Below are 230,686 nucleotides of genomic sequence, written 5' to 3'. Positions count from 1 at the left end.
TGATGATTTTTGGTGCCTCGGTCGTTTTTAAAAATTTCGGCAAGCAGATTTCCCGTTTCCGTATCATTCAGATTCCGCTTTTCGTTTTACTGCTGCACACGTTGACGACGATTCTTTTATTTCCGTTGGATTATGCGAGACGATGGCTGTCTGTAAAATATGGCATTTCCACACAAAGCTTTTCCAGCTGGATGCGTGATGAGCTGGTCGGATTTTGGATCGGATTCATCATCATGGCGCTTCTCATCACCGTCCTTTATTTCCTTATGAAAAAGTTCAAAAAACGCTGGTGGCTGATTGCCTGGGTGCTCATGATCCCGTTTTTATTTTTCATGATGTACTTACAGCCCGTTGTCATCGATCCACTCTACAATGACTTCACTGAGCTTCAAGACAAGCAGCTGGAAGAAAAAATTCTCGCGCTTGCGGATGAAGCGGACGTTCCGGCTGAGCGGGTGTATGAAGTGAATATGTCCGAAAAGACGAACAGCATGAATGCCTATGTGAACGGCATAGGTTCGAATTTGCGCATCGTGTTGTGGGATACGACACTGAACCGCCTTCAGGAAAATGAGGTACTGTTTATCATGGCGCATGAAATCGGTCATTACGTCATGAATCACTTGTATTGGAATTTAGCTGGTGTTATTGTCGCGACGTTCTTTGGACTTTTCTTCACCTATCATTTATTGCGGTATGCAACGCGTAGATGGGGAGAACGGCTCGGCTTCACAAAAGTATCGGATATCGCCAGTCTGCCGATGTTTTTCCTCATCCTGACGATGCTTTCGTTTTTATCAAGTCCAGTGGAGCTTGCCATTTCAAGGAATGCCGAAACAGATGCCGACCAGTACGCGATTGAAATGACCCAGGATCCGGATGCGGCGATTGGATCGTTCCAGGAGCTTACGGTGAACGGGTTGAGCGACGTCCACCCGCCTGCGCTTGTCAAATATTTACGCTACGGACATCCGACAATGATGGAACGCATCCATATGCTTGAGTCTTATCAGGGCATTGATATGAAAGAAGAATAACAGACTTACAATATTTACCGTACCAGGTCATCCAGAAAATGGATGACCTGGTACGGTATTTTTTAGGTTGTATCTAGTATGTGTGGGGGTCTTCTGATAGACTTTTAATAAATGAGTTTGTAAACGCTATCATGTTAAATAGGAAGAAAGAGGAGGGGATGGGATGCTTTCCATGCTTGAGGATTACCGGAATCAAGTACTTGAGACGTTGTTTGGAAATGTGGAACATTGTATTGTCGTTGTCGATCGGGAGGGATGTATTTCTTACATGAATGAAAGTTACTGTCGCTTCATTGATGTGGATCAAACAACGGTGAAAGGAAAACATGTGACGGACGTTATTGAAAATACACGCATGCATATCGTTGCGGACACGGGAGAAGAGGAAATGGCCGACCTCCAGCAAATCCGAGGCGATTATATGATTGCCCATCGTATCCCACTCTGGGAAAACGGTGAGGTGATTGGTGCGCTGGGCATGGTTCTTTTCCGTGACACGGATGAATGGAAAATTATGAACACCCATATCAAGGACCTGCTTCTTGAGCTTGAAACCTACCGTAATCAAATGCAGCAGCAAAACGGGGCAAAGTACTCCCTGCATGACATCATTACGAGCTCCCCGGACGTTCTTCAGTTAAAGGAAAAAATACGCAAAACGGCGCATAGCGATGTTTCTGTTCTTTTGCGCGGCGAGAGCGGCACAGGGAAAGAGTTGTTCGCTCACAGCATCCATCACCTCAGTGAGCGGAGCACAAAGCCTTTTGTGAAGGTGAACTGTGCAGCCATCCCTGAGGATCTCATCGAAGCCGAGCTGTTTGGCTATCAGGATGGGGCGTTTACGGGTGCGAAAAAAGGCGGGAAGCCTGGGAAATTCCAGCTCGCCCATGGCGGTACGCTTTTTCTTGATGAAATCGGAGACATGCCTCTAAAAGCGCAGGTGAAAATCTTGCGCGCTCTCCAGGAAGGGGAAATCGAAGCGGTCGGCGCGGTTCACCCGCAAGAAGTGGATGTACGAATTATCGCCGCGACCAACCAGTCGCTGGAGGAAATGATTCAGGACCAGCGTTTCCGTGAGGACCTCTTTTACCGAATCAATGTCGTCCAGATTGATATTCCTCCTCTCCGGACAAGACGCGGGGATATCAAAATCCTTTCCAAATATTTATTGCAAAAGGTGTCCGACCGTACGGGTAAACGTGTGGAGGAGTTTTCGAAAGCGGTCGAGGACGTCTTTTACAAATACCACTGGCCGGGCAATGTCCGTGAGCTTGAAAACGTTATTGAGTCAGCGGTGCATATGACCGATGGGGAAACGGTTCAATATGAGGACCTTCCTGCACATCTTCAAAAGGAATCCGCCCCTGTTCCAGAGGCGGAAACGCTGAAACAAATCGTCGAGCAGACCGAAAAACAAGCCATTCAAAAAGTGTTGAAAGAGGCGGATGGTGATAAAAGTTTGGCTGCGAAGCGGCTCGGCATCGGAAAATCCTCTCTTTATGACAAAGTAAAAAAATACAACCTCTAACCATTCCGAAATTCAGGAATCTATTCCGGAATTCTGGAATGGTTCTTTTTATACGTAGATGTAAGGGTTTTCATTAACTACTTACGCCAAATTCCAGAAATCCGTAAAAGAGATTTCACAAAAGATTCAAAATCCTTGATGCAGCAATACCGTAAAGTTGGCATGAAACTTGCATGTAAAAGGGTGAAGGGAGTGTGAAGACTCATGAAACAAATTTATTCATCATTTCATGAAGCTGTGAAAGATATAAAGGATCATTCAACAATTATGGTAGGAGGATTCGGGCTTGTCGGAATTCCGGAGAACTTGATTCTCGCCCTCGTCGAATCGAACGTGAAGCATTTGACCGTCATCTCTAATAACTGCGGGGTCGACGATTGGGGTCTTGGACTACTTTTGAAAAATAAACAGATCGATAAAATGATTGGCTCGTACGTTGGGGAAAACAAGGAATTTGAACGCCAGGTACTCGCGGGTGAGCTTGAAGTCGAACTTACGCCTCAAGGAACGTTAGCGGAGAAAATCCGTGCAGGTGGAGCTGGTATCCCGGCCTTTTACACACCAGCAGGAGTCGGTACGCCGATCGCGGAAGGCAAAGAGGTACGCACTTTCAATGGTAAGGAATACCTTTTACAAGAAGGGTTGACGGCAGACTTCAGTCTTGTCCGAGCATTTAGAGGGGACCGTCACGGAAATCTCGTCTACAACAAAACGGCCCGCAATTTCAACCCGATGATGGCAGCTGCTGGTGCAGTGACGATTGCAGAAGTTGAAGAACTTGTCGAACCGGGTGAACTCGAAGCAGACGCGATCCATACGCCGGGTATTTACGTGCAAGGGCTCATCGAAGGGCAGCAGGAGAAGCGCATTGAACGTTATACGGTAAGAACAGAAGCATAAATAGGAGGTAGATGAACAATGGCAGTACAAAAAGACAAAGCGGCAATCCGTGAAATGATTGCCCGACGAGCTGAACAGGAAATTGAAAGCGGTTACTATGTGAACCTCGGAATCGGTATGCCGACAATGGTGGCGAACTACATCCATCCGGAAAAAGAAGTCGTGCTTCAGTCTGAAAACGGTCTTCTTGGCATCGGCCGCTCGCCTTATGAGCATGAAGTCGATCCTGACTTGATTAATGCCGGTAAAGAAACGGTAATGGCGTCTGTTGGTGCCGCTTACTGTGACAGTGCGGAATCGTTTGCCATGATCCGTGGCGAGCACCTCGACTTAGCGATTTTAGGCGGTATGGAAGTGGCAGAAAACGGCGATCTTGCCAACTGGATGATTCCAGGAAAAATGATTAAAGGCATGGGTGGTGCGATGGACATCGTACACGGATCGAAAAAGGTCGTCATTATCATGGATCACGTCAACAAACATGGCGATCCGAAGATTTTGAAGGAATGTAAACTGCCTCTGACAGGAAAAGGCGTTGTCGACCGCATCATCACGGACCGTGCGGTTATGGACGTGACGGACGAAGGTCTGAAGCTCGTCGAAATCGCAGAAGGATGGACTGTGGACGAAATCAAAACACAGACAGAAGCAGAACTGATCATCAGTGACGAACTTTTAAAAATGCCATCCAGCAAATAAGGAGGAACATCCATGGTTGAAAATAAAGTGGTATTCATTACAGGTGCAGCGAGTGGGATCGGCTACGAAATTGGAACCGAATTCGCCCGCAACGGCGCGAAAGTAGCGCTCAGTGATATTAACGAGGAAAAAGTGAAAGAAGCAGCAGATCGCTTGAATCAAGAAGGTCTGCAGGCAATCGGACTCGTCTGTGACGTGACGAAAGAAGAACAGATTCAGAGTGCGATCGACAAAACTGTAGAAAAATTCGGCCGTCTCGATGTACTCGTTAACAATGCCGGTTTGCAGCACGTCGCATCCATTGAAGATTTTCCAACAGAGAAATTCGAACTAATTACGAAAATCATGCTGGTTGCCCCCTTCATGGCAACGAAACACGCTTTCCCAATCATGAAAAAACAAGGCTTCGGACGCATCATCAACATGGCGTCCATCAACGGCTTGATCGGCTTCGCTGGCAAGGCCGCCTACAATAGTGCGAAACATGGAGTTATCGGGCTTACGAAAGTGACGGCTCTTGAAGGTGCGGAAGACGGAATCACCGTCAATGCGGTCTGCCCAGGTTACGTTGACACGCCACTCGTAAGGAATCAGCTTGAGGATCTGGCTAAAAACCGTGGCGTTTCTTTAGAAAAAGCGCTGGAAGAAGTCATCTACCCACTTGTTCCACAAAAACGTCTTTTGTCCGTTCAGGAAGTTGCTGATTACACGTTGTTCCTTGCAAGCAACAAAGCCAAAGGGGTAACCGGTCAGGCAGTCGTCATTGATGGCGGTTATACGACTCAATAAACGAAAGGGGATTTTTACATGAAACCAGTGTATATCATAGAAGGGGCACGCACTCCGTTCGGTACGTTTGGCGGGGCCTTGAAAGACGTCGATCCGACCGATTTAGGAGTAACGGCAAGCAAAGAAGCACTGAAACGAAGCGGCATTTCTGCAGAACATATTGACCTCACCATCATGGGGAATGTCATCCATTCTTCACAAAACGCACCTTACTTAGCCCGCCACATTTCCTTGAAAACAGGCGTGCCACATACAAGTCCGGCTCTTGCGGTCAACCGTTTGTGTGGCTCTGGTATGCAATCTGTCATATCGGCTGCCCAGTCCATTCAACTTGGCGAGGGAGAAACAGCATTAGCCGGTGGTGTGGAAAGCATGAGTCTTGCACCGCATGCCATGCGAGGCAGCCGTTTTGGCACCAAGCTTGGTACACCGAAAATCGATGACATGCTCTGGGCTGCTCTGACGGATGAATATATCGGAGCTGGCATGGGTGTCACTGGTGAAAATCTTGCGGAGAAATATGAAATTACAAGAGAACAGCAGGATGAATATGCAACTCGCAGCCATAAGCTCGCAGCAGAGGCCCGTACATCTGGAAAATTCGCAGAAGAGATTGTACCAGTCGAAATCAAGACACGTAAAGGAATGCAAGTGGTCGATCAAGATGAGCACATTCGTGAAGATACCAACCCTGAATCCTTATCCAAGCTGAATCCAGCCTTCAAAAAGGACGGCACGGTGACAGGCGGGAATGCAAGTGGAATCAATGACGGTGCAGGTGCTGTCGTTTTAGCAAGCGAAAATTATGTGAGTGACCACAATGTTCAACCGATCGCTAAGATCCTTTCTTGGTCTGTTGCCGGCGTGGAGCCTGAATACATGGGCATCGGTCCTGCCCCAGCGATTCGTCAGGCATTGGAAAAAGCAGAGCTCTCGCTTGATGATATGGACCTCATCGAAGTGAACGAAGCGTTCGCATCTCAATATCTTGCCGTTGAAAAAGAACTCGGCCTCGACCGTGACAAAGTGAATGTCAACGGTGGAGCCATCGCCCTCGGTCATCCGATCGGTGTAAGCGGCACACGTGTCCTGTACACGATGATTAAGGAGCTCAAGCGCAGAGGTGGACGTTACGGCGTCGCATCGTTATGCATCGGCGGCGGTCAAGGCATCGCCATGGTCGTCGAGACTCAATAAACATAAGGAGGAAAAACCATGTTCGGAATTTTTCTCGGACTTGTCGTATTGATGGCCCTTGCCTACTTAGGCTGGTCCATCATCTGGGTGGCGCCCATCGCAGCTGGTGTCGTCGCCCTCACCGGCGGTCTCGATCTACTCGAAGCTTATAAAGATACATACATGGGCGGATTTGTCGCCTTCGCGAAAGACTGGTTCCCTGTCTTCATGCTCGGAGCCATTTTCGGAAAACTGATGGAAAACACAGGGATGGCCCGTTCTGTCGCGGTCGCTTTCACAAAATTGATTGGTACTCAGCGCGCGATTTTAGGGGTGCTCGTATCCGCCGCTGTTCTGACGTACGGCGGAGTCAGCCTGTTCGTCGTCGTTTTTGCTGTTTATCCATTGGCCCTATCCCTGTTCCGTGAAGCGAACATCAGCCGAAAGCTGATTCCTGCAACAGTCGCATTAGGTGCCTTTACGTTTACGATGACGGCCCTTCCAGGTTCACCGCAAATCCAGAACCTGATCCCGATGGAATACTTCCAAACGGACGCCATGGCAGCACCTGTCATGGGAATCATTGCAGCCATTATCATGGGTGGCGGAGGCTATTTTTACCTGAGATGGCGTGAGAAGAAACTCGTCGCTCAAGGAGAGGTCTTCACCGAACCGAAAGAAAAGAAAGAAATCGAACAACCGGCTACAACGCCGAACTTTTTCTTGTCCCTTCTGCCATTATTAACGGTTCTTCTTACATTGAATCTATTAAACTGGGACGTTGTTACCGCTCTGATTTCAGGAATCGTGCTCATTATGCTTCTGAACGTCACGATGTTCAAAAAGTTCATCCCATCCATGAACAGTGGAGCTGCCGGTTCAGTTATCGCGATCATCAACACGAGTGCCGCGGTCGGATTTGGTACAGTCGTACGTGAAGTGCCCGGCTTCGCCAACCTGACACAATTGCTGATGGGCATCAAAGGAAATCCATTGATCTCAGAAGCGATTGCCGTTAACGTACTCGCTGGTGCAACCGGTTCCGCATCCGGTGGTATGGGAATCGCGCTTGAAGCGCTAGGATCCAAGTACTACGAAATCGCCATGAACACAGGCATCAGTCCGGAAGCTTTCCACCGTGTCGCTTCCCTATCCTCAGGCGGTCTCGATGCACTTCCGCATAACGGAGCGGTTCTGACATTGTTTGCGATTACAGGTATGACGCACAAAGACAGCTATAAAGATATCTTTGTCGTAGCCGTCCTAATTCCAGTAATCTCTGTAGCATTCGTTATTTTGTTGAATACGATCGGCATCCTATAAGAGTTGAATAGCCTTTATTTAACAGACCAGGTCATCCATATATTGGATGACCTGGTCTGTTTGTTATAAAAAAGGAATCCCGTAAAAACCGGATCCCTTTGTGATACGATCTATTTCTTTCTGTTAAACGTCTTATCTTTAATCGATTTAAACGCTTTTGAAGAATTGTCCACGGTCTTTCCAATGACATCTGAGCCTTTCTCGGAGGCTTTCTTAACGATATTGCCGGAAGAATCCACTGTTTTCCCAATCAGCCCGCCTTCACCCGTAATCGACTTAATGATCTTTCCAGAAGTATCGACCGTATTATGAATGAAGTCATTGGCCTCTTTGGACACACCTTTTACAAACCCATCCTTGTTCTCGTTTGCCTCATTTTCCTTAGAGCAGTTGTTCTTATCAAAGTCGCTCATGCTGTCATCTCCTCTTTAGGAATTAAATCACCTTTCATATCTATGTGTAAGAAGGGGGCTTATGATTAATTTCCATATTATGTATGACCTGGTGCGCCTAATTATGGAAATCCACTTCATGGTACACTAGAGACAAATGATGTGTTACGGAGGAGTACAGTATGAAGATTACAATTGTTACTGTTGGAAAGTTGAAGGAAAAGTATTTGAAGCAGGGGATTGCGGAATACGTGAAAAGGCTTGGTCCTTATGCGAAAGTAGATGTCGTCGAGGTCCCGGACGAAAAAGCACCGGAAAATTTGAGTGAAGCGCAAATGGTCGAAGTTAAGCAAAAAGAAGGAGAACGAATCCTTTCGAAGATCTCTCAGGATACATATGTTATCACACTAGAAATCGAAGGCAAGCAGCTGACGTCTGAGAAGCTTGCGAAGAAAATGGATGAGCTTGCGACTTACGGCAAGAGTAAAGTTGCGTTTGTCATCGGGGGTTCGCTTGGGTTGAGTGATGAGGTGCTGGATCGGAGTGATTTTGACTTGTCTTTTTCGAATATGACGTTTCCGCATCAGTTGATGCGGTTGATGTTGGTGGAGCAGGTATACCGGGCGTTCAAAATCATAAGAAATGAGCCCTATCATAAATAATGCACATTCGGATAGTGCCATTCGTAGTCTTAGAAAATCCAACCACGAATGAAATGCTTTTGTTGTAAGGAAGGAAGAGTTTTATGGAGGTTGTAGCATTTATTATCATTATCCTAATCGCTTCTGTACTTCAAACGAGTACAGGGTTTGGATTTTCCATCATGGCTACTCCATTTCTCCTTTTGCTATTTGAACCGGCTGAGGCAATACAAATAAATTTAATTTTATCTTTAGTGATCTCAAGTGCTTTAATCATGAAAATTAAAAGGGATATTGATTTAGGAATCCTTAAAAGGTTTGTGACTGGTAGTGTAATAGGACTGGCCATAGGGATTGCAGTTTTTTTACACATGGATATGAATCGATTGAAAATGGGGGTAGCCCTTATGATTATTGCACTAACAATTATGCTGATTCTTAAGTTTCGGATGAATCAAAGTAAGGAGAGAGACTTGCTTATAGGCGGGATTTCCGGTTCGCTTACCACGAGTATAGGTGTGCCTGGACCTCCGATATTGTTATATTTTTCAGGGACAGATACCCCTAAAGAGATAGTAAGAGGGACTACATTGGCCTTTTATCTATTTATATATTTTGTCAGCTTAATTATCCAAGTGGTTTTTGCTGGGACCAGTAAGACGACCTGGGTATCGAGTTTATGGGCGTTACCCTTGGTATTTTTGGGGTTGTATTTAGGCGGGAAATTATTTAAATGGATCGATCCAAAGGTCTTTCGCCTATTTACATATATTATTCTATTATTTACAGGGATATATTTGCTGAGTGAAAGTGTAGGGAGTTTGTAAATAGTAAGGGATGATAAATTCGCCTCAATAATAAAAGTGCCTGTTCTCATAAGGAGGACAGGCACTTTTATTATTGATAATTCACTATCGCAGGACTAGGATCGAGTTTCACAACTTCTTCCGGTGTCATCACCGGCTGATCCTTATCATAGAAAACTTTAAAACCTCCGTACTGGGAAGGATTGTCGCGCACATATTTTTTATACAGCGCCATTTTATCAATCGATGAGCCCCAGCCGTCAAAATTAAGCGCCACTTCCACGTTATCAGTGGGTTGAATAGCATCTTTATTCGTAAGCACATGTTCCGTGAACTGGTGGACAAGAACGAACTTATCGGGCAGGTTATTTTTCTCTGTCAGCTTGGAAAGGTATTCAACGGCTTTTTGAACCTCTTTTCCATCCACCTGGCCGAGGTCTTCTCCTGGTACTTCGCCTTCATCGACTTGAAATTCGGTGTCGATCGCAAGGTGAACGTTCGGATGCTTGAGCCATTTCTCAATGCTTTTCACCTGGTTCATCACCGTATCGGTACCAAGCTGGATATCGAGAAGAACGAGCGCATCGTGTTTCTCCGCGAGGTTTACATACTCCTCGATTTTTTCATCCGGGAGCTTACTCACGTATGTACCCTCAGGTCCCGGAGCGCGTTGGGCCATGGTCGTAATCAGTTCAATGGTTGGAATGGCCGGCCGGGCAGGATCAGCATTCGAGTAGGCCTGGGCCTGCTCTTTGAGCTGTTTCATAAGTTCCTCAGGCTCCATCGTGCCGAGAATGCCCATGTTTTCCGATTGAGGGGTCCCATAATAAGCGACAAGTCTATGATCCTTCAGCGGTCCGTTCGCCTTATCTTCCATCCCTTTGCTGAGTGTCTCACCGACAGGAACGGAACGCTTAGGGTCACCACCGAGCGCTAGCTCCTCATCCGGCATATTCTTAAGTTCTTCTTTGGACAAGCGTTCCTTGAGTGGGACGGCGTCTTCAGATGGTTCTAACGCTTGATAAGGAGGCTCCGGGTCCTTTTTTTGTTCTGGTGCAGTTTCTTTTTTAGGGGCTTCTTCTGCCTCTTCTGAAGTCTGCTCCGCACAGGCTCCAAGCAGAACAATTATTAGGGCTGCAAGCAGCAGTTGTATGAATTTTTTCATGATGTTACACACTTCCTTTTAACAGAAAAGATTGGTTGTTTAGGTACAATATAGAAAAATACTAACATATTGTGCAAGATCCAAAGCTCATGTCATGAGAATGAAAAAGAAATATAAAGAAGTGTCTATGTATGATTTAAAGTTTGTACTTAATGTTAAGATGATTCAGTACATGATGCGCGGGACAATCACTCTTATGGTAAGATCATTTCCTGTTCACTTAACAACTAGGGAGCAGGATTTTTGTATGCTCTTCACATTCCTATATAATGAAGGAAGAAAACTTCCATCTCACAACTAGAAAGAAGGATCACACGTGTCAAAAGCAGTCACTATTATTCTGCAGATCACCGGCTTATACATCATCTACTTACTCGGAACACTTATACAAAATACATTCAACCTATTTATCCCAGGCAGCGTCATCGGCCTGGTAATTCTGTTCGCACTCTTATCATTAAAGATAGTCCCCGAACACTGGTTCAAACAGGGCGTGGGGTTCATGATCAAACATCTGCCGTTCTTTTTCATTCCGGCCACAGTCGGAGTCATGAGCTATGCGTATGTTTTTGAAGGGAAAGGGGTGCTTTTGATTCTCATCGGCTTATTGAGTACGGCTTTAGTGATGGGGATCTCAGGTTTCGTCGCTCAGTGGATGGCGAGAAGGAGGGAGGCTGCTCATGAGTAGTCTTCTTCCGGCTTCGTTCATAATCATTCTGACGATTCTTATCTATCAGGGGGCGTTGTTCATCTATCGCAGGTTTCGCCGCATCTATACGGCCCCGATTATTTTGTCGACCGTGACCATAATCATTCTTTTACTGCTGTTCGGTCTTTCTTATGATACGTATATGCTCGGCGGCAAGTGGATTGATTATTTGCTTGGTCCGGCAGTCGTTGCGCTTGCTTTCCCGCTTTATCAGTACCGTGATCTTCTGAAAAGGATGCTCCTGCCGATTTTGGTAGGGACTTCAGTTGGCGCGTTTATTGGTGTGACCTCTGGACTTTTGCTTAGCAAGTGGGCGGGTTTCAGTGAGTTGATCATCCACTCGATCGTTCCGAAATCAGTGACAACTCCTGTTGCGATGTCAATTGCGGAATCAAGCGGCGGTGTCATGCCGCTTGCAGCTGTTTTTGTCATGATTGCCGGCATTGGTGGAGTGCTGATCCACCCTGTGGTGATGCGCTTTTCCCGCCTCACCCATCCACTCGGAAAAGGGGTCGGCATGGGGAGTGCTTCACATGCGATTGGGACGGCGACATCGATGGAGCGGGATCCGCTTGAAGGTTCTGTCAGTACGATCGCGATGGTGTTGAGTGCAGTCCTCGTGTCGATCCTGGCTCCGGGTTTAACGATATTGTTCATGTGAAAAAGTGTCTGCCTCTATTCTTCTGAGCGCAGACACTTTTTTTATTTTTTTGGCCAGATGAAATGGCTGATTGCAATGAGAAAGTCGACACCGAGGACAAGGGTCCAGAGCTTCAGTGCATTGGAAAGAGCTTCTGTGCGAGATGGATCACCAATGAGAAAAATCAGGCTCACAAGAAAAATGGCCCCAATTAAATAGGCAAGCACATGCTGCAGCCAGCTTTTAAAGTAGTGTTTAGCATGGGGGATGCCGGAAAGCTTATTGGGGCACGGCCCTTCTTTTGTGATGTAATATCGGAAACGAACATCCGCCCATTTAATCATGCTTTTACCGAAGGCGACCGACACACCGATATAGACGGCAGCAATCGCATGGGCGATTGTAGCCTCAGCCCCGTTCCATAGGTGAACACTTGTCGTTACAAGTAAGATCAAATCAATGAGTGGGGTTAAAGCGAGTAACAACAGTCCTGCTCTTTTCTTTTTGAAAATATAACGTGTCACTAGTCCTGCGATGATGACAACCCAAAATCCGATTTCACTTGCGACAATCACCCAGGCGATCAAGTCCAATGGTTTTCCTCCTGCCTTTTTTAAATCGTAATCTAAGTTTTACTACTCAAGAACTTATTTTCTTTCTAAACTCCTTGTTGGTTAACAGGTGAAGCAAAAAGGAGTTAAAGTTCCTTTGCAGTTTTCTAGAATTTAAGACGTTCAAATTGTTGGCCAAGAACACGACCTCTGTCTGATTGCCTTCTTTATCCGTTGTATAGGAAGCATGCGTGAAAACAAATAAAGTCGAGCCTCCTTTCATCCCACCGTGTTCGATCCACTTTCTGTTTGCTGGATGTATGTACAAAGCATAACCTAGGATTTCTTCAATACATCGCTGCATCTTATCATCAAATGTTCCTCTTCGATTGATGACCTGCATGAGGGTCAAATAGTCTTGGGCTGATGCTGCGGGTAATCGGTCAGACCATATCTTTTGGAACTCAACATCCAGCTTCACTTCGTCCATGTATCCTCTCTGTTCGTTTGCAGCTAAATGCTCATGAATTTCCAAAGAACAGTCAATATATTCCTCTCTAGACATGCCCTCAAGTCTCTTTAGAAGATCATTTTTATCCGTAACCTTCTCCTTGGTTTCAATATAGGAAGGGATGTACAAGGAGGAGACAATTGGGAATATGGGTGTATGGCTCTTCATATGAAGAGAAGCTGGTAAAAGATTGATAGCTTCTAAGCCAAGGTAATTCATTAGGAATTCTGTGTTAGCATTGGAGCTGTAGGCAATCATCCCAATCGCGATTTCTTTTAAGGTGTACTGGTCTTTGTCGGAATTGGCACGAACCCATTGTTTGTGAGCACCGCCATCTGTCCCTTCCATATAGAACTTCAAAAGCTCCTCTTTGGGAATCCATGCATTTTCATCAATTATGTTATCGCTCACTTGTCTTGCAAATACAATTGCAATGATGATTTTCATAGTACTTGCTAAAGGTAGAACAGTATGTGGATTAATTGAAATCGTGGGTTCATCGTTGCGTTTGATTATAAGTGAGATGTCATCTTTTTCTCTTCTTTTCTCGGCATAATTGATGACCATATCAAAATTGTTATAAAATATTTTCCATAATACAATGGCGGTTAAGGCAATCGCTACCCCTATTGGGATGAATTGGTCGGTCAAAGGAAAGTCTCCCTTCTATAGTAGATTGAGTTCATGCATGTAGCCTTTTATATGTTTACGTTTGCATTTAAGATTTGTTTCATTTTTCCATTTGGGAGGAGTACCATTCTGTCGACTGATTTAGAGGTAAAAATAAAAAGACCCGTCCAAGACGGACTTTAAAAAATTCACTCATACCCTGGATATAAGATGTAAGTAACCAACAGGCTGAGGAAGCCCTGACCTATCCTTGCACTGCTCTCTATGAAAATGGACTTGAAGCCGTATGTGCTGAACACCACGGCCCTTCTTTGAATAAGCTGATGGTGCGATGTTTTTCTTTCCTTGATGGGAAAATACCCTACGGAATCCGTATTCGGAAGGGCTTCCAAATATTTTAATTTTTCGATAATAGTGATACACTGAACATAGATAAAAATAACTGATAATAGGGAGAATGAAAGGGAATGAGCAAAAAATACTCGAAGACAGATGTGATTTTAATTGGTGCAGGGATCATGAGTGCGACATTGGGATCTTTGCTTAAAGAATTGGTGCCGGACTGGAACATTCGCGTGTTTGAAAGGCTTGGTAGTGCAGGGGAAGAAAGTTCGAACGTATGGAACAATGCAGGCACAGGCCATGCCGCCCTTTGCGAGCTGAATTACACGAATGAAAAGCCTGACGGTACGATTGATATGACAAAAGCCATTAAAGTAAATGAACAGTTTCAAGTCTCCAAGCAATTTTGGTCTTATCTCGTGAAAAACAATCGGATCAGTAACCCGAATGACTTTATAATGCCATTACCCCATATGAGTTTCGTTCAGGGAGAGAGAAATGTTGATTTCCTGAGAAAGCGCTTTAATACCATGGTTGCGAACCCGTTGTTCAAGGACATGGAATTTTCTGATGATCCAGATAAACTGGAAGAATGGATTCCGCTAATCATGAAGAACCGAACGATCACAGAACCGATCGCGGCAACGAAGATCGATGCGGGGACGGACGTGAACTTCGGTTCATTGACGCGGAAGATGTTCGAGCACTTGGAAAAAGAAGACCTTGAAATCAACTACAAGCACAGTGTTGAGGATATCAAGCGTGCAGAAGACGGATCGTGGGAAGTGAAAGTACGGGACCTTCAAAACGATAAGATGGAATACCATAAGTCCAACTTCGTCTTCATCGGCGGAGGAGGGGGAAGTCTACACTTGCTTCAAAAAACGGGAATTCCTGAATCGAAGCAGATCGGTGGATTCCCAGTCAGCGGTCTGTTCATGGTATGTAACAACCCGGAAGTGATCGCCGAACACCGCGCGAAAGTGTATGGCAAAGCGAAAGTCGGTGCACCACCGATGTCTGTGCCACACCTGGATACACGTTTCATTGACGGCAAAGAAAGCTTGCTTTTCGGACCATTTGCAGGGTTCTCGCCAAAGTTTTTGAAAACCGGATCGCTGCTTGATTTGATCACCTCCGTCCAAAGAGATAACTTGGCTACAATGGTAGCGGCAGGTGTGAAGAACGCTTCCTTGACGAAATACCTGATCGAGCAGGTCATTCAATCGAAGGAAAAACGTCTGGAAGAACTGCGTGAATTCATCCCTGCGGCCAAAGCAGAGGACTGGGATCTCGTCACCGCAGGTCAACGCGTACAGGTCATTAAGGATACCGAGGGTGGGGGCAAAGGAACGCTTCAATTCGGAACTGAAGTCGTCAGTTCCGCCGATGGCTCCATCGCTGCCTTGCTTGGTGCTTCACCAGGCGCATCGACAGCGGTTTCTGTCATGCTTGACCTGATGGGAAGATGCTTCCCAGAGCAGTTGAAGGAATGGGAACCGAAAATCAAAGAGATGATTCCTTCTTACGGGAAAAAATTAGTTGAAAATCCAGAGTTGATCCGCGAAATTCATGCGACTACAGAAGAGACGCTTGGGCTGACGGAGGAGCAGGAAGAGAGTCCTGTGAATATTTAAATGCAGCGAAAAGTGCCTTTCCCCACACAGGTGGGAGGGCACTTTTTTTATTGTCTTATAGGTTAATGTTTCGTAACTCGTGTGCAATGTCCTCTAATGTTGCTTAAACGTCCCCTATCGAGAAGTTATTGTCCATTTTCTTACTCCGACCAAAGTTGTATATATTTTTCATTCTTTCCGCTAATGGGTTTTCCCTCGGAATCTATTACTATTGGTTAAAAAGAGGGCATTCAATCATGGCTAGTTTCAGTTAGAGAATTGCTCTCGGTAAGCGGGAGGAGAAGAAGAATGAAGTTTCCAAGCTTTGAAGCATCACAAATAAGGGTAGCGAGACCTACCGACCAATTAGAAAAAGTCATTGAATTTTATGAGGCAGGACTTGGTTTAGAGAGAATGACAGACTTTGCAGGACACAGAGGATATGAGGGTGTGGTTTATGGATTACCTGGTCTATCCTACCAACTCGAGTTCACCAGGCATGAATCTGGCAGCCCTTGCCCTGCACCTTCTAAGGATAATTTGCTGGTTTTTTATATAGAAAATCGGGGTGAGGTGCTGGATGTAACTGAAAGACTCCATGATATGGGATACAAGAAAGTGGAATCTGAAAATCCATATTGGAAGGAAAAAGGGATAACCATTGAAGATCCAGATGGTTGGAGAGTCGTTTTGATGAATACGAAAGGGATTTGAAATGAAAAGGTTAGTCAGATCAAAAGAAAGAGAAATGCATAGAAACACTATGCTTTTCTCTTTCTTTTATTCTTCCGAGGTCTACCAATTAAAGCTGTTGTGGGAGCTGAAAACGCTGTACGGAAGAATCTTTTAAATGGGAATGCTTGTTTTAGATTGGCATGGTTTGAAATAATGAAAAGCTGTAAGGAGGGATGTGCATGTTGTTCTTTATTATTCTTGCCTGCATGTTATTAGGTTGGTTGATTATGATGACCGGTCCTTTGATAGGAGGAATCATCACTTTTGGTATTGTTGTTGGTTGCTTATTCAGGGGGTTGTTTCTCATCAGTGAAATACATAAACAAATAGTCAAAGATGAAAGAGAGGGAGACTCAGACAGCGACATGGACGAGGGTCCGTTTTGAGTTTGATCGCTGCATGGCCTTTGATAAGTAGTAGTGAATATAGGGACGTAAAAGCAAGGGTGTAAAAATTTTGCCTTCATGCTTTTATGGGCGATTTTACTCTTTTTAAAACAACGGTTGCAAAACGACACCAGTGTCGATATAATATAACTAACAAAACGACATCGGTGTCGTTTAATTGAGAGGGGCCCAACCTATGGAGCGTTTATGGAAAAACAAAGGGTATATGACCTTGATGTCCGCGCAAGCCATCTCGAGCATTGGCGACTGGCTCAGCATTGTCGCGATTATCACGCTTGTCGGATTGAAATGGGATGCATCACCGCTTGAAGTGTCGTTCGTCTTTTTATGTTTGGCTGTGCCGATGGCTTTGTTTGGACCGGTTGCTGGAATGGTGGCTGACCGCTTCAGCCGCAAAACGCTTATGATCGTATCTGATGTCGTGAGGGCGGCTTTAATACTGATTTTGACGGTCGCGACATCGCTTTGGATGGTTTATGCAACCCTACTTACGATCGGAATCTTCTCCGCAGTATTCATTCCTGCGAAAAACGGGAAATTGAAGGAAGTGGTGCCGGAGGAGGATATGAAAGGGGCGATGTCGATCACTTCGATGATTGACTCGTCGACGAAAATTCTCGGCCCGCTCGTTAGTGGATTGCTTGTTACGGTTTTCGGCGCCCAGCAAGTTTTTATCATCGACTCGGCCACGTTTCTCGTGTCTGCGGTCATCCTCTTGTTTGTTCCAAATGCGCTTCCTCTGGAAACGACCGAAGAAGAAAAAGAGAAAGCGTCGTTCAAGAAAGAGTTCGCGCTCGGCTTTTCTTTTCTTAAATCGAACCGCTTTATGATGACGGGTTTGATTCTTGTCGGGCTCAGCCTGTTGATTCTTCAATCGGCCGATTCTCAGCTGATTGTCTTAATTCGTGAGCTGACGCAGGTGTCCCCCGATTTGTTCGGTTATCTAGTGACGGGGTCTGGTCTCGGCATGTTCTTAGCAGGATTTTTGTTAGCGAAGAAAACGGATTATAAAGCTTATCCGCTCATGCTCCTTGGGGTTTGTGGAATCGGAGCGAGTTTTGGGATTATGGGGATGCTTACCTTTTATGACCTCAATTATTCTATCCTTTGGGGACCGGGACTCGGATTCACCGCGGGTTTCTCTGCAAGTCTGATTTTTGTTCCGTTCCAGGCGACTGTCCAGGTGAACACACCTGTTCATATGACCGGGCGCGTGTTTGGGGCCATCAACAGTGTCATGACGACTGCGACCATCATTGGGCCTCTTGTCGGAGGATGGATCGCGACGATGATTGGCGTCATTCCGACGTTTACCATTACAGCAAGTCTCCTTGTCTGCGTATCCATCGTAGGATTTGTAACGAAGCGAAAAGTAGAGGGAGGGAAAGCACATGTCTCCACGAGTGAGCAAGGAACACCTGAAGCAACGACGAGCTGACATCATGGAATCTGCAAGGAACGTATTCATCGAACATGGATACGAGCACACGACGATGAAGCATGTCATGGAGTCGGCTGGCGTCAGCCGCGGCGGTCTCTATCAATATTTTTCAAATAAAGAAGACCTATTTGAAGCCTTGCTTGAAGAAGGGCTGACGGATGAAGCTGAAACGACAGAAGATTCTCTTGAAAAAGTAGAGTCCTATTGGGACCTGCTTATGCAGCTTTTGTTCGGGGAAGATGGCAGTCCGAATACAGAGATGGACCCTCTCGCACCAAGCAAGCTTGAGTTCTTTATCACCGGACGTAACAATGAACGAAGACGTGCGTACGGGGAAAAACGTTATGAAATGGGTCTGCAGATTTACGATGGACTCATCACAAAAGGGCAAAAATCCGGTGAGTTCAGTGATCGCTATGAAAGCCAAATTATTGCGCGGTCGATCATCACTTTCATTGACGGGCTGGCACTCGATCATGCCATTTTGCCCGAAGAGAAGGTAAAGTTGAAGGAGCAGTCGGCTCTGTTCGTGGATTATTTGAGAATGGCGTTGATTGAATCCTCCTCTTGAAGAGGGGGATTTTTATTTAAGGAAAACAAGAGAAAAATGTTCAGAATCGGTTGTCAATTTCAATCGAAGTCCTGTATAGTAATCTTTAACAATTCAATCATGTTTCTTATCCAGAAAGGTGGAGGGACTGGCCCGTTGATACCTTAGCAGCAGACTTATAGAAAGTACTGTGCTAATTCCAGAAGCGTTCAGCTTGCAGATAAGAAGGGAATCGTTCGGCGGTTACTTAGCCCCTCTTCTTATTTAGAAGAGGGGCTTTTCTTATTGGAGCGCACAAACTATGAAAGAAAGAAGGGTTATAAATGTCTATAACAACCGAAAAGAATGTGAAGAGAACACCATTTAAAGGAGACCATGTAGGAAGCTTCCTACGTCCAGAACGATTAAAAGCAGCACGTATCCAACAGGCAGAGGGAGAAATAACGGAAGAGGAATTGCGTCAAGTGGAAGATGAAGAGATTGTAAAATTAGTAGAAAAACAAAAAGCAGCAGGATTGAAAGCTGTCACGGATGGCGATTTCCGCCGAAGCTGGTGGCATTTTGATTTCCTCGAAGGCCTCGATGGGGTAGAAGGTTATGAACCTGAAAAAGGTCTGAAATTCAAAGGAGTGGAAACGAAAGCCCGTGGAATTAAAATTACAGGACATGTAGGTTTCAGTGATCATGAGATGGTCAACCATTTCCGTTTTTTAAAAAGCATTGCCGGTGATGCTGTTGCCAAATTGACAATCCCGAGTCCGAACATGCTCTTATTCCGTGCGGATCGGTCGGAAGGCATTTATGATGACGATGAAGAACTCGTCAATGATTTAGTGGTGGCTTATCGAGGATTCATAAACAAAATTTATGAGGAAGGCTGCCGCTACCTACAGTTTGATGATACGTCATGGGCGACGTTTTTCTCAGAAGAAGGACGTGCTTCAATGAAAAAGAAAGGCCAAAACCCTGAGGAAGTGGCCGAGCTGTGTGCACGTGCCATCAATGAGTCGATTGCCAACAGACCGGATGATCTGCTTATTACCATGCATATTTGTCGAGGCAATTTCCGTTCGACCTTTATGACGAGCGGAAGCTATGAAGCGGTATCGGAAACAATTTTTGGTGGCTTGGATGTTGATGGTTTGTTCCTTGAGTTTGACGATGAGCGCTCCGGCGGATTTGAGCCCCTTCGTCATATGAACCGCCAAGACTTATCCATCGTTCTTGGTTTAATTACATCAAAGTATGGAGAGTTGGAGGATCCAGAGCGCGTGAAGGCTCGTATTCTTGAAGCTTCAGATTATGTACCTTTGAGCCAGCTGTGTTTGAGTCCTCAATGTGGATTTGCATCAACAGAAGAAGGTAATGAAATCACAGAAGAACAGCAGTGGAAGAAAATCGACCATGTTGTCAGGATTGCAGAAGAAGTGTGGCAGGAGGGCTGATGTAGACTTAATCTCCTTGGAAGGAATGTTTCATTTTTCTTATAGTTGGTTATACAACTATAGGTTCTTTTTAAAAGGAGGAATGAACACATGAAATCACTGCAGGATGCATTGAAACATAAAGTAGGACTTGGCACAGCCCCTTTAGGAAATATGTTCAGGGATGTCCCGGAAGAAGAAGCCCGTGAAACGATACAAACCGCCTGGGATGAGGGCGTCCGCTATTTTGACACTGCACCTTTTTATGGAGCCGGTTTAGCGGAGATGCGTGTCGGTGACGTGTTATCGAAGTATAACCGTGATGACTATGTATTAAGCACAAAAGTCGGTCGTTATATGACGGATGAGACAGAAGAGAACGCAGGGCTTTTTGAACATGGCCGGAACAATAAAGTCATTACCGATTACACGGAAGACGCAACGAAACGGTCGATCGAGCAGAGCCTTGAACGACTGCAAACCGATCGTTTAGACATGGTCTTCGTGCATGACGTTTCTCCTGATTTCCACGGAGATGAATGGGTGGCTAAATTTGAAGAAGCGAGAACCGGAGCTTTCCGTGTATTGTCACGTCTTCGGGAAGAAGGAGTCATCCGTTCGTGGGGCCTTGGCGTTAACACGACAGAACCGATTGAACTTGCGATGGAGCTTGAGGAAACAAGGCCGGATGTCTGCTTATCCGCAACGCAATATACGCTCCTCCAGCATGACCGCGCGTTACAGCGCATGATGACGATGGCAGAAGAGAAGGATGTAGACATCGTTGTCGGCAGTCCTTATAACTCTGGTGTCTTGTTTGGTGGAGATCACTACAACTATGAAAAAGCCGGCGCGGATATCATTGGAAGAGTAAATCAATTGAAGGAAATTGGCGACAAGTACGATGTGCCGTTAAAAGCAGCTGCACTCCAATTTTCAACGGCCCATCCAGCCGTAAAGTCGGTCATTCCCGGCTCGACTCGTCCGGATCGTATTAAGGAAGATTTGGAGATGATTCAGAGGGAGATTCCGAAAGCATTTTGGGATGAACTTGTGGAGAGAGGGTTTATTTCGCCGCTTGCTCCTCTGCCAATTTAATCAGTAAAAAGGAGGAAGCCGTGAGTGGTTTCCTCTTTTTTTTGATCTTTTCATGTACCTCTTTTTACTCCTCATGACACCTTCTTATATGAGTAACTTCCGTCTAGCTCATGTTGACAATAAAAAAGAAGAGCGACCATTGCCGCTCTTCTTTGGTATAAAGGTCATTAGTTACGAATCAAGTAATCAAACGCACCTAACGCCGCGTTCGCACCATCACCCATAGAGATGATGATTTGGTTGTGTGGGGTGTCAGTTACGTCACCCGCAGCAAACAATCCTGGCACGTTTGTTGCGCCGTGTTTGTCTGTGATGATTTCACCGATGCGGTTCATTTCAACAGATTCATCCATCCATTCGGTATTAGGTACAAGTCCAATTTGGACGAAGACACCTTCAAGGTCGATGTGCTGCTCTTCCCCTGATTCACGGTCGATGTATGTGATTCCGTTCACATTGTCATCGCCGGTGATTTCTTTAGTTTGAGCATTTGTTTTCACTTCAGCATTTGGAAGGCTGTTCAAGCGTTCTTGTAAGACTTCGTCTGCTTTCAGTGTGTCTGCGAATTCAAGCACAGTTACGTTTTGTACGATACCGGCAAGGTCAATCGCTGCTTCGACACCAGAGTTTCCGCCGCCGATAACGGCTACGTCTTTGCCTTCAAACAATGGTCCGTCACAGTGTGGGCAGTAAGCAACACCTTTGTTCTTATACTCGTCCTCACCAGGTACGCCGAGTTGACGCCAGCGTGCACCTGTGGAGATGATGACGGTTTTACTTTTCAGCACTCCGCCGTTTTCGAGTTCAAGTTCGAACATGTTGTCATCGTTCTTCTGCAAGCTTTTCGCACGTTGAAGGTTCATGATATCGATCTCATAATCTTTGACGTGTTCTTCTAAGCTTGCGGCGAACTTCGGTCCTTCTGTGCTCTTCACACTGATGAAGTTTTCGATCGTCATCGTATCAAGGACTTGCCCGCCGAAACGTTCAGCGACGATGCCGGTACGGATGCCTTTACGTGCAGAGTAGATGGCTGCACTTGCGCCTGCAGGACCACCACCGATGACAAGAACTTCGTAAGGCTCACGGTTTGTGAATTCCTCTGGAGATGGACCTTCACTGATTTTCGCTACGATTTCTTCAAGCGTCGTACGTCCACCACTGAAGAATTCTCCGTTCAGGTGTACAGAAGGAACGGCCATGATGTTTTTCTCTTCCGCTTCTTCTTTAAACGCCGCACCGTCGATCATCGTGTGCGTAATATTCGGGTTCAGCACGCTCATGATATTCAGGGCCTGAACAACATCCGGGCAGTTGTGGCAGCTTAAGCTGACAAACGTTTCAAAATGAAACTCTCCGGAGATGTTTTTGATTTGGTCGATCATCGTATCGTCGATTTTCGGAGCTCTACCACTCACTTGCAGCAAAGCAAGAACCAAGGACGTGAATTCATGACCAAGCGGAACACCGGCAAACGTAACACCTGTTTCTTCTTGCGGGCGGTTCACGCTGAAGCTTGGTGTGCGTTTCATTTCTGTGTTTTGTACTGTGATTTTCGGTGACATGGATGCAAGCTCATCCGTGAGAGCCAGCATGTCACGGGAGACTTTATCGTCTCCCGTGCTGACTTTCAGTTCGATGTCACCTTCTAAAAGCTTTAGATACTCTTCTAATTGTGCTTTTATTTGTGCATCGAGAACCATTTATATTCCACTCCTTAAATTTTGCCGACTAGGTCAAGGCTTGGTGTTAGTGTATCTTCGCCTTCTTCCCATTTTGCTGGGCAAACTTCACCAGGATTGTTGCGTACGTATTGAGCAGCTTTGATTTTTCCGATAAGGCTGCTTGCGTCACGGCCGATTCCGCCAGCGTTGATTTCTACTGTTTGGATAACGCCGTCTGGATCGATGATGAATGTACCGCGCTCAGCTAGTCCATCTTCTTCGTTCAGTACGTCAAATTGACGGGAGATCTGCTGAGATGGGTCACCGATCATTGCGTAAGTGATTTTGTTGATTTTTTCAGAAGCATCGTGCCAGCCTTTGTGTACGAAGTGAGTATCTGTAGAAACAGAGTAAACTTCAGCACCTAGTTCTTTCAGTGCGTCGTAGTTGTTTTGTAGATCTTCAAGTTCTGTCGGGCAAACGAAAGAGAAGTCTGCTGGGTAGAAGCAAACAACGCTCCACTGTCCTTTGAAGTTTTGTTCTGATACGTCAACGAAGTCACCGTTTTTGAATGCTTTCGCCTGGAATGGTTGTACTTCTTTACCGATTAGAGCCATAGTAGAATTCCTCCTGTAAAGTATGTTTGATTAGCTGCTGGAATGTTGCAGCTTTTTATAATAATTCTAATTCAGTAGCTATTATTATATAAAATCGACTTTTTGTCAACAATGACAAAAATCTGTCGAAAATTAATTCTCAGCTGACTGAATGAGAATGATTATACAAAAATTTCTCACGTTTTCTAGTGTAACAAGAAATAGGGAAAGGGTTTAGTAATTAGCCTTCCCGATTTTCATTTATTATAGAATCATATTGAGGAAATAAATTCATGGAAAGGTTCAGTTTCTTTTGTTCGGGTTTTGTAAAGGTTGTGAGGGAAGTAAAGGGGAATGGCGGATGGTGTCGAATAGTACATAAGCACTCAAAAAGAGGAGGATGAGAATGACTGATAATAAGAAGAACATAGTGGCTTTTGCGCAGCCTTCCGAACAGACAACCCCTTTTCGTCATGGCCAACCACTGTCGGAGGAAGTCATGGACACGTTCTTGCCTGAGACTTACAATGACTTCGTTTCTTTTATTGTACAAAGAGTCGGGGAAGTGTATCGGCCGCTGTTGATGGAGTTCGTGGAGGATCACGATCCCCCGGAAGACAAACGCCTCGCGCTTGAGTTGAATTTGTTTTGGTGGCGCGTCCTATATGATGTTTCTGAAATTGAGAACGTAAGCTTTGTGGAGGATTTTTGTATGGAATATAAGCAAGATCTCAAGCAAACCCCTTTGATGAAAGCATGGCTTGAAGAATGGGAGAAAGCCTCACCGAAATTCTACTATATTGGCCACAAGTTCGGAGCAAACGCCTTCGTTGCTGTGGACATGGAGACAGAAGAAACGGTAGAGGTGGTCATGATTGATAGAAGGGTGAAGGAGCCTGAAAAAGGCAGCATAGCCGTGGGGACACTCATTCCAATGGGTAATGCTCTCTATTTTCCGGTGACCGGTTTCTATTATTTTGATCCAGAAGTGAGTAAAGAACTGGCCCGTCCGCTCATGTACCATTATGAAAAGCATATGGAAGCATCCCCTGTGCTCGAGGGATTTGTGCATGTTCTCTCCATTGCCCTGCAAATCGAACGTATGATTTTGGAAAAGACCACTCCTTCCTCCCTCTCTTAATGTTTCCTCTTTGCTCTAACCGCCCATACCATTGTCATAGAAGACTCTCTTCGTGGTAATATTGAAGGAGTAACCATTCGAGCGGAGGAGCTTACTATGCGCATTTTTAGAATCCTGAACAATAATGCAGTCGTTGTCTATGATGGCCCCCAGGAGAAGATTGTTATGGGGAAAGGCATCGCTTTTCAAAAGAAGCGGAACGATATTGTGCCGAAACATAAAATCGAAAAGATATTCCTCTTACGTGATCAGTCCTCAGAAAAATTCCAACAGCTTTTATCCACTTTACCGGAAAAGCATATAGAAGTTGCAGAACGAATCATTAGTCATGCGGAAGGGTATTTGGAAGCGCCGTTAAACGATCATATTCATATTGCGCTCACTGACCACTTATCTTTTGCATTGGAACGCCTGGAGCAAGGGTTCCCGATTCAAAACAAGTTGACGAATGAAATCAAGTTTCTATATAAAAAGGAATTCGAAGTAGGGATGTGGGCAAAAGAAGAAATCAAACGTGAGCTTGGTGTCGAGGTCCCGATGGATGAGGTCGCTCACATCGCGCTTCACGTTCATACCGCTAAAATGGACACGCCGTCGATGAGCGAATCGTTGCAGACGGCGACCATTTTGCGTGATTTTGTTGAGCAGGTCGAAGCGATTGTTGGGCTTACCATTGAAGAAACGAGCATCAACTACCAACGCTTGATTACCCATCTCCGCTTTGCATTGAATCGTGTGGAAGAAGGCAGCAACTTCGAACCGATTGATGAAGATATGCTGGAGCTGATTCAAACGAAATATAAGGAAGCTTATGAGACGTCAGAGAAAGTAGCCTGCTATTTGATGGAAGAATACGGCGTAGATTTTCCAGATTCTGAAGTCGCCTACATCGCTTTGCATATCCAGCGTCTGTTAAACGTAAATTAATTTTATTAAGGGATTGACGATAGCGTTTTCATTGGTTAGAATGAAATTGTTCAAAGTTGAATATTGCAGGATTGTTACTGGTAAAGCAGGCAAGACCTAAAATGTGTAGAGTTGGCTAGGTGACTCGTGTATGCGAATGACCTATCCATACTGTGCGCGTTTTAGGTCTTTTTTATTTCCCAAAAAATAACAAGGAGGAAACATCATGAATCATAAAGAAGTAGCTGAACAATTGGTTCCATTGCTCGGCGGCAAGGATAATGTTGTCAGTGCCACTCACTGTGCCACACGTTTACGTCTCGTCATTGATGATGAGAGTCAAGTCGATAAAGCAGCTATTGAAGAACTCGATGGCGTTAAAGGAGCATTCTCAAGTTCCGGTCAGTTTCAGATTATCTTCGGAACAGGAACTGTCAACAAAGTTTTCACCCACTTCGGCCCAATGGTCGGAGCTTCAGTGGAAGAGGAAGAAAATGATAAATCCGTTTCTCACAAGGATGCGGCGAAAAGTAAAATGAACCCACTGGCGCGTTTTGCCCGGACGCTATCGAACATTTTCGTGCCGATCATTCCAGCGATCGTTGCTGCAGGTATGCTGATGGGTCTCCTAGGCCTGATGAACACTTACAACTGGGTCGATCCAGAGAGCGGAATGTTCGTCATGCTTGATATGTTCTCATCTGCCTCCTTCATCATTCTGCCGATCTTGATTGGTTTTAGTGCCGCGAAGGAATTCGGAGGGAACACATATTTAGGTGCCGTTATCGGTGGAATTATGACCCACCCGAATCTTTTAAACCCATGGGGACTTTCTGATGCACAGCCGGAAACGCTTGATTTCTTAGGGTTTGGTGTCGAAATGCTTGGATATCAGGGCACAGTTATCCCTGTTCTATTGACGGTTTATGTGATGGCGAAAATGGAACAAGCCTTCCGTAAAGTTGTTCCGAATGCGATCGATTTATTGCTCACGCCGTTCTTGACGGTTATTTTCACAGGGTTTGTTGCCTTGCTTGTCGTTGGACCACTTGGCCGTACGCTCGGTAATGGATTGACTTCCGTGCTTGGTGTTGTGTATGACACGGCTGGCCCGATTGCCGGTCTGATTTTCGGTGGATTGTACTCCACGATTGTCCTGACAGGTGTTCATCACAGTTTTCACGCCATTGAAGCGGAACTGTTGAACGTCGGTGGAAACTACTTGCTTCCAATTTGGGCGATGGCGAACGTTGCTCAAGGTGGAGCGACGATTGCGGTCTTCTTCAAGACGAAAAACAAGAAAACGAAAGAAATCGCTCTTCCAGCAGGAATCTCTGCTTTCCTTGGAATTACGGAACCTGCGATTTTCGGTGTCAACTTGAAATACCGTCGTCCGTTCATCGGAGCAGCGATTGGTGGTGCACTAGGTGGCGCGTATGTTGTGTTCACAAAAGTGATGGCGAACGGAATCGGTCTGACCGGTTTACCGATGTTCGCAATTGCCCAGGATCCGATTAACTACGGAATCGGCTGCTTGATCGCGATTGGTGGATCCATCCTTGCGACGCTTCTACTCGGATGGAATGAAGATACGAAATAATAGTGACGAATCCTTACTAGTTTTTCGGCTGGTAGGGATTTGTTTTGTATAGGTTAATGGAAGATAATAAAGATAGCTATGATTTTAGAGGAGGATGAACAATGAAAAAAGGTGTCATTTCGCTCGGGGAAGCATTGATTGATTTTATTCCGTTAGATCAAGACAATACGAACTATCAAAAGAGCCCAGGCGGGGCGCCGGCGAACGTTTCTGTCGGTGTGGCAAGACTTGGGGCCAAGTCTACATTTTTAGGAAAAGTCGGCGATGACGTGCTCGGGCGTTTTATGAAAAAAACGCTCACCGATTACGGGGTACAGACCCACAGCATGTTCCTCACAGCGGACGTGAGGACGGGTGTTGTTTTTGTAACAAATGCCGAGGACGGGGAACGAAGCTTTGACTTTTACATCCACCCGAGTGCCGATCAGTTCCTTGAAGCAGGAGAGATTGACGTGTCAGATTTTGATACCCATAAAGTGCTTCATTTCGGTTCGATTTCAATGATTGGTGAGACAGTCAAAAAGGCGACGCACCATGCGGTTGCTTTGGCGAAGGAAAAAGGGATGATCGTCTCGTATGACCCGAACTTACGTCTCATGCTTTGGGATTCCGAAGAACAGGCACGGGAAACGATTCAGTCGATGCTTTCAGAAGCAGACCTTTTGAAAATATCGGAGGAAGAGTTGGAGTTCATCACAGGCGAAGCGGACATTGAGCGTGGGCTTGAGAAACTCGCAGCTTATGATATTCCTTTGACCCTGATTACGATGGGCGGAGAAGGTAACTATGTGTGCACGTCTGAGGGAATCCAGCATGTGCCAGCGATGAAAGTAAAAGCAGTCGATACGACAGGTGCAGGCGATGCGTTTGTTTCCGGCATGTTGTACTCCTTGAATGAGTACGAAGGCGATATCACTGCCATTACGCTTTCGGAAGCGGTGAAGATGGCGAAATTCGCAAGTGTATCCGGGGCTTTGGCTGCATCGACGAAGGGTGCCATGACAGCACTGCCGACACGAGATGAAGTAGTCAAACACCTTGAAGGGGCAGGCGAGTAATTGATGAGTAAAGATCAGGAGTTGCGCCAGGCTGCGTTTAAAGAAGTTGGAAAATACCAAGATCTTGTAGAGGCAGATCCTTATCGGCTGCACTATCACATCATGCCACCCGTTGGCCTTTTGAATGACCCGAACGGCTGGATTCAGTGGAACGGGACCTATCATTTGTTTTACCAATGGATGCCGTTCAAAACGGGGCATGGGGCGAAGTTCTGGGGCCATTATTCGTCCGAGGATCTCGTCAACTGGACGCATGAAGATATTGCTCTTACTCCCTCTGAGTGGTTTGAGAAAAATGGCTGCTATTCAGGTTCTGCGATTGAACATAATGGCGAACTATATGCTTTTTACACAGGGAACGTGAAGGATGAGGAAGGCAATCGCGAGTCGTATCAATGTCTTGCTGTTTCAGATGACGGCATTCATTTTGATAAAAAGGGGCCGGTCGTACATCTGCCGGAAGGATACACGGCTCATTTCCGTGATCCGAAAGTGTGGGAGCAGGATGGTTCTTACTTTATGGTGGTCGGTGCTCAGACGGAAGACTTGAAAGGAGCAGTCGCACTGCTTCGAAGTGAGAATTTATATGAGTGGAACCATGTCGGCGTCTTAGCTGGCGGGGGAGAAGGCCGGCTAAGTGAGTTCGGTTATATGTTCGAATGCCCTGATCTGTTTGATCTGGGCGGCGAGGATGTGCTTGTATTTTCACCCCAAGGGCTTGAGGCTGAAGGAATGAAGTATCAAAACGTCTATCAGGCGGGCTATGTTGTTGGGGCGTTTGATTCTCAGGATAGATCCTATGAGCATGGTGACTTTTATGAGCTGGATCACGGCTTTGACTTTTATGCACCACAGACGACGGAAGATGAGCAAGGCCGCCGGATTTTGTTCGGTTGGATGAGTGTGCCGGATCAGGATGAACAGGATCATCCGACTGTGAAGTATCAGTGGCTGCACAACATGACGTTGCCGCGCGAACTAAAGCTTGTAGACGGAAGAGTCTATCAAACACCAGTAGCGGAGCTTGAAGGTTTACGCGAAGGTGATGTGGTGGAACGAGAAGTGGAGCTTGATCACGAGACACTTGAAGTGGACGGGGTCAAAGGTAAAGCAGAAGAGCTGAAGCTGGAGCATATCGATGTTTCTGAAGGTTGGTTCGCGCTTGAGATTGGCGGAGCTGCACGTCTCGTTTATTCCAGTGGGCAGAGAATCTTTACATTGGAACGTGAAAGTTACGTGGACGGGGTCGTTGAGAAGCGTCAGACAGAAGTTGCGGAGTTAAAGGATATGCACATCTTTATCGATACTTCGTCTGTAGAAGTGTTTGTCAACGGTGGCGCACACGTCTTCACCGCCCGCTTCTACCCAGCACCTAACGACGAAAGCCTTCGGTTCACCGCATCAGACAAAACAACCTTCAACCTTAAAAAATGGGATTTGAGGAAAGTGTTTTAAATTTCCATTATCTGTATGACCTGGTACACCATATTATGGTATATAAAATCATAAAAGAAGCCGGAGCTCGCTTAGAATGCGTCTAAGTAAGCTTCGGCTTCTTTTTTGGTGGGAAAGATTTTGTTGTGACCCATTTCGTCCATCCGCTGTTTTAAGTATGGATACATGTATTCAGCATGTGTGTAGAGGGCGATAGCTGAAGGTTTTTTAGAGACGACGAGGGAGCGGAGTTCTTCCATTTCCCCTTCTACATCAGGGGTGTTGATTTTTTCACCGTTCATATCAATGAGGATCGTAAACCCTTCCGTCGCGTGCTCCAAGCTTTCTTTGATGGCGCTGCAGTAAATAGCAACGTTTTCTTTGGTGATAAGTTCGCGTATATTAATAAACTGTCTTTGTATGGCCGGATCGTAATAGACAATAAATTTCGAATGGTAGTACCAGTCTGTCAGCTCTAGCATGATTGAGGGGGCTTCTGTTTCCACACGAATGAACGCTTCATTTTCCCGGCCGTCGAAAATCATACTCTTGAAGAATTGAAGCTGCGCTTCTTCTTTTGTCAGATGAAAGATGATGGACGAACGATTCCCGCGCCCGCGTCCAGGAATCCAGGTCAGCCACCCCACCTCTTCCATCTTTTTTATGATGATTCTTAAATTCCTTAGTGTGTAAAAGAGATCATCCGCCAGCTGCTGCATGGTGACGTCCACTTGCTCTTCTTCTCCTACGTTATGAAAATGTGTACGCAAACGAATATAAGTTTCCTCAAGCTTCACGGTCTTCTCATCTCCTCAAAAGCGGAATTTTACCTGCATGACCTTTGCCTCTTTATCTCTCTCTATTCCTGCTATGATTGAATTAGAAGTTAAAAACAGTATAACACTTTACTGTGGGAATACGGACGTGCATAGAGTCTTCCATTTTTATCAACCTGTTTATCAAGTGAACCTGCTTAGCTCTGTTTAAGCTAAAATCATTGAGCTGGCTTTGGCGGAATTTATAACAGGTTTGGAAATGGTGGTTTCAGTATCTTAAGGACATTAATATTAGTACGAACGTAAGGGGTAAAAATATGGTTAAATTCATTTTATTTATACAGAAGGTCGTTGTAAGGCTATTATCGATGAATGGGTGTTTGCAAATCACCGCAATAAAGAATGGACGGCATTTCAGTTTCGAAATCATTCTAACTAAAAAGAAGCGCATTCCTTTAAATTGGAGAGCCATTCCCATCTCGGTGGGATCAGGAGATGACCGTGAAAAAAAAAAAGTGCTTCATGAAAGTGATTAGGTGGTTGTATGATTTCCATATAATGTATGACGTGGTACACCAATATATGGGAAAAGACGGTCCTTTTCAAAGGGACCGTCTTTTTGTTTATGGTGCGTAGAGTTTGCCTTTGTCATCGATGTAAACGGTTTGGATGAGAGTTCGTTCGAGAGGGGTACCTTCATAGGTTCCTTTCACGTCGATGGTCATGTTGTAGACGCCTTCACCAAGGCTTGGGATCTTAAAGTCATTCCCATTCTTCTTCGCCTTCAATTTCTTCTCTTTTAACTTTCCGTTTTTATCATAGTACTCAACAGTCATATCGGTTTTTACGTTCAGTTTTTTGTTTCCTTTCACCTTCATTTGATTTCCTTTCACTTCTCCACTAAGCATGGCATCGACTGGGCTTTCGAAAGTCGTGTTCAGGAGGTAGCGTTCTTTTTGTTCGGCTTTCGTTTCGAGCGTCCATTTCCCTGCTTCCGGTTTTTCAATGGTGAGGGTGTGGTGGTAGGCTCCTTTGAAAAATTCAGTATCGTCCGCCGTCACCTTAAAGTCGGCATATGTTTTTTTACTCGGTGATGCGAGTGCCAAGGAGGTATCTTTTTTGTCACTGATCCAGTCAAAGGTTACGGAATCCACGCCCTTTTCAACCGCTACACTTTCCTTATGTGTCCCGGCATATTCCCCGCCTGTGATGTAATGGCCTGCTGGTGTCTCAGCACTTTCCGTCACAGCAGCTGTCTCGAAGCTTGCGGCAGAAGCTGAATAGAACGTTTCTTCATTTAAGTAATTTTTGAACAGGTTGAAAGTAGAGGAACCTTCTTTGATTGTCGTATGGTTCCACCTACCTACACTGATTTCAGCAGCGTAAGGAAGGCGCGAGCTTTGAATGGTTACGGCGCCGTCATTGCTTCCATAGGCACTCAAATAAAGACCGCCCCAGTATAAAGCGTTTCCAAAACTTCCCCATTTCGTTCCTCCCAATGTGTAAATAGGGGTGTTGTACACATTAGCGTGGCTGTCTGTTACCGAGCGGTAATAGTCCATGTAGCCGGTTTGGAGCGAGTATGTGCCATCATTTTTACTTCCTATGATGCCGGCAAGCCATCCCGCCCAGCTGCTGTATGCGAGGTCTGCAAGCTCTGAGCCGCGGTGGGGTGAGGATAAGGTGATCACACGTTCGATATACGGATCTGCTCCGTAATGAACGAGGGCGGACTGGGTATCCACACCGCCTTTACTATGAGCGACGACGACAACTTTTTCACCGAAGTAGTTGTAGACCTCCTGTACTTTTTGAGCTAAAAGAGCTCCGTTATCCCACATGCTTTTTCCAGCATTTAGATCAATGAAAGCTGTTTCGTATCCGTTTTGATAGGCTGTGGCATACATATTATTATTTTCATACCAAGTGTCAGAGGAGCTGTTCAATCCATGTACAAAAAGGATGGGGTGGGAGTTGGCAGCAATTGAGGAAGGGGTTGTTCCGACATACCATTCGCCGGGGTTACCCGAGGAACCATCCTTGATCGACCCGGCCAAACTGACAGATGGTACGGTGAGAAAAAAGGCAGTAAAAACGACGAACCACTTTTTGAAATTAATCATTCCCTGTCTCCTTATAATAAAGTTTTCGGGATTCGTGAAGGTTGTCCCTGGTGTGTCCCCTTCTATACCATTCTCTATAGGAAATTCATTTCCTCCATTTGGAAAATAGGAACTTTTGTTGAAATATGTTTCTAAGACCTTCCGTATCCAGGGGGGCTCACATAGGATAAATTATGAGTAAATGGGGGAGGAATGAGGATGTCCCACAGAATCACTTCAGGTAATCGTCTTCTTTTCGTCACAGAACCAGGCGGGCAGGTCATCGAGGAAGGACAAACGGTCGATTTGACGGAAGAATATCCGGCGGGCATCGATGTCAGCCCTTTTTATACGATTCGGGTGGCTGGAGGAAACCGGGTGGTCTCAGAAGGAGCCGTCACGTTCAAGTTACTTATGAAAGTCAATCAGGTCAGTTTTTTAACCCTCGATCAGATAACGGTGTATCCGGGAGAAAGGTTCAACCGTACCTATAATGTACCGGGGCTGGGCCTTGGGATAAAAGCGGAAGCAGAAAATGGTTCGGGCGTGGATGCTGTCGATTTAGTTGTGATCGGGTTTAAGTTTTAGGATACAAAATAAGAACTTAAAAAAGGACGCCTCCGCTAAAAGACGTCCTTTCTGCTTTATTCTTTTTCAATTGTATAGGTCCCCCGAGCAGTCTCCAATGTGAAGCGGTCATTCAAGAACTGATACCGTGTCATATCCTCCAATGGAATTTCATAGTAGGCTGAGGGCAGGGGCTGAGCGCTTTGCGCATCGGTTTCTGTCTGTCCTTGTCCATGTAAGTAGAGCGCGTGCATTGGTGTGTATTCATCGAGCCGGCGCGTGTGAGTCTCATAAGATATGTGGTCAAGGTTCATCGTAATGGTATCTTCATCCCGTAGTTCGTGTTTTTTGATGCGGATGTTTTCGCCGTGCCACTGCTGTAATTGCTGGTTGAATTCTTCAATCGTCAAATCGTTCATGCTGATCCCTCCTGCATTTATCTTTTCCACAAGGCTTGTAAACATGCAGGTGATGCTTCCCATATCATGGTAAAATAAATGGCATAGCTTTTATCCAGTTGTGATATCGATCAATTTGCGGATATATCAATTTAACAGGGAATATATCAGTTAAATGTAGGATTTATCGGCTGAATTCAGGATTGATCAATGAAAGCATGATTTCTTACATATAAATCAGATGAAGGAGGGGACCAACCCATGAGAAAGACGGGACAAGTTTTTATGCTGCTCCTTTTGTTAACTCTTTTAACCGCCTGCGTAGAAGGGGACCTCAAGCTGAAGATCAATAAGGACGGAAGCGGCGAACATACGGTTACAGCAGGCGTCGAAAAAGAGGCACTGAATCGCTTCGGAGACCGGGCTGAAAATATGATGAACTCTGTTTCTGGAGAGCTTGAGTCAAAAGGTTACGAAGTTGAATTCTATGAGGAGAATGGTTTTACTGGTTTTCGGGCCAAAAAGAACTTCGAGGATGTGCAGGAGATGGAAATTCTCCCTGTGTCCGGCGGAATGACGGAAGCAGGGGTGGCGCCTGCGATTGGCAATATTCCTGTCGAGATGACGACTGAAGGTGGGCTTTTTACAACGACGTACAAAGTGGAAGCAGCGCTCGACCTCTCGAATTCTGGTGTGATCGGCGGGATGCAATCTCTCGTCGCGGATCAGCTTGATTTCACGTTTACACTCGCCCTTCCTCTAAAACCGAAATCGCACAACGCCGATCGTGTGGATGGGGATGAATTGCAATGGGACATTCGGACAGCTGGTGAAACGAATGTAATGGTGGAGATGGTCGTGCCGAACGTAAAAAACATAATCATCGCAGCGGTTGCTGGAATTTTCCTTCTTTTTCTTCTCGTATTTCTATTTAAAAAAAGAAAAAAGAAAAATGATTAAGAATCCCCGTTATGTTATGGGGATTCTTTTTTTTCACACAGACGAAATCTATTCAGAATAAAATAATGAAAAAGGGGTGTGTCATATGGATCAAGTCTTATTGGAAAAGTTGCAAGAGGGAGGGTACACACTGTATGTCCGCCATGGAGAAGCGAATGTCGGAGTGGATCAGCCTGATTTTTCGTTCCAAGACTGTTCGGCACAGCGGAACCTATCGGAAAAAGGGAGAACTCAGGCAGAAAGGTACGGAAACGCGATTCGCAGGTGGAACATCCCTGTCGCTTTCCCCGTCTTCACTAGTCCCTTTTGCCGCGCGAAAGAATCCGCCATGCGTGCGTTCGGTGCAGAACAAACGCTGAGTGATCCCTTTTGGTCCACTGTTTATCAGCTCAACACCCCGATTTCTCCATACCTGCAAACCACCATCCTTGCACGACTTTCTGCTTTTCTTGAACAACCACCACCTGAAGGAGCAAACCGGTTCATAATTGCCCACAGTTTTCCAAGAGATGTTGCGTTTGGCGCCATTCCTAGTATGGGAACTATTGTCGTAAAACCTAAAGGGCGTGGATTCTCCGTTGCCGGTCACTTTACCATTGAGGAACTTGAAGAGTTTGTAAAAAATTAAGGCTATCACTTTCCTTTATTCGACAAGAACAGGTATAGTAAACATAGATATGAGCAACGGTAGACGGTGCCTTCAGAGAATCCTGTCACATCCCGGCGTCTACATTGAGAACCCGCAGCAAAACACTCATGGAGGGTATACAATGTTCAACTCGTTTAAGAAAAAGAAGAAGGGATCGATGACCATCATCATCACAGTATTGTCTCTTGCCATCATGGGGGCTTGTACTTTTGGACCTGACGAAGCGGAAGCGAAAAGTTGGAAGAGTGAGATGAATTTGACGGAGGATCTGAAGTATTCCGCAGAGGCGACCATACGACTATACATTCAATTGTGTAAAGAGGAGCAAGAATGGCTTCCTTTCAAAGATGCCTTAGAAAAGATTGAAGCCTTGAGCAAAGTGGAAGCGATGGATCTTTACTTGGAGAGTTACTATAAAAAAGTGAAGCCAAAAGATATTCGTGACATCGTCAGTGACGTATATGGCATTGACCTTGAGGCGGTGTCTGATCTTGGTGCCGGCAAGCAGACAAGTACCTACTCTGACGAAGTTCTCGGGTTGGTGAGACAAGCACTTGATGAAGAGGTCAGTGATGAGGCCATCACCAACATGGAAAAGATAGAAGTGATGGACTTATACTGGGAGGCCTTCGATGGAAAAATGTCCGGCGATGAAATAAGGAAGATGATCAACGCTATCTTCGGCATTAATTTGGCAGGCATATCCGGGCTTGAAAGTACAGGTGTTGCGCTTTTTTCAAAAGAACAGTGGATTTCCCATTATGAGAATGATTTGTTTGTTGTCCATACAGGAGCGGATGATGTAGACGTGTGGGTTTACCCAACGGATTACTTCAAGGAGCAGACAGGAATGGAAGAGAATCCTCGTCAATTGGAAGTAGCCCTGAGCGCCTTAGGCTTTGAATATAGTGAAGAGAAAGAAGCGCTTTACTACGTTAATCCTACAGGAAAGTCTGTGCCTGACAACTTCAAAGGTCAGACGCTCGGGACGATTATTGGTGTAATCAAGGAAGAGTATGAGGGGCTGAACTAGGGAGAGGGAAATGAAAGGACGTTCGTAAGGGGAATATCAAGCTTCAAGGATTTTGAAGATATGATGGGATGGATAAAAAGGTGCCTGCCTGTGTTCTACAGAACATAGGCAGGCACCTTTTTTATTTTTTCAGGACATCCACAAAATGGGAAACGATCCTTGCTGTCATCCCCCAAATCACTTTATCTCCGTATATATAAAAATATTCCTCAAGCTGACGCGTCCGCCAGTTGTATTCTTCTCCCCCGGGAATCAAATCAAATGGAAAATTCGCTTCCGGCTGGGCTTCGAAATGTACGTAATGGATGCGTGGTCCATTTTCCAAGAAAAAGGAAAGCGGCACCGTAAACACTTCACGGACTTCATCGGGGTTGCGGATGAGTTCGTCTTCGGTCACATCTAAATACCCTGCAAACGTGTAGACGATCATGCCGAAGGGGGAAATCAGGTAGTCGAGCGGATGGACTTCTGTGAACTGTCCAGACTTGACGCCTAACTCCTCTTCCGTCTCCCGGATGGCGGCCTGTTTGGCAGAAGGGTCCTCAGGATCAATTTTTCCACCTGGGAAACAAATCTCACCGGGCTGTCTTCTGAGCTGATGAGAACGCACTTCGAAAACGACATGAAGCTCATTGTTTTTTTCGATAATCGGTAAAAGGACAGCGAACTTACGGAACTGTTCGTGTCCGAGAACAGAGGGGTTGTGTTTTTTCACTGTCTCAAAAATGGTTTTTGCGTCCATAGTTTTCACCTCGTTCTTTTACTATACCAGAACATCCTTCGGAATAGAAAAGAGGCACTCATCAGAGCGCCTCTTTAATGATTTTTTTGTAATAAAGAACAGACAGCAGTCCGAAAATTGAATAGAAAGCGGTGTAGAGCCCCATGACAATCAGCATCGGGGTCCATAGTTCGGTGCCGAAAAAGAACCACCCCGATTGGACGGCAAAGTAGCTGTGCAGGAGTCCGATCAGTAGCGGAATGCCGAAATTAAACAGCTGCTTTCCTTGAATTCCCCGTAGGAGGTCGCCGCGGGTGAAGCCGAGTTTTCTTAGAATCGTATAACTTCCTTTTTCGTCTTCACCTTCGTCCATTTGCTTGAAGTAAAGCACACAACCTGAGGTGATTAGGAAAGTGAGGCCTAGGAAGCCGACGATAAACATGACGAGCCCCATGTTTTGTTTTTGAGACATGGCGCTGTGCCATTGGGAGCCGTTGTCTCTCCCTTCATCGAGTCCCAGATCAGCAAATATCTCGTAAGCTTTCTCTTGTTTACTTGAATCTTCGAGGTTTACACCTGTATAAAGGTTGGATTTTGTCTGGATCTCAGGGTTATAGTTTTGGCTAAGTTCTTCAAACAACGCTTCATCAACGACGCCGATCGGAAGACCGCCTGCCACGTAATAGGAAGAGAGCAAATACTCTTCTTCCAACCCTTGATATTCCAGTTCGCGCCAGTTACCGTCCAATAAAATTTGTGCCGTCCCTCCATCATGAAGGGAGATGAAGGACTGCATTAAATCCGTATAGCCTGTGAGCTTCATTTCTCCTTCATCGAGTTCGATTCCGTCTGTCTGGACTTCACTGATGACGGGGAAGGTTGTCTTTTCGGTGTTGAAGTTCAACTCTTCCAAATTCGCATCGAGGATGTCTTTAACGTTGAATTCTGCTTCATATACAGGGATTTGATTTTCTGTATAGGCGATGCCTTCCTTTTCTAGTCGGTCCATAAAGCCATCCGCCTTTTCGGGTTCAATGATGGCAAAATCATCTGGTACCGTCGTCTCGGCTAATTTTTCTGCCGAATAGTAGGAAATATACATAAGCGAAAGCAGGCTGATCGCAAGCGCGGACACCGTCGTAATCACGGTCAGCAAAAAGGCGTTCGACTTCATCCGGAACATGACGGACGACAGGGAAAGCACTTCATTGATATTCAAATAGCCGTTTTTATTTTTGCGGATCAAATTGGAAACGAAGCGGACCGACCCTTTATACAAAAAGTACGTTCCGACAATGACTGAGCCTAGGATATAAAGCATGGCCAAGTAAAAGCCGTTGATCGTCGTAATGCTGCCTTCAAACAGCTGGGAAGACAAATAGTATCCGGATGCAATCAATCCGATGCCGAGCAGGCCCATCAGATGTTCCCAAACCGACAGCTTCTTCACTTTTCCTTGAGCGCTTGAAGTAACACGGAAAAGGGAAAGGATTGACTGTCTGTGAATGAATAGATAGTTCGTCGCCATGATGACGAGATAGATCCCGGCGAAAACGATCAGCGTCTGGAAAAAGGCCTGGGTGGAAAAGTTGAGCTCAGCGATTTCATCAACCCCGACCACACGGAAAAAGCTCATCAGTATCAACTTGGAAATCGCAAAGCCGATAAAAATTCCGACGGCCAGGGACCCGAAATAAATGATCAAGTTTTCGATGCCTAAAATGCGTGCGATGCGGTTTTTCGTCATGCCGATCAGCTGGAACAAGCCGATTTCCTTACTTCTTCTTTTGATGAACAACGCATTGGCATACAGCAAAAAGATGGCAACGATAGCAATCAGTAAAATGGATGCGACCCTGACTGCTGCTTCGCCTTTGATCGATCCTTCCTGACTCATCGAGGGGTCATACTGTAAGGTGACGAACGAAAAGTACAACGCGACACTGAAAATGAGTGCAAATACATAGAGGTAGTAGTTTTTCAGGTTCTTTTTCAAGTTGCGTAAGATGAGCTGATTAATGTTCATACTGCACACCGCCAAGCACACCTTGGGTCTTCATGATGTCCTTCAAGAACGTCTGCCTCGTCTGGTCGCCTTTATTGAGCTGCGTATAAATCTGTCCATCTCTGATGAAGATGACGCGGCTGCTGTAGCTTGCGGCGACAGGGTCGTGGGTGACCATCGCAATCGTCGCTTCACGTTTTGCATTCAGTTCACTCAGTTTATCTAAAAGGTCGGAAGCAGATTTTGAATCGAGCGCCCCCGTTGGTTCATCGGCGAAAATGATGCTCGGTTCGTGGATGAATGCTCGTGCGGCTGAGGTGCGCTGTTTCTGACCACCAGAAATCTCATTCGGGTATTTATTTTGGACGTCTTCGATGCCTAGTTCCTTCGCTACCGATTCGAATTTCGCCTGGGCCTCTTTTTTGGACACTTTGGAAATCGATAGAGGGAGGAGGATGTTCTCTTTGACCGTCAATGTATCTAATAGATTGTACTCCTGAAAAATAAAGCCGAGATGATGCTTGCGGAACTCAGCAAGCTGCTTATCTTTTTGACTCGTAATCTCCTGACCGTCGATCGTAATCGTCCCGTGACTGACGCGGTCGATGGAAGATAATACATTGAGGAGCGTCGTTTTTCCCGATCCTGACGCGCCCATGATCGTGACGAACTCACCAAGCTGGATGGAAAGGTCGATGCCCTCTAAGACGTGCTGTTTCATAAACTTGTTTCCGTAACTTTTATGAATCTTTCGTGCGACTAGTAAACTCATTTCGTTACCCCCTTCATTCTATGACTTTATTGTAGAACCAATCGAAGTCTTTTTCCTTCGAATCATCTAACAAAATGACGGAAGCATGTGACAGTTTCGTCACATGCTCCCAAGCTTCGTAAATTCATTCGGTTTTGGGAAGCTGAGGGTGAAGGTTGTGCCTTTTCCGAGTTCGGATTCCACATCGATGTCAATCTTCAACGCTTTTCGGATCCGGTCAGTCAAGTAAAGGCCCATGCCGGTAGCGGATTGATCCTGATGTTCCGTCGTTGAAGTGAACCCTTTTTCAAAAATACGTGGGAGGTCCCTCGGGTCGATGCCGCGCCCCTCATCCTGGATCGTAAGCTTTACGCGGCCGGCTTCTTCCGTACTTGCGATGGTAATTTCCGATTTCTCACTGTATTTAATCGCATTCGTCATTAGCTGTCTGCATATGAATGCGAACCATTTCGCATCTGTCAGCACGGTTTCAGCTTGTAGATCAATATCAAAGCCGATCCCTTTTTGCATGCACCATGACCGTAGCGATTTGATCTCATTGAATAACAGCGGCTCAAGCTCCACTTGTTCTATATAAAGGTCGTTTTCGATAAAAGGAATCCGCTTCTGATGCAGCTGCTGATCAAGAAGCAGGTGGATACGCATCCACTCGAAGGTTAGCTGTGACTTCAGCTTGAAGTCATCGATACGGTCGATAATCAACCGCATTGCAGTCATGGGTGTTTTCACTTCATGAATCCATGATAACAGCTCGTCTTTTTCCTGTTCGAGAAGACTCTGGTTACGGGAAGCTTCCTGCATCAACCGTTCCATCTGATCACGCACATTTGTCTCAATTACCGCTTCAAAAGGACTGTCCGCTTCAGGGAATGTCGTCAAGTCAAGGTCGTTGTCCCGCTCTTCCAGTTCCGTATAGAAGCGGGTTTCTTTGCGGTAGCGGATGAAAAGGAAAAGGATGACGAGAAGTCCTGATAACAATATGTAGTAGAGCATGGACGAAAGCGGTACGGTCTGATCAACGAACGCAACAAACAAGGCGAGCAGCTGGAGGATCACGATCAGCAGAATCCAACTGATTCGTTCAGCCAGGAATTTCAGAATCATGACTCGTCCCTCGCGACATACCCTTGACCGACCTTCGTTTCAATGGCATCACCAAGTCCAAGTTCTGCAAGCTTTTTGCGCAGTCGATTGACGTTGACCGTGAGGGTGTTGTCACTGACGAACCGTTCGTCTTCCCACAGGCGATGGATGATTTCCTCACGGCTGACAATTTTGCTTTTTTTCTCGATCAGCTGCTTTAAGATGAGCATTTCATTTTTCGTAAGGTCGACGGTTCCATCGTCATTCGAGACCCGGTTTCGTTCATAGTCGATGGTTGCACCGAGCCACGTTTTCAATTCATTTTGATCGGTATTGTAGTTATAAACTCGACGAAGGATCGCCTGGATTTTCGCGATCAGCACATCAAAGTGGAACGGTTTTTGTACGAAATCGTCCGCACCAAGGTTCATTGACATCACCATGTCTGTCGGGTGGTCCCTCGAGGACAGGAAGATGATCGGGACATTGGAATGTTCACGGATCAACCGGCACCAGTGGAAGCCGTCAAACTTCGGAAGCTGAATGTCGATGATGACAAGATGGGGATCGACATCCGTGAATACTTCCATCACCCGGCTGAAGTCACTGATGCCGTGGACTTCATACGACCACTGCGAAAGACGTTCTTCCATCTCCTGAAAAAGGGTACGGTCATCTTCAATTAACAGCAATTTGAACAAAGGGGACACCACCTTTCCGTATTTTACCTTTTATCAGTATAGCAAATGTACAGGTACTTACGCATTTTATTACGAAAAAGCGGTAGTGTAGTAAAAATATTTTGACCATTGCGTCAAATCCTCTTTAAAAAAGAAGAGGATGGGCGTACAATGGATACTAATATTCAAAGACCACCATAGAAAAGGAGTCATGAAAATGTCATTGAACATCGTCGAAGCAACCCATAAAAAAGCCAAACCAGAGAGTGAAAAGATTCCTTTCGGACGCACCTTCACGGATCACATGTTTGTGATGGACTATGAAGAGAATAAAGGCTGGCATGAACCGCGGATCGTCCCTTATGAACCGCTCACGCTTGATCCTGCCGCGATGATTTTCCATTATGGACAGACCGTTTTTGAAGGATTGAAAGCATACCGAACCGATGATAACCGCGTGCTTCTTTTCCGTCCTGAGAAGAACTTTGAGCGACTGAACTTATCGAGTGACCGCTTGAGCATTCCGCCGGTCGATGAACAAGAAGTACTCGGTTATTTGAAAGAATTGGTCCAGCTTGAAAAAGATTGGGTCCCTGCATTTGAAGGAACGTCCCTTTACATACGACCATTTATTATTGCGACAGAACCGAACCTTGCGGTGGCTCCGTCCAAATCGTATAAACTGATGATCATCTTATCACCGGTCGGCCCGTATTTCTCAGGTGGCATCAAGCCGGTAACGATCAACGTGGAAGACAAATTCACACGTGCCGTCAAAGGCGGAACAGGCATGGCGAAAACTGCCGGCAATTACTCATCCGGCTACCAGGCACAAGCGAAAGCTGCAGAAGAAGGGAACAACGACGTCCTATGGCTTGATGGGGTGGAAAAACGCTACATTGAGGAAGTCGGCAGTATGAACATCTTTTTCAAAATCGATGGGGAAATCGTGACTCCAGCGTTGAGTGGAAGCATTCTCCAAGGGATCACGCGTACGTCAATTCTAGAACTTCTGCGTAAATGGGAGGTTCCTGTAAACGAGCGCCGGATTTCTATTGATGAACTGTACCAGGCTTATGAAGACGGCAAGCTCGAGGAAGCCTTCGGAACAGGCACCGCGGCCGTCATTTCTCCGGTTGGTGAATTAAACTGGCTTGGCAAAAAGATGGTCATCAACGACCACGAAATCGGTGCCTTGTCGCAAGAGCTTTATGATACGATCACAGGGATTCAGCGGGGGAGAAAAGAAGATCGCTATGGTTGGACAGTGGAAGTATAAAGGGAAGCCTCAGGTATTGATGCCTGAGGCTTTTTTTGATATCTGAAAACCACTACGCTAAAGCATTATAGTGGTGAGACAGGGACATTCAAACCCTGTAACGTTTTCCATTTTTTAGCGACTACTTATACAAAAGGGGGCGGTAAAGATAAAAGATATTGGGGGTATTTTGTTGTTCGCGCTGCTTTTGTTATCGTCGTGCAGTCAATCCGAACCACCTCAAGAGAAAAACAAATCTATGAGTGCCGATCATAAAGAAAGTTATGAAATGATTGTGGACGCCTGTCCAGAGCCAACATATGACGGGCAGACATTTGATGAATTATCAGCGGAAGAGAAAGAATTGTATGATGTGGGTGAAATGTCAGACGAAATGAAAGAACGTAATCCAGATTTGTTACAAGTGACGCCTCTCCAATCTAAACGGCAGGAATTCTTCAGGGATAGTATTTCTGAAAAAGGCTACACGTTAGATGATTTAAGGAACATAGGTGACATGTATATGGTTGAGGGAACCATCATTCTTCAATTCAAAGACCAGTTGACAGAAGAAGAGCAGAAAGTAAAAGAATCTTTTATGAAAACGGTGAAGGAAATCAAACAAAAATTCAATGAGAATGCGATTCATACTGAAAAAGTGGAAATTTCGGCAAATGAGCTCAGAGAACAACACGATGCGTTATCTGGAATTTTAGATGGTTCTTCTATTGAAAATAAATTGTGGGGGTATGGGACGTGTACACCTTCCAAACAATTGAAGATCGAGGTCACAGAACAATTAACGGAAGAAGAACTCAAGCTTCTGAATGAAAATGCTGAAGTAGAAATTGCTGTTCAAGTAAATGAGCCGAGCCAATTAGAAGGATACGTGACTGAAGTCAGAGGAAATGAAATGCTTGTTGATATGATTTGGTTTAGCAATCGTCCAGATGCAGTAAAAGTAGGTGATCATGTGAACGTTTCTTATACTAATGTGATGGAGTCTCTTCCTGCACAAGCGGGAGCCATGGAAACGGAAATTTTAAAAGACTCCCAACCAGAGGGGGCAGACATGAAAACCTCTGCAGCAATTAAAAAAGCGGTAGACCAAGCAAAAGAAAAGATTCAAAGCCCCTCACACGAGAGTGAGTATTTGAGTGTAAGGGAAATTGAATACAACAAAGATCATGATCAATGGGGAGTCTTATTTGAAACTACAGTTGAAGAAGAAATGGTAGAGATTCAAGTGAAAGATGAGTGAGAAAAAGGTATTCGGTGCTACATTTCTTTGTGCAAGCCCTTCACTGCTACCTCATCAGTGAGGCTTGCCAAACATCAATCTTCAAGAACTTTATAATACAATCACATGGGAGGGAAAAAAAGAAAAGATCGCTATGGTTGGACAGTGGAAGTATAAAAGGGAAGCCTCAGGTTTGGTGCCTGAGGCTTTTTTTAATATTCGTTTGTTTTTTTGTTCAAGTGTTTCACCAGGAACATCAGGACAAAGTAAAGAAAGAAAACGATGGCAAGACTCACAAACCAATCGAATGTCGCATGGAGAAAAGGACTTATGATGATGACGACGAGAAGAAAAACAAACCGGGCGATGTCTTTCTTCTGGTTCCTCCGAGTGAACATCGCACCCCTCCTTTTTCTATCCTCTAACCGAATATTGCTAACCTTAACCTTTTTTAAACCAAAGGGGTTTAGACGACCACAATAGAATAAAAATAATAGAAACACCCGTATCTTTTTCATGGATTTTTCCGTTATAGCTGTGAGAGGTCGAAAGGAGTGTGAAAGGTGGAACTAAATACAAGTAATCCCGTTGGGAATCTTGGTCTTGAGGAGATCGAGAAGGACTATGATAAGCTTTTAAGCTATTGTCTTTTCTTAACGCGCGATGGATGGGACGGAAAAGACCTTGCCCAGGAGTCGGTTGCAAGGGCGTGTGAGCATTATGATGCAGGGGAAATCAGACCAGCTCTTCTTAAAAAAATCGCCTACCATGTTTGGGTGGATCAAAAACGCATGGAGAAAAAGGAACCCTTGATGGAGAGGCCGGCGGATGACTTTGTAAAAAAAGAAGAGACTGTCGATGAAACCTTGGTTCAACTCCTGTTAGAGAAATTGACGGTGAAGCAGTTGCTTACATTTATTTTGAAAGAAGCTTTTCATTATAAAATTGCAGAGATTGCAGAACTGCTTCAAATGAAGGAAACAGCAGTTAAAGCGTTATTGAAGCGTGCGAGGGATAATCTGCACAGGTGTCCCGAAGCGGAAAGGCTACAAATGATGCGAACCCGCTCAGAAGACGATCTTCTCTACCAAACATTGGTCAGAACGCTCACCATTCAGGATCCAACGTTATTGATTGAAAAAATTCCGATTCTCCTCAAACCTGCTTCCAGAAATCAGCGACCAGCTTCACCTTTAAACGTCCTCTCTTTAGCAGCATAAAGGAGGGAAAATCCGATGAATACGATTCCTTATGTCATTGAACAGACAAGCAGAGGGGAGAGGTCCTACGACATCTACTCCCGACTTTTGAAAGACCGGATCGTTATGGTAAGTGAAGAAATCAACGATCACATGGCCAACAGCATCGTCGCCCAACTTTTATACCTTGCAGCGGATGATCCGGAAAAAGACATCTCTTTGTATATCAATAGCCCAGGAGGATCGACGACTGCTGGTTTTTCCATTCTGGATACGATGCAGTATATCCAGCCTGATGTGCGGACGATCTGTACGGGGATAGCGGCCTCTTTTGGAGCGATGCTTTTATTGGCGGGTACAAAAGGAAAGCGGTATGCTCTGCCGAATAGTGAAGTCATGATTCACCAGCCACTTGGAGGAGCTCGCGGACAGGCGGCTGACATAGAGATATCAGCGAAACGAATTATCAAACTGAGGCAGCACATTAATGAAATCATCGCCGAACGGACCGGGCAGCCTGTGGAAAAGGTGGCAGAGGATACCGACCGTGATTATTTTATGAGTGCGGAAGAGGCGAAGGAATACGGAATCATTGATGAGATTGTTCACAAAAAATAAAAAACCGCCCGGCATGGGCGGTTTTTCTTATGGAGCCGTGAGGGCTTCTTTCGGTTGTACTTTTTCAAGTTCGCCGAGAACATGCTTTTCTTCCTCTTCGGAAAGCGGCAGGAGGGGAAGACGGACACCACCGACCTCCACACCTTTAGCATGAAGGGCCGCTTTAACCGGAGACGGGCTTGGTGCAGAGAAGATGGCATGCATAACAGGAACAAGCTTTTGGTGAAGACGGGCGGCATAAGCAAAATCGCCTTCGCGGAAACTTTGAATCATCTGCTGCATTTCATTTCCGATCACGTGGGAGGAGACGGAGACGATTCCTGTACCTCCGATGGATACGAATGGAAGCGTATTGGAGTCTTCGCCACTGTAAACAGAAAAGTCATCGGACGTTTCACGAATGATTTCCGTCGCCGCATCAAGGTCGCCGCTTGCTTCCTTGATGGAAACGATATTTTTGATTTGAGATAGGCGAATGACGGTCGCCGGCTCCATGTTGATGACGCTTCTTCCTGGGATGTTGTAAAGCATCACGGGAAGCGATGTAGATTTTGCAATCGTAGAGAAGTGCTGGTAAAGACCTTCTTGAGTTGGTTTATTGTAATAAGGGGTCACGAGCATGACGGCGTCGACACCGACTTCCTCAGCTTTTTCAGTCAAACGGATGGACGCTCTCGTGTTGTTGGATCCGGTACCTGCAACGACAGGAACTCTTCCGTCAACCACTTCAACAACGAATTTGAAGAGGCTCACTTTCTCTTCTGTCGTCAATGTTGGTGATTCACCAGTTGTTCCTGCAATGACCAGGGCATCCGAACCGTTTTCAATCAAGTAGTTGACTAACGCTCGAGTTGCATCAAAATCAATGTTTTCTTCGCTGTCAAAAGGGGTCACCATTGCTGTTAATACTTGGCCGAAATTCATAACCTCACACCTTTGTTTAGAATTTTGAATACGTTCGAGGTTGTGAGGGCTACGGCAGTCAAAATAAAAACGGCAACAACGAGGGCGTCGCTGCTGCCGTAGAAACTTTTAAACCGTTCCTGCGTAAGATAGCCCTCCATATAGTTTCCTATATGACAGTCCTGTACTTGTTAAGCAGCAGAACCAGCATCAGGGATATGAGATCCCTTTCGCTTCGGCAATTTCCCCTTTCCACCTTCATCTCAGGAGCTCATTCTCCTCCGACAAGTGTACTCATGTCATTGCACCTCTATCCTTACTTCAAAATCATTTGAAATAAGAAAATATTTAGTTAGTTAAAGATTATCAAAAAAGTATCCATATTACAAGTGGAAAGACAAGGGAACAAACGATTCGACAAAATCTCTGAGATTCTTATCTTAAGCTATCTGGCAGGAATGTGTAAGACTCGATTTCGAGACTTTAGTTGAGAGGATAGGGGCTGCGGGGAATAACTCGCTTTCCGCGGGAGCGCGGTGAGCGTCCTCGGACTGCGTCCTGCGGGGTTTCACCATGCACTTTTTTCCCACAGGAGTCTCCCTATTCCCCTCCGCCCCTAGCCGAATGAGGTTTTCGAAATCCCTCTTAAAGTAACCTGCAGATTTTGGTGGTGAAGTGCTGATGAATCACCCGATATAGTAGCTTCTACCATAGCAACTGCACGAATAAGGCGAGGGAACAGGGGCTGGGAAACGTCCGCATGAAAAGCGGAAGGAAATCCGGACGTGTTTGTTTTTCTACGTACTGATTCAAAGCACTGCAAACCGTCGTTTCCCTGCCCCCGTATCCATGGCCAGGAATTCGTCATTACTTATTCCAACCATGCAAGGCTTACTCCGTAGACCTTTGGGAGGGGCTCTTGACGCTTCCGCGGAAAGCGAGTCATCCCCCGAAGCCCCGACCCGCTCATCAAAAGTCTCGAAACTGAGTTTTCCAGTGTAGGGAGCAATTCTTACATGAAGAGAATTGGAGGGGATAGGCACGATTTGGGGGTGGGGTTCTTAGTATATGGTGTATGAGTTTTTTAGAAGGGACGGATCGGATGAATCAATATCCAAGTTATTATAGTAACGGGAATCAGGATCGGATCGTGTTCGGCGGTGGTGGAATGTTTAACCCGGGAGCTGGAGGAGGTTTTGGCGGATTATTCCCTCCAGGCACTTGGGGCGGCGGTACTGGCGGGCAGTGGCAGCAACCATTTCCGTGGGGAGGTCCAGGCGGTGGGAGTTGGCAGCCGCAACCTTCCGTTCCAGGTCAGTGGATAGGCCCTGGTGGTCTGCCGCCCGGGTACAATGGTGGATTCCAACCCGGAGGTTCCTGGGGAGGACCATTTACACCACCAGGACAAAGCCAACACGATCTGTACCGGGCTTGTATCAACAATTGTGCCGCACAGTTTGGATCTAATGACCAAGCGTATTTCAATTGTATTAATCGTTGCCGCAGTCAATACATGGGCGGCTGATCATCCGAGAGGTTTGTAAAGGGCAAACCTCTTTTTACATAGGTGGGGAAATATCAGTCTCGAGACGGATGGAGAATCATTCTGTGGCATATCGTTGCTGGCATCGACCTTTTATACAATGGAATCAACCAATAATAAACGAAGGTGTGATTCATATGGCAGTCAATGAAATAGCGTTGCAACAATCAGAAACGGAACCGAGAGAGATTCCATCCATATTCAAGAATCGAAACTTTTTGCTGCTTTGGGGAGCGGCACTTTTATCAAGTTTTGGTATTTCTTTTTTTCTTTTTTCACAAAGCTGGTATGTCGTCAATGTCTTAGGTTTAGAGGCCTCACTTGGCATTCTGTATATCGCTGTTAGTATTCCACGGGTGCTTTTTATGATTATCAGTGGAACGGTGGCGGATCGCTTTGATAAGGCGAAGATCATGTTCTTGTCTGATTTTATTCGTGGGCTGCTTCTCGTCGGCCTTGTCGTATGGTTTATTTTCGGTGGAATTACGTTATGGACATTTGTGACTTTTGCTTTTTTCTTCGGTATTCTGGATGCTTTTTTCTGGGCAGCGGAAAGTGCCGTCATTCCTTCAATCATTCATAAAGACAATCTGACAAGAGGGAATTCGATTATCCAGATGACCAACCAGACTTCGTTCATCCTCGCTCCTATGCTTGCCGGGGTCATCATTGCTTTTGGAAACTATGAAATTGTGTTTGCAACAACAGCGGTCATGCTTATTGTGGCAAGTGCTTTGATTTTCTTCATGCGTGTACCCAGAGTGAAAGAAGGGTCAGAGGAACAGAAAAGGTTTTGGGATGATTTTAAGGAAGGACTGCTCTACGTAAAAAATTCCCGCGTCATTTCGCTTGTCGTTTTAACGACGATTTTTATGAACCTCTTTTTAGTCGGACCTTTAACGATGGGGCTTCCGTTATTTGTGAAGACCGTTCTGGAAGGGACCGCGATGAGTTTCAGCTTTCTTGAAGCAGGTTTGGCTGTGGGGATGCTGCTTGGTTCGATTGTGGTCGGTGTGTTGAATGTGAAAAAGAACCGCGGGAAAATTGGCATCATCGCGCTCGTTATCTCAGGGATAGCATTTACAGGCCTTAGCTTCACGACAGAACTTTGGATGAGTATATTATGTCTTGGAATCTTTGGTTTCGCCTTATCGGGATCAAACATTCCATTCATTGCTGCTATTCAGAGTTTAATTGAAGAGAAGATGCTAGGACGGGTGATGGGGCTCATTTCGCTCGCTTCCATGGGACTGATCCCTGTCAGCTACGCCTTAACATCAGGTGTTTTAGCATTCGGCGTTTCCATCCATCACATTATGGCAGTCGGTGCGATTTTAGTAACCTTGTATTCTGCGTTTATTTTCTTTAGGTTTAAAGAGTTGAGGGAGATTGAATAGAAAACAAGCCTACGACTTATGAAAGGGAGGGCAGAATACAGAAACCTCGCTCATTAAAAGGCGAGGTTTTTTCTTCAGGAAGAGTTATGGATTGTGAATGGTTCTGGTGAACGACTAGCCCTGAAAAAAGCGTATGATTCCCTAGCGCGCCTTATCTTAGTGAGTAGGACGGGGGGATTAACGGGATTTTTTGTACCATCCTTTTTCTTTGAATCTTGAAATCGCCTCAATGCGGTTGCTGACTTCTAATTTTTCTAATATGACAGACACGTAGTTGCGGACGGTCCCCGGAGTGATGAAGAGCTCCTGGGAGATTTCTTTTGTATTCTTTCCATCTGCCATCAGTTGGATCACCTCGCGCTCACGTTCTGTTAAAGGGTTTTGCTGGGTGAACGCCAGGTCGACGAGTTCTGGGTCAAAGATGCGCTGTCCGTTGGTGATTTTCCGAATGGCTGTGGCGAGTTCTTCACTCGGGCTGTCTTTCAACAAATAACCACTAACACCGGCGCGACGGGCGCGGTCGAAGTAGCCGGGGCGGGCGAACGTTGTCAAAATGATCACCTTGCAAGGCTCTTCATATAATTCTTCAGCGGCATCCAGTCCATCCTTCACAGGCATCTCAATATCCATGATGCATACATCCGGCTTTAATTTTTTCACAAGCTCACAAGCTTCTTCGCCGTTTTGAGCCTGACCTACGACTTCCATGCCGTCCTCTAAATCGAGAAGAGCCCCAAGTGCACCTAAAAGCATGCGCTGGTCTTCGGCAATGACGATACGGATCATGCTTATTCCTCCTTTTCTTTGTTTTTAATAACGTTCGGAACGTGAAATTGTAGTGTCGTACCATTTTTTGATTCGATTTCAAGTTTACCGTTCACAAATTCGAGGCGCTCACGCATGCCTTGTAGTCCATGGCCGCGAAAGGGGTCCAGCGAGGCGGGGAGGCCTTTTCCATCATCTTCAATACCGATGAGAATTTCAGTCGGGGATTGTTCGATGGTCACACGGCAGGTCGTTGCTTCGCTGTGTTTCACAATATTCGTCGCTGCTTCTTTCAAGCACATGCTGAGTACATTTTCCACGAGCAGAGGAGTATTGGTTACCTGAGGGTCTCCTTCGAATTGAAAATTCATTTCTGCCGCTTCGATAATTTGTTGTACGCGGACGATTTCATCTTCGAGCTTCGTCCCTTTCATATTCGATACCATCTCCCTGACTTCCTTCAAAGCTGTCCGGGCTGTGTTGCGGATATCCTCCACTTCTTTATTAGCCTTCTCCGGATGGACCGTCATTAACTTGCGGGCGAGGTCACTTTTCAAACCGATCATCGAAAGCTTTTGTCCGAGCGTATCATGGAGATCACGCGCGATCCTTTCACGCTCTTCAATGACCATCAGTTGCGAAATTCGTTCATTCGCATCTTCCAATTCCCCTTCGAGTTTTTGTTGTTGGCTCCGATAGCGGACCGTAAACGGAAGGAGAATGACCCCGATCACCGTAATGATAATGAAAGGGAGGTTCGGAAAAAGAGAATCAATTTGGTAAATGAACGTTGTCGTAATCGCAATTAACGTCGAGGTTAAATGCACGATATATAAAGATAAAAAGCCACCGAGATGTTTGATGTTTCCAATGAAATACGCAATAAAAAGGGCGAAATAAATGTATCCGAACAGGGCCGTCATGACGATACTGATGACCATCTCAACACTGACCCATAAATAGACGAACCGGCTGTTGGATATGAACGACAACCGGTAAGCGAGGAAGAAGATCAGCGTCATCAGAATGCCGAACAGCATTTCGTACATGGATGAAGAACGGAAAATGAAGAAAAAGGGCAACAGACAAAAAATGATCCAAACGTAAATGCTGAGCCCTGTATTTTTTGGAATGATTTGATACCAGTTCTGCATGCAGGTGCACCTCCTTTTTCTTAGCATAAAGGAAAAGCCCATTCGAGGGAATGGGCTTTCAACTTCTTTATTCATCCTGGAAGCTTGGCTGCCTTTGATCGAGCATGGCTACGCGCTTTTCTTTTAGAAGTGGTTTCACTTCCTTGAAGGATACGAATGTTTTATTTTCTGTATCATACAGCCGGAATCGAATCGATTCAAAGCTTGTTGCGAGAGTAATCGTCGTCGCATGTTTCAAAGGAGGTGTCTTTTCGTGCGCTTCCTCTAATGCATAGTTTGGAACCCTCGGGCTTAAATGGTGCACATGGTGGAAGCCGATATTGCCGGATACCCACTGAAGCACTTTAGGAAGCTTGTAATAGGAGCTGCCATCGACGGCTGCTTTTACAAAATCCCATTCTGACTCGTCTTCGAAGTAAGAATCTTCAAATTGGTGCTGTACATAAAACAACCAGATGCCTAAGACGCCTGAAACATACAGGACCGGGATTTGAATGATTAAGAAAGCTTCCCAGCCAATTGCCCAGATAATCAAACTGTAAAGGGCGACTACAGCAATGTTTGTCACATACGTATTGATGCGCTCTTTCTTTTTGGCGCCTTTTCGGTTGAAACGGTTGGAGACAAGGAACAAGTAAAGCGGTCCAAGACCAAACATGACGATCGGATTACGATAAAGGCGGTAGGCGAGTCTTTCTTTCCAAGATGCTTTTACATACTCGTCCACGGTCATAACCCAAATGTCGCCCGTGCCGCGTTTATCTAAGTTTCCGCTTGTTGCATGGTGAATGGAATGGCTTCGTTTCCACTTATCAAAAGGAAACAACGTTAGAATGCCTGTAATCGTTCCTATGATGCGGTTGGCCTTTTGGCTTTTCAAGAACGACTGGTGCGTACAATCATGGAAGATGATGAAAAGGCGGATGACGAATCCACCAGCAATCATAGCGGCAGGAACAGCAAGCCATACAGAGACGGACAGGCTTGCATAGGCCAATATCCACAATAAAACAAACGGGATGATTGTATTGATCAATTGGCGGATGCCTGCTTTTGTATCAGGTTTCGCAAAGGCTGAAACGCTTTTTTTCAACTCTCGTTGTTTATCCTTGTTCATAATAACGACTCCTTCATATTTCTTCATGTTACTTATGATAGGAAAAAAACCTCCATTTTATAAGACATAAACGTCAGGACATTTATATGACACTTGTCATGGGTGTTTGTCTATTCTTAGGAGATGAACATGGAAATGAAGTGTTGGTGATATAGGAATGAGTTATTCGCTCTCTTAGTGTAGAAAAGAGATCATCATTAAGATAACGCTTACAATGTGATATAATGGAAGTATAAATTGATACTCTATTATTGGAGGGTTCCCCTATGACCAAACGAATTCTCGTTGCGTACGATGGGAGTGACTTGAGTAGAGAAGCGGTATGGGAAGCAAGGAATCAGGCGTGTGAAACTCCCAATAGGGAAATTCATATCGTATCCGTCGTTAAACCCACAGGTCCAGCAACAAATGCTGCGGTCTCCCATAGTATCGGGGATGAAATGGCAGAGAAGTTTGCTGGAGAAATGGATGGGTTGAAAGAGCAGTTGTCTTCATCTGACGTGGGTGTGATCACAGAGGTCATCATTAGTGATGTACAAGAAAACCCTGGAATTAGTATTTGTAAATATGCGGAGGAGAAAGCGGTGGACTTGATTATTGTTGGTAACCGTGGACTTGGGAAAGTGAAAAAGATGTTATTGGGAAGTGTGAGCAATAACGTCGTCCAGCATGCCACCTGCCCCGTATTAGTCATGAAGTAAAGGAAAAGAAAGCCTGAAGCAACTCCCTTCAGGCTTTCTTTTTTTATGGTTATAGAATTTAGATTTTGCATAATCTGGGTGACCAGGTCATACATATATTTCCATTTATGCAGTGTAGGGATCATCCATCAACGCTAGGTAGATTCAGACGCCTAAGGTCTCTCGAGTCGAGAAGGGTGAATCCGAACTTGGATAGGGTCGGGAGGAAGAAGAATGCTGTGGTTTGTGTAGCTTGCTGTGTCCATCCGGCTCCTGAAAGGCCTATGATCCAGGCGGTCGGGTAACAGATCCAAAAAGCAGTCAAGTAAGCAGCGGTTCGCTAACAATATAACCACTCATCGTGTCACCTCAATCTTCTATCTAATCGCCTCTCATTCTAGTCTAAAGAATGGAGGACTAGACATTTACAAATTCTGGCGTACCAGGTCTTGCATAAATTTCCATAAAACATAATCAAAAGACTGTTTTTCCCGCTGCAGTCTTTTGATAAACGGGGGTCGGCCGCTTTTGTGTTTAAACTATAAAACTGGGGCCTTATCTTTGTGTTTGCTACACGTTGCCGAATGTAAGCGCTATTCGTTACAATTTTCTTAACAGTTCAAACATTATTACTTCCATTCCACCTAACGAGCCCACTTGGTGAATCAATAGGAGAATGATGAAAGGGTGTGGTGATCTTGGAAGCCATCAGTAAGAACTTTTTCTTATACCTTTCCAACAATAAGTTGTTAGATCGCTTTGCTAAGCGCTTTGGCAGTAAATTTGGGGCTGACAAGATAGTAGGGGGAGAGACGTTCTCCCAGGCAATTCCATTAATACAGCAATTGAACCATGAGGGTTTGGTCGTTACGGTTGACCATTTAGGAGAGTTTGTAGACTGTGAGGAAGAATCCAGAGACCGCGCCGGCGAATGCATCCGTTGTATTCAACAGATTGCGAGTAACCAGCTGCAGTCGGAAGTATCTCTAAAACTGACATCGCTTGGACTGGACATCAGTCGCGAGTTGGTTATGGAAAACATGGAACTTATTTTGAAAGAAGCCCAAAAGCATGACATTACGGTCACCATTGATATGGAAGACTCGTCACGGTGTGGGCCTACCTTAGATATTTATCAGGCGTTGAAAGAGGACTACCCGAACTTAGGTACGGTCGTTCAATCTTACCTTTATCGCTCCGATGAGGACCTTGATCGTTTGAATGATTGCCAACCTTATTTGCGCCTTGTAAAAGGGGCTTATAAGGAATCGGGCAAAGTCGCTTTTCCAGAGAAACATCTCGTCGACGATAATTTGAAGCATCTGATTAAGAAAAACTTGCTGAACGGCAACTATACAGCCGTCGCAAGTCACGATGATGCGATCGTCGATTACACGAAAAAGCTAGTGGAAGAACACAACATTCCGAAAGACCGCTTTGAATTCCAGATGCTTTACGGCATGAGGAATCAAATGCAGAAAGATCTTCTTGAAGAAGGGTACAAAGTGAGAGTGTACCTTCCTTATGGAGAAGATTGGTACGGGTACTTCATGAGAAGGCTCGCCGAAAGGCCAGCGAACATCGCCTTTGCATTGAAAGGTGTTTTCAGTAAATAAAACTTCTACACATTAGAAAGGGGAATTTTATCATGGTCCAGCCTTATAAACACGAACCATTCACAGACTTTACAATTGAAGAAAACAAAAAAGCTTTCGAGGAAGCGCTGAAGCAAGTGAAAGAAGAATTAGGGCAGCATCATGATCTTCTCATCGATGGCGACCGCATTCGCACAGACAATACGATTACTTCTACAAACCCTGCGGACACGAAGCAGGTCGTAGGTACCGTATCAAAAGCGAACGAAGATTTAGCTGAAAAAGCTGTCCAGTCAGCAGCGACTGCTTTTGAAGACTGGAGAAAATGGGATCCACGTGCTCGCGCTGAGCTGTTGTTCCGTGCGGCCCACATCATCCGTCGTCGCAAGCATGAATTTTCCGCTTATCTCGTGTATGAAGTAGGAAAGCCTTGGAAAGAAGCGGATGCTGATACAGCAGAAGCGATTGACTTCCTTGAGTATTATGGTCGTCAAATGATCGAATTAAAAGAAGGAAAACCGGTAGAAAGCCGTCCTGGTGAGCAAAACCGCTATATCTATACATCCACAGGCGTTGCGGTTGTCATTCCGCCATGGAACCTTGCGTTTGCCATCATGGCAGGTACAACGGTCGCCCCACTTGTTACAGGAAGCACGGTCGTTATGAAACCGGCAAGTAACAGCCCGGTCATTGCCGCGAAATTCGTAGAAGTGCTTGAAGAAGCGGGTCTACCTAAAGGTGTCTTGAACTTCGTACCAGGAAGCGGTGGCGAAGTCGGCGACTACCTTGTCGATCATCCGAAAACGGCCCTGATCTCCTTTACAGGTTCCCGTGATGTCGGAACACGCATCATCAAGCGTGCTTCAGAAATTCAAGAAGGTCAGAATCACCTGAAGCAAGTGATCGCCGAAATGGGCGGTAAAGACACCGTCGTCGTCGATAAAGAAGCGAATATTGAAACAGCAGTGGATGCCATTATTGTTTCCGCATTCGGATTCTCTGGACAGAAATGTTCTTCCGGTTCCCGCGCCGTCGTTCATGAAGATGTGTATGACGAAGTGTTGGAAAAAGTAAAAGAACGCGCCGAGCAGCTGACAGTCGGAAATGCATCTGAAGAGAATGTCTACATGGGACCGGTCGTCGACCAGGGCGCTTATGATAAGATTATGAGCTACATGGAGGTCGGAAAAGAAGAAGGACGCCTTGTTACTGGTGGTAAAGGTGACGACTCGAAAGGATATTTCATCGAGCCGACAGTCTTTGCAGATCTTGCTCCAGACTCCCGTATGCAGCAGGAAGAAATCTTCGGACCGGTTGTCTGCTTCACAAAAGCGAGAAACTTTGATGAAGCGATTGACATTGCCAACAACACAGAATACGGCCTGACAGGTGCTGTCATTTCTGATAATCGTGAGCACCTGGAAAAAGCGAAATATGATTTCCACGTCGGAAACTTGTACTTCAACCGTAACTGTACAGGAGCCATCGTCGGTTATCAGCCATTCGGCGGCTTCAAGATGAGTGGTACAGACTCCAAAGCTGGCGGACCTGACTACCTTGCTCTTCACATGCAAGCGAAGACGATCTCTGAAATGTTTTAAAAAGCCTAAGGCTCTCCCAAACTTGGGGGAGCTTTTTTCATACTACATAGGTGCTTCTTATCCTGTGCTCGGTTCCGTTACGGATAGGTGGTGAAAAGGGGATGGGCAGTGCGATTGCCGTCCACGCAAAAACCCTGATTCACCCACAATGTATTGGATGCTTGTGGTTCAGATTACAGCAAGGGATACCTGTTAGGGAACCATTGTTTCACGATAAATAAAGCCTTGGTTATATATTTCTTTTTCTTTCCATCCACAACCGATATAATGGAGGGTAACGATACATGACATTCAACCTACTCGGAAAGGTCAGGATTCCTATGGAAGTCAAAGAATTGATCCTTCAGGCAGAAGATATTCATAAAGCGACAGAGCTGATCAGTTCAAAGTTGAAGAAGCCTGTCATTATTGAAAATAAGAATTTCGAATTGATTGCTTATAGTTCAACGTTTGATGATTTCGATCAGACACAGCAGAAAACGATCCTTTCGAAAAAGTGTCCGATCTTCATTATTGATCGTTTAAAGAAGGAAGGCATTGTCACTCGTCTGGAAAAACAATCGGACCCTATCCGCGTCCATCCCATGGAGGATCTTGGATTTCAACAGCGGGTCGTCATTGCCGCCAAACATCTTGGACATACGCTGGGTTACGTGTGGGTTCAAGAATCGGAGCAATCTTTGAACGAAGAGGAAATGGATTTTTTAGAGGAAATCACCGGACATCTCGGGAAGTTGATCTATGACCAATTCATGAAAGAGAACGCCAAAGAAGGGCGGAAAGAGGAGCTTCTCTGGCAGCTGCTTCATCATGAATACGCCAGCGAAAGCCAGTTTCGTCATGATGCCTCTCTCGCTCAACTTAAGATCCCGGATCGTTTTTCAATTGTCGTTTTTTCAGTCACTGCTCCTCAATACAAGTCGATGCTGGATGATTTGGAAAACACCGTAAACCGCTTCCGGACGAACCGCCACCTGTATTACTTGAAGACCGAATTTCAGTTGATTCTGTTCATTGAAGGAAGAGGATCCGACCGCTTTTCATCAAGGGATATTGCCCGTGACCTCATTGATGTCGTCAAAGTGGAAACAGGGGAGGAAGATTTTTATCATTTCCTCATTGGTGTCGGGAAGGAATACACGAAGATTTATTACATGCGAAAAAGCTTCCTCGAAGCGTTGGAAGTCATCGAAACGGCGAACTTCATCGGCCCGCGTCCTGAAACGATGCCACGCGAGTTTCCAAAACTTGGCCTGTACCGATACTTAGCGGCGTTGTACGAAAAAAACAGTTCGGAGGATTACTACAGTGAAGATTTGCTGACGTTGATCAAAAATGACACGAGAAAGCAGACGGATCTCCTCTTCACATTGGAAGCTTATCTTGCCAACAACGGAAAAGGAAAGCAGACGGCGAGTGAACTGTTCATCCACCCCAATACGCTGAATTACAGGATCAAGCAAATCCAGGAGCTGACGAACATCGATTTCTCTGATTTCAATATGAAAGCTTATTTATATACCGAGTTGTTGTTACTGAATAATGTAGATAGCTATTATGAACGATACAAAGCAGCGTTGCAAAAATAAAAGGAGGGGGCATCCATCATGTCCCCTCCTTTTCCTTATGCCTGGACGGCGCATTCGTAAGTTTTATAACCACCGCTCAAATTCTTGGCTTGATAACCGTTGTGTGTGAGAATTGTGGTTGCTAGATACCCTCTTAAACCTACCTGGCAGTGTACATATACAGGACGATCTTTAGGCAGTTCATTCAATCGGTCCCGTAGTTCTCCTAAAGGAATGTTGATGGACCCTTCAATAGCTCCGTTTTCTCTCTCTTTCGGTTCTCTGACATCTACAATGATTTCCCCTTTTGCAAGGAGGTCCGCTATTTCATGGTAGTGAAAAACAGATACTTCACCATCCATCACATTGGAAGCCACGTAACCCGCCATGTTGACAGGGTCTTTAGCTGATGAATACGGAGGGGCATAGGCTAATTCCAAATCTGCCAGATCGGTTACCTTTAAGTCCCCTTTTATGGCTGTCGCGATCACATCGATTCTTTTCTCTACTCCTTTAATGCCGACACCTTGGGCCCCTAGTATTCTTCCTGTGTTCGGATCGAACAGCAACTTTAAGGATATCGGACTTCCGCCAGGATAATAGGACGCGTTTGACGCCGGATGAATGTGAATGGCTTCATAATCTTTTTGAAGAGCTTTCAAAAGTTTTTCGTTATTTCCGGTAGTCGCAACGGTAAGGTCGAAAATTTTTGCTACAGATGTTCCCAAAGTACCTGAATAGGATACGGGTTGACCATGGATGTGGTCGGCAACCAAACGCCCTTGTCGGTTGGCCGGCCAGGCAAGTGGGATCATCGCAGGGGTTTGCTGGATATAATCTTTGACTTCTATCGCATCTCCGATCGCATAAATGTTTTCATCCTTCGTTTGAAGTTGTTCATTTACGAGGATGCCTCCACGGGATCCGATCTCGAGATTCGCTTTTTTAGCAAGGTCGTTTTCAGGTTGGACACCGATGGACAAGATTGGTAAATCGCTATCAATGAAACGGCCGCTCTGTAAAAGGATTTTGTTTCCCTGGTCTTCAAATGCCTGGACACCGTCATTGAAAATTAAGTTCACTCCATGTTTTTTCAGCTCTTTATTTACTATGCTTGCCATTTCGTAATCAAGAGGGGCCATCACCTGGTTGCCAAGTTCAACAATCGTCACCTGTACCCCGCGGTGGACAAGGTTTTCAGCCATTTCCAAACCGATGAACCCTCCACCAATAATGACGGCATGTTCAGGTGCTTTTTCGTCCACCCACGCTTTAATTTTATCCGTGTCAGGGACTGTACGTAGAGTAAACAGATTTTCTGCTTCTTGTAATCCTTTGAATGGTGGAACAAGAGGCTTTGCCCCAGGAGATAAAATGAGTGTATCGTACGTTTCCTCATACATTTCCCCTGTATCCACTTTGCGAATGGAGAGCGTTTGTTTCTCCCGGTCGATCTTTATGGCTTCACTAAGGTTACGGATATCCAGATTGAATTTTTTTGACATGCCTTCGACGGTTTGGACAAGGAGCCGGTCTCGGTCGGTAATCACTTCTCCTATATAATAGGGTAAACCGCAGTTTGCGAAAGAAATGTAAGGTCCTTTTTCAATCATGATGATTTCATTTTCTTCACTCAGGCGTCTTAGTCTGGCTGCAGCAGTTGCACCACCGGCCACACCGCCCACAATGATAATTTTTTTAGACATCGTAATCCTCCCCTTCTTTCCTAAATGTGAAACCCTTCACATTAAGTCTTATCTATAGTTTACTCTGTGTTCCCCTAAAATACAATATACCCCATCGTGTATATTTTGTGACAATCTTTTTCCAATGAAAAAGAGGATTCGTGCATGAGGGGCTTCTGACGTTGTAAGATAAAGATAGTGGAAAAGGAGATGGTGATCCGATGGTAGATGAAATGAAGCTCATTCAGCAGCACTTAGCCAATGAACGCACCTATTTAGCTTGGATCCGGACGAGTATTGCCCTTGTCGGGATCGGGTTTTTAGCTACAACGGTCCATATTTCAGCCCTTCCGACGGCAGGGGAGTTGGCGAACAGTCTGGCTATGCTCGTCAGTATTTCCTCCTTGTTTCTTGGCGTAATGACGATTATTGGTGCGACTGTGAACTATTATCATACGCGGAAGAACATCAATGAGAACCGCTTTGTATCCTCCCACCGTATTATTGTCTACATGACTTCTGTGGCCTTTTTGCTGTTTATATTGGTGACCACGTATTTATTTTTTGTATAATACTAGAAAAAGCCTCGCTGACTTTTCAGCGAGGCTTTCCTTGTGTTGGATTTTTTTAAGCGTTACTGAATTCACCTTCATCCGGACGGGATTTTTTAATGAAGAAAGCCATGATGAAACCGGCAACGGCAAAGATCCCAGCAACAATAAAGGAGACGTTTACTCCATGAATCAGGCCTGTCACTCCTTCAGAAGGAATGGTCTGGCTCGTCATGACAGAAACGAGCATGGCCGTACCAACGGCCCCTGATACTTGGCGCATCGTATTGTTCATGGCTGTCCCGTGTGGCATCAAATGCTGTGGCAGCTGGTTGAGTCCTGCTGTTGTTACAGGCATCATCACCATAGCAATTCCGAACATACGGACACAGTTGACGAGAGCCAAGTATAGAAAGGTCGTCGACGGATCAAGGTTCGTAAAAAGGAATGTAGAAACCATGAGCAGTCCGAGACCGATGATGGCAAGCCAGCGCGCACCGAATTTATCAAAAAGACGACCGGTGATCGGGTTCATGATGCCCATTAACAATGCACCCGGCAATAGCATCAAACCTGACTCGAAGGCCGTGAATCCGAGCATGTCCTGCATGAGAATTGGTAAAATGACCGCCCCACCAATCATGGAAATAAAAACAATCATCCCCAGGGCGGTCGTCAGGGTGAAGACTTTATATTTGAAGATACGGAATTCCAAAATCGGTTTTTCCAATTTCATCTGTCGGGTGATGAAAAGCGTCAACGTGACCGCTCCGACAGCTAAAGAAAGGAGCACCTCCTGACTTAAAAAGCTGGCACTGCCGGCAACACTGAATCCATATAAAAGTCCGCCGAAACCGAACGTGGACAGGATGATGGAAATCGGATCGACTTTCGGGAACGTTTGCTTTGTTACGTTTTTCAAAATGAAGTAAGCGACGATCAAGTCTGCAATTGCAATCGGTAAAATAACGAAGAACAAGCTTCTCCATGGGAACTGCTCGACGAGCCAGCCGGACAATGTCGGTCCGATGGCCGGTGCAAAGGCAATGACGAGACCGAACATGCCCATTGCTGATCCTCTTTTTTCAATAGGGAAAACAAGGAACATAATCGTCTGCATTAAAGGAAGGATAATCCCGGCACCAGAAGCCTGTAACACTCTTCCTGTTAAAAGAACCGAAAAGTTAGGGGCGATCCCGCAGACAAGTGTACCGAAAGCGAACAATCCAACAGCTGTCATAAAGAGTCCTCTCGTAGAAAAACGTTCAATTAAAAAGGCTGTAATAGGGATCATGATTCCGTTCACTAACATAAAGATCGACTGCAGCCATTGCGCTGTATTCGCGTCCAAATTCAAATCGGCCATAATGTGAGGCAGGGCCGTAGCTAACAGGGTCTGGTTTAATATAGCTACAAAGGCGCCTGAAATAAGCACGATCATCAAAGGGACACGATTAATTTCTTGAGATGACATGATTTAACCTTCTTTCTAAATTACTTAGGCAACTAATGAAATATCATACCATAAGAAATGTAATTTGTTCAGTATCCTGCATATAATTCCTATTAAAAAATTAGGCCTCTAATATTATATCGCCGAAAAAACAACGCCTGCTCATGGCAGACGTTGTTTTGCTTAGGCTGTTTTCTTTTTTCCGAAGTAAAAGAGTCCGAAAAAGATACCGATTGCTGTCATGGCGACCGCTACGATCAACGTCGGCCAAGGCCCGAATTGAGCAATGAACGGAACGGATAAGGCCGTCACAAAGCCTCCGCCTAAGAAGGGTTCATAAAAGAGCTGTTTGTATCCGAATGCCTCAAAAGCAGGGGACTCGTTATCAGGATCGACGACGCGCATCAATAGTAACCCTGTTGCAGTGACACCCATCGATTGTCCAAAGTCTCCAATTCCACGTTCAAACCAGTACTGCGGAATCATTCTAGGAGCAAGCACGAGGAAACCGAACAAGTTCCATGCAATCCCTGCAGCCGCTAGAATGACAAATGGAACGAGGTATTCACCGATGACATCCAATGATACTGTAGAGATCGCCGACAGAATAAGGATATCAAGCGCAAGTCCTTGAATTCTGTTGATCATTCTTCGATCAACAAGGTTGTACTTGTCCTTTTTGCTGAAAAAGATTTGAAGAGCGATTCCGCCGATCATCGCGAGCGGGAATAATGGAATATAGCTCATAAAATCGGAACCTATGGTAATAGACTCAAGACCAATCAATCCTTGCAACAATAACCAACCAAGTAAAATAGCTATAAATACGATGGATAAATGGAAAGATAAGGGTTCAATTGATTCCGGGCGTAAGGTCATTTTCCCCGCTGGTTCACGGTTTTGATACTCCATAACTCCACGCTTTCTCAAATTAGAAAAGTCTTCCACGTCTTCAATCACTTTTGTCTTTTTATTACGAACACCCCAGTTGATGAGGATGATTCCAAAAATGACACCGGATAATACACCGATCGTCGCAAGGCCGATGGCTAAATCGAAAGCTTCGGCAAAACCAAGCTCTTCGAAAGTGCTCGCCATACCGGCAGCCGTCCCATGACCACCTTCAAAAGCGACCTCAATCAAAGCTCCTGACATAGCAGGGAGGTCAAAGAAAGGAACTAAGACGAGGACAGCAAGTGTAATCCCGACCACATACTGCCCCCAGCCAACAGACCATCCAAGCGCCAACTGTGGACCAGCGTAATGCCAAATATCTTTTAACTTAGGAATGGCAGCTCCGAGAAAAAGCGAAGCAAATACTACATTGATCATGAGTCCAGGAAGGGCAGACCAAACCTCTGTAATGGATTCTGTCATGACACCATTCGAGAAAAAGCTGTCTTCCGGCATGAATTTTCCGAGTACTTGGGGACCAAGGAAGAGTGCAATAAACCCACCGATAATGGATGAGGGTAAGAATAAATTTTGTAATAACGTCCACTTGACGCGGATGATTTTACCGATCAAAAGGAAGACACCGATATAAAGGAGTGCGAAGCCTATTTCATTCGGAGTCATATGGTCACCTCTTTCTTACTGGGGTTATGTTTTCCCATTTGAGTAGTTTTAATATATACTCACTTTCCCTGGTATTTCTTTTGTTGAAACTACATTTTTTATAAAATTTTTTTCCATTTATAACTTCTTCAACTAAAACTCCCTATTGTGGAAGATTCAGTTTAGAGATAACCGGGATTCGTTTGCCTGGTTGAGCGTAAGGGGTGGTTGGGAAGCTACTCGCTTTCCTGTGGAGGAGTGGCGAGCTTCCTCGGGCGGGCTGAAGCACTAAGGGATCTCACCTATATCCTTTCTCCCACGGAAGTCACGCAGATTCCCAACCACCCCATTACATACAGGTGAGATACGAACTCCTTCACCAAGAAGGACTGTCTTCCACTATCCCTGGCTTGCAAGCATAAAGCGCTCTATATCATGCTTTAACATTCGGATTGACACTGGGGAGAGTACGTTGTTCTCCACTTCGCTTGAGCATACCAGCAGAGTTTCCGAGAAGTGGTTTCGAGACACTCCCATGTTAAAGGGGCGGAGGGGAATGGCGAGACTCCTGCGGGAAAAAAGTGCTTGGTGAGACCCCGCAAGGCGTCAGCCTGAGGAGGCTCACCGCGCTCCCGCGGAAAGCGAGTCATTCCCCGCAGCCCCATCCACTCAAAAAACATCTCGAAACTGAGCCTTCAAGAATCCTGCCATATAGCGAAAAATCCCCCGTCTGTTTAGGACGGAGGATTTCGGGTTTTTAAGATTGATTCTTTTCGGTTTTATTAATGAGTGAAGTTCCGACGAGGTCGCCGGTTACGTTTAGGGCTGTCGCTCCCATACCGATTAGAACGTCAACGGAGGCGAGGAGTGCGACAGCTTCCATAGGCAGTCCAACTTGTGAAAACACAGTCGCAATCATAATGATTCCGGCACCTGGGACTCCAGCTGTTCCGACAGAAGCGAGTGTTCCAACAAGGACGATTTGAAGGATGGAGACAAAGCTTAATGGATCACCAATAATGTTGGCTGCGAATACAGCAGATACCGCAATTCGAATAGCTGCACCATCCATATTGATCGTCGCTCCTAAAGGAAGGCTGAAGCCATACAAACTTTTATTCAACCCCATGTTATTCGCAGCATTTAGTGTAACAGGCAGCGTACCTGAACTGCTCTGTGTAACAAAGGCTGTTAACATCGGAGTGCGTGCTTCTTTGAAGAAAGCATTCGGCTTTCGCTTGCTCATAAATAGGAAAAGGATATAAATAGCTAATTGTACAAGTAAACCTACATAAAGGACGACGATGAAGTTCCCTAACTCCAACAGCGTGTTCGCCCCTTGTGTACCAACAACTTCAGCAATAATCGCAAATATGCCGATGGGTACATATTGAAGGATTCCCTTCATGACGATTAAAGTCGCTTCATTCAAAGCGTTTATAACTTTGTACAAATGCCCTCCCAGACTTTGATAAGCGTTGGTCGACCGCATGTAAGAGAGCGCCAAACCAAAGACGAACGCAGTAAAGATGATTCCAAGCAAGTTCATTTCCGTTAAGGCTGTAAGAATATTTTCAGGCACGATGTTTAAGAGCACGCTGGTGACTCCAGGATTATCAGGAACATCCACGGTTTCATTCCCAAGACTCATCCCTGTACCCGGATTAAACAAAGTTGCGACGGACACGCCCACTAATATAGCAAGGGCGGAAGTGCCAAGGTAATAAAGGAAGACCTTTCCTCCCATGCGTCCTAATGAACCGATGTTCGTCTGATTAATACCAACTATAAGGGTAAATAGAATTAACGGTACAATAATAAATTTCAGAAGACGGAGCAATAGGTCACCAAAAGGGGCCAGAACAGCAGCGTCTTCTCCGAACAGGAGACCGACGGATACACCGAGCACCAGGGCTACGGTGATTTTTTTAATCAATGATGTTTGTGTGTAGATTCTCCACAACTTACTCATGGTGAACCCCTCCTTTTTATTAATATTTAAACAGAATAATACTGATTGGTTTACTAAGGTTTACTAGAGTAAGATAAGGCATGTGGTCAAGGATGTCAACGGTGTTGCTTACCATTTACATACTCTTAATCAAAGCCTTCCTCAAATCCCATGCTTTATCTTCTATATAAATTCTCTATTGTAGAAAGGCTCAGTTTTGATAAATTTTTTGAGGTGTTGAAGGGCTTTGTGGGAAGGGACGCTTTCACGCAGCCAAAACTCTTGTAAACATCTCGAAATCGAGTCTTCTACTATCCTGCCATATAGTTAAGTATTGCTCAAAGGATAGGGGTTACATGCGGAGTGGGTAAGGGTACTAGGCTTAAAAAGCGTAAAGGAAGTGACGTGTGTGGAGAAGAAAAATGTCGTTGCTCTTGCAGGGGCGAGTGGATATATAGGACAGAACTTAATGGAAAAGCTGAGAAGCCGTGCTGATATCATCGCTCTATCCCGGAATGGAGACGAAAAGGAAGACAGTGACCAAGTGACTTGGCGATCGTGCGATTTATACTCGATGGCTGATGCAGAAAAAGGCCTCGATGGAGCGGATATCGCTGTATATCTTGTGCACTCGATGATGCCCTCGGCTAAGTTGACCCAGGGATCTTTTGAAGATATGGATGTCATCCTTGCTGATAATTTCGCTCAGGCTGCAAAAAAAGTAGGAGTGAAGCAAATCGTTTATTTGAGCGGCATCATCCCTGAAGACCAACCAGGACTTTCCCGTCATTTGAAGAGTCGACTTGAAGTGGAAAAGATTCTAGGGGCATATGGAGTGCCTGTGACAACGATCCGTGCAGGACTTATCGTCGGCCCAAGAGGGTCTTCGTTTCCGATATTGAAAAAGTTAGTCAAGCGTCTTCCTTTTATGGTTCTCCCACAATGGACGAAGACGAAAACGCAGCCAATCGCCTTACCGGACGTCATCGGGTCGCTCGATCAAAGTATCGGCGAAGAGAGCTTAAAAGGACGTTCGATAGACGTTGGGGGGCCAGATGTGATGACATATGACGAGATGATGAAGAAAGTGGCAGGCGTTATAGGCAGGAAACCAATTATGGTCAATGTCCCTTTTTTGACCATTGATTTGTCTAAGCTATGGGTAAGACTCGTGACAGGAGCACCAAAAGAAATGGTGTACCCACTCATTGAAAGTCTTATTCATCCAATGGTCGCCCAGTCCCAAAATAAAGTGGATGGAATCAGTGAAGGGAAAACTCCTTTCGAGGAAGCGGCCGAGTGGGCTCTGAAAGAGGAAGAAAAGCAACCCAGAGAAAAATTGAACAGACCTAACCTCCCTGCCATGCAGGATGATGTCCGCTCTGTCCAGCGTATCCCGCTCCCTCAGGGCCATTCTGCAGACTGGATTGGGAAGTACTATGTGAAGTGGCTGGAAAAGGTGTTGAATCCATGGGTGAAAACAACCGTAGATGAAACCCACTGTTGTCATATTGGGGTGATCTTTAATGACATCCCCCTACTGGAATTCACCTATTCAGCCGAAAGAAGCACGAAGGACCGTGCCTTATATTATATATCGGGGGGCCGGTTGACTAACAAAGAGAAAAACGTCAGGGGAAGACTTGAATTTAGGAAAATTCCGGGGAAAGATGAAGCGGTTGTAGCCATTCATGACTATATGCCATCATTGCCATGGTTCTTATACAAATACACCCAGGCAAAGGCACATTTGATCGTCATGGCCTTATTCCGCAGGCATTTGGAGAAATGGGGAACACATGAACCATCGTTTCAAGTTCATGAATAATTTCAGGTAATTGAAACATAATAACCGTGTAAGACATTATGTTTTACACGAGGTGATTAGGATGGGCAACAAGGAAAAAAAGCCGGATCGCCAGTTCAAGGAAAGAAAGAGTCATGGCGAGCACCGGAATGGCCGGAAAGCTCAATTCAAAAACCACAGTACACATTTCGGAGAAGTTCCGAATGAGTACGTAGACCGTGAGCGTTTAGGATACAACGCTGACGCGTAACCAAATCCCCCACACGGCATTATGCCGTGTGGGGGATTTTCTTTCCATTCACAAACTCACGTAGTTCAACTATAGGGGAGGATTGTTGATGGCTCAGTTTCGAGATGTTTTTTGAGTGGATGGGGCTACGGGGAATGAATCGCTTTCCGCGGGAGCGCGATGAGCCTCCTCGGACTCCGTCCTGCGGGGTCTCACCTAGCACTCTTTTCCCGCAGGAGTCTCCCCATTCCCCTCCGCCCCTTTACCATACCGGTGTCTCGAAACCAACTACGCAATGAGCCGATTTCACACACAGGTGGATAGGACGCTATTCCGGATGCTAAAGCTTGCTGTAGAGCGCTGTGTGCTTATAACGCTAGGATAGTGGAAGATATCCTTTCATCGTAAAGAGGTTCGTTTCTCTCCTGCATGGAAAGGGGTGGTTGGGAAGCTGCGAGACTCCCGTGGGAGAAGGAGATAGGCGAGATCCCGCAGGACGAAGTCCGAGGAAGCTCGGCGCTCCCCCACAGGAAAGCGAGTTGCTTCCCAGACACCCCTGCTGCTCAACTCAGCAACGAACCCCGGTTATCCCGAATTTGAGTCTTCCAAAATAGGGAGCGTTTGGGGGGATGTGGAATCTTACTTAACTGTTCGATCATTTAAGTCGATATTACTAGAAGAGAGAGTCAACTTAAGGGGGATGAACATGGGTTTATTCATGACAAAGAAAAAAGAGGAAGTCAGGCCGCTTGGGGAAGGGTTTACCGGGGTCATTAAAATACCAAAAGATTCTGATCTACATACACAGTTTAAAATGGTTCATCTTAGTGAACAGGATTTGGCGATCCTGCAATCATTAAAGCCAATGATCAGTAATCACATCGATCAAATCGTGACCCAATTTTATAAAAATTTGGAAAATGAACCATCCTTAGAACGGATCATCAATAATCATAGTTCTATCGATCGTTTAAAACAGACATTGACGGTTCATATTCAGGAAATGTTCAACGGGACGATTGATACCACTTTTATTGAAAAAAGAAAAAGAATTGCGACCGTGCATTTAAAAATTGGGCTGGAACCGAAATGGTACATGTGTGCTTTCCAGGACCTATTATTATCTTTCATGGACATTTATGAACAGGAGCTTCCAAGTGAGCATTATGGTCAGGCAACACGTGCAACGACTAAAATCCTAAATATTGAGCAGCAGCTCGTTCTTGAGATGTTCCAGGAAGAAGCAGAGGAGCTCCGTCAGATTGAAGTGGAGAAAAGGGAAGAGGCGTATCGTAGAGTGGATCAAATGTCTGAAGAGGTAGCAGCTGTCTCTCAACAGGCGAGTGCATCCACAGAGCAATTGACGGAACAGACAGATAAAATTGTCGGTGATTCCAAAAAAGGTTCCAAAGTCGCTCAACAAGTGGAGCAGCAGTCGATGGATGGGAAGAAGCGCCTGGAAATTCAGCAAAAACAAATGAACCAGATTCAAGAAAACATCAATGAAATCTCTGGGGACATGGAAAAATTGAAGCATGTCGCTGAAGAAATCAGTAAAATCGTAACGATCGTTTCTTCCATTGCAGAACAAACGAATTTACTCTCATTGAATGCATCGATTGAAGCTGCAAGAGCTGGTGAGCACGGCGCAGGTTTTACCGTCGTCGCAAATGAAGTACGGAAGTTGTCTGAGCAGACGCAGAATTCAGTAGCAGAGGTGTCAGATTTAATCTCCACTACAAGTGGACAGATCCATAACGTTTCTAGTAATGTCGGCAACATCAACACCATGATTTCTGAAGGTGCAGACAGCATGGATCAAATCAATCAATTTTTCACTGAAATCGTATCTGCGATGGGCCAAAACAAAGCGTATAATGCAGGGATTGAAGCAGAGCTTGAACAATTCGCTCAGGTCATCGAGGAAATCAATGGGGCGGTTTATAAGGTGGCGGCTTCCTCTCAACAGTTGACGGAGCTTACAGATTAGATGTGAAAAGCGAACCAGCTATATGGCAGGTTCCCGCCAATGTATTAATCATGGATTTCATTGGGGCGAATGTTTACATTTCACGGTCAGCCGGGGGTAGAACCAGGATACGAGAAGAAGGGGAAGGGGGAGGCCTGAAAAATTAAGCGCTCCCCGTTCTCAATCCTGATTCTCAAGCCAATCCTTCAATACGATGGCATGGTTGTGCTTTTCATTTTTTGCTCCATACAAAAGAACCACCCGATGGTTTTGAGCGATCTCTTGCAATTCTTTTTTCTTTGATTTTGCCTCCTCAGATTGGTGCAGTTCCTTTTTGTACTTGGATTCAAATTCATTGAATTTGTCAGGGTCATGATTAAACCATTGTCTGAGGGAAGAGGTTGGCGTGAGTTCTTTAGCCCATTCATCCAGTTGCGCCTTTTCTTTTGAAATACCCCGTGGCCACACACGATCAATGAGGATCCGGTATCCTCCTGTTTGTTTTTCATCATCGTAAATACGTTTTAAAACGATGGACATGTATGTTTCTTCCTCCTTTGTTGTGAAAAATAAGAAGCCCTGCACGTTGGTGTGCCGGGCTTCTTTAATGCAAAATTGAATTAGCGTTGAGGATTAACCTCTACGACTTTTTCTTGTGGTACCGTTGCATTTTCCTCATCCGAATCTTCTGAAAGCTCGTCCTTCGCTTCTTTGGCTTTATCTCCAACTTCCTGCAAGTCTTCTCCGGCATCTTTTGCAGTGTTTATAATTTCTTCAGACTCTTCTTTAATATCTTTCGCTTTATCAGCAATTTCTTTCCCTTGGTTGTTAAATACATCTTGAACGGTTGCGGCTGCTTCACTTACAATGTTCACGACATTGCGGACGCGTGTGACAAGGTCATCTTTTTTCGCGGATGGATCCTCTTTCACCTCAGAAGCATAGCCGGAAACCGCATCTTTCGTTGAACGAGTGCCTTCTTTCAGACGCTTTCTTTCTTTAGGATCTTTAATAAGAATGAAAGCCCCGCCGACTAATGCTCCTGTTAAAATAGCAATCGGCAGTTTTTTGTTGCCTCTTTTTTTAGGTGTTTGTGGTTGATGGTTTACATTTTGATTTACATTTTGGTTTTCCATTAGGAAATTCCCCTTTCGGTTGTTAAATTTTTTTGTGCTTCGATACGCATTTTTTCTTTTGTCGCCTGGATGTCTTCGTATTGATTTCTACCCGTATCATAAAATTCCTCTTTTTTGCGGTCATACTTCATTTTTGAAACGGACGGTTCCTTGATCCATATCCTCAAAGCTAATCCACTGACGAAACCGGCGATGATGCCGATGATCCATTCGAGTGCCTTCATGATGAAGTGGTCTCCAACTGAGCGGCTTTCAATGCTTTTCGTTTTTGTGAAAAGTAATACGTTAAAGCAAGAGCTCCATAAACACCACGCCAACCTTCTTCGTTGATTTTTTGTTCGCCTTCATGGGTTGTTTGCTTCAGTGAATAAGTCATATCAACAAGAGAGGACGTAAGCTTCCTTGAAGATTCACCGATATCCCCGACGATATAGAAAAGAGGACTGAGAGCCCGAATCTTTTCATTGACGTCTGCTAATGTGTCGTTACTGTGGTGCAGGACACCTGTCGTTTCTTTCATGACAGAATCCAGTTGCTCTGGCAGTTGATCTACGGTTTTTTTGACACCGCCAAGGACACCTGCCAAGTTGTTCAATGCTTTAATGAGGAAGATAGAGACAATCGCAAAGGCGATTCCGATAATTAAAACACCGATTCCTAAAAAGTCCATTAAAAAAACCTCTCTTCTTTATTGTACTTTTTTTCTCTTCCATTTCAGATAAAGTTCAATAGCTGCATCTCCCCAGCGGAGCGCTTTTGTGACTTTTTCATCTCTTTCATGAGAAGCGTGTGCGACACTTTCAGAAACGCCTTGAATGGATTGATTGACATGTCCGACCGTGGTACCGACATTGTCAAGGGCATCCATCAGACCATCAAGCGTCTTTGTCTTGGTTTCAATATCTGAAGCGATGTGATTCGTTTTCTTAAGTAAGCTCTCTGATTCTGTTGTGATACCCTGCATCTGCCCTTCGACCTTTTCTAACGTCTGTGAAACACTCGTCATTGTACTCGATGCAGCTTTCAGTGTTTTCACAACGAAGATGGCTATGAATGCAAAGGCAATTGCGATGATGAGTAAACTTATTCCCGCTAATGACATGACTCTTCACCTCTTTTATGTTTTAGGATTTCTCTACCTGCTTTTTGTCAATAGAGAAAAAAAGCCACCGGAGCATCTGCCTCCAGCTGACCCGATTAATTCTTGTAAAGCTATACCACTAATCTTTTTCAATGAAACACTCTCCGCGTTAGAAGTTTATGTAAATTCAAAAGATCGTCCATTTTCCTCAAATTAAGTAAGAGCCGTTTCTTTCCTTTAGTAGGGCCAATGGGCGTGGGAAACTTCTCACTTATATAAGGAAAACCAACCTAGAATCGGTCCGGTCCTCGTAACTCCTTCTTCTTAGCCAGCTCAGTCCGTTCGCTGTTGACTGAAACGAATCTAAACCAGATCAAAAAGCAACTCTTCCAAACGACGAACCCTCTTCATCTATCACTATAAAAGTCCTGAATTTGGAATCTTTTGTCTGAGTAAGGTTTTTCCATAAAAGGAAGAGGGAAGTACATATTTATGCAAGCGCTTTCTTATAAACGTTGTTATGAAAGTAAGCAGGAATAATGAGTATGTATAAAAATTCGTCACTATTCGACAAAACTTTTCAGAAAATTTTTATTAATAGCAATTGTAAAAGAGGTTTTCTGATTTTATGATGAATATAGGCAAAAATAAAACACGTAAATTTTTTGCATGTTCATCAACAGAAACTAAAAATCTACTAGTTTAAAGAGGAGTGATGGTGTGGTCCAAGATACAACTTTAGAGCATGATATCTATTTATTCCATGAAGGAAACCTCCGTTACAGTCACAGGCTGCTCGGAGCGCATCCGGATACAAGAAACGGAGAAAAAGGTATCCGTTTCACCGTTTGGGCTCCCCATGCGGTGCAGGTAAGTGTCGTCGGGATGTTCAACGATTGGGACGGCCGGGAGAACCCGATGGAAAAAATCAATGATAACGGAATTTGGATCGCCTTCATTCCGGGTCTTGAAAAAGGCACGATATACAAGTATGAGATATTAACGCCTCACGGACATCTTCAGCTGAAAGCGGATCCATATGCAATATCCAGCGAGCTTCGACCTGACACGGCTTCTGTCGTCTACCCATTAGACAATTACTCGTGGGGGGATGACGAATGGATGAAGCAGAGAAAAGCGAAGAACCCCTATGAATCTCCGATGTCCATCTACGAGCTTCATTTAGGTTCATGGAAAAACATCGAACCTGAGGTCTTCTATAATTACCGGGACTACGCCGATATGGTCATTCCTTACGTCAAAGATCTAGGGTACACCCATATCGAACTCCTTCCACTGACTGAGCACCCTTTTGATCGTTCATGGGGCTACCAGGCGACTGGGTACTATTCTGTCACCTCCCGTTATGGAACGCCCGATGATTTCAAGTATTTTGTCGACCAGTGTCATAAATATGGGATCGGTGTCATATTGGATTGGGTTCCTGGGCATTTTTGTAAGGATGCCCATGGGTTACGCCGGTTCGATGGTGAAGCTCTCTATGAATATGCTAATCCCAGTAAGGCGGAAAAAACACAGTGGGGCACGCTCACATTCGATTTTGCTAGAAACGAAGTTCAGAGCTTCCTGATTTCAAACGCGATCTACTGGCTGAAGGAATACCACCTCGATGGTCTACGGGTCGATGCCGTGGCGAGCATGCTTTATTTGGATTTCGGCAAGGAAGATGGCGATTGGGAGCTGAATGAGTACGGCGGCCGTGAAAACTTGGAAGCCGTATCGTTTATCAAAAAAATGAACGAAGCTATTTTTGAGGAAACACCGGATGTATTAATGATGGCCGAAGAGTCCACCTCATGGCCGCTCGTCAGTGCGCCGACCTATATCGGCGGGCTCGGATTCAATTATAAATGGAACATGGGCTGGATGAACGACATGCTCAAGTATATGGAGATGGATCCAGTTCACCGGAAGTATCATCATAACTTGATTACCTTCTCTTTGTTCTATGCTTTTTCTGAGAATTTTGTATTACCGATTTCTCATGATGAGGTCGTTCATGGCAAGAAATCGTTGCTAAATAAAATGCCGGGTGATTACTGGCAGAAGTTCGCGAACTTGCGCGCCTTTCTTGCCTATATGTATGCCCACCCTGGGAAGAAACTCATGTTCATGGGAGGTGAATTCGGACAGTTCGATGAGTGGAAAGATTTAGAGGATTTGGATTGGGAGCTATTGGACTATGATTCCCACGCCTCCATATTGGATTATACGAAACAATTGCACCAATTGTATCAAGATATGCCTGCCTTATGGGAACTCGATCATAAGGAAGAAGGCTTCATGTGGATCGATGCCAACAACTATGAGCAGAGCATCATCTCATTCGTCCGCAACAGTCGTACATCGAATGACCAACTGGTGGTCGTCTGCAACTTCACTCCAGAAGTCTACCACGATTACAGAGTAGGAGTACCGAAACATGGCTCATATAAAGAGATCTTCTCGAGCGACGCGGAACATTTCGGAGGTTCTGGGCAGACGAACGGGCTGCCTTTAGAAAGCGTACCTTCCCCATGGCAAGGACAGGATCAGCATATTACCATGACGATTCCCCCGCTCGGTGTGAGCTTCTTGAAAAGAACTTCAGTATCCAAGGAGGAAAATCATGAAAAATAAAGAATGTGTAGCAATGCTTCTGGCTGGCGGCCAAGGAACCAGACTGAAGTCATTAACCAAACAAATTGCAAAACCTGCCGTTTACTTTGGCGGGAAATATAGAATCATCGACTTTCCATTGAGCAATTGTACGAATTCAGGCATCGACACAGTCGGTGTTCTTACCCAATACGAACCGTTGATTTTGAACGACTATATCGGCATTGGGGACACATGGGACCTTGACCGTAAATATGGCGGTGTTTCCGTCCTGCCTCCATTCATGCAGGCAGAAGGCGGCGGTTGGTACACAGGTACAGCCAATGCCATTTACCGTAACTTGAAGTTTTTGAATCAATACGAACCTGAACACGTTCTTGTGCTGTCTGGAGACCACATTTATAAAATGGATTACGGTGCCATGCTTGATTATCATAAAGGGTCTGGCGCTGATGCAACGATTTCAGTTATCGAAGTGCCGTGGGATGACGCCAGCCGTTTTGGCATTATGAACACGGATGGAGAGGGAAGAATTACCGAGTTTGATGAAAAACCTGCGAATCCGAAGAGTAACCTGGCGTCCATGGGTGTCTACATTTTCCGTTGGGATGTTTTGAAACAGTACCTGATTGAAGATGCAGAAAAAGAAAATTCCTCCCATGATTTCGGGAAGGACATCATTCCAGCTCTTCTTTACGATTATAAAAAATTGATGGCTTACACATTCGAAGGTTACTGGAAGGATGTCGGTACGATTGACAGCCTTTGGGAAGCCAACATGGACCTTCTGAAAAGGGAGCCTGAGTTGGACTTGAATGATTCGAAGTGGCGCATTTACTCGAAGAACCCGAACCAGCCGCCGCAATATATCGCGCCGACCGCTCATGTGAGAAATGCTTTGATTAATGAGGGCTGCCGCATCAAGGGAAGCGTAGATACGTCGATCATTTTCTATGGTGTGCACGTGGATGAATCTTCGGTTGTCAAAGATAGTGTCATCATGCCTGATGTGAAAATCGGTAAAAATGTGAAGATCCACCGTGCCATCATTTCAAAAGGCAGCGTCATTGAAGATGGAGCGGTCATCGGCGATCCATCACCAGACAGTGAAATTACACTCGTGGCAGACGAGGGAAGTGTCCTTGCCACAAGTTATGCTACCAATAGTTAAAGGGAGGATTTTATGGATCGTATAGCAGGAATCATAAACTTAGATCACGAACAAGACATGTTGGATGAGTTGACCTATTTCCGTTGTGGCGCAGCCGTACCATTTGGGGGGCGTTACCGGATGATCGACTTCGCCATTTCAAATATGACGAATTCCCGGATTGAATCCGTAGCGGTATTCGCTCGCAGAAAGTACCGCTCCCTGATGGACCATTTGGAGCAAGGCAAAGCATGGGACTTGGACCGCAAGCGTGGCGGGCTGTTCATCCTTCCTCCAGACTGGAATGATCCAACAGACATTTCACGTGGGGACTTGCAGCATTTCCACAACAATATCGATTTCATCAATCGGACATTAGCCAACTATATCGTTGTCTCAGGTTCTCAGCACATCTGCAACATCAATTATCAAGATGTTCTACAAGAACATAAGAGCTCTGGTGCAGATGTTACGGTTATCTACAAAAAAGTGGATGAACTTTACCCCGAGCATCAAAGAGCCCACAAGCTTGATGTTGATGAAAACAACCGGGTGACAGCGATCCACAATGATCATAGCAATAAAAATGTGTACATGGATATGTACATCATTGAGAAAGACCTCTTATACAATTTGATCGAAAAATGCATCGCTCATGGCTGCTCCCACTTTTTCCTGGACGGGATCAAAGCCCAATTGCCTGACATCAATATCCATGCGTATGAATACCATGGTGGTCATGCTTTAGTGAACTCTGTTGAAAGCTACTATCGTAACAGCGCCAAGCTCTTGAATCCTGAAGAACATGATGAATTGTTCAAAGACGATGCTCCCGTGTTCACAAAAATTAAAAATGAAGCACCTTCCAACTATACCGTCACATCCAACGTTTCCAATACGATGGTCGCAAATGGGTGCGTCATTGAAGGTCATGTCGAGGACAGTATTCTCTTCCGCGGTGTGAAAGTCGCTGAAGGAGCTGTCATCAAAAATTCAATCATTATGCAACGCTGTGAAATTGATAGCAATGCCGTTTTAGAAAACGTCATTCTAGATAAAGATTGCAACATTTCAAACGGGAAGACATTGATCGGTGCTCCAGAGAAGCCGTATGTCGTCGCGAAAAGAAGAACAATGTAATACCCCAATGGAAGGGACTGTCCGGATCTTATCACTCTGACAGTCCTTTTCATGTAATCAGCTTATTCGTGATGTTTTGAACATGTTTCCAACAAATAATTAAAGGAGTGGGTCAAACGTGAATGTATTGATGATTGGTTCTGAGTGTACCCCTTTTATAAAAACGGGTGGTCTTGCCGATGTTCTGGGTTCTCTTCCTCATGCTTTGAAAAAGCAAGGTGCGGACGTCCGTGTCGTGCTTCCGAAATATGAAAATATGGATGACCTCTGGAAGGAACAGCTGGAGCACCTGGATGAATTGAACATAAAGCTGGGCTGGCGCAACCAGTATGCGGGTATCGAATATATTAAATATGAAGGTATTCCTGTTTATTTCATAGATAACGAGTATTATTTCAAGCGTTCAAATCTTTACGGATACGATGATGAAGCGGAACGGTTCGTATTCTTCAACCGTGCCGTCATGGATTGGGTCTGTGAAATGGACTGGACGCCTGATGTTTTACATTGCCACGACTGGCAGACAGGGTTGATTCCGGTTTACTTACATACCCATTACAAGGAAGTTGAGAAACTTCAAGGTATGAAAACCGTTTTTACCATCCATAATTTGAAGTATCAAGGCGTATTTGCCCAATCTGTGCTTCATGATTTGATGGACTTTGATGAGAACATGATGAGTGAAGATGCGTTTGAATTCTTCGGAGACATCAATTTCATGAAAGGGGCCTTGAATTACGCGGATTTCATTACAACGGTCAGTGAAACTTACGCAAAAGAGATTCAAACGCCTTATTATGGGGAAAACCTAGATGGAGTGTTAAGAAAGCGTACTGATGAATTGATCGGGATCGTCAACGGCATCGACGATCAAAACTATAACCCTATGAAAGACGATGCCCTGGCGTTTCCTTATCGCAGTTCTTTGATCAAGAAAGCCCAAAACAAAATGTGGCTGCAGGCGGAGCTTGGTTTGCCGGTCAGAAAAGATGTTCCGATGATTGGCATCGTTTCCAGGCTGGTGGAGCAAAAAGGATTCGATTTGATCGGGCGGGTCATCGATGAGTTGTTACATGAAGATGACGTCCAGATCGTTTTGCTTGGTACAGGTGAATACCAATATGAACAGATGCTCCAGTGGGCCCAGAACCGACACCCAGAGAAGATGTCTACGAATATCCGGTTTTCAGAACCTTTTTCCAGACAGATTTATGCGGCGAGCGATCTATTTCTCATGCCATCCCGTTTTGAACCATGCGGCATCGGCCAGTTAATCGCTTTACGATATTTGGCTGCTCCCATTGTAAGGGAAACGGGAGGACTTGCGGACACCGTTCAGCCATATAATGAAGAGACAGGAGAAGGGAACGGATTTACGTTTACCAACTACAACGCCCATGACATGCTGTACACCATTCGCAGAGCACTCGAATTCTATCAGGAACCTGCTGCTTGGCAGAATCTTGTGAAGAACATTTGCAAGAGTAAGTTCACATGGAAAAACTCTGCTGATCAATATATGGATCTTTATCAATCCATGTTCCGTTAGCAGGGGTGATAGGAGGAACCTTCATGGTGATGTTCAGTGACAAAGAAGAATTCAAGTCAGAGTTCAAAGCGCAGTTGGAAAGTAAGTTTGGTAAGACCATAGACACAGCTTCTGAGTTCGATACGTACCGGTCTCTTGGGGCGTTGATCCGAGAGAAGATCAATAAAGATTGGTTGAAGACAAACCGGGAGTACAAAACGAATAAAACAAAGCAGGTGTATTACTTTTCCATGGAATTTTTAATGGGACGTCTGCTTGGCAATAATTTATTGAACTTGGACGTACTCTCGCTCGTTGAAGAAGGATTAGCGGATCTCGGGCTTTCTTTATCGGAACTTGAAAAGAAGGAAAGTGATGCTGGTCTTGGTAATGGCGGATTAGGACGATTAGCTGCTTGTTTTCTCGATTCCCTTGCTTCTTTAGAATTAGCTGGACATGGCTATGGCCTGCGGTACCGATATGGAATGTTCGATCAGCATATCATCGATGGAAAACAGGTGGAATTCCCGGATTATTGGCTTTCAAAAGAATTCATCTGGGAAGTCCGCCGCCCGGAAGATGCAATCGAAGTCCGTTTCGGTGGGAATGTATCATCGACAAGAGATAAAGATGGAAAACTGCATTTCAAATATGAAAACTATGAACCAATTCAGGCCGTCCCTTACGATGTACCCGTTGTCGGCTACCACAACGATACGGTGAACACGTTAAGGCTCTGGTCCGCTGAACCTACGGTGGAGGATACGATGACAAAAGCCGAAAGAGAAGGGGTTTTCGGTCACTTTTTAGATCATAAACGATCCCTTGAATCCATCTCGGATTTCCTTTACCCCGATGACTCTACAGAGGAAGGTAAAAGCCTTCGTTTGAAGCAGGAATACTTCTTAGTGTCCTCTGGAGTGCAATCGGTTGTGCGTTCGTTTGAAAGGCTGGGACTTCCATGGTCCTCGTTCCCTGACAAGGTAGCGCTTCACATTAACGACACCCATCCGGCGCTTGTCATTCCCGAGCTGATGAGGATTCTTATGGATGAAAAAGGGATCGGCTGGGAGGAAGCCTGGGAAATTACACAGTCCTCTGTTTCTTATACGAACCACACAACATTAAGCGAAGCTCTCGAGTCGTGGCCGGTGGGCCTTGTACGGACATTGCTTCCACGGATTTTCATGATTATCGACGAAATCAATGAACGTTTTTGTCAGGGTTTATGGAAAACCTATCCTGGTGAATTCGACCGAATCGCGGATTTAGCCATCGTGGCAGATGGACAGGTGAAAATGGCCCATTTGAGTATTGTGGGCAGTCACAGCATCAATGGAGTGGCTAAGCTCCACACGGATATCCTGAAGGAACGTGAAATGAAACGTTTTTATAACACATTTCCTGACCGCTTTAACAATAAAACGAACGGCATTACCCACCGGCGCTGGTTGATGCATGCCAACAGCCCATTGACCTCTGTCATTACCGAGGCCATTGGTGGGGAGTGGATGAAAGAGCCGAAACAATTGACCCGCTTGCTTGACCATAAAGATGATCTGGCTTTTCTTGACCAGCTTCATGAAATCAAGCAGGAGAATAAAGTGAATTTCGCCAAGTGGGTTAAACATACGCAAGGCATTACGGTCGACCCGAATTCCATCTTTGATGTCCATATTAAGCGACTGCATGGGTATAAACGCCAACTGCTTAATGCCCTTCATATTATCCATTTATATAATGAATTGAAGTCAGACCCGACGCTCGATATCGTTCCGAGAACCTTTTTCTTCGGAGCAAAAGCAGCGCCAAGCTATCACTTTGCAAAAAAAGTGATTCAACTCATCAACCGCATCGCATCTGTGGTCAATAATGACCCTGATGTGAAGGATTATATAAAAGTGGTTTTCCTGCCGAACTACTCGGTTTCCATCGCAGAGAAGATCATTCCTGCGAGCAATGTCAGTGAACAAATTTCGATGGCTACAAAAGAAGCCTCAGGAACAGGCAACATGAAGTTCATGATGAATGGAGCGCTGACCCTTGGAACCATGGATGGAGCGAACGTTGAAATCCATGATCTTGTCGGAGATGATAATATCTACATTTTCGGTTTAACGTCTGATGAAGTGTGGGACTATTACCGAAACGGATCCTATTCTTCCCGAACCGTTTATGAAAATGATGAGCGTGTCCGTCATATCATGGATGAACTCATTCATTACAGCCCTTTCTCCAAGGGGGAGACCGACTTTCAGGAGATTTATGATGCCCTTCTGACCTATAATGATGAATATTTCGTGCTTAAAGATTTTGCGAGCTACGTATTAGCTCAGAAAAAGGTGAGTCAGGATTATCAACGCAAACGTCAATGGAACTTGAAGAGTCTTGTCAATATCTCTCAATCCGGGGTTTTCTCAAGCGACCGGACCATTCAGGAATATGCCCGCGATATATGGGACATTCAACGTGTGAAGACGTTGAAGTGAGGTACTATTTAGGGGGACGGATGTGTGAGACAAAAGGATATGTATCACAATAGTTTTGAAGAATCTTATCGAGAGCCTTTCGGTGCAGCACCGAAGGGTTCTCCTGTTACGCTCAAAATTGACATCAGTGACCGGTACAGGGTTTCCCACGTCATCCTTCACTACATCTTAGACCGCACAGATGATGAGAAAACGAAGGAGATGGACCTCTGCAGTCAGGAACATCAGCAAGTGTCTTATGAAGCTACAATCCGGATGCCTGAAAGGCCGCAGCTCATCTGGTATTTTTTCGAAATCATCTTAGAGGACCAAACCCTTTTTTATGGACGGGAAAAAAGCTATGAAAGCGGGGAGGGAAAGGTGTACGATCATATACCTCCTTCGTGGCAGATCACGGTGTACGACCCTTCTTATAAAACCCCGGATTGGTGGAAAAACGCAACAATGTATCAAATCTTCCCGGACCGTTTTTATACGGCAGGAGAGCTCGAAAGGGATAAGGCGCCCGAGACGAGTCTGATCCATGCCCATTGGGAAAATGATCCGGTGTACATTCGGAATGAACGAGGAGAAGTCATTCGTTGGGACTTCTTCGGCGGGAACCTTAAAGGAATCACTGAAAAGCTCGATTACATTGAAGGTTTAGGGGTATCCGTTATATATTTGAATCCGATTTTTGAAGCGGAGAGCAACCACCGATATGATACAGGCGATTACCACAAAATCGACCCTCTCCTCGGTACGAAAGAGGACTTGGAAACATTGATCAAGGAAGCGGCTGAGAGAGGGATTGAAATCATGCTGGATGGAGTCTTCAGTCATACCGGAAGCAACAGCATTTATTTTAATCGAGAAGGAAAATATGATTCTCTCGGCGCGTATCAGTCTAAAAACTCCCCGTACTACAGCTGGTACACCTTCCACCATTATCCGGATGAATATGATGCCTGGTGGGGTGTCGGGACGCTTCCGACATTGAATAAAGAAAATGAAGACTATCAGGACTTCCTCGTCCATGATGAAGAGAGTGTCATCAAGACCTGGCAGCAATCAGGGATGAAAAACTGGCGCCTGGACGTGGCTGATGAACTGACTGATGACTTGATCAGTCAAATTTATCGTCAGTTGAAGAAGAAGGATGAATCGAGTGTCCTCCTTGGGGAAGTGTGGGAGGATGCTTCTAACAAGACGGCCTATGGGAAACGACGGGACTACTTCTTGGGTGGTGTCCTTGATTCCGTGATGAACTACCCTATGCGCCGATTAATGCTTGACTTTATGAAAGGTGAAATGGATGCATATACCGTTCATCGACGACTTATGACGTTAAGTGAACATTATCCGAAAGAGTATTTCTATGCCGTCATGAACATGCTTTCCAGTCACGATGTAGAGAGAATCCAAACGATGTTGGAAGACTATCTTCCAGATGATTTTAGTCAAGAGGAAGCAGAGAAGCTCATCATCAAGCAAATCAAATCTCTCAGTCTATGGCTCTATGCTTTTCCAGGCGTGCCTTCCTTGTACTATGGAGATGAAGCCGGCGTGACAGGTGGGGCTGACCCTGATAATCGCAAACCATACCCTTGGGGACGAGAGAATAAAGAATTGCTGGATTGGTATAAGCAAATTGGACAGTGGAGGAAAGAACATACAGCTCTCCGGACTGGTCATTGGAAATCTTTCACCCTCGACAAAGATGTCATCGGTTTCGAACGCTGGACAGAAAACGGCGTTGATCATTTCAATGAAAAAACAAGCGATGAACGAATGCTGTATTTATTCAACCGCAATACAAGAAAGAAAATAGAGATCAACTTGCCGATTCAAAAAGGAAAGTGGCAGCACCTAGAAAACAAGAAACGAATTTTTAGTTCAAAAAACAATGTGTTAACGATTGAACTCGAACCTTGTGAAGCCATGTTATTGCGATTAATGAAATAGGAGGGATACCGATGGGATTCTTAGATGGACTGATGGGGAATGCCAGTCAGGTGGATGTTGATAAGATTGAAAGAGAGCTTGAAGGCATCCTTATTGAAGGAGAAAACATCCAAAGCGGGTATAAAGTTCTGAGAGATTCTTTCATTTTCACCGACCGCCGCTTGCTGCTTATCGATAAGCAAGGTATGACAGGGAAGAAGGTCGAGTATCACTCCATTCCTTATAAGAGCATCACTCACTTCAGTGTCGAGACAGCAGGCAGCTTTGACCTCGATTCTGAATTGAAAATCTGGCTCTCTGGAACGAGTGAACCGATTGGGAAACTCTTCAAAAAAGACAGCCCAATTGAAGAAGTTCAGCAAACCCTCGCTACCTTCGTATTATAAATAAATGTTTCACGTGAAACAATTCTGAAAATAAGCCCGGAATTAAGCATCCGGGCTTATTTTTTATGCTTATTGTTCAACTATATGGCAGGTTTCTTGAAGACTCACTTTCTAGACGTTTGTTGAGTGGATGAGGGCTGGGGGGAATAGCTCGCTTTCCGCGGGAGCGCGGTGAGCCTCCTCGGACTGCGTCCTGTGGGGTCTCACCAAGCACTTTTTTCCTCGTAGATATCCGGTTTCGGCGCCTAGCGGCTAGTGAGACTTCCCTCGCTTCTGTACGATAAGTCAACATCGAATCACTCCGTTCTCCGTGTTTCCTTTATCTCCGCCAGCTCAGTCCAGTCCATACGCCGCTGATCGAGGCGCCTGCACACTTAAGTTAGGAGTCTCGCCATTCCCCTCCGCCCACTAACCAAAGAAGACACTCGAAACCACTACTTAAAAAATCAGCTCGTATAGTTATTCAGAAGTGAATGATATAAACTCTACCTCATAGACGTTTAGCAAATGCAAATACTTGATGCAACACACTATATGCCCGCTTAGGGAAAAGAATTGGAACTTTACTTATGAATACAGTTGTTCTAATCATCCACTTCCCTCAACCACTCAAACTAACCCTTTTAGAAGTGGTTTTGAGACACTTATAAGGTAAAAGGGGCGGAGGGAAACGGTGAGACTCCTACCATGAAAATAAAGTTCTATAATATGGAAAAATGGCAATACTAAAGTAGACGCAGCTCATTCTTCTTTTTTCGAGGAGAGCGTCTCATACAAATGGCTAGTGAGTTGGAGGGTGGATTTAAGATACCTTTGGTTCCTCAATCCTCACGGTGTAACCTAACCCCTCTAACCTACGCAATGAGTGCTTAACAATGGCTTGTTGTTTTTGTTTATCGAAGTAATCTTCTCCTAAATCTACATACATTTCCTTTCGTGTTAAGAGGTAGTAGGAGATTCGTAACATCGCATGAGCTACAACGATTCCTGCGCGCTTTTTACCTTTACGTGAAGCCGTTCTCCGGTAAAGAGCGCCAAGGTAGTTCTTGGATCCTCGGACGGAATGAGCTGACTCAACCAGTGATGATTTAAGGTATTTGTTTCCACTCAACGTTTTAGAAGACTTCCGTTTCCCGGCACTTTGGTTATTTCCGGGAACTAACCCTGCCCAAGAACACATTTGAGGTGCCGTAGGAAATTGCTCCTTAATATTTGTGCCAAGTTCGGCAATCATTTGTTCCGCCACTTTTCTCCCAATGCCAGGAATGGAATCTAAACGTTCGATATCCTCTTGAGATTCTTCCATTCTTTTTGATATCTCACTGTCTAATTTATCAATTTGATCCGTAAGTAAATCGATATGATCCAGGATCGTCTTTATCATGAATCGTTGATGGTCTTTAATGCATCCTTGAAGAGCGAGTTTCAAGTCCTCTTTTTTATTTTTCATAACGCCTCTCGCCAAGTTTGATAACTCTTCAAGGTCATCATTTCCTTCAGCTATGGAACGAAGCATCTCACGAGCAGAAACTCCTAAAACGTTAGAAACAACAGACCCAAGCTTGATATTAGCTCCTTCTAACACTTTTTGCATTCGATTGTGTTGTCTGGCACGTTCTTCAATAATACTCCGACGATAACGAACAAGTTCACGTAATTCCCGCTGATTTCGATCAGGAATGTAACTCGCTTTAAGCAACCCATGGCGAAGAAGTTTGGCAATCCATTCGGCATCTTTCACATCGGTTTTACGTCCAGGAACAGCCTTAATATGTTGAGCATTCACAACTAGAAATTCAATATCTTCGGCTTCAAGTAGATTAACAATAGGTTTCCAGTAGACACTTGTACTTTCCATGGCCACATGGGTACAATTCCGTTTCTTAACCCAGTCCACCAACTCAATGAGATAGATGGTTTTCGTTGAAAATGTTTCAATCTCCTTTCCTTCCGGTGTAATGGCACAAGCAGTAATGGTATCTTTGTGGACATCCATACCACAAGCATTCTCAATGACTACATCCATTGAAAACATCCTTTCTGCGGCAAGTAATTGTAGAGGCTGGCGCAACAACCAGAATAGGGTTAATCTACCATGAGTGCTTCCTATAAAGGAGCAACAGTCTGTGATGCACCGTGGTCGAAGGAGTCAGACTATGGGGAGGGCTCTCACGCACCAAGGAGTCTCGACCTTCCTCATCCAGCCGTAGAATCAGTATAGGCATACCATAACCATTTTCATTCTCTGTGGTGTAGAGCTGTTTTTTGCGATACATGAATGGCTATGGGACGTGTGGGACAGGTGAGACCCCGGAAGGCGTAGCCTGAGGAGGCTCACCGCCCGCCCCATGGAAAGCGAACCTTTTCCCGGAGCCCCTAGAATTACACGATCATCTCGAAACTGAGTCTTCAACTAAAGGGAGCGATAGTGATAAAACTACACTAGGAATCTAAAAATTCCATATATATTTGAATTTTTGGTCTGATTAGCCCATCATAAGTAATAGATATATACTGTTAAACAACAATGAAAGCGTTATCAAAACGAGGTGTGGACATGAAGCTTGAATTGACTCATAAGCAAACGACAGGCTTAGTAATGACAACACAAATGCGTCAAGCAATCACGATGCTTCAATGGACCTCAGCTGAATTGTGGGAACATATTCAGCAGGAGATCCATGAGAACCCCATTTTAACGTTAGAAACCCCGACTATGATTCCTTCCAATCGTCATCATCGAGAGGCCTATCACGATCCGATCGATCAAATCGTACCTGACGAAAAAAGCTGGCGGGATGGATTGGTGGAACAAGCAGGCTGGTTGAAGGTTGACCAGTCATTAAAAGAAGCGCTTCTTTTTTTAATTGGAAATTTAGATGAACGTGGTTTTTGTACAATTTCTGAGGAAGAAGCGTCACTGCAAACCGGTCAATCATTGAATACGCTCAAACGGGCGAGACGCCTTTTATTGCAATTTGAACCGTTGGGTGTCGGGTGCATGGATTTTAAAGAATTTTTACTCTTACAAGTGGAAAAGAAGCATCCGGATTCTTCCGTTTTATCTGTATTGATAGAAAATCACTTAGAAGACCTTGCTGCTCAGAACTTCAAAAGAGTAGCCTGTGAACTGGACATAGAGGAAGCGCTCGTCGTCGAAGCCTTGGAAGTCATCCAGTCTTTAGAACCACGTCCGTTGCTTCCGGATCACGGACCGAACAATATCCCGGCGATGCCTGATTTGATACTAGAAAAAAAAGACGGAGGCTATGTGCTGCGTGACCCTTTTTCTGTCAGTGGTCAAATCAAGTGGGATGAGCAGTTGGTTCGTATGTACAAAGAGGGAAAGGAAGCCCATGAATATTTGGACGGCTGCTATAAAAAAGCGCGCTGGCTTCTGCAAAGCATAGAGCAACGGCAAAACACCATTTTGCAAGTGGCGGAAATGATTATCAAGCACCAGAGAAACTTTTTAAATGGCGGTTCATTAAGGCCGCTCACTTTAAAAAAGTTGGCTAAAAAACTAGGTGTCCATGAGTCGACGATCAGCCGAACCGTTGCAAACAAAGTCTTGCAGACACCAAAGGGAATATACGAATTGAAAAGCTTTTTTGTCACGGGTTACCAATCCGCGGATGGAGCAGAAATTTCTTCCCAGCACATTAAAGCTTTAATAGGAGAGATGATTCAAAAAGAAAATCCTCTGAAAGCTTTATCTGATCAAAAGATGGCGACAGAGTTAAAGGAAAAGCATAATGTGAAAGTGTCGCGCCGAACCGTTGCCAAATATCGAGAGTCTCTCAATCTCCCTTCCTCATCCAAACGAAGAGCATCTGCACGTGAAGGGGGTTCTCCTATTCTTCTACATTCCTAGGTTATTTCCCTGAAAAAAAGGGGATAGTCTAGTAGAAGATAGTTGAGGAGGATTCCCTGGTGAAAAATTTGATATCCTATGTGAAAGATGTGATTGCTGAATTTCAAAAAGACAACATTCCCCTGCTTGGCGCAGCGCAGGCGTATTATTACTTATTGGCCATCGTTCCGCTTTTAATTTTAGTGTTATCGATTCTTCCCTATTTGAATATAGACGCTGAAACCGCCATTCAGGCCATAAGCAATGTTATCCCAAGTGATACAGCCGAAGTGTTCAGGGAGAACATCGTCGCTGTGGTGGAAAAACCAAGCGGTGGGCTTTTGACTGTTGGTATCTTAGGGACGCTTTGGTCTGCTTCGAACGGGATCAACGCGTTCATTCAGTCCTCGAACTTGGCTTATAATGTGGAAGAGACAAGGTCATTCATTAAAGTCCGTTTTCTTTCCATCGTGTTGACGATCGGGATGATACTAGCGATTATCGTTGCGCTCCTACTGCCTGTATTCGGCCAGGTCTTGATTGATATGATCAACATGCCATCTCAAACAGCCATCCTATTGCAAGTGCTGCGCTGGACGTTGAGTATCGTTGTCATTGGCGCCGTTCTTATGGCCCTTTATCACTTCGCGCCAAATAAGAACATTCCCTTTAAACATATCCTTCCTGGTGCGATTATCACGGCTGTGCTCTGGCAGTTGATTTCTCTTGCCTTCTCTTTCTATGTTAGTAACTTCGGAAATTATTCCGCAACCTATGGAAGTCTTGGAGGAATTATCATTTTAATGTTATGGTTCTTCCTTACAGGGATCATCTTAATGGTAGGCGCTGAAATTAATGTCATTTACCACCGTCGTCATGGCGGAGGCAAAAGGAAAGCAGCTTAACCCTTTTACAAAAATCATAGCTTTGTTATGAAGAAAGGTTCCGTACCCAAAGTGGTGGACGGAACCTTTTTCTATTTGTACTTAACCCCTGTGAACTAAAATTTGATTGGATAGCGTTCGAGGAGTTCCGTTAATGTAGGTCTTTGATGGTTGTCTCTCCCGGTCACCGGCGTCGCTTGAAAGAGGGATTCAAGAATGGATTCCTCGGTAGCTTCCCCAACAGCCCGGAAGGCTTCGTCCATATCTTCTTCATGGATAGATGAAAAAGTAATCGTTTCCTCAGGTTTCTCATGGGTGATGGTTGTGGCCGTCGAGAATCCGAGGACAACATCGCCACTTCCATTTCCAATCATCGCCCCGGTCCTTGATAATCCAGTCACCGTTCGTTTGCATATCCTTTTCAATTGCCGATGTGACACTGGGAGGTCTGTTGCGACCACAATCATGATCGACCCTCTATCTTTTTCCTCTTCTGCTTGAATGCAGTCCTTCAGCTTTTGCCCAACCGGTTGACCATCAATCCTAAGATCACTCAGTTTACCGAAATTCGTAAGGGTTAGAACTCCTATCGTGTAGGTGCCATGTGCAAGCTGTACCTTCCGTGAAGAAGAACCGATTCCACCTTTCAATGAATAACAAAGCATCCCCCGCCCTGCTCCGACACAACCTTCCTTAAAGTGATCCTCGGCATCTGCAATGGCTTGAAGAACATGTTCTTTCGTCACCGCCTGTTCCCTAATATCATTGATATACATGTCGTTGCATTCCCCGATGACAGGGTTGACTGTCCCCGTGGCCCGGCCGATCTCCTGATTTCGCTCAAGAGTGTAAGCAACGAGAGCATCATAAGCGGCTCCCACACCGAACGTGTTGGTCAATACAATAGGGGTTTCCAGTGTCCCCAGTTCTTCAAGCTGAATCGTTCCTGCCGTTTTGCCGAACCCGTTAATGACATGAGCAGACGCCACCGTTTTTTTTTGAAAAAGGTTGCCCTGGTGAGGAAGAATGGCGGTAACTCCTGTCTGGACTCTATTCTTGTTTAATGTATAATGGCCGACGGTCACTCCAGGAACGTCGGTGATTTGATTTCGTTCACCGATAGGCATAGATCCTATGGTGATTCCGTGCTCTCGGGTTGTTTTATTCATCGTTACACCTCCACATGTCCTATTCGCAATGCATCGTGTGAATTCCTCCCTGGTGTATGTTCATACAACTGAAGGATTTTATATACATATTCCGATAGAAAAGTAGATTTATTATTGTATAAAACGAGTATAAGAGAAAAAAATTCTTCGTTTTTCTAAGTTTTTTTGTTTGCGCTTACATCCTTTTAATATTCGGGTTTCTCATGAATTTGAATTGTCGCATTAACGTGAAAATTCAGCAGTTGAGCGCGTCAAGAGCGTGATTCTTAAGGTCTTTCATGCTATACTAGTAAGAAACTGAAAAGACAGAATTTTTTAATTTTTGCCTGTAACCTACAAGAATATGTCCGCTAGGGGGAAAAAATATGCAAAAACACGGATATCCTGTTCCGCAGGGGCTATATCATCCGGAAAATGAGCATGAAGCTTGTGGTATCGGAGTGATTGCCAACATAGACGGAACGAAGAGTCACAGTATCGTAGAGAATGCCATCACTATTCTATGTAACTTAGAACACCGTGGTGGACAATCTGCTGATGTCAGTACAGGAGATGGGGCTGGAATACTGACGCAGATCCCTCACCATTTTTTCGAAGCGCAATGTGAGAAGGAAGATATATATTTGCCTGAAGCCGGTAAATATGGCATAGGCATGATTTTCTTTCCCGAAGATCATGAAACAAGAACCGAATGTATGCAGACGTTTGAGCGTATCGTCGCTGAAGAAGGACAAGAGTTCCTAGGATGGCGTACGGTACCGGTAAACGATTCGTTTGTTGGGGAAGATGCGAAGAAGACCAAACCGTTTATTCGTCAGGCTTTCGTTGCTCCGTCTGGAAATGTCCAAACTCAAATGGATTTGGAGCGCCGCCTCTACATCATTCGTAAGCGAGCGGAAATCGAGATCGCTGGAAAAGACGGGTACGATGACTTTTATATCAGCAGTTTGTCATCGAACACGATCGTCTATAAAGGGATGCTGATCCCTGAACAGCTGGATTCCTTTTATATCGATCTGAACCACCCGGATTTCAAAACGGCCCTCGCTTTAGTGCACTCCCGCTTTAGTACGAACACCTTCCCGAGCTGGAAACGTTCGCACCCGAACCGATTCACCATTCACAATGGAGAGTTTAATACATTACGAGGCAATGTCAACTGGATGAGAGCACGCCAGGAGCTTTGCAACTCGGAATATTTCAGTGAAGAAGATTTGCAAAAACTTCTTCCTGTCATCGATTCCAACGGTAGTGACTCTTCCATGTTTGATAATGCCTTTGAATTCTTATACTTGTCCGGTCGTTCACTTGCTCACACAGCCATGATGATGGTTCCTGAGCCATGGTCGAATGATGAAACGATTCAGGAAGACAAGAAGAATTTCTATGAATACCATAGCTGCTTAATGGAGCCGTGGGATGGGCCGGCTGCCCTTGCATACACGAATGGAAAACAAATCGGTGCATGCCTCGACCGTAACGGCTTGCGTCCTGCGCGTTATTACGTAACAAAAGACGGGATGATTGTCCTTGGGTCTGAAGTGGGTGCCCTCGATATTTTCGCTGACGACATTTTGTATAAAGATCGTCTCGCGCCAGGGAAGATGCTTCTTGTTGACCTTGAAGAAGGGAAAATCATTCCTGATGATGAAATTAAATTGCAAATTGCTCGTGAGAAGCCATATAAAGAATGGATTGAAGAGAACAAATTCGATTTAGAAGACCTTCCTGAACCAATGACCGAACACCGGCCGGTTGAAAACTTGATCGATCAGCAGCTTGCTTTCGGTTATACGACTGAGGAATTAAACAAAATCCTCTTGCCAATGGTCAACGATAAAAAAGACCCCGTCGGCTCGATGGGTTACGATTCACCGCTTGCTGTGCTTTCTAAAAAGCCACAATTACTGTACAGCTATTTCAAGCAGTTGTTTGCTCAGGTAACGAACCCGCCGATTGACGCCATCCGTGAAAAGTTGATTACGATGGTGGAAACGACGATTGGAGCAGAAGGGAACCTGGTGGATCCCAAACCAGAAAGCTGTCGTCAAATCCGATTGCAGACACCGATTTTGACCAACCGTGAACTTGAACAGATCCGTCAGCAGGATTTAGAAGGGTTCGCAGTACGTACGCTTTCCATTCTTTTCGATGCAGAAGAAGGCGGTTTGAAGCCTGCGCTTGATCGTTTATGTGAAGAAGCGGATGCAGCGGTAGAGGATGGTACGACGCTGATTGTCCTATCGGATCGTGGGATCAGTGAAGAGTATGCAGCCATTCCTTCTCTGCTTGCCGTATCCGGTCTGCACCATCACCTCATTCGTAAAGGAACACGTACGAAAGTGAGCCTGATTATTGAATCTGGAGAGGCGCGTGAGGTGCATCATTTCGCGACACTGCTCGGTTATGGAGCGGAGGGAATCAACCCTTATCTTGCGTATGAATCCTTGAGGGATATGATGGAACGCGACCTGCTTGAAGCAGAATCTCATGAAGCGGCTGTTCAGACGTATATCAACTCTGCAACGGACGGAATCATCAAGGTCCTTTCTAAGATGGGAATTTCGACAATCCAAAGTTACCGTGGGGCACAAATTTTTGAAGCTGTCGGTATTCATAAAGATGTCATCGACCAGTATTTCACACGAACAGCTTCTCGTCTTGGCGGGATTGGTCTCGATATCATCGAAAAAGAAGTGCTTATGCGTCATGAAGTTGCTTATGGAGAAACACGTGGATCGAACCGTACACTTGAAGCAGGCGATGAATATCAGTACCGCCATAACGGGGAAGATCATCAGTACAACCCGCAGACGATTGCAACATTGCAGCACGCCTGCCGTTCGAACGACTATGACCTTTTCAAACAATATTCCAAGATGTTGACTGATGAAAAGAACAACTTACAGTCTCTCCGTGGATTGCTTTCCTTCAAGGATCGCCCGTCTATTCCGGTTGAAGAAGTTGAGTCTGTCGAAGATATTTGCAGACGTTTCAAAACGGGAGCTATGTCTTTCGGTTCCATCAGTGAAGAGGCTCACGAAGCCTTAGCCATTGCAATGAACCGTATTGGAGGCAGAAGTAATTCCGGTGAAGGTGGGGAAGATCCAAAACGCTTCACACCGGAAGAGAACGGTGACTTGAAACGGAGTGCCATCAAACAGGTAGCATCCGGACGTTTCGGAGTGAACAGCCATTATCTTGTGAACGCGGATGAAATCCAAATTAAAGTCGCTCAGGGAGCCAAACCGGGTGAAGGGGGTCACCTTCCAGGCAAGAAAGTGTATCCGTGGGTAGCAGAAGTCCGTGGTTCCACACCTGGTGTTGAATTGATTTCACCACCACCGCACCACGATATCTACTCCATTGAAGACTTGGCTGAGCTGATTTATAACTTGAAAAATGCCAATCCGAAAGCTCGTGTCAGCGTGAAGCTCGTTTCGGCTGTCGGTGTTGGAACGATTGCTGCAGGGGTAGCGAAGGGACGTGCCGATCTCGTACTGATCAGTGGATACGATGGAGGAACGGGTGCGGCACCGAGAACAAGTATTAAGCACACCGGTCTGCCTTGGGAAATCGGTCTTGCTGAAACGCACCAGACGCTTGTCCTTGACCGTCTGCGCGACCGGATCGTCGTTGAAACAGACGGAAAAATGATGACGGGTCGTGACGTTGTGGTCGCCTCCTTGTTAGGAGCGGAAGAATACGGATTTTCAACTGCACCACTTGTCGTCCTCGGTTGTGTCATGATGCGTGTCTGCCACTTGAACACATGTCCGGTCGGTGTAGCGACACAGGATCCTGAACTTCGTAAGAAATTCACAGGGGAAGCCGATCACCTCGAGAACTTTATGCGTTTCATCGCACAAGAAGCTCGTGAACTCATGGCAGAGCTCGGATTCCGTACGATCAATGAAATGATCGGCCGTACCGATGTTTTACAGACCAACGAAGCCGTTGATCACTGGAAAGCCAAAGGCGTCGACTTGTCTGCCTTGCTTTACCAGCCTGATGTTCCTGCCGACTATGGTCGTTTTGCCGTCAGAAAGCAGGATCATGGCCTTGAAAAGACGCTGGATATGGAAGAACTGATTCCGCTTTGCAAGAAAGCCATTGAAACCGGTGAGCCGGTGGAGGGTACAGGATCAATCCGTAACATCCATCGTGTCACAGGTACCATCCTTGGTAGTGAAATCACACGTCGATATGGAGCGGAAGGACTTCCAGAAGATACGATCAAGTTGACCTTCAAAGGTTCAGCAGGCCAAAGTTTTGGAGCCTTCATTCCGAAAGGTGTCACCCTTCGTCTTGTCGGTGATTCCAATGATTACGTAGGGAAAGGATTGTCCGGTGGTAAAATCATCGTCCATCCATCACCGAAGTCTTCATTCGTTCCGGAGGAAAACACGATTATCGGAAACGTGGCTTTATACGGCGCTTCAGCTGGAGAAGCTTACATCAATGGTCTTGCAGGTGAGCGATTCTGTGTCCGAAATAGTGGAGCAGACGTCGTTGTTGAAGGTGTCGGAGACCATGGATGCGAATATATGACAGGCGGGAAAGTCGTTGTCCTTGGAGGCACAGGGCGTAACTTTGCGGCAGGAATGTCCGGAGGAGTCGCTTACGTGCTGGATGAGTCTGAACTTCCTTTTGATACAAAATGCAATAAAGAGCTCGTTCATCTGCAACAGTTGGCAGATGCGAATGAAATCCAAGAACTCTATGACATGATCGAAAAACATGTTTCCTATACAAACAGTCCACGTGGTCAACGGATTCTTGCCAATTGGAGCGACTATGTATCTAAATTCGTTAAAGTCATTCCGAGAGATTACTTGGCGATGCAAGAACGAATCAAGAACTTGAGAGCCAGTGGCCTCGAGAAGTTTGATGCTGAAATGACTGCTTTTGATGAACGCAACAAACCGGTAGAAACAGTCAAATAACGGAGAAGGGGGAGATCTGATGGGAAAGTCTACTGGATTCATGGAATACACACGCCAATCCACACCTGAGCGTGATCCTGAAACAAGAATAAAAGATTGGGAAGATTACAAGCTTCCCCTTTCAGATGAAGAAGCACAAAAGCAAGGGGCACGCTGCATGGACTGCGGCGTACCTACTTGTCATTCTGGAATGGAGATCAACGGCATCACAAGTGGTTGTCCTGTTTATCACTTGATACCCGAATGGAACGATCTGGTGTATCAGGGAAAATGGAAGGAAGCCCTTGCCAAAGAACACGAAATGAACAACTTCCCGGAGTTCACAGGGTTCGCATGTCCTGCTCCGTGTGAAGGGGCTTGTGTTCTTGGAATCAACGAACCACCAGTAGCCATTCGCAGTGTAGAGAGATCTATCATTGAAAAAGGATTTGAGGAAGGCTGGGTCACACCAGAACCTCCTGCTTATCGCACAGGTAAAAAAGTAGCGGTCGTCGGTTCCGGGCCTGCTGGTCTGGCAGCCGCTGCACAGCTGAACAAAGCTGGCCACTGGGTTACGGTTTATGAGCGTAACGACCGTGTCGGTGGGTTGCTCACTTATGGAATTCCTGAAATGAAGCTGCCTTATTCCGTGGTCGAGCGTCGCGTGAACATTTTAAAAGAAGAAGGCATCCAGTTCATGACGAACACAGAAGTTGGTCGTGACTATCCTGTCTCTCGTCTGAATGAAGAGTATGACACAGTCATTCTTTGTGGCGGAGCGACGACGCCAAGGAACCTGGAAGTAGATGGACGCAACTTGAAGGGCATCCACTATGCGATGGACTTCCTACACTCCAACACAAAGAGTCTTCTCGATTCCGATCATGAAGACGGAAACTACATCAGTGCGAAAGACAAAAATGTCATCGTCATCGGTGGCGGGGACACAGGAACCGACTGTATGGCGACATCCATGCGTCATGGCTGTAAGAGCCTGACTCAGTTTGATATTTATGATAAAAAAGGTTCTACACGTGACAATGAAGTCAACCCTTGGCCACAGTATCCGGTCATCCACCGCGTGGAGTATGGCCAAAAAGAAGCAGAAGCGAAATTCGACAAAGACCCACGTGCTTATGCAGTTATGACGAAGAGGTTCGTTGGGGATGAGAACAACCGTATTAAAGAAGTGCACACGATTGACGTCGCTCTTTCTTACGATGAAAATGGCAACAAAGTCCGTACTGAAATCCCAGGCACAGAAAAAGTATGGGAAGCAGACCTTGTCTTGCTTGCGATCGGTTTCAGCGGACCGGAACAAGATCTAATCGATAAACTCGGCATTGAAACGACCGTACGTTCAAACGTTGCCGCCCAGTACGGGAAGTACACGACGAATGTCGAAGGCGTATTCGCTGCCGGTGATATGCGCCGCGGGCAGAGCTTGATTGTTTGGGCTATCAATGAAGGCCGTGAAGTCGCACGCGAATGCGATCGATACATGATGGGCGCATCTCAGCTGCCATAAATATGACTTATGACTAACCCTTTTAGCCATCTCTGAAACAGAGGTGGCTTTTTTGTTTAGCACCTTAAACATATGATTGGTTTACTAAAAGGGATATTAAACAATATGGCAGGATTGTGTAAGACTCAGTTTCGAGATAACCGGGGTTCGTTACAAAGTTGAGCGTCAGGGGTGGTTGGGAAGCTACTCGCTTTCCTGCGGGGATGACGGCAAGCCTCCTCGAGCTAAAGCTCTGCGGGGTCTCGCCAGTCAATCCATTCCCGCGGGAGTCTCGCAGCTTCCCAACCACCCCATTCCATGAAGGTGAGAAACGAACCCCGCTACTGTGTGGGGGGGTCTTCCACTATCCTTGTGTTATATGCATAAAGCGCTACATAACAAGCTTTCCGCACCCAGAATAGAGTGTCTGCAAGTTCGTACCCTCCATTAAATCTGTGCATAAAAGCAGCTTATTCTGGAAGTGGTTTCGAGACACTTATATGGCAAAGGGGCGGAGGGAAACGGTGAGACTCCTATGGGACGTGTGGGACAGGTGAGACCCCGGAAGGCGTAGCCTGAGGAGGCTCACCGCCCGCCCCATGGAAAGCGAACCTTTTCCCGCAGCCCCTAAACTCACACATAAGTCTCGAAACTGAGTCTTCCAGAAAAGGGAGCTTTTACGAAATAATCACTATAAGGAATTACTTCTAAGAATTAGAGTTTCTTCGTTGTTTACGAACACCTTCCGACAAACTACTTTTTTAGAAAAATAATTGTGTGTTTATTCTGTCGAATCGGCGGGTACGTAGATTGTAATGTTTATTTATTACTTACCATTCTAAGGAGTGGTTTCTTAAGGAGGAGCTCAATGAGTAAGAAAAGATCAAGAAAAGATGAGCAGTTGGATCAGTTTCGGGTGGATGACTCCGGCAAACATTTGACGACGAACCATGGAGTCAAAGTATCAGAAGACGAATTTTCATTAAAAGCAGGCGTGCGTGGTCCTTCCCTATTAGAGGACTTTCATTTTCGTGAAAAAATGACTCATTTCGACCATGAGCGAATCCCTGAGCGTATTGTTCACGCGAGAGGTTTTTCCGCACATGGGGAATTTCAATTATACGAATCGCTTGAGAAATACACAAAAGCTGATTTTCTAAATGATACATCAAAAACTACGCCGACATTCGTAAGGTTTTCAACGGTTGCTGGTTCCAAAGGTTCCGCAGAAACGGTGCGTGACGCTAGAGGATTCGCAACGAAATTCTACACAGAAGAAGGAAACTATGACTTAGTCGGAAATAACATACCCGTCTTCTTTATCCAGGATGCTATTAAATTCCCTGACCTTGTCCATGCAGTCAAACCTGAACCACATAATGCTATGCCACAAGCTGCTTCCGCCCATGATACGTTCTGGGACTTCGTAGGACAAAACCAGGAATCTGCTCACATGGTGATGTGGACGATGTCTGACCGTGCTATTCCTAGAAGTCTGCGTATGATGGAAGGCTTCGGAGTTCACACGTTCCGTTTAGTCAACAATGAAGGTAAGGCACACTTTGTTAAGTTTCACTGGAAGCCTGTCCTTGGCACACACTCTCTTGTGTGGGATGAAGCGCAAAAAATCAATGGTAAAGACCCTGATTTCCACCGAGGAGATCTATATAACTCCATTGAAAACGGTGATTATCCTGAGTATGAGCTGGGTATCCAGGTCATTCCTGAAGAAGATGAGTTCAAGTTCGATTTCGATGTTCTTGATCCTACGAAGCTGTGGCCGGAAGAAGACGTTCCTGTTCAAATCGTCGGTAAAATGACGTTGAATCGTAATGTGGATAACGTGTTTGCTGAAAACGAACAGGTGGCCTACCACCCAGGAAACGTCGTACCAGGTATTGACTTTACGAATGATCCATTGTTGCAGGGGCGTTTGTTCTCCTATACAGATACACAGTTGATCCGTTTAGGTGGACCGAATTTCCATGAACTTCCGATCAACCGTCCTGTCTGTCCGTTCTTTAATAATCAGCGTGATGGCTATGGTCGCCAAACGATCAATAAAGGGCAGGTCAGTTATCACAAAAACTCACTTGCGAACAACACACCGACACCGGCAAGTGAAGAAGAGGGTGGTTATGCCCACTACCAGGAAAAAGTGGAAGGTTACAAAATCCGTGCCCGCAGTGATAGCTTTAAAGATCACTTCTCTCAGGCTACCCTGTTTTGGAACAGCATGAGTGATCATGAAAAAGAACATCTAATCAATGCGTTCAGCTTTGAACTTGGAAAAGTGGAAAGTGAAGCAGTGCGTGAGGAAGCAGTGAAAATGTTCGCTAACGTAAGCCTTGAGCTTGCACAAGGTTTTGCTAAAAATATTGGTGTCACTCCTCCAGAGAGCGGCGGATCAGATGTGAAGAAATCTTCTCCTGCACTCAGCCAGGCGAATACTGTTCACAAGCCATCCACTCGTAAAGTTGGAGTCATTTTAGCCAGCGGATTCAACGGAAAAGACGTCACTCAAGCACTGAAGGAGCTTTCTTCAGAAGGAATCATGACAGAAATCATTAGTGACAAGCAGGGAATGGTTAAAGGAGATGACGGTTCAGAATTTAAAGTCGACCACACCTTCCTTACGACTGATTCTGTTCTGTATGATGCGCTGTACGCGGTCGGAGGGAGCGATGAGGAAGAGGCGTTCAAGAAACATGCCTCTCATTTCCTTAATGAAGCATTCTCTCACTATAAACCGCTGGGTGCTACCCACAATGCTGTTCAGTGGTTGAGCGATAACAAGCTCGCCGATCACAGCGGTGTCGTAGCTGGTGATGATGTCAAAGGTTTCACAGAAGATTTCGTACAGGCAGTGGCTGCCCACCGCCACTGGGATCGTCAATTAATTTAACAACAACCCTGCCGCCCTTCTTTCACCCGGGGCCGGTGGGGTTTTTATTTTACTCTCATAAACGCTAGTCATAGAGGTTTGTTCTGCCTCAACTATCCATATCCAACGAAAAACATTTATAAAATAATAAGTAAGCCATAGACCAAAAGCCATTGATTCAACAAGTTGAGCATCGTCTTGAAAGGGAAAAAGGGACGATTTTTCGTATAGTTTGTTTAAATCACGTGATGATAAGGAAAAGGGTGAATAAATACAAAAAGACGAAGAGGTGATTCCATGATTCGTACAATCTTAATGATCATTGGTTTAATTGTAGTGATTAGCTTCATTATTTCCATGCTATAATAATTAATTTAATAAGAATGAAGAAGATGACCGGTATTCAAATACTGGTCATTTTTATGCTCAAAGTTTTATTAGCATGGCTGTGAATACAATAATTAGTTAAAGAATATGGCAGGATTGTGGAAGACTCGATTTCGAGACTTTTCGGGGTTCGTTTGTCGTGTGGAGCGTCAGGGGTGGTTGGGAAGCTACTCGCTTTCCTGCGGGGATGACGGCAAGCCTCCTCGTGCTTCGCACTGTGGGGTCTCGCCAGTCAATCCATTCCCGCGGGAGTCTCGCAGCTTCCCAACCACCCCATTCCATGAAGGTGAGAAACGAACCCCGCTACTGTGTGGGGGTCTTCCACTATCCTTGTGTTATATGCATAAAGCGCTACATAACAAGCTTTCCGCACCCAGAATAGAGTGTCTGCAAGTTCGTACCCTCCATTAAATCTGTGCACAAAAGCAGCTTATTCTGGAAGTGGTTTCGAGACACTTATATGGCAAAGGGGCGGAGGGAAACGGTGAGACTCCTATGGGACGTGTGGGACAGGTGAGACCCCGGAAGGCGTAGCCTGAGGAGGCTCACCGCCCGCCCCATGGAAAGCGAACCTTTTCCCGCAGCCCCTAAACTCACACAAAAGTCTCGAAACTGAGTCTTCCAGAAAAGGGAGCTTTTGTTGAAGGGAAGAGGTGTCTGTGTTTCAGCGATTAAGAAAATTTCGGTATAATGAGAGAAAATGAGTAGAAGGAGGACAATGAGGTGAAGGAAGCAGTTGCGTTACATAAAGATCAGTTTATTGAAGAATTAAAACAGTATTTAAGCATACCGAGTATTTCTTCCTTGTCTAAACATAAAGAAGACGTCAAAGAGGCGGCGGATTGGACAGCGAGTGCCTTAAAAAAAGCCGGCATGGAGAATGTGGAGGTCATCCCTACAGAGGGGCATCCAATTGTTTATGCGGATTGGCTTCATGCAGCAGGAAAGCCGACGGTTCTTGTGTACGGCCACTATGACGTACAGCCGGAAGATCCGCTCGACTTATGGGAAACACCGCCATTTGAACCGGTCATCAGAGACGGAAAAATTTTCGCCCGGGGAGCTACGGATGATAAAGGTCAACTGTATATCCATATCAAAGCCGTCGACCTTCTTATGAAGGAAATGGGGGAGCTTCCGGTCAATGTGAAGTTTGTCATTGAGGGAGAAGAGGAAATCGCAAGCCCGAACCTTGGCCCATTCATTCAGGAAAATGAGGAAAAGCTTGCTTGTGATGCTGTGGTCATAAGCGATACGTCCTTTAGCGAGAAAGGACAGCCGGCGATCTGTACATCTTTACGCGGTGCTTTAGCTATGGAGATGACCGTTTCAACCGCCAACTCGGATTTACATTCCGGCACCTATGGCGGTGGCGTACCTAATTCGATTCATGCCCTCGTCCAACTGTTGGATTCCCTGCATGAAGAAAATGGCCGGATTGCCGTTGACGGTTTTTACGAGGGTGTTCCAGAGCCCACAGAAGCTTTAAGAAAAGAAGTAGCGGAAGTCCCGTTCAATGAAGAACGTACAAAACAGGAACTCGAGCTTGACGAACTTTTCGGAGAGGAAGGGTTCACTTTCCAGGAACGTGTCGGCATCCGACCAACGCTTGAAATTAACGGAATTACTGGAGGCTTTCAAGGCGAAGGATTGAAAACGATCGTTCCTAAAGAAGCGAGTGCGAAAATTAGCTGCCGTCTAGTTGGTGAACAGGATCCCAAGAAGGTTTTTGAGGCGATTCAACGTCATGTAACCGATAACCGACCAGTGGGTGCGAAGGTTGATCTTCATCAGTACATTAAAGCTGACCCGGTGGCGATTGATTCAAAAAATCCTTATATTCAAAAAGCGGCAGATGCGTTTGAAAGTGTGTACGATGTGCGTCCGCTATTCCCCAAGGAGGGCGGTTCGATTCCGATTGTCGAAGTTTTCGGTCGTGTGTTAGATGCACCGGTCGTATTGATGGGCTTCGGACTTCCGACAGAAAACCTGCATGCGCCAAATGAACATTTTCATCTTGAGAATTTCACTAAAGGGATAGAAACGGTTTGTAAATACCTTCAAGAGTTATAAAGGGAAAAGGCTGAGAATGAAGCTCTCAGCCTTTTTTATATGCAAGATCAAGAATGGACTGGATGAAGGGCCCTTTTTTCTCTGTGTACACCGAGCGTTCTTCCCTATAGGTCTCAGCTAACTGTTTTTTTAGAGATTCATAGGCTTTGGCGGATCCCGGGTTCGCACGCAAGTAGTTTCGGAATATGATTTTTTCCTCCCACTCGGAGCCTTTCCATTCACAGATGTGCAGGTGGATGGTGTCGTTCGTATTGGTTTCTTTTTTGAAAAAGCGTCTTGTCCTTAATTCAGGCTTAGGAACATATTCATACCCTGCTTGTGAAAGGGGAGGAATGTAGCGTGTGAACTCATCAAGGTCCTCCACCCCTAATAAAATATCAATAATTGGCTTAGCGTGGAGGTTTGGTACAGAAGTACTCCCAATGTGCTCTATGGGAATAGTCGAATCCCCGACTTCTTGTATGATGGCGCTTTTTTCTCTAGCGAAGGTCTCAGGCCATTCGGATTGATAAGGAGAAAGCTGTACACGATTTTGGTGTTTCTGTTCATCGCAGGTGAAGCAGTTCAGTGTTTTGCTTTCCGACAATACCCCATTCAAGAACCCATTTTCACAATAGATCGTTGTGCCGCATTCAGCACACGTGCCAACTTTTTCGTGCACGACGGTCACTCCCTTACCTTTTAGATTTTGGATAAGTCTGTCTTTTTTTGTCAAAACGAAACGTTAAAATGTTAGAATAGTAGAAAGATACTAGTTAGGAGGATGATCATGGAACAACTACAGACAAAGCCAAAGACGTTTGGCGAAATACTTGATCATACATTCAGTATATCAAAGAAAAACTTCGGTCCTTTATTTCTTACGTTACTCATTATATTTGCGCCGCTCTACATATTTGATTACTTATTCATGGTGCTGAGCGGGATCAACTTGTTCCGCGAGCCGTCAGGAGGAGGATTCACAGAAGGGGTCCTGAACAACCTGGATACGGCAGCGGCTACCCAGGAGCTTGTAGCGACAAATCTTGGGATCGGTATGGAAATGTTGTATTTACTTGTTTCTACTGTTCTTGCCATTATCATCTATCCGATTGCCCAGGCATCGGTCATTGTAGCGACGAGTAAAGCACTGAAGAATGAAATTTGGTCCAAAGGTCAAGCGATTAAAGGGGCGTTCTCTAGGTTTTGGCCGCTCATCGGAAGCACAGCCTTGATGGGAGTCATATTCGGAGTCGCCGTCTTTATCGGGTTTCTCCTTTTCGGTATTTTAGGAGGCATTAGCTTTGCGAGGGATGGTTTTGGAGTCGGATTCATCATGTCGATCATCTTCGGTCTGTTGTTTTTCGCAGCAGTCGCTTTTTTTGTGACTAAACTGAGCATGTTCTTTGGAGCGATTGTATTTCAGAAGGTCGCCCCAGGCTTTTCAAAAAGCTGGCAGCTGACGAAAGGACGCTTCTGGTTCACATTCGGATTGTTCATTGTCTTCTTCATCATCACCATCTTGCTTACTTCTGTAATGGAGGGGGTCTCTGCGCTTCTTTTAGGTGGCAGTCTTCTCGGTCGTGTGCTGACGGACCTTGCCTCGATCATTACGACACTGTTTATGATGGTCGGTTATACGGTTTTGTTTTTTGACTTGAAAACAAGGAACGAAGCGGATGATTTGAAAGATATGATTGCTTCTTACAAAGAATCATGAACGTAGGTGAATCGTGTGAGTCGATCAAATGAAGGAAAAGAACAACTGAAGGAAATTCTCGAGCGTCCGGAGTATCAAGCGTATGAGCAGGAATCTCAGACGGCGAGTCAACGTCTTTTGGATGTCATTGCTCAGTGGGTGAAAGAGTTGCTTGAGACTTGGTTTCCTAATTTCCAAGTCTCTGATTCTGCCATCAATGGCTGGATCTATTTTTTCGGTTTCATCGGAATCGGCATCCTGTTGTTTTTTGTCATCAAGCTTGTGGGACGGCTCTCGGGTGAGAAGAAGTTGTCTGAAAAGCGTACGTTCAGTATGACTTCAGACTTGGCATGGTCGTCAGAGAAGCATGTGCAGGAAGCGGAAGCACGAGCGGCAGGTGGTCAATTTTCTGAGGCAGCCCGTCATGTTTTTCTTGGCATGCTGTTGGATTTTGATACGAGGGACCTTGTCGAGGTGAAAACTTGGAAAACGAACGGGGACTATGAAAACGAACTGCAAGACTCAAATCATGCACTAAGTGCTGACTTCTCTTTCCTTGCTAAAACCTTTGATCAAATCACCTATGGAAACCGGACACTCCAGAAAGAGGAGTTTGATGAATTCCGCTTTCGGGCGTTTCAGTGGATGGATCAAGAAGGGAGGAAAGAAGCGTGATCACTACAAAGAAAACGTGGCTTTGGATCGCTGTCACCTTTGCCCTTCTTGCAGGCATTCTCTATTGGCTCTCCAGCGGACGTCCAGAGCCGTACCCTCCTTATCTATCTGAATCCCCTTCACAGACAGGAATCAAGGCCTTTTACACGCTTCTTGAGGAACAAGGTGTTGAATCTGCACGCTGGGATAGCAAACCGAGCCGGCTGCCGGAAGCAAGTGGCCGACAAACGCTTTTGATGATCGAGCCTTTTTCCACCGTCAGCGGAGCTGAGATGCATCAGTATGAAGAGTGGATGGAAGAGGGGAATACCATCTGGCTGATGAAAAACAATCCTGTCGGTTATTTTGATACCCAAGTAGACTATGGTATTTTACCTGCAGGTGAAACGACGGTTGAGGATGAGAATGGTCGTACATATACCGTTGAGGTTCAACAGGAGCACCGTCTACAGACGAAGGACTCGGATGATGTCCTATTGAGTGATCGTCAAGGGGTGTTGGCCTTCGAGCGTTCTTATGGGGATGGTGCGCTGATTGTTGGCATGAATCCGGATTGGTTCACAAATGGAATGATTACGGACCGAGAACATTATGAAGTGATCACATCGATATTAGCATCAGAAGCCGAATACAGTAGGATTTGGTTTGATGAATATATCCATGGACAGGACGGTTTTTTTGCCGGATTGGACGTCTATCCGAAGTGGCTGATCGTCTTCACCCTACAACTTGCTTTGTTTATGCTTTTCTTTTTATGGATGCAGGGCAAAAGATTCGGTCCGTCGTTTATGCCGAGAGAAGCGGTTGTGCGATTCGGGGATGAACGCCTGCAGGCTCTTGCTGCCTGGTACCGAAAAGGTGAGTTTTACAGAGAATCGCTAGCCGTTCAGGAATCCTATATTCGAAAGCTTTTACAGGAGCGGTTTGGTGTATCATCCCAGGCGTCCTGGGAGGAGATTCGCCACACGCTATCGTATCGGTTGAATGATCAGGATTATCAGGGTTGGGAGAAATGGACGAAAACCGTGGAGCCGTTGGAAAACGTATCGGTTGTAGAGAAAAAGGCATTTTTAGATTGGTCGCATACGTTCGATCAGATGAGGAAAGAGGTGCAAGGGTCATGAATGAAAAATTATCTGAGTTGATACAAGCCTATGAACAAAGGGTTTATGGGCAGTCCGAGAATGTCCGTTTGATGCTCGCGTCCGTACTTGTTGGCGGACATGTGTTGCTAGAAGGTGTTCCTGGAACCGGGAAAACAAAAATGGTCCGAACGTTAGCGAACCTCCTTGGAGGCGACTTCAAGCGGATTCAGTTCACGCCGGACCTCTTACCGAGCGATATTACCGGAAGCATGATCTATAACATGAAAACCGGTGATTTTGAGACGATGAAAGGACCTGTGTTTACGAATGTCCTGCTTGCTGATGAAATCAACCGGACACCGGCGAAAACACAAGCGGCCTTGCTTGAAGCGATGGAAGAAAAGCAAATGACCATCCAGGGAGAAACGTACACACTTCCAGATCCTTTTTTCGTTGTCGCGACCCAAAACCCGGTGGAGTTTGAAGGGACGTACCCACTACCGGAAGCGCAGCAGGATCGCTTTTTGTTCAAATTACATATCGATTTTCCGTCCATGGAAGAAGAAGTGGCCGTGCTTAAGCAGATGATTATATCCAAACAAGAGGGATCGGTTCAACCACTGTTGACGGTTGAAGAGTTCAACAGGATCAGTGTTGAGATAGCGGGCGTCACGATGACCGACGAAATGTATGGTTACATCATGTCAATCGTTCGTAAGACGCGTGAAACGGAATCGATCCGCCATGGAGCAAGTACGCGGGCAGGTATTGCGATTGCGAAAGCAGCGAAAGCGTGGGCCTACCTGGAATCACGGGACTACGTCACCCCTGACGATGTCAAAAAGGTCGCGTTGGCTTCCTTGAGACACCGGGTGATTTTAGCGCCCCATATGGAACTGGAGGGAGTGACCCATGGCCAAATCATTCAAGAACTTGTGGGATCAGTTCCTGTTCCGCGATAAAGGGATTGTTCCAACGAAACGTCTGCTCTTGTTTATACTCGCCTTATCATTCGTATTGATTTTACTATCATGGATAGGTCTTTCCTGGCCTTTCATCATAGCTGCGAATGGAGCGATTTTATTACTGAGCTTGATTGACCTTACTTTCTCACCTAAACGGAAAGAGCTTCAAATTCGACGGGCGATGGATGAAGAAATGGAGCGGGGGATTGAAAACGAGGCCTCTGTGTTGGTCAGGAATGCTTCTGACAAAAGGCTGGCGATGAAAGTGATCGATCACTTTCCGCAATCGTTCAGCCAACCCTTTCCTTTGAAAAAAGAGATCCAGGGATATGAGGAAGCCCGCATTACCTATCTTTTTCACGCCGAACAACGCGGAGACTACACGCTTCCTCACCTTCATGTCCGCTATCGTTCTCGCTTTGGTTTGTGGGAAAAACAGATGAGGGTGGAGCAAACCGATAGCGTTCGGATCATTCCGGATCTCACGGAGAGCAGAAACTTCCTGGAGGACGCACAGCGATTTCTTCTTTACGAGGGAACACGACTGAAGAGACGTCAGGTGGGAACGGGAGAGTTCAGTAAAATCCGTTCTTATGTTGTGGGAGATGATATCCGGAAGATCAATTGGAGACAAACCGCGAAAGTTCAGAACCTGATGACCAACGAGTATGAACCAGAACACGGAAAGTTTGTTACCTTATTGATCGACTGTGGACGTATGATGGGCGTGGAGCTTGAGGAGAACAATCGATTGGAGAAGTCTCTCGAGGCTGCGATGACGGTGGCGACCGCTGCCTTGAAGCGCGGCGATTACGTGGCGGTTCTCGCTTTTTCAAAACACGTTCATGTGTATGTTCCGCCAGCAAAAGGGATGGCGCATATGCAAACCATCCTGAAAGAAATTTATAACTTGAAAGTCGAAGGATTCGAATCCAACTATACGGCTGTGTTCCAGCACCTGCAGAAGGTACAAAGCAGGAGGAGCCTCCTTTTATTGTTCAGTGATGTGAGCACTTTTCTATACGAAGAAGCAGCTTTGCATTATTTACAACGGTTGCGGCGCTCGCATTTGTTCTTAATGATCGGAATTGAAGACAGAGTCATAGATTCCCAGACAAGAAGAGAGCCTGAGGATCTACAGACCACATTAGTGAAAACGATGGCCCAAAAGCATGTCTTGGATAAAAAGCAGGAGTTGAAAAAATGGGAGCGACAAGGTCTCCAGATGATCGAGGCACCGGAAGAGGAGTTAGCGACTTCTACCGTTTCCCATTACATCAATATTATGAACCGTGGACTTCTTTAGTTTTGCCGGCATTAATTTTTCCAATGATCACGTATGCCAAAAGCCCGAGGACGGTAACGAATGCAAACGCGTATTTCGCTTCAAGGGATAAGGTAGAAGGGGTGATGTAACCTTCTACAATACCTGCGATGATAAAGAGCGGGAGTGTGCCAATCAACAACAGAACGGAGCGGTAGGCATAGGTTTTTAATTGATAGCTGCGCGTTCGTTTGCCGGGGACCCAGAGCTTATAGCCCATTAAAAGACCCGCACCGCCCGCGATGAAAATGGCTGTCAGTTCAATGATTCCATGCGGGACGATATAGGCCCAGAAGTCATAGGCTTTGCCATGAACCATGAACAAAGCAGCCAGGGCACCGACGATAATTCCGTTATAGATGAGAAGATAAACCGTCAGCAACCCGAAGGTCACGCCTCCGGCAAAAGCAAGAAAAGCAACTTGAATATTATTGGTCATAATTTCCGCTGACATGACAGGAGAATTAACCCCACCGTCCTGGCTGCCAAGCCGGCTCGGATCTACAGCTTGAGCGATAGAATCAGGTAAAATCGTGTAAAGGCTCATCGGATCCTGATAGACAGCAAGAAAAGCAGCCAAACCACCTAAAAAGAACAACAGCATGCTGATGACAACGAACTTCCATTGTTCACCGATGAGTGTAATGAATGAACTTCCGAACATTTGCTTCACTTGTTTCCAATTGGATGTGCTTTCCTGGTAAAGCATGTTATGCGCCTTTGTCACAAGGTCGTTCAAGTAACCGGTCGTTTCTTCTTCTGCAAAGTATGTTTGACTGTAAGCAAGATGCTGCGTGACTTTTTGGTACAGGCGCTGAAATTCTTCTAAATGTTTCGGTGCCCACTGGCGTCTGTTCTTATGTAGCAACTGAATCAGCTCTTCTAAACGTTTCCACTCTTCACGGTGGCGTTGGACGAAAGATCGATAGTTCATGGTTTCACCTGCAATACGGGAATTTTTTACATTCTACATCTATTATAGAAAAACAAAAGACATATGGGAACCCATAAGGAGGGAGGAAGAAGATGCAGGAAAGATGGAAAGTGAAGACCCCGGAACATGTGACTTTGAATTTCCAGCTGGCAGGCTTAGGAAGCAGGGGAGCGGCTCAAATTGTCGACTCCATTCTCTTGGGCTTATTATATAGCGGAATGATTGCGCTCCTCCTATTTACAGAAAACCACTTGAACTTCATGTTGGAAGGGCGCGGGTGGGTGATCGCTTTTGTCATTCTTATCTTATTTGGCATCCAATGGGGCTATTTCTTCTTATTCGAATGGCTCAGTGGGGGTAAAACCCTGGGCAAAATGTTGCTCGGCCTTCGTGTCGTCAAAGAAGATGGGGGAAAAGCAACCGTCCTATCTATATTGATTCGAAATTTATTACGAATCATCGATATGCTTCCCTTTTATTATCTGATTGGGATGTTGATGGTTTTCTTCCATCCCCAGCATAAGAGACTGGGCGATCTTGTCGGTGGAACGATCGTTATCCACGAACGGAAAAAACAACGTTCGAAAAAGAAACAGACACTCGTGGAAAAAGAGATTGAAAATCGTGACCTGAAATCGGACCAACAAGTCGTTGGAGACTGGGAGAGACAAAACGTTACGAAAAAAGATTGGAATCTATTGAAAACCTATGTTCATCGTTACCCGACCTTAAAACCTACAGAGCAAGATACCATGACCAGGGAAGTTGCTGAGATCCTTCTTCCTAAACTCGGATTAGAGGATGGAACGAAAAGTGAAGATGAGTTAGCTACTCGACTTTATGCTGCATATATAGATTTAAAGGAAGAGTGGGAATTCCAGTTATAACAAAGAAAGAACAGCCGTTTTTTGGGGGCAGAAAGCGGCTGTTTTTTATGTCTAAAAGAGATTTTATAAATGATCAATCTTTATGTATGCATTTGTAATTATAAGTATTTATGTGAATATACAAGAATTTGCAAATATATATTTACTTCAGTGTAGAATTTGGTATTATATACTAGGATTTAATAAAATACAGGCGAATAAACGGGCTGATCCATGGGGGGAGGTTAAGTTTGTTCCTACCTGAAATTATAAAAAGGAAAGGGGATCATAGCTCATGCTTACATCTCTTTATGTGTTGTCTTTAACCGTACTGCTTACGTTCCTTGTATTATATGCCGTCGATAAAGTTGTCCGTCGCTTTAAGAAAATCCAAACTCCTACAATCCAACAAGATCAAGTCCCAGCTGAAGTCGATTTCAGCCACCAGACATTCAAATAAATGCTTCAACAAAAGTGGCCCTGCATAAAAGGTGCCACTTTCTTTTTTAGACAGAATAACCTCATTATAGATTAGCTCCCTATACTTGAAGACTCAGTTTTGAGATGTTTTCGGGCTCCGTTTGCCATAATAGGAGTCAGGGATGGCTGGGAAGCAACTCGTCTAGCTCCATCGCCCAAACACTCGCGTCATAAGCAGAACAGCAAAGGGATGAAAAGCACATTCCTTTGCTGTTCTGCTTATGCCAGTCGTGTCTCCCAGGGCGATGCAACATTTGAACACTTTCCTGTGGGGGAGCGCCGAGCTTCCTCGGACTGCGTCCTGCGGGATCTTGCCTATCTCCTTCTCCCACGGGAGTCTCGCAGCTTCCCAACCACCCCATTCGATGCAGGGAGCGAAACGAACCCCTTCCTACTGTGGAGGTTGCCTTTCACTACCCTGGTGTTATAAGCATAAAGCGCTCTATAACAAGCTTTCCGCATGCGGAGTAGCGTCCTTGGAAGTTGATTCCTCTCCAATTACCATGTGCATAAAAGTAGCTTATTCTGGATGTGGTTTCGAGATACTTATATGGCAAAGGGGCGGAGGGGAATGGGGAGACTCCTGCGGGAAAAAAGTGCTTGGTGAGACCCCGCAGAGCGGAGCTCGAGGAGGCTCACCGCGCTCCCGCGGAAAGCGAGTCATTCCCCGCAGCCCCATCCACTCAAAAACATCCCGAAACTGAGTCTTCAAGAATCCTGCCATATACTTAATAACGAAGAGTGTTATTAAGACTAGGGTTGTCTTTGATAGAGGGGTTTACGTTTTGTTAGGTACCTGTTTGTGGTAAAATAGATATGTTTACATATAGAAAGAAAACAACCAAAATAAATACGTGTTCTATATATGATCAAGTACAATTCAACAGATGGAAAAGGGGATATCTCATGGCGAATAAAGCGGTTGTTCTAGGAGCGAACTATTATATTGGACTGAGTACGATCAGATGTCTAGGGATTCATGATGTTCACGTTGCAGCAGTGGACTATGACTGGGAAGGTGCCTACGGCCTTGAGTCCAAATATTGTACAGAAGCATTGATTGGGCCTCACTATAAGGAAGATCCAGAAGGTTTGAAGACTTTCTTGATCGATTATGCCAAAAAGCAGGACCATGCCCCTGTACTTATTCCGACAGCCGATCCATATGTGGAATTCGTGGATGAATATCTGCCGGAATTAAGGGAATATTTCCTTATTCCTCAAACGGAACAAGGATTATATACTAAGATAATGGACAAAGGCACTCTCCACACGCTGGCTTCCCAGCATGGAGTAGCTGTTCCGGAAACGGTTCAAGTGGATGATGAGAACCTTGTAGAAAGAGTAGAAGAGGAAATTCAATACCCTTGTCTCGTAAAGCCGGTGGACTCACCAGCTTTTGTATCCAAATTCAGAAGGAAGCTTTTCAAAGTTCATAATAAAGAAGAGTTAATAGAAAAAGTTGAACAAGCGAAAGAAGCGAATATAGAGGTCATCGTCCAGCGAATTATTCCTGGTTTTGATGACCATATGTACACGTTTGATGCCTACCTGGATCAAAACTCCAAGGTGACGCATTGGGTGACTTGCCAAAAGCTTCGCCAATTCCCTGTGAATTACGGCGCATCTGTTTACACCCAGCAAAAGTATGTGCCGGAGCTTTATGAACTTGGTGCGAAGTTCTTGGAAGGAATCGGATATAAAGGTTTCGCTGAAATTGAATTCAAAAAGGACGCCGAAACCGGCAAATACTATTTAATTGAAATCAATGTACGTATCACGAATTTGAATCACCTATTACAAAAAACAGGTATCAACATCCCTTATATCACGTATAAAGAGTTGATTGGGGACCCGGTGGAACCAAAAGCGGTGGAAGAGGATCAAAATCTTGTTTTCTGGTATGCCTACGAGGACCTTCTGGCAGTCAGGGAATATATCAAAACAGGACAACTCTCTCCTCAGAAGGTCTTGAAGTCTTATTTCAGACCGAAAGCCCATGCCATCTGGGATCCGAAAGATCCAAAACCAGCGTTCTCCTTTGGGAAGAAGTTGGCGAACCTTGTGGTAAACAAAGTAACGAAGAAAAACAGATAACTATACTCCGTCATGCTGCTGAGAATATAGATGGCGGACCGTAGGAAATGCTAACCAATAATCGAACGATATGGACGGAACGAAGTTGAATTCCATTGAACAGGCTAAAACAATGCAGGGAAGGTAGATAAGAATGGCTAAGTTGAAAGAATTATTATCATTCATCAATATACTGGAGTCATGGAATGATAGGGACCTGGACATCCGAGGACTCGCATACAATTCAAGAAGTGTAGAGCAGGGAGATGTGTTTGTCTGTATTAAAGGTTTCAAGACGGATGGACACCGTTATGTAGCGGAAGCAGTGAAAAATGGAGCGGCTGCCATTGTGGTCGAGGATTATCAGTCCGGATGGGAGGACCTTCCACAATATCAGGTGAAAGACAGCCGTCGTGCCCTGGCCGCACTAAGCGATGCTTTTTACAACCACCCTTCAAACGCAATGAAAACAATCGGGATTACAGCGACAAACGGGAAAACGTCCACTTCATTTATGACGGATGCCATTCTTGAAGAGCATGGTCTTAAGACAGGCTTGATTGGTACTGTCGTGGTCAAATTTGGTGACTACTCCGAGCCCACAAAGCTGACGACCCCGGAATCGCTCGACCTGCATCATTATTTTGCTCAAATGAGAGACCAGGATGTATCTCATGTGACGATGGAAGTTTCCTCCTCAGCTTTGGATTTAAGCAGAGTAGGAAGTGTAGATTTTGATATCGTTACACTAAATAATATCAGCCGCGAGCATATCGACCTGCATGGTTCTTTCGAAGAGTATTTCAACAGTAAAGCAAGCCTGATTCGCAATGCGGGTGAAGATAAATGGGCTATTTTGAACCTTGATGATTCTTATTCCGCATCCTTGATCGACGAAACGAAAGCCAATGTACTCACATTCAGCGTAGAAACAGGAGATGGGGATCTGGTATGTAAAGATTTGGACCTTTCCACAGGCCGCGCGAAATTCAACGTTGAAATCCGGAAACCATTTACCGTAGAGGGGAAAACTTATGAGCCGCAAGAGTTTCCTATTGAGCTTTCCACACCAGGGTATCATTCTGTTTACAATTCCATGGTAGCTATCACTGTAGGATTGTTAAATGAGGTACCGATTCCAACCATTCAAGCCGGATTGAAAGGCTTCGGTGGTGTAGAGCGACGCTTTGAAATGGTTTTTGAAGATGATATTAAAATATTGGACGACCACTTCGCCAATTACGGAAATATCAACGTCACCTTGAATACTTTGCAGCAAATGGAATATTCAAATCTTAAGCTCGTCTATGCGATTCGAGGAAGTCGTGGGATTACAGTCAACAGAGAAAATGCAAAAGCTATTGTGGAATGGGCTCCGAAATTGGGTCTGACGGAAGTGATTGCAACCCTCAGCCATTCCCATGTGGATGAAAAAGACCGGGTGACAGAAGAAGAGCTGCGTGTCTTCCAGGAAATGATGGAGGAAGCGGGCATCCATGTAGACTTGTATAAAGAGTTGGATGATGCCATCCACCATGCGCTCTCAGAAGCAGAAAAAGACGATGTGGTCTTGTTAGCAGGATGTCAGGGGATGGACCCTGGGGCGAAAATCGCCCTCGAACAGTTGAACAAGACACGTCCGGAAATGGATGAAGAGAAATTGTTCAAGCCATTGAAAAACAGAGTAGCAGGAATCCTCTGATTAAATCGATACAGCAAGGTCCCGGTCTTTCGTTAGGAGGCATAACAGTGAATGATAAAATTATCGGCATACTCGGGGGAATGGGACCTGAGGCAACCGCCGAATGTTATATGAAGATTATAAGAGCGACGAATGCAAGTAAAGATCAAGAGCATTATCGCGTGATCATAGACAGCAATGCGAAGATTCCTGACCGTACAGAAGCCATTTCAGGAAAAGGGAAAAACCCTGTTCCTGAAATGGTCCATGCGGCTAAGAATTTAGAAAAGCTCGACGTGGACGTGGCGTGTATTCCATGTATGACCGCCCATTACTTCATTGAAGAAGTCCAAAAGTCTGTATCCTTCCCATTACTGAATGCTTTCTTGGAACTGAAGAAATTCATCCAGGATCATTATCCAACCGTTCCAAAAATCGGGGTGCTCGCCACTACCGGCACCTTGGAAACAGGACTTTTCCAGAAGTACTTTGATCATTTGGAAGTGATCGCTCCAACACCATATACACAAAATGAAAAAGTGATGCGAGCCATCTATGGTGAAAACGGGATTAAAAGTGGAAACACGGATGGAGAACCCCTTCAACTATTGAAAGACGCTTCCCAGGAACTGTTGGACAATGGGGCAGAATTGATTATTTCAGGCTGTACCGAGATTGGTCTCGTGTTGAAGCCTTACCACCTGCCCGTTCCTCTGCTCGACCCTATGGAAGTTGTCGCAAACGTCGTCGTAAAAGAAACTGTTTATCAAAAGTCATGAAAAGCGTACCCCCTTCTTATATTTGTAACAAGAACCATTCATCAGGAGGGGTGCGTATCATGTCCAAAAGCGAGTTTGACCAATTTTTGTCAGATTCCTTCAAAGAGGGGATATCCTTCAGAGAATTGAGGCTTTCTGAAAAAGAAGTATCTCACTTGAAGTCCCATTATCCTTCAGCCATTATCAGAAGGACGAGTGATGTCAACGACGCGTTTAAAAAATCATGGTATGAAGTCCATTTATCGCCGATTCAAAGAAAACCGGAGAGCCTGGATTCTATACGTCAAGAAAATATCCGGCTCAAGCGCGAGCTGGAAACCTTGAAGAAATTGAAAAATTAAGCTCATGAAGACAATTCCAAAAGGATTGTCTTATTTTTTTGCTCTTTTTTAGATGTTCATCCGCAGCTACACTCCTCTATTGTTGGAAAATTTTCCTTAAAATCAAGAAGGGAATAATTAGTTCTATTAACCTATGACTTTAATCACCAACCCAGCTCTTATTAAGAGCATATTTTGTCGACGGAAAAGGCGAACATACGTGTGTTTTGTTATGGTTTGAAACATAAATGTAATAATAATTTGTCTTTATTTAGCGAATATCTTTGATATAATGAGATAGGAAAATGCAACAGACGACTCAAAGTACATACAACAGACAACATAGATTCACAAAATGAGAGTTTAGTAGGAAGTGATATAAATTGTTCGATCTGCATCACCGCAGTCTAGCACCTTATGTTCTGAGGGATTCCGTTCTATACAGTGGAGAGATTGAACGGATTACACGGGGTGACCACCACTATGAAATTTAAAACATTCGGTCGCCACGGCAAAGAGGGCGTAAAAAGCTTAGCTAGAAACAGGTGGATGTCCATAGCTTCTATTTCAGCTGTGACCGTAACCTTATTGCTAGTTGGAGTTTTTGCCACATTGCTATTGAATTTAAACGACTTTGCATCACAGATCGAAGAAGATGTAGAAGTCCGCGTCTTTATTGATAGAACGGCTGAAGATACGAGTCGTGAAGCCTTAAAGGATAAAATTGAAGAAGTATCAGCGGTTTCTTCCGTGAAGTTCCAGTCCAAAGAAGAAGGGTTGGATCGACTGATTGATAGTCTAGGCGATGATGGAGAAGTGTTTGAATCCTTGAAGGATGAAAACCCACTGAATGACGTCTACATCGTCAAAACAGTCGAACCTGAAGATACGATAACAGTCGCACAGACGATTGAAGATTTTAATAGTGTAGCCAAAGTCGAATACGCCAAAGAAACCGTTCAGCGTTTATTCAGTGTCATGGATGTGGCACGTAATGTAGGGCTTGCGATAATTGCCGGTCTCCTTTTCACAGCCATGTTCTTGATTGCAAATACGATTCGAATTACCATCGTTGCTCGTAAGAAAGAAATTGAAATCATGAAAATGGTCGGAGCGACAAATTGGTTTATCCGTTGGCCATTTCTTTTTGAGGGATTGATGATCGGTATTCTTGGTTCACTCATACCGATCGCGGTCGTTGTGTTCGGATATGATTATCTTTACACAGAAGTGACCACACGATACCCTACATTGTTCATTGAATTGTTGCCCGTTTACCCATTCGTGTTGAAAGTATCTGCACTCCTGATCCTTATGGGGATCGTAATTGGTTTATGGGGAAGTTTCACGTCTATACGTAAGTATTTAAGAGTTTAAATCTATTGATCTGCCAAAAATAAACAGGTAAGGATTCGGGGGAGGAAGAAAGTTTGAAGTTGAGAGTTTTAGTAGCCACTCTGACCGTCAGTCTAATTCTATCCGGTTTTCCACTCTATTCTAATACAGTCAACGCAGAAACGAACCAAGATAAACTAGAGGAGAACCGTGCCAAGCAGTCTGAAATTGAAAAAGAAAAACAAGAAAAGCAGGAAGAAATCGAAAAGCTTCAACAACAACAAGAAAAAGTGAACGCAGAAATCGCACAGTTGGACAAACAAGTGATGGAAACGATGGATAAGATTGAAACGAAAGAAAATGAAATTGCGAAAACAAGAGAAAACATCGAGCAATTAAAAGCAGATATTGCTGAACTTGAAAAAAGAATTGCTGAACGTGATGAACTTTTAAAGGATCGCGTTAAATCCATGCACCAAAACGGTGGAGCGATTGATTACCTAGATGTTCTTATGGGTGCTGAAAGCTTCGGAAACTTCTTAGAGCGTGTCATGAGCCTTAACACCATCGCTACACAGGATAAAGAAATTCTAGAGCAACATAAAGCAGATAAAGAAGAAGTAGAAAAGAAAAAAGCACAAGTTGAAAAAGAATTAGCATCTCTCGAGCAAAAGCTACAAGAATTAGAAGCTTTGAAACAAGGACTCGACCAGAAAAAACAAGAAAAAAATGAACTGATGGAGAGTCTTGAACGAGATGAAGAGCTTGCACATAACCATGTAATGGACATTGAAGAAGAGCAGGATACCCTTGCTGCGCAGGAAGCTGCGATCCAGAAGGAAATTGAACGTGAACGTGAAAGAAAACGTAAAGCGGAGGAAGAAGCTAGAAAGAGAGCAGCAGAAAAAGCTGCGGCTGAAAAAGCAGCTGCTGAAAAGAAAGCAAGTGCTTCAAACACAAGCAGCAATAACTCAAGTTCTAGTTCCAACTCTAGTTCCAACTCAAGCTCGTCCAACGAATCTTCTTCTTCCAATAGTGGAGCGCTATTCAGTTGGCCCGCAAATGCAGGAGTTACTTCTGAGTTTGATCGCAATCGTATCCATCCGATTACAGGAGTACCAAAGTTACACTCAGGAATTGATTTAGCTGGCGGAGGCACCATTCCGATTCGTGCCGCAGCAGATGGAACAGTTATCCGTGCCAATTACTCATCAAGCTACGGGAATGTGGTCATGATTTCCCACCGTATGAATGGACAAACTTTCACGACGGTATATGCTCATATGAGAAGTACACCTGCCGTATCTTCAGGACAATCTGTATCTAGAGGTCAGTTTCTTGGAAACATGGGTAGTACAGGGGCTTCGACTGGACAGCACCTTCACTTTGAGATCCATGAAGGAAGCTGGAACGGAGCACGTTCTAATTCTGTAAACCCACGTAAATACTTGCCTTAAAAATATAGCCAAAGAAAGAAACCGATGGAAAATCGTAAAGATTTCCCATCGGTTTTTTGTTTCGTTTTCCCCATGGGGGTACTTTCCTACTCAGCTATGAAAGTATGGGAATGTATGATGTAAGAGAGATTTCACTAACGTACAGCTTGAACGATCAATCGATGAGTTGGATTTGGGATTGGGTCACAGGTAATTAAAGCCCCTATGAGCTCCAAGAGCGGTATTTCCGTTGTTTTCAAGGTCTAAGGAGTTGTTCATGATTCCCACTCCGTAAGAAAGGATTTCTTCCGTAAATCCTTCAAACACAGGTAGTCCTAATTGGATTGTAGGAATTTCAAGAATAGCAATCGCCTGTAGTTCTTGTGGAAATTGTGTTAATTGGGGAGAGGGAGGGGGCTTATCTAATAAGTTATTCACATGTGTATATCTTTCTAAGGTTTTATTAAAGGATGTGGCAGTATCTTCTCTTCCTTTATTGAAGTTGTCTATAATCTTGTCCTGTTGGTAAGAGATATTCTGGTCTTCCATTGGGGGTATCGTAGGAAACTGATGCCGATGAGAATGAAAAACTAGTGAACCATTTCATAAGACCGTCTTATTTTTAATATATATTTGAATTACTTTCTTTTTAGGGGTGCGTAGCTCTTTAGAATGTATGGGAAGGGGTGCTGAATCTGTGAGGTCTTCGTTGCAAATAGGACAATCCCAGGGTCCGTAATTACTACTACTGTAAGATGCTCTGTGACAGCGGGTACATACTTTCTTTATCACGAAATCTCCTCCAATACTAGACACTCACCTGACTTGTGTGTTCTTTATAAAGAATTTTCACTCCCTATTATACCTCAATCATGTTATATAACAAGCATTATTGAGAACAATTGTTCATTTAATCTTACACTATATCGTATATAAGTCCTTATTTTCTTTATAATGTAAACGTAACATACGTTCGGTGTTATACTTAAGGAAGATCATTCTTCATGACCAGTCTTCCAGCTTGTAGTTCATAAATGAAGGAGGAAGAGGATGAATCGAATGAAACTGATCCCTTACAGAATGGATGCTATTTTGGATACGACGAAGGAAGTCCCAAAAGGTGTGCATATGGTTGAGGCTCAAAGTATATGGGACGAGACGCGCCAGGGAGAGAGCAGCATTATAGCTGTCATTGATACAGGATGTCAGAGTGATCATCCAGACTTACAAGGACAAATTGTAGGCGGACGTAACTTTACAGATGATCATGATGGAGACCCTGACAATTATCAAGATAATAACGGACATGGAACTCACGTTGCAGGGACCATTGCTGCTAAGGAAGATGGAGAAGGCGTTGTTGGTGTTGCGCCTCAAGCCAAGCTTCTTATTCTTAAGGTGCTCTCTGAAGAGGGAAGTGGGCAATATCAGTGGATTACTGATGCCATTGATTATGCGGTTCAATGGAGAGGGAAAAACAATGAGCGGGTTCGAGTGATCTCTATGTCTCTTGGAGGACCAGATGATACGCCCGAACTTAAAAAATCGATATTGAATGCCATTTCCAAAGGGGTTTCTGTTGTATGTGCGGCAGGTAATGAAGGTGATGGGCGGGAAGATACGATGGAGTACGCTTATCCCGGAGCCTATAATGAAGTCATCCAAGTGGGAGCTGTTGATGAAGGACGGCGCCTAGCCTCATTTACGAACACAAATGATCAAATTGATCTTGTAGCTCCAGGTGTCAATGTCCTCTCCACCTATCTTGAAGGTAAATATGCTCGATTATCAGGTACATCTATGGCAACTCCACATGTTTCTGGTGGTCTTGCATTAATCATTCCTTTAGTAGAGGCTCAATTTCAGAGGGAAATGTCCGAAACTGAAGTATTTTCACAACTTATTAAACGGACTACACCACTAGGTCACTCTAAAGTCGCTGAAGGAAATGGATTGATGACCTTGGCACTGACAAAAAAATTAGAAGATTTATTCAGCACCTATATCACATAATCATATATTTTAATGGAGAGGTTTAAAACCTCTCTTTTTTTATGCAAACCAAGTCCACCAACTAGAAAGAGAATTAAAATCTCAGGCCGTGATTTTGTGTCGAAAATAGTAAAATGATGGTAAGAACGTGATTGTTTACATATATGCATACATGTTTGCAAAAATGATTACTTGCACACAAAAATGAATACATTACGTGTGCAATCACGTTTACATGTAAACAAAAGTGTACGCATGTTGTTTTAAAGGGATGCGTGCAATTATGCATACATGTACACAATAATATATACAAGTACACAATTATGAACACGTAAAAAGGCGCATTGACTATTTTCTGATTGTTTAATAGATTTAAAGTAAGGTGAGGTCAAATCTAGCAAAAGAAAAGGAGAGCTGTGTAATGACGAAATCTAGAATTGCAGCTGTTGATGTTGGTAACGATGCCGTGAAGGCGAACTTTGGAAAATTGGAATCTTCTTTATATATTCCTAACGTGGTGGCTAGAGATCTTGAGGACCGTCCGGTTATCGGAATTGAAGATCTAGATGATAAGGATCCACTCGATAATCTACATATCCGAGTGCATTCCCCTGCTTTACGTGAAAACAATGCTATTTATCGTGTAGGGAATTTAGCTACGAAGACTACAAACTCTGCGGAGTTGGATCCTGGAAGTTACAAATCAGAAGAAGATCAAACATTGATCATGCTGTTTGCATCTCTTGCTATGGACGCTGTTACTGGGAAAGATGCGCAATCAGCTAAAAACAATGTGCTTGAAGCGAACTATACACTTGGGACAGGTTTACCATTGCGTGAAGTGAAAGAAGGAAAAGATGTAGGTTACCGTTCCCAGCTTCTAGGCTCTGTACACCAGGTGGAATTTTTAGTCACACCTAAATATCAAGGAATGAAAGTAAACATCAAGTTTGATGAGGTCAAAGTTTATCCAGAAGGATTTGCTGCTTATGTAAACCTTGTCATGGATAATGATTTGAACATTATTAATAAAGAGTTGGTAGATAAACAAATCCTGATTCAAGACATCGGGGGACTTTCTACTGATATCGCCGTTATTAGAAACCGCAACGTGGATGATGACAAGGCTCAAGGATTCAACTTGGGAGTGTCTGAATCATTGGAGATGATCCGTGACGAGATCCTTACGAAGCATGGGGTTGAATTAGACAGCCGTCGTGACGTCGTCGATATCATCACGCGTAAAAATGATCGCCACCACATCATGGTTCGAGGAAGCCGTACAAATGTGCACGACATTACGGACCGAATTTTACTTGAACTTGCGAAGAAACAGTATCGTTATTTAAGAAATGTATGGCAGAAGAATTCCCAGTCTGAAATCTGCTATTTCGTAGGTGGCGGTTCAGCAGTATTGAAAGACTATATTAAGACATTGAATAACAAACTGGATGGCTTTAACATTGAATTCTTTGAAGATGAGAATGAAAGCATCTGGATGATGGCCAATGCTTATTATAAGCTCATTTCTGACTATATCCGCAAGAATTCGAAGTTAGAAGACAAGTCTAATAAAAAAGTAGAACAAAAAGCCGGATCTTCTAAGTAAGGTGATTGGATGAGTTCTTCTAGAAAAAGTGTGGAGAGGGGCCAGTCGATTACGTTCCGGGTCCCCTCGGACACACCGGATCATTTATTAAAACAGCTGTCCCAGTTAAAAGAGAAGGAACGTAGAAATTTTTCAAGTAAAATCGCTCAGTTCGTCCTTGATGGAGTGAACCAGTCCTTTACGAAAGATAAGGAAACCGTGACCATTCCGCTTCCAAAAGCTCTTACGAAAGAGCAGAAAAGTTGGATCAAACATGAACACTCAGAAGCTCTCATCGGCAGCATCCTTTATCAGCTCATGATGGATCCTGTTAGGGCAACGACTTTACTTGCATCGTTAAATAGCAATGCCTATAACATTGATGATGCTCTGTATCTTCAAGAAGAGGCGGCTACAGAGGAAGAAGCCCCGATTCCGACAGAGATCGAACCTGAGAAGGAGAAAGCTGTGTTGCCTGAAACCCCACTCGAAGTAGATGGGGATGATGATTTGGATGATTTGGATTTGGACAATCTTCAAGCTGATTTTCAGGAACAACGGGAAGAAGATGTTCTGGAAGAAGATGACGATGACTTGCTCGGTGACTTTTTATCAAGAATGAATAAATGATCATAAGCCCCTCGTATAAGCGGAGAGGGCTTATTTTTATGGACCTCTAAAAAACCCCCGATCTTTCTTCAATATAAGCTCCCATTTCTGGAAGACTCAGTTTCGAGACTTTTGTGTGAATTTAGGGGCTGCGGGAAAAGGTTCGCTTTCCATGGGGCGGGCGGTGAGCCTCCTCAGGCTACGCCTTCCGGGGTCTCACCTGTCCCACACGTCCCATAGGAGTCTCACCGTTTCCCTCCGCCCCTTTGCCATATAAGTGTCTCGAAACCACTTCCAGAATAAGTTGCTTTTATGCACAGATTTAATGGAGGATACGAACTTGCAGGCAATCTATTCTGGGTGCGGAAAGCTTGTTATGTAGCGCTTTATGCATATAACACAAGGATAGTGGAAGACCCCACAGAGCGAAGCACGAGGAGGTTTGCCGTCATCCCCTCAGGAAAGCGAGTGGCTTCCCAACCACCCCTGACGCTCCACACGGCAAACGAACCCCGAAAAGTCTCGAAATCGAGTCTTCCACAATTCTGCCATATTGTTTAATAAGCATAGATCAATACCCACATGTAGCGAACTCATTTGGATAAAAATTGAAACGATTCCCTGCCCATACTCGTATATAAATCAAAATAGGCGGAGGTGTTGGCATGGAAGTGGTATTGGACGTGAAGAATTGCAGTGTTGATATCCAAAAAGAAAGAATTTTGAGGGATATCAGTTTTCATGTGAAAAAAAGCGAAATCATGGCATTGGTCGGTCATAATGGCGCGGGAAAATCAACACTGATGAAAACGATGATCGGTTCGCGGGAAAAAATCACTGGAACATTATCCATTGCTGGAAATGACCAGAAAAAGCAATATAAAGCGTACAAAAGGAATTTTACATACATACCGGAAGAGCCGCTTTTGTTTAACGAATTGACAGTCTACCATCACTTTAAACTTTACCAAAAGAGTTATTCTGTTCCCGAAGGCGTTTTTGACAGCCGAGTAAAAACATATACCGAAGGGTTTGAATTGAAGGACAAGCTGGATGAATACCCGGAAGCTCTATCCAAAGGGATGCGGCAGAAAGTCCAGACGATTTGTGCTCTCATTCCTGATGTCCCTGTTTTATTCATTGATGAGCCATTTATGGGACTGGATGTGTATGCAGGTCGCTTCCTTGAGGAAGAGTTAGTAAGGAAAAAAGTGCAGGGGGCCAGTATTGTATTGACTACACACCAACTGGAGAAGTTTTCTGAACTAGCTGATCGCTATGTCATGCTCGTTGAGGGTAAAGTCTCTTCTTCGGGGGATGTGTCAGAATTTCACGAGTTGGAAAGAAGGTCGACATGATGGAGCCTATGACGACATATTCGGTGTATAAATGGCTGAGAAAGAAAAGAAGGAAGAAGAAGTTTGATATTTATAAACAGACCTACCATATGGTTGTGGATCCCGTCATGGTTTTTTATAGCGGATTGTTCGTCATCTTTTGTTTGTTCATCGGTTATGACTGGCTGCAAGAGTTGATTACTCTTTTTGATGGAAGGGGATCGTTCATAGCTCCTTACGCTTTTTTCCTTCCTTTTTTGGCAATCATTAGTGCGGCGGTCACTTCTTTTACAGACCCTGGCATTCGTTTCACATCTTCAGAACTTCAGCTTAGTTTTCTGCCTCACTCAAGAAAGCGACTTCTCACCTATTTGTTTTTAGAAAAGTACATCGTTCAACTCTTGATCATCCTGGCTGTCCCTCTTCCGTTTGCGCTTGTCTTGATGTCGTGGGAGTCTGCCGCTCTTTGGGTATCGCTTCTACTTTTTAGTTATCCTTTATCTTTATGGTTGCAGTGGAATCTATTTTCGCTGTCTTCCGTCCATAAAATGAGTGTTGCCATATTCAGCGCAGCTCTTTCCTTTTTATTTTTCCTTGGCTATCCTGTCATGCTCCTCTACCTAGGTTTATCCGTACTGATTTTAGTATTTTTCATACGTCAAGAAGAGGTGGACTGGGGGAGAGTCATCGACATCAATGATGCGCGTGTGTGGAACATGTGGTTGGTCGGGTATTTCACCGAGGTGAATATAAAGCCGCCGAAAAGATTCGGGATCACCAAGTCGATTTGGAAAAAGAAGAGAGGACGTCATTATTCTGTGCGGCACCTGTATGGACGGATATGGACGGGATATTTTCAAAAGTCGGCGGATGTGATTTGGAAAACGATTCCAACGGTTTGTTTGATTATTCTTGTCATTCCGATGAGGGTCGATTGGATGTTAATGTTCACACTGCCCATCGCTATTGTCGTCTATCATGAAGTAGCAGGGGGGCTTTTTTCAGATGTGGAGAATGTTTTTCATTCTCTGCCGCTCGAAGAGGAAAGCTGTAAAAGCAGCTACTTGAAATGGGTGTATTTCGGGTTTCTGCCTGTGTTCATCTCCTTTGTCACTATTCAAATTGTTCTTGGTGAATCGTTGGGAGCTATTGGGATGCAATTAATCGCAATAATCTTGTTCGTTTATGTAGATCTTGCCCGAGTCATCAACGAACGCTTGATGATGGTCCAAAAGGAAAATTTCTACCGTGAAGAGTGGAGAAGAGTGGCAAGTTTGATGCTGCTGGGTGCTGGGGTGTATCATCCTTTATTCTTACTCGCGGTTCCACTTGTTGTTTTTAAGCTCGGCCGATCGGGCGGGAGAGAGCTGATTTCATAAAAAAGACCCTCTGGTTCATCACAGAGGATCAATCCAAGCGATTATGCTCAGCGAAGGCGATAAATGATTTTTCATCTTCTATTAAACCGCACGCTCCGCATTGGACTTTTACTTGTGGCCCTTTGTAGGCCATGTGAAAAGGGTCCATATTTTCTGATGAGTAACTCTCATCTGGTTCACCTGTTCTTGGATTCATTTTGACAGCTTTCGCTTCTTGTTCGATTAAGTTAAAACGGGAGCGATTAGTCTTACAGTTGGGACATAGATAAGGCTGCATGTTTGTCCACCTCCATTTTTACGTTTCCCATGTTTATGAAAAATATGAACAGGATCGTGAAAATCAGGGAATGCCCTAATATCCGTTCTGCCTTTTTGAAGGTATGATGATAGTAAGATTACGTGTGATCGAGGTGGAATAGGATGAAGGAGACAATGAAACTTCCAGCGGATGAAATCATCCAAATGTATGAAACAATGTTACATGATTTATCTTATGATCTTCATGAAAGGTATAGTCACCTTTTGACAGGGCTGCTCCATCAAATGGACCAGGAAGGAGGCTCATCAAAATCTGCTCTTTTGTTGACTCATATTATTGATGATATGAGAAGTAAATCGAATGAGTCCACTCCCCTATCCCTTGCTAAAAGAGGGGTGGTTCCTGCCATAAGGCAATTTGGTAAAGAAATAGAACATCGATTTGGCGTAACTGTAAGCCTTTTGACCGAAAGAGAATCACTTTCAATAGATCAACGGCTTCTATTCCGGTTAATTCAACAAACCATCCTCATGATCGTTGAGAATGCAGATACCGATGCAATCGACATCCATATGGAAGAGGATTCTGTAACGTTTCGTTTCCTTTCCCCACATGAACAGATCGATGTGGATGAAAAGGGTTTTCTTTGTCTTATACAGAAAAGAACAGGTATGGAATTAAAAATCGAACAGAGGTCAGGGCAGTGGTTTTGGGTCTATTTCAAGAAGAGGGGGAATAAGGATGATTTCCATTGTGATCGTTGATGACCACGCCGTCGTCCGTTCTGGATTACGGATGCTCTTGAATGCGGTGGATGATTTTGAAGTCGCAGGTGAAGCCTCAGAAGGGGATGAAGCTTTTGCTCAAGTAGAGGAAAAGCGTCCGAACGTCGTCTTAATGGATTTGTCGATGCCGCACGGAAAAGACGGGCTATCAGCGACATCAGAAATAAAGAAACAATTCCCTGATACGCACATCCTTATTTTGACGATGCATGATGATGAAGAGTATTTGTTTCGGGCGATTGAACTTGGTGCATCCGGGTGTATTTTAAAGAATGCTCCTCATGAAGAGCTTTTAAAAGCCATTCGTCAAGTAGCGGAGGGCGATGCTTACCTGTATCCATCAGCGACGAAACGGTTGATGGAAGACTACATGAACAAACTGAAAAACGGTACGACGTCGGACTCTTATCGTTTGCTGACGGACAGGGAACGGGAAGTGTTGGCCCTTGTCGCGAAAGGATTCGCCAATAAAGATATTGCTGAAAAACTAGTCATTAGTGTCAAAACGGTCGAAGCTCATAAGGCGCATGTAATGGAAAAATTACAGCTCAAAACCCGGCCTGAACTAGTAGAGTATGCCTGGAAGAAAGGGTTGCTTGGATATTCTCTATAAAGGGGATGAACGTGTGAGGCGATCGTTAGAAGAACTTTGTACAAAAGTTGCAGCAGAAACAGAGGCATCCTTAGTTGCCATTGCGGAGTATCATTCCCCATCCCAGGGGCTCAGGTGGACATATGCTGATCGCCCGCTGAATGAACGGTATAAGCGAATGAATGTCATGTACGGAAAAGGGGTAGCAGGCAGAGTCCTGCAAACAGGGACAGCTTTCAGGTGTGAAAATGTTGCAGACTTACCGTTGCCGCTCAGGGAGTATCCCATTGTATTATCTGAAAAAATACGTGCTTTTGTAGCGCTACCGATCATCACTCCATCTCTTTTCGGGGCTGTTGTTTTCATTGCTTATCGTTCCCCTCATGCTTTGCCAGACAAGAAGGTGTGTGACCGGGTGTCATCTTATATACAAGCTTATTTTCAAGAAAGGGAGGCGGTGGAATGAAAAAAGAAACGCTTTCACCTATCCTTCCCGGCCGAAGGGAAGGATTTTTGATTGTAAGAGAAGACGGCGTTGTTACGTGCTTCAATGGTCGGGCTGAGGACTTATTTCAACGGAGTCGAGAGGAAGCGGAGCTGGGAGATTTGTTTCTTCACTTGTCCCTCGACGATCTACATAACTGTGAAAAAGGCGTCCTTCTGGAGCATTACATTACCCCACAGGGGGAGAACCCTTCGCCGGTTTTCTTAGTTGTTCACGATTCGGTCTTCTCTGATACCCGGTACTTTTATATTACGATTCAAAATCTTGCGGAAAGAAGTACCCTTGATCGTGAAAGTTATGAACCATTCAAAGAACTGTTGGATATTAAGTATGCGTTGGATGAATCTTCCATTGTCGCTCTAACAGATAAGAGGGGAAGAATAAGGTATGTAAACAAAAAATTTTCAGAGATATCGAAGTACGAGGTTGAGGAATTGATTGGTCAGGATCACCGTTTATTAAATTCCGGATACCATTCGAAAGAATTTTTTAAGGAGCTGTGGCGTACCATTGGCACCGGCCATGTATGGAAAGGAGAGATCCGAAACAAAGCAAAGGATGGATCCTTTTATTGGGTCGATACAACGATTGTCCCTTTTCTAGACGAAAATGGAAAGCCCTATCAATATTTAGCCATACGAAATGAAATCACGGAACGGAAGCGTGTGGAACAAGAGCTCCAACATATGATGACAAGGATCATTGATGTACAGGAAAATGAGCGGAAACATGTATCGAGAGAACTGCATGACGGTATCGGCCAGGAGTTATACAGCCTGCTCATTACCGTTCAAAGGCTGGAAAAAGAATTCACGCACCCATTGATTGACCAAATGACCACAGACATCAGCCACTTGATTCAAAGTGTAAGGGATATGTCCTGGGAACTCAGGCCCTCCGCATTGGATGAACTAGGACTGATGCCTGCGGTACGCTCGTTCATTAATCGATTAGAAAAATCATATGGATTGAATGTGGCTTTTCAATCAGACGTCCGTTGCCGCTTGTCCCCTGATGTCGAAACAAGCATTTACCGAATCATCCAGGAAGCGCTGACTAATGTAAGGAAATACGCGGATGTGGAGGAAGCGAAGGTTCTGATAAAAGAAGAAGAGAGCGTTCTATTTATTGAGATCTCCGATGAAGGAAACGGTTTCTCCGTTGCTCGTTCCAATAAAGGCGTAGGATTGTTCAGTATGGAAGAAAGGGCCCGTGCCGTAGGTGGCGCACTCTCCATCAGATCAGCCGAAAACAAAGGAACTACAATCTATGTGAAGATCCCCTTAGAAGTCTGAGAATAAATCAGACTTCTTTTTTTATGCTATATTCTTTCAATTTTTTTCGAAATACTGGTCATTTTAGAATAGTTATTCAACTTTTTGGCAGGATTGTTGAAGACTCGGTTTCAAGATGTTCTTGGGGTTCGTTTACGGTGTTGAGTGTTAGGGGTGTTTGGGAAGCAGCTCGCTTTCCTGCGGGGATGACGGCAAGCCTCCTCGTGCTTCGCACTGTGGGGTCTCGCCAGTCAATCCATTCCCGCGGGAGTCTCGCAGCTTCCCAACCACCCCATTCCATGAAGGTGAGAAACGAACCCCGCTACTGTGTGGGGGGTCTTCCACTATCCTTGTGTTATATGCATAAAGCGCTACATAACAAGCTTTCCGCACCCAGAATAGAGTGTCTGCAAGTTCGTACCCTCCATTAAATCTGTGCATAAAAGCAGCATATTCTGGAAGTGGTTTCGAGACACTTATATGGCAAAGGGGCGGAGGGAAACGGTGAGACTCCTATGGGACGTGTGGGACAGGTGAGACCCCGGAAGGCGTAGCCTGAGGAGGCTCACCGCCCGCCCCATGGAAAGTGTTCAAATGCGGAATCGTCCTGGTAGACACGACTGGCATAAGCAGAACAGCAACGGAATGTGCCCTTTCATTCCTTTGCTGTTCTGCTTATGACGCGAGTGTCTGGACGATGGAGCAAGACGAACCTTTTCCCGTAGCCCCTAAACTCACACATAAGTCTCGAAACTGAGTCTTTCACAAACGGGAGCGTTTGTTGAATAAGAGTGTTGGGTGATTTTATTGAGCTTAAAAAACGGAATAGGGGATTTCGCTTTTTAAGATGAGGGGATTCCCCAATATTTTATTTCCCTTGCGCTCGATACAATAAAAGTAGATCAAATGAAGGGAAGAGGGGGCGGAATGGTTATGAAGAAACAGGAGGATCAAACAGATTTGAAGGGGACCCTTGTGAGTGTTCTGGCCGTTGGGGCCATCATCATAATCATGTGGGTGAGTATTTACTTTTTATATATTCAACGGTTATAGGAGGGGAAAGGCATGCATTTACACAAGTATGAAAAAATATGGCTTATTTTCGGAATTATGGCATTAATCATCTTTTTATCCGTCGTTGGCGTCAGTGCCTTTCATCAAGGACATACACCATCAGGAGGGCATATGAAAATCGATCCTGAAAAGGTGTCTGAAACGGCTCCTTTCGATCAACCAGGGGTGCACGAAAAAGAAGATGGCACCTATGAAGTGGTCATGGTGGGCAAAGCTTTTGGGTACGATCCTGGAAAAATCCAAGTACCTGCTGGAAAAGAGATCATGTTTACTGTTACAAGTTCAGATGTCGTTCACAGTTTTTCTATCGTAGGGACAAACGTGAACATGATGGTTGTGCCGGGGGAAATCAACCATAAAAAGCATACGTTCCAAGAGCCTGGTACGTATCTGGTCATTTGTAATGAGTATTGTGGATCCGGCCACCATTTTATGAGTACAGAAATCGAGGTGGTTGAACAATGATGATCGGACAAATAGCAAAGGGAGAACGGAAACTTGCCCTGGCGAACTTAGGTTTTGCTTACGCGGCTTTCTTAATAGGAACACTTTGTGGTTTGCTGCAGGTGTTTATAAGGAATGATGCTCTTACATTACCTGGGTGGTTGGATTATTACCAAGTATTAACGGCTCACGGTTTACTGCTTGCGATCGTCTTCACGACATTTTTCATTTTTGCATTTTTCCAGGCAGGGATGAGTCGGACGCTTGGGTCGTTCGGTCCTAAAGTCCTTTTATGGAACTGGATCGGATTTATTGTTACTTCTTTAGGTACTCTTTTGGTTGTCATCATGGTGATCGGAGGTCAGGCTTCTGTCCTTTATACCTTTTATGCTCCTTTACAGGCTCACGGACTGTTTTATGTAGGCCTCGCCTTATTTGTCATCGGTACATGGATTCAAGGCTTTGCCTTAGTTGGTCATTATCAGCTATGGCGAAAACAGCATAAAGGAGAGCTCAGTCCGTTATTTGCTTTCATGACGGTGGCAACTATTATTCTATGGGTCATCGCCTGTCTTGGTGTTGTAGCAGCTGTTCTGTTTCAATTCATTCCTTGGGCATTCGGTATGGTGGACGGAATCAACGTGGAATTGAGCCGTTCATTGTTCTGGTATTTTGGTCACCCGCTCGTGTACTTTTGGTTACTGCCAGCGTATATGGCGTGGTATGTGATCGTACCGAAAATTCTTGGAACAAAAGTTTTCAGTGATTCGCTTGCGAGGTTATCGTTCGTATTGTTTATCCTTTTCTCGATTCCTGTCGGTTTCCACCATCAGTTGACAGAGCCCGGGATCGCAAGCTTCTGGAAGTTTCTCCAAACGGTGTTGACGTTTATGGTCATCATTCCTTCTCTGATGACAGCTTTCTCTATGTTTGCCACGTTTGAGTTGCGGGGCAGGGAACTTGGAGGGAAAGGTTTGTTCGGCTGGTTCCGGAAGTTACCGTGGAAGGATGTTCGATTTACTTCTATCTTTATCGCCATGGCTTTCTTCATCCCTGGAGGAGCAGGTGGAATTATTAATGCAAGTTTCCAAATGAATGAAGTGATCCACAACACGCTATGGGTCGTGGGACACTTTCATATTACGGTCGGAACACCCGTAGCCATGACTTTCTTCGGTCTCACATTTTGGTTGATCCCTTACTTGACCGGACGACGTTTTACAAAGGCCCTGCAAAAGCTCGCTTTTATTCAAATCATTTCATGGTCGGTGGGGATGCTTCTCATGAGTACGGCCCAGCATGTATTGGGGTTGATGGGAGCGCCGAGACGTACGGCCTATACAGGATATGCGCATGATGATGCGCTCGCGTGGTTTGATGGGGTTTTATCCAATCATGTGACGATGGCTGTCGGTGGATCTATTCTCTTTTTGTCGGCCTCATTACTAATATTCATTGTCATCCAATTGTGGTGGATGGCGCCTAAAGCTGACGTTCATCAAGCAGAATCGTTTCCGATCGCACCCAGTGATGCTTCTGCTACGCCAAGATTTTTGGAAAATTGGAAGCTTTGGATCGGCATCGCCTTTGTACTCATCGCTGTTGCTTACACGATTCCTTTAGCAGATCTCATCCAACATGCACCACCGGGTTCAGGAAGGTTCCAAACCTGGTAGGAGAGGAGGTAACAATATGTCATTCGCATTTGCATTCACAGTCGCGTGCATTCCGCTATTCATTATTGTTAGTACCATTCTCGTAGATTTACAAACGGAAGAATAAGAAAAGAACGTCGTGTCTAATCACGGCGTTCTTTTCATTTCCCAGGAAATAAGAGATTACGAGGCTGCTGGTTGCGTATCTTCTTTAATATATCTTGCCTGAATCAGTCGTTTTCTGACGATAATGCCAATCCAGCTTGCAAGAAAAGCTTTAATGAGTCCCACCGCGATAAAAGGATAGACGCCAGCGGCAAGGGCCTGGTTCCAAGTCATATCGAGAACAAACTTCAACTGAATCGTTCCACAAAGCAATGTAATGATCATACCTGTCACATTCGCAACGATCGCCATGGGTAAGTTAAAGGACGTCTTCTCTAAAATATATCCTGTGATGAATGCTGTTAAAATAAAGCCGAATATGTAACCTCCGGTCGGTCCTGCCAAAACTTGAGCTCCCCCGCTGAACCCCGCGAAAACAGGGAGTCCAACAGCCCCTAAAGCCGCATAACCAACCATCGCAACAGCTCCCTGTCTGCTTCCTAGAATAGTAGCTGTGAGGCCAACGGCTAAAGTTTGTCCACTGATGGGTACAATGGGAAGTGGGATTTCGATTTGAGCCATAATTGCTGTCAGTGCGGCAAACAATGCTCCGTTTACAATGAATCTTAATTTTTTACTTTGTGGCGACATACTTCACACTCCTTTGTTAACCATTTATAAATATAAGTTAACATAAAACGAGGGGAATGCGTTAAGAGATTCATAACATTTTTCCTTATATAGGAAAAATGGCGGAGGAATAGGTATTGAGCTTCATTTTTTTGTAACTAAGCATTGATATCAACGGTGCAAATGTGTCAGAGTTTTTAAACAATCTATAAGATGGTACAAAAAAGATTTGATATGAGGTAGAATAGGGTAATGTAAAATTAACGGAGGTTTTACAATGTTTACAAACAATAAATATATAAATAAAAAAACTGGTTTAAAACTACTAGTCTACCTATTTGTTATCGGACTTTTTTGGTTGAAAATGAACTATATACAGACAAGCATTTTTTCACTGAATGTGGAAAATACCAATGAAGCAAACATTCTGGCATTTAATCCACTGAGCAGTATTTTTCTCATCTTCGGATTGGGGATCTTGCTTGCCGGACGTCGGGGAATGTTCGTTTCCTATATCTTAGGTTCCATTCTTTTATACGTAAATGTTCTCTTTTATAGAGAATATAACGATTTTATAACGATCCCGATGTTAAACCAGGTGGCGAACCTCGCGGACCTCGGAGGCAGTATCACGACGATTATGAGTCCTGTTGATGCCTTGTTGTTTGTGGATGTTCTCATTGCAGCTTTTCTATTATTCTATTTGAAACCTTCACGTTTCCAGGCTTTCAAGCCGAAGCGCAGAGAAGGAATCGTTCTTGCCATCGTTGCTATTCCTTTGTTCATGATCAACTTGCAGTGGGCAGAACAAGAACGTACGGACCTTTTAGAGCGTACGTTCGACCGTAACATGCTCGTTAAGTATATCGGTGTCATCAATTACCATGTCTATGATGTAGTGTTGCAAGGGAAAACCGAAATGAAAAAGACGCTGGCGGACAGTAACGAACTTGTACCGGTCATCAACTACTTGAACGAAAATAAATCTGAAGACAGCGATCGTTTAGAAGGTGTCGCAGAAGGTAAAAACGTGATCATGCTTTCTCTTGAAAGTACACAGACATTCGTTGTCGACAACACGTTGCACGGTGAAGAGTTGACTCCTTATTTTAATGATTTGAAAGAAGAAGGCATTTACTTTGATAATTTCTATCACCAAGTAAAGCAGGGACGTACGTCAGACTCTGAGTTTTTACTTGCGAACTCCATGTATCCATTGAACCGTGGCGCTGTTTTCTTTACTCATTCATCGAATGAATACGAAGGATTGCCGGGTTTACTTGGAGAAAATGGCTATTTTACCAACTCCATGCACGCGAATGATAAAACATTCTGGAACCGAAATGTAATGTATGACTCTCTAGGCTATGACGAATTCTTTTCCAAAGAAGATTACACTGTAACTCCGGAAAAATCTCATGGCTGGGGTTATCTTGATGAATATTTCTTCGAAGATTCATTGAACATGATGAAAGAAATGGACAAACCTTTCTACTCGAAGTTGATTACGTTGACGAACCACTATCCATTCACACTTCCTGAAGAGCAAAAGTTCATCGAAGAAGGGGAGACGGGCAGTGGTACGTTGAACCGTTACTTCCAAACGATCCGTTATCAGGATGAAGCACTGAAGAAATTCGTTGAAGACTTCAAGAATTCAGAGCTTTATGATGATACGATTCTTGTCATTTATGGTGATCACTTCGGAATTTCTGAAAACCACCAAGAAGCGATGGGCGAGTATTTAGATAAAGAAATAAATGAGTTTGAGCAGTTCCAGTTGCAGCGTGTTCCAATGTTGATTTACGGAAAAGGAATTGACGCTGAGAAAAACCATACCGTTGGTGGTCAAGTCGACCTTCGTCCAACATTGACGAACTTGTTGGGAATTCAAGATGATAATCCGATTCAATTCGGGCACGACCTGCTTGATAAAGATCGTCGTCAATTGATGATTACCCGTGATGGTAACTTTGCCAGCGAAGAATATGTTGGTATTCAAGGAACCTGCTATGATCGTGAGACAGGGGAAGAGCTGGAAGCTGACCTTTGTAATGAAGGGTTCGAGAAGGCTCAAGAGGAATTGGAGATGTCTGATTCAATCATCTATGGTGACTTGCTGCGCTACCTGGATGAAACCGAGATGGTCCAAAGCGAGAGCAATGAACCGAACCAAAATAAACAAGAACAATAATTGTAACCCTCTCTCCTTTAGAAGGAGAGAGGGTTTTTTATGAGGCGATATCTACAGTTTTTTATGGGTGAAAGCCCCTTAAGACAAGGCGGGTCTAATCAAGTTTACTGTCCTTATTCTTAGAGAAAAACGTGTAAAGGATGTAAATGACAAAGAAGATGACGACGGCTAGTTTTCCTGTTCTGTAGCCAATATCCCCGGCTATGAAGTCGTAAATGAAAAAGCCTGCTAAAATTAGACCTGCAATGATGAATATCAATACCTTCCATTTTGAGCTCATTTATTCCCTCCTATCTTTTTGTTCAATACCCCGTCCGCTATTATTTAATCCATTTTATGGAATAGTTTAGGCGTGGAAATCGATGAAAAAGCAAGCGTATGGATAGACAGTAGGGAAATGAGCGAGCCATGAGCATATAAAAAGAGCAGAGACCCTGTAGAGTCCTGCTCTTTTTGTATTATGCTCAGTATTAGAAGATATCCATCCATACCTTGATCGTCGTCACTAAGATCAATAGGGCGAGGATGGTCTGTAGAACCTTTGTGTTCACTTTCTTGCCGGCCATTGCGCCCAGTGGTGCAGCAATTAAACTTGCCACAACCATGATTGCTGCTGGAAAGTATTCAACCTGACCTGTTGTCACTTTTCCGACAGTCGCTCCGATTGAAGAAATCAACGTAATAGCAAGAGAAGATGCAATCGTCATCCGTGTCGGGATCTTAAGCACAACAAGCATGATCGGTACCAATAAGAAAGCACCTGCGGCACCAACAATCCCTGCTCCCACTCCCACGATAAGTGCGAGAATGGCAGCTAAAGGTTTGTTAAAGGTGACCTCATCCAATGGTTTGTCATCAATACCTTTTTTCGGTACGAACATCATGACTGTCGCAATTAAAGCAAGGACACCGTAAACAATATTGATGCCGTCTTCAGCCATAAATCTTGATCCATATCCTCCAATGAAGCTACCAATCAAAATACTGACACCCATATATAAAATGAGTGTTTTGTTAAGGTAACCGCCTTTGCGGTAGGCCCAAACACCACCGATCGTTGCGAAAAAGACCTGTACGGCACTGATGCCGGATACTTCATGGGCAGTAAAAGCTGTAAAACCAACGAGCGGCGGAATATAAAGCAGCATTGGATATTTGATGATGGACCCGCCGATCCCGAGCATTCCGGATATATAAGAACCTATGAAGCCGATAAGAAAGATCGTAATGATTAATCCGAATTCCATAGTTGTTTACCTCCTATAAAAAAGGGAACCGTTGCAGGTTCCCTTTATTCCATAATGATTCAATCAGGTGATTCCTGATTATTCTCCCTTTTTAATCCAGAACTTGAATACTCCGTTGTCTTCTTCTGTTTGTAGAAGTTCATGACCACCGGACTTCGCCCATGCAGTCAAGTCTGCTTTTGCTCCTTGATCTGTTGCGTGGATTTCAAGTACTTCTCCAGCTTCGATGTCTTTCATTGCTTTCTTTGTTTTCACGATTGGCATTGGGCAAGCTAGTCCTGTTGCATCAAGTGTTTTTGTTACGTTCATAATTGAATACCTCCAAATGTTTAATGATTGATTAGGGTGAGCCCGGCTTCCCCGGGCTCAAGAGTTTTTATCTTACAGCACAACGGTTCGGGCCGATTTCCATTTCACGCTGTTCTTCATTGTCCGGGCTGATTTTACCCATGTTTGTTTCACGGATTTCCTGATAAGCGTTCGGTTGAGGTGGCAGGTTTTCTGTCACCATTTTTCTGAACTCATCTTGATCATCGATGTTCAAGCCATGGTTCTTTTCAAATAGGGTACCTAGTTTTTCAGCGACGGTACCGTCTTCGTTCAACTCATCCATGATCATGAAGTGAGCCGGAAGGACGATTAGCTCGTCAGAAAGCTCTTTATATCGTGTATAAAGGGTTTCTCTCAGATCCATGACCCAGTCATCTGCTTTACCAGCAAGGTCCGGACGTCCGATAGAGTCGATGAACAGGATGTCACCTGTCATCAAGTATTGATCATCAACGACGAAAGAAGTAGATCCTTTCGTGTGGCCAGGAGAATACAACGCATGAATATCAATGTTTGTATTTCCTACAGTGACATGGTCACCATCGCGAAGTGGTTGGTAATCGAATTTCACTTCACCAGCATCTTCTGGAGGCAGCCAGTACGTGGCACCTGTTTGTTCAGCGATTTTGCGTCCCCCGGAAATGTGGTCGGCGTGCAAGTGCGTATCAAAAACGTTCGTGATTTTTACACCAAGTTCTTTAGCAAAATCAACATAAACATCTGTCATTCTAGTAGAGTCGATGATTGCTGCTTCTCCGTTAGATACGACCATGTAGGAAAGACAGCCTTTACCGATACGTACGAACTGATAAAGCTCGCCGCCATCTTTCAAGTCATTGACTTTAATCGGCTCCAAGTGCTCACTCCAGGCTTTCATGCCGCCTTCTACGGAGTAAACATTTTCGAATCCTTCTTCCACAAGCATTTCAGCAACCATTTGAGAAGAGCCGCCTTTGGCACAAACAACCGCAATCTCTTTGTCTTTTGGCAGCTGATCTACGATTTCCTCGACACCATCAAGGAGATCGAAATAAGGAATGTTCAAGTAAGCAAAGTTTTCGCCTTCGATTTTCCAGTCCTGATACGCATCTTCTGTTCGTACATCAAGAAGGAATAGTTCTTCATTATTCAACACTTTATTAGTAATTTCTTTTACCGTCATGTTTTTAACAGTCATCTTATTACCTCCTAGGGTATTAATTTTAGTAAAAAAATATAGAATTAAAGCTTTGTCGTTTCTCCATTCCAGCCACTCATGCCTGGAACGACATTATAAACATTCTCAAAACCTTTTTCTGTAAGCTTCTGTGCAGCAAGATCACTACGGTTTCCTGTTCGACATACGATATAAACGTTTTTCGAACGATCCAGTTCATCTGCACGTTCATCAAGTTCACCAAGTGGAATAGACGCTGCTTCAGGGATATGCTCAAAAGCATATTCAGCAGATTCGCGTACATCTAATACAAGGACGTCATCGTTTTTGCGAAGAGCATCCAAGTCTTCGTTGTTTACGACATTCGGGTGCTTTTTCTCTTGTTCTTCTTCACCGCTTGATTTGCGGACATAATGCTTGAGTACGTCTCCTTCTTCGATCGTACCCAAGTACTGATGACCTGCACTTTTCGCCCATGCTTCAAGGTCCGCTTTCGACCCTTTGTCTGTAGCTTGAATTTCAAGGACTTGACCAGCTTCGATGTCCTTCATTGTTTTCTTTGTCTTCACAATCGGCATCGGACATGCTAATCCTTTGGCATCTAACGTAAGATCTGTTTTCAGTTCCATTCTTACATTCCTCCTCTACCCTTATAAGGGGGATTTATTTCGTTGGACCTTCCCAGCTCATCATGCCGCCTTCCATATTCGTCACATCGTATCCTTTTTCCTCAAGGATTTGAGAAGCACGGCCACTGCGACCACCAGAACGGCAAACCATAATATAAGATTTATCCTTATCCAATTCATCTGCGCGCTCTTCGACAGTACCTAAAGCGATGTGTTTCGCACCAGGAATCATTCCTTCTGCAACTTCTTCATCTTCGCGGACATCGATAATGTTTAACTTTTTACCTTCAGATAGTTGTTGTTCTACTTCTTTTGCTGTCATTGTTTTCATAAATGATACCTCCTAATTAGATAAACAGGTTAACATTGCCATCTTCTGCATCTGCAAGATAAGCAGCAACGCCTGCGTATTGAATGTCATCAAGTAATTCTTCTTTTTGCAATCCTAGAAGATCCATCGTCATGGTACATGCAACCAAATTGATATCCTGTTCTTGAGCCATTTCAATAAGATCCGGCAATGGCATCGCATTGTGCTTTTTCATGACGTCTTTGATCATCTTAGGACCGAATCCTGCGAAATTCATTTTGGAAATGCCCATCTTATCTGCTCCACGCGGCATCATTTTGCCGAACATTTTTTCCATGAAGCCTTTCTTCACTTGGATGTTTTCATCCTTACGTAGGGCGTTAAGACCCCAGAATGTGTGGAAAATCGTAACTTCGTGATCATATGCAGCTGCTCCGTTAGCAATGATGTAAGCAGCCATTGCTTTATCATAATCCCCGCTGAATAAAATAATATTCGTCTTTTTTGTTTCAGACATTTTTCATCCTCCTAATAATATAGTTATACGTGTATGGGTATAATTCATTGTAAAAAAATTTATCTGCTTTTGACAAGCAACTGAACAGCTTCGTTGATCGAAGCTTCTTTGTTTTCTTGATCGTCATCGTCCTGGATGCACTCCACAAGGTTGGAGCTTACCACAAGCCCGATCGCACGGTCAATCGCACTTCTAGAAGCGGAAAGCTGCGTAATGACATCTTTGCAGTCTTTATTTTCTTCCATCATTTTCAAAACGCCTCGCAACTGACCTTCTAGACGTTTGATTCTGTTTTTCATTGCGTCGTTGTATTCCATCGAATTGACCTCCCTTGTGAAGTTTTTTCTGTCGCTGTTGAACAGTACATGACTAATCATATACCCCATAAGGTATAATGTCAACACCCCAACACGTATTTTTTTGGATAATGGATGATGCTCCGTGCAAAGCTAAGGGAGAGGTGATGGGAATGGAAGTATGGATGGACACACTGAAAGTAATGGGGAGGATTTTTACAATCTTGCCATTACTCCTGGGGGTAGGCTTATTTATGGGGAAAAGATCAATCGGAGAATTGCCGGTCTTCGATTTTTTAGTTGTGCTCGTTCTAGGTTCTGTTGTTGGAGCAGATATTGCCGATCCAAAAATTAATCATATACATACTGTAACGGCGATTATTGTTATTGCGCTTTTACAAAAGTTCATCGTATGGTTGAAGTTAAGAAACCGGAAGATCGGAAAGGTCCTGACGTTTGAGCCGACGATTGTTATTTTTGAGGGGGAAATGGTTGAAGAGAACATCTCCCGCATCCATTATTCCCTTGATAATATTACACACATGCTGAGAGAACAGAAGGTTTTTGAGCTCGAAAGTGTTGCACTTGGCATCATCGAACCGAATGGTCAATTATCCGTTAAACTGAAAAACGCGAAGGAAGCCGTTACTCGTGAAGATATTGGGCTTCCATATAGGGGTGGGGGTTATGACATTCCCCTCATTCTGGACGGTCAGCTGCAGCCAGATCTTTTAACACGCGCAGGTCGGGACATGGAGTGGTTACGTACCAACCTGGGTACCTATGACGTCTCTGATGTCTTTTATGGTGCGCTTACCAGCCAGGGGGAATTCCACTTTTCATTAAAAGGGAGAAAAATAGATTCTTTACCGCCCATTGAACATTGATGTTTTTTTAATAAGAAGTTAAACGATATACGTAATTGAAAAAATAACGGCCATTTAAAATTAAAAGAGCCGCTAAAGTTAGCAGCTCTTTTATATGGTTACACGCTTTGATCCATGCAATGCTTCAAACGTTCTTCAATATCACTGGCCATCTCTTGAATATTGTCATCCTCAACCATCTGAGTAAGAGAAGTCGGATTAGGCATACCGATTTTCGTCTTATTTCCATCTTCATAGACAACCATTTTACAAGGAAGGAAATAACCAGCCATTACGTTTTCATTTAAGACGCGCTGGGCTTCTTTAGGGTTACAGACTTCTAAGACTTTAAATTCTTTTTCAAACTCCAGTCCTTTTTCATGAAGCTTATCTTTGATGTCGAAGTTCCATAACACGCCAAACTGCGCTTCCTTCAGATTAGCCTCAAGACTTTCGATCGCTTCATCCATCCCTTTGTCCGTTTCGACCGTATAGTGAAACATGAAATACCTCCTTGAAAATATGTTCTCCTTATCCATACCCATTAAGGTATGAAAATAATCATTTTAATGAAGGGCTTCCTATAAGGCTCTCTAGGACGAGGTGGGTTATAGTTATAAAATGTTAAAACTATGCCGACCCTCTGGTTTCCTTTTGAATTGTGTATGGAAGTTCCTTATATTAAAATAGGTACATTAGAGAGAGGACGTGAATCATATGACAAAAGACATCAAATTGATTGCTTTGGACTTAGATGGCACCACCGTCAATCATGAAGGCGAAGTTTCCGAGGCCAATGCAGCAGCTATAAAAAAAGCTAAAGAAAAAGGCATCCATGTTGTATTAAGTACAGGAAGATCTTTATCCAGATGCCGGAACATCGCTGAAGACCTCGGCCGCTCTTCCTATATTGTGACGATTAATGGTGGAGAGATTTATGATCATGATTTTAACCTCGTTGAACAAAATCGGCTCGAACATAAACATGTGGAGCGTCTATGGGAATTGAAAAAAGAGCACGGCCTCTATTTTTGGTCTTCAACCGTGCAAGGGTTGTACAACAGCCAAAGCCCATTCGATCAAGAGATTGTAGACTACGATTGGTTGAAATTCGGTTTTGATATACAAGATGACGAAGTAAGACAAGTCATCCTCGACGAAGTCAATGCGAATCAGGACCTGGAAGTAACCAACTCCAGTCCGACAAACATTGAAATTAATCCTGTAGGTGTAAATAAAGCAGCAGCCCTATTGAAAGTTTGCCAGTGGCTTGATTTAGAAATGGATCAGGTGATGGCGGTTGGCGACAGTATGAACGATATCGCGATGATTCGCGAAGCAGGTTTCGGTGTCGCGATGGGCAATGCCCAGGAGCCGGTAAAGAAAGAAGCAGACTTTGTAACAGCCTCCAACAAAGAAGACGGCGTCGCCTTTGCCATTGAAAAAGTCATAGACTAAAACCAAAGAACCAGCCAGCGAGGCTGGTTCTTTTTGTCCGGATTATTACTCGCTTACCGTAAATACTGATAAAATCAAGAAAGTCACTGATAAAAGTGCGAAAGTCACCGATAAGAACCTGGAAGCCGCAGATAAAAACCCAAACCTACCGATAAGAGTTTAAAACCCACCGATGAAAGTTTTTAAATGCTTTATAGGGAGCAGAATATATTTTTGTGAAAAACAGTGATTGCGAGTGGCTTTCCAACCATCTTGACTATCAATATAGCAAAACGATGCCCGGTGAACTCGAAATCCAGTCTTAAAAAATTCCGCCATTTCATTTATTATCCACTTTTCGTGCCGTGATGGTTAGTGACAGTAATAGAGTGTGTCGAAATCCTTCTAAATACATAAAAATGTAAGCGTTTTCTGATTATGGCAGGAAAGAGAGGAATAAAGAGAGAATTACATCCAATAGCGAAGAATGTTCAGGGAGGAAGATTATGAAGGCATCATACATAACAGAAGAACATGAAATACTCCGTCAATCTTTACGGAAGTTTTTAGAAAAAGAAGCTTACCCCTATTATGACGAATGGGAGAAGGCAGGGGAAGTACCCCGTGCGTTTTGGAGAAAGCTTGGAGAGCAGGGATACCTTTGTCCTTGGCTTGACGAGAAATATGGTGGTTTTGGAGCAGATTTTGGATATTCCGTTGTCATTAATGAAGAGATGGAAAAAGTGGGGACAGGCCTGATTGGAGTCGGATTGCACAACGATATTGTCGTCCCTTATTTGCATGCTTATGGGACAGAAGAACAGAAACAAAAGTGGCTTCCGAAATGTACGACGGGAGAATGTATTACAGCGATCGCGATGACCGAACCGGGAGCAGGATCGGACCTTGCATCTATACGTACGACAGCGGTAGAAAATGAAAAAGGATTCACACTGAATGGTGAAAAAACATTCATCACGAATGGAATTCACGCGGATTTGGTTGTCGTTGTGTGTAAAACGGACCCTCATGCATCTCCAGCGTATAAGGGGATCAGTCTGATGATTGTTGAGAGGGACACGCCTGGTTTTTCCCGCGGGAGGAAGCTCGATAAAGTCGGCCTGAACAGCCAGGACACTTCAGAGTTGATCTTTGAGGATGCAGCTGTCTCTAAGGACAACCTTCTTGGTAAAAAAGGTGAAGGTTTCTATTATTTGATGAACCAGCTGCAACAGGAACGCCTGATTGTAGGCATAGGTGCCATTGCAGCATGTGAACGGATGCTTGAGTTGACGGTTGAATACGTGAAGGAGCGCAAAGCTTTTGGAAAGTCGATAGCCTCTTTTCAAAATACTCAATTCAAACTCGCTGAACTACAAACGGAAATTGAAATCGGGAGAACATTCCTGGACCGTACGATAGAGGCGCATATGAACGGGGAGGACGTTGTCAAAGAGGTGTCGATGTCCAAGTGGTGGACCACCGACCTGGTTAAAAAGGTAGCGATGGAATGTATGCACCTTCACGGTGGTTATGGATATATGGAAGAGTATGAAATTGCGAGAAGGTTCCGTGATGCACCGGTCACTGCGATTTATGCAGGATCCAATGAAATTATGAAAACGATTATCGCCAAAAAGATGGGTTTAGTATAGGAGGAAAAGATATGAATGAAGTTGTCATCGTCGAAGCAGTAAGAACCCCTGTTGGTAAAAGGAATGGAGGGCTCAGCGAGATCAGGCCGGATATCCTTTTGGCAGATGTACTTAAAGAACTGGTCGAACGGGCTTCTCTCGATCCTATCGAGGTGGAAGATGTTATCGCCGGCTGTGTGAGTCAGGTCGGGGAGCAGGCAGGCGATATCGCTAGAATTGCTGCTCTGACTGCTGGTTTTCCTATGGAGGTACCTGGAGTAACGCTCGATCGGCAATGCGGTTCGAGTCAACAGGCGATCCATTTCGCTTCTCAAGCGATTGCTTGTGGGGACATGGATGTTGTCATAGCGGGTGGTGTGGAAAGTATGTCACGAGTGCCGATGTTTTCAAATATGCAGGGGACATCTTTTAATGAACGATTGACGTCAAAATACGAAATGATCAATCAAGGCCATTCGGCAGAAAGGATCGCCGACCAATGGCAATTAAGTAAGGAAGAGCTTGATGCTTATGCAGCTGAAAGTCATAGAAGGGCGCTGATGGCGATTGATGAAGGTCGGTTTGAAAAAGAAATCATGCCTGTGAACGCTAGTGATTCCAACGTAATTAAAATAGATGAAGGCCCCAGAGCAGGCACATCTGTTGAGACCCTTGCCACACTGAAAACAGTTTTCCAGGAAAACGGCAAAATTACAGCCGGAAATGCGAGTCAAATCAGTGATGGAGCTGCAGTCGTCCTTTTAATGTCACGTAAAAAAGCGGAGGAACTGGGGTTGAAGCCACGCTTTCGGATTGTCTCCAGAGCTGTCGTCGGTTCCGACCCGACATTGATGCTGACAGGTCCGGTTCCTGCAACACATAAAGCCTTACAAAAAGCTGGACTGAGTCTTGAAGATATCGATCTTTTTGAAGTGAATGAAGCTTTTGCTCCTGTGCCTTTGTTTTGGATGAAAGAGACTGGTGTTCCACATGAAAAACTGAATGTAAATGGAGGAGCCATTGCGCTTGGTCACCCGTTAGGTGCTACCGGAGCAAAGCTTATGACAACTCTCATGCATGAATTAGAAAGGACAGAAGGAAAGTACGGACTGCTTGCCATCTGTGAAGGACACGGAATGGCGAACGGCACGGTCATTGAAAGGTTGGAGGGATAGTATGGATGTTAAAGGTGTGGTAGCGGCCGTGACAGGTGGGGCTTCAGGCCTTGGAGAAGCGACGGTAAGGAAGATTGTAAGAAATGGCGGCAGAGTGGTGATTGTAGACCAAAACGAAGAAAAGGGCGCAGCGCTTGCAGAAGAATTGGGCTCTTCTGCGCTGTTTGTCAAAACGGATGTCACTTCAGCTGATGAAATTGAGCGCATGCTCCAAACGACTGTCGAAACCTTTGGGCAGGTAAACACGGTCATCAACTGTGCCGGCATCGTAACTGGTGAAAAAGTGGTCGGACGAAATGGTCCTCATCGCCTGGAGTCTTTTTCTAAGATCATTGAAGTGAACCTAATTGGGACGTTTAATGTCATCCGTTTGGCAGCTGAAAAGATGCAGGAAAATGAGCCGAATGAATATGGGGAGCGGGGAATCATCATTAACACAGCTTCAATCGCTGCCTATGAAGGGCAAATCGGTCAAGCGGCTTACAGTGCGTCCAAAGGTGGCGTAGCCGCGATGACGATGCCGATTTCAAGGGAACTCGCCCGTCACGGCATCCGTGTAATGGCTATTGCGCCAGGTTTATTTGAAACCCCGATGTTTGAACAGCTCCCTGAAGAAGCACGGGATGCTCTTGGGAAAGCGACACCATTTCCTTCAAGGCTGGGAAAGCCTTATGAGTATGCGAAGTTAGCTCTAAGCATTTTAGATAACCCAATGCTTAATGGGGAGGTGATCCGTCTAGACGGAGCGATTCGATTACAACCCAAGTAAATGTTGTCACTACGGTGTACCTCATTACTTAGAAGGTAAGGAAAAAAGAAAGTGCGCCTTATGCTTTACATTGAAAAACTGTCTGAAGCACTCCCGGTATTTGATCGTTGTAAGCTCTTGGTGGATCGAGCACGTTGGCTATTGGGATTTTATAAAAAACCAAAAGGAGTCGATGAGAAATGGGACCAACACTTAGGAGTATGTTTGAGCAGACGGTAGCGAAGTATGCTGATAAAGAAGGATTGGTTGATCTACGGCTTGGTACACGCTGGACATACGGAGAATGGGACCAGGAAGTGAACCGCACGGCAAATGCGCTCAAGGCCTCAGGGGTGGAAAAAGGGGATAAAGTATCGACGGTCCTTTTTAACACAGCTGAATATGCGACAGTGCTGTTCGCTTGCATGAAGATTGGGGCGGTATTCAATCCGGTAAACTTCCGTCTCATGGAAAAAGAAATCGAGTTCATTTTGAAAGATGCTGATCCAAAGGTGGTCGTGTTTGAAAAAGCGACGGCTGCTCAAATCGCTCCGGTAGCGAAAGAGATGACAAGTATTGAGTTTTGGTCCATCGACGAAGAAAATCTGCCTTATGCGATGAACTATTATGAACGAATCGATGGAGTAACGACCGAACGACCAGTGTGTGAACTGGACGAGAATGATCCTTATGCCATCATGTACACTTCCGGAACAACCGGGCTTCCAAAAGGGGTTATCCATACGCATAGAGATATGGTCGATCAAGCCCTCATCATGACCGCTTGTTTAAGACTGACGGAAGAGGACCGTGGACTGACTGTTGCCCCGATTTTCCATTGCGCCGAGCTTCATTGTGCGTTCTTCCCAAGAGTAATGATTGGAGCGACAAACGTTCTGCTGCACCACTTCGATGCACCTGATGTGATTGAAACGGTCAGGGAGGAGCAGATTACATCCTTCTTTGCAGCTCCGACGATGTGGAACATGATGCTGCAAGAGGAATTCACCAAAGAGGATTTCCAGACGTTGAGACAAGGTCTCTATGGAGGAGCACCAATGGCCCCTGCTTTGACGATGAAGCTGCATGAATCCTTAGGTGTGCAGCTCTTACAGGCATACGGGATGACGGAGATGGGACCCGCAATTACCGCACTTACCGAGGAAGAACAAGTCACGAAAGCAGGATCTGCAGGAAGAGCACTGTTGAACCATGAAGTACGAGTGGTGAGAACGAATGAGCACGGACCCGCAGAGCCTGAGGAGATTTGTAAACCGCACGAACTCGGGGAAATTATCGTACGAGGGCCCAGCATGATGAAGGGGTATTACAACAGGCCGGAAGCAACTGAAGAAGCCATGTACAAAGGTTGGTATCATACAGGTGATATCGGATCGTTCGATGAAGATGGATACCTCTGGGTCAGTGATCGTGTGAAAGACATGATCATATCCGGCGGTGAAAATATCTATTCAAGGGAAGTAGAAGATGCCTTGTTTGATCATCCGGCAGTCATGGATGCAGCCGTCGTTGGTGAACCGGATGACCTGTGGGGAGAAAGAGTGGTCGCCTACATTGTGAAAAAGGATAGTGGCGTCACTGAACAAGAACTGGATGAGTTCTGTACTTCAGGGAATAGGCTTGCCCGATACAAACGGCCAAGACGTTATGAATTTGTAAATGAACTTCCGCGCAACGCGAGTGGGAAGTTGCAAAAGTTCAAACTGCGGGAACGAAGTAAAACATTATCAGAATAAGATATAAAAGGCTGCCGGTGACGACCGGCAGCCTTTTATTTAGTGCTTTTTTAGATAAATGGTGGTCATTTCCCGGGCAATATTCGACAAGTTATTGAAGCAATTGCTTCAATTTTTGAATGGGCTGATGGTCTCTAGCCTCTTCGTACATAGAAAAAGGGCAGCCAAATTCAGCTATTCGGCTAGGTACAGTGTGAATCGTAAACGACTCCGGGCGCAAACCTTCCGTCACTTCTTCCCAATGAAGCGGCGTAGCGACCGTTGCTGTTTCGGTCGCTCTTGTCGAATACGGGGCAATAATCGTTTTGCCTTCTGCATGTTGGACATAGTCAATATACAAACGATCCCCACGTTTTTTCTTCAAACGTTCAGTTGTAAAAAGGTCAGGTTCTTCATTAACAAGGGATGTGGCCAACGTTTCCGTGATTTTCCTCGTTTCCTCATAGCTTAAATCTCCCTCGCGAATCGGGATATGAATCTGCATGCCTTTATTTCCGGAAGTTTTGACAAAGCTTTGGACTTCAAGTTCGTCAAGGAGATGCTTTAATAACTGGGCAGCCCTAATCGCCTTACTAAAGTGACTCCGGTCTTTCGGATCCAAATCCAGAACGATTTCATCGGGTTTTTGACCGCCGGCCATCTCAAACGGAATATGGTATTCCAATGCCCCCTGATTGGCAAGCCAAAGAAGAGGGAGAAGTTGATCGCAAATGATGAAAGGCTCCCCATCCTCCATCCACATTTTTAAAAAGTCGGGGGCATGGTCGGGGAAATGTTTTTGATAAAAGGACTCTTCGTAAATCCCATCAGGATAACGGATCAGTGTTAACTTCTTTTCCTGTATGAAAGGGAGAATGTGAGGAGCTAATTGACGGATGTAAACAAGGAAATCCTGTTTAGAAATACCCTTCCATAAAGGTTTATCAACATTGGTTGGATCGAAGTTGGCAGGAAACAAAGAAAGGTCCCACTGTTTCTTAGATTCTGTACAATCTTCAGGAGAAAGATCAAACCGGAACTGGTGAAAGAGAGGTTCTCGTAGTTTCCCTTCTTCAGCACTCAGACAGTGCACATCTACACACGCGCCGGGTTCTAAACGCCATGTGCCCTTTTTCTTTGTCCCATGTTCTTTGAAAAATGTACGGAGCGTTTCACTCTCGTCATCTGTCAGACCATGTTTAAACTTCCCAAGTGGGAGAGGGCCCTCGTCCTTATAAAACCCTACATCGTAATATCCATTATCAGAGTCGTACTTTTGTAAAAAGCCGGAGACTGTCCTCCATTGTTTCCATTTCAACCATTGCCTTCCGCGGTCGCCGGGTTGATATTTGCTATTTTTCATTTTCGCAATGATTCCCTCAGCCAAGTGCAGCTCAGCAATGGTTAGAATTTCTTCTATATCCTCATATAAATCAATACTTCTAATTTGCGGGTGTTTAAGCTTCCCGAGAAGCTTAGTCATGTTTTCTTTTCTTTTTAATAGAGGTATAGTACTTTTTTCTATTTTGTCAAAAGCCATGAAGGCAGCAGGTCTTCGTATAGAAGAAGCTTGTATTTTTGCTTTATTTCGCATTCTTCCTCTTTTTTGTAAAGCTTCGAAGTTTGCCTGATAAGGAGTGTTCAATATGACCAGCTCGCCATCAAGGGTAAAAGGAAGGAGGTTTTTAGGGATGTCCACCTGAACGATTTCAGGAAAACGTTCGCTCATATCTTTTCCATTCCGGCTCCATAGCTTGACTCCTTCCGTGCGTGCTTCGAGAATGGCTCTAAAACCATCATACTTCACTTCATACACCCACTCATCCCCCTCAGGTAGTTCCGCCGTCCCTGTCAAAAGCATCGGTTTCATCTCCACCATCTCCTTTCCATTCAGCTTTCTTACATAAATTCCCCCTGTAGTTGAAGACTCAGTTTCGAGACTTTTGTTGAGTGGATGATGGGGGGTGCGGGGAATAGCTCGCTTTCCGCGGGAGCGCGGTGAGCCTCCTCGGACTACGTCCTGTGGGGTCTCACCATGCACTTTTTTCCCGCAGGAGTCTCGCCATTCCCCTCCGCCCCTTTGCCATATAAGTATCTCGAAACCACACCCGAGTTAAGCTCCTTTTATGCACATGGTAATTGGAGGGGAATAAACTCCAAAGAACCTATTCTGCATGTAGTATAGAGCGCTTTATACTTAAAACACCAGGATAGTAGAAGGTACCCTCCTGCAGTAAAGGGGTTCGTTTCTCACATCCATAGAATGGGGTGGTTGGGAAGCTGCGAGACTCCCGTGGGAGAAAGGAGATAGGCGAGATCCCTTAGTACTTGTGCCCGCTCCGAGGAAGCTTGCCACTCCCCCACAGGAAAGCGAGTAGCTTCCCAGCCACCCCTGACGCTCAACCAGGCAACGAACCCCGAAACATCTCGAAACTGAGTCTTCAAGAATCCTGCCATTTTGTTGAATAGGTGGGCTTTATTATGTAGTTTATCCATGATTGAGAAACATATTTTTCAGTGATCTCGAGAAACCTATAGGAAAAAGGAGTGGTCGGTATGCACACGATGTGGAAAGGGACCATCAGCTTCGGACTTGTGAATATTCCAGTGAAACTGCATGCGGCAACAGAGAATAAGGACATCAAACTGCGTCAGCTTCATGAGGAATGTAAATCACCGGTCGAATATGAGAAGCGCTGTCCTGTATGTGAGCGGGAAATTGAGAGTGAAGAGATTGTCAAAGCTTATGAATATGCGAAGAACAAGTTTGTCGTTTTAGATAAAGAAGACCTGGAACAGTTGAAAAAAGAACAAGAAGACAAAGCGGTTGAAATCATCGATTTTGTGAAGTTGGAAGAGATCGACCCGATTTATTTTGAGCGGAGTTATTTTATATCTCCAAGCGAAGGAGGATCAAAAGCTTACAGTCTTCTTCGTCAGGCGCTCGGAGATACCGAGAAGATCGGGATTGCTAAAATCATCATCCGCTCCAAGGAACAACTGGCGATCGTCCGGGTTTATGAGAATACTCTTGTGATGGAAACGATCCATTATCCTGATGAGGTCAGATCCGTTCAGGATGTGCCGAATGTTCCGGAAGAAACAGAATTAAGTAAGAAAGAATTGAGTACAGCTGTTACGCTGATCGATCAGTTGACAGCGGAATTCGATCCTGAAAAATACAAAGATGAATACCGGACAGCGCTTATGGAACTGATTGAAGCGAAGAAAAACAATGAAGAAGTTACGACAGCCAAAGACAAACCGAAGCCGGATAATGTGACGAACTTAATGGATGCTTTGGAAAAATCGTTGGAGAAAACGAAAGGGTCCAAGAAGAAGAAAACAACGAAGAAAAAGACGACCACATCTGGCAAGAAAAAGACTTCCTGACAGGGTGTCATCGTCTATAATACCTCCATCTGTAGTATAATGTAGAGGAGATCATTAAAGTTCGGAGGGATTGGATGACCGTACGTTCCGAGGAAGAAGTCGAATTACTTATGCGCCCGGCCTTGGCTTCTCTCGCTGTGGAGGGAGACCGCTTGAGCAAGAAGCAGAAGCTGCTTGTGAAAAAGTGCCTGACAGGGGAGATCTCTCATGAGGAGTTCGTCACACGGGCGTTGGAACTGGCTCGTCATGCCTAACACCAGGTACGGGAATGAAAAGTCGAAGTATTGTTATCCGGGATCAAACGTTTTAATCAATCATTATGACATTAAAGATGAGAAACAATTGACAGCTTTGGAGACGATGTTTACGGCACAAAGGTTGGCTGAGCTTCAATCCACCCCGATTAAAGGGGATTTCGACTTGCGTCATTTACAAAGGATCCATGCGCGCCTTTTTTCAGATCTTTACCCTTTTGCTGGAGAAATTCGAACAGAAAACATTACGAAGGACGGATTTTCTTTTGCTCAGGCCAGGTTCATTCACGATGCGGCTGAGCCCATATTTCAACAGTTGATGAGAGAAGATTGGAAAAGTATGAACAGGGTCCTGGTTGTAGAGAAATTGGTGTACTACATGTCAGAAATTAATGTTCTCCATCCTTTCAGAGAAGGGAATGGAAGAAGTTTACGGGAGTTCATTCGCATCTTAGCAATGGAAGCAGGATATCATCTGGATTGGTCAGCGGTCCCGCCTGAGGAAATCTTCCAGGCAAGTGTTCAATCTGTCAAAGATGTGCGTCCGCTTGCTCAAGTGATTAGTCATTCCTTATCTACCTATCAAAAACCTTCAGCATAAAACAAGGCTGGAGGTTTTTTGCATGTAGACAGAGGATTCCATCTGAATGTAGGTCCATTCCACGAATGTCTATTCTATCTGCCTCCTTTTTCTGGATTTCGCTTGTTTTGCTTACATTTGCTGACAAACCCGATTTGATGAACACTCGAAAAAAGCGTAATCTGAGTCCTATGCAAATCATGCATGCAAACTTAGGAGGTCTTTATTACTTATGTGCGGAATTTTCGTGACACAAGGAGAGATGAGTGAAAAACAAATGAATGAGGTGCTGGAACTGCTTTACCATCGTGGTCCAGATGAGGGGAAGTCAGTGGTTACCGATCGTGTTCATCTTGGACACCGCCGCTTATCGATTATCGGACTTGAAGATGGCATCCAGCCGATTCATAACGAAGATAAAAAACGTTGGATCGTCTGTAATGGTGAAATTTACAATTATGCAGCCATTAAAGAATCCTTAGCGAAAGATGTCTCTTTTCTCACAAAGTCAGACAGTGAAGTAGCTTTGAAATTAGTCGAAAAACAAGGGCCGGAAGCTATCCATCAACTTGATGGAATGTTCGCGTTCTTCATTGCAGATGAGGAAAACGATTCGTTTGTCGTAGCTCGGGATACACTTGGGATCAAGCCGCTTTATTACGGGGAAGATCGCGAGGGTCAGTATGTTTTTTCATCTGAATTGAAAGCAATCGAACCTTTTGTGAATGAGGCGAAAGAATTTCCTCACGGGCACTATTTCACACCGGAAAATGGTTTTGTCTGCTACAGGAAAATCCAGTCCCCGCAAGAGTCTTACACGGAACATGAGATGACCGAAGTGTTTACTTCTATAAAAGAAACTATGAACGAATCCGTTCGAAAAAGACTGATGGCAGACGTTGAAGTAGGCGTGCTGCTGAGTGGTGGCTTGGACAGTAGTTTGATTGCCGCCATAGCTGATCAGCAGAAGCAAGGGGACAAGCCTTTAAAATCGTTCTGTGTCGGCTCTGAAGGCAGTGCAGATATCATCAACGCTCGTACGGTTGCGAAAGCGCTGGGAACCGAGCATTATGAATATATTTATACGGAAGAAGAATTGATTGAAGCTGTCTCTGATGTCATTTATCACCTGGAGTCTTACGAGCCTTCCCTTGTACGTAGTGCCATCCCGAATTACTTCGTGTCTAAGCTTGCATCCGAACACGTAAAAGTGATTTTATCTGGAGAAGGGGCCGATGAATTATTCGCTGGATATGCGTATATGGAAAAATACCAGGATACCGCATCCATGAACAAGGAAATCATTCGTGTATTGAATACACTTCACCACGTAAATCTGCAACGAGCCGATCGTATGAGCATGGCGCACTCCATTGAACTTCGTGTGCCATTTCTCGACTTGGATGTTGTGGAAAATGCCCTCCAGATTCCTGCCGGCTTGAAAGTTCATAAGAAAGACCGCATGGAAAAATGGCTGCTTCGAAAAGCATTTGACGGCATCATCCCTGATGAAGTTTTATGGCGTAAGAAAGCAGAGTTCTCAGAAGGAAGTGGAGCATTGGACTTGCTCGACCTGCATGCAGAAAGAACAATTACAGATGAAACATTTGAAAAGGTGCAAGCCGAAGCACCAGTTGATATACGATCCAAACAGGAAATGTTCTATTATCAGATTTTCAGGGATCATTTCCAAGAAGAAAAAATGCTCCACACCGTAGGCAAATGGGCCACGGCTTAACCCAAAAGGACAGATGCAAAACGCATCTGTCCTTTTTCATATCTTATAATCTTTCGGATCGCTCCAAAGGGAGATCGCATCGCTCCAAGAGCAGTCGCCCTGCAAACGGCAGTCCACCTCACACACAACCGCTTAGCGAGAACGCTGTCAAAAAACAAGTAAAAAATATAGAAGGTATTTTACCTCTTTAAACATAAGAGGTTGTTCCACTATAATAAAAATAACTGAATATTCAAAACTTGAAACCATAAATGCTGAAGAAGGAGGACGTTATGAATGACCAGCCTTTCCTTCAGAGAGGTTTGGGAAGCGAAGAAGCGCATATCTTCGTTTGTCCAACCCACTCCTATCCTGTACTCAGACCCGCTCTCCGAGCACACAGGGGCGCGGGTTCACTTGAAGCTCGAGCATACCCACCCTACGGGATCATTCAAGCTCAGAGGGGCTGCAAACAAAATTCTATCTCTTGACGAGAAAGACTTAAAGAAAGGTGTGACCACTTTTTCAACGGGTAACCATGGCATATCTGTTGCATATGTAGCAGCAGAGTTAGGAATTCCTTGTACGGTATGTATATCCGACCGTGTTCCGAAGGCGAAGGTGAATCGTCTTAAGAAATTACAAGCGTCTGTGGAGATTGTGGGAAGCAGTCAAGATGAAGCAGAAGCAAGGTGTGCTGAATTGGAAAGAGACGATGGGATGACGGTAATCAAGCCTTTTGATGATCGGGAAATCATTGCCGGTCAGGGGACGATCGCGCTTGAAATCATGGAGCAGTGTCCTGAGGTTGATGAAGTGATCATTCCCTTGTCTGGGGGTGGGCTGTTGTCAGGTATTGCTTTTGTGATGAAATCAATTGAACCTTCTATACGTGTGACAGGAGTGACGATGAAGAAGGGGGCGGTCATGCAGGAAAGCCTTGCCAAGGGTAAGCCTGTCATTCTCGAGGAGTCTGATACATTGGCAGACAGTCTGCTTGGAGGAATTGGGACAGAGAACCGTTACACATTTTCAATGACGAAAGCTTATATGGACGAGGGGGTGCTTGTGGAAGAGGCACAGATTGAAGAAGGGCTGCTCTTCACTCTTGAGCACCATAAGATGGTCGTGGAAGGAGCGGCTGCAACGGGGGTCGGGCACGTCCTTCATTCTAATGATCTACAAGGAAAAAATGTTGTTGTCGTCATGAGCGGGAACAATATCGATCATGATGCGATTACAGATCTTTTGGCTAAATCGTAAGTGGGGGAGGAGTGGAGATGGGGGTTGCGGTGGAGGAAGTTTTAAAACTTCCAGTGCTCGAAAAAGCAAGAGTACAGACCCATGTGTATGATCGTCAGGTTGATTGGATCTCAGTGATTGAGACTCCTGTAGAGAACTTTGTCAGGAACAATGAATTTGTACTAAGTACAGGGGTCGGATGTGTGGATGATGTATTGGCACTCGAAGGATATGTTGAAGATGTCATTCGCTCGGAAGCCTCCGTCCTCGCTTTTGCCACAGGACGTCATCTGTATAAAATTCCGGACCGTGTGTTAAAACTTGCGGAGAAACACGAGTTGATCGTGATGGAAATTCCATGGGAGGTCCGCTTCGGAGATATTTTACAGGATGTATTACGGTTGATCAGTGAGGAGAACCGCCAGGAACAGCAACGCACGGAAGAGATACGACAGGAGTTGATCAACTGTGTCCTGAACGGGAAAGGGCTGCAGGAGATCACATCAATCATCTACCAGAATACAGGCATTCCGACGGCCATCAGTGATCATAACAAGCAGATACGAGCGAATCAGTATTTTGATCGTTATTACATCGATGTTTTAAATGGGCATGAGCTTTCTCAGGAAGGAACCCTTGTAGAAACGGAGATGGACAGTGATCACCCGCTCAGCCATTACATTGAAACCTATGAAATCGGTGACCAGAAATGCTATCAGCTTACAATTTTATCAAACTATAAGAAACAGGGATATATACTATTTAAGCCAAAGGACAACAAAGATTTAACGTGGGTGAACCTTCACATTTTGGAGCATGCGCTTACAGCTTGTGCCTTATATTTCGTCAAAGAGAACGCCATTGAAATGACTGAAATCAGACTTAAGGATAACTTTTTGCTGGATTTAGCCAAGCAGGAGAGGGAGATGGACAGAGCTCTTTTTTCGAAAGCGCAGCTGCTTGGTTATGATTTGGAGAAGCCTTATATTTGTCTCGTCGGCCATATCCGTTTCGTGCAGCCGGAGGAGGAACGCACCTCTTCAACGATGCCTCAAGTCAAATCATCATCGATCAACAGTCGCAATTATTACATTCAGAAGGAAGTCACTCATGCCGGAGACGCGCTGCACCGGAGGACGATGACCACCTTTGATGAAGGTGAGGTAATCGTTTATTTGGAAACGGACCGTCCGGATTACGAAGAAACCGCGAACCAGTTTCTCGACCTGATTGAGCGGAGACTTCATGAGTTATTAAAAGGGATTACGATTAGCTGGGGGATTTCCTGTCATAAAGGTGGGTATCAAACTTTTCATAAAAGCTATGAAGAGGCGGAAACGGCACTGAAAATCGGTCAGCAGCATGAAGAAGGGGAGCGAACGTTTTTCAGTGATACCAGAATGAACCGGTTGCTCATGGCACTGTCCCACGAGGAAGAAATCGGAGCGATTGTGTCAGATACGTTGGAGAAGCTGATTGATTATGACCAGAAACGGCAGACAGAACTGATTCATACGTTTATGGTCTATAACAAATACAACAGCAATGTCAGTCAGACGGCCCGTGCCCTGAACTTGCACCGCCAATCTTTGCTGCACAGATTGAGAAACATTGAACATTTGACTGGCCTCTCTCTTCTCAATGCGGATGATCTTTTTTTGCTGGAGCTGAGCGTAAGGTTATGGCTTTTGAAAAAGGTGGATGCATAGAGCGCTCCCTCGGGGTGATGCTCTATTTCTCATCTTTGACTGTCGTTTTCCATTCGCCCTGATCGGTCCCGCGTCGGTCCAGCTTGACAGTCCACTGATCGGATTCTTCATCAAAGGAAAGTAGCGAAACGATCAACACATCTGTCTGCTCTGGTTCTGTTTCGGACAAAGCTGTAGAGAGAGCTTCGGATGCTTTTAAGTCCGCTCCCTGGACTTCACTCATTTCAAGCTCCTGGACTTTTTCAGCCGTGGCTTGTTCAGGGTAGGACTCAGCGATATCCCCGTCTACCCAGACCTCGACCTGTTTGCCGACCCATAAACCTTCAGGAGCTCCGGAGACCCACATGGCCCGTCCTTCATCCCCTGATCCATCATCCATCGGTGTGACAACAAGGATCCTGTCATCGTCCTGATCCATGACAAATCCGCTCATGTCCGGATCGGATGCTTCTGCTTCCACTTCATTCTGGTCTACTTCTTCTGTCTCTGACAGTCCACATGCACTAAGGGATAAAGAGAAAACCATGAACATACCAAGCATCCATCTCATTTTCATCTTTCTCACACTCCTTATCTACTTTGTTGACGTTTGAACGGGAGGAAAAGTTTCACATGACAGAAACATCCAACTTTGTTATGATGAAAATCACCAAGCGAATAAGTTTATGAAACTACTAGGGGGGCCTGAATGGGCTGAGAGGAAAGCGAGCAAGCTTTCTGACTCTTACGAACCTGATCTGGTTAATACCAGCGGAGGGAAGTAGTCTGACGATACGTGTATCGACTTACTGCATACCAGGCCAGGTCCTCTAAGGATCTGGCTTTTTTTATTTGGTTCCATTCAGATCCTGTACGGAAAGGTGGTGAAAGATGAGAAACACAAAGATACTCACAACGATGGCCGTGCTTATTGCCGTTGGAACGCTTGGAGCCCAATTTCTCTGGTTTCCGGCTGGAATTGCGAAAGCTTATCCTGTCCAGCATGCGGTTAATGTAGTCGCGGCGGTGGTGCTTGGACCCGTCCCGGCGGTCATGATTGCTTTTGTTATCGGGCTCTTACGTTTCTTATTAGGGCTCGGCACCCTTCTTGCTTTTCCGGGCGGGATGTTCGGTGCATTATTGGCAGGGCTTTGTTATCGATTCTATGAAAGAAAAAGGTCTGCGGTGATTGGTGAAGTTTTAGGTACTGGAGTCATAGGGGCTTTGGCATCTGTTCCGATTGCGCACGTCCTGATGGGAAGTTCAACAGGTGTTTTCGCGTTTGTTCCTTCTTTTGTCGTAAGCAGTGTCTCGGGGGCTTTCATTGCTACCTTCATTTTATCACGAGTGAAAGTTGAAAATATGATCTTACAACCATAATACACGGAAACTGCTAGGGGCGCGAGTATTCGCTGAGATAAGGAGACATTCCTTGGTCCCTCAATACCTGATCCGGGTCATGCCGGCGGAGGGAAGTAGTAAGAATCCCCTTCTGTCCTCTAGTAGCTTCCGAGAATAATAGGAGGCTCTATCATGTCTTTTTCCAATCAATTAAGAAAAGAAAATCAGGATATCTATCAAAAAATCTTCACTCATCCCTTTATCCAGGGTATCGGAAAAGGGGATGTTCCAAAAGAAGCATTGATTCACTATATCAAGGCTGATTATGAGTATTTGAATGCCTTTATGCACGTCTATGGAATCGCCATTTCCAAATCTCCGGGAAGGGAAGACATTCAACTGTTTAACGAACAAATCGATTTTGTGTTAAACAGTGAGGTTCACCCTCACAACAATTTTTGTGAACAGATTGGCGTTACCTATGAAGAACTGCAAGGATATCCATTGCCGCCAACCGCTGATCACTATATCAAACATATGCTTTTTCATGCCCACCATGGAGGCATTGGTGAAATATTAGCAGCTTTGCTTCCGTGCCCGTGGACCTATTATGAAATCGGAGTCGAACTAATGAACAGCTATCAGCCGGGATCTGATCATCCTTTTCTCCCTTGGATCGAATTTTATGCTGATGCGGAAGTGAAGAGTCTGACAGCGGTGTTGTGTGAACGACTTGATCAGCATGCCGAACATGCGTCTGAATCGGAAAAGTGGCGTATGAGAGAAGCCTTCCGTAAAAGTTGTCAGCTGGAGTATGCCTTTTGGGATATGGCTTACACACAAGAGCAATGGCCTTGTGAAAAGGAGGGTGTGAAATGAGACAAGTCTCATGTACGTTGACGATTGCCGGGACCGATCCTAGCGGTGGTGCGGGTATTCAGGCAGACTTGAAAACTTTTCAGGAGTTGAAAAGTTATGGCATGAGTGTTGTGACATCAGTCGTTTCGCAAAATACGACAGGAGTGAAAGATGTTCATCACCTGCCGGAAAATTTCATTATGAGTCAGCTGAAAGCTATTTCTGAGGATATGCCTGTCCAGGCACTGAAAACAGGGATGATTGCCAACAAGAAAATGATGAAAGTCATCAGTGAATGGTTGGATGAGGTGGATGCTCCGTACGTCATGGATCCTGTCATGGTTGCCCAGAGTGGGGACCCTTTGATTGAAAAAGAAGATCAACGTTATTTGAAAAAATATCTTGTACCAAAGACAGCGCTCGTCACGCCTAACATCCCTGAAACGGAAGTGCTTGTTGGAGGGATAATTGAAACAGAAGCGGATATGAGAGAAGCGGCCGAAGTGATCGTGAAAGACTTAGGCGCGGGTGCGGCCCTTGTCAAAGGGGGCCATCTCAATGGAAGAGCGGTTGATTTTTTATATGATGGGCAGCGGTTTCATGAATTTGAATCCGAACGTATTGATTCTTCCAATACACACGGGACAGGTTGTACGTATTCTGCAGCCATTACGGCATACTTGAGTCAGGGACACGCTTTGCCACAAGCCGTCAAAGAAGCGAAATACTTTGTAACAGAGGCGATCCGCCATTCCTTCGATCTAGGAAAAGGAAGTGGCCCGACCAATCATTTTGCTTTGCGTGAGGAGGTTTTCAACCAATGGCTGTAAATGTTATCGACAGAGTGAGAGAACAACGCCCACTGATCCATCACATCACGAATGCGGTCGTCATGAATTTCACAGCGAACGGACTTCTAGCATTCGGAGGATCACCGATAATGGCCAATTCCAAGCAGGAGGTTGCAGAGGTCACCCGATTGTCTCAAGGGCTGTTATTGAATATAGGGACGCTTCATGAAAACCAGGTGGAAGCGATGATTCTTGCAGGAAGAGCAGCAAATGAGATCGGCATCCCGGTCGTCCTCGATCCTGTTGGCGCTCCTGCAACCCGCTATCGTTCAGACGTATGCCAGCGGATTTTGCAGGAGGTGAAGCTGACCGTCATTAAAGGAAATGCCGGTGAACTCGCCCACCTCGTCGATCAGGATGTGGATACGAAAGGCGTAGATTCTACAGGGGAAGCTGACGCTGAAGCCATCGTTCGTCTAGTTGCAGAAAAGTATCAGACCGGAGCCGTCTGTACAGGGGAAAAGGATGTCGGATGTATCGACAGGGACGTTTTTGTCAATGAAACCGGACACCCTCTCCTTGCTCAAATTACAGGATCCGGCTGTTTGCTGGGTTCCTTGCTCACAGCAAGCTTAACGGTAGAAGGTAATCCTAAAGAAAAGGTTCTAGCAACATTAAGTCATTATGGACGGGCGGCAGAACAAGCAGCGGACCACCCTGATGTCAAAGGGCCAGGGACATTCATTACAAGGTTTGTCGATGCTTTAGCCATGGGGGCTGAAAAATGAAAGCTTCTACCCTTAGAAAATACTTCGTTATGGGCAGCCAAAACTGTAACAAAGATCCCTTGAGCATTTTGGATGAAGCGATTAAAGCTGGAATCACGTGCTTTCAATATAGGGAAAAAGGAGAAGGCGCTCTAACTGGAGAAGCGAAGTACAGTCTCGGTCATAAGCTGCGCCAACGTTGTGCTGAAGCGGGTATTTTATTTATCGTCAACGATGACGTTGAACTTTTTGATGTGCTTAAGGCTGATGGAATCCATGTGGGCCAGAGTGATCGTAGTGTGAATGAAATCCGCTCCAACTATCCAGATACCATCATTGGATTATCTGTATCCGATCGCACTGAATTAGAACAGAGTCCGGTCAATCTTGTCGACTATTTAGGTGTTGGACCGATGTACAGAACAACGACGAAGACAGACGCCAACCCTGTAGCAGGTCCTGAATGGATGAAGATCGTCAAACGGGAGTATCCAAACATGCCCGTAGTCGGGATTGGGGGGATCCATCCCGGAAATGCTGGTAAAGTAATAGAAGCGGGAGCGGACGGTGTCGCTGTCATTTCAGCTATTACCCAAGCTGTGGACATGTCTTCTGTCGTAAAATCTCTATAAAACATAAGGAACTCATGCCTGTCATGAGTTCCTTTTATCGTTATCCGAGGGATTTATGGTTCCCAGACTATCCCCTGGTTGAAGAACAGGAATATCGACCTGAACCGTATCCGGATACTTAATCCCTGCTCCTGTATTGAGTACGACCACTTCGTCCTCGGCGGTAATCCAGTTTTCTGATCTTAACTTTCTGGCAGCAGCAAATGCTGCAGCTCCTTCTGGGCAGACGAAGGCTCCTTCTTTTTGGGCGATTCTTTTTTGTTCTTCCAAAAGTTCATGATCGCTAACGGCTGCCGCACATCCGCCTGTATCATATAAAGCGTCAAGGACGAGAAAATCCCCGATCGCCTTTGGAACATTGATACCGAACGCAATCGTCTCGGAATCCTTCCAGAATGATGATTCCCTTTGTCCTTGCTGCCATGCTTCCACAATCGGAGCACAGCCTTCAGATTGGACAGCTACAAGCCTTGGCATCTGGTCTTTGGTGATCCAGCCAAGTTCCTGTAATTCTCTCAGTGCTTTATGAATGCCAATCAAACCGACGCCGCCACCTGTCGGATAGAGGATGACATCTGGAACGTCCCATCCTAATTGTTCGGCAATCTCAAGCCCCATCGTTTTCTTTCCTTCAATTCTGTATGGTTCTTTTAATGTAGACACATCGTAGAGCTCAGATTTTTCTACAGCTTCCGCCACGATTTTTCCGGCATCGCTAATCAGTCCATCCACGAGGAAAAGATTGGCCCCTGATAATGCACATTCGTTACGGGTGATTTTCGGGGCATCGAAAGGCATGACGATGGTCGATTCCATTGATGCTCTTGAAGCGTATAAGGACCAGGCTGCTCCAGCATTGCCATTGGTGGGCATAGCGAGTTCTTTCACTCCCAGCTCTTTTGCTTTAGATACACCGACCGCAGCTCCTCTTGCTTTGAACGATCCGGTAGGGATGATGCCTTCATCTTTCATATGCAGTTTGCGGATATTCATATCTGTCTGAAGGGTTGGTAAAGGGATTAACGGACTCATGCCTTCTCCCAAAGAAGTTTTATATGTAGGATCCTGGAGTGGTAATAGTTCATGGTAACGCCAAAGGTCTGGGGTTCTCTCTTTCAGTTGCTCAGGGGACCACAACTTTTTCAGACTGTCTAAATCATAGCTTACAAGTAAAGGAGAACCGCATGTACAGAGATGCTGAGGTTCACTGGCTTTATAGGTTTCTTCACATTTCGGGCAGTACAAATGAGATAAGTAACTGTATGTCATCTTCATCCTCCTTCTATCCGGTTATTCGTATCTTAACATAAGAAGTCAATCGAGAGGTTCATGGCGACATTGTATTAAGGACATCTCCAAAACTTCATACACTTTTTACATTACAAGAAAAAATATCTTTGAATACAATGAAAGTACAGTCGTTTAAAAATTCAGATAACTAGCGCGGAGGGGATGAAATGGTTCTTCCTTTTGACATTTTAGAGTATCACCAGCGTTTGCAGAAAACGAAAAAACGCATGGCTGATCAAGGAATTGACGTGCTTTTGATTACAGACCCGGCAAACATGAATTACCTTTCTGGTTATGATGCCTGGTCTTTTTATGTACACCAAATGCTTGTGATTATCATTGATGAACCGCAGCCGCTTTGGATTGGTCGTTACCAGGATGCAAACGGTGCAAGGGTGACCACGTGGATCTATGATGAGAATGTCATTGCCTACCCTGACTACTTTGTTCATTCAGACGTTTATCACCCGATGGATTTTATAGCAGATATCCTCCTTCAAATCGGTCAAGGAAAAAGGAAGATCGGCGTTGAGATGGATCATTACTACTTTACGGCCAAAGCTCTGGAAAGGTTGAAAAGAGGATTGCCGAATGCCACCTTCCAAGATGCGACCCTGCTTGTGAATCGTGTCCGTATCGTTAAGTCTGATCAAGAAATCGAATATATGAAGAGGGCAGCTCAAATTGCGGACCTAGCAATGACTAAAGGCGTGGAAAGCGTTTATCCAGGCGTTCGGGAGTGCGATACCGCGGCCGAAATTTACTATCACATGGTCAGAGGGACCCCGGATTTCGGTGGGGAATATCCGGCGATTGTTCCACTGCTTCCGACCGGGGATCATACGTCCATTCCACATCTTACCTGGTCAGACCGGCCTTTCGTAAAAGGAAATGCTGTCATCATCGAACTGGCCGGGTGTTATAAGCGCTACCATGTTCCTCTTGCCCGTACCGTTTCCATCGGAGAACCGAATGAAAAAATGAAACAAGTCGCCCCGGTCGTTTTGGAAGGGATTCAGAATGTCCTCGACTTTGCAAAGCCTGGGGTGACTTGTGGAGAACTTGAAGAAGTTTGGAGAAAGAGTATTAAGAAACACGGTTTTGAAAAAGAAGCCCGTTTAGGTTATTCCGTCGGTCTCAATTATCCGCCAGATTGGGGAGAACATACGGCGAGCATCCGAAAAGGTGATTCGACTGTCCTGGAACCCAATATGACGTTCCATTTGATTCCGGCGTTATGGTTCGATACGGACGGAATCGAAATCAGTGAAACATTCAAGGTCACAGAATCTGGGAGTGAGCGGTTCACCACTTATCCGCAGGAGTTAATCATACGTGATCATATGGATTTAAGCGGCCAGATCAGCTGAAGGAGGTATGGAAAATCAGACTCTTTGAACGGAAAGACATTGAAAAAGTGATTCGCCTTGATACAGAACTTGTAGGGAAAATGGAAGAAGCCTTCACCTCACTGGTGGAAAAAGAAATGACGATGCCACCGATCATGCGTATAGATGTGCCGGATCATAATGGCGAAGTGGATATTAAATCCGCCTATATCAAAGGTGAAGACAGTTTTGCTGTGAAGCTGTCTTCTGGATTTTTCAATAACCCCGCTATAGGGCTTCCGAGCGCGAACGGGCTTATGATTCTCATCAATAGTCGTACAGGAGAGCCACTCGCGGTATTGGCCGATGAAGGGCGGCTTACGGATTTGAGAACGGCGGCTGCCGGAGCGGTGGCTGCGAAATATGGAAGCAGGGACAACAGCCGGATTGCGGGGATCCTTGGTTCCGGGTCTCAAGCGCGTCTTCAACTTCAAGCGCTTATGCTGGTTCGGCCGATTGAGCAGGTGGTCGTTTATGGGAGAAATGATGAAAAAGCCTTTAACTTTAAACAAGAGATGGAGCAGAAAACAGGTCTTCATCTGACCGTCTGTGACTCAGTTGAGCAAGTCGTAGGAAAAAGCGATCTTGTTGTAACGACGACACCGTCCAAGGAACCGTTGATCTACGGAGATTGGGTGAGGCCGGGACTTCATATAACGGCTATGGGCTCGGATGCAGAACATAAGCAGGAACTGGATGCCACTGTTATGGGGAAAGCGGATGTTATTGTCTGCGATGTAAAAGATCAGTCCGCCCGTTTGGGAGAATTGCGCTTGTCACCGGAGCAGCAGGAACGTGCGATAGAACTGGGGGAAGTGACAAGTGGAAAACATTCGTTCCGACAATCAGATGAGGAGATTACGATTTGTGATTTAACAGGAACGGGTGTGCAGGATACAGCCATTGCAAGACATGTATACCATCGACTATTAGCTTGGGAGGGCGTTAAGGATGAAAGACGCGAAGTTTAGTACTAAATCGATATGGGCCGGTGAGAAAGAACAACTCGCATTCGGAGCGACGCAAGTGCCTGTCGTTCACAGTGTTTCCTTTGGTTATGACGATATGGACGAATGGTATGAAGTGGCGGTAGGTAATAAGCCGGGTCACATTTATGGACGGAATACGAATCCAACCGTTCAGGCTTTTGAAGAAAAAATCCGCATTTTAGAAAATGCAGAAGCGGCTACAAGCTTTTCCACAGGGATGGCGGCAATCAGTAATACCCTTGGCACACTGCTATTCCCCGGAGACCGGGTGGTTTCGATTAAGGATACGTATGGAGGAACAAATAAAATTTTCACAGAATTCCTTCCGAAACAACAAGTGGAAGTCGTTCTTTGTGAAACAGGAGATCATGAGGCACTGGAAGCCGAAGTGGCTAAAGGGTGCAAAGTGCTCTATTTGGAAAGCCCGACGAACCCGACGGTGAAAATCACCGACATCAAGCGGATGGCAGCTGCAGGCAAGGCGGTAGGGGCAACAGTGGTTGTAGATAATACGTTTGCCACGCCAGTGAATCAAAACCCACTCGATCTTGGAGCAGACCTTGTCATTCATAGTGCGACGAAGTTTTTAGGTGGGCACGCCGACGCTTTAGGTGGAGCTGTATGTGGCAGAAAGAGCTTAGTTGAAGCGATTTATCACTATAGAGAAATTAATGGGGCGACCCTCGATCCAATGGCTGCTTATTTGCTTTTAAGAGGCATGAAGACATTGAAGCTTCGTGTGGAGCAGCAAAACAAAAATGCCGCAGCGATTGCGGAACATTTGAAAAGTTTCGACCTCGTAGAAGAAGTTTTTTATCCAGGGCTTCTTTCTCACCCGAATCATCAGATTGCAAAACAACAAATGAAAGGATTTGGCGGGATGCTCAGCTTTGCTGTGAAAGGCGGTGTAGCCACTGTACGCGACCTTTTACCGAAGCTGCAATTTGCCAACCGTGCCGCTAATCTGGGTTCAGTGGAAACGGTTGTCGGTCCGTCGAGAACGACGAGTCATGTGGAATGCACCCCTGAAGAGCGTGCCGCCATGGGGATTCCAGAAGGTTTGATCCGTTACTCGGCCGGAATAGAAGATATTGAGGACCTGAAAAATGACCTTTCACAGGCTTTCCAATCGTTGCACACTTATGTGAAGAAGTGAGGAGGGAAGGATGTGAAAACCGAAAAGCTGGACATCGTCTTGCGTGCAAACCAGCTTATGGATCGTTTAGTGGGGTGGCGGAGGGACTTCCACCGATTCCCTGAACTCAGCTTTCAGGAAAAGCGAACGAGTGAAAAAGTGGGGGAAATATTAGAAAGCTTCCACACATATGAAATCGAAAAGAATGTCGGAGGCTATGGGATTGTCGCTACCGTCAGCCATGGGGAGGGTCCTGTTGTGGGGATTCGTGCGGATATGGACGCTCTTCCTATCACGGAAACGACAGGCGTTCCATGGGCTTCACATAATCCCGGCGTGATGCATGCGTGTGGGCATGATGCGCACATGGCCATCTTGCTTGGCGTCGCCCAGCTGTTGGCGGAAGATGCAAAAGCTGGGCGTTTTCAAGGAACGATCAAACTGATTTTTCAGCCAGCAGAAGAAAGTTGTGATGCAGCAGGGGAAACGGGTGCGATAAAAATGCTGGAATCCGGCAGGCTTCATACAGATGCCGTTTTATCCCTGCACATGTGTCCATGGAGGAAGTCAGGTGAAATCCAATGGAATGACGGCCCGAGCATGGCAAACAATGACGAATTTCATCTGAAAATTCAAGGGAGCGGCGGTCATGCGGGATATCCGCAGCATGTGAAAGACCCGATATGGATGGCGACTTATGTGTTGCAGGCGTTATACAGCCTGAATGGTCGAAAAGTAAACCCTCTGGATGTCGGCACCATTAGTGTTGGCCAGGTGCATGCCGGGGAGGCCAACAATGTGATTCCAAGTATTGTAGATATAAAAGGGACCATTAGATCTTATAAAGATGATGTGAGAGATGGATTATGCAAGGAAATCCATCAGGTGGCCAATGTCGTCACAGCGCTCGGCGGGGAGTATTCACTTCGTATCCATCGCGGTGAACCCTCTTTAATCAACGATCCTAGAATCAACCGGATCATAAAGGAAGCTGCATCCGGACTGAACATGTATGAAGAGCCCTTTGGGATGGGGAGCGAAGACTTCAGCCATTTCACTAGAAAAATACCTGGAGCGATGTTTTTTCTAGGTTGCGGATTGGAAAAGGAACGAAGTCTCCATCAATCGGATTTTGATATCGATGAACGTTCATTGCCGATTGGTGTAAGAGTGCTGTTGGAGAGTGCTTATTCATTACTTGAGCGAGGAGGAGTCCATTGAGTATGAAAATAGCCATGATTGGATTTGGAGGCGTAGGTCAGGCGTTTGCAGAAATTGTGGAGGAAAAACATCAGGAACTTCAGCAAAATCACGGACTTGATGTGGAAATCGTGGCGGTATCGGATGTTATGAAAGGCTCTGTTTTCGAGCCGGACGGTTTGAATATTCCGAAGTTATTGGAGTGTGTAAAACGAACGGGCTCTTTAGAATCCTATCCGGCATCCAGGCAGGGGGTCAAAGGATGGAACAGTTTAGAAACGATAGAGAATTCACAAGCGGATGTCATTATTGAAGTGACCTACACCGATGTCAAAACCGGGGAGCCTGCCCTCACTCATTGCCATCGTGCTTTTGAAACAGGGAAAAGTGTCATAACGACAAACAAAGGTCCTGTCGCCCTTGCCTATCAAGAATTAAACGAAAAGGCGGATCAACATGACGTGTTTTTCGGATTCGAAGGAACGGTCATGAGTGGTACGCCTGCACTAAGACTCCCACTAGAAACATTAGCTGGCAATGAAATTAAAGAAATCAGAGGGATATTGAACGGCACGACCAATTATATTCTTACCGCTATGGAAAGTGGAATGACATTGAATGAAGCGTTGGAAAAAGCCCAAGCCCTCGGTTATGCAGAGGCTGATCCGACGAGTGACCTTGAAGCCTACGATGTCAGGTATAAAGCCGCTATTTTATCAAATCATGTGTATGGAGTTCAACTCGACCCTGAAGAGATTTTCTGTGCTGGAATTACTGGTTTATCAGTAGATGATATCAAAGAAGCGGAAAAAGCCGGCGAAAAATGGAAGCTGCTTGCCCGTATTTCTCAAAACAACGGCACGGTAAAAGCGACTGTCCAACCGGAGCGTGTGAAACAGGATGATCTCTTAGCGCGAGTTAGTGGTGCAACCAATGCCATCGTCTATGAATGTGATCTGTCCGGTCCGATCATGCTCACAGGTGCGGGGGCAGGGTTAAAGGAAACGGGATTTTCTTTACTCATCGACCTGATTCATTGCCACAAACAGAAGCAGGGGACCAAAATCGGAGGAGGGAGCCACTCATGACCACGAAAGTGAAGAGTTACAAAATGCTGATTGGAGGAGAATGGAGAGAAGGCTTGCACAGTTTTGATGTCATCAACCCTCAGAACAGTGAAGTGCTGGCCACTGTCCCCTTGGCCACGAAAGAGGAAATGATTGAAGCTATTGAAACCGCCGATCGTACTTTTCGAATGAGAGACCCCATTCCCACACATGAAAGGATTCGCATACTAAGCAAAGTTTCTGATTATATGGAGAAGGATCACGAAGTTTTCGCTTCAATCATCGCACGTGAAGGAAGTAAAACGATTACAGAGGCTCGTTCAGAGGTTTCACGGGCCATTCAAACCATTCGGATCAGCGCGGAGGAAGCAAGACGGTTGAAAGGAGAGACCATCAACTTCGATCAAAATCCGGGCAGCGAAAATAGGGTCGGGTATTATCAACGTTTTCCTGTGGGAGTCGTAGGAGCCATCACTCCTTTTAATGACCCGCTCAATTTAGTCGCACATAAAATAGGGCCAGCCATTGCTGCTGGGAACGCGATTGTGGTCAAACCAGCCTCAGCCACGCCTCTAAGTGCATTGAAGCTCGCGGAAGCCTTCGTGGAAGCGGGCCTTCCTGATGGTTATCTATCCGTTGTTACTGGATCAGGAAAGGAAGTCGGGGATACACTGATTACACATCCGACCATAAAAATGGTTTCCTTTACGGGGGGATCTGTTGCAGGGCAAGCCATCACGAGAAAAGCAGGCACGAAAAAAATTAGTATGGAACTGGGATCTAACTCGCCGGTCATTGTCCTTAATGATGCAGATCTTTCCAAGGCTGTTCATGCTTGCTGTTCGGGTGCCTTTTCGGCGGCGGGTCAAAATTGCATCGGCGTACAAAGAATTTTTGTAGGCAGAGAACTTTATCCAGCATTCATTGATCGCCTGGTGGAAGCGACTGTAGCGCTTAAAGTCGGCGATAAAATGGATGACAGAACAGATGTAGGACCTATGATTAATGAAAAAGAAGCGGCCCGGGTGGCCGAATGGGTCGAGGAAGCGTTGGTAAAGGGAGCACAAATAGAAACTGGAGGAGTCCGTGACGGAGCATACTATTCTCCGACCATACTGACCGAGGTACCTTCAGATGCAAAAGTGATGGTAGAAGAGATCTTTGGGCCCGTGGTCATTGTAAACCCTGTTGTTGATTTAGAGGAAGCCATTGAAAAATCCAATGCTGTCAATTATGGACTGCACGCAGGAATCTTTACCAATGATATCAATCAAGCTTTTAAAGCTATAAGGAAAATGGACGTAGGTGGAATCATGATCAACGACAGCAGTGATTATCGAATTGACGAAATGCCATTCGGAGGTACGAAAGGGTCTGGCATCGGTCGTGAAGGAGTACGGTTTAGCATAGAATCCATGACTGAACAAAAAGTCGTATGTTTCCACCTTGACGATTAGAAAAGCCGCCTCAGTTGCCTGTTTGTGTTTGTCATCCATCCGGTAGGGGAATGCCTCCACAAAAGGAGGTAATGGAATGGCACAATTTTATGTGAATCAGAACCAGCAGACAGGTGGCGAACACGAAGTGCATGTCGAAGGCTGTGACTTTATGCCTTTTGAGCAGAATTTATTGGAATTAGGTGGTCACGACGACTGCGCAAACGCTCTAGAAGTTGCCAGAAATACTTACGAAGATGTCAACGGTTGCAAACACTGCTGCCCCGATTGCCACACAAAATAACATTCCCAAAAACCTGAACTTCCTTAAAAGGAACCATTCAGGTTTTTTTGTTTTATTAACTAACTGGCAGGAATGTGGAAGACTCAGTTTCGAGATGTTTTTGAGTGGATGGGGCTGCGGGGAATGACTCGCTTTCCGCGGGAGCGCGGTGAGCCTCCTCGAGCTTCGCTCTGCGGGGTCTCACCAAGCACTTTTTTCTCTTAGATATCCGGTTCCGGCGCCTAGCGGCTAGTGAGACTTCCCTCGCTTCTGTACGATAAGTCAACATCGAATCACTCCGTTCTTCGTGTTTCCTTTATCTCCGCCAGCTCAGTCCAGTCCATACGCCGCTGACCGAGGCGCCTGCACACTTAAGGTAGGAGTCTCGCCATTCCCCTCCGCCCCTTTACCATGGGAGTGTCTCGAAACCACTTCTATCACTTCTAGGAAACTCTGCTGGTATGCTCAAGCGAAGTGGATAATATAATACTCTCCCCAGTGTGAATCCGAATGTGAAAGCTTGATATAGACGCTTTATGCCTACTTCTAAGTGGGGGTGGGAGACGCCCCATTGTGGTAAAGGGGTTCGTTTCTCACATGCATCGAATGGGGTTGTTGGGAAGCTGCGAGACTCCCGTGGGAGAAAGGAGATAGGCGAGATCCCGCAGGGCTTTAGCCCGAGGAAGCTCGCCACTCCCCCACAGGAAAGCGAGTAGCTTCTCAACAACCCCTTACGCTCAACCAGGCAAACGAACTCCGGTTATCTCGAAACCGAGTCTTCCACTAAAGGGAGCTTATGGGGAAAGAGAGAGGGATTGGTGTGTGAAATGGTACTTCTTCTCAGGGATATTGTTTGCTTTGATGCAAATAGTAAACGTGAAGATTAATCCTGAGGAGGATGCATGATGAAGAAAAAATGGATCATTCTATTCGCAGCGCTCATGATGATTGCCATGTTGGCTGCTTGTAATACATCGGAAGAACGCGCACGTGAAAGTCAGCGGAACAATTTGAATCAAGTCAGTTTTGGTCCAGAAGACCAAGGCATGCAAGGAGACGGAAATCAACCAAGAGAAATGGATCCTGGTGCAAACGGTCAAAACCGCTTTGATGCCAACATTCCTTTTGAAGGGATGAATCCAAATGGAACGAACGGGTCGATGCAAGGTCCATACTTTTTTGACCATGATGGCCGTTACACACAAGATCCACAAGGTGGAGATCCGGCACAAAGACAATCCCCGAATCAAGCTGAGCAAAATCGTGATGATACTGCACAACAGCAGAGCGATCAAGCAAATGGGGATTTTCAACAGCAGGTGATTGATTTGACGAACAAAGCTCGTGAAAAAAATGGCCTGAAACCTCTTAAGAATAGCAATGATGTGGAAGAAGTGGCTCAAACGAAATCTGAGGATATGGCGAAGAACGATTATTTCTCCCATACATCACCAACTTACGGAAGTCCTTTTGATATGCTGAAGGAATTCGGAGTCAATTATTCAACAGCAGCTGAGAACATTGCTGCAGGACAGCAGTCTCCACAATCGGTTGTCGATGGCTGGTTAAACAGTTCAGGTCACCGTAAGAACATTATGAACAAGAATATCACTCACATTGGTGTTGGTTATGCCAAAGACGGCAATTACTGGGTGCAAATGTTCATTGCAAAATAAGTAGATATGACGCTTGGTTATCATCAGGCGTCATGTTTTACATACAAATCAAGGCAGGGGTAGAGAATGAAGAATATATGGATCCTGGTCATGGTGTTCGCTGTCATTCTGGCACCTTCTGACCTAGCAGCTTTTAAAGAAGAAAGATTGGTGGCCATCGGGGATTCCATTCCATTTGGTTATAATTTGGATAAAGAAAATAAAAATCCTCCAAAAGGGTCGTTCCCGTCTTTAATTGGAATGAAAAAAGACATAGAAGTGACCAATTTAAGTATTCCAGGACTGACATCTGCCCAATTACTAAAAGCTGTTCAATCCAATAATACCTTCAGAGAAAGTCTTAAGAACGCCGATTATGTCATTGTGTATATCGGTGGCAATGATTTATTGAATGTCGTAAAAAAAAATGGTGGACTGGATGGTATGAAAATGGAGGAGGTTGCTCCGGTTATTCGAGATCTCATTTATAATGTCTATTCGACCATTCTGGAAATTGACGAATTAACGAACGGGAAAGTGCTTGTTTACAACATATACAATCCTTATCCTGCTGCCGGTGACCAGTTGAACACGCCGCTCGCTTATATTAACCAGCAGTATGCTTCCTTAATCAAGCTGCTGAAACACTTTGCTTCCGTTACTCTTGTCGATGCCTATAAGGCCTACCATGGTCATCCTGAGTACATCATTAAAGGGGATGTTCATCCGACGGCAAAAGGTCAACAGGTACTGGCTAAGCTCGCATTGAAACATATGGACTAAGCTTAGCTTAGGGGTGGGTGTTTCTTCCATGTTTCATGATATAATGAGGGTACGGTTATTTTGGAGGTGTCTACATGGTTAGATTTGGAATTATAGGAACCAATACCATTACGGAAAAATTTATAGAGGCAGCGAAACAGCATGCCCATTTTACATTACAGGCGGTGTATTCTCGTACAGAAGAGAAAGCAGCCAACTTCGCATCCAAACACGGTGCACTTGAGACGTACACAGATTTAGAAAAGATGGCATCCAGTTCGAATGTGGATGCGGTTTATATAGCGAGTCCTAACGCTTTCCATGCGGAGCAGGCGAAGACCATCATGAGGAAAGGGACGCATGTCTTATGTGAAAAACCGATGGCTTCCAATCAACAAGAGATCGCTTCTATGATTGAAGTAGCCAAAGAAGAAGGCGTTCTGTTAATGGAAGCAGTCAAGTCTACACTCATGCCAGGTTTTCTAAGCATTCAGGAACATCTACATAAAATCGGGGAAGTGAGACGCTTCGTCGGGAACTTCAGCAAGTATTCCTCTCGTTATGATGCATATAAAAGAGGAGAGGTGTTGAATGCTTTCAAGCCGGAACTGTCGAACGGTTCTTTGATGGACCTTGGTATTTATGGCATTTATCCGATGGTTGCCCTATTCGGTGCCCCCAATCATGTCCAGGCTAATGCCGTATTTTTAGATTCTGGTGTTGACGGTCAAGGCAGTGTGGTCGCAGCTTATGATGGAATGGAAGGAGTAGTGGTCCACTCCAAAATCGTGGATTCCTATGCTCCGTCTGAAATTCAAGGAGAAAAAGGCACGATGCTCATTCCGAATATTTCTGAACCGAAAGATATAAAAATCATTTATAGAGATGGATCCGTGGAAGAACTTTCTTTCGAAGATGAGTTTTCCCCTATGTATTATGAAGCGGCTGAGTTTATCAGTCTGGTGGAGAAGACAAAAGATCGGTCGGAGAATAATTCGTTGGAGCATACGCTGATTACAGCGAAAATCATGGAGGAAGCTCGCCGGCAAATCGGCTTGGTTTATCCTAACGACCGCTCTTAGGGTCCTGAAAAAAGAGGCACTCACTTGCGAAAGTGCCTCTTTTTTCTACTGTTCTTTTAGTTGATTTGATACGTCCGTGAGGCTTTCTCGCTGGTACGCTCTTCGCTTGTGGTGGATACCCCATTCGTTCATCTTCTCCAAGAATGAGGCCGTTGTTCGCCCGTAAGGCGTCACACGATACTCCACTCTGGGAGGCACGGTTTCATAATCGATACGTTCGATTAGACCGTCCTGGATGAGCTTCTTCAGTTCTCTGGCAAGGATTCTGGAAGAGATGTTTCCATCAAGGGACCGACGCAGTTCATTGAACCGCAGATGATTTTCGTGGATGAGTTTCCAAAGAATTAACCCTTTCCACTTTCCGCACACGACTTCAAGAGTGACATCAAGGCCGATCCCATCTTCCTTCATCTGCTTCACCTCACGTTATTTTTTTGTGGTCTGTCCTTGTTTTTGCATGGCTTTTTCGTAGCCTTCCAATACTCCCTGGGCATAGACTTTGTTTAAGACAGTCATGGTCTGAGGGATGACTTTTTCTTCTTCCGATTCCGAGACTTGGTTTAATAAGTCTACGAGTTCTAACAATTCTTCAGTAACGGGAAAAATCGGTTTTATGTTGTCCAAAAAGGATCACCTTCCTGTTTGTTCGGGAAAATACTATTACTATAATTCTATTTGCTTTTTATACGAGTCACAAGTACTTACATATTTGTTCGTGTTACATTGCCTATTATGACTTAAGCTAGTGTGAATAATCAACATATAAGTCCAGGGTTTTGGCTCAGTGGCGCACCTTTACAGAAGGTCGGTGTTGTACAAAAGTTATACTTAAATAGCTGATCTTGGTGTGTCTGTATAACGGAAAGATTCATGGTTCTCAAATCGTGCATGAACATCATCTTTTTATTAATGAAGACATTCCCTATCTGTATAACGGGTCTTTAGATTGACCCACGTTTGGAGGATTTTGTATGCGTGCAATTTTTTCTTATACCTTTCCTTACAAAAAGTCTGCATCGATCGCCCTTTTTCTTATGTTCATCGAATTATTGGTTGAACTGGCCCAGCCCATCCTCATGGCCAAAATTATAGACGATGGAATCATAGCCGAAGACTTTAACGCCGTTTTGCTATGGGGAGGTGTGCTTTTAGGGTTATCATTGCTCGCCTTTACCGCAGGGGTGACCAATTCTTTCTTTGCTGCCGACTTGAGTCAGGGGGTCGGTTATGACTTGAGAAAAGATCTATTTTCAAAAGTCCAGAAGTTTTCAGCCCGTCACTTCCAAAACGTCACGACTCCAAGCTTGGTCACAAGGATCACCAATGATGTGATTCAGATTCAAAACTTACTATTCATGTTTGTAAGGATCGGGCTCAGGGCTCCACTTTTCATCATTTTTGCTTTAATTATGGCTTTTACCATCGATGTGAAACTTGCCCTATTCCTACTGGGCAGTGTACCTGTATTTTTGTTGTTCCTATTCTTCCTTCTTACGAAAGGCATCAAGTGGTTTAAGAAAGTTCAGCATAAACTCGATGGCCTCAATACGATCATTCGGGAAAATATAGCCGGCATCCGCTTGATCAAAGGCTTTAATCGGAAAGAGCATGAAGAGGAGAGATTTCATCAGGCGAATGAGTCGTTGGTTCTTCACAATAAGAAAGCGTTGTGGCTCATGGAAGTGGCTATGCCTGTCGTCATGTTCGGGATGAACATTGTCATCCTGGTCCTCCTTTTTGTTGGTTCACAAATACTCAGCAATGCAGGGGTGGAAGCTGGTGAATTGGTCGCCATCATCAACTACGCGACAAGGATTTTATTCACCTTTTCTGTTTTTACATTCTTGATCATGGTCATCTCACGAGGGCAGGCCTCGGCTGAAAGGATTGCAGACGTGCTGCATCAAACTACAGATGAGGATATGTCAGGGAAAGCCAAAGAACTGGACGGTGCGGTCCGCTTTCACAATGTTTCTCTTCAAAGGGGCGGTCACAACGTGCTGAAAAATCTGAACTTCCATGCATTACCGGGAACCACAGTCGGTATCATTGGGGAAACAGGTTCCGGAAAAACATCTTTGCTTCACTTAATACCCCGATTGTATGAAAAAAATGCGGGTCAACTCTTTCTGGATGGGGTGGAAATCGAAAATCTCCATGTGAAAAATATTAGAAAACAAATCAGCCTCGTCCCCCAAGAGGTTCATTTGTTTTCAGGTACTGTAAGGGAAAACATTTCCTGGGGGAAGAAGGGTGCGACGCGTGAAGAGATTGAGGGAGCGGCTAAGCAGGCGCAGATTCATGATTTTATCACCGACTTGCCAAACGGTTATGAGACACAAATCGGCCAGAAAGGGGTCGTCTTTTCTGGAGGACAGAAGCAGCGCCTGTCGATAGCACGAGCCCTGGTGCGCGAGCCACGGATTTTGATTTTGGATGATAGTACGAGTGCACTCGATGCTTATACCGAGAAGAGGCTTTTACGTACTCTGGACGAACAGCCATGTACTGTGTTTCTCGTTGCTCAAAAAATCAGTTCGATCCAAAATGCAGACCTCATTTTGATTCTTCACCAAGGAGAAATCATTGCTCAGGGTACACATGACGAACTGCTTCAACAAAGTGAGTATTACGCTGAAATCCATCAGTCTCAACAAGAGGGGGTGACGTCATGAGTGGAAATCCTAAACCGAAAACGGGTCACCTTCATGGGATTGGATCAAAACCTCCAAAGGTAGAAAATATCGGGGGTACACTCCGGAGAATTTGGCGTTACATGGCGGAAGAAAGAGTAAGATTTATCATTGTTTTGGCGGCCATCCTGATCAGTTCCTCTTTATCCTTGCTCGGTCCTTATCTACTAGGACTGACCGTTGACATGGTCATAGAAGCTCCCGGATCAGGAACCCTCCTCCCCATGCTGGGCAGCTTGTTTCTTGTTTACTTGTTTCATTCGCTTTTTCTCTGGCTGCAAAATTATTGGATGATCGGGATCGCTCAAAATGCGGTCCGGTCGATGAGGTCGCATCTGTTTTCACATGTTCAGCTGCTGCCTGTACTCTTTTTCCAAAGAATGCAGCAGGGGGAGTTGATGAGCAGACTTACGAACGATATTGAAAACGTAAGCCGGACCTTAAATACAGCCGTCGTACAATTTTTCACAAGTTTATTGACGATCATCGGTACATTAATCATCATGCTTTGGTTAAGTCCAATGCTTACCTTGCTGACATTGACCATTATTCCTGTCATGTATTTTGGGATGAAATGGATCACAAACCGAACCGGTCCCTATTTTAAAAAGCAACAAAAGGACCTTGGTGACGTTAATGGCTATGTAGAGGAAATGTTCTCTGGTCAGCCGATCATTAAAATGTTTTCCAAAGAGGAAGATGTCATTGATGAGTTTCGGGAAAAAAATCAAGCGTTAAGAAGGTCCGGCTACTATGCGCAGGTGTACACAGGTTTTATTCCAAAATTGATGAACATGTTAAATAATGTAAGCTTTGCGATCATCGTCGGAGCAGGCGGGCTGCTTGCTCTTAACGGCTCTATATCGATCGGTATCATCGTCACGTTTACAACATATTCCCGTCAATTCACTCGACCGTTGAACGATCTGGCCAACCAGTTCAACATGATTCTATCAGCAGTAGCTGGCGCAGACAGGGTCTTCCAGGTCATTGACGAAAAAGAAGAAAGGCTGGATGAAAAGAACGCGCATGAGGTGTCAGAAATCCAAGGGGATATCCAATTTGTGCATGTCGATTTCTCTTATGAAAAAGAACAGCAGACGCTTTCGGACATCACCTTTCAAGCGAGAGCCGGTCAAACGGTGGCGCTCGTCGGTCCTACAGGCGCGGGGAAAACGACAATCATTTCTTTACTGTCACGATTCTACGACCCGGACTCAGGTCATATTCTTTTGGATGGCGTCGACTTGAAAAGCGTGAAAAGAGATAGTCTGAGGAACCAAATGGGGGTCGTTCTCCAGGATGCGACCATGTTTCATACGACCATAAGGGAAAACATTCGTTATGGCCGACTGGATGCCACAGATGGTGAGGTTGAACAAGCTGCTCGGTCAGCAATGGCTCATGATTTCATTACCCAACTGCCAGACGGATACGATACGGTTCTTGATTCAGATGGAAAAGGGGTAAGTCATGGACAAAGACAATTGCTTTCTATTGCTCGAGCTATGATCGCAGATCCATCGTTACTCATTTTAGATGAAGCGACAAGCAGCATTGATACAGTCACAGAAATGAAAATCAATGCCGGTCTCACCAATTTAATGAAAGGACGAACGAGCTTTGTCATTGCTCACCGTCTGCATACCATACGCTCAGCTGATGTTATTCTCGTGCTCAAGAGTGGGAGGATCGTTGAAAAAGGAAACCACAAGACACTCATGGAACAAGGTGGGGACTATGCAGCTCTCATTCAAGCACAAGCATCAGAGAGGAAGGAAAGAGGATACGGTTAAGTCTCACACCTCCGCCCATCTTGCCGCATAAGATGAGGAAAAGGGAGGGGTGACCATGTCACTAAATCAACCGTATCCTTACTGGACCGATTTGCCTTATGCCGGCGAAAGCCGACCACCATCAACGAACGAAGGGGTGGAGTTTGAAGCAGGGAAATGGAAAACCTATTTTATTGAACATAGCCGCAGGCACGGGTTTAAAACGTTGGATGGAACTCCGATACGATTAGCCATCAAAGATCCAAAGACCATTGACTGGCCTAGGGAACTGAAGGTAGTCAAAGAAACATTAGCGCATTTGACAGCCGATCAAAGGAAAATTGCTGTGTACTGGGGAGAGGGGCCAGCGTCCAAACAATGGGTACCCATTGTGGACCGCCTGATTGATACTTATGGTGTGGAAGCCCCTAGAGCCGCTCGTATTTTAGGAGCCGTTTTCAGCGGAATGAATGATGCTTTCGTCGTGTGCTGGTCGTTGAAATACCGCTGGCTGGTACCGCGTCCTAACCAATTGGACCCTCAATTACGCACGGTCATTTGTACACCGAAACATCCATCTTATCCATCCGGACACGCAACGATTTCCGGGGCTGCAGAAATAATCCTTAGTTATTTCTTTCCGGCCGAAAGAAGGAAGCTGAGGGAATTGGCTGAAGAAGACGCCCGCTCAAGGCTTTATGCCGGCGTACACTTCCCTGTCGATAATGATGAGGGGCTCCGTCTTGGTAGACAAATCGGCCACATCGTTGTAGAAGAGTTGAAAAAAGATTATGTCGAAGGCCGCCGGCTTGACCAGCCATTTACAGAATATCGTAATGCGGATATCTATCCTTCCGACTATAGGCAGGCCATTCCTTTCCGGTTTGACCAAAAATGCGGTTCCCTGCTCCTTGATTCAACGGACAATGAAGAATCTTCCCCATACACCGATTGGATCGACCCAAAAATATTCTACTAACCAAAAGAACCACGCCCCAGGTGTGGTTCTTTTTATTCTGTTTAAGGGCAGGATTGTGGAAGACTCGAATTCGAGATAACAGGGCTTTGTTGCCGTATTAGGAGTTAGGGGTGGTTGTGAATCTACTCGCTTTCCTGCGGGGATGACGGCAAGCCTCCTCGAGATTCGCGGTAGTGTCAAGAAGTCTGTGTAAATCGAATTGGGGCTCCTTTGTTAATCATTAAATTTACTTGTTAGCTGAGGGGCCGTACTTTTCCTCAAACATTTCATCCAACTCCCCGGAAACAGAGACGAATTCTGTTATCCCTCTTTGACTCCATTTTTCATTGAAGTCCCTGGCCACGAGGTAAACAATTTTCTCTAGGGCTCTTTCACTTGGTAAACTGTTCATTTTATGAGTACGCTTTTTCACTTCTTTGATGGTTCTTTCAATCGTGTTTGTAGTATAGATCATTCTTCGAATAAGGCGGGGATAGCCCATAAAAGTGAGTAAGACACCTAGGTCTTCTTCCCAACTTTTAATTACTTTGGGATACTTCTTCCCCCATTTTTGTTTAAAGGAATGGAAATGTTCATGCGCTTCATCTTTCGTATCCGATTTATAAACGTCCTTTAAGTCTTTGGTGAGCTCTTTTTTATCTGTTGAGCGGACAGAGTGAAGAGTGTTACGGATCTTATGGACCACACAGCGTTGAACATCAGCTTTAGGATAGATTTCCTTCATAGCTTCTTCCAGACCAGGAAGGCCGTCAAACACACCTAATAAGACTTCTTCGATCCCTCGGTTATAGAGATCAAGAAGAACTTCCCGCCAGCCATTGGAACTTTCTTTTCCACCTACCCGAAAGCTTATGATTTCTTTGATTCCGGTCTCTGTAATGCCGACCACCACATACACAACTTCACTTTCTACGTCACCTCTCCTGAGCTTAACGTAAGTCCCATCCAAGTAAAGGACGGAATACCGCTTTTCAAGAGGGCGCTGATGCCACTTCTCCATTTCCTCGATGACAACTTCTGTGATATTACTAATCGTGGCAGCTGAATAGGAGTTACCGAGTATTCTTTCGATAAACCTGCCGATTTCCCGAGTACTTGTTCCTTTACTGTACATCTCAATAATGGTTTCCCCTAACCATTTTTCACGCCTTTGGTAGGGATCGAAGAGTTGTGTTCTGAACGCCCCATTACGATCACGAGGCACGGAAAGATCATCAATTCTTCCATATCTCGTATCCAATATACGTTCATAGGAGCCGTTTTTACTGTTCTTCAACTCAGGGTGTTCGACTTCAAAGAAATTTTTCATCTCTTCTCTCATCAACACTTCCGCTTGAGCCTTAATCATTTCTTTTAACATCGGTTCTAATTGCTTTATGAATGCTTCGTAGTCTATACTTATAGACATAGGTAGGGCACATCCTTTCAATGTTTTTTGTGGTGATTAACATTAAGGATACCCTACCTTGTTTTTTTATGCCTAAAACTTGTTTACACAGACTATTGTACGTCATCAGATTCGCTCTGCGGGGTCTAGCCAGTCAATCCATTCCCGCGGGAGTCACGCAGCTTCCCAACCACCCCATTCGATGTATGTGTGAAACGAACCCCTTACCAAGTTGGATTGTCTTACACTATTCGACTGTTAGAAGCATAAAGCGCTCTGTATCAAGCTTTCAGGATTCATGAACCTGGGCATGGGAGTTTATTCTTACACTCCCATCATGCTGGATAGCTATATTTATCCGAGAAGTGGTTTCGAGATACATATATGGCAAAGCGAGCCATTCCCCGCAGCCTCCATCCACTCAACAAAAGTCTCGAAATTGAGTCTTAATCGGGAGGCTTTACTTTAAAAAGTAGACAAGTTTTCGGTGTCCCTGTGCATATAAATGAACTAACGAAATGATAGGAGGGGTATGGCGTGGATGCGTGGGTTTTGTCTGCAAGAAAAATCGGTTTACTTTTAGGTGCCATTATTATCGCTTTTGCTGCTTACTACATCGGGAGCTTTTTCTGGAAAGGGGCCATCTCGACCTCAACAGAGCCTGTGAATGGGGAACCACGAGTCATCAATCTAGTGACAGGGGAATTCAAAGCAGAAACGGCAGATGGGAAAGAAATTGAAGCTTACCGTTGGGATCCGGGAACGATCTTTGTCGAAAAGGATGAACCTTTCAAACTGAGCATTTACGGAGTGAATGGAAAAGAGCACCCTTTTTACATTGAAGGTACGGATGTCAAAGGTGTGGTGGAACAAGGGAAAGAGACGGTCTTAGATCTTCAATTCAAAAAGGAAGGCATTTACCGTTTGATCTGCACCACCCATTCTGAAATTGCTTCGGATGGTCCGATGATTGCTTACATCGTTGTTGATTAAACGGAAAAGAGGGACGTGCTCATCGTCCCTCTTTTTTTCAATCTCTTTATAAAAAGGGGGGAGGGTTTGGTTGTCTTAGTTGTAAGTTCTATTGTACTGGGATTATCCATTGCCGCACCTGTAGGACCGATAAATATAGAAATCATGAGGAGAGGTCTTACTTATGGGTTTTGGTCTGCTTTTTGTGTAGGTCTGGGAGGGATGTCTTCCGATCTATTGCTGATGGCGGCTATGTTCTTTGGAGTCGGTGTTTTTTTAACGTGGACATGGGTGCAAGTCGTATTAATGCTCGTTGGGTGCGTTGTCTTGGTCCACGCGGGTTGGACGAGCCTGCATGCCAAAGAAGAATGGAGGGTGGAGGAAGGTTATGAACGGCACAATAAAGGACAAGCTCTACTCTCTTACATAAGAGGTGTGGTCATTGCAGGGACGAACCCAATGAATCTATTGTTTTGGATTAGCATTTATGGATCGGTTTTAAGCGGGGCTTTACAAGAAGAGAACATGTTTCGCTCGTTCATCATCAGCTCTATGGTTTTTCTTGGGATTGGTTTGTGGAATGCGAATTTAGCATTTTTCGTACATTTTGGGAGGTACCTCGTAAACTCATCTTTATTAAAGTGGATCCAGGGTATAGCGAGCTTGATCCTTATCTATTACGGTCTCAAATTCGGCTGGATTGGAATAAGTGTCCTTTTTAAGCATTTAGCTATGTAATAGAAACAGGATCAACCAGTGATTTATCAAACTATATGGCAGGATGGGGTTAGACTCAGTTTCGAGACTTTGTTGAGTGGATGGGGGCTGCGGGGAATGAGTCGCTTTCCGTGGGAGCGCGGTGAGCCTCCTCGGACTGCGTCCTGCGGGGTCTCACCAAGCACTTTTTTCCCACAGGAGTCTCCCCATTCCCCTCCGCCCCTTTACCGTGTGAGGCTCTCGAAACCACTCTCGGAATCACTGCTTGTATGCTCAAGAGAAGTAGATAATTTGAAACTCCTCCCATTGGTCATTCCGAGAGTGAAAGATTGATTTGGAGCGCTTTATGCCTCATCCTGCGTTGGGGTGGAAGATGCCCCGTCTTGGTATAGGGGTTCGTTTCTCACCTACATCGAATGGGGTGGTTGGGAAGCTGCGAGACTCCCGCGGGAATGGATTGACTGGCGAGACCCCGCAGAGCGAAGCTCGAGGAGGCTTGCCGTCATCCCCGCAGGAAAGCGAGTAGCTTCCCAGCCACCCCTGACGCCTAACATGGCAACGAAACCCGAAAAACATCTCGAAACTGAGTCTTCAAGAAGAGGGAGCTTATCTGAAAAAGGTTAAATACAGGATGAAAAAAGGAGCCCTTGATGAATAGGGGCTCCTTTTTTGATGGATGCAAATCGGTTTATATCGATTGAAACATCCGTATATCAATTAAATTCAGAGTATATCAATGGAAGGCCATCCTCTTAAGAAGCATTCGACTCTTTAATAATACGGTTGATTTCATTTTTGTACAGATCGGAGCGTCCGCCGAAGATGGCTTGGATATTGTGGTCTACTTTCACGACGCCTGCAGCTCCTAGTTCTTTCAAGCGCTCCTCATTGATTTGACCTACTTCAGAAACTTCGACACGTAACCTTGTAAAGCATGCGTCGACGTGCTTCAAGTTTGATTCTCCACCAAGAGCTTCCATGATGGCAGCGGCTGTCTCTTTTGTTTGACCACCTTTGCTCCCTTTCTTCTGCTCATTGAAGTCTTTACGTGTGTAGAGCTTGTTCTCTTGTCCTCCACGACCTGGTGTTGCCAGATCCCACTTTTTGATGGCAAAGGAGAAAGAGAAATAATAGATGACGAAGAACACAGCACCTGCGACAAGGTTCATCCACCAGTTTCCGGTGCCTGGTAAAGCGTTTACGAGGATGAAATCAATTAACCCGGAACCGCCGGCCCACCCAAGGTGAACGTCCAGCATGTACATGACGGCAAACGAGATACCAGCAAGAAATGCGTGGAATACGAAAAGCAGTGGAGCGACGAATAGGAATGTGAATTCGATTGGCTCTGTGATACCTGTCAAAAAGGCTGTACCTGCTGCGGCAATGAGCATTCCTTTCACGACCGGCTGATTTTTCTTATCGGCACGGCGGTACATTGCAAGTGCAGCTCCTAATAGTCCGAACATGATGACAGGGAATTTACCTGCCATGAAGCGGCCGGCTGTAACTTCGACACCTTCGGCAATCTGTGCAAGGAAGATGTATTGATCTCCGGACACGGCACTGCCAGCTACTTCTGCTGTCCCGCCTAGAGATGTCCATAGGAATGGAGCATACCAGATGTGGTGCAAACCTGTCGGAATCAACGCACGTTCTAAGAAGCCGTAAAGTCCGATGTATAACGGGTTAGTCGCACCGTTGGCGATAACGTTTGCGACAGCATTGATGCCCCCTTGAATCGGCGGCCAAACGACCATCATAGCAAGAGCAAGGAAAATGGACGAGAAGACCATGGCGATTCCGACAGAACGGTCACCAGCAAAGAAGCCGAGCACTTCTGGCGGGTCAAACTCATGGAACTTGTTATAAATCCAAACAGCTAAGAGTCCGACGACAATTCCGCCAAGGACACCTGTTTCCAGTGTAGGAATACCGAGTGCCATGCCATATTCTCCGCTTTCACTGACCATTTCAGGGGTGATTCCTAAAGCGAAGGAGATGGTTTTGTTCATAATGATATAACCGAGTAGTGCCGCTAAGGCAGCAATTCCTGATCCCCCTGTTAAGCCTATGGCAACCCCGATGGCAAAGATGACAGCAAGATTGTTGAAGATGCTGATTCCGATATCAGACATACCGCTACCGATGAGTTGAATGATGTCATTTTGTAAAAAAGTGAGTGTATCAGCGAGTGGTCCTGTCAACGCAGCTCCAAGCCCGAGCAATATACCGGCAGCTGGGAGCAACGCGACGGGAACCATCAGTGATTTTCCGAACTTCTGTAAGCTTCCAAAATATTTCTTCACTTCTGATCCTCCTTTATAGGGAAACGCTTTCTTGTTTGATATAGAGGAGACCCCGGAATGGGCCGGGGTTCCATTGGGTTATTTCGATGTTACAAGCTGCTTGCTGGCGTGTAACTCAGGCCAGTACTGCTGGTTCGCTTCAATCATGTCATCCAAGATTTTTCGGGCGCGAGGTGCGTCTACAACCGTCCGGTTCAACGTCAAGGCCTGGAGTGCTTTTTCGTAGCTGTTTTCATAATACGCATCCACGACAAGTTTCTCGTACGCAAGCTGCCCCTCAATTAGTCCTTTATAGAAGGTAGAAATGTTTCCGACAGCGAATGGCTTCGGTCCACGGTTTGTAATCATAGATGGAACTTCAACCATCGCATCATCTGGAAGGTTGGCAATCGTACCATTGTTTTCAACCATGACGATGAAAATATCTCCATTATTGTAAGCCATGGATGCGGCGACGCGGATCATGTAACGACCATGGATGTCCACTTCAAGTTCAACGTTCTCTGTTGTATCATCTGCAATGATTTGATCGGCCAGGGTGTGAACGCGTTTTTCACGGCCATTAATGACTTGGCGGGCACGTGTGTTGGTGACGTCTTCTTTTTCTACCATTTGAGAAGGGTAGAGATAGTATTGCAAGTATGTGTTCGGCAAGTATTCAGGGAAGTCGGTCACCATTTGCTCCACCTGCTTGAACGTCTTGATCCAGGAAGGGTCGTTGGCAATCTCTGCATCTTCAGGAATAAAGCCGTCCTCTGTAATGGCACGTTTGATCGTGTCTGTGTGATCGTTTCCGTCCTTGTCGAGAATTTTCGTGAACCAGCCGAAGTGGTTAAGTCCGAAGTATTCAGGGACAAGGTCGAAGACGTCTTTTCCAAGGATCCCTGCGTAGCTGACCATGATTGCTGCCGGCATATCACAAATATTTAAGAGCTTTTTATCTTCTGGGAACTCACGACGTAGAGCTTCTGCAACAATCGCTGCAGGATTCGTGTAGTTTAGGATCCAAGCATCTGGAGAATAATGACGGATATCGTTGACGAGGTCGATCATATCTCCGATGGATCGCAGTCCGTAAGCCATTCCACCTGGTCCGCATGTTTCCTGCCCGACGGCTCCATGGTTAAGAGGTATTTGCTCATCCTGCTCACGCATCGCGAGACCGCCTGTCCGAATTTGTACGAATACAAAATCTGCATTTGTCAGAGCTTCTTCTTTATCTGTCGTGTAATGGAAACTCTCCAGTTCCGGATACTTTTCACGAAGGATGATTTCTGATGCTTTCGCAATTTTCTCCTGACGTTCTGCATTCGTGTCATAAAAGGTAATCGTTTTCAAAGGAAACTGTTCTTTTTCTGCTACAAGACTCATGATCATACCGATGGTGTAAGTGCTGCCGCCACCGACGACGACAAGATTTTGTTTTTTCATATTCAAGACCTCCAATAAAGGTATTATATTTGTTTTATTTTTAACTTAATATGAATATAATACATATTAGTGAAAGCGTCAACATTTGTATCGTATTTTTTGCAACATTTCGTTATAATGGTTGTAGAGATAGGTTTCGACTTGGTTGCATATGTGGGGATGGGACGCCACATCCCCGCATCACCCAGGTCATTAGTAATGGGAGGAATAGAAATGGCTGCGCCTTTGTATCGTAGAATTGCTCAACAAATCAAAGAGGAAATCCAATCTGGGATATGGAAAGAAGGGGAAGCGATCCCCACAGAAATGCATCTCTCAGAAAGATACGAAGCATCCCGCGTAACAGTGAGACAGGCAATCAAAGGTCTTGTCGAAGAGGGGCTTCTTGAGAAGGTACAGGGGAGCGGTACCTATGTGAAAGAGCAGAAAATTGAACATAACATTTTCGAACTGTTGAGTTTCACAGAAGAAATGAGACGTTTAAATAAAGAACCAGTGAATAAAGTCCTCCACTTTGAATTGAAAGAAGCGGAGGATCATGTGAAACGAATGCTGCAACTTGTAGATGGGGAGAAAGTATTTTACGTCCGCCGTCAAAGACTTGTCGATGATATTCCATATGTCGTCGAGGATACGTATTTGCCGGTTTCTATGTTTCCGAATCTCTCGTATGGAATTATGACCGGTTCGAAGTATGATTATATTGAAAAGGAAGTGGGGATGAAGATCAAAGACAGCTTCCAGGAAGTCATCCCGGTCCTGCCTTCCACGGATATTGCAGAAGCGCTTACGGTCGAGGAATCCATGCCGATCCTGAAGATTCAATCGTATAGTGTTTTTGTTGATGGAACCATTTTTGAATATAGTGAAAACCACTTCAAAAGTGACGAATACAAGTTTACGCTTAGGGCTTCAAGACCCTGAACCGAACGATATGAAAATTGAGCTTATAAGAAAGCACAGGCAAGATGCCTGTGCTTTCTTATATCCGGTATATCCACTTGCCGGTCTAGTAAACCGACCTTCTGATTTTATGTGGTTTAAGAAGGTTCTTGCTGGGTTTTATTTTGTTTCTTTGACTTGAATAACAACCCTATCCAAACGATTAAAGGAATGATCAAACCGTGTGTAATGGCAAAGGGAAACCATGTTTCATTGATAAATGTCTCAAAATAAGCAACATCCGGGTAAGCGATGATGGATAATACGACCATCCCCATCCCTAGTGGAAGCAACAAAGGCCGGTGGTCTTCCATGGTCAGAAACTGAGCAATGCCTACAGTGGTTGAATAATAAAGAACGACCATTTTAAAGAAGATTGTGATCATCCATATGATCGCGATGATAATTTCCAGTCCTTCTAAGAAACCGGCGATGTTGATTTTTTGAGCTAACTTGTAGCTAGGATATGTGTTCAATGCAGTTAAATCGCTTCCTAAAATCAGGATGCATAAGAGAGTGATTAACGTTAAGATAGCCCCGCCAATGAAAGTTCCTAAAATCCAGGCTCTTTTCTTTGTTTTCCCATCTTTGACATAAGGGATGATCATAAGAAAAGTGACCATTTCTAATAAGGGCGTGCCGATGACGAATGTAGAAGTGTCCACGACAGGAACGATTCCATTGCCAAGAACCGGTTGTAGATTCTCCATTTTGATTTGCGGGGATAATGTGATCGTGAAAAAAACCACCAGTAGTACCACCCAGGGCATAAACATTTCTGAAGACCGTCCAATGGCTTCTAGTCCAAGGTAAGCTCCCCAAATGACTACGATTAAAAAAAGGATATGAGTAAACTGCAAAGGTGTTTCTGGTATGATTTGGGTGGTCATGAAGTCGCCGATGTTTCTTAACACAAGGGAGGCCAGAATATAGAGAAAAGAGAGGTAGAAAAAAAGCAGAACTCTCCCAAACCAGTTTCCAAATACGGCAATGGTGGCCTGGACGAACGTTTGTCCTTTCATCAGTGTAGCGATGTGATTGTAAAGAACCACAAGGAGCAATCCAATAGCAACTGAAATGGAAATGGATATCCAGGCATCCTGTTTCGCATTCGCCGCAAGCGGGGTAGGGACGATCAGAATGGAACTTCCCACGGAAAACAAAATGACTAGAAACATAAACTGCCGGGGACTGATCGTCTGATTATCCATATCTACACCTCTTATCGTTTAGAATCCAATCATTTTATAGAAAGTTTGAATGAGATCAAGCGGGTTCGGAAGCTCGACCTCCAGGCTTTCCAACACACTAATGATTGTGAAGGAAAGCAGGAAAATCGTGAAAAACCATGCCTCTTTTTTTCTATTTTTTTTGTATAGCTTGGGAAATTCAAGTAAGAAAATCCCTAATGCGAGAACGATGATGGAGATCATAGACCACACGTGGATCACACCTATTCTTCTATTGTAATGGGTTGTGTTGAATTCCCTTTTCTTCGAATTTGAGCTTTGACTTGAATTTCCACCTTTAATTCTTTGAAGTGGCTGTTCCAATCTTTTTCAACGGTTTTCCAATAGTCAGGATTTTTTCGTTGGATGAGACTACCAAACCCTAAAATATCACTTCCGAAGTCTTCTTGTGCTGCCTTGATCGCAGCTTCCATCTTTTGTTTAACCTTTTTTTCAACATCTCCATTAATGGTTTCGATGGATTCTGCTTTCGTAAGGTCAATGGGGCAGTTCAATTCTCCTACATTGCCTTCCAATTCTAATTCAATGGATATGGAGGGGGTCCCATTTTCGAACTTTGCCTTTGAACTGCTGTCTGTCCGAAGCACTTCTACACTTACAAGCCCTTCGCTATCGCAAGGGTACGAAACGGTTGTACTTTCCATGTCGCCTGTAATATAGTTCAAGCCCTTGCTTTCGTCGGGTGTTAACCAGCCGATCACTCGATCTTCTTTCATTACGGCGAGGTGATCAACTCGTAATTGTGTAGGGGCATCAATTTTTTCGATATTCTCAATTGCTGTACCAATTTCAGCATCCCCTTCGATAAGCAGGCCTGGCAACACCGGGTTTTGCCCTTTGCTAAGGATTTGAGCGATCAGTTCATCAATGACAATTCCTTTTGAACTTCCTAGACTTTTCTGTACGGATTCCATCGAATGCATGAGTTTGTTGGCAGGGATTTTTTCATACGGAGTGAGTACCTTTAGTAAATCTTTCACTCCTGTATCCTTCGCAATGGTTACAAAAAAAGCGGTGCGAAATTCATGGTCTCTATAAAAGATATCAAGTGAGGGCAGGATGCCTTCCTCAGCTAATCGGTTTCCAATAACAAGAACGCGTAGTTGTGACAGGTACATCTTCCTCGGCGACTTTTCTGTCATATTACGAAAAGCTTCGAAGATGGAATCTCCTGTAGATTCATAAATCGAAACAGGCGGCCTTGTAGTAGGTGCATCTGTCGCAATTTCTGAGGGATTGATGACTTGAGTGACCAATAGGAACTGATCGTCTTCTGTTTTATCGATTCCGACAGCTACGACAATACCAAGGTCATCTAATTCCTTACTATTCCAACATCCGGCAAGGAGGAGGAGGCAAACCGCTAGGATGATTGCTTTGAGATATATGTTCATATACATCTTCACCTCTCCTTCGATTTGGAATCGACTCGTTTTTGATCGCTCTTCGTAAAGAAACTCGGTCGTGAAAGAAGTCCCCAATGGGGTAAGCGAATTAACACATCTTTTTGGTCTTTCCCAATCATAGGAGCGAGAGGAGCCATATATGGCTTGCCGAACGATTGCAAGCTGCACAAATGAAAAACCATGGCAATCATGCCTAAAATGATTCCGAACAACCCGAAGGTGGCCGCAAGAATCATCAATGGAAAACGAAGGATTCGGATTGAGATGGCCATATTGTAAGCAGGAAACACGAAACTGCTGATGGCCGTAATAGCCACAACGATGACCATGGCGGGGGAGACAAGGCCCGCTTGCACAGCTGATTGACCGAGTACCAGAGCTCCTACAATGGAAACGGCGGAACCTACGGGTTTTGGTAGACGGACCCCGGCTTCTCGAAGGACTTCAAAAGTCAATTCCATCATAAGAGCTTCCACAAAAGCGGGGAAGGGGACTCCTTCCCTTTGAGAAGCAAGACTGATCAAAAGCGGAGGGGGGATCATTTCCTGATGGAACGTTGTAAAAGCGATATAGAGCGATGGCATGAATAAGGCCACTGAAAAACAAAACAATCGCAGCAATCTCACCAATGTTCCAATGTCTGCTCGTTGGTAATAGTCCTCACTGGATTGCATAAAGTTCACAAATAGAGCAGGCACTAAAAGGACATTCGGAGTTCCATCAATCAGGATGGCAACCCTGCCTTCCAATATCCCCCCAGCAATAGCATCCGGCTTTTCTGAATTATAAACCGTAGGGAAAGGAGAATACTGAGCATCCTGAATGAATTCCTCAATATATCCACTTTCTAACACGGCATCGATATCAATTTGGTTCAGTCGCTCCTTCACTTGATCAAGGACTTCTTTTTCAGCTGTACCCTCTAAATAAACAACCGCAATATCCGTACAAGTTTTCCTTCCAATGGTTTTCGCTTCTACTCTGAGGTTAGGGTCTTTAATTTTCCGTCTTAAAAGAGCGGTATTTGTTCTGATCGTTTCAGTGAAAGCTTCTTTCGGCCCGCGGATGACGCTTTCTGATGTAGTCTCTTGTACGCCCCTGTCGCGCCAGCCTTTTGTACTTGCGGATAAAGCTTTCGTTTGCTTGTCCAGGAGTAAAATAGTTTCACCAGAAAGTAACTTCTTCAGAAGGTCCTGTTTATCTTCCACTTCCGACATTTCACCGATGGGGAGATTGGCCTCTTTAATCGATTCATATAGATGGTGAGTAAAGTGCCTTTTTTCTGGAACCTCGAGCATTAAAGATTCCAAAATGAAGTTTTGCACCGTGTTCTTATCTACGAGCCCATCCATGTAAAGAACAGCAGCGGATGTCTTATGAATGGAGAAGGGACGTGTCACAAGGTCGGAGCTATTTCCAAGAGTTGTGCGGATATCGTTCAAATTTTCATCCAATGATTGATAGAGAGGCTGAGCACTAGGAGATTTCTTATCATTCGTCGTGTTACCCTTCACAAGCTCCCACCTCTCTACGTTGTTTTTCATTAGCATGTTCATATATTGGGAATTTATGAAAAGTATATCCATCTTTTAGCATTGTTTGATCAGCAGGTGCAAAAGCAGTATGTAAAAGACATTAGGGATAATGAATAAAAAACGGTAGAGGGATGTAACGAAGAATTTTGTAGGACTCATCTGAGGAAAAGAATAATACATCAAGATACAAAAAAGACTACTCTTTTAGAAGTAGGCTTTTTTGCTGAATTTCAATTCCAATATCAATTTGTCCAATACAACCGTTACTTCTTTCTAGATGGTGTAGGCATAGCTTCATATCAAGGGGTTAGAGGTCTGCGGAAATAAATCATGTCCATCCCTCTTATCCCATTTTCATAAAAAGGATCCGAATATTGAAGGAAGAAGTCGCGATGAATCTCATGGAACCGAAAACCAGCTTTCTGGTAAAAGGCTAAGTTTTCAATACTAGAATTAGAAGTTCCGACGAGCATTTCTTTGTACCCTTTCTTTTGAAAAAGGGAAAAAGCCGCGTGGATCACTCGTTTCCCGTATCCTTTTCCTCGATAGGCTTCTTGTATGGAGATGTTTTTAATTTCAACCGTGTGCTCTCCAGGAAACACGAACAAAGAGACACCAATATGTACATCGTCCAGATGAATGGTATAAAACAGACCATCATCGATATAACTTTCAATAATGGCTTCAGACTCATCAGCTAGCAGGAGGTCTGCCATAAAAAGACGGCGTTCGTTCGTTTCCACTAAATGAATACGGCTCACTAGTTCCTCCTCCTTCATGTTCGGCTATTATCGTAAGGATGTGGTTATGATAACATAAGGTTAGTACATCCTTTTCAGAAATCGGTCATTTTTCTGAAAAGACATCATTTATTGAGTGGAAAGGCTCAGGATGATTTTTTGCGGGAATAGAAGAACATTTCCCTAAACAATTGAGGAACGTAATATAAAGGAGTCGTCGATGATGGAACAACAAGAAAAGATTTACGATTTGATCGGAGTAGGTGTGGGACCTTTCAATTTGAGTCTGGCTGCTTTGCTGGATGAGATAGACGAAGTTGAATCCCTATTCTTTGAACAGAAGGAAGCTTTCGACTGGCACCCGGGAATGTTGATTGAAGGGACAAAAATGCAAGTCCCTTTTATCGCTGATTTGGTGACAATGGCAGATCCGACGAACAAATACAGCTTTTTGAACTATATCAGCAAAAATGAGCGAATGTATCAGTTTTACTTTTTGCAGCGCCTCGACATCCCGAGAAGAGAATACAACGATTACTGCCAATGGGTCGCTCGTCAGCTCGACAGTTGCCGATTCCAAAGAAGAGTCACGAATATAAGGCATTACAAAGATAACGAAGAACTTTTCGAAGTAGAAGTGACGAATGGAGAAAACGAAAAAACGGAGGTTTACCGCACGAAGAATTTAGTGATGGGAACAGGAAGCGTACCGGTCATGCCACGCTCATTCCAAGATGCCTCTTCAGAAGACGTTTTCCATACAGCAGATTTTCTACCGAATCAGGACCGCTGCCGTAAAGCGGACTCGATTACGGTTGTCGGCTCTGGCCAAAGTGCTGCCGAGACCTTCCGTGAATTGCTGAAGGAACAACGTGACTGTGGCTATCGTCTCGATTGGATTACACGTTCGGCGAGTTTTGAGTCGATGGAAGAATCTAAGCTAAGCCTCGAGCACTTTTCACCGGATTATGTGAATTATTTTTACCAGCTACCACAAAAACAGAAAGATGAGATCTTCGCTAATCAAGGACTGTATTATAAAGGAATCAGCAATCATACAATCAATGACATATACAATCTCCTCTACGAGTATTCGGTGGGGCGAAAAGACCTGAATGTCGGATTGCAGGTCCTTAGTGAAGTAAAAGATGTTCGTCCAAAAGCAGATGGTGGCTATGAACTCGAATGTTACCACTATCAGAAAAAAGAAACGTTCACCTATCAAACGGATCTTGTCATTGCAGCAACAGGTTACAAGCCTTTTGTTCCAGACTTTGTCCACCACTTGGAAGATTTCCTTGAATGGGATGAAGAAGGAAGATACAAGGTGACCGCAGATTATCGACTTGTCACGACGGAGGAAACAGCAAATGAAATTTATGTACACAGTGGGATTTCCCATACCCACGGTGTAGGATCTACCAACCTTGGTCTATCGATCCATCGGAATAAAGTCATTATCAACCACCTTGTGGGACGCGAAGTCTTCCCAATGAACGAAAAAAACATTTTCCAGTCCTTCAACGTCTAACCATCAACACCCCAGCCACCCGCGGCCGGGGTGTTTTTTGCATGGTTTCTTAAAGAATATGGCAGGATTGTGGAAAACTTGATTTCGAGATGTTGTGGGATTCTAGGGGCTGCGGGAAAAGGTTCGCTTTCCGTGGGCGAGTGATGAGCCTCCTCGAGCTAACGCTCTGCGGGGTCTCATCTACCACGCACTTCCTCTTAGATATCCGGTTCCGGCGCCTAGCGGCTAGTGAGACTTCCCTCGCTTCTGTACGATAAGTCAACATCGAATCGCTCCGCTCTTCGTGTTTCCTTTATCTCCGCCAGCTCAGTCCAGTCCATACGCCGCTGACCAAGGCGCCTGCACACTTAAGGTAGGAGTCTCACCGTTTCCCTCCGCCCCTTTACCATATGAGGTTCTCGAAATCGCTCTAGTAGTAACCTGCCAAGTTCGGTAATGAAAGACCTGCTCACCCACGCCGTTATAGAGTCGTTTTAACCATAGATTCTGCACGAATAAGGTGTGGGAACAGGGTCTGGGAAACGTCCGCATGAAAAGCGAATGGAGACACGAACGTGTGTGTTTTTCTACTGACTGATCCAAAACACTGCAAATCGTCGTTTCCCTGACCCCGTATCCATGGCCGAGAATTGTCATTCATTATTTCAACTAGGTAAGACTGCCCTTAAGGCTGCGGGGAATGTGCTCACCGCGCTCCCGCGGAAAGCGAGCTATTCCCCGCAGCCCCCTTCCATTCACCAAAAGTCTCGAAACTGAGTCTTCAAGAATAGGGAGCTTTAGTGAAATAAGGGGGGTACTGTTGATAATGTGTATAAAATTGTGCATATGTGAATAAAAAGAGAGGTTGTGAGAAGGGAGCGACACTTATCCACATGTGTATAAATGGTGATCTTTTTTTCTTTTCAAAATCCGATTTCGATAGGAATTGTTGAGATTATGCAGTGTTTCCATTAAGAATCTGTAAAACTAACAAATTGTGATGGGAATCTATTGACATCTGCTTCCTAAGGGTTAATAATATTGTAAATATACAGATGGAATAATAAATATACATAGAGGTGGATTTAGAGTGAAAGCAGGGATTGTAGGTGCGACCGGATACGGCGGAATTGAATTGCTCCGCTTATTAACAAATCATCCACAAGTTAAAGCGATAACCTTATATTCATCCTCCCAGGCTGGGGAGAAATTTGAAAACATTTACCCTCAATTCCAAGGGGGAGAATCTTATGTGTTACATGATTTAGAACCGGAGAAGATGAAGGAAGATCTGGACGTCATTTTCCTTGCGACTCCGTCTGGGGTTTCAAGTCAATTGACACCTCAACTCCAGGGCAGTCATGCGAAAGTCATTGACCTTTCTGGTGATTTAAGAATAAAAGAGCCCGCTACTTATGAGCAGTGGTACAAAAAAGAAGCAGCCCCTGATGGGACACTGGGGAATGCCGTCTATGGGCTCCCGGAGTGGAATCAAGAGCAAATAGAGAAGGCAGACCTTATTGCCAATCCAGGGTGTTATCCGACAGCGACATTGCTTGGTTTGGGACCAGTAGTCAAAGAAGGATTGGTGAAGCCTGACTCGATCGTAATTGACGCGAAGTCAGGGGTGTCAGGGGCTGGGAAAAATCCAAATCCAATCACCCATTTTGCTCATGCCCAGGAAAACTTTCAAATTTATAAAGTGAATCAACATCAGCACATCCCGGAAATTGAACAACAATTAACCATTTGGGACGACCAACTAGAACCTGTCACCTTTTCCACACACCTCGTTCCGATGACAAGAGGAATCATGGCGACCATCTATCTTCAGTTAAAAGAAGGGATGAGTGAAGAGGATTTACGGCAGAAGTTTAAGAGCTACTATGAGCCGCAACCATTCGTCAGGGTCCGGGAATCGGGCGGGTTTCCATGCACGAAAGATGTGTACGGGTCTAATTTCTGTGATATCGGCCTTACCATTGATGCCCGGACGAAGCGGGTCACCATCGTAAGTGTCATTGATAACTTAATGAAAGGGGCAGCCAGTCAGGCGGTCCAAAATATGAATCTTGTATTCCAATATGATGAGAGAACAGGGCTTGCACCACTGCCTGTTTATCCTTAATGAAGAGAGGGAGAGATGGTTTGATACAAGCGAAGAACACCCAAACAATCAAAAAAGTAGCGGATGGATCCATTCTTACGCCGAAAGGGTACAAGGCAGGTGGAATTCATAGCGGATTAAGATACAGAAAAAAGGACTTCGCTCTTCTTATGAGTGATCGACCAGCTTCTGCAGCGGCTGTGTACACTCAAAGCCATTTCCAGGCCCCGCCTCTTCAGGTGACGCAGGAAAGCATTGCAGAAAAGGGGAAAATTCAAAGTGTCGTGATCAATAGTGCAGTCGCTAATGCGTGCACAGGAGAAGAAGGCCTTGCCAATGCTTACGAGATGCGTCGTATGATTGCAAAAAGGTTTGAGATTCCGGATGAATACGTAGCTGTAGCCTCTACGGGTGTGATCGGACAGCAGCTTCCAATGGAAAAGATCACCCACGGCTGTGAGAATGTTGAGCCATCAGAAACAGGGTATAAAGATTTTCAACAAGCGATTCTTACGACAGATACTTGTCAAAAGCATGCGTGCTACCAGGTACAGATAGAAGGGAAAACCGTCACCATCGGTGGAGCAGCTAAAGGATCGGGGATGATTCACCCGAATATGGCGACAATGCTTGGTTTTATCACGACTGATGCAACCATTGGACCTAGTGATTTAAAACGCGCGTTAAGTCCTTCTATCGATAAATCCTTCAATCAGATTACGGTTGATGGAGAGACTTCGACCAATGATATGGTCCTGACGCTTGCGAATGGAGAAATAGATCATGATTCATTAACAGAAGACCACCCGGACTGGGGAGCTTTTCAAACCGCCCTTCAGCTTGTTTGTGAAGATCTTGCCAAACAAATAGCCAAAGATGGGGAAGGTGCCACAAAACTGATTGAAGTGGAGGTCACCGGGGCCCGCACAAATGAAGAAGCGCGAATCATCGGTAAAAAAGTGGTTGGTTCGAGCCTGGTTAAGACAGCTGTTTATGGGTTGGATGCCAACTGGGGAAGGATTGTCGGCGCCATCGGCCATAGTGAGGCTGAAGTAGATCCGACTCAGTGTGATATTTACATTGAAGATCAACTGGTATTCAGTAACGGAACGCCATGTCCATTTTCTGAAGAACAGGCAACCGAAGATTTGGACAATGAAGAAGTGAAAATAACCATCCATCTTTATGAAGGAGATGGGGAAGGCACGGCGTGGGGGTGTGACTTGACTTATGACTACGTCAAAATCAATGCAAGTTACAGAACCTAAACCTCTTATTGTCATAAAACTCGGTGGAAGTATGCTCGATCAACTCACCGAAGACTTTTATAACAGCTTTCTGGACCTGCAGGAACATTATCAAGTGATCATTGTTCATGGTGGAGGTCCTGCGATCACAAGATTGCTGGATCAGCTGAACATCGAAGGTGAATTTTATGACGGATTACGAAAAACGACTCCAGAGACGCTCGAAGTGGTAGAAATGGTTCTTGGGGGTTCTGTGAATGGCAGGATTACAGGTCATCTGATGAAAAAGGGAGTCAACGCCGTCGGGGTCAAAGGATCTGAAGCATCGTTGCTGCAAGCCGATTACTTGGATAAAGAAAACCTAGGTCTTGTAGGTAAGGTGAAAGAAGTAAATCCAACTATACTGAAGAATCTTCTTGCTGAAAGTTTTCTTCCTGTCGTCGCACCATTTGGGAAAACCGAGGATCATCAAACGGTGAATATTAACGCAGATGTAGCAGCCGGGGCTATAGCAACAGCTGTAGGAGCTGAAAAGCTTTTATATGTGACAGATGTTCCGGGCATTCTCGTTGAAGACGAAATTCTCGACTGCACGACACCCGAGGAAATTGATGGCATGATCGAGCAAAAGGTCATCTATGGCGGAATGATTCCTAAGGTCCGTTCTGCAACGGAAGCATTATCCGACCATTTACAAGAAGTAAGAATCGTAAGTGGAGAACAAGCTTTGATGGAAGGCGATTCGTTGAATGGCACATCCATTAGAGCAAAAAGGAAGGAGATGGTAGAGTGAGTTTATTTCCTACGTATAATCGCTTTCCTTTAACGATTGTATCTGGAAAGGGAACAACGGTGACCGATGATCAAGGGAAGGATTATTTAGACTTTGTATCAGGGATTGCTGTATGTAATCTCGGTCATCGACCTCCAGAAGTGCAGGAAGCGCTGGAAGAACAGTTGAATCAAGTGTGGCATGTATCAAACCTATACCAAATCCCTGTTCAGGAAGAGGCAGCGAATTTGCTTTGTGATGCGTCTGAACTAGACTATGCTTTTTTCTGTAACAGCGGAGCAGAGGCGAATGAGGCGGCAATCAAGCTTGCCCGTAAACATACAGGAAGAGAGAAAATCATTACATTCAAGCAATCTTTTCACGGACGGACATTTGCTACGATGAGTGCAACAGGGCAGGAAAAGATTCATGAAGGATTCGGTTCACTGCTTCCGACTTTCGAATACTTCCCTTATAATGATGTACCAAAAATAGAGGAAGTGCATGACGGTCATGTGGCTGCGATTATGGTCGAAGTCATCCAGGGAGAGGGTGGAGTCGTACCGGGAACAAAAGAGTTTCTGAAAACGGTCGAAGATAAATGCCGGGAATTAGGCGCCCTTTTGATCATTGATGAAGTCCAAACCGGAATCGGCCGTACAGGAAAAGCTTTTGCCTATCAACACCATGGACTGGACCCTGACATCGTGACAGCTGCCAAAGGATTGGGAAGTGGGTTTCCTGTCGGGGCTATGTTAGGGAAAGCCGAATTGAAAGATTCCTTCACAGCTGGATCTCACGGATCTACGTTTGGTGGGAACCCATTAGCTTCAACGGCAGTAAAAGCTACGCTTGAGAAAATCTTCGTTTCTGATTTCCTGGAAGCTGTTACGGAGAAAGGGACGGTATTCAAAGATAAGCTTGAAGATTCATTGGCGCGCTTTAACAGTGTGAAAGAAATACGTGGAAAAGGGTTGATGCTGGGGATTTCCATATCCGGTGAAGCAATTCAAATTGTTCACTCATTAAGGGAAAAAGGACTCTTGGCTGTAGTCGCCGGCCCGAATGTTTTGAGGCTGCTCCCTCCATTGACTGTAGAATATGGGGAAATGGACGAAGCTGTCGCTTTAATTACCGAAGCGATCCAACAGCATGAAGACAGTTTGCAAAAAGCATAAAGAATGTATAGACGGTGATGTTCACAGTCGTGTTCAGCACCGTCTTTCCCGGAAGTTATATGTATAAAAATACGCAATATATAATAAATATTCATTTTGTGGGGTGATGGAATGAAAGGATACTTATGTTTACAAGACGGAACAACATTTGAAGGGAAGGCTTCGCGGCATTTTGACCGAAACGTCCAGGGCGAGGTCGTCTTCTTTACCGGCATGACGGGATACCAGGAAGTTCTCACCGATCCTTCTTATAAAGGGCAGATTGTCGTATTTACGTATCCATTGATAGGGAATTACGGCATCAACGATGAGGATGGGGAAAGTGAAGAAATCCAAGTGAGTGGTGTGGTCATGTACCAATGTACGGATGTTCCTTCGCATTTTCAGGCGAGAAAGTCCTTAGGAACGTACTTGAACGAACAAAACATTCCATACATGACTGAGGTAGATACAAGAGAAGTCACCAAGGCCATCCGTGCAGAAGGAACACAGCAAGCCGCTCTTTCTCGAGGGACAGATTATCTATTCCAGCCGACAAAGGGCCATCAAATACAGCAGGTGAGTGGTGAAAAAATTGAAACTTATGGAGAAGCGGGCATGCATGTAGCACTCATCGACTTCGGGTGGAAGAAATCGATTTTGAATGCCCTTCTTGAAAGAGGTGTCCGGGTTTCGGTACTTCCTTTCTCTAAAGTCGAGATGCTGGATACGCTTCAACCGGACGCTATTGTTCTATCGAATGGACCAGGAGACCCGAAAGATACCGTGGACGTTTTACCACTTTTGAAAAAGGCACTGGAGAAGTTTCCGACTTTCGGAATCTGTATGGGGCATCAGGTCATTGCTCTTGCTTTTGGAGGAGATACGACGAAGTTAACATTCGGTCACCGCGGTGCCAACCATCCAGTCAAAGATGTGGTTTCAGGAAAAGTGTTCCTATCCTCGCAGAATCATAACTATGTGGTCAAAGAAGACAGTCTGAATGGGACGCCGCTCGTAACAAGGTTTTATAACGTCAATGACGGTTCCATCGAAGGATTGATGCATGACTCGAAACTAATCATGTCCGCACAATTCCACCCGGAAGCCCATCCCGGGCCGAAAGATGCGGAATGGTTGTTTGATAACTTTCTTACACTTGTGAAGAACAAAGGGGTGAAGACACATGTCTCGTAAAGTATTAGTCATTGGATCAGGTCCGATCATGATTGGTCAGGCGGCAGAATTTGATTACTCAGGAACACAAGGATGTCTCGCTCTGAAAGAAGAGGGGTGTGAGGTTGTCCTCGTCAACAACAATCCGGCAACCATCATGACAGACCATGACGTGGCTGATGTGGTTTATTGTGAACCATTGACGGTTGAAAGCTTAACGAAAATCATTGATTTAGAAAAACCCGAGGCGATCCTTGCCGGGCTCGGGGGACAGACCGCTCTCAATCTAGCCGTTGAACTGGAAAGAGAAGGCGTTTTGCAGGATTATGATCTCGAGTTATTAGGGACCAGTGTCCATTCCATTCAAAAAGGGGAGGACAGAGAATTGTTCCGCGGGTTGATGCATGAATTATCCCAGCCAGTCCCCGAAAGTGAAGTGATTACGACGGTTGATCAAGCGAAAGCCTTTGCTGAAGAAGTCGGTTACCCGATCATCAGTCGACCTGCTTATACGCTTGGTGGACGTGGTGGTGGAATCGTTCACAGACCGGAGGAACTGGAAGAGTTGATCGCGACGGGGCTGAAAGCGAGTCCGATTCACCAGGTCATCGTCGAAAAGAGTATTGCAGGTTTTAAGGAAATTGAATATGAAATCATGCGGGATCACAATGGAACATGTATTTCTGTTTGTAATATGGAAAACTTCGATCCTGTGGGTGTTCATACCGGAGACTCCATCGTTGTTGCTCCCTCCCAGACATTGTCGGATAACGATTATCAAATGCTTCGGTCAGCGGCGTTCAAGATTGTTTCTGAACTCGATGTCATTGGAGGGTGTAATGTTCAGTTCGCGCTTGATACAGAGAGTCGTCAATACTATGTCATCGAGATTAATCCGCGCGTCAGTCGTTCGTCAGCACTGGCTTCGAAAGCCACGGGTTATCCGATTGCAAAAATGGCGACAAAAGTGGCTCTTGGTTATACGCTTGACCAGCTTGAAAATCCGCTTACGGGCTATACGTACGCAAGCTTTGAACCAGCGCTTGATTATGTCGTCGTTAAATTCCCCCGCTGGCCGTTCGATAAGTTTTCAGAAGCGGATCGTAAGCTCGGAACGAAGATGCGGGCGACAGGTGAAGTCATGGCCATCGACCGGACGTTGGAAGGGGCTTTTCAAAAAGCCGTCCAATCCCTGGATACGAAAGTACCCGATATTCATAACGCCTGGGATCATCTGGAGGAACCTACAGACTTGCGCTACTTCGCTATTCTCCACCTTCTAAGAAAAGGTGAAAGTCTGGAGACAATCCATGAAAATACTAAAATTGATCGCTTCTTTTTACATGTACTGAAAAATCTTGTTGATTTAGAAAAGTGTCTGCAACAGGAGACTTTGGGTGAAGCGCTTTTGAGACAAGTGAAAATCTGTGGTTTTTCAGATCAGGAGATTGCTCATCTTGCTGGGGTATCTGAAAAAGAAGTGCAAAAAAGGAGAGAGGAATTCGGGATTCACCGCCATTTCAAGCTCGTTGATACGTGTGCAGCGGAATTTGAAGCGGCAACGAACTATGTCTATAGCACATTTGCGGGTGTGAATGAAATTACACCACTGTCAGGAAAGAAAAAAGCGTTGATTCTCGGATCCGGACCGATTCGAATCGGGCAGGGAGTTGAATTTGATTATAGTGCGGTGAAGGCCATCCAAAGTCTGCAAAAGCAAGGGTGGACGACGATTATGGTGAACAACAACCCAGAAACCGTCAGTACCGATTATGAAACCGCGGATCGCCTCTACTTCGAACCGATTCAAAAAGAAATCATAACATCCATCGTTGATCATGAAGGTATTGACCTTGTATTCACTTCATTCGGAGGTCAGACTGCCATTAATTTGGCAGCAGAACTAGAGACGGAGGGGATCCCCCTTGCAGGAGTAAGTACAGACGTTTTAGATGCGCTGGAGGACAGAGATAAATTCTATGCGGCATTAAATGATTTAGATATCCCTTATGTTTCAGGTACCACCTGTCATACAAAAAATGAAGCTCTAAAAGCAGCAGAGCATTACTCGTTTCCGATTCTTTGCCGCCCGTCCTATGTCATCGGAGGCCAGGGGATGGTCATTGTCAAAGATATGAACGAGTTGAGACAGTCGCTTCAGGAAGCGGATGATCGTCACTATCCGATTGTTCTGGACACCTTTATGCAAGGAAAAGAAGTAGAGGTGGACCTCGTGGCGGACGGTGAAAACCTCTATCTTCCTGAGATCATTGAGCATATCGAGCCGGGAGGTGTTCATTCCGGAGACAGTATGGCGCTCTTCCCATCGAAGCTTGATGAGGAAGTCAAAAAGACTATTGAAGCCTACTCCCAAAAAATCGTCCGGTACTTTAGTTACAAAGGAATGATGAACATCCAGTTTTTACTGAGCGGAGAAAAAGTGTATGTGCTGGAAGTGAACCCGAGAGCGAGTCGGACGGTACCAATTGTGAGTAAGGTGGCAGACGTTCCCCTTGTGGATTTAGCTGTTCGGGTATTGGCATCTGGTGAAGTGGATTTGATGTCCCTTCCCACACCTGTTTTTGATCAAACAGCCGTGAAGTATCCGGTCTTTTCATCCTATGCCTTGACGGAGGTGGATCATAAGCTTGGTCCGAATATGAAATCGACGGGTGAGGGGATGTGCCTTGGAAAGACCATAGATGAAGCCTTGCGAAAAGTGTTCTCCCATTTACCTAATGTGCATGATGTAAAAGATTCTTGCTTTGTAGAAGGGGATTCAACTTTTTCATCTAAGGATTTTGACGAATGGCTCAAGCTTGAGGACGCTTCTATTTATGTCAATGATGAATCAAGTTCCGAGGCGAGTGAACGCAGAATACAGGCTGTGAAGAATGGAATGACCGTTTTCAGTGAGAAAGCAACGTTCGATGCCTATATTCAATCATTAGCTTGTGAAAATTTCGACCCTGCCCCTCTGCCGGGTAATAAACGTGAAGGAGTGCGATCGTAATGAATTTGATGGAACAAATGTATTCAACAGATGGTTCAATGCATGGAAAGAACGTTTTGACTTGGCTTGATTATAATCAATCAGAGGTTTCCCAATTGTTAGCGCAGGCTCAACACTTAAAAGAAAACCCTTATTCTCAATCATTAAAAGGGAAGAACCTGGCGATGATTTTTGAAAAATCTTCGACAAGAACACGCGTTTCTTTTGAAGTCGGGATGGTTCAAATGGGCGGCCATGCTCTTTATTTAAATACGAGAGACATCCAGGTCGGCCGCGGTGAAACCATTGCCGATACGGCTCGCGTGCTCTCGGGATACGTTGACGCCATCATGTTCAGAACGACATCGCATGGAAAATTGAAGGAGCTTGCTGAACACGCCTCTGTACCTGTCATTAACGGCTTATGCGATATCTACCACCCCTGTCAGGCACTCGCTGATATTTTTACCATTTTAGAATTGAAAGGGCGTTTGTGTGGAGTGAAGGTCGTTTACATCGGTGACGGAAACAATGTCGCTCATTCGCTGATGATTTTGGCAGCTATGATGGGCATGGAAATGGTCGTCTCAGCTCCGGACGGATATCAGCCTGACCCTCTGATTACCGAAAAATCGCAAGCGCTGGCGAAACGATATGGTGGATCCGTCGTACTGGAAGAGAATCCAGAAAAAGCCGTGAAGCATGCGGACGTCATTTACACAGATGTTTGGACGAGTATGGGGCAGGAAGAAGAGAGTGAAAAACGCCTGTTAGATTTTGAAGGCTACCAAGTAAATGAATCTTTACTAAAGCAAGCTAAATCAAATGTCTCCTTTTTGCATTGCCTTCCGGCCCATCGAGGGGAAGAAGTGACAGCAAGTGTCATTGACGGCAACCATTCGGCAGTCTTTCAGCAGGCCGAAAATCGTATGCACGTCCAAAAAGCCATCTTACAAGCGGTCGTCGGATGGAAGTGAATTTATGAGCATAATTCAGACCGAACAAACAATAGGATATAGGAATAGACCTCATAAACAAAATCATGTAAAAAGAAGGTCGAAAGGCTACGAATTTCATCGAACACACAACTTTTACAAGGAAATCTAGGATCGATGTGGAAGTAGTTAGGGAGAATATTCAAAACCAAAAGGAGTGGCCATGCAATGAGTAAGCAATTGACAACCGCTGTGGAACCCCAGGTTGTTCGTAGGTCCAATATCAAGGTCGTCGGTGTCTCTTGTCAAACTATGATGGATGAACGGGAAATTAAAATTCCGCGATTGATGGAGCAGTTTCATACGACAAATTTGCCGAAAGTAAGAAACAGGGTCAACGCGCCGCGTTCCATCGGAATGTTCGTCGACCCGCCAAATTGGAATGAGATGACCGATGCTTTTTATTGGATTGCTGCTGTAGAGGTCGATAGCTTCGAGAAGATTCCGCCAAACATGATTACAAAGACGATCCCTGCTCATACGTATGCCATGCTTGAATATGATCCTTCCATTCATGATTTCAATCCTTACGCTTATTTGCATAAGTGGATAAAGGATGAAGGGTATCAACAGGTAGAAGGATTCGGCTTTGAGGAATACAAACCTTATACAGGTGCTGAAACGAGTTACCGCTTATTCCTTCCAATTAAATAACCGAACAAAAAAGCAAGGAAGCACGTTAAAACTTCCTTGCTTTTCTTTTTGGTCTCGGAAACTATAGAATACAGAGCGGTGACAAATGAAAAAACGGTTTGTTAAAACGCACGTTCATTCTTGTTCCTTTTACTTTCTAAACGATTTAACTGAATAGATATAAAAATCAAAAGAGCGATTACAGGTAAGAAAAAGGAGCCTGTCCCTACTAAATGGTAGAGGGTCCACCCTATTAATGAACTGAATAATAAGGTGGACCAAAGATATGCATGAAACTCTTTCATTTTGAACCTCCTCCAATAACAAGGTATCACAGGCCTTATTCAGGAGGAAAGGAAAGGGCCGTATTTTTATCTGAGGCGATTTCCATCCAGTTCATGAGGAAATCTTCACAGGAATCCGCTTTTCGTACACTTCCGTATCCGCTATAAAAAGAACGACAAACCGAAGTAAATCGCAGAAGCGAAGCCGGCTGCAATGAGGGCCGGTTTCAGCTTGAATTTGGCGTATTTAATCGGATTCAAATTCAAGATTCCAGCCGTAGTATTCGTATCATCACTCAAAGGAGATGCGAAGGCCCCGAAAGTTCCGCTGGCAAAGACGGCCCCGATGACAATCGGCAGTGAACTTCCGGCTACGGTGGCGATCGATATCCCGACAGGCATAAGAATCCCCCATGTGCCCCAGGAAGATCCGATGAAATAAGAGAGGCCGCAGCCGACAACAAATAGGATGACGGCTACAAATCCTGCGGGGATCCAGTCGAAAGACTTAGAGATGGTATCCGCGAATTTTAGCGCTTCGGATCCACTGCTCAACCCCCATACCATGGCAAGGAGAACGATGACGCTCATCATTTCGTTTCCTCCATCGACGAGGGTGTTCATCATTTTTCTAAGTTTCTCGTTTCGAAATTTCAAGTAAACGACAAACCCGATGAGGGTAAGAACGACAGCGAGTACCATCGCATCAAGTACATTTGCATTAATCAAGGCATCAAATCCGGACTTTCCATCTCTGATTCCGACCATATACATAAGAAAGAAAGTAAGGAGGATGACGCTGATCAAAGGAGCGATCAGGTGCCAAGGCTGTGCGGGTAGATTTTTCGTAACGGCTGGATGACAGTCTTCCCATTGATCATCATCTTCTCTTTTTTCTTGGTCCATGTTCTCGGCATCGGTTGCAGGTTTTTTATTCTTATGGAAAAAACTCATATAAAAACCGACAGCCAGCATAGAAAAGGCGAAAAAGTTGAATGGAATGCTGCTGATATATAAGGAATAAGCGTCTCCTTCCGTACCCGCCTGCTGTAAGGAAAGTTCAATGACTGATGTCATATATCCAACAAACGCGGTAGCAATTGGAATCAAGACGACGAGGGGAGAGGCTGTCGTTTCGATGACGAAACCAAGCTCCTGTTTTGTCATCGGGATGTTCCTTCTCAATGCCTTCATCACAGGTCCAATGGTAACGATCCGAAAACTCGGGGCACTGAAAGTTCCTAAAGAAGACAACCAGGTTAGGATGAACGCTCCTTTTTTATGGTCGATCCGCTCTGTTGCTTCTTTGACGAATCCTTTGATCCCTCCTGACATTTTTACAAGTCCGATTAAAGCGGAGAAAGCATATAGAAAAAGGATGATCTTTAAGTTGGCTTCATCCCTTAATCCTTCAATGATGAAACCTAAGGCAGTCATCATCCCGCCCAGCCAGTGCGGGTCGATAATGTAACCGGCCACAACAACAGCGAATAGTAAACTGGGAATGACTTGTTTGGTCCATATAGCTGAAATAATGACCACGATGAAAGGAACGACGGAGATCCAACCCATATACATATACCTCGCTTTTCTTGAGTGCTTCCATTAGCTTGTGTGTGTTTTGCCAGGATATTCTTCTCATGTAAAAAAGGAGTCGGAGCGTGTAAAGCGAATATAGGGGGTAGAGCTTTTAACAGAGGAGGATGCTTGTGGCTTTTATGAAACAGTCCGTCATCATCGAAAAACCTGTAGAAGAAGTTTTTGAGATGGCGACGGATTTCAACAACAGCCCTGAAATTATGGATACAGTCATTGATGTACAACTATTGAGTGAGGGGCCTGTCAAAGAAGGGTACAGGTTCCAGGAAACTCGCGAAATCAGAGGCAGAAAAGCACGCTCAATCATTGAGGTCACCGACTTTGACCCCAATCGAAAATACTCTGTCCGCAGTCATCAGCATGGATTGGATTTGCGCTATCATTATGAATTCGTGCAGACTTCAGAGGGAACAAGAATAGACTTCCAAGGGGAGCTTTACACGGAAGGTTTACGAAACAAATTGATGAAACCGCTCATCAAGAAGATCATCAAAAAAGAAGATCAGGATCACCTTCAGCATTTGAAGAAGTTTATCGAATCTTCTTCTTAATGGTGGTATAATAAGAATAAGCTATGGATCATGTATGAAAGGCCTCTCCATTATCCAATATGGAAAGAGGTCTATTTTTTATATACAAAACTCCCTATTCAATTAAATGGCAGGATTGTGGAAGACTCAGTTTCGAGATGTTTCCGGGGTTCGTTGCCTGGTTGAGCGTCAGGGGTGGCTGCGAAGCAACTCGCTTTCCTGCGGGGATGACGGCAAGCCTCCTCGTGCTTCGCACTGCGGGGTCTCGCCAGCCAATCCATTCCCGCGGGAGTCTCGCAGCTTCCCAACCACCCCATTCGATGCATGTGGAAAACGAACCCCTTTACCAAGGGGGGTTATCTCCACTATCTTTTTGATATATGCATAAAGCGCTCTATAACAAGCTTTCCGTATGCAGAATAGCTGCTTTGGTAGTTGATTCCCCTCCAATTACCATGTGCATGAAAGCAGCTTATTCTGGAAGTGGTTTCGAGATACTTATATGGCAAAGGGGCGAAGGGGAATGGCGAGACTCCTGCGGGAAAAAAGTGCATGGTGAGACCCCACAGGACGCAGTCCGAGGAGGCTCACCGCGCTCCCGCGGAAAGCGAGCTATTCCCCGCAGCCCCACCCACTCTACAAAAGTCTCGAAACTGAGTTTTCAAGAATAGGGAGCTTAAGGCGAAGGGTGGGGTGGGTAATAGAAGGGTATATTAGGAATTCTAAAGATATATGGAAAGGAAAGATAATAGATGACAGATATCAACCAATCGTGGTTTGAGGAATTATCCCCATCTACGAAAGAGGCATGGCAGGTTTCAGGATATGAGAGCTTGACGAAAGTTCAAGAACAGGCCATACCTTTCATTTTACAAGGCACAGATGTGGTGGCGGAAGCCCCTACAGGCAGTGGGAAAACTTTGGCTTATTTACTACCGTTGATTGAAAAAGTGGATCCCGAACAGAAGCATACACAAGTGTTGATCATGGCTTCTTCCCATGAATTAGTCATGCAGATTCATCAGGAGGTACAGACTTGGACGAAAGGAAGCGGCATCAGTAGCATGACGATGATTGGTGGAGCGAATATTAAGCGACAGATGGACAAGCTGAAGAAAAAGCCGCACATCGTTGTTGGTACCCCAGGTCGTGTGTATGAATTGCTACAGAAGAAAAAATTGAAGGCACATGAAATCAAAGCGGTCATTATGGACGAAGCAGATCAATTACTTGTTCCAGAACACATCCATACGGTTGAAGATGTGTTGAAAAGCACGATGCGTGATACGCAAACGTTGTTGTTTTCAGCCACATTGCCTGATGAGGTCATTGAAATAGCTCAAACATTCATGGATGAAGAGGCGGAAGTGATTCGGGTTACAGAAGAACTGAAGAAACCCGACGTGACTCATACCTATATTGTTTGTGAAGACAGAGATAAAATCGAGACATTAAGAAAACTGGCGCGGATGGAAGGATTCAAAGGTCTTGCCTTCATGCAGGATATTGCCAAGTTGAATGTCATGGCCGAGAAACTGACGTACAAACACCTGGATATCGGCTTGTTGCACAGTGATGCGAAAAAAGAGCAGCGGGCAAAAGCGATTAAGGAATTCCGAAAAGGGGAATATCCATTACTACTTGCAACTGATGTGGCTGCCAGAGGCCTGGATATTATTGAAATCAACCATATCATCAACCTTGATGTTCCTAAAGATATGACATCCTATATTCACCGTGCGGGTCGGACCGGACGAATTGGATCTCAGGAAGGAACGGTTGTTTCCCTAGTGAACCCTGTAGAAGAGAAACGTTTGAAGAAGTTTGCGCGTGATCTGGAGCTTTCCCTCCATAAAGCAGAGATTTATAAAGGGAAATTAAAAGCCTCCCATCGTTAAATATTGCCGTTTGCCTTTGAAGCGATGCCATGGAATACTGGGAGAGAGTACTTCTAGCCTGAAGTGAGGAGAGAATCGATATGATTAAAAAGTTCTTTCTCTTTCTTGTGGCCTTGTTTGTCATCATCGTCATTGCGACACCAGTTTCTGCCCAGGACTTTTGGAAAGAAGGCCCGCGGGCTTCCTATGAGAGGGTATCGCAACATGTGCAGGGCTTAGTAGAGAATACAAATATAAAAAATGAGTTTCAGAATTTTGCAGTAGATGTCCAATCGTTTTTTAAGCTTCTTGAAGATGTGGAATGGAAATACCCTGATGCACCTCCAGAAGAGCAAGTGACTTCAGATCGCCAGAGTGAACGGGTGTCAGAGAATTCACTCTCTGGTTATGAATTGAAAGAGTTCGAACAAGAAGTTGTTGCTCTGGTCAATAAAGAACGGGAAAAGCGGGGACTTGAGCCTTTACAAACGCATAATCGTTTGAGTGCATTAGCCAACGTAAAGTCACAGGATATGGCGGATAAACGTTATTTCAGTCATACTTCACCAACCTACGGATCACCATTTGATATGATGGACGAATTCGATTTCCGTTACCAGGCAGCAGGTGAAAACATCGCTGCCGGTCAACGGACACCCGAAGAAGTCGTAGAAGGTTGGATGAACAGTGATGGGCATAGAGCCAACATTCTTCACGAAGACTTCACCCATATTGGTGTAGGATACATCGAAGGAGCAGGACCATATAAAAGATACTGGACACAACTATTCATGACCCCTCGATAACCAACGGAAAAGCCGGATTCCAAACACAGGAATCCGGCTTTTTCATCCTTATATTGCAGGGTTTTTGAAGGCGTGGTTTTATATGAACTGAGAGCAGAGGGGAGGGAAACCACTCATACGCTCACCGCACTTCCACGAAAAGAGTTATTCCTCTGACCCCCAACCGCTAACATGCGTAACGGAAACACCCTAAACATCTCAAAGCTGTATTTAAAGAAAGGGAGCTTAGGATGGTCAATTTTTAGAGATGGATTTGAAGTATCCTTTGACATTTACAGGATCATTTTCTTTCTCGTCCTCGGCCCACTCCAGGATCAAGGAAAACAACTGGATGATCATGATCATCACACCCGTGTACAAAAAGGCCTCAGCATCAGTTCCTTCACTGAAGAAGAAAGAAGCTTCATGATAGAGCACAAAGGATAAGGATGTCAGTATTAAATAAAGAAAACGTCTCATGTAGTTTTGGAGCTGTATGAAAGAGCACTGCAACAAAAGAGGTGTCCAGTAAATAAACGCTCCGAAACCTAAAAGGAACAGGTGAACAAACTCACTTAGAGGAAGATGAAAAGCTAAATCGAAGCTTGCGAGTGCGCTCATTACGAAGAGAATTGAGCTTAAAACCGGGCGACGGCTTAATTTTATAACCCAACGGAGACTGGAACGGAACCAAAGTTGTTTGTGATTTGCATAAAGAATGAAAGCAGGAGCTAGTCCAAAGCAGATGATACTCCTGACATATTGAAAAGGGGTGGGGGATAAAAGGTGATGGATCGCAAGAACAGCGAGAATGAATAAGGAATAGAGAAGGAATGTAAGAACGGAATTTTTATAGACCTTCATTTTAGGACTCATCTCCTGAAAGCTTTCGGTTTATTTACCCTCCCCATTTTCAAATAAACCTATGTAGAAAAAGATTTCCATCAGAGTAAGTAAAATCAAACGCAGCAAGTTTGCTGTGTGGATCAATGAGAGTAGGGGGGATAATTAAGAAAAATGTAAAAAGTCTGTATATAAATGGAAGGGGATGATGAACTAGTGTTATAATTTTTAAGTTAAAACATTATTTTCTAGTTCTTTTCACCTTATTATTAACAGGAAAGAAGTGCTTATATATGAATGCCATCCATTCCTTAATTAACCAACCATCAATATTTAAAAACTTGTTTCACCATTTAAGTGACGCGGTAGCCATCATTCAAAATGTAAAAGGGAACATGATCTTTACCTACATCAATGCGACGATGCAGCGGGTGTATGGAGACCTTCAAGGGTGTGCATTAAATGACATTTATTGTGAGGCGAAACGGGTCCATATCGAGGAGACGATGGAAAGGGCGGATAATTGTCGCGAAACTTTAGTTGAGAGCTCTGACCGTTATCCTAATCCGTTTCAAATCTCTTATGCTATACAATCTGCAGAAATTGGGGATTTTTATCTCCTGTACATAAAAATGGGGTCTGCCCAAACGATGAAGCTTATAGAAGAGAAAGAACGTCAACGTGTAGAAAGTGAAAGCCGTTATGAATCGGTAGTTGAAACTTCCCCGGACTCGATTTTTCTGCATGATGAAGAAGATCGCATCATTTATGTGAACCAAGCAGGGATGGACTTGCTAGGGGCGGAAAAAGCTGTAGAATTACTTGGTCAGGATATAAAGAAGTTCCTCTACAGTGAACCATATGAAGATATACGAAAACGTCTAAGCACGTTATTGTCAGGGGGATATGTGAAAGGTCCGATCGAACGCCAGCTTCTAAGAATGGATGGATCGATCATTGATGTTGAATTGCATGGAGGTCTTGTGGAATACCATCAAATTAAAGCGGTCCAGACGATTTGCCGTAACATTTCGGAACGAAGGAAACAGCAGCATCAATTAGAAGAGATGGCTTATCATGACCAGTTGACGAACATTCCGAACAGGCGGTACTTTTTTGAAAAGTTGGAAGATGAGCTGAAACGGGTGAAACACCAAGACTCGATTTTTGCCTTATTATTCTTTGATTTGGATAATTTCAAACAAATTAATGACCGCTATGGACATCAAATCGGTGATGAATTACTTGTCATCTTTACTAAACGTCTCAGTCAAGGGTTAAGAAAAACGGACACGCTCTCTCGTCTAGGTGGCGATGAATTTGTTATTCTTTTATCAGACTTAGCTGATACCAAGCACCCGCGTCAAGTTGCGGATCGAATGCTGGATCGTGTGCTCCAACCGATCCACCTGCAAGGGTGTGAGATTGAAATCAGTGTGTCGATAGGGGTGTCCATTTATCCTGAACATGGGGTGGACCAGGGAGAACTTCTCACAAAAGCCGACCGAGCGTTATACAAGGCGAAAGAAAATGGAAGAAGCTGTGTGTCGGTTTATACTTATGGTTCATGAAAGGAGAATCAGCCTTGGAAATTCAAGAGCTTCATCAGTTTGATGCCATCGCATTAAAAGCGAAACTAGAAAGCAGAGAATTGAACATATCAGAAGTCATTCATCACTATAAAACAGTTATGGAACGGAAGAATCCTGAATTGAATGCTGTTGTCCACTACATAGAAGAACCTTTCAATACAGACGGGTATTTTCGGGGTCTTCCATTTCTTATCAAAGATTTGAATGCTGTACAAGGACATCCGTTGTCCTATGGTTCTAAGGTGATGGAAGGCTTTGAGGCGAAAGGGGATGATGAAATCGTCAAACGTTTCAGAAGGGGTGGACTTACCTTTATTGGAAAAAGTAATACACCTGAGTTCGGCTTCACGCCTGCTACGGAATCTGTCCATCTAGGTTTCACGAAAAATCCGTGGAACAAGAAATATTCACCTGGAGGTTCAAGCGGAGGAGCAGCCGCAGCTGTTGCATCCGGTATGGTCCCTTTTGCACACGCCAGTGACGGAGGAGGATCCATTCGTATCCCTGCTTCCAACTGCGGTTTGTTCGGCTTAAAACCGACGAGGGGGAGGACGCCTTTTTCCATGCATCTGAACAGCCTTGCCGTCAGTCATGGGGTAACAAAATCGGTAAGAGACAGTGCCGCGCTCCTTGATCTACTGGAAGGCCCGCAAAAAGGCGACCTCTTTGCAACTCCAGCCAAAGGCGATCCATACGCCGAAATCGCTCATGAGGATCTTGGGTCATTGAAAATTGCTTATATGGCAGATTTCGGAGATTTGATGCCTATACAGCCAGATGTGCAACGCGCCATTCGTCATACGGCAGAGCTTTGTGAGTCGCTCGGGCATGAAGTAGAAGTCGCTTATCCCGACTTTGAACTCCATCGCTTTATGGATGCGTTCGTTACTGTATGGGTCGTCGGTGGTGCTTTAGCTGTCAAAGGTGCGGCAAGAATGAATGGCATAAAGCCTAATGATCAAAATTTAGAGAAGATGCTTTCAACGTTGATTGGGAAAGCTGAAGGTTACACGGCGATGGAATACGAGCAAGCACGTATGTTTCTAGCGACAGAAAGTGTTAAATTCCACTCGTTCTTTGATCAGTATGATGTGCTTTTACACCCCGTCAATTCCAAGTCTGCTTTACCTTTAGGTTGTTATAATGGAGAAGAAAAAACGATCGATGAAATATTGGCTGTGTCTGCCGAATATGCCCATCTTTCCCCAGTAGCGAACGTAACTGGACAGCCGGCGATGAGTGTTCCTCTTTACTGGAATGAAGAAAATGTCCCAATCGGTTCCCACTTTACCGGGAGGTTTGGTGATGAACGAACACTGTTGAAGCTAGCCTCCCAGCTTGAAGAAGCACGCCCCTGGCGGCACAAGTATAACGAAATCATCTAAAGAACCAGAAGTCCCTTCAATGGGATTTCTGGTTCTTTATCTATGTCCCTTATTGAACAATATGGCAGGATTGTTGAAGACTCAGTTTCGAGGTGTTTTTTGAGTGGATGGGGCTTCGGGGAATGACTCGCTTTCCGCGGGAGCGCGGTGAGCCTCCTCGAGCTTCGCTCTGCGGGGTCTCACCAAGCACTTTTTTCCCGTGTGAAAGGTACTCATGTTCCAATGAAAAAGATGCTTACAGACGTAAGAAAAATTACGGATGGGGGTTATGATCATAAAGGGGTCGAAGAATTCGCTATGGTAGGCAGCCTGGAATAAAATGAAGTTCAGGAGATACTTGGAATGTTATCCAGCTTAAGTGGGCGGAGAGCGTAAAAATTTTACTGAAAAAACGTTTACATGTAAAAAGGCAGTTTTAACTGATATATAGCGGGGAATCTCCTGAAAATGTTCACGAATTAAACAATTTTCAGGAGGTACCACATGACAAAGGGAAAAAGTATACATGCATTAATTATTCTTATGTTCACCCAATTTATTTCGGGTGGTGTTACTAATACAAAAGGAATCGTACTGGATCAAGTGGAAAAGGATCTAGGTTTGGATATGAGTGAATTTGGTCTGGTAGTCTTTATTTTCCAACTCGGATTCACGCTTGCCAGTGTCGTAATCGGTTATTACACAGATAAAAAAGGCCTGCGGACGATGACCATCATCGGTGCCATCATTATGGGACTTGGCTTTCTTGGTACAGGTCTTGCGCCTAATATTATGTTCTTCTTAGGTTTCTACATGATTGTCGGGTTCGGTTTAGGGGCGCTCGGTGCTGCTTCCAATGCGATCATTCCAGCGGCTTATCCGAAAAAACAAAATCAGATGTTCAACTTTGCAATGGGAGTGTACGGGTTAGGAATGGTGCTATTTCCACAATTTCTAAACTACATGTTCCAATTTGCATCATGGCGTTATTTTTATATAGGAATTGCAGTCAGTTTAATAGCTGTTATCATCTATATTACTAGCGTAGCTTTTCCATCAGGGAAAGCAGAAAAAATCGATTTGAAAGCATTCATTCCTATGTTGAAAGACGCTCAGTTCGTATTCCTCATGATCTTTCTCGTCTTCCAGGTGTCTGCGGAAGTATCGTTCATGAATTTCTTCCCGACGTACTTGAAGTCACTGGATCTGGGTGGCGTGTCAACGGCTAATAAAGAGGACATGGTAGCGACCATCTTGTCTCTCTTCTCCATCTTCTTCATGGCGGGACGCCTTGGTGTCGCCTATTTGACCAATTGGATCAATGAGCGGATTATTTTAATTACGTTTTCTGCCGGAGCATTATTGATGGTCGGTGCCAGTTTCCTAGTCGCTGAGAATTTCCCTTACTTGTTCGCTGGGGCAGGGTTGTTCTTCTCAACATTGTTCCCGACGGCGACAGCTTTTGGTACTCAGCTTTCTAAAACAGGTGGTTCAGCGCTTGGACTCATTTATATTGCTGCAGGAATCGGCGGTGGTATTGCTGGTTACATCATCGGACTAGCTTCCGAAGCTTTCGGAATGGCTGGTGGTTTCAGTATCGTGATTGTTTTCTTAGCACTGATGTTTATCACGACGTTCTTCCTGAATAGTAAGAAGTCAAGTCAGACCCAAGCATAGATGAAAGCACTCCGTCCCTTTTTGGCGGAGTGTTTTTATTAGGTGCGATGATCGAAAACAAATGAAATGGTTTGCTTTCATCTTGTTATAAATTTCCTTCATTTCTTGTAAAATGATAGATATGAGGGAGGATGACGATGAAAAAGCTACTTATGTTAGGAATCGTACTTTTTATATTTACAGGCTGTAACGAAAAAAATGAGGAAGCGGAAGGACAAGGGAATAAAGAAATGGAAGGTCATTGGGAGGGTGAAATCCAAATCCCCAATCAACCATTGAACATTTTGGTCGATTTTCAATCTGGAGAAGAGTGGACGGGGACGATTACCATTCCTGCACAGAATGTTACGGATTTTTCATTAACCGAGATAGATACCAATGAAGGAAGTGTCTCTTTTCAGATGCCTCTTCCTGGGCAGTCTGTTCAGTTTGATGGAAAATTAGAAGGAGAGCAATTAAGTGGTACTTTTACACAAAACGGACAAACTTTCCCATTCTTATTGAGGAAAGGTGAGAAAGAAGCGAAGGAAGAAGAGGGGGATTTCTTATCCATTGAAACCTCTACTGGTAAATTATATGGTGAGTTATTGGTGCCTGAAAAAGAAGAGTCTTATCCTGTCGCTTTAATTATCCCCGGTTCAGGACCGACGGATCGGAATGGAAACTCTCAAGGTGCAGGAAACAATGATAGTCTCAAACTTTTGGCAGAATCCTTAGCAGACAAAGGGGTTGCTTCCTTAAGATATGATAAAAGAGGCGCGGGCAAAAATATAAACGCTGTAACCGGCAACAGTGAAATGAGATTTGAAGTTTTTATTGATGATGCTAAACAGTGGCTGGAAACGCTAGAAGATGATAAACGCTTTACAAACATAGCTGTGATTGGTCACAGTCAAGGTTCCCTTGTCGGAATGATGGCGTCAGGTGCTGAAACGACAGAAGCATTCATTTCCTTAGCAGGAGCCGGTCAGACCATTGATCATGTATTAGAAAAGCAACTCGGGGACAGTTTACCCGAAGACTTGTTCAAAGAAAGTCAAACGATTCTTGGTAAAATGCGGGAAGGGGAGACGGTTCCTGATGTCAGCCAGGCTCTGCAAGGAGTGTTTTCTCCAGATGTCCAACCTTTTCTCCTTTCATGGATGGCTTATGATCCTGCGGAGCAATTGGCTGAATTGGATGTTCCGACATTAATTGTGAATGGAACGAACGATATTCAGGTACCAGAATCAGAAGCAGAGCTCTTGAAAAAAGCAGAGCCAGAGGCGGAACTCATGCTTGTAGAAGGGATGAATCATGTGCTGAAAGAAGCTCCCAAGGATAGGGATGGAAATTTAGCGACCTATACAAACCCTGACCTGCCTCTTGCAGATGGACTTGTCGAGGGCATCATTGATTTCCTAAACCAACACGGTTTTGAGAAGTAACGCTGTTTAGGATAATGGCAGGGTTGTGGGAAGACCCAGTTTCGAGATGTTTGTGTGGAAATAGGGGCTCCGGGAAAAGGTTCGCTTTCCATGGGGCGGGCGCTGAGCCTCCTCAGCCTGCGCCCTCGGGGGTCTCAGCTGTCCCGCACACCCTCTTAGTTATCCGGTTCCGGCGCCTAGCGGCTAGTGAGACTTCCCTCGCTTCTGTACGATAAGTCAACATCGAATCGCTACGCTCTTCGTGTTTCCTTTATCTCCGCCAGCTCAGTCTAGTCCATACGCCGCTGACCAAGGCGCCTCCACACTTAAAATAGGAGTCTCACTGTTTCCCTCTGCCCCTTTACCATATGTGGTGCTCAAAACAATTTCAGTGATAGTCAGTATTCATGCTTAGTGGAAGTAGATGGATATAAATTACAGTTGGATTCCGATGGTGAAAGCTTAATACAGAGCGCTTTTGTCTATAGCACAGTGATAGTGGAAGACGCTCCATTTTGGTACTGGGGTTCGTTTCTCCTCTATGTCGAATGGGGTGGTTGGGAATCTGCGAGACTCCCGTGGGAGAAGGAGATAGGCGAGATCCCGCAAGGCGATAGCCTGAGGAAGCTCGGCGCTCCCCCACAGGAAAGCGAGTAGATTCCCAACCACCCCTGACTCCTAACATGGCAAACGAACCCCGGGTTATCTCGAAACTGAGTCTTCCACAATCGGGAGCTTTAATGGAAGAGGAAAAAAGAGAGTGATCGCCTATTTAGGCGATCACTCTCTTTTTGGGCGTTTAGCGTCTGAGTTTTTGAAGAAGGCGGAGAATTTCAATGTATAACCAGACAAGGGTTACGATTAAGCCGAATGCTCCGTACCATTCCATGTGCTTGGGTGCACCGCGGTTGACGCCTTTCTCAATGAAATCAAAATCAAGAACGAGGTTCAAGGCAGCAACAGCCACGATGAAGAGGCTGATTCCGATCCCAACAGGGCCACTGGAATGGAGATAGGGAACGGTCATGCCGAAAAAGTTCAGAATGAAATTCACAAGATAGACGAGGAAAATGCCTAACGTAGCGGAAACAACCATCAGTCGGAAGTTTCTTGTGACCTTAATGACTCTTGTTGCATAAAGAATCAATAAAGCTCCCATCACGGCGAGCGTTAAGCTGACAGCTTGAATGACAATCCCGGAATAAGCTCCCTCGACGAAGGCGGAAATGCCACCGATGAAAAAACCTTCGAGTGCTGCGTATATAGGGGCAGTGACAGGCGCAGCTTTAGGGAAGAAGGCAGTTATTAAAGCGAATATAAGCCCTCCAATGGCACCGATGATCATCATGAGTGTGACATCGACTCCCAGTGAGTACTGGTACCATGTGTACGCCGCTGTTCCCACCAAAAATAAAAACAGCAGGGATATTTTTGCTGTCGTTCCACCCAGGGTCATTGACTTTCCTGAAGCTGCAGAACGCTGAAATGTATCATCTTTTAAAACGGGATTCCCCGATCTCATCTTACCACTCCTTCTCTATGCTTCTCCTTCTGGTTATACCCTTCCTAGTCACGAGAGACACTTAATGGGCATACCATTTGTAAAGCTTTTTCGGCCGTCCAATCTTCTGATGACTGACCACTTGTTTGACTTTGCCTTCCTCTAGTAAATGCATGAGGTATCGGTATACAGTGGGGTAGGCAAGGCCGATGTCTTTTGAGATGACGTCTACAGGATAGGCTTCACGATTTTCCTGCAAGTAGTTTGAAATGGAACTTAATGTTCCTTTACTAATTCCTTTGGCGGTAAAAACATCGTCATCTTCTTCGTGTTTATTTTTCATATTAGCGATTTGTGCATGCAGTTTGATCCTGGATATGAGATCAGGAGCTTTCACAGGTTTTAAGGCAAAGTCGGTGGCGCCTTCTTCCAGGAAGCGATCAGCCACTTCCTGTCGTTCATCTACCGTCAGCACGAGAATGGGGACAACTGTATTGTGTTTACGGATTTCCCTGACGGTTTGAAGGCCATCCATTTCCGGCATATGATAATCGACAAGGATGACGTCATACCTTCCTTTTAAAAACATATCGACACCTTCGCGTCCATTCACGGCCGTGTTTGATTCCCACCCGGCATGTTTACAAAACTCTGTCAGCATGTAACGTAAGGATTCGTCATTATCCATGATCAGTATTTTCATCTCGTACTCTCTCCTTCGGTAAATGAATCCAGAATATCGTTCCGACTCCTTGTTCGCTTTCAATAGATAGCTCCGCGCCGTGTTCTTTGACGACATTTTTAACGAATGTCAGCCCTACACCAGGATGGGATTTCGTGCTGTAGCCTGCATTCCAAATTTTATTGATATTGGATTGGCTGATGCCATGACCGTTGTCTTTCACACCAATCAGGATGCCTGATTGTTCTACTTTAGTAGCAATGGTCACTTTGGCGTCTTTTTTTCCTTCAACGGCATCACTGGCATTATCAATTAAGTTGACAAGCGCTCGTGTCATTCTGATTTTATTAATGTAGATTTCAATATTCTCATCGGCGGCCAAATCGAACGCATAGATGGTTGCTGAATCTGAAAGTTTATTCGCACGTACATATTCGATGAATGTTTTCAATGTACACCAATTTTTCTTCTCATGATACAAGATTTCAGAAACCATATCGCTGGTCGCTTGAATGGACGAGGAAATTTTATTGGTGTACTGAAGGATTTCGTCGTCCTTCGTTTTCATTTGAATGAGGCTGTTCAGTCCCTCCATCAGTGATAATGGAGTTTTTAAGTCGTGAACGAGATGTAACGCTTCTCTTCCAGAACGCGACTCCACCATGTCGAGCCGGGCGATGTCCAAGTCCTGTCTCATTTTTGCTTTTTGTTCAGCAACGGTTAAGTACACGGCAAGGAAGGTGGCATTTACAATAAATACTGCGAAAAAGACGAGGCTGTAAAAACTTAAGGTACTTCCGAACCCTAACTCCGCGGCCATTCTTTTCACTTCCATAGAAATTTCCCCGCCACCGAATCCGAAAGCACTTAGGAAAAGTACCGTATCCAGCCACTGGAAACCGAATAGCAATTGAGCGAGAATGAAAGCTTTGAATACAGGGCGTAATTGACCATTTCCTAAAAAATGAAGAACGACGATCGATAATAATAGAAAAATGGCCGGGCCTCCGAAATGATAGTTGATTGAATTGTACCCGTTAATCAAAGCGTAAACCAATGGGATGATCATTACAGGGACGGCGACCTTCAACCATGGGCGGTTCAACCTTACTCCGAGCTCATCTCCGAGCAGAAGAGCACCAATGTAATGGGGGAGGGCTCGTACCGTGTTTAACATGACGAGCCCGAATGCAGCCATCATTAGTGTAGCCCCTGATGGAGCGGCCTGAAGCCTTTCGATTACAGCTGCAAGGCCGGACCTCTCAACACTTAGCCAGAGCGGCATCGTGATGCCAATCAATATGAGAACGATTTTAATCCATATACTCTTCGATTTTAGCAATTCTGATTTCATGGCAGTCACCCTAACGACGAGATCTTTCTATATATTCTAATATATGAGACTGATATTTTCGATTCTTTTTTCCTTTGAAGCACTACAAAGTGATGATTTTCCATTCTTATCTTCTATGGAAAACGTAGCAGGCGGTAGTATAATAGACATATATTCAAGGATGAAAGGTGTCCGCAACTATGATCATAATCATTGATAACTATGATTCATTCACATATAATTTAGCCCAATATTTTAAACAGATGGATTCGGAAGTAGTTGTGAAACGAAACGACGAATGGCAGATCGAAGAGATCCGTGCGCTCGATCCGAATCTTATTGTCCTTTCCCCAGGACCGGGGAGGCCGGAAGAATCAGGGATCTGTAAGGATGTCTTGCTGCATTTTGGTGGAGTAATTCCCTTATTAGGCATATGTCTTGGCCATCAACTGATGGTTGAACATTTTGGTGGAATCGTCGTCAAAGGAAGTCAACCGATGCACGGGAAAGTGACGACGATTACGAATGATGGCCGTACCATGTTTCGTAAGCTTCCCGGATCCTTCCGAGTCACCCGTTACCACTCTCTTCAGGCAGATTTCCCTTCATTGCCGGAAAAACTCGAAGTTACTGCCCTTTCTGAAGATGGTGTCATTATGGGTGTCCGCCACAGGGAAAAGATGATGGAAGGCATACAGTTCCATCCAGAGTCCATATTGACGGAGTACGGGTTTGATCTGCTTCGAAACGTTTATGACCGAGCTGTTCGTTACAAAGCAAGTAGAAGAGAGGGAGTGGGCGTATGACAACCTCACCTTTTTTACAGTTTGAATTTACAAACGCTCAAGGGAATCCGGACCCTAAAGTTTTTCAACACCCGGTAGAGATTCTCACTACCTATGATCTGAACGAGATGAAAGCAGTCTTCGATCGAGTGGAAGAAAGGCTTGACGCGGGGTACTATGTAGCTGGTTATGTATCCTATGAAGCTGCCCCCGCTTTTGACCATGCCCTTCGCGTTCACTCTCATCCTGAATGGCCGCTTGTATGGTTCGGAGTGTTCAATGGATTTGAAACAAAGCGGGAGGATGCAGATTCTGAACCGTTTCAAGTTTCGAACTGGGAGCTGCGTGGGGATTATGCCTCTTATCAAAAAGGAATAGAAGTAGTGAAAGCGGGGATTGAACGGGGCGATACGTATCAGGTGAACTTTACGACTAGAATGGAAGCCTCTTTCTCTGGAGATGATTACACTTTGTATAGAAAACTTGTCAGGAATCAGCTGGCCTCCTACAGTGCTTACTTGAACATGGGTGATCGGAAGATTCTATCTGCTTCTCCGGAGCTGTTTTTTAGAGTCGATGGCAACCAATTGAAAACAAAGCCAATGAAAGGTACGGCAGCTAGAGGCCGTAATAGCAAAGAGGATGAGGTGAAGCGCCGGCATCTTCAGACATCAGAAAAGGAACGCTCCGAGAACCTTATGATTGTTGATTTATTGAGGAATGATTTAGGTAGAATCGCCGTGCCCGGGAGTGTCCATGTCTCCAATCTATTTGAAGTGGAAACCTATCCCACGGTCCACCAGATGACTTCGACTGTAGAAGGTCGGTTACCGGAAAATTACACCATGTACGAATTATTTCAAGCATTGTTTCCGTGTGGATCGATTACAGGAGCTCCAAAAGTAAGGACCATGGAATACATTCAAAGATTAGAAGCCTCGCCGCGTGAAGTGTATTGCGGAGCTATCGGTTATATGACACCGGAGAAAGAAGCCATTTTCAATGTTCCTATTCGTACTGTTATGATTGATCAAAAACAAGAAAAAGCCGTTTACGGTACAGGGGGAGGCATTACGTGGGACTCAACTTCGGAAGGAGAGTTTGAGGAATTAAAGACGAAGGCGCGCCTTCTGACAGAAGATCGTCCAAAATTTCAACTTTTGGAGACGATGAAGCTGGAAAATGGATCGATTGACTTACTCGACGATCACCTGGACCGAATCATTGCATCGGCTTCGTATTTTGCTTATCCCATTAAAAGAAGTGATTTAGAAAAGAAATGCTCTCAAGTTGCCAAAGCTTATCCAAGTGGTCTCTATAAAACTCGCATGCTCGTTGACGAAGAAGGGAAAGCTGAAATAGAAGTCTATGGTATAAAATCATCTGCTTCTTGTGTCACCGGCATCTTATCTGACGATCCTATAAACGAAGAGAATCCTTTTCTGTTTCATAAAACCACTCATCGGGATGTCTATCATCGTCATCGATCCGACGAAGCAGAAGCGACGTTGCTTTGGAATCGAAGAGGTGAATTGACGGAATTCACAATAGCTAATCTCGTCGTAAACATCGACGGTTATTACTATACCCCTCCCGTTGACTGTGGATTATTGGCGGGAACGTATAGGAAAAATTTATTAAGATGTGGAAAACTAAAAGAAAAGGTTCTCTATAAAAAGGATATCCACAAGTTCGATGAAGTATGGATGATTAACGCAGTCAGAGGCTGGGTGAAGGTTCAACTACAAGAGGACGCTCAATAATAGAAAGGAGTGTTTTGATTTATGAAAAAACATATCGTCTTTTACGATGCGCAATGCCCGTTTTGTTTTTATGTGAAGAAAACGTTCCGAACGTTTGACTGGCTTCATCAAATTAAATGGGTAGCTGTTCAGGATACAGAAGAGACAGGGAAGTACCCTTACTTGGAAGGGCGCAATACGCTGGATGAGATTCATATGCTGACAAAAGAAGGAGAAGTGAAACAAGGTTTTGAAACCATTCGGAAACTGCTGCTTTCTTTGCCTTTATTCACTGTAATCGGCATTCTTTTTTCCTTCCCAGGAGTCCACCGGGTCGGTTCTCCCTTATACCGCTGGTTTTCTGATCACAGACACCAATGGTTCGGCCGCTACGACCTTCCAAGGTACGCATAAAAGAACCCTCCTCAGCGAGGGTCTTTATTACGGTATATGGCAGGATTGTTGAAGACTTGATTTCGAGACGTTTCTGTGCTTTTAGGGGCTCCGGGAAACAGTTCGCTTTCCATGGGGCGGGCGGTGAGCCTCCTCGGACTTCGTCCTGCGGGGTCTCACCTGTCCCACACGTCCCATAGGAGTCTCACCGTTTCCCTCCGCCCCTTTGCCATACGAGGTTCTCGAAATCCCTTTAACAGTAACCTGCCGAGCTCTGTAATGAAGGTCTGTTCACCCACGCCGTTATAGAGTTGTTTTAACCATGCATCCTGCACGAATAAGGCGTGGGAACAGGGTCAGGGAAACGTCCGCATGAAAAACGAATGGAGACACGAACATGTGTGTTTTTCTACTGACTGATTCAAAGCACTGCGAATCGTCGTTTCCCTGACCCCGTATCCATGGCCAGGAATTGTCATTCATTATTTCAACTAGGTAAGGCTTTCTTTAAGGATACGCGGTATGTGCTCCTTGCGCTCCCGCGGAAAGCGAGCCATTCCCCGCAGCCCCCACCCATTCAACAAAAGTCTCGAAACTGAGTCTTCCACAATCGGGAGCTATTCTTTGGAAGGGTTATTTGCGTTTTTTTCTTAGCATGCTGTATGAACCGAGGGCGATGACGATGATGGCAAAGGTTAGGGATGTCCACTGGCCGTTCGCGACTCCTTGATAAAGACCATGAGAAAGAAACAATAGAGATAAAATCAGAAACAAGACCAACGATATTTTATTCATAGTGTCCTCCTATGCGTAAACTCCCTTTATCATACCGGAGGGCGTTCGTTTTATCTAGTGTTCTGTGTTACATTACTATTTGATAATAATTTGAGTTGAGGGGTATCCAAGATGAGAGATGAAATCACATACATCGGCGAAAAGATCGAGAAAAACTCGGATCAATTAGCTAATCGAGTGCGAGAGTTGAAAACAGAGGAGTTCGGGGCTGCTACCATTCGAACAGCGAATTGGGAAGAGCTATTCTCCTATATCGGTGAAGTGATCATCGGTGATGGTACTTCTTCGATGCAGCACATTGAAATGTGGGCAGATCGTGAAGGGGAGCAGAAGGTAGAGGCGGAAGTCGAGCTGGATCAATCCCTTCGAACGATGAACTTTGTTCGCCGAGCGATTTGGGGGATATTTTCTGAGGAATTAACCAACGATGAATTTTCTTCTTCCACGGTGGTTCACATCTGCAAAACCATTAATGAAGTATTAGATGAAATTACGAAACATTTTAGTCAAACGTACTCCAGAAACATTCGTATGGAGTGGGAAAGAAAAGAAATGCGGATGGCTGAACTGTCTGTTCCCGTTGTACCGATCACAAAGGGAGTTGCTGTCCTTCCATTGATCGGGGAACTTGATACCAACCGGGCCCAGCTGATCATGGAAACCTCCTTAAATAAAAGTTCGGAATTTGAATTGGATTATATTTTTATTGATGTATCCGGTGTTCCAGTGATTGACACGATGATCGCTAACTACATTTATCAGGTTGTTCATGCCCTTGAACTCGTTGGTGTTCATGCAACTCTAACAGGGTTAAGGCCAGAAACAGCAAAATCCCTTGTAGATATGGGTGTGGATTTTACTCAAGTACATACGAAGGCAGGTTTGCATCAGGCTTTAGAAGAGATCGGCATTTACATTCATCATGGTGACTCTTAATATAATAGAGAAAAGGACTGAGAAATCACATTTCTCAGTCCTTTTTTAGTCTGTTTTTTTAACGACTATTACTTTTGAGAGGGTTCTGCAACTTTGACAAGTTGTTTACCAAGGTTTGCTCCTTCAAATAACCCGAAGAATGCATCTGGGATATTTTCAAATCCTTCTGTGATCGTTTCTTCATATTTCAAACGGCCTTCCTGGAGCCATTGAGCCAAGTGAGAGAATCCTTCTGTGAATCGATCCTGATAATCACCGACTGTGAACCCTTTAATGAGCGCGCTGGATTTAATCAAGTGCATCTGCATCCGTGGTCCTTGATCGTTCGGGACGTTGTAGGATGCAATGGCTCCACATTGGGCGATGCGTGCGAATTTGTTCAATAATGGATAGACAGCATCTGATATATCCCCGCCGACATTATCAAAATAGATGTCAATTCCATTTGAGCAGGTTTCTTCTAAGCGATCAGGTACACTTTCTGTTTTATAGTTGATGACTTCGTCGACGCCAAGTTCGTTTTTCAGGTATGCTAACTTTTCATCTGAACCAGCAATTCCGACAACATGACAGCCTGAAATTTTACCAATTTGGACGACTGCAGAACCGACGGCTCCAGCAGCTCCGGAAACCACCAGAGTTTCGCCTTCTTTTGGCTGACCGATATCCATCAATCCGAAATAAGCGGTTAACCCAGGCATTCCGAGAATCCCTAGTGATGTCGTGACGGGGCCGAGACTAGGGTCAATTTTTCTAAGCGTATCTGCTGGAGCCGACGCGTACTCTTTCCAAGGAAGCATACCTGTGACGATGTCACCTTCTTGTAGAGTATCTGCGTTCGATTCCACAACTTCGCCGACAATGCCACCTTCCATAGGTTCATTTAATTGGAAAGGAGCGATATAGGATTTAGCAGCACTCATGCGGCCTCTCATGTAAGGATCGACGGACACATAAAGCAATTTCACGAGTACTTCTCCCTGCAATGGGACAGGGCGTTCCGTTTCAACCATTTTTATATGCTCATGTGTAGGAGCGGCTTCGGGACGTTTGACTAACTGGATTTCTTTGTTCATTTTTTAATCACTCTCCTTGCTTGTATCATAACGGGTCTATTCCCTCATTGGGAAATGATTTGTTTAAAGATGTAAGGTACGATAGAGCAAAGGGGGAGAAAGTATGGAAAGTCTTTATGAAAAAGTGAAGTTCGTGGAGGGGGAAAATTTTGTAACCATCGAAGATACAGGACTTCTCACAGATGAAGAGCTTCAGTCATTGGCAGGGAAGTTTGTAAGAGATGCTAAGTATGATGGAGTGAGAAATCGTACGATTCTCATCCCATCTACGTTTCAAGAAGAGACAGTGATCTACATCAAAGACCTTGGCTTCAAACATCATGATGAGGTTTACTTTGTACGTTGTGAATTGGATGAGTTGGAACCCATCGATACGGAACGACTGTCTTTTGAAATGATTTCACTGAGGGATGGAGAGGAAGGGGTATTTAAAGAGACATGGCGCCGGGCAATGGAAGGGTCATTGAACGCTCCCCAATCCTTGAACATGGATGAACAAATGAAAAGTGTCAAAAAAGAGCTTGGACAAGGTTATGTGGATACGTGTTTGACTGCTTATGAAAATGGTACGCCTATTGGAGTGGTTATGCCACATATCGAACCAGGAACAAAAGATGAAGGGAGGATCTTTTATTTCGGATTAGTTCCGGAAGAACGAGGAAAGAACAAGAGCGCTCCTCTATATAAAGAGGGGTTACATCTCCTTCAGAGCATCTTCCATGCCACCTATAGCGTTGGTGCGACAAGTGTCCATAACAAACCAATGTTGAAAGTTTTTGAGAAATGCGGGTGTGCAGTGACAGAAAGAGTGGGCATATACAAATACTCAAAGTGATGGCATGCGGTCCTTCATTAGGGAGTGTAGGGGAGGGGGATGAAAATGGTGGAGCTTGAACGTCACGGTCATCCTCAGCCTTATCGGTTTACTATGATTATAAAAAAATCCCTCGAGCCACTATGGGGGGATTAATGACTCAGGTAAGGAATAATAAAACACCCAGGAGATTCCTGGGCGCTTTACGTTATGACTCTATGCTTTCCTTCAGTTCTTTATACTCCTCATCAGTAAATGCGCGTGAGCGGGTGAGGAACCTTTTTCCTTCGACTCCTTCCAGCGAAAACATCCCTCCGCGTCCATCTACGACATCAATGATCAACTGTGTATGCTTCCAGTAGTCATACTGCTTTTTGTTGATGTAAAAAGGAGTGTCCCCGATTTTTCCAAGCAATACATCCTGACTGCCGATTAAAAGATCGCCTTCTTCATAGCACATCGGAGAGCTTCCATCACAGCACCCACCTGATTGGTGGAAAAGAAGAGGGCCGTGTTTTTCCTTCAGCATTTCAATAAGCTCAAGAGCGGCGTCGGTCGCTTTTACACGTTCAACCATCTTTTCAGCTCCTTTCGTAGGGCCGGAAATCAAGGAGTTACCCATTTTTTGGTTTTAAAAGAATCCAAGCTTCTGCGGGCTGTAGCTCACGAGCATATTTTTGGTTTGTTGATAATGGCTGAGCATCATCTTATGGTTTTCCCGCCCGACACCGGACATTTTGTATCCGCCGAAAGCTGCGTGAGCAGGGTAGGCGTGATAACAGTTTGTCCAAACGCGTCCAGCTTCAATTCCGCGTCCGAATCGGTACGCAGTATTCATATCACGTGTCCACACACCGGCACCCAATCCATAAAGTGTGTCATTGGCGATCTTCATCGCTTCTTCTTTATCCTTGAAGGTCGTTACAGATAGGACAGGTCCGAAGATTTCCTCCTGGAAAATTCTCATGCTGTTATCGCCTTTAAATACCGTCGGCTGCACGTAATATCCATCTTTAAAGTCGCCTTCCATCTGATTACGCGCCCCTCCAGTAAGGCATTCGGCTCCTTCATCCTTACCGATCTCGAGGTAAGACAAGATTTTCTCCAATTGTTCTGAGGAAGCTTGAGCACCCATCATCACTTCAGGATCAAGTGGATTTCCTGTCTTGATTTCTTTGACGCGTTTGATAGCACGGTCCATAAACTCATCATAGATCGACTCCTGAATGAGAGCGCGAGAAGGACATGTACATACTTCACCCTGGTTCAGAGCAAACATGACCATTCCTTCAATTGTTTTATCTAAGAAATCGTCATCTTCACGCATGACATCCTCAAAAATGATGTTCGGTGATTTTCCACCAAGCTCCAGGGTAACAGGGATGATATTTTGAGATGCATATTGCATGATCATTCGTCCCGTTGTTGTTTCTCCAGTGAAAGCCACCTTATTGATGCGTGGGCTCTGGGCCAGCGGCTTACCAGCTTCTAAACCGAATCCGTTCACAACGTTCAATACCCCGGCAGGCAGCAAGTCTTCAATTATTTCGAGCAAATACATGATGGATGCTGGTGTCTGTTCCGCAGGCTTCAGGACAATTGCATTCCCAGCAGCGAGAGCAGGAGCAATTTTCCATGTCGCCATTAACAGAGGGAAGTTCCAAGGAATGATTTGACCGACGACTCCCAGTGGTTCGTGGAAATGGTAAGCAATCGTATCGTTATCAATTTCGCCGATCGATCCTTCCTGGGAACGAATAACCGAAGCGAAATAACGGAAGTGATCGACCGCAAGTGGAAGGTCAGCATTCAGCGTTTCACGGACAGCTTTCCCGTTCTCCCATGTTTCCGCGATGGCAAGGTTCTCAAGGTTTTCTTCCATACGGTCTGCAATGCGGTTAAGAACCAAAGAACGTTCCGTCACAGATGCTGCACCCCACGCGTCTTTCGCTTTGTGTGCTGCATCAAGGGCAAGCTCGATATCTTCCTCTGTCGAACGTGCAACCTGACAAAACGTTTGTCCCGTTACAGGGGTGACATTATCAAAATATTGCCCTTTGACAGGTGCTGTCCATTCTCCGCCAATGAAGTTGTCGTAGCGTTCCTTGAACTGAACTTTAGATCCTTCCGTATTAGGAAAAGCATATACCATAAAAACATCCTCCTAGTAATTTACTTTTGCAACCGCTTACAAAAAAGTTTATGTAAGTAGGCGCGCTTACTTTTTAAGGTATCACTTGTACAGAATATTGTCAATTTACAGACAAATATGTGAAAATTTCTAGTACGAACAAAGGAGAAGAATTGTTATAATAGAACTATTCAAAGGGAAAAGGAGTTCTTAGAAAATGACAACAACCAATCGAGTGATGCTCGTGGATGGCATGGCGCTGCTTTTCCGTGCGTTTTACGCTACAGCTATGAGCAATTATTATATGATCAACAGTAAAGGGATCCCGACAAACGGGGTCTACGGCATGATGAAACACTTATTTACGGCAATAGAAACCTACCAGCCCACACACGTGATTTGCTGTTGGGATATGGGAAGTAAGACGTTCCGTAATGATCTTTTTCCAGACTACAAAGCGAATCGTGGAGCCCCTCCAGAAGAATTGATCCCACAATTCGATTTAGCTAAAGAAGTTGTGGAAGCTCTTGATATTCCTAACGTCGGACAAGTCGGTTACGAAGCGGATGATTGTATGGGAACGCTGAGTCAAGTGTACAGTCAGCATTCTCAAGTCTTCTTGTTGACTGGAGATCAGGATCTTCTACAGTTGCTGCAGCCGAATGTAAATGTTGTACTATTGAAAAAAGGATATGGCAATTATGCGGAGTATCATGAGGGTTCCTTTACAGATGAAAAAGGAATCACACCACAGCAGATGATTGACTTGAAAGCTCTTATGGGGGATACAAGTGATAACTATCCAGGCGTGAAAGGGATCGGAGAGAAAACCGCGTTGAAGCTTCTTCTTAAGTATGGATCCATCGAAGGAATCTTAGAGAATATAGAAGAACTGACAAAGGGTCAGCGTACGAAAATTGAAGACAGCTTGGATATGCTGCATCTATCCAGAAAGCTTGCAGCTATCCATTGTGAAGCGGATGTGGACTGTTCATTAGAAGAGGCTCTGTTCTATATTGATGATGAAAAGATGAGCGCCAAGTTTAATGAGCTTGAATTTAAAAATTGGGAGAAAAATATTGTGAGAATGTAAAAAAAGGTCGGAGGAATGATTCCTCCGACCTTTTTGCTATAGAAGATCTTTCTTTTGAGTATCGCGATAATTGTTTGATTCTTTGTAATACATAGCAGCTTTTTTGTACATACGCTTTTCATAAAATAGATTTCCTAGCATCTCTGTAAATTCTTTGTAGTCCTTATATTCATTAAGTCTTCTGAAATCAGGAATAATTGTGTCTTCTAGTTTTTTAATAAATTCTTCATTTAAAGTTTTTCCATTAAGCATGTACTTTAAAATATAGAATTTGTGCTTATATTTAAGGTAATTATTTTCAACGGCTATATTTTCTCCTTGTTGAATATACTCCTCACACAATTGTTTTTCACCATTATGAAAGCTGGCCAATGCAAGAAGGTATATGGTACCTGCTTTGAAGGGAGTTTCTTTAGTTTCGATGTCATATGCCTTTTGAAGGTAATAGTATGCTTGTTCATATTTTTCTTGGTTAATGTAATTACTTCCAAGGTTGTGGTATATTCGGCGGGTTTCATGGATTGGAAGATGGTATTTTGCAATCTTTAAAACTTTTAACAAGTAATCTTCAGCGATTTGCAAAGCGCCTAATGAATTATAATTGATGGCAATAATAATATAGGAGTCGACCATTCGTGAATAATGCAGAGTAGATTTATATAAATCTAATGCACGGAAGGCGTAATGGTTAGACTCAACATAAGCTCTTGATTTTGAGTAAGTGAGAGCTAAATGTAAGTAGACTTCACCTTCATCAAATGGCAATTTCTTCATTAATTTTTCAGTATCATTGAAATGTTGTAAAGCTTGAGGTAGTTCCCCTAAAAATAGGTGATGAACTCCTACGATTTTATGAAAGAAGAATTTATATTCATTTGTTGCATCTTCATAAGTGGTACGAATTTCTTTTAGCTTTTTTTCGTCAATGGGCTTTCTTTCTTTTGTCATGATGTGGCGTACTTCTATTATTTGATACAAATTAACGAGTTCAATGTTTTGGTTGTCTTCTAAAGATGCTTTGCAGTCTTCATATAATTCATCCATTAGAGGGAAGTCTCTCATTTGTGCAGCTTGGTTCCATTCAAGGAGGGCGTTGTGAATCTTTTCATCAAATTCTTCGTTGATGTCGGTTAACTTAATGTTTAGTCTTTCTCCGAGAAGACGGTATATTTCATCGCTGGCATTGATGATGTCGTGCTCAATTTTACTCAAGTAGGAAACTGAGCAAATTCCTGATGCAAGTTCTTCTAATGTTAAATTCTTAAATTTGCGGTGTTGTTTAATTAACGATCCTTTCATATTCACTACTCCTTTAAAGCGCCAATTACATACATTATAGCAAAATACTGTCTCGTTCAATGTATATAATTACCTTTTCAGGGTGTTATAGGAATGGAAGAAGGGCGTTTGATATGTAAAAAGCTCAACCACATGAAGTGGTTGAGCAGTTTCATCAAGATAGTGTCTTCAGGGCTTCTTCGATTTGAGTATCTCCTGAAATCATTTCGAATGTTTTATGGTAAGCGTTTGGTTCTTGTAGGGAAGCGATCATTGTCTTAGCAACGTCTGCGCGAGGAATAGTTCCTCTCTCAATGGTTTCTCCGACCTGGATTTTGCTTGTCCCTTCGTCGTTCGTCAAGCCGCCGGGACGTACAATGGTGTAATCAAGCTCGGTCGTTTTCAGGAAGTCATCCGCTTCCCCTTTCATCTCAAGATAATGCTTCAATTCTTCAGGGCCTCGCTCTGGATCTCCGGCGCCCATGCCGCTCAACATGATAAATTTCTTTATACCTAGATTTTCTGTTGCTTTAGCAAGGTTAATGGCTCCGTCACGATCAACAGCTTCTGTCTGCTCAGCGCCTGTGCTTGATCCTGAACCAGCAGCGAACATGACAGCGTCCATACCTTTAACAGCATAACCGACATCTTTCGTGAGATCAGCGAGAACAGGGGTTCCACCTAATTTCTCAATGGTACCTTTTTGGTCTTCTTTCCGAATTAAACCGTATGGCTCATGACCATCCGCTTTTAAATATTGAATAAGTAGTCGTCCTGTATTTCCATTTGCTCCTGCTACAAGTACTTTCATCTATAATCACGACTCCTTCTGGAAATAAGATTACAATACTTATTTAGCCTGTTTCCGCATCTGGTAAACATACGGACGTGCGGTCAAGAAGGGAAGCAGAGCTCCTGGTAGTTACAACGAGCACAGACCCTCGGGTCATCCTGCATCGGGAATTGCTCTATAGGGAGTGGCTGGTTTTTTTCTGCATCTTCTAAATAGAGCTTCATCTGCTCCATACTGATTTGGTATAAGTGTTGGACATTAATGAGATCCTGCTCTGTTAACTGATGTTCGACATGTGTACCGTCAACTAAATATTCGTTTCGAATGATAATATCGTCAATGGATTCTATTCCGTGCTTATGTTGTAAATATAGAGCATAAAGGGCGAGTTGGTTACGGTCTTCATCGGATGATTTTCCTGTTTTCCAATCCACAATAATCCATTTGCCATTGGTGAGATCCTTATACACAAGGTCCATCACAATATAAACCTTTGCTTCGTCCGTCTTAAGGAAACGGAAGGTTTCAGACTCCATGAACTTCATTTGTTCTTTGTTGCGTACATCCGTGAAGGTTTTGCTGGAGTAAAAATTTGCAACCGTTTTTTGGAGACGATCTGTGATTTTGCGCACCTTCGTTTCCGGGAGAGTGTCTGTCTGGCTGTAGTAGATTTCATGAAGCATGGTATAGTGCTTCGGCCTGTTCATCCATAAATGTTCTTTCTTCGTTGATTCGATAAAACCACGATTCAAGTGATGGCGGACTTCATCAATGAATTCTTGTTCCCCCATAATCGGTTGACTCTTTAATACACGCTGAATGGTCTGGTAAATCAAATCATGGACAACGCTTCCGAAGTGCATTTCCAAATTGGTCATTTTTTTTAGACGATATGCTTGTTTGGCTAAGGTGTCTGCAGAACTCAACCATCCATTATGCGAAACATAATAATCGTAGGCATATTTTCTTAGGCAGGATAACATCGTTTTATGCCTGGACAAAGACCAGGATAATTCAGGGTATGGTTTTACTTCAAACATGAGTAACATCCTTCGTTAGATTCATAGTTTATTGCTTCCTACTCTTCAAAACAGAGAGGGTCATCGTGCTGGTAATCTCTCATAGATATTTTATCATGAATGACAACAACACCCTCTTTTTCTAAAAGGTCGCGCTGTCTGGAAGGTTCCTTTACTGCAATTTCTCCTTTTGCATTGACCACCCTATGCCAAGGGAGGTCGTGCTTTTCGCTCATGCTGTGGAGAGCACGTGCTACTTGCCTTGCCGCTCTCGGATTTCCAGCGCAGGCAGCGATTTGTCCGTATGACATGACGCATCCCTTTGGAATACTACGTATAATTTGAATGATATTTTGTGTGAACGGCTGCATGAATGGGCCTCCTTACTTAAATTTTACAGAATGACAAGGCTGTGGGAATAGAAGCCTGCTTCCATTATTGATACAATTTCTATAGATGAAAGAGAGGGGACGATTAGAATGAGCATACCGAAAGTTTTGTCAATCGCCGGCTCTGCTGCACAGGGAAGTGCCGGCATTCAGGCAGATCTTAAAACGTTTCAAGAATTCAATGTATATGGAATGAGTGCTATAACTGCCATCGTAGCGAACAACAACCAAACAGAGCAAGGAATTTTTACCCAGCCAATCGCAGCCATCGAAGCCCAGATCTATGCTGCATTGGAACATGTCGGAGTTGATGCTCTTAAAACAGGCATGCTGTTCACAGAAGACATTATAAAAAAGGTGGGCACTGTTATAAAGGAATCAGGTGTTGCAAATATCGTTGTGGACCCTGTGATGATCGGGAAGATGGGTTCCCAATTATTGAAAGACGATGCGATTGAAGCCTTGACTCAAGAGCTTGTGCCTCTCGCAAAAGTTGTAACTCCTAATTTACATGAAGCAGCAAGGATGCTTCAATGTGATGTTCCTGAAAACCCTGAGGATATGAAGGTTGTGGCACGAGATCTTTATCACCTCGGCGCGGAGTATGTCCTTGTAAAAGGGGGCAGTTTAAAAGGATATCCTGCTGTAGACATGCTCTATGACGGATCCAGTATTACTGAGCTTGAAACGGAAAGAGTAGAAACCATTCATACGAGCGGGGCAGGGTGTACGTATTCAGCTGCCATAGCAGCAGAACTTGCGAATGGCTACCCTGTTGAAGAAGCGGTCAGACGTGCGAAATCGTTTGTAACCAGTGCTATCCGTCACGCCTTATCCTTCGACCGCGGCATAGGCTCCACCTACCACGCCGCCCATAGAATTATTAGTAATTAAAGTATAGGGCAGGATTGTGTAAAACTCGATTTCGAGATGTTTCGTGGTTCGGTACCTTATTGAGCGTCAGAGATGGTTGGGAAGCTACTCGCTTTCCTGTGGGATCTCGCCTGTCTCCTTTTCCCACGGGAGCCTCGCAGCTTCCCAACCACCCCATTCGATATATAAGTGATACGAAGCCCTATACCAAGATAGGGCGTCTTCCACCCCACTCAGAAGCAAACATAAAACACTCTATATCAAGCTTTCACACTCGGATTGACACTGGGGAGAGTTGTATATTATCCACTTCGCTTGAGCATACAGCTGAGTTCCCGAGAATTGGTTTCGAGACGCTCCCAGATAAAGGGGCGGAGGGGAATGGGGAGACTCCTGCGGGAAAAGAGTGCTTGGTGAGACCCCGCAAGGCGTCA

The 230,686-nt window shown here is 44.8% G+C and carries 209 protein-coding genes and 4 riboswitches (1 of these 213 running past the window's edge); of the genes, 137 read left to right on the top strand and 72 right to left on the bottom strand.

What is annotated here, in order from left to right:
• The 7 genes from ACJA3J_RS21210 to ACJA3J_RS21180 form a co-directional block, all read left to right on the top strand.
• Positions 1 to 1,037, top strand: partial view of a M48 family metallopeptidase gene (locus ACJA3J_RS21210; RefSeq protein ID WP_115893870.1) — the 3' portion only. Its footprint begins 238 nt before the window's first position; only the last 1,037 of its 1,275 coding nucleotides appear in the window; the start codon falls outside the window, past its left edge; its stop codon occupies positions 1,035 to 1,037.
• Positions 1,038 to 1,200: 163 nt separating this feature from the next.
• The gene (locus ACJA3J_RS21205; protein WP_406945202.1) at positions 1,201 to 2,565 is read left to right on the top strand and encodes a sigma-54 interaction domain-containing protein; all 1,365 of its coding nucleotides are present in this window, start codon (positions 1,201 to 1,203) and stop codon (positions 2,563 to 2,565) included.
• A 204-nt stretch (positions 2,566 to 2,769) separates the two neighbouring features.
• Positions 2,770 to 3,465, top strand: coding sequence for a CoA transferase subunit A (locus ACJA3J_RS21200; RefSeq protein WP_115893871.1), 696 nt, complete (start codon positions 2,770 to 2,772; stop codon positions 3,463 to 3,465).
• 18 nt (positions 3,466 to 3,483) lie between these two features.
• Positions 3,484 to 4,164 (top strand): 3-oxoacid CoA-transferase subunit B, encoded by a 681-nt coding sequence (locus ACJA3J_RS21195; RefSeq protein WP_406945201.1) that lies wholly within the window; start codon positions 3,484 to 3,486, stop codon positions 4,162 to 4,164.
• Positions 4,165 to 4,176: 12 nt separating this feature from the next.
• Positions 4,177 to 4,953: a 3-hydroxybutyrate dehydrogenase gene (locus ACJA3J_RS21190; RefSeq protein WP_406945200.1), complete on the top strand. Its 777-nt coding sequence runs from the start codon at positions 4,177 to 4,179 to the stop codon at positions 4,951 to 4,953.
• 18 nt (positions 4,954 to 4,971) lie between these two features.
• Entirely contained in the window at positions 4,972 to 6,150 is a 1,179-nt protein-coding gene (locus ACJA3J_RS21185) for a thiolase family protein (RefSeq protein ID WP_406945199.1), read from the top strand.
• A gap of 18 nt (positions 6,151 to 6,168) precedes the next feature.
• Positions 6,169 to 7,452 carry a GntP family permease gene (locus tag ACJA3J_RS21180; RefSeq protein WP_406945198.1) on the top strand — a complete coding sequence of 428 codons (1,284 nt, stop codon included), beginning with the start codon at positions 6,169 to 6,171 and terminating at the stop codon, positions 7,450 to 7,452.
• Positions 7,453 to 7,562: 110 nt separating this feature from the next.
• Here the strand turns inward: ACJA3J_RS21180 and ACJA3J_RS21175 are convergent, their stop codons facing one another.
• Entirely contained in the window at positions 7,563 to 7,865 is a 303-nt protein-coding gene (locus tag ACJA3J_RS21175; protein ID WP_406945197.1) for a hypothetical protein, read from the bottom strand.
• A gap of 161 nt (positions 7,866 to 8,026) precedes the next feature.
• On the opposite strand from ACJA3J_RS21175, the gene rlmH reads away from it, so the two are divergent.
• On the top strand, positions 8,027 to 8,506 hold the full coding sequence (gene rlmH / locus ACJA3J_RS21170) for a 23S rRNA (pseudouridine(1915)-N(3))-methyltransferase RlmH (RefSeq protein WP_406945196.1): 480 nt from the start codon (positions 8,027 to 8,029) through the stop codon (positions 8,504 to 8,506).
• Between the two features lie 83 nt (positions 8,507 to 8,589).
• Positions 8,590 to 9,312: a sulfite exporter TauE/SafE family protein gene (locus ACJA3J_RS21165; RefSeq protein ID WP_406945195.1), complete on the top strand. Its 723-nt coding sequence runs from the start codon at positions 8,590 to 8,592 to the stop codon at positions 9,310 to 9,312.
• A gap of 70 nt (positions 9,313 to 9,382) precedes the next feature.
• Here ACJA3J_RS21165 and ACJA3J_RS21160 read toward each other — a convergent pair whose 3' ends face one another.
• Positions 9,383 to 10,456, bottom strand: coding sequence for a hypothetical protein (locus tag ACJA3J_RS21160; RefSeq protein ID WP_089650662.1), 1,074 nt, complete (start codon positions 10,454 to 10,456; stop codon positions 9,383 to 9,385).
• 316 nt (positions 10,457 to 10,772) lie between these two features.
• Between ACJA3J_RS21160 and ACJA3J_RS21155 the strand changes: the two genes are divergently transcribed.
• Together ACJA3J_RS21155 and ACJA3J_RS21150 are read left to right on the top strand one after the other, a co-directional pair.
• Positions 10,773 to 11,144, top strand: coding sequence for a CidA/LrgA family protein (locus ACJA3J_RS21155; protein ID WP_089650661.1), 372 nt, complete (start codon positions 10,773 to 10,775; stop codon positions 11,142 to 11,144).
• The gene (locus ACJA3J_RS21150) at positions 11,137 to 11,826 is read left to right on the top strand and encodes an LrgB family protein (protein ID WP_089650660.1); all 690 of its coding nucleotides are present in this window, start codon (positions 11,137 to 11,139) and stop codon (positions 11,824 to 11,826) included. The genes ACJA3J_RS21155 and ACJA3J_RS21150 overlap by 8 nt, the downstream gene beginning before the upstream one ends.
• 41 nt (positions 11,827 to 11,867) lie before the next feature.
• On the opposite strand, the gene ACJA3J_RS21145 is transcribed toward ACJA3J_RS21150, so the two are convergent.
• Both ACJA3J_RS21145 and ACJA3J_RS21140 read right to left on the bottom strand, forming a co-directional pair.
• Positions 11,868 to 12,398, bottom strand: coding sequence for a hypothetical protein (locus tag ACJA3J_RS21145; RefSeq protein ID WP_089650659.1), 531 nt, complete (start codon positions 12,396 to 12,398; stop codon positions 11,868 to 11,870).
• 46 nt (positions 12,399 to 12,444) lie between these two features.
• On the bottom strand, positions 12,445 to 13,518 hold the full coding sequence (locus ACJA3J_RS21140; RefSeq protein WP_115893881.1) for a serine hydrolase: 1,074 nt from the start codon (positions 13,516 to 13,518) through the stop codon (positions 12,445 to 12,447).
• A gap of 446 nt (positions 13,519 to 13,964) precedes the next feature.
• Between ACJA3J_RS21140 and ACJA3J_RS21135 the strand changes: the two genes are divergently transcribed.
• The 7 genes from ACJA3J_RS21135 to ACJA3J_RS21105 all read left to right on the top strand — a co-directional run bounded on the left by ACJA3J_RS21135 (position 13,965) and on the right by ACJA3J_RS21105 (position 21,110).
• Positions 13,965 to 15,476, top strand: a complete 1,512-nt coding sequence (locus ACJA3J_RS21135; RefSeq protein WP_406945194.1) for a malate:quinone oxidoreductase — start codon at positions 13,965 to 13,967, stop codon at positions 15,474 to 15,476.
• Positions 15,477 to 15,764: 288 nt separating this feature from the next.
• Complete coding sequence (locus ACJA3J_RS21130; protein ID WP_089650656.1) at positions 15,765 to 16,169, top strand: VOC family protein; 405 nt, start codon at positions 15,765 to 15,767, stop codon at positions 16,167 to 16,169.
• Positions 16,170 to 16,369: 200 nt separating this feature from the next.
• Positions 16,370 to 16,576 carry a hypothetical protein gene (locus ACJA3J_RS21125; protein ID WP_406945193.1) on the top strand — a complete coding sequence of 69 codons (207 nt, stop codon included), beginning with the start codon at positions 16,370 to 16,372 and terminating at the stop codon, positions 16,574 to 16,576.
• 196 nt (positions 16,577 to 16,772) lie between these two features.
• The gene (locus tag ACJA3J_RS21120; RefSeq protein ID WP_406945192.1) at positions 16,773 to 18,035 is read left to right on the top strand and encodes an MFS transporter; all 1,263 of its coding nucleotides are present in this window, start codon (positions 16,773 to 16,775) and stop codon (positions 18,033 to 18,035) included.
• Positions 17,989 to 18,609: a TetR/AcrR family transcriptional regulator gene (locus tag ACJA3J_RS21115; protein WP_115893883.1), complete on the top strand. Its 621-nt coding sequence runs from the start codon at positions 17,989 to 17,991 to the stop codon at positions 18,607 to 18,609. Before ACJA3J_RS21120 ends, ACJA3J_RS21115 begins: the two co-directional genes overlap by 47 nt.
• Before the next feature lie 103 nt (positions 18,610 to 18,712).
• Positions 18,713 to 18,815: riboswitch (SAM riboswitch) on the top strand.
• 96 nt (positions 18,816 to 18,911) lie between these two features.
• The gene (locus tag ACJA3J_RS21110; RefSeq protein WP_406945191.1) at positions 18,912 to 20,033 is read left to right on the top strand and encodes a 5-methyltetrahydropteroyltriglutamate--homocysteine S-methyltransferase; all 1,122 of its coding nucleotides are present in this window, start codon (positions 18,912 to 18,914) and stop codon (positions 20,031 to 20,033) included.
• Positions 20,034 to 20,123: 90 nt separating this feature from the next.
• Positions 20,124 to 21,110 carry an aldo/keto reductase gene (locus ACJA3J_RS21105; protein WP_089650651.1) on the top strand — a complete coding sequence of 329 codons (987 nt, stop codon included), beginning with the start codon at positions 20,124 to 20,126 and terminating at the stop codon, positions 21,108 to 21,110.
• A gap of 167 nt (positions 21,111 to 21,277) precedes the next feature.
• Here ACJA3J_RS21105 and ahpF read toward each other — a convergent pair whose 3' ends face one another.
• Both ahpF and ahpC read right to left on the bottom strand, forming a co-directional pair.
• The gene (gene ahpF / locus ACJA3J_RS21100; protein WP_089650650.1) at positions 21,278 to 22,813 is read right to left on the bottom strand and encodes an alkyl hydroperoxide reductase subunit F; all 1,536 of its coding nucleotides are present in this window, start codon (positions 22,811 to 22,813) and stop codon (positions 21,278 to 21,280) included.
• Between the two features lie 14 nt (positions 22,814 to 22,827).
• On the bottom strand, positions 22,828 to 23,391 hold the full coding sequence (gene ahpC, locus ACJA3J_RS21095) for an alkyl hydroperoxide reductase subunit C (protein WP_089650649.1): 564 nt from the start codon (positions 23,389 to 23,391) through the stop codon (positions 22,828 to 22,830).
• A gap of 385 nt (positions 23,392 to 23,776) precedes the next feature.
• On the opposite strand from ahpC, the gene ACJA3J_RS21090 reads away from it, so the two are divergent.
• The 5 genes from ACJA3J_RS21090 (at position 23,777) to ACJA3J_RS21070 (ending at position 29,530) form a co-directional block, all read left to right on the top strand.
• Positions 23,777 to 24,511, top strand: coding sequence for a hypothetical protein (locus tag ACJA3J_RS21090; RefSeq protein WP_089650648.1), 735 nt, complete (start codon positions 23,777 to 23,779; stop codon positions 24,509 to 24,511).
• 96 nt (positions 24,512 to 24,607) lie between these two features.
• Positions 24,608 to 25,438, top strand: a complete 831-nt coding sequence (locus ACJA3J_RS21085) for a PRD domain-containing protein (RefSeq protein ID WP_406945190.1) — start codon at positions 24,608 to 24,610, stop codon at positions 25,436 to 25,438.
• A 205-nt stretch (positions 25,439 to 25,643) separates the two neighbouring features.
• On the top strand, positions 25,644 to 27,017 hold the full coding sequence (locus tag ACJA3J_RS21080) for a sucrose-specific PTS transporter subunit IIBC (protein WP_115893887.1): 1,374 nt from the start codon (positions 25,644 to 25,646) through the stop codon (positions 27,015 to 27,017).
• Positions 27,018 to 27,118: 101 nt separating this feature from the next.
• Positions 27,119 to 28,075, top strand: a complete 957-nt coding sequence (locus ACJA3J_RS21075) for an aminoimidazole riboside kinase (RefSeq protein WP_406945189.1) — start codon at positions 27,119 to 27,121, stop codon at positions 28,073 to 28,075.
• A 3-nt stretch (positions 28,076 to 28,078) separates the two neighbouring features.
• On the top strand, positions 28,079 to 29,530 hold the full coding sequence (locus ACJA3J_RS21070) for a glycoside hydrolase family 32 protein (protein ID WP_406945188.1): 1,452 nt from the start codon (positions 28,079 to 28,081) through the stop codon (positions 29,528 to 29,530).
• 71 nt (positions 29,531 to 29,601) lie between these two features.
• Here ACJA3J_RS21070 and ACJA3J_RS21065 read toward each other — a convergent pair whose 3' ends face one another.
• Positions 29,602 to 30,306: an SgrR family transcriptional regulator gene (locus tag ACJA3J_RS21065; RefSeq protein ID WP_089650644.1), complete on the bottom strand. Its 705-nt coding sequence runs from the start codon at positions 30,304 to 30,306 to the stop codon at positions 29,602 to 29,604.
• Positions 30,307 to 30,602: 296 nt separating this feature from the next.
• Between ACJA3J_RS21065 and ACJA3J_RS21060 the strand changes: the two genes are divergently transcribed.
• Positions 30,603 to 30,821 (top strand): hypothetical protein, encoded by a 219-nt coding sequence (locus ACJA3J_RS21060; protein WP_406945187.1) that lies wholly within the window; start codon positions 30,603 to 30,605, stop codon positions 30,819 to 30,821.
• A gap of 87 nt (positions 30,822 to 30,908) precedes the next feature.
• On the opposite strand, the gene ACJA3J_RS21055 is transcribed toward ACJA3J_RS21060, so the two are convergent.
• On the bottom strand, positions 30,909 to 32,408 hold the full coding sequence (locus ACJA3J_RS21055; protein ID WP_406945186.1) for an esterase/lipase family protein: 1,500 nt from the start codon (positions 32,406 to 32,408) through the stop codon (positions 30,909 to 30,911).
• 198 nt (positions 32,409 to 32,606) lie between these two features.
• Here ACJA3J_RS21055 and ACJA3J_RS21050 point away from each other — a divergent pair, with 198 nt between their 5' ends.
• Positions 32,607 to 32,975, top strand: a complete 369-nt coding sequence (locus ACJA3J_RS21050; RefSeq protein ID WP_089650642.1) for a hypothetical protein — start codon at positions 32,607 to 32,609, stop codon at positions 32,973 to 32,975.
• A gap of 56 nt (positions 32,976 to 33,031) precedes the next feature.
• Here ACJA3J_RS21050 and ACJA3J_RS21045 read toward each other — a convergent pair whose 3' ends face one another.
• Positions 33,032 to 33,373, bottom strand: a complete 342-nt coding sequence (locus ACJA3J_RS21045) for a hypothetical protein (protein WP_406945185.1) — start codon at positions 33,371 to 33,373, stop codon at positions 33,032 to 33,034.
• 240 nt (positions 33,374 to 33,613) lie between these two features.
• Here ACJA3J_RS21045 and ACJA3J_RS21040 point away from each other — a divergent pair, with 240 nt between their 5' ends.
• The 3 genes from ACJA3J_RS21040 (at position 33,614) to ACJA3J_RS21030 (ending at position 35,994) form a co-directional block, all read left to right on the top strand.
• Positions 33,614 to 34,312, top strand: a complete 699-nt coding sequence (locus ACJA3J_RS21040) for an LppM family (lipo)protein (RefSeq protein WP_406945184.1) — start codon at positions 33,614 to 33,616, stop codon at positions 34,310 to 34,312.
• An 85-nt stretch (positions 34,313 to 34,397) separates the two neighbouring features.
• Positions 34,398 to 34,940: a histidine phosphatase family protein gene (locus ACJA3J_RS21035; RefSeq protein WP_406945183.1), complete on the top strand. Its 543-nt coding sequence runs from the start codon at positions 34,398 to 34,400 to the stop codon at positions 34,938 to 34,940.
• A 142-nt stretch (positions 34,941 to 35,082) separates the two neighbouring features.
• Positions 35,083 to 35,994 (top strand): hypothetical protein, encoded by a 912-nt coding sequence (locus ACJA3J_RS21030; RefSeq protein WP_406945182.1) that lies wholly within the window; start codon positions 35,083 to 35,085, stop codon positions 35,992 to 35,994.
• Positions 35,995 to 36,115: 121 nt separating this feature from the next.
• Here the strand turns inward: ACJA3J_RS21030 and ACJA3J_RS21025 are convergent, their stop codons facing one another.
• The 5 genes from ACJA3J_RS21025 to ACJA3J_RS21005 form a co-directional block, all read right to left on the bottom strand.
• Positions 36,116 to 36,736: a CoA pyrophosphatase gene (locus tag ACJA3J_RS21025; protein WP_115823050.1), complete on the bottom strand. Its 621-nt coding sequence runs from the start codon at positions 36,734 to 36,736 to the stop codon at positions 36,116 to 36,118.
• Between the two features lie 61 nt (positions 36,737 to 36,797).
• Positions 36,798 to 38,741, bottom strand: a complete 1,944-nt coding sequence (locus tag ACJA3J_RS21020; protein WP_406945181.1) for an ABC transporter permease — start codon at positions 38,739 to 38,741, stop codon at positions 36,798 to 36,800.
• Positions 38,731 to 39,492, bottom strand: a complete 762-nt coding sequence (locus ACJA3J_RS21015) for an ABC transporter ATP-binding protein (protein WP_115893895.1) — start codon at positions 39,490 to 39,492, stop codon at positions 38,731 to 38,733. The genes ACJA3J_RS21020 and ACJA3J_RS21015 overlap by 11 nt, the downstream gene beginning before the upstream one ends.
• A gap of 99 nt (positions 39,493 to 39,591) precedes the next feature.
• Positions 39,592 to 40,596, bottom strand: coding sequence for a sensor histidine kinase (locus ACJA3J_RS21010; protein WP_406945180.1), 1,005 nt, complete (start codon positions 40,594 to 40,596; stop codon positions 39,592 to 39,594).
• Positions 40,593 to 41,276, bottom strand: coding sequence for a response regulator transcription factor (locus ACJA3J_RS21005; RefSeq protein WP_089650634.1), 684 nt, complete (start codon positions 41,274 to 41,276; stop codon positions 40,593 to 40,595). The genes ACJA3J_RS21010 and ACJA3J_RS21005 overlap by 4 nt, the downstream gene beginning before the upstream one ends.
• 190 nt (positions 41,277 to 41,466) lie before the next feature.
• Here ACJA3J_RS21005 and ACJA3J_RS21000 point away from each other — a divergent pair, with 190 nt between their 5' ends.
• Together ACJA3J_RS21000 and ACJA3J_RS20995 are read left to right on the top strand one after the other, a co-directional pair.
• Complete coding sequence (locus ACJA3J_RS21000; protein WP_374189694.1) at positions 41,467 to 42,534, top strand: branched-chain amino acid aminotransferase; 1,068 nt, start codon at positions 41,467 to 41,469, stop codon at positions 42,532 to 42,534.
• A gap of 172 nt (positions 42,535 to 42,706) precedes the next feature.
• Positions 42,707 to 43,774 (top strand): DUF3221 domain-containing protein, encoded by a 1,068-nt coding sequence (locus tag ACJA3J_RS20995; RefSeq protein WP_406945179.1) that lies wholly within the window; start codon positions 42,707 to 42,709, stop codon positions 43,772 to 43,774.
• A gap of 191 nt (positions 43,775 to 43,965) precedes the next feature.
• Here ACJA3J_RS20995 and ACJA3J_RS20990 read toward each other — a convergent pair whose 3' ends face one another.
• Positions 43,966 to 44,151: a hypothetical protein gene (locus ACJA3J_RS20990; RefSeq protein ID WP_089650631.1), complete on the bottom strand. Its 186-nt coding sequence runs from the start codon at positions 44,149 to 44,151 to the stop codon at positions 43,966 to 43,968.
• A 165-nt stretch (positions 44,152 to 44,316) separates the two neighbouring features.
• On the opposite strand from ACJA3J_RS20990, the gene ACJA3J_RS20985 reads away from it, so the two are divergent.
• Both ACJA3J_RS20985 and clpP read left to right on the top strand, forming a co-directional pair.
• A complete protein-coding gene (locus ACJA3J_RS20985; protein ID WP_089650630.1) occupies positions 44,317 to 44,973 on the top strand; it encodes a sigma factor-like helix-turn-helix DNA-binding protein in 657 nt (218 codons plus the stop codon).
• Between the two features lie 15 nt (positions 44,974 to 44,988).
• Entirely contained in the window at positions 44,989 to 45,570 is a 582-nt protein-coding gene (clpP, locus tag ACJA3J_RS20980) for an ATP-dependent Clp endopeptidase proteolytic subunit ClpP (RefSeq protein WP_089650629.1), read from the top strand.
• A gap of 27 nt (positions 45,571 to 45,597) precedes the next feature.
• On the opposite strand, the gene dapA is transcribed toward clpP, so the two are convergent.
• Positions 45,598 to 46,494 carry a 4-hydroxy-tetrahydrodipicolinate synthase gene (gene dapA / locus ACJA3J_RS20975; RefSeq protein ID WP_406945178.1) on the bottom strand — a complete coding sequence of 299 codons (897 nt, stop codon included), beginning with the start codon at positions 46,492 to 46,494 and terminating at the stop codon, positions 45,598 to 45,600.
• A gap of 121 nt (positions 46,495 to 46,615) precedes the next feature.
• Positions 46,616 to 46,794: riboswitch (Lysine riboswitch) on the bottom strand.
• Between the two features lie 781 nt (positions 46,795 to 47,575).
• On the opposite strand from dapA, the gene ACJA3J_RS20970 reads away from it, so the two are divergent.
• A complete protein-coding gene (locus ACJA3J_RS20970; RefSeq protein ID WP_089650627.1) occupies positions 47,576 to 47,998 on the top strand; it encodes a hypothetical protein in 423 nt (140 codons plus the stop codon).
• A 155-nt stretch (positions 47,999 to 48,153) separates the two neighbouring features.
• Positions 48,154 to 49,413: an MFS transporter gene (locus tag ACJA3J_RS20965; protein ID WP_115893589.1), complete on the top strand. Its 1,260-nt coding sequence runs from the start codon at positions 48,154 to 48,156 to the stop codon at positions 49,411 to 49,413.
• A gap of 177 nt (positions 49,414 to 49,590) precedes the next feature.
• On the opposite strand, the gene ACJA3J_RS20960 is transcribed toward ACJA3J_RS20965, so the two are convergent.
• From ACJA3J_RS20960 to ACJA3J_RS20950, 3 genes are all read right to left on the bottom strand, one after another.
• On the bottom strand, positions 49,591 to 50,199 hold the full coding sequence (locus tag ACJA3J_RS20960; protein ID WP_115893590.1) for a response regulator transcription factor: 609 nt from the start codon (positions 50,197 to 50,199) through the stop codon (positions 49,591 to 49,593).
• Between the two features lie 2 nt (positions 50,200 to 50,201).
• Complete coding sequence (locus ACJA3J_RS20955) at positions 50,202 to 51,332, bottom strand: sensor histidine kinase (RefSeq protein WP_406945177.1); 1,131 nt, start codon at positions 51,330 to 51,332, stop codon at positions 50,202 to 50,204.
• 67 nt (positions 51,333 to 51,399) lie between these two features.
• Positions 51,400 to 52,449 carry a fatty acid desaturase gene (locus tag ACJA3J_RS20950; RefSeq protein ID WP_115823065.1) on the bottom strand — a complete coding sequence of 350 codons (1,050 nt, stop codon included), beginning with the start codon at positions 52,447 to 52,449 and terminating at the stop codon, positions 51,400 to 51,402.
• A 266-nt stretch (positions 52,450 to 52,715) separates the two neighbouring features.
• Here ACJA3J_RS20950 and ACJA3J_RS20945 point away from each other — a divergent pair, with 266 nt between their 5' ends.
• Positions 52,716 to 53,150 carry a universal stress protein gene (locus tag ACJA3J_RS20945; RefSeq protein WP_115893592.1) on the top strand — a complete coding sequence of 145 codons (435 nt, stop codon included), beginning with the start codon at positions 52,716 to 52,718 and terminating at the stop codon, positions 53,148 to 53,150.
• Between the two features lie 121 nt (positions 53,151 to 53,271).
• Here ACJA3J_RS20945 and ACJA3J_RS20940 read toward each other — a convergent pair whose 3' ends face one another.
• Positions 53,272 to 53,454 (bottom strand): bacteriorhodopsin, encoded by a 183-nt coding sequence (locus tag ACJA3J_RS20940; protein ID WP_406945176.1) that lies wholly within the window; start codon positions 53,452 to 53,454, stop codon positions 53,272 to 53,274.
• Between the two features lie 373 nt (positions 53,455 to 53,827).
• Between ACJA3J_RS20940 and ACJA3J_RS20935 the strand changes: the two genes are divergently transcribed.
• The 3 genes from ACJA3J_RS20935 to ACJA3J_RS20925 all read left to right on the top strand — a co-directional run bounded on the left by ACJA3J_RS20935 (position 53,828) and on the right by ACJA3J_RS20925 (position 57,914).
• Positions 53,828 to 54,745, top strand: a complete 918-nt coding sequence (locus ACJA3J_RS20935) for a proline dehydrogenase family protein (RefSeq protein WP_406946342.1) — start codon at positions 53,828 to 53,830, stop codon at positions 54,743 to 54,745.
• Between the two features lie 32 nt (positions 54,746 to 54,777).
• Positions 54,778 to 56,325, top strand: coding sequence for an L-glutamate gamma-semialdehyde dehydrogenase (gene pruA / locus ACJA3J_RS20930; protein ID WP_089650621.1), 1,548 nt, complete (start codon positions 54,778 to 54,780; stop codon positions 56,323 to 56,325).
• A 284-nt stretch (positions 56,326 to 56,609) separates the two neighbouring features.
• Positions 56,610 to 57,914: a PucR family transcriptional regulator gene (locus ACJA3J_RS20925; protein WP_406945175.1), complete on the top strand. Its 1,305-nt coding sequence runs from the start codon at positions 56,610 to 56,612 to the stop codon at positions 57,912 to 57,914.
• A 35-nt stretch (positions 57,915 to 57,949) separates the two neighbouring features.
• On the opposite strand, the gene ACJA3J_RS20920 is transcribed toward ACJA3J_RS20925, so the two are convergent.
• A complete protein-coding gene (locus ACJA3J_RS20920; protein ID WP_406945174.1) occupies positions 57,950 to 59,599 on the bottom strand; it encodes a CoA-disulfide reductase in 1,650 nt (549 codons plus the stop codon).
• 200 nt (positions 59,600 to 59,799) lie between these two features.
• On the opposite strand from ACJA3J_RS20920, the gene ACJA3J_RS20915 reads away from it, so the two are divergent.
• Complete coding sequence (locus ACJA3J_RS20915) at positions 59,800 to 60,150, top strand: YidH family protein (protein ID WP_089650618.1); 351 nt, start codon at positions 59,800 to 59,802, stop codon at positions 60,148 to 60,150.
• A 55-nt stretch (positions 60,151 to 60,205) separates the two neighbouring features.
• On the opposite strand, the gene ACJA3J_RS20910 is transcribed toward ACJA3J_RS20915, so the two are convergent.
• The 3 genes from ACJA3J_RS20910 to ACJA3J_RS20900 form a co-directional block, all read right to left on the bottom strand.
• Complete coding sequence (locus ACJA3J_RS20910; protein ID WP_115893594.1) at positions 60,206 to 61,603, bottom strand: DHA2 family efflux MFS transporter permease subunit; 1,398 nt, start codon at positions 61,601 to 61,603, stop codon at positions 60,206 to 60,208.
• Between the two features lie 162 nt (positions 61,604 to 61,765).
• Positions 61,766 to 63,160: a sodium/glutamate symporter gene (locus ACJA3J_RS20905; RefSeq protein ID WP_089650616.1), complete on the bottom strand. Its 1,395-nt coding sequence runs from the start codon at positions 63,158 to 63,160 to the stop codon at positions 61,766 to 61,768.
• A 736-nt stretch (positions 63,161 to 63,896) separates the two neighbouring features.
• Positions 63,897 to 65,111, bottom strand: a complete 1,215-nt coding sequence (locus ACJA3J_RS20900) for a dicarboxylate/amino acid:cation symporter (protein ID WP_089650615.1) — start codon at positions 65,109 to 65,111, stop codon at positions 63,897 to 63,899.
• A 388-nt stretch (positions 65,112 to 65,499) separates the two neighbouring features.
• On the opposite strand from ACJA3J_RS20900, the gene ACJA3J_RS20895 reads away from it, so the two are divergent.
• The 3 genes from ACJA3J_RS20895 (at position 65,500) to ACJA3J_RS20885 (ending at position 69,116) form a co-directional block, all read left to right on the top strand.
• On the top strand, positions 65,500 to 66,918 hold the full coding sequence (locus tag ACJA3J_RS20895) for an NAD(P)H-binding protein (RefSeq protein WP_406945173.1): 1,419 nt from the start codon (positions 65,500 to 65,502) through the stop codon (positions 66,916 to 66,918).
• A 61-nt stretch (positions 66,919 to 66,979) separates the two neighbouring features.
• Positions 66,980 to 67,147 (top strand): hypothetical protein, encoded by a 168-nt coding sequence (locus ACJA3J_RS20890; protein WP_167449461.1) that lies wholly within the window; start codon positions 66,980 to 66,982, stop codon positions 67,145 to 67,147.
• Between the two features lie 685 nt (positions 67,148 to 67,832).
• Positions 67,833 to 69,116: a globin-coupled sensor protein gene (locus ACJA3J_RS20885; protein WP_406945172.1), complete on the top strand. Its 1,284-nt coding sequence runs from the start codon at positions 67,833 to 67,835 to the stop codon at positions 69,114 to 69,116.
• A gap of 159 nt (positions 69,117 to 69,275) precedes the next feature.
• Here the strand turns inward: ACJA3J_RS20885 and ACJA3J_RS20880 are convergent, their stop codons facing one another.
• The 5 genes from ACJA3J_RS20880 to ACJA3J_RS20860 form a co-directional block, all read right to left on the bottom strand.
• Positions 69,276 to 69,635, bottom strand: a complete 360-nt coding sequence (locus ACJA3J_RS20880) for a DUF488 domain-containing protein (protein ID WP_089650612.1) — start codon at positions 69,633 to 69,635, stop codon at positions 69,276 to 69,278.
• An 80-nt stretch (positions 69,636 to 69,715) separates the two neighbouring features.
• Entirely contained in the window at positions 69,716 to 70,231 is a 516-nt protein-coding gene (locus ACJA3J_RS20875; protein WP_406945171.1) for a hypothetical protein, read from the bottom strand.
• Positions 70,231 to 70,455, bottom strand: a complete 225-nt coding sequence (locus ACJA3J_RS20870; protein WP_244157015.1) for a hypothetical protein — start codon at positions 70,453 to 70,455, stop codon at positions 70,231 to 70,233. The genes ACJA3J_RS20875 and ACJA3J_RS20870 overlap by 1 nt, the downstream gene beginning before the upstream one ends.
• The gene (locus ACJA3J_RS20865; RefSeq protein WP_089650611.1) at positions 70,452 to 70,901 is read right to left on the bottom strand and encodes a DUF948 domain-containing protein; all 450 of its coding nucleotides are present in this window, start codon (positions 70,899 to 70,901) and stop codon (positions 70,452 to 70,454) included. Before ACJA3J_RS20865 ends, ACJA3J_RS20870 begins: the two co-directional genes overlap by 4 nt.
• A gap of 18 nt (positions 70,902 to 70,919) precedes the next feature.
• Positions 70,920 to 71,333 carry a DUF948 domain-containing protein gene (locus tag ACJA3J_RS20860; protein WP_089650610.1) on the bottom strand — a complete coding sequence of 138 codons (414 nt, stop codon included), beginning with the start codon at positions 71,331 to 71,333 and terminating at the stop codon, positions 70,920 to 70,922.
• 699 nt (positions 71,334 to 72,032) lie between these two features.
• Between ACJA3J_RS20860 and glgB the strand changes: the two genes are divergently transcribed.
• The 7 genes from glgB (at position 72,033) to ACJA3J_RS20825 (ending at position 82,568) form a co-directional block, all read left to right on the top strand.
• A complete protein-coding gene (gene glgB / locus ACJA3J_RS20855) occupies positions 72,033 to 73,952 on the top strand; it encodes a 1,4-alpha-glucan branching protein GlgB (protein WP_406945170.1) in 1,920 nt (639 codons plus the stop codon).
• The gene (locus ACJA3J_RS20850; protein ID WP_089650608.1) at positions 73,942 to 75,102 is read left to right on the top strand and encodes a glucose-1-phosphate adenylyltransferase; all 1,161 of its coding nucleotides are present in this window, start codon (positions 73,942 to 73,944) and stop codon (positions 75,100 to 75,102) included. The genes glgB and ACJA3J_RS20850 overlap by 11 nt, the downstream gene beginning before the upstream one ends.
• Before the next feature lie 12 nt (positions 75,103 to 75,114).
• Positions 75,115 to 76,221: a glucose-1-phosphate adenylyltransferase subunit GlgD gene (gene glgD / locus ACJA3J_RS20845; protein ID WP_406945169.1), complete on the top strand. Its 1,107-nt coding sequence runs from the start codon at positions 75,115 to 75,117 to the stop codon at positions 76,219 to 76,221.
• Between the two features lie 118 nt (positions 76,222 to 76,339).
• The gene (gene glgA / locus ACJA3J_RS20840) at positions 76,340 to 77,770 is read left to right on the top strand and encodes a glycogen synthase GlgA (protein WP_089650606.1); all 1,431 of its coding nucleotides are present in this window, start codon (positions 76,340 to 76,342) and stop codon (positions 77,768 to 77,770) included.
• 29 nt (positions 77,771 to 77,799) lie between these two features.
• Positions 77,800 to 80,238, top strand: coding sequence for a glycogen/starch/alpha-glucan phosphorylase (locus ACJA3J_RS20835; protein ID WP_406946341.1), 2,439 nt, complete (start codon positions 77,800 to 77,802; stop codon positions 80,236 to 80,238).
• 24 nt (positions 80,239 to 80,262) lie between these two features.
• Positions 80,263 to 82,182, top strand: coding sequence for a glycoside hydrolase family 13 protein (locus ACJA3J_RS20830; protein WP_115893596.1), 1,920 nt, complete (start codon positions 80,263 to 80,265; stop codon positions 82,180 to 82,182).
• 11 nt (positions 82,183 to 82,193) lie between these two features.
• Positions 82,194 to 82,568, top strand: a complete 375-nt coding sequence (locus ACJA3J_RS20825; RefSeq protein ID WP_406945168.1) for a PH domain-containing protein — start codon at positions 82,194 to 82,196, stop codon at positions 82,566 to 82,568.
• Positions 82,569 to 83,370: 802 nt separating this feature from the next.
• Here the strand turns inward: ACJA3J_RS20825 and ACJA3J_RS20820 are convergent.
• Positions 83,371 to 84,594, bottom strand: coding sequence for an IS110 family transposase (locus ACJA3J_RS20820; RefSeq protein ID WP_406944069.1), 1,224 nt, complete (start codon positions 84,592 to 84,594; stop codon positions 83,371 to 83,373).
• A 531-nt stretch (positions 84,595 to 85,125) separates the two neighbouring features.
• On the opposite strand from ACJA3J_RS20820, the gene rpoN reads away from it, so the two are divergent.
• Entirely contained in the window at positions 85,126 to 86,442 is a 1,317-nt protein-coding gene (rpoN, locus tag ACJA3J_RS20815) for an RNA polymerase factor sigma-54 (protein WP_167355964.1), read from the top strand.
• 59 nt (positions 86,443 to 86,501) lie between these two features.
• Positions 86,502 to 87,326 (top strand): YihY/virulence factor BrkB family protein, encoded by an 825-nt coding sequence (locus ACJA3J_RS20810; protein ID WP_089650602.1) that lies wholly within the window; start codon positions 86,502 to 86,504, stop codon positions 87,324 to 87,326.
• Positions 87,327 to 87,421: 95 nt separating this feature from the next.
• Here ACJA3J_RS20810 and ACJA3J_RS20805 read toward each other — a convergent pair whose 3' ends face one another.
• Positions 87,422 to 88,474 carry a P1 family peptidase gene (locus ACJA3J_RS20805; protein WP_406945167.1) on the bottom strand — a complete coding sequence of 351 codons (1,053 nt, stop codon included), beginning with the start codon at positions 88,472 to 88,474 and terminating at the stop codon, positions 87,422 to 87,424.
• A gap of 365 nt (positions 88,475 to 88,839) precedes the next feature.
• Between ACJA3J_RS20805 and gltB the strand changes: the two genes are divergently transcribed.
• The 4 genes from gltB to ACJA3J_RS20785 all read left to right on the top strand — a co-directional run bounded on the left by gltB (position 88,840) and on the right by ACJA3J_RS20785 (position 100,250).
• Positions 88,840 to 93,420 carry a glutamate synthase large subunit gene (gene gltB, locus ACJA3J_RS20800; protein WP_406945166.1) on the top strand — a complete coding sequence of 1,527 codons (4,581 nt, stop codon included), beginning with the start codon at positions 88,840 to 88,842 and terminating at the stop codon, positions 93,418 to 93,420.
• A gap of 19 nt (positions 93,421 to 93,439) precedes the next feature.
• Positions 93,440 to 94,927 (top strand): glutamate synthase subunit beta, encoded by a 1,488-nt coding sequence (locus tag ACJA3J_RS20795; protein WP_089650599.1) that lies wholly within the window; start codon positions 93,440 to 93,442, stop codon positions 94,925 to 94,927.
• An 847-nt stretch (positions 94,928 to 95,774) separates the two neighbouring features.
• Positions 95,775 to 97,811, top strand: coding sequence for a catalase (locus ACJA3J_RS20790; RefSeq protein ID WP_089650598.1), 2,037 nt, complete (start codon positions 95,775 to 95,777; stop codon positions 97,809 to 97,811).
• A 1,089-nt stretch (positions 97,812 to 98,900) separates the two neighbouring features.
• Entirely contained in the window at positions 98,901 to 100,250 is a 1,350-nt protein-coding gene (locus ACJA3J_RS20785; RefSeq protein ID WP_406945165.1) for a dipeptidase, read from the top strand.
• Positions 100,251 to 100,275: 25 nt separating this feature from the next.
• On the opposite strand, the gene ACJA3J_RS20780 is transcribed toward ACJA3J_RS20785, so the two are convergent.
• Entirely contained in the window at positions 100,276 to 100,911 is a 636-nt protein-coding gene (locus ACJA3J_RS20780; protein ID WP_167355963.1) for a GrpB family protein, read from the bottom strand.
• Positions 100,912 to 101,019: 108 nt separating this feature from the next.
• Between ACJA3J_RS20780 and ACJA3J_RS20775 the strand changes: the two genes are divergently transcribed.
• Genes ACJA3J_RS20775 through ACJA3J_RS20755 form a run of 5 tightly spaced genes read left to right on the top strand, consistent with a single transcriptional unit; the run spans position 101,020 to position 105,959 of the window.
• Complete coding sequence (locus tag ACJA3J_RS20775) at positions 101,020 to 101,949, top strand: hypothetical protein (protein WP_089650597.1); 930 nt, start codon at positions 101,020 to 101,022, stop codon at positions 101,947 to 101,949.
• A 15-nt stretch (positions 101,950 to 101,964) separates the two neighbouring features.
• Positions 101,965 to 102,603 carry a DUF4129 domain-containing protein gene (locus ACJA3J_RS20770; protein WP_089650596.1) on the top strand — a complete coding sequence of 213 codons (639 nt, stop codon included), beginning with the start codon at positions 101,965 to 101,967 and terminating at the stop codon, positions 102,601 to 102,603.
• Positions 102,600 to 103,727 (top strand): DUF4350 domain-containing protein, encoded by a 1,128-nt coding sequence (locus tag ACJA3J_RS20765; RefSeq protein ID WP_167355962.1) that lies wholly within the window; start codon positions 102,600 to 102,602, stop codon positions 103,725 to 103,727. The genes ACJA3J_RS20770 and ACJA3J_RS20765 overlap by 4 nt, the downstream gene beginning before the upstream one ends.
• Entirely contained in the window at positions 103,724 to 104,650 is a 927-nt protein-coding gene (locus ACJA3J_RS20760) for a MoxR family ATPase (protein WP_089650594.1), read from the top strand. The genes ACJA3J_RS20765 and ACJA3J_RS20760 overlap by 4 nt, the downstream gene beginning before the upstream one ends.
• A complete protein-coding gene (locus tag ACJA3J_RS20755; protein ID WP_406945164.1) occupies positions 104,601 to 105,959 on the top strand; it encodes a DUF58 domain-containing protein in 1,359 nt (452 codons plus the stop codon). Before ACJA3J_RS20760 ends, ACJA3J_RS20755 begins: the two co-directional genes overlap by 50 nt.
• Here the strand turns inward: ACJA3J_RS20755 and ACJA3J_RS20750 are convergent.
• On the bottom strand, positions 105,937 to 106,911 hold the full coding sequence (locus tag ACJA3J_RS20750) for a stage II sporulation protein M (protein WP_089650592.1): 975 nt from the start codon (positions 106,909 to 106,911) through the stop codon (positions 105,937 to 105,939). The two genes, ACJA3J_RS20755 and ACJA3J_RS20750, sit on opposite strands and share 23 nt — an antisense overlap.
• Before the next feature lie 92 nt (positions 106,912 to 107,003).
• Between ACJA3J_RS20750 and ACJA3J_RS20745 the strand changes: the two genes are divergently transcribed.
• The 8 genes from ACJA3J_RS20745 (at position 107,004) to ACJA3J_RS20710 (ending at position 115,905) form a co-directional block, all read left to right on the top strand.
• Positions 107,004 to 107,798 carry an RDD family protein gene (locus tag ACJA3J_RS20745; protein WP_089650591.1) on the top strand — a complete coding sequence of 265 codons (795 nt, stop codon included), beginning with the start codon at positions 107,004 to 107,006 and terminating at the stop codon, positions 107,796 to 107,798.
• A gap of 274 nt (positions 107,799 to 108,072) precedes the next feature.
• Positions 108,073 to 108,237: a hypothetical protein gene (locus ACJA3J_RS20740; RefSeq protein ID WP_406945163.1), complete on the top strand. Its 165-nt coding sequence runs from the start codon at positions 108,073 to 108,075 to the stop codon at positions 108,235 to 108,237.
• A gap of 926 nt (positions 108,238 to 109,163) precedes the next feature.
• Complete coding sequence (locus tag ACJA3J_RS20735) at positions 109,164 to 110,354, top strand: carboxylate--amine ligase (protein ID WP_406945162.1); 1,191 nt, start codon at positions 109,164 to 109,166, stop codon at positions 110,352 to 110,354.
• 133 nt (positions 110,355 to 110,487) lie between these two features.
• On the top strand, positions 110,488 to 112,035 hold the full coding sequence (locus ACJA3J_RS20730; RefSeq protein WP_089650589.1) for a Mur ligase family protein: 1,548 nt from the start codon (positions 110,488 to 110,490) through the stop codon (positions 112,033 to 112,035).
• A 47-nt stretch (positions 112,036 to 112,082) separates the two neighbouring features.
• Positions 112,083 to 112,793 carry an aspartate/glutamate racemase family protein gene (locus tag ACJA3J_RS20725; protein ID WP_406945161.1) on the top strand — a complete coding sequence of 237 codons (711 nt, stop codon included), beginning with the start codon at positions 112,083 to 112,085 and terminating at the stop codon, positions 112,791 to 112,793.
• A gap of 59 nt (positions 112,794 to 112,852) precedes the next feature.
• Complete coding sequence (locus tag ACJA3J_RS20720; protein WP_089650587.1) at positions 112,853 to 113,134, top strand: hypothetical protein; 282 nt, start codon at positions 112,853 to 112,855, stop codon at positions 113,132 to 113,134.
• Between the two features lie 462 nt (positions 113,135 to 113,596).
• A complete protein-coding gene (ftsX, locus tag ACJA3J_RS20715; protein ID WP_089650586.1) occupies positions 113,597 to 114,490 on the top strand; it encodes a permease-like cell division protein FtsX in 894 nt (297 codons plus the stop codon).
• Positions 114,491 to 114,543: 53 nt separating this feature from the next.
• Complete coding sequence (locus ACJA3J_RS20710; protein WP_406945160.1) at positions 114,544 to 115,905, top strand: murein hydrolase activator EnvC family protein; 1,362 nt, start codon at positions 114,544 to 114,546, stop codon at positions 115,903 to 115,905.
• A 183-nt stretch (positions 115,906 to 116,088) separates the two neighbouring features.
• Here ACJA3J_RS20710 and ACJA3J_RS20705 read toward each other — a convergent pair whose 3' ends face one another.
• Positions 116,089 to 116,433 carry a hypothetical protein gene (locus ACJA3J_RS20705; protein ID WP_406945159.1) on the bottom strand — a complete coding sequence of 115 codons (345 nt, stop codon included), beginning with the start codon at positions 116,431 to 116,433 and terminating at the stop codon, positions 116,089 to 116,091.
• A gap of 501 nt (positions 116,434 to 116,934) precedes the next feature.
• Here ACJA3J_RS20705 and ACJA3J_RS20700 point away from each other — a divergent pair.
• From ACJA3J_RS20700 to ACJA3J_RS20680, 5 genes are all read left to right on the top strand, one after another.
• On the top strand, positions 116,935 to 117,897 hold the full coding sequence (locus ACJA3J_RS20700; protein WP_089650583.1) for a S8 family peptidase: 963 nt from the start codon (positions 116,935 to 116,937) through the stop codon (positions 117,895 to 117,897).
• Positions 117,898 to 118,297: 400 nt separating this feature from the next.
• Positions 118,298 to 119,485 carry a ParM/StbA family protein gene (locus ACJA3J_RS20695; protein WP_115823108.1) on the top strand — a complete coding sequence of 396 codons (1,188 nt, stop codon included), beginning with the start codon at positions 118,298 to 118,300 and terminating at the stop codon, positions 119,483 to 119,485.
• A 9-nt stretch (positions 119,486 to 119,494) separates the two neighbouring features.
• On the top strand, positions 119,495 to 120,094 hold the full coding sequence (locus ACJA3J_RS20690) for a hypothetical protein (RefSeq protein ID WP_406945158.1): 600 nt from the start codon (positions 119,495 to 119,497) through the stop codon (positions 120,092 to 120,094).
• Between the two features lie 644 nt (positions 120,095 to 120,738).
• Entirely contained in the window at positions 120,739 to 121,431 is a 693-nt protein-coding gene (locus tag ACJA3J_RS20685; RefSeq protein ID WP_406945157.1) for an ABC transporter ATP-binding protein, read from the top strand.
• Positions 121,428 to 122,789, top strand: coding sequence for a hypothetical protein (locus tag ACJA3J_RS20680; protein ID WP_406945156.1), 1,362 nt, complete (start codon positions 121,428 to 121,430; stop codon positions 122,787 to 122,789). The genes ACJA3J_RS20685 and ACJA3J_RS20680 overlap by 4 nt, the downstream gene beginning before the upstream one ends.
• A 28-nt stretch (positions 122,790 to 122,817) precedes the next feature.
• On the opposite strand, the gene ACJA3J_RS20675 is transcribed toward ACJA3J_RS20680, so the two are convergent.
• Positions 122,818 to 123,066, bottom strand: coding sequence for a DNA alkylation repair protein (locus tag ACJA3J_RS20675; protein ID WP_089654664.1), 249 nt, complete (start codon positions 123,064 to 123,066; stop codon positions 122,818 to 122,820).
• 143 nt (positions 123,067 to 123,209) lie between these two features.
• Here ACJA3J_RS20675 and ACJA3J_RS20670 point away from each other — a divergent pair, with 143 nt between their 5' ends.
• The 7 genes from ACJA3J_RS20670 (at position 123,210) to ACJA3J_RS20640 (ending at position 129,398) form a co-directional block, all read left to right on the top strand.
• Complete coding sequence (locus tag ACJA3J_RS20670) at positions 123,210 to 123,812, top strand: hypothetical protein (protein WP_406945155.1); 603 nt, start codon at positions 123,210 to 123,212, stop codon at positions 123,810 to 123,812.
• A complete protein-coding gene (locus ACJA3J_RS20665; RefSeq protein WP_089654666.1) occupies positions 123,790 to 124,446 on the top strand; it encodes a response regulator transcription factor in 657 nt (218 codons plus the stop codon). Before ACJA3J_RS20670 ends, ACJA3J_RS20665 begins: the two co-directional genes overlap by 23 nt.
• Positions 124,447 to 124,459: 13 nt before the next feature.
• Complete coding sequence (locus ACJA3J_RS20660; protein WP_406945154.1) at positions 124,460 to 124,891, top strand: hypothetical protein; 432 nt, start codon at positions 124,460 to 124,462, stop codon at positions 124,889 to 124,891.
• Entirely contained in the window at positions 124,888 to 126,225 is a 1,338-nt protein-coding gene (locus ACJA3J_RS20655; RefSeq protein ID WP_406945153.1) for a PAS domain-containing protein, read from the top strand. The genes ACJA3J_RS20660 and ACJA3J_RS20655 overlap by 4 nt, the downstream gene beginning before the upstream one ends.
• A 912-nt stretch (positions 126,226 to 127,137) precedes the next feature.
• On the top strand, positions 127,138 to 127,257 hold the full coding sequence (locus tag ACJA3J_RS20650) for a cytochrome C oxidase subunit II (protein ID WP_089654707.1): 120 nt from the start codon (positions 127,138 to 127,140) through the stop codon (positions 127,255 to 127,257).
• A 12-nt stretch (positions 127,258 to 127,269) separates the two neighbouring features.
• The gene (locus ACJA3J_RS20645) at positions 127,270 to 127,743 is read left to right on the top strand and encodes a cytochrome c oxidase subunit II (protein ID WP_115894122.1); all 474 of its coding nucleotides are present in this window, start codon (positions 127,270 to 127,272) and stop codon (positions 127,741 to 127,743) included.
• Entirely contained in the window at positions 127,740 to 129,398 is a 1,659-nt protein-coding gene (locus tag ACJA3J_RS20640; protein WP_089654670.1) for a b(o/a)3-type cytochrome-c oxidase subunit 1, read from the top strand. The genes ACJA3J_RS20645 and ACJA3J_RS20640 overlap by 4 nt, the downstream gene beginning before the upstream one ends.
• Before the next feature lie 162 nt (positions 129,399 to 129,560).
• Here the strand turns inward: ACJA3J_RS20640 and ACJA3J_RS20635 are convergent, their stop codons facing one another.
• Complete coding sequence (locus tag ACJA3J_RS20635) at positions 129,561 to 130,133, bottom strand: biotin transporter BioY (RefSeq protein WP_089654671.1); 573 nt, start codon at positions 130,131 to 130,133, stop codon at positions 129,561 to 129,563.
• Positions 130,134 to 130,389: 256 nt separating this feature from the next.
• On the opposite strand from ACJA3J_RS20635, the gene ACJA3J_RS20630 reads away from it, so the two are divergent.
• Complete coding sequence (locus tag ACJA3J_RS20630; RefSeq protein ID WP_406945152.1) at positions 130,390 to 132,306, top strand: LTA synthase family protein; 1,917 nt, start codon at positions 130,390 to 130,392, stop codon at positions 132,304 to 132,306.
• Between the two features lie 94 nt (positions 132,307 to 132,400).
• On the opposite strand, the gene ACJA3J_RS20625 is transcribed toward ACJA3J_RS20630, so the two are convergent.
• The 8 genes from ACJA3J_RS20625 to ACJA3J_RS20590 form a co-directional block, all read right to left on the bottom strand.
• Positions 132,401 to 132,586, bottom strand: coding sequence for a hypothetical protein (locus ACJA3J_RS20625; RefSeq protein ID WP_089654673.1), 186 nt, complete (start codon positions 132,584 to 132,586; stop codon positions 132,401 to 132,403).
• Between the two features lie 190 nt (positions 132,587 to 132,776).
• Positions 132,777 to 133,553: a sulfite exporter TauE/SafE family protein gene (locus ACJA3J_RS20620; protein WP_406945151.1), complete on the bottom strand. Its 777-nt coding sequence runs from the start codon at positions 133,551 to 133,553 to the stop codon at positions 132,777 to 132,779.
• Positions 133,554 to 133,631: 78 nt separating this feature from the next.
• Positions 133,632 to 133,862, bottom strand: a complete 231-nt coding sequence (locus ACJA3J_RS20615; protein WP_089654675.1) for a sulfurtransferase TusA family protein — start codon at positions 133,860 to 133,862, stop codon at positions 133,632 to 133,634.
• A gap of 67 nt (positions 133,863 to 133,929) precedes the next feature.
• On the bottom strand, positions 133,930 to 135,060 hold the full coding sequence (locus ACJA3J_RS20610) for an MBL fold metallo-hydrolase (RefSeq protein ID WP_406945150.1): 1,131 nt from the start codon (positions 135,058 to 135,060) through the stop codon (positions 133,930 to 133,932).
• A 44-nt stretch (positions 135,061 to 135,104) separates the two neighbouring features.
• Entirely contained in the window at positions 135,105 to 135,668 is a 564-nt protein-coding gene (locus tag ACJA3J_RS20605) for a sulfurtransferase TusA family protein (RefSeq protein ID WP_406945149.1), read from the bottom strand.
• 34 nt (positions 135,669 to 135,702) lie between these two features.
• A complete protein-coding gene (locus ACJA3J_RS20600; RefSeq protein ID WP_115894118.1) occupies positions 135,703 to 135,999 on the bottom strand; it encodes a rhodanese-like domain-containing protein in 297 nt (98 codons plus the stop codon).
• A gap of 16 nt (positions 136,000 to 136,015) precedes the next feature.
• On the bottom strand, positions 136,016 to 136,495 hold the full coding sequence (locus ACJA3J_RS20595; RefSeq protein WP_089654679.1) for a DsrE/DsrF/DrsH-like family protein: 480 nt from the start codon (positions 136,493 to 136,495) through the stop codon (positions 136,016 to 136,018).
• Positions 136,496 to 136,554: 59 nt separating this feature from the next.
• Positions 136,555 to 136,812: a metal-sensitive transcriptional regulator gene (locus ACJA3J_RS20590; protein ID WP_089654680.1), complete on the bottom strand. Its 258-nt coding sequence runs from the start codon at positions 136,810 to 136,812 to the stop codon at positions 136,555 to 136,557.
• 233 nt (positions 136,813 to 137,045) lie between these two features.
• Here ACJA3J_RS20590 and ACJA3J_RS20585 point away from each other — a divergent pair, with 233 nt between their 5' ends.
• On the top strand, positions 137,046 to 137,678 hold the full coding sequence (locus tag ACJA3J_RS20585; RefSeq protein ID WP_406945148.1) for a DUF421 domain-containing protein: 633 nt from the start codon (positions 137,046 to 137,048) through the stop codon (positions 137,676 to 137,678).
• 98 nt (positions 137,679 to 137,776) lie between these two features.
• Here the strand turns inward: ACJA3J_RS20585 and ACJA3J_RS20580 are convergent, their stop codons facing one another.
• Positions 137,777 to 138,160 (bottom strand): DUF302 domain-containing protein, encoded by a 384-nt coding sequence (locus ACJA3J_RS20580; RefSeq protein ID WP_089654681.1) that lies wholly within the window; start codon positions 138,158 to 138,160, stop codon positions 137,777 to 137,779.
• A gap of 214 nt (positions 138,161 to 138,374) precedes the next feature.
• Between ACJA3J_RS20580 and ACJA3J_RS20575 the strand changes: the two genes are divergently transcribed.
• From ACJA3J_RS20575 to menE, 5 genes are all read left to right on the top strand, one after another.
• Positions 138,375 to 139,115 (top strand): Cof-type HAD-IIB family hydrolase, encoded by a 741-nt coding sequence (locus ACJA3J_RS20575; protein WP_089654682.1) that lies wholly within the window; start codon positions 138,375 to 138,377, stop codon positions 139,113 to 139,115.
• 485 nt (positions 139,116 to 139,600) lie between these two features.
• On the top strand, positions 139,601 to 140,749 hold the full coding sequence (locus tag ACJA3J_RS20570; RefSeq protein ID WP_406945147.1) for an acyl-CoA dehydrogenase family protein: 1,149 nt from the start codon (positions 139,601 to 139,603) through the stop codon (positions 140,747 to 140,749).
• 11 nt (positions 140,750 to 140,760) lie between these two features.
• On the top strand, positions 140,761 to 141,903 hold the full coding sequence (locus tag ACJA3J_RS20565) for a thiolase family protein (protein WP_089654684.1): 1,143 nt from the start codon (positions 140,761 to 140,763) through the stop codon (positions 141,901 to 141,903).
• Position 141,904: 1 nt separating this feature from the next.
• Positions 141,905 to 142,672, top strand: a complete 768-nt coding sequence (locus ACJA3J_RS20560) for a 3-hydroxyacyl-CoA dehydrogenase (protein WP_089654685.1) — start codon at positions 141,905 to 141,907, stop codon at positions 142,670 to 142,672.
• Between the two features lie 179 nt (positions 142,673 to 142,851).
• Positions 142,852 to 144,408, top strand: coding sequence for an o-succinylbenzoate--CoA ligase (menE, locus tag ACJA3J_RS20555; RefSeq protein ID WP_089654686.1), 1,557 nt, complete (start codon positions 142,852 to 142,854; stop codon positions 144,406 to 144,408).
• 91 nt (positions 144,409 to 144,499) lie between these two features.
• On the opposite strand, the gene ligD is transcribed toward menE, so the two are convergent.
• Positions 144,500 to 146,257 (bottom strand): DNA ligase D, encoded by a 1,758-nt coding sequence (ligD, locus tag ACJA3J_RS20550; protein ID WP_406945146.1) that lies wholly within the window; start codon positions 146,255 to 146,257, stop codon positions 144,500 to 144,502.
• Between the two features lie 686 nt (positions 146,258 to 146,943).
• Between ligD and ACJA3J_RS20545 the strand changes: the two genes are divergently transcribed.
• From ACJA3J_RS20545 to ACJA3J_RS20520, 6 genes are all read left to right on the top strand, one after another.
• The gene (locus ACJA3J_RS20545) at positions 146,944 to 147,780 is read left to right on the top strand and encodes a Ku protein (protein ID WP_115823132.1); all 837 of its coding nucleotides are present in this window, start codon (positions 146,944 to 146,946) and stop codon (positions 147,778 to 147,780) included.
• Between the two features lie 74 nt (positions 147,781 to 147,854).
• Positions 147,855 to 148,034, top strand: coding sequence for a hypothetical protein (locus ACJA3J_RS20540; RefSeq protein ID WP_089654689.1), 180 nt, complete (start codon positions 147,855 to 147,857; stop codon positions 148,032 to 148,034).
• Complete coding sequence (locus ACJA3J_RS20535) at positions 147,988 to 148,635, top strand: Fic family protein (protein WP_244157283.1); 648 nt, start codon at positions 147,988 to 147,990, stop codon at positions 148,633 to 148,635. The genes ACJA3J_RS20540 and ACJA3J_RS20535 overlap by 47 nt, the downstream gene beginning before the upstream one ends.
• 211 nt (positions 148,636 to 148,846) lie before the next feature.
• Positions 148,847 to 150,352, top strand: coding sequence for an asparagine synthase B (asnB, locus tag ACJA3J_RS20530; protein ID WP_406945145.1), 1,506 nt, complete (start codon positions 148,847 to 148,849; stop codon positions 150,350 to 150,352).
• Positions 150,353 to 150,628: 276 nt separating this feature from the next.
• Positions 150,629 to 151,594: a hydroxyectoine utilization dehydratase EutB gene (gene eutB, locus ACJA3J_RS20525; protein ID WP_406945144.1), complete on the top strand. Its 966-nt coding sequence runs from the start codon at positions 150,629 to 150,631 to the stop codon at positions 151,592 to 151,594.
• Positions 151,595 to 151,611: 17 nt separating this feature from the next.
• Entirely contained in the window at positions 151,612 to 153,282 is a 1,671-nt protein-coding gene (locus tag ACJA3J_RS20520; protein ID WP_406945143.1) for a PucR family transcriptional regulator, read from the top strand.
• A 22-nt stretch (positions 153,283 to 153,304) separates the two neighbouring features.
• Here the strand turns inward: ACJA3J_RS20520 and ACJA3J_RS20515 are convergent, their stop codons facing one another.
• Positions 153,305 to 153,838 (bottom strand): DUF3221 domain-containing protein, encoded by a 534-nt coding sequence (locus ACJA3J_RS20515; RefSeq protein WP_089654694.1) that lies wholly within the window; start codon positions 153,836 to 153,838, stop codon positions 153,305 to 153,307.
• 110 nt (positions 153,839 to 153,948) lie between these two features.
• Positions 153,949 to 154,058, top strand: a riboswitch (TPP riboswitch).
• A gap of 94 nt (positions 154,059 to 154,152) precedes the next feature.
• On the opposite strand from ACJA3J_RS20515, the gene thiW reads away from it, so the two are divergent.
• The 5 genes from thiW to thiE all read left to right on the top strand — a co-directional run bounded on the left by thiW (position 154,153) and on the right by thiE (position 157,650).
• Positions 154,153 to 154,641, top strand: a complete 489-nt coding sequence (gene thiW, locus ACJA3J_RS20510; protein ID WP_089654695.1) for an energy coupling factor transporter S component ThiW — start codon at positions 154,153 to 154,155, stop codon at positions 154,639 to 154,641.
• Between the two features lie 5 nt (positions 154,642 to 154,646).
• Positions 154,647 to 154,752: riboswitch (TPP riboswitch) on the top strand.
• Between the two features lie 42 nt (positions 154,753 to 154,794).
• The gene (tenA, locus tag ACJA3J_RS20505) at positions 154,795 to 155,481 is read left to right on the top strand and encodes a thiaminase II (RefSeq protein WP_089654696.1); all 687 of its coding nucleotides are present in this window, start codon (positions 154,795 to 154,797) and stop codon (positions 155,479 to 155,481) included.
• Complete coding sequence (gene thiD / locus ACJA3J_RS20500) at positions 155,478 to 156,290, top strand: bifunctional hydroxymethylpyrimidine kinase/phosphomethylpyrimidine kinase (protein ID WP_115894108.1); 813 nt, start codon at positions 155,478 to 155,480, stop codon at positions 156,288 to 156,290. Before tenA ends, thiD (ACJA3J_RS20500) begins: the two co-directional genes overlap by 4 nt.
• A complete protein-coding gene (thiM, locus tag ACJA3J_RS20495) occupies positions 156,281 to 157,039 on the top strand; it encodes a hydroxyethylthiazole kinase (RefSeq protein ID WP_406945142.1) in 759 nt (252 codons plus the stop codon). The genes thiD (ACJA3J_RS20500) and thiM overlap by 10 nt, the downstream gene beginning before the upstream one ends.
• Positions 157,036 to 157,650: a thiamine phosphate synthase gene (gene thiE / locus ACJA3J_RS20490; RefSeq protein ID WP_406945141.1), complete on the top strand. Its 615-nt coding sequence runs from the start codon at positions 157,036 to 157,038 to the stop codon at positions 157,648 to 157,650. The genes thiM and thiE overlap by 4 nt, the downstream gene beginning before the upstream one ends.
• 21 nt (positions 157,651 to 157,671) lie before the next feature.
• On the opposite strand, the gene ACJA3J_RS20485 is transcribed toward thiE, so the two are convergent.
• On the bottom strand, positions 157,672 to 158,919 hold the full coding sequence (locus ACJA3J_RS20485; protein WP_406945140.1) for a threonine synthase: 1,248 nt from the start codon (positions 158,917 to 158,919) through the stop codon (positions 157,672 to 157,674).
• 188 nt (positions 158,920 to 159,107) lie between these two features.
• Between ACJA3J_RS20485 and ACJA3J_RS20480 the strand changes: the two genes are divergently transcribed.
• From ACJA3J_RS20480 to ACJA3J_RS20435, 10 genes are all read left to right on the top strand, one after another.
• Positions 159,108 to 160,310, top strand: a complete 1,203-nt coding sequence (locus ACJA3J_RS20480; protein WP_089654701.1) for a M24 family metallopeptidase — start codon at positions 159,108 to 159,110, stop codon at positions 160,308 to 160,310.
• Between the two features lie 47 nt (positions 160,311 to 160,357).
• Complete coding sequence (locus ACJA3J_RS20475) at positions 160,358 to 161,299, top strand: cyclodeaminase (RefSeq protein ID WP_406945139.1); 942 nt, start codon at positions 160,358 to 160,360, stop codon at positions 161,297 to 161,299.
• Positions 161,280 to 162,473 carry a cystathionine gamma-synthase family protein gene (locus ACJA3J_RS20470; protein ID WP_406945138.1) on the top strand — a complete coding sequence of 398 codons (1,194 nt, stop codon included), beginning with the start codon at positions 161,280 to 161,282 and terminating at the stop codon, positions 162,471 to 162,473. The genes ACJA3J_RS20475 and ACJA3J_RS20470 overlap by 20 nt, the downstream gene beginning before the upstream one ends.
• 12 nt (positions 162,474 to 162,485) lie before the next feature.
• Entirely contained in the window at positions 162,486 to 163,673 is a 1,188-nt protein-coding gene (locus tag ACJA3J_RS20465) for a M20 family metallopeptidase (protein WP_406945137.1), read from the top strand.
• On the top strand, positions 163,670 to 164,740 hold the full coding sequence (locus tag ACJA3J_RS20460) for a homoserine dehydrogenase (RefSeq protein ID WP_406945136.1): 1,071 nt from the start codon (positions 163,670 to 163,672) through the stop codon (positions 164,738 to 164,740). The genes ACJA3J_RS20465 and ACJA3J_RS20460 overlap by 4 nt, the downstream gene beginning before the upstream one ends.
• The gene (locus ACJA3J_RS20455) at positions 164,737 to 166,176 is read left to right on the top strand and encodes an aldehyde dehydrogenase family protein (protein ID WP_406945135.1); all 1,440 of its coding nucleotides are present in this window, start codon (positions 164,737 to 164,739) and stop codon (positions 166,174 to 166,176) included. Before ACJA3J_RS20460 ends, ACJA3J_RS20455 begins: the two co-directional genes overlap by 4 nt.
• 76 nt (positions 166,177 to 166,252) lie before the next feature.
• A complete protein-coding gene (locus ACJA3J_RS20450; protein ID WP_089654706.1) occupies positions 166,253 to 166,459 on the top strand; it encodes a hypothetical protein in 207 nt (68 codons plus the stop codon).
• Positions 166,460 to 167,343: 884 nt separating this feature from the next.
• The gene (locus ACJA3J_RS20445) at positions 167,344 to 168,114 is read left to right on the top strand and encodes a CAP domain-containing protein (RefSeq protein WP_089654883.1); all 771 of its coding nucleotides are present in this window, start codon (positions 167,344 to 167,346) and stop codon (positions 168,112 to 168,114) included.
• A gap of 66 nt (positions 168,115 to 168,180) precedes the next feature.
• Positions 168,181 to 168,876 carry an SGNH/GDSL hydrolase family protein gene (locus ACJA3J_RS20440; protein ID WP_406945134.1) on the top strand — a complete coding sequence of 232 codons (696 nt, stop codon included), beginning with the start codon at positions 168,181 to 168,183 and terminating at the stop codon, positions 168,874 to 168,876.
• 74 nt (positions 168,877 to 168,950) lie between these two features.
• A complete protein-coding gene (locus ACJA3J_RS20435; protein ID WP_406945133.1) occupies positions 168,951 to 169,937 on the top strand; it encodes a Gfo/Idh/MocA family protein in 987 nt (328 codons plus the stop codon).
• 45 nt (positions 169,938 to 169,982) lie between these two features.
• On the opposite strand, the gene ACJA3J_RS20430 is transcribed toward ACJA3J_RS20435, so the two are convergent.
• Together ACJA3J_RS20430 and ACJA3J_RS20425 are read right to left on the bottom strand one after the other, a co-directional pair.
• The gene (locus tag ACJA3J_RS20430) at positions 169,983 to 170,348 is read right to left on the bottom strand and encodes a winged helix-turn-helix transcriptional regulator (protein ID WP_406945132.1); all 366 of its coding nucleotides are present in this window, start codon (positions 170,346 to 170,348) and stop codon (positions 169,983 to 169,985) included.
• Positions 170,349 to 170,363: 15 nt separating this feature from the next.
• Entirely contained in the window at positions 170,364 to 170,561 is a 198-nt protein-coding gene (locus ACJA3J_RS20425; protein WP_089654887.1) for a hypothetical protein, read from the bottom strand.
• 347 nt (positions 170,562 to 170,908) lie between these two features.
• Between ACJA3J_RS20425 and ACJA3J_RS20420 the strand changes: the two genes are divergently transcribed.
• Genes ACJA3J_RS20420 through ACJA3J_RS20410 form a run of 3 tightly spaced genes read left to right on the top strand, consistent with a single transcriptional unit; the run spans position 170,909 to position 175,384 of the window.
• Positions 170,909 to 172,612 carry an ABC transporter ATP-binding protein gene (locus ACJA3J_RS20420; protein ID WP_406945131.1) on the top strand — a complete coding sequence of 568 codons (1,704 nt, stop codon included), beginning with the start codon at positions 170,909 to 170,911 and terminating at the stop codon, positions 172,610 to 172,612.
• Complete coding sequence (locus tag ACJA3J_RS20415) at positions 172,609 to 174,426, top strand: ABC transporter ATP-binding protein (RefSeq protein ID WP_089654889.1); 1,818 nt, start codon at positions 172,609 to 172,611, stop codon at positions 174,424 to 174,426. Before ACJA3J_RS20420 ends, ACJA3J_RS20415 begins: the two co-directional genes overlap by 4 nt.
• A gap of 55 nt (positions 174,427 to 174,481) precedes the next feature.
• Positions 174,482 to 175,384 carry a phosphatase PAP2 family protein gene (locus tag ACJA3J_RS20410; protein ID WP_089654890.1) on the top strand — a complete coding sequence of 301 codons (903 nt, stop codon included), beginning with the start codon at positions 174,482 to 174,484 and terminating at the stop codon, positions 175,382 to 175,384.
• Positions 175,385 to 175,610: 226 nt separating this feature from the next.
• Here ACJA3J_RS20410 and ACJA3J_RS20405 read toward each other — a convergent pair whose 3' ends face one another.
• Positions 175,611 to 176,792, bottom strand: a complete 1,182-nt coding sequence (locus ACJA3J_RS20405; RefSeq protein ID WP_406945071.1) for an IS256 family transposase — start codon at positions 176,790 to 176,792, stop codon at positions 175,611 to 175,613.
• A 516-nt stretch (positions 176,793 to 177,308) separates the two neighbouring features.
• Between ACJA3J_RS20405 and ACJA3J_RS20400 the strand changes: the two genes are divergently transcribed.
• Both ACJA3J_RS20400 and ACJA3J_RS20395 read left to right on the top strand, forming a co-directional pair.
• Entirely contained in the window at positions 177,309 to 177,764 is a 456-nt protein-coding gene (locus tag ACJA3J_RS20400; protein ID WP_089654891.1) for a hypothetical protein, read from the top strand.
• Positions 177,765 to 177,830: 66 nt separating this feature from the next.
• A complete protein-coding gene (locus ACJA3J_RS20395) occupies positions 177,831 to 178,481 on the top strand; it encodes a LysE family translocator (protein ID WP_089654892.1) in 651 nt (216 codons plus the stop codon).
• Positions 178,482 to 179,212: 731 nt separating this feature from the next.
• On the opposite strand, the gene ACJA3J_RS20390 is transcribed toward ACJA3J_RS20395, so the two are convergent.
• Entirely contained in the window at positions 179,213 to 180,769 is a 1,557-nt protein-coding gene (locus ACJA3J_RS20390; protein ID WP_115894097.1) for a PTS transporter subunit EIIC, read from the bottom strand.
• A gap of 78 nt (positions 180,770 to 180,847) precedes the next feature.
• Positions 180,848 to 182,200 (bottom strand): 6-phospho-alpha-glucosidase, encoded by a 1,353-nt coding sequence (locus ACJA3J_RS20385; protein WP_406945130.1) that lies wholly within the window; start codon positions 182,198 to 182,200, stop codon positions 180,848 to 180,850.
• 213 nt (positions 182,201 to 182,413) lie between these two features.
• Between ACJA3J_RS20385 and ACJA3J_RS20380 the strand changes: the two genes are divergently transcribed.
• A complete protein-coding gene (locus tag ACJA3J_RS20380) occupies positions 182,414 to 183,124 on the top strand; it encodes a GntR family transcriptional regulator (RefSeq protein WP_406945129.1) in 711 nt (236 codons plus the stop codon).
• A gap of 116 nt (positions 183,125 to 183,240) precedes the next feature.
• Here the strand turns inward: ACJA3J_RS20380 and ACJA3J_RS20375 are convergent, their stop codons facing one another.
• From ACJA3J_RS20375 to ACJA3J_RS20355, 5 genes are all read right to left on the bottom strand, one after another.
• Positions 183,241 to 184,353 (bottom strand): endospore germination permease, encoded by a 1,113-nt coding sequence (locus tag ACJA3J_RS20375; RefSeq protein WP_406945128.1) that lies wholly within the window; start codon positions 184,351 to 184,353, stop codon positions 183,241 to 183,243.
• Between the two features lie 18 nt (positions 184,354 to 184,371).
• Positions 184,372 to 184,584, bottom strand: a complete 213-nt coding sequence (locus tag ACJA3J_RS20370; RefSeq protein ID WP_089654898.1) for a hypothetical protein — start codon at positions 184,582 to 184,584, stop codon at positions 184,372 to 184,374.
• Positions 184,585 to 184,595: 11 nt separating this feature from the next.
• The gene (locus ACJA3J_RS20365; protein ID WP_406945127.1) at positions 184,596 to 185,792 is read right to left on the bottom strand and encodes a Ger(x)C family spore germination protein; all 1,197 of its coding nucleotides are present in this window, start codon (positions 185,790 to 185,792) and stop codon (positions 184,596 to 184,598) included.
• A 2-nt stretch (positions 185,793 to 185,794) separates the two neighbouring features.
• Positions 185,795 to 187,354, bottom strand: a complete 1,560-nt coding sequence (locus ACJA3J_RS20360) for a spore germination protein (RefSeq protein WP_406945126.1) — start codon at positions 187,352 to 187,354, stop codon at positions 185,795 to 185,797.
• A 278-nt stretch (positions 187,355 to 187,632) separates the two neighbouring features.
• Positions 187,633 to 188,094 carry a GNAT family N-acetyltransferase gene (locus tag ACJA3J_RS20355; protein WP_406945125.1) on the bottom strand — a complete coding sequence of 154 codons (462 nt, stop codon included), beginning with the start codon at positions 188,092 to 188,094 and terminating at the stop codon, positions 187,633 to 187,635.
• 202 nt (positions 188,095 to 188,296) lie between these two features.
• On the opposite strand from ACJA3J_RS20355, the gene ACJA3J_RS20350 reads away from it, so the two are divergent.
• From ACJA3J_RS20350 to ACJA3J_RS20310, 9 genes are all read left to right on the top strand, one after another.
• Positions 188,297 to 189,604 (top strand): lysine N(6)-hydroxylase/L-ornithine N(5)-oxygenase family protein, encoded by a 1,308-nt coding sequence (locus tag ACJA3J_RS20350; RefSeq protein WP_406945124.1) that lies wholly within the window; start codon positions 188,297 to 188,299, stop codon positions 189,602 to 189,604.
• Positions 189,605 to 190,673: 1,069 nt separating this feature from the next.
• Positions 190,674 to 191,711 (top strand): N-acetyl-gamma-glutamyl-phosphate reductase, encoded by a 1,038-nt coding sequence (argC, locus tag ACJA3J_RS20345; protein WP_406945123.1) that lies wholly within the window; start codon positions 190,674 to 190,676, stop codon positions 191,709 to 191,711.
• A 20-nt stretch (positions 191,712 to 191,731) separates the two neighbouring features.
• Positions 191,732 to 192,958, top strand: coding sequence for a bifunctional ornithine acetyltransferase/N-acetylglutamate synthase (argJ, locus tag ACJA3J_RS20340; RefSeq protein ID WP_406945122.1), 1,227 nt, complete (start codon positions 191,732 to 191,734; stop codon positions 192,956 to 192,958).
• Entirely contained in the window at positions 192,921 to 193,730 is an 810-nt protein-coding gene (gene argB / locus ACJA3J_RS20335; protein ID WP_406945121.1) for an acetylglutamate kinase, read from the top strand. Before argJ ends, argB begins: the two co-directional genes overlap by 38 nt.
• The gene (locus ACJA3J_RS20330) at positions 193,727 to 194,887 is read left to right on the top strand and encodes an acetylornithine transaminase (protein ID WP_406945120.1); all 1,161 of its coding nucleotides are present in this window, start codon (positions 193,727 to 193,729) and stop codon (positions 194,885 to 194,887) included. Before argB ends, ACJA3J_RS20330 begins: the two co-directional genes overlap by 4 nt.
• A 111-nt stretch (positions 194,888 to 194,998) precedes the next feature.
• Positions 194,999 to 196,063, top strand: coding sequence for a carbamoyl phosphate synthase small subunit (locus tag ACJA3J_RS20325; protein WP_089654925.1), 1,065 nt, complete (start codon positions 194,999 to 195,001; stop codon positions 196,061 to 196,063).
• Positions 196,053 to 199,055, top strand: a complete 3,003-nt coding sequence (locus ACJA3J_RS20320; RefSeq protein ID WP_406945119.1) for a carbamoyl phosphate synthase large subunit — start codon at positions 196,053 to 196,055, stop codon at positions 199,053 to 199,055. Before ACJA3J_RS20325 ends, ACJA3J_RS20320 begins: the two co-directional genes overlap by 11 nt.
• Positions 199,055 to 200,011, top strand: a complete 957-nt coding sequence (argF, locus tag ACJA3J_RS20315; protein WP_181898689.1) for an ornithine carbamoyltransferase — start codon at positions 199,055 to 199,057, stop codon at positions 200,009 to 200,011. Before ACJA3J_RS20320 ends, argF begins: the two co-directional genes overlap by 1 nt.
• 186 nt (positions 200,012 to 200,197) lie before the next feature.
• Entirely contained in the window at positions 200,198 to 200,683 is a 486-nt protein-coding gene (locus ACJA3J_RS20310; protein WP_089654927.1) for a GyrI-like domain-containing protein, read from the top strand.
• A gap of 101 nt (positions 200,684 to 200,784) precedes the next feature.
• Here ACJA3J_RS20310 and ACJA3J_RS20305 read toward each other — a convergent pair whose 3' ends face one another.
• Both ACJA3J_RS20305 and ACJA3J_RS20300 read right to left on the bottom strand, forming a co-directional pair.
• Complete coding sequence (locus tag ACJA3J_RS20305) at positions 200,785 to 200,967, bottom strand: hypothetical protein (protein WP_406945118.1); 183 nt, start codon at positions 200,965 to 200,967, stop codon at positions 200,785 to 200,787.
• 141 nt (positions 200,968 to 201,108) lie between these two features.
• Positions 201,109 to 202,518: a Na+/H+ antiporter NhaC family protein gene (locus ACJA3J_RS20300; protein ID WP_406945117.1), complete on the bottom strand. Its 1,410-nt coding sequence runs from the start codon at positions 202,516 to 202,518 to the stop codon at positions 201,109 to 201,111.
• A gap of 146 nt (positions 202,519 to 202,664) precedes the next feature.
• Here ACJA3J_RS20300 and ACJA3J_RS20295 point away from each other — a divergent pair, with 146 nt between their 5' ends.
• The 3 genes from ACJA3J_RS20295 to ACJA3J_RS20285 all read left to right on the top strand — a co-directional run bounded on the left by ACJA3J_RS20295 (position 202,665) and on the right by ACJA3J_RS20285 (position 205,758).
• Positions 202,665 to 203,096: an SRPBCC family protein gene (locus ACJA3J_RS20295; RefSeq protein ID WP_406946340.1), complete on the top strand. Its 432-nt coding sequence runs from the start codon at positions 202,665 to 202,667 to the stop codon at positions 203,094 to 203,096.
• Between the two features lie 731 nt (positions 203,097 to 203,827).
• Complete coding sequence (locus tag ACJA3J_RS20290) at positions 203,828 to 204,973, top strand: DEAD/DEAH box helicase (protein ID WP_089654931.1); 1,146 nt, start codon at positions 203,828 to 203,830, stop codon at positions 204,971 to 204,973.
• Between the two features lie 80 nt (positions 204,974 to 205,053).
• Positions 205,054 to 205,758: a CAP domain-containing protein gene (locus tag ACJA3J_RS20285; protein WP_406945116.1), complete on the top strand. Its 705-nt coding sequence runs from the start codon at positions 205,054 to 205,056 to the stop codon at positions 205,756 to 205,758.
• 234 nt (positions 205,759 to 205,992) lie between these two features.
• Here the strand turns inward: ACJA3J_RS20285 and ACJA3J_RS20280 are convergent, their stop codons facing one another.
• Positions 205,993 to 206,601 carry a hypothetical protein gene (locus tag ACJA3J_RS20280; protein ID WP_089654933.1) on the bottom strand — a complete coding sequence of 203 codons (609 nt, stop codon included), beginning with the start codon at positions 206,599 to 206,601 and terminating at the stop codon, positions 205,993 to 205,995.
• 272 nt (positions 206,602 to 206,873) lie between these two features.
• Here ACJA3J_RS20280 and ACJA3J_RS20275 point away from each other — a divergent pair, with 272 nt between their 5' ends.
• The 4 genes from ACJA3J_RS20275 (at position 206,874) to ACJA3J_RS20260 (ending at position 212,640) form a co-directional block, all read left to right on the top strand.
• Positions 206,874 to 208,151, top strand: coding sequence for a diguanylate cyclase domain-containing protein (locus ACJA3J_RS20275; protein WP_406945115.1), 1,278 nt, complete (start codon positions 206,874 to 206,876; stop codon positions 208,149 to 208,151).
• A 14-nt stretch (positions 208,152 to 208,165) separates the two neighbouring features.
• The gene (locus ACJA3J_RS20270; RefSeq protein WP_406945114.1) at positions 208,166 to 209,557 is read left to right on the top strand and encodes an amidase; all 1,392 of its coding nucleotides are present in this window, start codon (positions 208,166 to 208,168) and stop codon (positions 209,555 to 209,557) included.
• Between the two features lie 483 nt (positions 209,558 to 210,040).
• Entirely contained in the window at positions 210,041 to 211,213 is a 1,173-nt protein-coding gene (locus ACJA3J_RS20265) for an MFS transporter (RefSeq protein WP_406945113.1), read from the top strand.
• 137 nt (positions 211,214 to 211,350) lie between these two features.
• Positions 211,351 to 212,640 carry an alpha/beta hydrolase family protein gene (locus ACJA3J_RS20260; protein WP_406945112.1) on the top strand — a complete coding sequence of 430 codons (1,290 nt, stop codon included), beginning with the start codon at positions 211,351 to 211,353 and terminating at the stop codon, positions 212,638 to 212,640.
• A gap of 778 nt (positions 212,641 to 213,418) precedes the next feature.
• Here ACJA3J_RS20260 and ACJA3J_RS20255 read toward each other — a convergent pair.
• From ACJA3J_RS20255 to ACJA3J_RS20245, 3 genes are all read right to left on the bottom strand, one after another.
• Positions 213,419 to 214,141 (bottom strand): Bax inhibitor-1/YccA family protein, encoded by a 723-nt coding sequence (locus tag ACJA3J_RS20255; RefSeq protein ID WP_089654354.1) that lies wholly within the window; start codon positions 214,139 to 214,141, stop codon positions 213,419 to 213,421.
• A gap of 61 nt (positions 214,142 to 214,202) precedes the next feature.
• Positions 214,203 to 214,823, bottom strand: a complete 621-nt coding sequence (locus tag ACJA3J_RS20250; protein ID WP_089654355.1) for a response regulator — start codon at positions 214,821 to 214,823, stop codon at positions 214,203 to 214,205.
• Positions 214,801 to 216,156, bottom strand: coding sequence for a HAMP domain-containing sensor histidine kinase (locus tag ACJA3J_RS20245; protein WP_089654356.1), 1,356 nt, complete (start codon positions 216,154 to 216,156; stop codon positions 214,801 to 214,803). Before ACJA3J_RS20245 ends, ACJA3J_RS20250 begins: the two co-directional genes overlap by 23 nt.
• 179 nt (positions 216,157 to 216,335) lie before the next feature.
• Here ACJA3J_RS20245 and ACJA3J_RS20240 point away from each other — a divergent pair, with 179 nt between their 5' ends.
• The 3 genes from ACJA3J_RS20240 to ACJA3J_RS20230 are packed head-to-tail and all read left to right on the top strand — an operon-like array spanning position 216,336 to position 219,076.
• Positions 216,336 to 216,941, top strand: coding sequence for an aminodeoxychorismate/anthranilate synthase component II (locus tag ACJA3J_RS20240; RefSeq protein WP_089654357.1), 606 nt, complete (start codon positions 216,336 to 216,338; stop codon positions 216,939 to 216,941).
• Complete coding sequence (gene pabB, locus ACJA3J_RS20235; RefSeq protein ID WP_406945111.1) at positions 216,938 to 218,683, top strand: aminodeoxychorismate synthase component I; 1,746 nt, start codon at positions 216,938 to 216,940, stop codon at positions 218,681 to 218,683. Before ACJA3J_RS20240 ends, pabB begins: the two co-directional genes overlap by 4 nt.
• 21 nt (positions 218,684 to 218,704) lie before the next feature.
• Complete coding sequence (locus tag ACJA3J_RS20230) at positions 218,705 to 219,076, top strand: thiol-disulfide oxidoreductase DCC family protein (RefSeq protein ID WP_089654359.1); 372 nt, start codon at positions 218,705 to 218,707, stop codon at positions 219,074 to 219,076.
• A 612-nt stretch (positions 219,077 to 219,688) separates the two neighbouring features.
• On the opposite strand, the gene ACJA3J_RS20225 is transcribed toward ACJA3J_RS20230, so the two are convergent.
• Positions 219,689 to 219,850 carry a hypothetical protein gene (locus ACJA3J_RS20225; RefSeq protein WP_167356117.1) on the bottom strand — a complete coding sequence of 54 codons (162 nt, stop codon included), beginning with the start codon at positions 219,848 to 219,850 and terminating at the stop codon, positions 219,689 to 219,691.
• 111 nt (positions 219,851 to 219,961) lie between these two features.
• On the opposite strand from ACJA3J_RS20225, the gene ACJA3J_RS20220 reads away from it, so the two are divergent.
• Positions 219,962 to 220,786, top strand: a complete 825-nt coding sequence (locus ACJA3J_RS20220; protein ID WP_089654360.1) for an STAS domain-containing protein — start codon at positions 219,962 to 219,964, stop codon at positions 220,784 to 220,786.
• 68 nt (positions 220,787 to 220,854) lie between these two features.
• Here the strand turns inward: ACJA3J_RS20220 and ACJA3J_RS20215 are convergent, their stop codons facing one another.
• Positions 220,855 to 221,862 carry an NADP-dependent oxidoreductase gene (locus tag ACJA3J_RS20215; RefSeq protein ID WP_089654361.1) on the bottom strand — a complete coding sequence of 336 codons (1,008 nt, stop codon included), beginning with the start codon at positions 221,860 to 221,862 and terminating at the stop codon, positions 220,855 to 220,857.
• A 103-nt stretch (positions 221,863 to 221,965) separates the two neighbouring features.
• Here ACJA3J_RS20215 and ACJA3J_RS20210 point away from each other — a divergent pair, with 103 nt between their 5' ends.
• Positions 221,966 to 222,697 (top strand): GNAT family N-acetyltransferase, encoded by a 732-nt coding sequence (locus tag ACJA3J_RS20210; RefSeq protein WP_406945110.1) that lies wholly within the window; start codon positions 221,966 to 221,968, stop codon positions 222,695 to 222,697.
• Positions 222,698 to 222,884: 187 nt separating this feature from the next.
• Here ACJA3J_RS20210 and ACJA3J_RS20205 read toward each other — a convergent pair whose 3' ends face one another.
• Positions 222,885 to 223,253 carry a DUF779 domain-containing protein gene (locus tag ACJA3J_RS20205; protein WP_115823510.1) on the bottom strand — a complete coding sequence of 123 codons (369 nt, stop codon included), beginning with the start codon at positions 223,251 to 223,253 and terminating at the stop codon, positions 222,885 to 222,887.
• A gap of 54 nt (positions 223,254 to 223,307) precedes the next feature.
• Positions 223,308 to 224,828: an aldehyde dehydrogenase gene (gene adh / locus ACJA3J_RS20200; protein WP_115894739.1), complete on the bottom strand. Its 1,521-nt coding sequence runs from the start codon at positions 224,826 to 224,828 to the stop codon at positions 223,308 to 223,310.
• 196 nt (positions 224,829 to 225,024) lie between these two features.
• Between adh and ACJA3J_RS20195 the strand changes: the two genes are divergently transcribed.
• Entirely contained in the window at positions 225,025 to 225,900 is an 876-nt protein-coding gene (locus ACJA3J_RS20195; protein WP_406945109.1) for a 5'-3' exonuclease H3TH domain-containing protein, read from the top strand.
• A gap of 36 nt (positions 225,901 to 225,936) precedes the next feature.
• Here ACJA3J_RS20195 and ACJA3J_RS20190 read toward each other — a convergent pair whose 3' ends face one another.
• The 4 genes from ACJA3J_RS20190 to ACJA3J_RS20175 form a co-directional block, all read right to left on the bottom strand.
• Positions 225,937 to 227,199: a helix-turn-helix domain-containing protein gene (locus tag ACJA3J_RS20190; RefSeq protein ID WP_089654366.1), complete on the bottom strand. Its 1,263-nt coding sequence runs from the start codon at positions 227,197 to 227,199 to the stop codon at positions 225,937 to 225,939.
• Between the two features lie 154 nt (positions 227,200 to 227,353).
• Positions 227,354 to 227,989, bottom strand: a complete 636-nt coding sequence (locus tag ACJA3J_RS20185) for an SDR family oxidoreductase (protein WP_115894736.1) — start codon at positions 227,987 to 227,989, stop codon at positions 227,354 to 227,356.
• An 83-nt stretch (positions 227,990 to 228,072) separates the two neighbouring features.
• Positions 228,073 to 229,011, bottom strand: coding sequence for a PD-(D/E)XK nuclease family protein (locus ACJA3J_RS20180; RefSeq protein WP_115894735.1), 939 nt, complete (start codon positions 229,009 to 229,011; stop codon positions 228,073 to 228,075).
• Positions 229,012 to 229,049: 38 nt separating this feature from the next.
• The gene (locus ACJA3J_RS20175) at positions 229,050 to 229,361 is read right to left on the bottom strand and encodes an MGMT family protein (protein WP_089654369.1); all 312 of its coding nucleotides are present in this window, start codon (positions 229,359 to 229,361) and stop codon (positions 229,050 to 229,052) included.
• Positions 229,362 to 229,469: 108 nt separating this feature from the next.
• Between ACJA3J_RS20175 and thiD (ACJA3J_RS20170) the strand changes: the two genes are divergently transcribed.
• A complete protein-coding gene (gene thiD, locus ACJA3J_RS20170; RefSeq protein ID WP_115894734.1) occupies positions 229,470 to 230,273 on the top strand; it encodes a bifunctional hydroxymethylpyrimidine kinase/phosphomethylpyrimidine kinase in 804 nt (267 codons plus the stop codon).
• Positions 230,274 to 230,686 lie beyond the last annotated feature (413 nt).

It is taken from the genome of Halobacillus sp. SY10 (assembly GCF_045401165.1).
In the GTDB taxonomy this organism is placed as follows: Bacteria; Bacillota; Bacilli; order Bacillales; family Halobacillaceae; genus Halobacillus; species Halobacillus aidingensis.
This window is presented reverse-complemented; position numbering and strand designations above follow the sequence as displayed.

What these genes read in the sequence shown, in the direction of transcription:
- ACJA3J_RS21205 (WP_406945202.1), top strand. Translation starts at nt 1,201, where the DNA reads ATGCTTTCCATGCTTGAGGATTACCGGAATCAAGTACTTGAGACGTTG.
- ACJA3J_RS21200 (WP_115893871.1), top strand. Translation starts at nt 2,770, where the DNA reads ATGAAACAAATTTATTCATCATTTCATGAAGCTGTGAAAGATATAAAG.
- ACJA3J_RS21195 (WP_406945201.1), top strand. Translation starts at nt 3,484, where the DNA reads ATGGCAGTACAAAAAGACAAAGCGGCAATCCGTGAAATGATTGCCCGA.
- ACJA3J_RS21190 (WP_406945200.1), top strand. Translation starts at nt 4,177, where the DNA reads ATGGTTGAAAATAAAGTGGTATTCATTACAGGTGCAGCGAGTGGGATC.
- ACJA3J_RS21185 (WP_406945199.1), top strand. Translation starts at nt 4,972, where the DNA reads ATGAAACCAGTGTATATCATAGAAGGGGCACGCACTCCGTTCGGTACG.
- ACJA3J_RS21180 (WP_406945198.1), top strand. Translation starts at nt 6,169, where the DNA reads ATGTTCGGAATTTTTCTCGGACTTGTCGTATTGATGGCCCTTGCCTAC.
- ACJA3J_RS21175 (WP_406945197.1), bottom strand. Translation starts at nt 7,865, where the DNA reads ATGAGCGACTTTGATAAGAACAACTGCTCTAAGGAAAATGAGGCAAAC.
- rlmH (WP_406945196.1), top strand. Translation starts at nt 8,027, where the DNA reads ATGAAGATTACAATTGTTACTGTTGGAAAGTTGAAGGAAAAGTATTTG.
- ACJA3J_RS21165 (WP_406945195.1), top strand. Translation starts at nt 8,590, where the DNA reads ATGGAGGTTGTAGCATTTATTATCATTATCCTAATCGCTTCTGTACTT.
- ACJA3J_RS21160 (WP_089650662.1), bottom strand. Translation starts at nt 10,456, where the DNA reads ATGAAAAAATTCATACAACTGCTGCTTGCAGCCCTAATAATTGTTCTG.
- ACJA3J_RS21150 (WP_089650660.1), top strand. Translation starts at nt 11,137, where the DNA reads ATGAGTAGTCTTCTTCCGGCTTCGTTCATAATCATTCTGACGATTCTT.
- ACJA3J_RS21135 (WP_406945194.1), top strand. Translation starts at nt 13,965, where the DNA reads ATGAGCAAAAAATACTCGAAGACAGATGTGATTTTAATTGGTGCAGGG.
- ACJA3J_RS21130 (WP_089650656.1), top strand. Translation starts at nt 15,765, where the DNA reads ATGAAGTTTCCAAGCTTTGAAGCATCACAAATAAGGGTAGCGAGACCT.
- ACJA3J_RS21125 (WP_406945193.1), top strand. Translation starts at nt 16,370, where the DNA reads ATGTTGTTCTTTATTATTCTTGCCTGCATGTTATTAGGTTGGTTGATT.
- ACJA3J_RS21120 (WP_406945192.1), top strand. Translation starts at nt 16,773, where the DNA reads ATGGAGCGTTTATGGAAAAACAAAGGGTATATGACCTTGATGTCCGCG.
- ACJA3J_RS21115 (WP_115893883.1), top strand. Translation starts at nt 17,989, where the DNA reads ATGTCTCCACGAGTGAGCAAGGAACACCTGAAGCAACGACGAGCTGAC.
- ACJA3J_RS21110 (WP_406945191.1), top strand. Translation starts at nt 18,912, where the DNA reads ATGTCTATAACAACCGAAAAGAATGTGAAGAGAACACCATTTAAAGGA.
- ACJA3J_RS21105 (WP_089650651.1), top strand. Translation starts at nt 20,124, where the DNA reads ATGAAATCACTGCAGGATGCATTGAAACATAAAGTAGGACTTGGCACA.
- ahpF (WP_089650650.1), bottom strand. Translation starts at nt 22,813, where the DNA reads ATGGTTCTCGATGCACAAATAAAAGCACAATTAGAAGAGTATCTAAAG.
- ahpC (WP_089650649.1), bottom strand. Translation starts at nt 23,391, where the DNA reads ATGGCTCTAATCGGTAAAGAAGTACAACCATTCCAGGCGAAAGCATTC.
- ACJA3J_RS21090 (WP_089650648.1), top strand. Translation starts at nt 23,777, where the DNA reads ATGACTGATAATAAGAAGAACATAGTGGCTTTTGCGCAGCCTTCCGAA.
- ACJA3J_RS21085 (WP_406945190.1), top strand. Translation starts at nt 24,608, where the DNA reads ATGCGCATTTTTAGAATCCTGAACAATAATGCAGTCGTTGTCTATGAT.
- ACJA3J_RS21080 (WP_115893887.1), top strand. Translation starts at nt 25,644, where the DNA reads ATGAATCATAAAGAAGTAGCTGAACAATTGGTTCCATTGCTCGGCGGC.
- ACJA3J_RS21075 (WP_406945189.1), top strand. Translation starts at nt 27,119, where the DNA reads ATGAAAAAAGGTGTCATTTCGCTCGGGGAAGCATTGATTGATTTTATT.
- ACJA3J_RS21070 (WP_406945188.1), top strand. Translation starts at nt 28,079, where the DNA reads ATGAGTAAAGATCAGGAGTTGCGCCAGGCTGCGTTTAAAGAAGTTGGA.
- ACJA3J_RS21060 (WP_406945187.1), top strand. Translation starts at nt 30,603, where the DNA reads ATGGTTAAATTCATTTTATTTATACAGAAGGTCGTTGTAAGGCTATTA.
- ACJA3J_RS21055 (WP_406945186.1), bottom strand. Translation starts at nt 32,408, where the DNA reads ATGATTAATTTCAAAAAGTGGTTCGTCGTTTTTACTGCCTTTTTTCTC.
- ACJA3J_RS21050 (WP_089650642.1), top strand. Translation starts at nt 32,607, where the DNA reads ATGTCCCACAGAATCACTTCAGGTAATCGTCTTCTTTTCGTCACAGAA.
- ACJA3J_RS21045 (WP_406945185.1), bottom strand. Translation starts at nt 33,373, where the DNA reads ATGAACGATTTGACGATTGAAGAATTCAACCAGCAATTACAGCAGTGG.
- ACJA3J_RS21040 (WP_406945184.1), top strand. Translation starts at nt 33,614, where the DNA reads ATGAGAAAGACGGGACAAGTTTTTATGCTGCTCCTTTTGTTAACTCTT.
- ACJA3J_RS21035 (WP_406945183.1), top strand. Translation starts at nt 34,398, where the DNA reads ATGGATCAAGTCTTATTGGAAAAGTTGCAAGAGGGAGGGTACACACTG.
- ACJA3J_RS21030 (WP_406945182.1), top strand. Translation starts at nt 35,083, where the DNA reads ATGTTCAACTCGTTTAAGAAAAAGAAGAAGGGATCGATGACCATCATC.
- ACJA3J_RS21025 (WP_115823050.1), bottom strand. Translation starts at nt 36,736, where the DNA reads ATGGACGCAAAAACCATTTTTGAGACAGTGAAAAAACACAACCCCTCT.
- ACJA3J_RS21020 (WP_406945181.1), bottom strand. Translation starts at nt 38,741, where the DNA reads ATGAACATTAATCAGCTCATCTTACGCAACTTGAAAAAGAACCTGAAA.
- ACJA3J_RS21015 (WP_115893895.1), bottom strand. Translation starts at nt 39,492, where the DNA reads ATGAGTTTACTAGTCGCACGAAAGATTCATAAAAGTTACGGAAACAAG.
- ACJA3J_RS21010 (WP_406945180.1), bottom strand. Translation starts at nt 40,596, where the DNA reads ATGATTCTGAAATTCCTGGCTGAACGAATCAGTTGGATTCTGCTGATC.
- ACJA3J_RS21000 (WP_374189694.1), top strand. Translation starts at nt 41,467, where the DNA reads ATGAAAATGTCATTGAACATCGTCGAAGCAACCCATAAAAAAGCCAAA.
- ACJA3J_RS20990 (WP_089650631.1), bottom strand. Translation starts at nt 44,151, where the DNA reads ATGTTCACTCGGAGGAACCAGAAGAAAGACATCGCCCGGTTTGTTTTT.
- clpP (WP_089650629.1), top strand. Translation starts at nt 44,989, where the DNA reads ATGAATACGATTCCTTATGTCATTGAACAGACAAGCAGAGGGGAGAGG.
- dapA (WP_406945178.1), bottom strand. Translation starts at nt 46,494, where the DNA reads ATGAATTTCGGCCAAGTATTAACAGCAATGGTGACCCCTTTTGACAGC.
- ACJA3J_RS20970 (WP_089650627.1), top strand. Translation starts at nt 47,576, where the DNA reads ATGAATCAATATCCAAGTTATTATAGTAACGGGAATCAGGATCGGATC.
- ACJA3J_RS20965 (WP_115893589.1), top strand. Translation starts at nt 48,154, where the DNA reads ATGGCAGTCAATGAAATAGCGTTGCAACAATCAGAAACGGAACCGAGA.
- ACJA3J_RS20960 (WP_115893590.1), bottom strand. Translation starts at nt 50,199, where the DNA reads ATGATCCGTATCGTCATTGCCGAAGACCAGCGCATGCTTTTAGGTGCA.
- ACJA3J_RS20955 (WP_406945177.1), bottom strand. Translation starts at nt 51,332, where the DNA reads ATGCAGAACTGGTATCAAATCATTCCAAAAAATACAGGGCTCAGCATT.
- ACJA3J_RS20950 (WP_115823065.1), bottom strand. Translation starts at nt 52,449, where the DNA reads ATGAACAAGGATAAACAACGAGAGTTGAAAAAAAGCGTTTCAGCCTTT.
- ACJA3J_RS20945 (WP_115893592.1), top strand. Translation starts at nt 52,716, where the DNA reads ATGACCAAACGAATTCTCGTTGCGTACGATGGGAGTGACTTGAGTAGA.
- pruA (WP_089650621.1), top strand. Translation starts at nt 54,778, where the DNA reads ATGGTCCAGCCTTATAAACACGAACCATTCACAGACTTTACAATTGAA.
- ACJA3J_RS20925 (WP_406945175.1), top strand. Translation starts at nt 56,610, where the DNA reads ATGACATTCAACCTACTCGGAAAGGTCAGGATTCCTATGGAAGTCAAA.
- ACJA3J_RS20920 (WP_406945174.1), bottom strand. Translation starts at nt 59,599, where the DNA reads ATGTCTAAAAAAATTATCATTGTGGGCGGTGTGGCCGGTGGTGCAACT.
- ACJA3J_RS20915 (WP_089650618.1), top strand. Translation starts at nt 59,800, where the DNA reads ATGGTAGATGAAATGAAGCTCATTCAGCAGCACTTAGCCAATGAACGC.
- ACJA3J_RS20910 (WP_115893594.1), bottom strand. Translation starts at nt 61,603, where the DNA reads ATGTCATCTCAAGAAATTAATCGTGTCCCTTTGATGATCGTGCTTATT.
- ACJA3J_RS20905 (WP_089650616.1), bottom strand. Translation starts at nt 63,160, where the DNA reads ATGACTCCGAATGAAATAGGCTTCGCACTCCTTTATATCGGTGTCTTC.
- ACJA3J_RS20900 (WP_089650615.1), bottom strand. Translation starts at nt 65,111, where the DNA reads ATGAGTAAGTTGTGGAGAATCTACACACAAACATCATTGATTAAAAAA.
- ACJA3J_RS20890 (WP_167449461.1), top strand. Translation starts at nt 66,980, where the DNA reads ATGGGCAACAAGGAAAAAAAGCCGGATCGCCAGTTCAAGGAAAGAAAG.
- ACJA3J_RS20885 (WP_406945172.1), top strand. Translation starts at nt 67,833, where the DNA reads ATGGGTTTATTCATGACAAAGAAAAAAGAGGAAGTCAGGCCGCTTGGG.
- ACJA3J_RS20880 (WP_089650612.1), bottom strand. Translation starts at nt 69,635, where the DNA reads ATGTCCATCGTTTTAAAACGTATTTACGATGATGAAAAACAAACAGGA.
- ACJA3J_RS20875 (WP_406945171.1), bottom strand. Translation starts at nt 70,231, where the DNA reads ATGGAAAACCAAAATGTAAATCAAAATGTAAACCATCAACCACAAACA.
- ACJA3J_RS20870 (WP_244157015.1), bottom strand. Translation starts at nt 70,455, where the DNA reads ATGAAGGCACTCGAATGGATCATCGGCATCATCGCCGGTTTCGTCAGT.
- ACJA3J_RS20865 (WP_089650611.1), bottom strand. Translation starts at nt 70,901, where the DNA reads ATGGACTTTTTAGGAATCGGTGTTTTAATTATCGGAATCGCCTTTGCG.
- ACJA3J_RS20860 (WP_089650610.1), bottom strand. Translation starts at nt 71,333, where the DNA reads ATGTCATTAGCGGGAATAAGTTTACTCATCATCGCAATTGCCTTTGCA.
- ACJA3J_RS20850 (WP_089650608.1), top strand. Translation starts at nt 73,942, where the DNA reads ATGAAAAATAAAGAATGTGTAGCAATGCTTCTGGCTGGCGGCCAAGGA.
- glgD (WP_406945169.1), top strand. Translation starts at nt 75,115, where the DNA reads ATGGATCGTATAGCAGGAATCATAAACTTAGATCACGAACAAGACATG.
- ACJA3J_RS20835 (WP_406946341.1), top strand. Translation starts at nt 77,800, where the DNA reads ATGTTCAGTGACAAAGAAGAATTCAAGTCAGAGTTCAAAGCGCAGTTG.
- ACJA3J_RS20825 (WP_406945168.1), top strand. Translation starts at nt 82,194, where the DNA reads ATGGGATTCTTAGATGGACTGATGGGGAATGCCAGTCAGGTGGATGTT.
- ACJA3J_RS20820 (WP_406944069.1), bottom strand. Translation starts at nt 84,594, where the DNA reads ATGGATGTAGTCATTGAGAATGCTTGTGGTATGGATGTCCACAAAGAT.
- rpoN (WP_167355964.1), top strand. Translation starts at nt 85,126, where the DNA reads ATGAAGCTTGAATTGACTCATAAGCAAACGACAGGCTTAGTAATGACA.
- ACJA3J_RS20805 (WP_406945167.1), bottom strand. Translation starts at nt 88,474, where the DNA reads ATGAATAAAACAACCCGAGAGCACGGAATCACCATAGGATCTATGCCT.
- gltB (WP_406945166.1), top strand. Translation starts at nt 88,840, where the DNA reads ATGCAAAAACACGGATATCCTGTTCCGCAGGGGCTATATCATCCGGAA.
- ACJA3J_RS20795 (WP_089650599.1), top strand. Translation starts at nt 93,440, where the DNA reads ATGGGAAAGTCTACTGGATTCATGGAATACACACGCCAATCCACACCT.
- ACJA3J_RS20790 (WP_089650598.1), top strand. Translation starts at nt 95,775, where the DNA reads ATGAGTAAGAAAAGATCAAGAAAAGATGAGCAGTTGGATCAGTTTCGG.
- ACJA3J_RS20775 (WP_089650597.1), top strand. Translation starts at nt 101,020, where the DNA reads ATGGAACAACTACAGACAAAGCCAAAGACGTTTGGCGAAATACTTGAT.
- ACJA3J_RS20760 (WP_089650594.1), top strand. Translation starts at nt 103,724, where the DNA reads ATGAATGAAAAATTATCTGAGTTGATACAAGCCTATGAACAAAGGGTT.
- ACJA3J_RS20755 (WP_406945164.1), top strand. Translation starts at nt 104,601, where the DNA reads ATGGCCAAATCATTCAAGAACTTGTGGGATCAGTTCCTGTTCCGCGAT.
- ACJA3J_RS20750 (WP_089650592.1), bottom strand. Translation starts at nt 106,911, where the DNA reads ATGAACTATCGATCTTTCGTCCAACGCCACCGTGAAGAGTGGAAACGT.
- ACJA3J_RS20745 (WP_089650591.1), top strand. Translation starts at nt 107,004, where the DNA reads ATGCAGGAAAGATGGAAAGTGAAGACCCCGGAACATGTGACTTTGAAT.
- ACJA3J_RS20740 (WP_406945163.1), top strand. Translation starts at nt 108,073, where the DNA reads ATGCTTACATCTCTTTATGTGTTGTCTTTAACCGTACTGCTTACGTTC.
- ACJA3J_RS20735 (WP_406945162.1), top strand. Translation starts at nt 109,164, where the DNA reads ATGGCGAATAAAGCGGTTGTTCTAGGAGCGAACTATTATATTGGACTG.
- ACJA3J_RS20730 (WP_089650589.1), top strand. Translation starts at nt 110,488, where the DNA reads ATGGCTAAGTTGAAAGAATTATTATCATTCATCAATATACTGGAGTCA.
- ACJA3J_RS20720 (WP_089650587.1), top strand. Translation starts at nt 112,853, where the DNA reads ATGTCCAAAAGCGAGTTTGACCAATTTTTGTCAGATTCCTTCAAAGAG.
- ftsX (WP_089650586.1), top strand. Translation starts at nt 113,597, where the DNA reads ATGAAATTTAAAACATTCGGTCGCCACGGCAAAGAGGGCGTAAAAAGC.
- ACJA3J_RS20705 (WP_406945159.1), bottom strand. Translation starts at nt 116,433, where the DNA reads ATGGAAGACCAGAATATCTCTTACCAACAGGACAAGATTATAGACAAC.
- ACJA3J_RS20700 (WP_089650583.1), top strand. Translation starts at nt 116,935, where the DNA reads ATGAATCGAATGAAACTGATCCCTTACAGAATGGATGCTATTTTGGAT.
- ACJA3J_RS20695 (WP_115823108.1), top strand. Translation starts at nt 118,298, where the DNA reads ATGACGAAATCTAGAATTGCAGCTGTTGATGTTGGTAACGATGCCGTG.
- ACJA3J_RS20690 (WP_406945158.1), top strand. Translation starts at nt 119,495, where the DNA reads ATGAGTTCTTCTAGAAAAAGTGTGGAGAGGGGCCAGTCGATTACGTTC.
- ACJA3J_RS20685 (WP_406945157.1), top strand. Translation starts at nt 120,739, where the DNA reads ATGGAAGTGGTATTGGACGTGAAGAATTGCAGTGTTGATATCCAAAAA.
- ACJA3J_RS20680 (WP_406945156.1), top strand. Translation starts at nt 121,428, where the DNA reads ATGATGGAGCCTATGACGACATATTCGGTGTATAAATGGCTGAGAAAG.
- ACJA3J_RS20675 (WP_089654664.1), bottom strand. Translation starts at nt 123,066, where the DNA reads ATGCAGCCTTATCTATGTCCCAACTGTAAGACTAATCGCTCCCGTTTT.
- ACJA3J_RS20670 (WP_406945155.1), top strand. Translation starts at nt 123,210, where the DNA reads ATGAAGGAGACAATGAAACTTCCAGCGGATGAAATCATCCAAATGTAT.
- ACJA3J_RS20665 (WP_089654666.1), top strand. Translation starts at nt 123,790, where the DNA reads ATGATTTCCATTGTGATCGTTGATGACCACGCCGTCGTCCGTTCTGGA.
- ACJA3J_RS20655 (WP_406945153.1), top strand. Translation starts at nt 124,888, where the DNA reads ATGAAAAAAGAAACGCTTTCACCTATCCTTCCCGGCCGAAGGGAAGGA.
- ACJA3J_RS20650 (WP_089654707.1), top strand. Translation starts at nt 127,138, where the DNA reads ATGAAGAAACAGGAGGATCAAACAGATTTGAAGGGGACCCTTGTGAGT.
- ACJA3J_RS20645 (WP_115894122.1), top strand. Translation starts at nt 127,270, where the DNA reads ATGCATTTACACAAGTATGAAAAAATATGGCTTATTTTCGGAATTATG.
- ACJA3J_RS20640 (WP_089654670.1), top strand. Translation starts at nt 127,740, where the DNA reads ATGATGATCGGACAAATAGCAAAGGGAGAACGGAAACTTGCCCTGGCG.
- ACJA3J_RS20635 (WP_089654671.1), bottom strand. Translation starts at nt 130,133, where the DNA reads ATGTCGCCACAAAGTAAAAAATTAAGATTCATTGTAAACGGAGCATTG.
- ACJA3J_RS20630 (WP_406945152.1), top strand. Translation starts at nt 130,390, where the DNA reads ATGTTTACAAACAATAAATATATAAATAAAAAAACTGGTTTAAAACTA.
- ACJA3J_RS20625 (WP_089654673.1), bottom strand. Translation starts at nt 132,586, where the DNA reads ATGAGCTCAAAATGGAAGGTATTGATATTCATCATTGCAGGTCTAATT.
- ACJA3J_RS20620 (WP_406945151.1), bottom strand. Translation starts at nt 133,553, where the DNA reads ATGGAATTCGGATTAATCATTACGATCTTTCTTATCGGCTTCATAGGT.
- ACJA3J_RS20615 (WP_089654675.1), bottom strand. Translation starts at nt 133,862, where the DNA reads ATGAACGTAACAAAAACACTTGATGCAACAGGACTAGCTTGCCCAATG.
- ACJA3J_RS20610 (WP_406945150.1), bottom strand. Translation starts at nt 135,060, where the DNA reads ATGACTGTTAAAAACATGACGGTAAAAGAAATTACTAATAAAGTGTTG.
- ACJA3J_RS20605 (WP_406945149.1), bottom strand. Translation starts at nt 135,668, where the DNA reads ATGGAACTGAAAACAGATCTTACGTTAGATGCCAAAGGATTAGCATGT.
- ACJA3J_RS20600 (WP_115894118.1), bottom strand. Translation starts at nt 135,999, where the DNA reads ATGAAAACAATGACAGCAAAAGAAGTAGAACAACAACTATCTGAAGGT.
- ACJA3J_RS20595 (WP_089654679.1), bottom strand. Translation starts at nt 136,495, where the DNA reads ATGTCTGAAACAAAAAAGACGAATATTATTTTATTCAGCGGGGATTAT.
- ACJA3J_RS20590 (WP_089654680.1), bottom strand. Translation starts at nt 136,812, where the DNA reads ATGGAATACAACGACGCAATGAAAAACAGAATCAAACGTCTAGAAGGT.
- ACJA3J_RS20585 (WP_406945148.1), top strand. Translation starts at nt 137,046, where the DNA reads ATGGGGAAAAGATCAATCGGAGAATTGCCGGTCTTCGATTTTTTAGTT.
- ACJA3J_RS20580 (WP_089654681.1), bottom strand. Translation starts at nt 138,160, where the DNA reads ATGTTTCACTATACGGTCGAAACGGACAAAGGGATGGATGAAGCGATC.
- ACJA3J_RS20575 (WP_089654682.1), top strand. Translation starts at nt 138,375, where the DNA reads ATGACAAAAGACATCAAATTGATTGCTTTGGACTTAGATGGCACCACC.
- ACJA3J_RS20570 (WP_406945147.1), top strand. Translation starts at nt 139,601, where the DNA reads ATGAAGGCATCATACATAACAGAAGAACATGAAATACTCCGTCAATCT.
- ACJA3J_RS20565 (WP_089654684.1), top strand. Translation starts at nt 140,761, where the DNA reads ATGAATGAAGTTGTCATCGTCGAAGCAGTAAGAACCCCTGTTGGTAAA.
- ACJA3J_RS20560 (WP_089654685.1), top strand. Translation starts at nt 141,905, where the DNA reads ATGGATGTTAAAGGTGTGGTAGCGGCCGTGACAGGTGGGGCTTCAGGC.
- menE (WP_089654686.1), top strand. Translation starts at nt 142,852, where the DNA reads ATGGGACCAACACTTAGGAGTATGTTTGAGCAGACGGTAGCGAAGTAT.
- ligD (WP_406945146.1), bottom strand. Translation starts at nt 146,257, where the DNA reads ATGAAACCGATGCTTTTGACAGGGACGGCGGAACTACCTGAGGGGGAT.
- ACJA3J_RS20545 (WP_115823132.1), top strand. Translation starts at nt 146,944, where the DNA reads ATGCACACGATGTGGAAAGGGACCATCAGCTTCGGACTTGTGAATATT.
- ACJA3J_RS20540 (WP_089654689.1), top strand. Translation starts at nt 147,855, where the DNA reads ATGACCGTACGTTCCGAGGAAGAAGTCGAATTACTTATGCGCCCGGCC.
- ACJA3J_RS20535 (WP_244157283.1), top strand. Translation starts at nt 147,988, where the DNA reads ATGAGGAGTTCGTCACACGGGCGTTGGAACTGGCTCGTCATGCCTAAC.
- asnB (WP_406945145.1), top strand. Translation starts at nt 148,847, where the DNA reads ATGTGCGGAATTTTCGTGACACAAGGAGAGATGAGTGAAAAACAAATG.
- eutB (WP_406945144.1), top strand. Translation starts at nt 150,629, where the DNA reads ATGACCAGCCTTTCCTTCAGAGAGGTTTGGGAAGCGAAGAAGCGCATA.
- ACJA3J_RS20520 (WP_406945143.1), top strand. Translation starts at nt 151,612, where the DNA reads ATGGGGGTTGCGGTGGAGGAAGTTTTAAAACTTCCAGTGCTCGAAAAA.
- ACJA3J_RS20515 (WP_089654694.1), bottom strand. Translation starts at nt 153,838, where the DNA reads ATGAAAATGAGATGGATGCTTGGTATGTTCATGGTTTTCTCTTTATCC.
- thiW (WP_089654695.1), top strand. Translation starts at nt 154,153, where the DNA reads ATGAGAAACACAAAGATACTCACAACGATGGCCGTGCTTATTGCCGTT.
- tenA (WP_089654696.1), top strand. Translation starts at nt 154,795, where the DNA reads ATGTCTTTTTCCAATCAATTAAGAAAAGAAAATCAGGATATCTATCAA.
- thiD (WP_115894108.1), top strand. Translation starts at nt 155,478, where the DNA reads ATGAGACAAGTCTCATGTACGTTGACGATTGCCGGGACCGATCCTAGC.
- thiM (WP_406945142.1), top strand. Translation starts at nt 156,281, where the DNA reads ATGGCTGTAAATGTTATCGACAGAGTGAGAGAACAACGCCCACTGATC.
- thiE (WP_406945141.1), top strand. Translation starts at nt 157,036, where the DNA reads ATGAAAGCTTCTACCCTTAGAAAATACTTCGTTATGGGCAGCCAAAAC.
- ACJA3J_RS20485 (WP_406945140.1), bottom strand. Translation starts at nt 158,919, where the DNA reads ATGACATACAGTTACTTATCTCATTTGTACTGCCCGAAATGTGAAGAA.
- ACJA3J_RS20480 (WP_089654701.1), top strand. Translation starts at nt 159,108, where the DNA reads ATGGTTCTTCCTTTTGACATTTTAGAGTATCACCAGCGTTTGCAGAAA.
- ACJA3J_RS20470 (WP_406945138.1), top strand. Translation starts at nt 161,280, where the DNA reads ATGAAAGACGCGAAGTTTAGTACTAAATCGATATGGGCCGGTGAGAAA.
- ACJA3J_RS20455 (WP_406945135.1), top strand. Translation starts at nt 164,737, where the DNA reads ATGACCACGAAAGTGAAGAGTTACAAAATGCTGATTGGAGGAGAATGG.
- ACJA3J_RS20450 (WP_089654706.1), top strand. Translation starts at nt 166,253, where the DNA reads ATGGCACAATTTTATGTGAATCAGAACCAGCAGACAGGTGGCGAACAC.
- ACJA3J_RS20445 (WP_089654883.1), top strand. Translation starts at nt 167,344, where the DNA reads ATGAAGAAAAAATGGATCATTCTATTCGCAGCGCTCATGATGATTGCC.
- ACJA3J_RS20440 (WP_406945134.1), top strand. Translation starts at nt 168,181, where the DNA reads ATGAAGAATATATGGATCCTGGTCATGGTGTTCGCTGTCATTCTGGCA.
- ACJA3J_RS20435 (WP_406945133.1), top strand. Translation starts at nt 168,951, where the DNA reads ATGGTTAGATTTGGAATTATAGGAACCAATACCATTACGGAAAAATTT.
- ACJA3J_RS20430 (WP_406945132.1), bottom strand. Translation starts at nt 170,348, where the DNA reads ATGAAGGAAGATGGGATCGGCCTTGATGTCACTCTTGAAGTCGTGTGC.
- ACJA3J_RS20420 (WP_406945131.1), top strand. Translation starts at nt 170,909, where the DNA reads ATGCGTGCAATTTTTTCTTATACCTTTCCTTACAAAAAGTCTGCATCG.
- ACJA3J_RS20415 (WP_089654889.1), top strand. Translation starts at nt 172,609, where the DNA reads ATGAGTGGAAATCCTAAACCGAAAACGGGTCACCTTCATGGGATTGGA.
- ACJA3J_RS20410 (WP_089654890.1), top strand. Translation starts at nt 174,482, where the DNA reads ATGTCACTAAATCAACCGTATCCTTACTGGACCGATTTGCCTTATGCC.
- ACJA3J_RS20405 (WP_406945071.1), bottom strand. Translation starts at nt 176,792, where the DNA reads ATGTCTATAAGTATAGACTACGAAGCATTCATAAAGCAATTAGAACCG.
- ACJA3J_RS20385 (WP_406945130.1), bottom strand. Translation starts at nt 182,200, where the DNA reads ATGAAAAAACAAAATCTTGTCGTCGTCGGTGGCGGCAGCACTTACACC.
- ACJA3J_RS20380 (WP_406945129.1), top strand. Translation starts at nt 182,414, where the DNA reads ATGGCTGCGCCTTTGTATCGTAGAATTGCTCAACAAATCAAAGAGGAA.
- ACJA3J_RS20375 (WP_406945128.1), bottom strand. Translation starts at nt 184,353, where the DNA reads ATGGATAATCAGACGATCAGTCCCCGGCAGTTTATGTTTCTAGTCATT.
- ACJA3J_RS20365 (WP_406945127.1), bottom strand. Translation starts at nt 185,792, where the DNA reads ATGTATATGAACATATATCTCAAAGCAATCATCCTAGCGGTTTGCCTC.
- ACJA3J_RS20360 (WP_406945126.1), bottom strand. Translation starts at nt 187,354, where the DNA reads ATGAACATGCTAATGAAAAACAACGTAGAGAGGTGGGAGCTTGTGAAG.
- ACJA3J_RS20350 (WP_406945124.1), top strand. Translation starts at nt 188,297, where the DNA reads ATGGAACAACAAGAAAAGATTTACGATTTGATCGGAGTAGGTGTGGGA.
- argB (WP_406945121.1), top strand. Translation starts at nt 192,921, where the DNA reads ATGACTACGTCAAAATCAATGCAAGTTACAGAACCTAAACCTCTTATT.
- ACJA3J_RS20325 (WP_089654925.1), top strand. Translation starts at nt 194,999, where the DNA reads ATGAAAGGATACTTATGTTTACAAGACGGAACAACATTTGAAGGGAAG.
- ACJA3J_RS20320 (WP_406945119.1), top strand. Translation starts at nt 196,053, where the DNA reads ATGTCTCGTAAAGTATTAGTCATTGGATCAGGTCCGATCATGATTGGT.
- argF (WP_181898689.1), top strand. Translation starts at nt 199,055, where the DNA reads ATGAATTTGATGGAACAAATGTATTCAACAGATGGTTCAATGCATGGA.
- ACJA3J_RS20310 (WP_089654927.1), top strand. Translation starts at nt 200,198, where the DNA reads ATGAGTAAGCAATTGACAACCGCTGTGGAACCCCAGGTTGTTCGTAGG.
- ACJA3J_RS20305 (WP_406945118.1), bottom strand. Translation starts at nt 200,967, where the DNA reads ATGAAAGAGTTTCATGCATATCTTTGGTCCACCTTATTATTCAGTTCA.
- ACJA3J_RS20300 (WP_406945117.1), bottom strand. Translation starts at nt 202,518, where the DNA reads ATGGGTTGGATCTCCGTCGTTCCTTTCATCGTGGTCATTATTTCAGCT.
- ACJA3J_RS20295 (WP_406946340.1), top strand. Translation starts at nt 202,665, where the DNA reads ATGAAACAGTCCGTCATCATCGAAAAACCTGTAGAAGAAGTTTTTGAG.
- ACJA3J_RS20290 (WP_089654931.1), top strand. Translation starts at nt 203,828, where the DNA reads ATGACAGATATCAACCAATCGTGGTTTGAGGAATTATCCCCATCTACG.
- ACJA3J_RS20285 (WP_406945116.1), top strand. Translation starts at nt 205,054, where the DNA reads ATGATTAAAAAGTTCTTTCTCTTTCTTGTGGCCTTGTTTGTCATCATC.
- ACJA3J_RS20280 (WP_089654933.1), bottom strand. Translation starts at nt 206,601, where the DNA reads ATGAAGGTCTATAAAAATTCCGTTCTTACATTCCTTCTCTATTCCTTA.
- ACJA3J_RS20275 (WP_406945115.1), top strand. Translation starts at nt 206,874, where the DNA reads ATGAATGCCATCCATTCCTTAATTAACCAACCATCAATATTTAAAAAC.
- ACJA3J_RS20265 (WP_406945113.1), top strand. Translation starts at nt 210,041, where the DNA reads ATGACAAAGGGAAAAAGTATACATGCATTAATTATTCTTATGTTCACC.
- ACJA3J_RS20260 (WP_406945112.1), top strand. Translation starts at nt 211,351, where the DNA reads ATGAAAAAGCTACTTATGTTAGGAATCGTACTTTTTATATTTACAGGC.
- ACJA3J_RS20255 (WP_089654354.1), bottom strand. Translation starts at nt 214,141, where the DNA reads ATGAGATCGGGGAATCCCGTTTTAAAAGATGATACATTTCAGCGTTCT.
- ACJA3J_RS20250 (WP_089654355.1), bottom strand. Translation starts at nt 214,823, where the DNA reads ATGAAAATACTGATCATGGATAATGACGAATCCTTACGTTACATGCTG.
- ACJA3J_RS20245 (WP_089654356.1), bottom strand. Translation starts at nt 216,156, where the DNA reads ATGAAATCAGAATTGCTAAAATCGAAGAGTATATGGATTAAAATCGTT.
- ACJA3J_RS20240 (WP_089654357.1), top strand. Translation starts at nt 216,336, where the DNA reads ATGATCATAATCATTGATAACTATGATTCATTCACATATAATTTAGCC.
- pabB (WP_406945111.1), top strand. Translation starts at nt 216,938, where the DNA reads ATGACAACCTCACCTTTTTTACAGTTTGAATTTACAAACGCTCAAGGG.
- ACJA3J_RS20230 (WP_089654359.1), top strand. Translation starts at nt 218,705, where the DNA reads ATGAAAAAACATATCGTCTTTTACGATGCGCAATGCCCGTTTTGTTTT.
- ACJA3J_RS20225 (WP_167356117.1), bottom strand. Translation starts at nt 219,850, where the DNA reads ATGAATAAAATATCGTTGGTCTTGTTTCTGATTTTATCTCTATTGTTT.
- ACJA3J_RS20220 (WP_089654360.1), top strand. Translation starts at nt 219,962, where the DNA reads ATGAGAGATGAAATCACATACATCGGCGAAAAGATCGAGAAAAACTCG.
- ACJA3J_RS20215 (WP_089654361.1), bottom strand. Translation starts at nt 221,862, where the DNA reads ATGAACAAAGAAATCCAGTTAGTCAAACGTCCCGAAGCCGCTCCTACA.
- ACJA3J_RS20210 (WP_406945110.1), top strand. Translation starts at nt 221,966, where the DNA reads ATGGAAAGTCTTTATGAAAAAGTGAAGTTCGTGGAGGGGGAAAATTTT.
- ACJA3J_RS20205 (WP_115823510.1), bottom strand. Translation starts at nt 223,253, where the DNA reads ATGGTTGAACGTGTAAAAGCGACCGACGCCGCTCTTGAGCTTATTGAA.
- adh (WP_115894739.1), bottom strand. Translation starts at nt 224,828, where the DNA reads ATGGTATATGCTTTTCCTAATACGGAAGGATCTAAAGTTCAGTTCAAG.
- ACJA3J_RS20195 (WP_406945109.1), top strand. Translation starts at nt 225,025, where the DNA reads ATGACAACAACCAATCGAGTGATGCTCGTGGATGGCATGGCGCTGCTT.
- ACJA3J_RS20190 (WP_089654366.1), bottom strand. Translation starts at nt 227,199, where the DNA reads ATGAAAGGATCGTTAATTAAACAACACCGCAAATTTAAGAATTTAACA.
- ACJA3J_RS20185 (WP_115894736.1), bottom strand. Translation starts at nt 227,989, where the DNA reads ATGAAAGTACTTGTAGCAGGAGCAAATGGAAATACAGGACGACTACTT.
- ACJA3J_RS20180 (WP_115894735.1), bottom strand. Translation starts at nt 229,011, where the DNA reads ATGTTTGAAGTAAAACCATACCCTGAATTATCCTGGTCTTTGTCCAGG.
- ACJA3J_RS20175 (WP_089654369.1), bottom strand. Translation starts at nt 229,361, where the DNA reads ATGCAGCCGTTCACACAAAATATCATTCAAATTATACGTAGTATTCCA.
- thiD (WP_115894734.1), top strand. Translation starts at nt 229,470, where the DNA reads ATGAGCATACCGAAAGTTTTGTCAATCGCCGGCTCTGCTGCACAGGGA.